180 protein-coding genes, 7 tRNA genes and 2 pseudogenes (1 of these 189 only partly in view) are annotated in these 200,190 nt (G+C 65.3%); 87 read left to right on the top strand and 102 right to left on the bottom strand.

Annotated elements, in window-relative coordinates:
* Positions 1–510: 510 nt before the first annotated feature.
* From O6Y00_RS09015 to O6Y00_RS09000, 4 genes are all read right to left on the bottom strand, one after another.
* Positions 511–900 (bottom strand): ribonuclease HI family protein, encoded by a 390-nt coding sequence (locus O6Y00_RS09015; RefSeq protein WP_353442240.1) that lies wholly within the window; start codon positions 898–900, stop codon positions 511–513.
* Positions 897–2,117 carry a YihY/virulence factor BrkB family protein gene (locus O6Y00_RS09010; protein ID WP_353442239.1) on the bottom strand — a complete coding sequence of 407 codons (1,221 nt, stop codon included), beginning with the start codon at positions 2,115–2,117 and terminating at the stop codon, positions 897–899. Before O6Y00_RS09010 ends, O6Y00_RS09015 begins: the two co-directional genes overlap by 4 nt.
* 63 nt (positions 2,118–2,180) lie before the next feature.
* Positions 2,181–4,679 carry an ABC transporter permease gene (locus O6Y00_RS09005; protein ID WP_353442238.1) on the bottom strand — a complete coding sequence of 833 codons (2,499 nt, stop codon included), beginning with the start codon at positions 4,677–4,679 and terminating at the stop codon, positions 2,181–2,183.
* Positions 4,676–5,395: an ABC transporter ATP-binding protein gene (locus O6Y00_RS09000; RefSeq protein WP_353442237.1), complete on the bottom strand. Its 720-nt coding sequence runs from the start codon at positions 5,393–5,395 to the stop codon at positions 4,676–4,678. The genes O6Y00_RS09005 and O6Y00_RS09000 overlap by 4 nt, the downstream gene beginning before the upstream one ends.
* A gap of 21 nt (positions 5,396–5,416) precedes the next feature.
* Here O6Y00_RS09000 and O6Y00_RS08995 point away from each other — a divergent pair, with 21 nt between their 5' ends.
* Both O6Y00_RS08995 and O6Y00_RS08990 read left to right on the top strand, forming a co-directional pair.
* The gene (locus O6Y00_RS08995; RefSeq protein ID WP_353442236.1) at positions 5,417–6,148 is read left to right on the top strand and encodes an arylesterase; all 732 of its coding nucleotides are present in this window, start codon (positions 5,417–5,419) and stop codon (positions 6,146–6,148) included.
* Between the two features lie 147 nt (positions 6,149–6,295).
* A complete protein-coding gene (locus O6Y00_RS08990; protein ID WP_353442235.1) occupies positions 6,296–7,024 on the top strand; it encodes a Crp/Fnr family transcriptional regulator in 729 nt (242 codons plus the stop codon).
* A gap of 131 nt (positions 7,025–7,155) precedes the next feature.
* On the opposite strand, the gene O6Y00_RS08985 is transcribed toward O6Y00_RS08990, so the two are convergent.
* From O6Y00_RS08985 to O6Y00_RS08975, 3 genes are all read right to left on the bottom strand, one after another.
* The gene (locus O6Y00_RS08985) at positions 7,156–7,491 is read right to left on the bottom strand and encodes a hypothetical protein (RefSeq protein WP_353442234.1); all 336 of its coding nucleotides are present in this window, start codon (positions 7,489–7,491) and stop codon (positions 7,156–7,158) included.
* A gap of 89 nt (positions 7,492–7,580) precedes the next feature.
* Positions 7,581–8,396, bottom strand: coding sequence for a transglutaminase-like domain-containing protein (locus O6Y00_RS08980; RefSeq protein ID WP_353442233.1), 816 nt, complete (start codon positions 8,394–8,396; stop codon positions 7,581–7,583).
* 25 nt (positions 8,397–8,421) lie between these two features.
* On the bottom strand, positions 8,422–9,339 hold the full coding sequence (locus tag O6Y00_RS08975) for a transglutaminase family protein (RefSeq protein ID WP_353442232.1): 918 nt from the start codon (positions 9,337–9,339) through the stop codon (positions 8,422–8,424).
* Between the two features lie 16 nt (positions 9,340–9,355).
* Between O6Y00_RS08975 and O6Y00_RS08970 the strand changes: the two genes are divergently transcribed.
* The 3 genes from O6Y00_RS08970 (at position 9,356) to acs (ending at position 14,774) form a co-directional block, all read left to right on the top strand.
* Positions 9,356–10,174: an N-formylglutamate amidohydrolase gene (locus O6Y00_RS08970; RefSeq protein ID WP_353442231.1), complete on the top strand. Its 819-nt coding sequence runs from the start codon at positions 9,356–9,358 to the stop codon at positions 10,172–10,174.
* Positions 10,175–10,485: 311 nt separating this feature from the next.
* On the top strand, positions 10,486–12,648 hold the full coding sequence (locus tag O6Y00_RS08965) for a TonB-dependent receptor (protein WP_353442229.1): 2,163 nt from the start codon (positions 10,486–10,488) through the stop codon (positions 12,646–12,648).
* 188 nt (positions 12,649–12,836) lie between these two features.
* Positions 12,837–14,774: an acetate--CoA ligase gene (gene acs / locus O6Y00_RS08960; protein ID WP_353442228.1), complete on the top strand. Its 1,938-nt coding sequence runs from the start codon at positions 12,837–12,839 to the stop codon at positions 14,772–14,774.
* Positions 14,775–14,924: 150 nt separating this feature from the next.
* On the opposite strand, the gene treY is transcribed toward acs, so the two are convergent.
* Genes treY through glgX form a run of 4 tightly spaced genes read right to left on the bottom strand, consistent with a single transcriptional unit; the run spans position 14,925 to position 23,138 of the window.
* The gene (gene treY / locus O6Y00_RS08955; protein ID WP_353442227.1) at positions 14,925–17,363 is read right to left on the bottom strand and encodes a malto-oligosyltrehalose synthase; all 2,439 of its coding nucleotides are present in this window, start codon (positions 17,361–17,363) and stop codon (positions 14,925–14,927) included.
* Positions 17,360–19,336 carry a 4-alpha-glucanotransferase gene (malQ, locus tag O6Y00_RS08950; protein ID WP_353442226.1) on the bottom strand — a complete coding sequence of 659 codons (1,977 nt, stop codon included), beginning with the start codon at positions 19,334–19,336 and terminating at the stop codon, positions 17,360–17,362. Before malQ ends, treY begins: the two co-directional genes overlap by 4 nt.
* Complete coding sequence (gene treZ / locus O6Y00_RS08945) at positions 19,333–21,039, bottom strand: malto-oligosyltrehalose trehalohydrolase (protein WP_353442225.1); 1,707 nt, start codon at positions 21,037–21,039, stop codon at positions 19,333–19,335. The genes malQ and treZ overlap by 4 nt, the downstream gene beginning before the upstream one ends.
* Positions 21,036–23,138 carry a glycogen debranching protein GlgX gene (gene glgX, locus O6Y00_RS08940; protein ID WP_353442224.1) on the bottom strand — a complete coding sequence of 701 codons (2,103 nt, stop codon included), beginning with the start codon at positions 23,136–23,138 and terminating at the stop codon, positions 21,036–21,038. The genes treZ and glgX overlap by 4 nt, the downstream gene beginning before the upstream one ends.
* A gap of 170 nt (positions 23,139–23,308) precedes the next feature.
* On the opposite strand from glgX, the gene O6Y00_RS08935 reads away from it, so the two are divergent.
* Positions 23,309–24,412 (top strand): NADH:flavin oxidoreductase/NADH oxidase, encoded by a 1,104-nt coding sequence (locus tag O6Y00_RS08935; protein ID WP_353442223.1) that lies wholly within the window; start codon positions 23,309–23,311, stop codon positions 24,410–24,412.
* Between the two features lie 169 nt (positions 24,413–24,581).
* Here the strand turns inward: O6Y00_RS08935 and O6Y00_RS08930 are convergent, their stop codons facing one another.
* The 3 genes from O6Y00_RS08930 to O6Y00_RS08920 are packed head-to-tail and all read right to left on the bottom strand — an operon-like array spanning position 24,582 to position 28,021.
* Positions 24,582–25,385, bottom strand: a complete 804-nt coding sequence (locus O6Y00_RS08930; protein ID WP_353442222.1) for an SDR family NAD(P)-dependent oxidoreductase — start codon at positions 25,383–25,385, stop codon at positions 24,582–24,584.
* Between the two features lie 28 nt (positions 25,386–25,413).
* On the bottom strand, positions 25,414–27,237 hold the full coding sequence (locus O6Y00_RS08925) for a glycoside hydrolase family 15 protein (RefSeq protein WP_353442221.1): 1,824 nt from the start codon (positions 27,235–27,237) through the stop codon (positions 25,414–25,416).
* Positions 27,230–28,021: a glucose 1-dehydrogenase gene (locus O6Y00_RS08920; RefSeq protein WP_353442219.1), complete on the bottom strand. Its 792-nt coding sequence runs from the start codon at positions 28,019–28,021 to the stop codon at positions 27,230–27,232. Before O6Y00_RS08920 ends, O6Y00_RS08925 begins: the two co-directional genes overlap by 8 nt.
* 167 nt (positions 28,022–28,188) lie before the next feature.
* Here O6Y00_RS08920 and O6Y00_RS08915 point away from each other — a divergent pair, with 167 nt between their 5' ends.
* Positions 28,189–30,336: a catalase gene (locus O6Y00_RS08915; protein ID WP_353442217.1), complete on the top strand. Its 2,148-nt coding sequence runs from the start codon at positions 28,189–28,191 to the stop codon at positions 30,334–30,336.
* Positions 30,337–30,353: 17 nt separating this feature from the next.
* A pseudogene (locus O6Y00_RS08910) lies at positions 30,354–31,106 on the top strand (glycosyltransferase); the annotation flags it as partial.
* 153 nt (positions 31,107–31,259) lie between these two features.
* On the opposite strand, the gene O6Y00_RS08905 reads toward O6Y00_RS08910, so the two are convergent.
* Genes O6Y00_RS08905 through O6Y00_RS08895 form a run of 3 tightly spaced genes read right to left on the bottom strand, consistent with a single transcriptional unit; the run spans position 31,260 to position 33,743 of the window.
* Positions 31,260–31,850 (bottom strand): class I SAM-dependent DNA methyltransferase, encoded by a 591-nt coding sequence (locus O6Y00_RS08905; RefSeq protein WP_353442216.1) that lies wholly within the window; start codon positions 31,848–31,850, stop codon positions 31,260–31,262.
* Positions 31,840–32,607 carry a PIG-L deacetylase family protein gene (locus O6Y00_RS08900; protein WP_353442215.1) on the bottom strand — a complete coding sequence of 256 codons (768 nt, stop codon included), beginning with the start codon at positions 32,605–32,607 and terminating at the stop codon, positions 31,840–31,842. Before O6Y00_RS08900 ends, O6Y00_RS08905 begins: the two co-directional genes overlap by 11 nt.
* Positions 32,598–33,743, bottom strand: a complete 1,146-nt coding sequence (locus tag O6Y00_RS08895) for an acyl-CoA dehydrogenase family protein (RefSeq protein ID WP_353442214.1) — start codon at positions 33,741–33,743, stop codon at positions 32,598–32,600. Before O6Y00_RS08895 ends, O6Y00_RS08900 begins: the two co-directional genes overlap by 10 nt.
* 155 nt (positions 33,744–33,898) lie before the next feature.
* Here O6Y00_RS08895 and O6Y00_RS08890 point away from each other — a divergent pair, with 155 nt between their 5' ends.
* The gene (locus tag O6Y00_RS08890; protein ID WP_353442213.1) at positions 33,899–34,051 is read left to right on the top strand and encodes a hypothetical protein; all 153 of its coding nucleotides are present in this window, start codon (positions 33,899–33,901) and stop codon (positions 34,049–34,051) included.
* A gap of 8 nt (positions 34,052–34,059) precedes the next feature.
* On the opposite strand, the gene O6Y00_RS08885 is transcribed toward O6Y00_RS08890, so the two are convergent.
* A complete protein-coding gene (locus O6Y00_RS08885; protein ID WP_353442212.1) occupies positions 34,060–34,326 on the bottom strand; it encodes a hypothetical protein in 267 nt (88 codons plus the stop codon).
* Positions 34,327–34,456: 130 nt separating this feature from the next.
* Between O6Y00_RS08885 and O6Y00_RS08880 the strand changes: the two genes are divergently transcribed.
* From O6Y00_RS08880 to O6Y00_RS08855, 6 genes are all read left to right on the top strand, one after another.
* Positions 34,457–34,546: transfer RNA gene (locus O6Y00_RS08880), tRNA-Ser, on the top strand.
* A 571-nt stretch (positions 34,547–35,117) separates the two neighbouring features.
* Positions 35,118–35,288 carry a hypothetical protein gene (locus O6Y00_RS08875; protein WP_353442211.1) on the top strand — a complete coding sequence of 57 codons (171 nt, stop codon included), beginning with the start codon at positions 35,118–35,120 and terminating at the stop codon, positions 35,286–35,288.
* An 872-nt stretch (positions 35,289–36,160) separates the two neighbouring features.
* Positions 36,161–36,418, top strand: coding sequence for a hypothetical protein (locus O6Y00_RS08870; RefSeq protein ID WP_353442210.1), 258 nt, complete (start codon positions 36,161–36,163; stop codon positions 36,416–36,418).
* Positions 36,419–36,496: 78 nt separating this feature from the next.
* Complete coding sequence (locus O6Y00_RS08865; protein WP_353442209.1) at positions 36,497–37,144, top strand: acyltransferase; 648 nt, start codon at positions 36,497–36,499, stop codon at positions 37,142–37,144.
* 758 nt (positions 37,145–37,902) lie between these two features.
* Positions 37,903–39,459, top strand: coding sequence for a hypothetical protein (locus tag O6Y00_RS08860; RefSeq protein ID WP_353442208.1), 1,557 nt, complete (start codon positions 37,903–37,905; stop codon positions 39,457–39,459).
* Positions 39,460–39,856: 397 nt separating this feature from the next.
* A complete protein-coding gene (locus tag O6Y00_RS08855; protein ID WP_353442207.1) occupies positions 39,857–40,399 on the top strand; it encodes a hypothetical protein in 543 nt (180 codons plus the stop codon).
* 1,358 nt (positions 40,400–41,757) lie between these two features.
* On the opposite strand, the gene O6Y00_RS08850 is transcribed toward O6Y00_RS08855, so the two are convergent.
* The 12 genes and pseudogenes from O6Y00_RS08850 to araD1 all read right to left on the bottom strand — a co-directional run bounded on the left by O6Y00_RS08850 (position 41,758) and on the right by araD1 (position 56,748).
* Positions 41,758–42,471 carry a gluconate 2-dehydrogenase subunit 3 family protein gene (locus O6Y00_RS08850; RefSeq protein ID WP_353442206.1) on the bottom strand — a complete coding sequence of 238 codons (714 nt, stop codon included), beginning with the start codon at positions 42,469–42,471 and terminating at the stop codon, positions 41,758–41,760.
* Positions 42,468–44,174 (bottom strand): GMC family oxidoreductase, encoded by a 1,707-nt coding sequence (locus tag O6Y00_RS08845; protein ID WP_353442205.1) that lies wholly within the window; start codon positions 44,172–44,174, stop codon positions 42,468–42,470. The genes O6Y00_RS08850 and O6Y00_RS08845 overlap by 4 nt, the downstream gene beginning before the upstream one ends.
* Positions 44,171–44,884, bottom strand: a complete 714-nt coding sequence (locus O6Y00_RS08840; protein WP_353442204.1) for a 3-keto-disaccharide hydrolase — start codon at positions 44,882–44,884, stop codon at positions 44,171–44,173. The genes O6Y00_RS08845 and O6Y00_RS08840 overlap by 4 nt, the downstream gene beginning before the upstream one ends.
* A 533-nt stretch (positions 44,885–45,417) precedes the next feature.
* Positions 45,418–45,702, bottom strand: coding sequence for a CsbD family protein (locus O6Y00_RS08835; RefSeq protein WP_353442203.1), 285 nt, complete (start codon positions 45,700–45,702; stop codon positions 45,418–45,420).
* Between the two features lie 99 nt (positions 45,703–45,801).
* A complete protein-coding gene (locus O6Y00_RS08830; RefSeq protein WP_353442202.1) occupies positions 45,802–47,613 on the bottom strand; it encodes a DUF885 domain-containing protein in 1,812 nt (603 codons plus the stop codon).
* Positions 47,614–47,733: 120 nt separating this feature from the next.
* Positions 47,734–49,773 carry a discoidin domain-containing protein gene (locus O6Y00_RS08825; protein ID WP_353442201.1) on the bottom strand — a complete coding sequence of 680 codons (2,040 nt, stop codon included), beginning with the start codon at positions 49,771–49,773 and terminating at the stop codon, positions 47,734–47,736.
* Complete coding sequence (locus tag O6Y00_RS08820) at positions 49,770–51,005, bottom strand: glycoside hydrolase family 27 protein (RefSeq protein ID WP_435368605.1); 1,236 nt, start codon at positions 51,003–51,005, stop codon at positions 49,770–49,772. The genes O6Y00_RS08825 and O6Y00_RS08820 overlap by 4 nt, the downstream gene beginning before the upstream one ends.
* A gap of 116 nt (positions 51,006–51,121) precedes the next feature.
* Positions 51,122–52,162, bottom strand: a pseudogene (locus O6Y00_RS08815) (glycoside hydrolase family 43 protein); the annotation flags it as partial.
* A complete protein-coding gene (locus O6Y00_RS08810; RefSeq protein ID WP_353442199.1) occupies positions 52,159–53,193 on the bottom strand; it encodes an arabinan endo-1,5-alpha-L-arabinosidase in 1,035 nt (344 codons plus the stop codon). The gene O6Y00_RS08810 and the pseudogene O6Y00_RS08815, both read right to left, overlap by 4 nt.
* Positions 53,194–53,244: 51 nt before the next feature.
* Complete coding sequence (locus tag O6Y00_RS08805; protein WP_353442260.1) at positions 53,245–54,819, bottom strand: alpha-N-arabinofuranosidase; 1,575 nt, start codon at positions 54,817–54,819, stop codon at positions 53,245–53,247.
* A gap of 7 nt (positions 54,820–54,826) precedes the next feature.
* Positions 54,827–55,753 (bottom strand): Gfo/Idh/MocA family protein, encoded by a 927-nt coding sequence (locus O6Y00_RS08800; RefSeq protein ID WP_353442198.1) that lies wholly within the window; start codon positions 55,751–55,753, stop codon positions 54,827–54,829.
* 2 nt (positions 55,754–55,755) lie between these two features.
* Positions 55,756–56,748, bottom strand: a complete 993-nt coding sequence (gene araD1 / locus O6Y00_RS08795) for an AraD1 family protein (protein ID WP_353442197.1) — start codon at positions 56,746–56,748, stop codon at positions 55,756–55,758.
* A gap of 285 nt (positions 56,749–57,033) precedes the next feature.
* Here araD1 and O6Y00_RS08790 point away from each other — a divergent pair, with 285 nt between their 5' ends.
* The gene (locus O6Y00_RS08790; protein WP_353442196.1) at positions 57,034–57,789 is read left to right on the top strand and encodes a FadR/GntR family transcriptional regulator; all 756 of its coding nucleotides are present in this window, start codon (positions 57,034–57,036) and stop codon (positions 57,787–57,789) included.
* Between the two features lie 60 nt (positions 57,790–57,849).
* On the opposite strand, the gene O6Y00_RS08785 is transcribed toward O6Y00_RS08790, so the two are convergent.
* Entirely contained in the window at positions 57,850–58,995 is a 1,146-nt protein-coding gene (locus O6Y00_RS08785) for a cellulase family glycosylhydrolase (protein ID WP_353442195.1), read from the bottom strand.
* Between the two features lie 354 nt (positions 58,996–59,349).
* Here O6Y00_RS08785 and O6Y00_RS08780 point away from each other — a divergent pair, with 354 nt between their 5' ends.
* The 3 genes from O6Y00_RS08780 to O6Y00_RS08770 are packed head-to-tail and all read left to right on the top strand — an operon-like array spanning position 59,350 to position 63,758.
* Positions 59,350–62,181 (top strand): TonB-dependent receptor, encoded by a 2,832-nt coding sequence (locus tag O6Y00_RS08780; RefSeq protein ID WP_353442194.1) that lies wholly within the window; start codon positions 59,350–59,352, stop codon positions 62,179–62,181.
* A 30-nt stretch (positions 62,182–62,211) separates the two neighbouring features.
* Entirely contained in the window at positions 62,212–62,757 is a 546-nt protein-coding gene (locus tag O6Y00_RS08775; RefSeq protein ID WP_353442193.1) for a hypothetical protein, read from the top strand.
* Positions 62,754–63,758, top strand: a complete 1,005-nt coding sequence (locus O6Y00_RS08770) for a family 43 glycosylhydrolase (protein WP_353442192.1) — start codon at positions 62,754–62,756, stop codon at positions 63,756–63,758. Before O6Y00_RS08775 ends, O6Y00_RS08770 begins: the two co-directional genes overlap by 4 nt.
* Positions 63,759–63,804: 46 nt before the next feature.
* Here the strand turns inward: O6Y00_RS08770 and O6Y00_RS08765 are convergent, their stop codons facing one another.
* Genes O6Y00_RS08765 through O6Y00_RS08740 form a run of 6 tightly spaced genes read right to left on the bottom strand, consistent with a single transcriptional unit; the run spans position 63,805 to position 69,750 of the window.
* Positions 63,805–64,674: an RDD family protein gene (locus tag O6Y00_RS08765; RefSeq protein WP_353442191.1), complete on the bottom strand. Its 870-nt coding sequence runs from the start codon at positions 64,672–64,674 to the stop codon at positions 63,805–63,807.
* Positions 64,652–65,674 (bottom strand): stage II sporulation protein M, encoded by a 1,023-nt coding sequence (locus tag O6Y00_RS08760; RefSeq protein WP_353442189.1) that lies wholly within the window; start codon positions 65,672–65,674, stop codon positions 64,652–64,654. Before O6Y00_RS08760 ends, O6Y00_RS08765 begins: the two co-directional genes overlap by 23 nt.
* A complete protein-coding gene (locus O6Y00_RS08755) occupies positions 65,671–66,981 on the bottom strand; it encodes a DUF58 domain-containing protein (RefSeq protein ID WP_353442188.1) in 1,311 nt (436 codons plus the stop codon). Before O6Y00_RS08755 ends, O6Y00_RS08760 begins: the two co-directional genes overlap by 4 nt.
* Positions 66,978–67,934, bottom strand: coding sequence for an AAA family ATPase (locus O6Y00_RS08750; protein WP_353442187.1), 957 nt, complete (start codon positions 67,932–67,934; stop codon positions 66,978–66,980). Before O6Y00_RS08750 ends, O6Y00_RS08755 begins: the two co-directional genes overlap by 4 nt.
* The gene (locus O6Y00_RS08745; RefSeq protein WP_353442186.1) at positions 67,931–69,154 is read right to left on the bottom strand and encodes a hypothetical protein; all 1,224 of its coding nucleotides are present in this window, start codon (positions 69,152–69,154) and stop codon (positions 67,931–67,933) included. The genes O6Y00_RS08750 and O6Y00_RS08745 overlap by 4 nt, the downstream gene beginning before the upstream one ends.
* Positions 69,142–69,750: a DUF4129 domain-containing protein gene (locus O6Y00_RS08740; protein ID WP_353442185.1), complete on the bottom strand. Its 609-nt coding sequence runs from the start codon at positions 69,748–69,750 to the stop codon at positions 69,142–69,144. Before O6Y00_RS08740 ends, O6Y00_RS08745 begins: the two co-directional genes overlap by 13 nt.
* Before the next feature lie 257 nt (positions 69,751–70,007).
* On the opposite strand from O6Y00_RS08740, the gene O6Y00_RS08735 reads away from it, so the two are divergent.
* Positions 70,008–70,832 (top strand): hypothetical protein, encoded by an 825-nt coding sequence (locus O6Y00_RS08735; RefSeq protein ID WP_353442184.1) that lies wholly within the window; start codon positions 70,008–70,010, stop codon positions 70,830–70,832.
* A 189-nt stretch (positions 70,833–71,021) separates the two neighbouring features.
* Here the strand turns inward: O6Y00_RS08735 and O6Y00_RS08730 are convergent.
* Together O6Y00_RS08730 and O6Y00_RS08725 are read right to left on the bottom strand one after the other, a co-directional pair.
* Positions 71,022–71,096, bottom strand: a tRNA-Gln gene (locus tag O6Y00_RS08730).
* A 52-nt stretch (positions 71,097–71,148) separates the two neighbouring features.
* Positions 71,149–72,258 (bottom strand): branched-chain amino acid aminotransferase, encoded by a 1,110-nt coding sequence (locus tag O6Y00_RS08725; protein WP_353442183.1) that lies wholly within the window; start codon positions 72,256–72,258, stop codon positions 71,149–71,151.
* A 59-nt stretch (positions 72,259–72,317) separates the two neighbouring features.
* On the opposite strand from O6Y00_RS08725, the gene O6Y00_RS08720 reads away from it, so the two are divergent.
* Positions 72,318–72,806 carry a MarR family winged helix-turn-helix transcriptional regulator gene (locus tag O6Y00_RS08720; RefSeq protein ID WP_353442182.1) on the top strand — a complete coding sequence of 163 codons (489 nt, stop codon included), beginning with the start codon at positions 72,318–72,320 and terminating at the stop codon, positions 72,804–72,806.
* 104 nt (positions 72,807–72,910) lie between these two features.
* Here the strand turns inward: O6Y00_RS08720 and O6Y00_RS08715 are convergent, their stop codons facing one another.
* From O6Y00_RS08715 to O6Y00_RS08695, 5 genes are all read right to left on the bottom strand, one after another.
* On the bottom strand, positions 72,911–73,717 hold the full coding sequence (locus O6Y00_RS08715; protein WP_353442181.1) for a pyrroline-5-carboxylate reductase family protein: 807 nt from the start codon (positions 73,715–73,717) through the stop codon (positions 72,911–72,913).
* Positions 73,717–74,223 (bottom strand): YbjN domain-containing protein, encoded by a 507-nt coding sequence (locus tag O6Y00_RS08710; RefSeq protein ID WP_435368602.1) that lies wholly within the window; start codon positions 74,221–74,223, stop codon positions 73,717–73,719. The genes O6Y00_RS08715 and O6Y00_RS08710 overlap by 1 nt, the downstream gene beginning before the upstream one ends.
* Before the next feature lie 97 nt (positions 74,224–74,320).
* Positions 74,321–74,608, bottom strand: coding sequence for an accessory factor UbiK family protein (locus O6Y00_RS08705; protein WP_353442179.1), 288 nt, complete (start codon positions 74,606–74,608; stop codon positions 74,321–74,323).
* A gap of 27 nt (positions 74,609–74,635) precedes the next feature.
* Positions 74,636–75,193, bottom strand: coding sequence for a TspO/MBR family protein (locus O6Y00_RS08700; protein WP_353442178.1), 558 nt, complete (start codon positions 75,191–75,193; stop codon positions 74,636–74,638).
* A gap of 195 nt (positions 75,194–75,388) precedes the next feature.
* A complete protein-coding gene (locus O6Y00_RS08695; protein WP_353442176.1) occupies positions 75,389–76,186 on the bottom strand; it encodes a TlyA family RNA methyltransferase in 798 nt (265 codons plus the stop codon).
* Between the two features lie 185 nt (positions 76,187–76,371).
* Between O6Y00_RS08695 and O6Y00_RS08690 the strand changes: the two genes are divergently transcribed.
* Entirely contained in the window at positions 76,372–77,034 is a 663-nt protein-coding gene (locus O6Y00_RS08690; protein WP_353442175.1) for an RBBP9/YdeN family alpha/beta hydrolase, read from the top strand.
* A 154-nt stretch (positions 77,035–77,188) separates the two neighbouring features.
* On the opposite strand, the gene O6Y00_RS08685 is transcribed toward O6Y00_RS08690, so the two are convergent.
* Together O6Y00_RS08685 and dxs are read right to left on the bottom strand one after the other, a co-directional pair.
* Entirely contained in the window at positions 77,189–77,356 is a 168-nt protein-coding gene (locus O6Y00_RS08685; protein ID WP_353442174.1) for a hypothetical protein, read from the bottom strand.
* Positions 77,353–79,275 carry a 1-deoxy-D-xylulose-5-phosphate synthase gene (gene dxs, locus O6Y00_RS08680; RefSeq protein ID WP_353442173.1) on the bottom strand — a complete coding sequence of 641 codons (1,923 nt, stop codon included), beginning with the start codon at positions 79,273–79,275 and terminating at the stop codon, positions 77,353–77,355. Before dxs ends, O6Y00_RS08685 begins: the two co-directional genes overlap by 4 nt.
* 92 nt (positions 79,276–79,367) lie before the next feature.
* Between dxs and O6Y00_RS08675 the strand changes: the two genes are divergently transcribed.
* A complete protein-coding gene (locus tag O6Y00_RS08675; RefSeq protein WP_353442172.1) occupies positions 79,368–79,898 on the top strand; it encodes a GNAT family N-acetyltransferase in 531 nt (176 codons plus the stop codon).
* Between the two features lie 145 nt (positions 79,899–80,043).
* Here the strand turns inward: O6Y00_RS08675 and O6Y00_RS08670 are convergent, their stop codons facing one another.
* A complete protein-coding gene (locus O6Y00_RS08670) occupies positions 80,044–80,511 on the bottom strand; it encodes a Fur family transcriptional regulator (RefSeq protein ID WP_353442171.1) in 468 nt (155 codons plus the stop codon).
* A gap of 41 nt (positions 80,512–80,552) precedes the next feature.
* Positions 80,553–80,936: a MerC domain-containing protein gene (locus O6Y00_RS08665; protein ID WP_056047781.1), complete on the bottom strand. Its 384-nt coding sequence runs from the start codon at positions 80,934–80,936 to the stop codon at positions 80,553–80,555.
* Between the two features lie 274 nt (positions 80,937–81,210).
* Between O6Y00_RS08665 and O6Y00_RS08660 the strand changes: the two genes are divergently transcribed.
* The 3 genes from O6Y00_RS08660 (at position 81,211) to rpsI (ending at position 83,439) form a co-directional block, all read left to right on the top strand.
* Entirely contained in the window at positions 81,211–82,278 is a 1,068-nt protein-coding gene (locus O6Y00_RS08660) for a COX15/CtaA family protein (RefSeq protein ID WP_353442170.1), read from the top strand.
* 124 nt (positions 82,279–82,402) lie between these two features.
* Entirely contained in the window at positions 82,403–82,882 is a 480-nt protein-coding gene (gene rplM, locus O6Y00_RS08655) for a 50S ribosomal protein L13 (RefSeq protein WP_082441436.1), read from the top strand.
* Entirely contained in the window at positions 82,882–83,439 is a 558-nt protein-coding gene (gene rpsI / locus O6Y00_RS08650; protein ID WP_082441435.1) for a 30S ribosomal protein S9, read from the top strand. The genes rplM and rpsI overlap by 1 nt, the downstream gene beginning before the upstream one ends.
* A gap of 274 nt (positions 83,440–83,713) precedes the next feature.
* On the opposite strand, the gene O6Y00_RS08645 is transcribed toward rpsI, so the two are convergent.
* Positions 83,714–84,709, bottom strand: coding sequence for a WalW protein (locus O6Y00_RS08645; protein WP_353442169.1), 996 nt, complete (start codon positions 84,707–84,709; stop codon positions 83,714–83,716).
* Positions 84,706–86,616, bottom strand: coding sequence for a sensor histidine kinase (locus O6Y00_RS08640; protein WP_353442168.1), 1,911 nt, complete (start codon positions 86,614–86,616; stop codon positions 84,706–84,708). Before O6Y00_RS08640 ends, O6Y00_RS08645 begins: the two co-directional genes overlap by 4 nt.
* 174 nt (positions 86,617–86,790) lie before the next feature.
* On the opposite strand from O6Y00_RS08640, the gene O6Y00_RS08635 reads away from it, so the two are divergent.
* Positions 86,791–87,258 (top strand): Lrp/AsnC family transcriptional regulator, encoded by a 468-nt coding sequence (locus O6Y00_RS08635; RefSeq protein ID WP_353442167.1) that lies wholly within the window; start codon positions 86,791–86,793, stop codon positions 87,256–87,258.
* 206 nt (positions 87,259–87,464) lie between these two features.
* On the opposite strand, the gene O6Y00_RS08630 is transcribed toward O6Y00_RS08635, so the two are convergent.
* Positions 87,465–88,757 (bottom strand): hypothetical protein, encoded by a 1,293-nt coding sequence (locus O6Y00_RS08630; RefSeq protein WP_353442166.1) that lies wholly within the window; start codon positions 88,755–88,757, stop codon positions 87,465–87,467.
* A 162-nt stretch (positions 88,758–88,919) separates the two neighbouring features.
* On the opposite strand from O6Y00_RS08630, the gene yaaA reads away from it, so the two are divergent.
* The 5 genes from yaaA (at position 88,920) to O6Y00_RS08605 (ending at position 94,121) form a co-directional block, all read left to right on the top strand.
* Positions 88,920–89,669 (top strand): peroxide stress protein YaaA, encoded by a 750-nt coding sequence (yaaA, locus tag O6Y00_RS08625; protein ID WP_353442165.1) that lies wholly within the window; start codon positions 88,920–88,922, stop codon positions 89,667–89,669.
* Positions 89,666–90,352 carry an SDR family NAD(P)-dependent oxidoreductase gene (locus O6Y00_RS08620; RefSeq protein WP_353442164.1) on the top strand — a complete coding sequence of 229 codons (687 nt, stop codon included), beginning with the start codon at positions 89,666–89,668 and terminating at the stop codon, positions 90,350–90,352. The genes yaaA and O6Y00_RS08620 overlap by 4 nt, the downstream gene beginning before the upstream one ends.
* A gap of 253 nt (positions 90,353–90,605) precedes the next feature.
* Positions 90,606–90,887, top strand: coding sequence for a hypothetical protein (locus O6Y00_RS08615; RefSeq protein WP_353442163.1), 282 nt, complete (start codon positions 90,606–90,608; stop codon positions 90,885–90,887).
* A gap of 121 nt (positions 90,888–91,008) precedes the next feature.
* On the top strand, positions 91,009–93,774 hold the full coding sequence (gene gyrA / locus O6Y00_RS08610) for a DNA gyrase subunit A (RefSeq protein WP_056062720.1): 2,766 nt from the start codon (positions 91,009–91,011) through the stop codon (positions 93,772–93,774).
* A complete protein-coding gene (locus O6Y00_RS08605) occupies positions 93,771–94,121 on the top strand; it encodes a DUF952 domain-containing protein (protein ID WP_353442162.1) in 351 nt (116 codons plus the stop codon). The genes gyrA and O6Y00_RS08605 overlap by 4 nt, the downstream gene beginning before the upstream one ends.
* Positions 94,122–94,444: 323 nt before the next feature.
* On the opposite strand, the gene O6Y00_RS08600 is transcribed toward O6Y00_RS08605, so the two are convergent.
* From O6Y00_RS08600 to O6Y00_RS08590, 3 genes are all read right to left on the bottom strand, one after another.
* Entirely contained in the window at positions 94,445–95,395 is a 951-nt protein-coding gene (locus O6Y00_RS08600; RefSeq protein WP_353442161.1) for an alpha/beta fold hydrolase, read from the bottom strand.
* Positions 95,396–95,648: 253 nt separating this feature from the next.
* Positions 95,649–95,725: transfer RNA gene (locus O6Y00_RS08595), tRNA-Arg, on the bottom strand.
* Positions 95,726–95,775: 50 nt separating this feature from the next.
* Positions 95,776–95,852, bottom strand: a tRNA-Arg gene (locus O6Y00_RS08590).
* A 94-nt stretch (positions 95,853–95,946) separates the two neighbouring features.
* Here O6Y00_RS08590 and O6Y00_RS08585 point away from each other — a divergent pair.
* On the top strand, positions 95,947–96,456 hold the full coding sequence (locus O6Y00_RS08585) for a hypothetical protein (RefSeq protein ID WP_353442160.1): 510 nt from the start codon (positions 95,947–95,949) through the stop codon (positions 96,454–96,456).
* 6 nt (positions 96,457–96,462) lie between these two features.
* On the opposite strand, the gene O6Y00_RS08580 is transcribed toward O6Y00_RS08585, so the two are convergent.
* The 3 genes from O6Y00_RS08580 to hemB are packed head-to-tail and all read right to left on the bottom strand — an operon-like array spanning position 96,463 to position 100,224.
* Positions 96,463–98,703, bottom strand: coding sequence for a fused MFS/spermidine synthase (locus O6Y00_RS08580; RefSeq protein WP_353442159.1), 2,241 nt, complete (start codon positions 98,701–98,703; stop codon positions 96,463–96,465).
* Positions 98,696–99,235, bottom strand: coding sequence for a GNAT family N-acetyltransferase (locus tag O6Y00_RS08575; RefSeq protein WP_353442158.1), 540 nt, complete (start codon positions 99,233–99,235; stop codon positions 98,696–98,698). The genes O6Y00_RS08580 and O6Y00_RS08575 overlap by 8 nt, the downstream gene beginning before the upstream one ends.
* Complete coding sequence (gene hemB / locus O6Y00_RS08570) at positions 99,232–100,224, bottom strand: porphobilinogen synthase (protein WP_353442157.1); 993 nt, start codon at positions 100,222–100,224, stop codon at positions 99,232–99,234. Before hemB ends, O6Y00_RS08575 begins: the two co-directional genes overlap by 4 nt.
* 92 nt (positions 100,225–100,316) lie before the next feature.
* On the opposite strand from hemB, the gene O6Y00_RS08565 reads away from it, so the two are divergent.
* Complete coding sequence (locus tag O6Y00_RS08565) at positions 100,317–101,201, top strand: diacylglycerol/lipid kinase family protein (protein ID WP_107955329.1); 885 nt, start codon at positions 100,317–100,319, stop codon at positions 101,199–101,201.
* 231 nt (positions 101,202–101,432) lie between these two features.
* On the opposite strand, the gene O6Y00_RS08560 is transcribed toward O6Y00_RS08565, so the two are convergent.
* Positions 101,433–102,053: a peptidylprolyl isomerase gene (locus tag O6Y00_RS08560; protein WP_353442155.1), complete on the bottom strand. Its 621-nt coding sequence runs from the start codon at positions 102,051–102,053 to the stop codon at positions 101,433–101,435.
* A 114-nt stretch (positions 102,054–102,167) separates the two neighbouring features.
* Between O6Y00_RS08560 and O6Y00_RS08555 the strand changes: the two genes are divergently transcribed.
* The 6 genes from O6Y00_RS08555 to O6Y00_RS08530 are packed head-to-tail and all read left to right on the top strand — an operon-like array spanning position 102,168 to position 107,290.
* Positions 102,168–103,073 (top strand): ATP-grasp domain-containing protein, encoded by a 906-nt coding sequence (locus O6Y00_RS08555; RefSeq protein WP_353442154.1) that lies wholly within the window; start codon positions 102,168–102,170, stop codon positions 103,071–103,073.
* Positions 103,073–104,089, top strand: coding sequence for an LLM class flavin-dependent oxidoreductase (locus tag O6Y00_RS08550; RefSeq protein ID WP_353442153.1), 1,017 nt, complete (start codon positions 103,073–103,075; stop codon positions 104,087–104,089). The genes O6Y00_RS08555 and O6Y00_RS08550 overlap by 1 nt, the downstream gene beginning before the upstream one ends.
* Positions 104,086–104,820 (top strand): methionine ABC transporter ATP-binding protein, encoded by a 735-nt coding sequence (locus tag O6Y00_RS08545; protein WP_353442152.1) that lies wholly within the window; start codon positions 104,086–104,088, stop codon positions 104,818–104,820. Before O6Y00_RS08550 ends, O6Y00_RS08545 begins: the two co-directional genes overlap by 4 nt.
* Positions 104,817–105,479: a methionine ABC transporter permease gene (locus O6Y00_RS08540; RefSeq protein ID WP_333928460.1), complete on the top strand. Its 663-nt coding sequence runs from the start codon at positions 104,817–104,819 to the stop codon at positions 105,477–105,479. Before O6Y00_RS08545 ends, O6Y00_RS08540 begins: the two co-directional genes overlap by 4 nt.
* A gap of 8 nt (positions 105,480–105,487) precedes the next feature.
* Positions 105,488–106,282, top strand: coding sequence for a MetQ/NlpA family ABC transporter substrate-binding protein (locus O6Y00_RS08535; protein WP_353442151.1), 795 nt, complete (start codon positions 105,488–105,490; stop codon positions 106,280–106,282).
* Between the two features lie 39 nt (positions 106,283–106,321).
* Positions 106,322–107,290: a magnesium and cobalt transport protein CorA gene (locus tag O6Y00_RS08530; RefSeq protein ID WP_353442150.1), complete on the top strand. Its 969-nt coding sequence runs from the start codon at positions 106,322–106,324 to the stop codon at positions 107,288–107,290.
* 275 nt (positions 107,291–107,565) lie between these two features.
* On the opposite strand, the gene O6Y00_RS08525 is transcribed toward O6Y00_RS08530, so the two are convergent.
* Both O6Y00_RS08525 and O6Y00_RS08520 read right to left on the bottom strand, forming a co-directional pair.
* On the bottom strand, positions 107,566–108,555 hold the full coding sequence (locus tag O6Y00_RS08525) for an NADP-dependent oxidoreductase (RefSeq protein ID WP_353442149.1): 990 nt from the start codon (positions 108,553–108,555) through the stop codon (positions 107,566–107,568).
* Positions 108,556–108,696: 141 nt separating this feature from the next.
* Positions 108,697–109,977 carry a DUF2171 domain-containing protein gene (locus O6Y00_RS08520; protein ID WP_353442148.1) on the bottom strand — a complete coding sequence of 427 codons (1,281 nt, stop codon included), beginning with the start codon at positions 109,975–109,977 and terminating at the stop codon, positions 108,697–108,699.
* Positions 109,978–110,227: 250 nt separating this feature from the next.
* On the opposite strand from O6Y00_RS08520, the gene O6Y00_RS08515 reads away from it, so the two are divergent.
* Positions 110,228–110,303: transfer RNA gene (locus tag O6Y00_RS08515), tRNA-Ala, on the top strand.
* Between the two features lie 63 nt (positions 110,304–110,366).
* Here O6Y00_RS08515 and O6Y00_RS08510 read toward each other — a convergent pair.
* The 4 genes from O6Y00_RS08510 to O6Y00_RS08495 form a co-directional block, all read right to left on the bottom strand.
* Positions 110,367–112,145 (bottom strand): DUF885 domain-containing protein, encoded by a 1,779-nt coding sequence (locus O6Y00_RS08510; RefSeq protein ID WP_353442146.1) that lies wholly within the window; start codon positions 112,143–112,145, stop codon positions 110,367–110,369.
* Positions 112,146–112,161: 16 nt separating this feature from the next.
* Positions 112,162–114,261, bottom strand: coding sequence for a prolyl oligopeptidase family serine peptidase (locus tag O6Y00_RS08505; RefSeq protein WP_353442145.1), 2,100 nt, complete (start codon positions 114,259–114,261; stop codon positions 112,162–112,164).
* Between the two features lie 114 nt (positions 114,262–114,375).
* Entirely contained in the window at positions 114,376–114,822 is a 447-nt protein-coding gene (locus tag O6Y00_RS08500) for a YybH family protein (RefSeq protein WP_353442144.1), read from the bottom strand.
* Between the two features lie 25 nt (positions 114,823–114,847).
* Positions 114,848–116,533: a bifunctional diguanylate cyclase/phosphodiesterase gene (locus O6Y00_RS08495; protein ID WP_353442143.1), complete on the bottom strand. Its 1,686-nt coding sequence runs from the start codon at positions 116,531–116,533 to the stop codon at positions 114,848–114,850.
* 106 nt (positions 116,534–116,639) lie between these two features.
* Between O6Y00_RS08495 and moaA the strand changes: the two genes are divergently transcribed.
* From moaA to O6Y00_RS08480, 3 genes are all read left to right on the top strand, one after another.
* On the top strand, positions 116,640–117,668 hold the full coding sequence (moaA, locus tag O6Y00_RS08490; protein ID WP_353442142.1) for a GTP 3',8-cyclase MoaA: 1,029 nt from the start codon (positions 116,640–116,642) through the stop codon (positions 117,666–117,668).
* A complete protein-coding gene (locus tag O6Y00_RS08485) occupies positions 117,665–118,444 on the top strand; it encodes an NAD kinase (RefSeq protein ID WP_353442141.1) in 780 nt (259 codons plus the stop codon). The genes moaA and O6Y00_RS08485 overlap by 4 nt, the downstream gene beginning before the upstream one ends.
* A gap of 88 nt (positions 118,445–118,532) precedes the next feature.
* Positions 118,533–118,607, top strand: a tRNA-Asn gene (locus O6Y00_RS08480).
* Positions 118,608–118,720: 113 nt separating this feature from the next.
* Here the strand turns inward: O6Y00_RS08480 and O6Y00_RS08475 are convergent.
* The 3 genes from O6Y00_RS08475 to O6Y00_RS08465 form a co-directional block, all read right to left on the bottom strand.
* The gene (locus tag O6Y00_RS08475) at positions 118,721–119,191 is read right to left on the bottom strand and encodes a VOC family protein (protein ID WP_353442140.1); all 471 of its coding nucleotides are present in this window, start codon (positions 119,189–119,191) and stop codon (positions 118,721–118,723) included.
* Between the two features lie 101 nt (positions 119,192–119,292).
* Complete coding sequence (locus O6Y00_RS08470) at positions 119,293–120,579, bottom strand: glycoside hydrolase family 130 protein (RefSeq protein ID WP_353442139.1); 1,287 nt, start codon at positions 120,577–120,579, stop codon at positions 119,293–119,295.
* Positions 120,580–120,718: 139 nt separating this feature from the next.
* Entirely contained in the window at positions 120,719–121,465 is a 747-nt protein-coding gene (locus O6Y00_RS08465; protein ID WP_353442138.1) for a class I SAM-dependent methyltransferase, read from the bottom strand.
* 184 nt (positions 121,466–121,649) lie between these two features.
* Here O6Y00_RS08465 and O6Y00_RS08460 point away from each other — a divergent pair, with 184 nt between their 5' ends.
* Both O6Y00_RS08460 and O6Y00_RS08455 read left to right on the top strand, forming a co-directional pair.
* Positions 121,650–121,949 carry a hypothetical protein gene (locus O6Y00_RS08460; RefSeq protein ID WP_353442137.1) on the top strand — a complete coding sequence of 100 codons (300 nt, stop codon included), beginning with the start codon at positions 121,650–121,652 and terminating at the stop codon, positions 121,947–121,949.
* A 77-nt stretch (positions 121,950–122,026) separates the two neighbouring features.
* Positions 122,027–122,575, top strand: a complete 549-nt coding sequence (locus O6Y00_RS08455) for a glycine zipper 2TM domain-containing protein (RefSeq protein WP_353442136.1) — start codon at positions 122,027–122,029, stop codon at positions 122,573–122,575.
* Positions 122,576–122,716: 141 nt separating this feature from the next.
* Here the strand turns inward: O6Y00_RS08455 and O6Y00_RS08450 are convergent, their stop codons facing one another.
* Positions 122,717–124,846: a prolyl oligopeptidase family serine peptidase gene (locus tag O6Y00_RS08450; protein WP_353442134.1), complete on the bottom strand. Its 2,130-nt coding sequence runs from the start codon at positions 124,844–124,846 to the stop codon at positions 122,717–122,719.
* A 58-nt stretch (positions 124,847–124,904) separates the two neighbouring features.
* Between O6Y00_RS08450 and O6Y00_RS08445 the strand changes: the two genes are divergently transcribed.
* Entirely contained in the window at positions 124,905–126,320 is a 1,416-nt protein-coding gene (locus O6Y00_RS08445; protein ID WP_353442132.1) for an MFS transporter, read from the top strand.
* A gap of 341 nt (positions 126,321–126,661) precedes the next feature.
* Here O6Y00_RS08445 and O6Y00_RS08440 read toward each other — a convergent pair whose 3' ends face one another.
* Complete coding sequence (locus tag O6Y00_RS08440; protein WP_353442131.1) at positions 126,662–128,401, bottom strand: DUF885 domain-containing protein; 1,740 nt, start codon at positions 128,399–128,401, stop codon at positions 126,662–126,664.
* Between the two features lie 125 nt (positions 128,402–128,526).
* Between O6Y00_RS08440 and O6Y00_RS08435 the strand changes: the two genes are divergently transcribed.
* Entirely contained in the window at positions 128,527–129,351 is an 825-nt protein-coding gene (locus O6Y00_RS08435) for an alpha/beta fold hydrolase (RefSeq protein ID WP_353442130.1), read from the top strand.
* A gap of 139 nt (positions 129,352–129,490) precedes the next feature.
* Here the strand turns inward: O6Y00_RS08435 and O6Y00_RS08430 are convergent, their stop codons facing one another.
* Both O6Y00_RS08430 and eno read right to left on the bottom strand, forming a co-directional pair.
* Positions 129,491–129,817, bottom strand: a complete 327-nt coding sequence (locus O6Y00_RS08430; protein ID WP_055878455.1) for an FtsB family cell division protein — start codon at positions 129,815–129,817, stop codon at positions 129,491–129,493.
* A gap of 202 nt (positions 129,818–130,019) precedes the next feature.
* Positions 130,020–131,300 carry a phosphopyruvate hydratase gene (gene eno, locus O6Y00_RS08425; RefSeq protein ID WP_121884554.1) on the bottom strand — a complete coding sequence of 427 codons (1,281 nt, stop codon included), beginning with the start codon at positions 131,298–131,300 and terminating at the stop codon, positions 130,020–130,022.
* A 142-nt stretch (positions 131,301–131,442) separates the two neighbouring features.
* On the opposite strand from eno, the gene O6Y00_RS08420 reads away from it, so the two are divergent.
* From O6Y00_RS08420 to O6Y00_RS08400, 5 genes are all read left to right on the top strand, one after another.
* Complete coding sequence (locus tag O6Y00_RS08420; protein WP_121904094.1) at positions 131,443–131,931, top strand: hypothetical protein; 489 nt, start codon at positions 131,443–131,445, stop codon at positions 131,929–131,931.
* 4 nt (positions 131,932–131,935) lie between these two features.
* Complete coding sequence (locus O6Y00_RS08415; protein ID WP_353442129.1) at positions 131,936–132,289, top strand: phage holin family protein; 354 nt, start codon at positions 131,936–131,938, stop codon at positions 132,287–132,289.
* A complete protein-coding gene (locus O6Y00_RS08410) occupies positions 132,286–132,558 on the top strand; it encodes a hypothetical protein (protein WP_056062302.1) in 273 nt (90 codons plus the stop codon). The genes O6Y00_RS08415 and O6Y00_RS08410 overlap by 4 nt, the downstream gene beginning before the upstream one ends.
* A gap of 104 nt (positions 132,559–132,662) precedes the next feature.
* Positions 132,663–133,142: a hypothetical protein gene (locus O6Y00_RS08405; RefSeq protein ID WP_353442128.1), complete on the top strand. Its 480-nt coding sequence runs from the start codon at positions 132,663–132,665 to the stop codon at positions 133,140–133,142.
* 64 nt (positions 133,143–133,206) lie between these two features.
* On the top strand, positions 133,207–133,434 hold the full coding sequence (locus O6Y00_RS08400; RefSeq protein WP_056051043.1) for a DUF4170 domain-containing protein: 228 nt from the start codon (positions 133,207–133,209) through the stop codon (positions 133,432–133,434).
* A gap of 399 nt (positions 133,435–133,833) precedes the next feature.
* Here O6Y00_RS08400 and O6Y00_RS08395 read toward each other — a convergent pair whose 3' ends face one another.
* The 5 genes from O6Y00_RS08395 to carA form a co-directional block, all read right to left on the bottom strand.
* Complete coding sequence (locus O6Y00_RS08395; protein ID WP_353442127.1) at positions 133,834–134,484, bottom strand: rhomboid family intramembrane serine protease; 651 nt, start codon at positions 134,482–134,484, stop codon at positions 133,834–133,836.
* 5 nt (positions 134,485–134,489) lie between these two features.
* The gene (greA, locus tag O6Y00_RS08390; protein WP_056052861.1) at positions 134,490–134,966 is read right to left on the bottom strand and encodes a transcription elongation factor GreA; all 477 of its coding nucleotides are present in this window, start codon (positions 134,964–134,966) and stop codon (positions 134,490–134,492) included.
* 75 nt (positions 134,967–135,041) lie between these two features.
* Positions 135,042–138,374 carry a carbamoyl-phosphate synthase large subunit gene (gene carB, locus O6Y00_RS08385; RefSeq protein WP_192145124.1) on the bottom strand — a complete coding sequence of 1,111 codons (3,333 nt, stop codon included), beginning with the start codon at positions 138,372–138,374 and terminating at the stop codon, positions 135,042–135,044.
* A complete protein-coding gene (locus tag O6Y00_RS08380; RefSeq protein WP_353442126.1) occupies positions 138,374–138,964 on the bottom strand; it encodes a hypothetical protein in 591 nt (196 codons plus the stop codon). Before O6Y00_RS08380 ends, carB begins: the two co-directional genes overlap by 1 nt.
* Complete coding sequence (gene carA, locus O6Y00_RS08375) at positions 138,961–140,262, bottom strand: glutamine-hydrolyzing carbamoyl-phosphate synthase small subunit (protein ID WP_353442125.1); 1,302 nt, start codon at positions 140,260–140,262, stop codon at positions 138,961–138,963. The genes O6Y00_RS08380 and carA overlap by 4 nt, the downstream gene beginning before the upstream one ends.
* Positions 140,263–140,402: 140 nt before the next feature.
* Between carA and O6Y00_RS08370 the strand changes: the two genes are divergently transcribed.
* The 8 genes from O6Y00_RS08370 to O6Y00_RS08335 all read left to right on the top strand — a co-directional run bounded on the left by O6Y00_RS08370 (position 140,403) and on the right by O6Y00_RS08335 (position 147,898).
* Positions 140,403–140,855: a GatB/YqeY domain-containing protein gene (locus tag O6Y00_RS08370; RefSeq protein ID WP_353442124.1), complete on the top strand. Its 453-nt coding sequence runs from the start codon at positions 140,403–140,405 to the stop codon at positions 140,853–140,855.
* Positions 140,856–140,911: 56 nt separating this feature from the next.
* Positions 140,912–141,397, top strand: coding sequence for an endonuclease domain-containing protein (locus O6Y00_RS08365; protein ID WP_353442123.1), 486 nt, complete (start codon positions 140,912–140,914; stop codon positions 141,395–141,397).
* A complete protein-coding gene (dnaG, locus tag O6Y00_RS08360; protein ID WP_353442122.1) occupies positions 141,388–143,250 on the top strand; it encodes a DNA primase in 1,863 nt (620 codons plus the stop codon). The genes O6Y00_RS08365 and dnaG overlap by 10 nt, the downstream gene beginning before the upstream one ends.
* The gene (gene rpoD / locus O6Y00_RS08355) at positions 143,250–145,277 is read left to right on the top strand and encodes an RNA polymerase sigma factor RpoD (RefSeq protein WP_056062280.1); all 2,028 of its coding nucleotides are present in this window, start codon (positions 143,250–143,252) and stop codon (positions 145,275–145,277) included. The genes dnaG and rpoD overlap by 1 nt, the downstream gene beginning before the upstream one ends.
* Before the next feature lie 145 nt (positions 145,278–145,422).
* Entirely contained in the window at positions 145,423–146,244 is an 822-nt protein-coding gene (locus tag O6Y00_RS08350; protein WP_353442120.1) for a ParA family protein, read from the top strand.
* Positions 146,245–146,283: 39 nt separating this feature from the next.
* On the top strand, positions 146,284–146,526 hold the full coding sequence (locus O6Y00_RS08345; RefSeq protein WP_353442118.1) for a hypothetical protein: 243 nt from the start codon (positions 146,284–146,286) through the stop codon (positions 146,524–146,526).
* Positions 146,527–146,534: 8 nt separating this feature from the next.
* Positions 146,535–147,233, top strand: a complete 699-nt coding sequence (locus O6Y00_RS08340; protein WP_353442116.1) for a RelA/SpoT domain-containing protein — start codon at positions 146,535–146,537, stop codon at positions 147,231–147,233.
* A 125-nt stretch (positions 147,234–147,358) separates the two neighbouring features.
* Positions 147,359–147,898, top strand: a complete 540-nt coding sequence (locus O6Y00_RS08335; RefSeq protein WP_353442115.1) for a pseudouridine synthase — start codon at positions 147,359–147,361, stop codon at positions 147,896–147,898.
* Between the two features lie 1,009 nt (positions 147,899–148,907).
* Here the strand turns inward: O6Y00_RS08335 and rplS are convergent.
* Genes rplS through O6Y00_RS08315 form a run of 4 tightly spaced genes read right to left on the bottom strand, consistent with a single transcriptional unit; the run spans position 148,908 to position 150,673 of the window.
* Positions 148,908–149,300, bottom strand: a complete 393-nt coding sequence (gene rplS / locus O6Y00_RS08330; protein ID WP_031395442.1) for a 50S ribosomal protein L19 — start codon at positions 149,298–149,300, stop codon at positions 148,908–148,910.
* Complete coding sequence (gene trmD / locus O6Y00_RS08325) at positions 149,297–150,028, bottom strand: tRNA (guanosine(37)-N1)-methyltransferase TrmD (RefSeq protein ID WP_353442114.1); 732 nt, start codon at positions 150,026–150,028, stop codon at positions 149,297–149,299. Before trmD ends, rplS begins: the two co-directional genes overlap by 4 nt.
* On the bottom strand, positions 150,025–150,441 hold the full coding sequence (locus tag O6Y00_RS08320) for a type II toxin-antitoxin system VapC family toxin (protein ID WP_353442113.1): 417 nt from the start codon (positions 150,439–150,441) through the stop codon (positions 150,025–150,027). The genes trmD and O6Y00_RS08320 overlap by 4 nt, the downstream gene beginning before the upstream one ends.
* Positions 150,401–150,673, bottom strand: coding sequence for an AbrB/MazE/SpoVT family DNA-binding domain-containing protein (locus O6Y00_RS08315; protein WP_353442112.1), 273 nt, complete (start codon positions 150,671–150,673; stop codon positions 150,401–150,403). The genes O6Y00_RS08320 and O6Y00_RS08315 overlap by 41 nt, the downstream gene beginning before the upstream one ends.
* A gap of 81 nt (positions 150,674–150,754) precedes the next feature.
* Between O6Y00_RS08315 and O6Y00_RS08310 the strand changes: the two genes are divergently transcribed.
* The gene (locus tag O6Y00_RS08310) at positions 150,755–151,660 is read left to right on the top strand and encodes an NAD(P)/FAD-dependent oxidoreductase (protein ID WP_353442111.1); all 906 of its coding nucleotides are present in this window, start codon (positions 150,755–150,757) and stop codon (positions 151,658–151,660) included.
* Between the two features lie 78 nt (positions 151,661–151,738).
* Here O6Y00_RS08310 and rimM read toward each other — a convergent pair whose 3' ends face one another.
* From rimM to ffh, 4 genes are all read right to left on the bottom strand, one after another.
* On the bottom strand, positions 151,739–152,215 hold the full coding sequence (rimM, locus tag O6Y00_RS08305; protein ID WP_353442110.1) for a ribosome maturation factor RimM: 477 nt from the start codon (positions 152,213–152,215) through the stop codon (positions 151,739–151,741).
* A 1-nt stretch (position 152,216) separates the two neighbouring features.
* Positions 152,217–152,444: a hypothetical protein gene (locus tag O6Y00_RS08300; RefSeq protein ID WP_353442109.1), complete on the bottom strand. Its 228-nt coding sequence runs from the start codon at positions 152,442–152,444 to the stop codon at positions 152,217–152,219.
* Positions 152,445–152,584: 140 nt separating this feature from the next.
* Positions 152,585–153,031: a 30S ribosomal protein S16 gene (rpsP, locus tag O6Y00_RS08295; protein WP_187504196.1), complete on the bottom strand. Its 447-nt coding sequence runs from the start codon at positions 153,029–153,031 to the stop codon at positions 152,585–152,587.
* 67 nt (positions 153,032–153,098) lie between these two features.
* The gene (gene ffh, locus O6Y00_RS08290) at positions 153,099–154,655 is read right to left on the bottom strand and encodes a signal recognition particle protein (protein WP_353442107.1); all 1,557 of its coding nucleotides are present in this window, start codon (positions 154,653–154,655) and stop codon (positions 153,099–153,101) included.
* 382 nt (positions 154,656–155,037) lie between these two features.
* On the opposite strand from ffh, the gene O6Y00_RS08285 reads away from it, so the two are divergent.
* From O6Y00_RS08285 to O6Y00_RS08270, 4 genes are all read left to right on the top strand, one after another.
* On the top strand, positions 155,038–156,663 hold the full coding sequence (locus O6Y00_RS08285; RefSeq protein WP_353442106.1) for a putative bifunctional diguanylate cyclase/phosphodiesterase: 1,626 nt from the start codon (positions 155,038–155,040) through the stop codon (positions 156,661–156,663).
* A gap of 327 nt (positions 156,664–156,990) precedes the next feature.
* A complete protein-coding gene (mtaB, locus tag O6Y00_RS08280; RefSeq protein ID WP_353442105.1) occupies positions 156,991–158,238 on the top strand; it encodes a tRNA (N(6)-L-threonylcarbamoyladenosine(37)-C(2))-methylthiotransferase MtaB in 1,248 nt (415 codons plus the stop codon).
* The gene (gene ftsY, locus O6Y00_RS08275; RefSeq protein ID WP_353442104.1) at positions 158,235–159,170 is read left to right on the top strand and encodes a signal recognition particle-docking protein FtsY; all 936 of its coding nucleotides are present in this window, start codon (positions 158,235–158,237) and stop codon (positions 159,168–159,170) included. Before mtaB ends, ftsY begins: the two co-directional genes overlap by 4 nt.
* 124 nt (positions 159,171–159,294) lie before the next feature.
* Positions 159,295–159,906 (top strand): septation protein A, encoded by a 612-nt coding sequence (locus O6Y00_RS08270; protein WP_259466773.1) that lies wholly within the window; start codon positions 159,295–159,297, stop codon positions 159,904–159,906.
* Between the two features lie 74 nt (positions 159,907–159,980).
* Here the strand turns inward: O6Y00_RS08270 and O6Y00_RS08265 are convergent, their stop codons facing one another.
* The 7 genes from O6Y00_RS08265 to O6Y00_RS08235 form a co-directional block, all read right to left on the bottom strand.
* On the bottom strand, positions 159,981–160,595 hold the full coding sequence (locus tag O6Y00_RS08265) for a superoxide dismutase (RefSeq protein WP_353442103.1): 615 nt from the start codon (positions 160,593–160,595) through the stop codon (positions 159,981–159,983).
* 108 nt (positions 160,596–160,703) lie between these two features.
* Positions 160,704–161,879, bottom strand: a complete 1,176-nt coding sequence (locus O6Y00_RS08260; RefSeq protein WP_353442102.1) for an energy transducer TonB — start codon at positions 161,877–161,879, stop codon at positions 160,704–160,706.
* 64 nt (positions 161,880–161,943) lie between these two features.
* A complete protein-coding gene (locus tag O6Y00_RS08255) occupies positions 161,944–162,741 on the bottom strand; it encodes an SDR family NAD(P)-dependent oxidoreductase (RefSeq protein WP_353442101.1) in 798 nt (265 codons plus the stop codon).
* A gap of 15 nt (positions 162,742–162,756) precedes the next feature.
* Positions 162,757–163,521, bottom strand: coding sequence for an SDR family oxidoreductase (locus tag O6Y00_RS08250; RefSeq protein ID WP_353442100.1), 765 nt, complete (start codon positions 163,519–163,521; stop codon positions 162,757–162,759).
* 124 nt (positions 163,522–163,645) lie between these two features.
* Positions 163,646–164,689, bottom strand: a complete 1,044-nt coding sequence (locus tag O6Y00_RS08245) for a phosphotransferase family protein (RefSeq protein ID WP_353442259.1) — start codon at positions 164,687–164,689, stop codon at positions 163,646–163,648.
* A gap of 17 nt (positions 164,690–164,706) precedes the next feature.
* Entirely contained in the window at positions 164,707–165,789 is a 1,083-nt protein-coding gene (locus tag O6Y00_RS08240) for a Zn-dependent alcohol dehydrogenase (protein WP_353442099.1), read from the bottom strand.
* A gap of 133 nt (positions 165,790–165,922) precedes the next feature.
* Positions 165,923–167,206: an acyl-CoA dehydrogenase family protein gene (locus O6Y00_RS08235; protein ID WP_353442098.1), complete on the bottom strand. Its 1,284-nt coding sequence runs from the start codon at positions 167,204–167,206 to the stop codon at positions 165,923–165,925.
* Positions 167,207–167,362: 156 nt separating this feature from the next.
* Here O6Y00_RS08235 and O6Y00_RS08230 point away from each other — a divergent pair, with 156 nt between their 5' ends.
* Together O6Y00_RS08230 and O6Y00_RS08225 are read left to right on the top strand one after the other, a co-directional pair.
* Positions 167,363–168,607 (top strand): TetR/AcrR family transcriptional regulator, encoded by a 1,245-nt coding sequence (locus tag O6Y00_RS08230; protein WP_353442096.1) that lies wholly within the window; start codon positions 167,363–167,365, stop codon positions 168,605–168,607.
* 88 nt (positions 168,608–168,695) lie between these two features.
* Positions 168,696–169,070, top strand: a complete 375-nt coding sequence (locus O6Y00_RS08225) for a hypothetical protein (RefSeq protein WP_353442095.1) — start codon at positions 168,696–168,698, stop codon at positions 169,068–169,070.
* 162 nt (positions 169,071–169,232) lie between these two features.
* On the opposite strand, the gene O6Y00_RS08220 is transcribed toward O6Y00_RS08225, so the two are convergent.
* From O6Y00_RS08220 to O6Y00_RS08210, 3 genes are all read right to left on the bottom strand, one after another.
* Positions 169,233–170,537, bottom strand: coding sequence for a spinster family MFS transporter (locus O6Y00_RS08220; RefSeq protein ID WP_353442094.1), 1,305 nt, complete (start codon positions 170,535–170,537; stop codon positions 169,233–169,235).
* 524 nt (positions 170,538–171,061) lie between these two features.
* Positions 171,062–171,859 carry an SDR family NAD(P)-dependent oxidoreductase gene (locus O6Y00_RS08215; RefSeq protein WP_353442093.1) on the bottom strand — a complete coding sequence of 266 codons (798 nt, stop codon included), beginning with the start codon at positions 171,857–171,859 and terminating at the stop codon, positions 171,062–171,064.
* Complete coding sequence (locus tag O6Y00_RS08210) at positions 171,856–172,572, bottom strand: glutathione S-transferase family protein (protein WP_353442092.1); 717 nt, start codon at positions 172,570–172,572, stop codon at positions 171,856–171,858. Before O6Y00_RS08210 ends, O6Y00_RS08215 begins: the two co-directional genes overlap by 4 nt.
* Here O6Y00_RS08210 and O6Y00_RS08205 point away from each other — a divergent pair.
* From O6Y00_RS08205 to O6Y00_RS08185, 5 genes are all read left to right on the top strand, one after another.
* Complete coding sequence (locus O6Y00_RS08205) at positions 172,544–174,136, top strand: class I adenylate-forming enzyme family protein (protein ID WP_353442091.1); 1,593 nt, start codon at positions 172,544–172,546, stop codon at positions 174,134–174,136. The genes O6Y00_RS08210 and O6Y00_RS08205 overlap by 29 nt on opposite strands.
* Before the next feature lie 76 nt (positions 174,137–174,212).
* Positions 174,213–174,989 carry a thioesterase family protein gene (locus O6Y00_RS08200; RefSeq protein ID WP_353442090.1) on the top strand — a complete coding sequence of 259 codons (777 nt, stop codon included), beginning with the start codon at positions 174,213–174,215 and terminating at the stop codon, positions 174,987–174,989.
* 133 nt (positions 174,990–175,122) lie between these two features.
* The gene (locus tag O6Y00_RS08195) at positions 175,123–175,614 is read left to right on the top strand and encodes a hypothetical protein (protein ID WP_353442089.1); all 492 of its coding nucleotides are present in this window, start codon (positions 175,123–175,125) and stop codon (positions 175,612–175,614) included.
* 75 nt (positions 175,615–175,689) lie between these two features.
* Positions 175,690–176,409: a response regulator gene (locus O6Y00_RS08190; protein WP_353442258.1), complete on the top strand. Its 720-nt coding sequence runs from the start codon at positions 175,690–175,692 to the stop codon at positions 176,407–176,409.
* A gap of 66 nt (positions 176,410–176,475) precedes the next feature.
* On the top strand, positions 176,476–177,810 hold the full coding sequence (locus O6Y00_RS08185; RefSeq protein ID WP_353442257.1) for a sensor histidine kinase: 1,335 nt from the start codon (positions 176,476–176,478) through the stop codon (positions 177,808–177,810).
* A gap of 130 nt (positions 177,811–177,940) precedes the next feature.
* On the opposite strand, the gene O6Y00_RS08180 is transcribed toward O6Y00_RS08185, so the two are convergent.
* The 4 genes from O6Y00_RS08180 to O6Y00_RS08165 form a co-directional block, all read right to left on the bottom strand.
* Positions 177,941–179,221 carry an MFS transporter gene (locus O6Y00_RS08180; RefSeq protein ID WP_353442088.1) on the bottom strand — a complete coding sequence of 427 codons (1,281 nt, stop codon included), beginning with the start codon at positions 179,219–179,221 and terminating at the stop codon, positions 177,941–177,943.
* Positions 179,221–181,353: a M3 family metallopeptidase gene (locus tag O6Y00_RS08175; protein WP_353442087.1), complete on the bottom strand. Its 2,133-nt coding sequence runs from the start codon at positions 181,351–181,353 to the stop codon at positions 179,221–179,223. Before O6Y00_RS08175 ends, O6Y00_RS08180 begins: the two co-directional genes overlap by 1 nt.
* A gap of 87 nt (positions 181,354–181,440) precedes the next feature.
* Positions 181,441–181,623 (bottom strand): hypothetical protein, encoded by a 183-nt coding sequence (locus tag O6Y00_RS08170; RefSeq protein WP_353442086.1) that lies wholly within the window; start codon positions 181,621–181,623, stop codon positions 181,441–181,443.
* 34 nt (positions 181,624–181,657) lie between these two features.
* Entirely contained in the window at positions 181,658–182,374 is a 717-nt protein-coding gene (locus O6Y00_RS08165) for a Crp/Fnr family transcriptional regulator (RefSeq protein WP_353442085.1), read from the bottom strand.
* A gap of 132 nt (positions 182,375–182,506) precedes the next feature.
* Here O6Y00_RS08165 and gntA point away from each other — a divergent pair, with 132 nt between their 5' ends.
* The 3 genes from gntA (at position 182,507) to O6Y00_RS08150 (ending at position 184,204) form a co-directional block, all read left to right on the top strand.
* Entirely contained in the window at positions 182,507–183,193 is a 687-nt protein-coding gene (gene gntA, locus O6Y00_RS08160; protein ID WP_353442084.1) for a guanitoxin biosynthesis heme-dependent pre-guanitoxin N-hydroxylase GntA, read from the top strand.
* The gene (locus tag O6Y00_RS08155) at positions 183,186–183,773 is read left to right on the top strand and encodes an urea carboxylase-associated family protein (protein ID WP_353442083.1); all 588 of its coding nucleotides are present in this window, start codon (positions 183,186–183,188) and stop codon (positions 183,771–183,773) included. The genes gntA and O6Y00_RS08155 overlap by 8 nt, the downstream gene beginning before the upstream one ends.
* Positions 183,774–183,892: 119 nt before the next feature.
* Positions 183,893–184,204 (top strand): hypothetical protein, encoded by a 312-nt coding sequence (locus O6Y00_RS08150; protein WP_353442082.1) that lies wholly within the window; start codon positions 183,893–183,895, stop codon positions 184,202–184,204.
* Between the two features lie 159 nt (positions 184,205–184,363).
* Here O6Y00_RS08150 and O6Y00_RS08145 read toward each other — a convergent pair.
* Positions 184,364–184,448: transfer RNA gene (locus tag O6Y00_RS08145), tRNA-Leu, on the bottom strand.
* Positions 184,449–184,514: 66 nt separating this feature from the next.
* Positions 184,515–186,023, bottom strand: coding sequence for a YifB family Mg chelatase-like AAA ATPase (locus tag O6Y00_RS08140; RefSeq protein ID WP_353442081.1), 1,509 nt, complete (start codon positions 186,021–186,023; stop codon positions 184,515–184,517).
* A gap of 130 nt (positions 186,024–186,153) precedes the next feature.
* Between O6Y00_RS08140 and O6Y00_RS08135 the strand changes: the two genes are divergently transcribed.
* The 9 genes from O6Y00_RS08135 (at position 186,154) to dapE (ending at position 193,362) form a co-directional block, all read left to right on the top strand.
* Positions 186,154–186,456 (top strand): hypothetical protein, encoded by a 303-nt coding sequence (locus tag O6Y00_RS08135; RefSeq protein ID WP_353442080.1) that lies wholly within the window; start codon positions 186,154–186,156, stop codon positions 186,454–186,456.
* Positions 186,457–186,543: 87 nt separating this feature from the next.
* On the top strand, positions 186,544–186,678 hold the full coding sequence (gene rpmH / locus O6Y00_RS08130; protein ID WP_031393806.1) for a 50S ribosomal protein L34: 135 nt from the start codon (positions 186,544–186,546) through the stop codon (positions 186,676–186,678).
* Between the two features lie 56 nt (positions 186,679–186,734).
* Entirely contained in the window at positions 186,735–187,091 is a 357-nt protein-coding gene (rnpA, locus tag O6Y00_RS08125) for a ribonuclease P protein component (RefSeq protein WP_435368601.1), read from the top strand.
* 202 nt (positions 187,092–187,293) lie between these two features.
* Positions 187,294–187,551 (top strand): membrane protein insertion efficiency factor YidD, encoded by a 258-nt coding sequence (gene yidD, locus O6Y00_RS08120; protein ID WP_353442079.1) that lies wholly within the window; start codon positions 187,294–187,296, stop codon positions 187,549–187,551.
* Positions 187,548–189,257, top strand: coding sequence for a membrane protein insertase YidC (gene yidC, locus O6Y00_RS08115; RefSeq protein WP_353442078.1), 1,710 nt, complete (start codon positions 187,548–187,550; stop codon positions 189,255–189,257). Before yidD ends, yidC begins: the two co-directional genes overlap by 4 nt.
* A 59-nt stretch (positions 189,258–189,316) precedes the next feature.
* A complete protein-coding gene (gene yihA / locus O6Y00_RS08110; RefSeq protein WP_056052878.1) occupies positions 189,317–189,934 on the top strand; it encodes a ribosome biogenesis GTP-binding protein YihA/YsxC in 618 nt (205 codons plus the stop codon).
* 85 nt (positions 189,935–190,019) lie between these two features.
* The gene (locus tag O6Y00_RS08105) at positions 190,020–191,495 is read left to right on the top strand and encodes a S41 family peptidase (protein ID WP_435368600.1); all 1,476 of its coding nucleotides are present in this window, start codon (positions 190,020–190,022) and stop codon (positions 191,493–191,495) included.
* A gap of 74 nt (positions 191,496–191,569) precedes the next feature.
* On the top strand, positions 191,570–192,241 hold the full coding sequence (locus O6Y00_RS08100) for a glutathione S-transferase (protein ID WP_353442077.1): 672 nt from the start codon (positions 191,570–191,572) through the stop codon (positions 192,239–192,241).
* Positions 192,238–193,362 carry a succinyl-diaminopimelate desuccinylase gene (gene dapE / locus O6Y00_RS08095; protein ID WP_353442076.1) on the top strand — a complete coding sequence of 375 codons (1,125 nt, stop codon included), beginning with the start codon at positions 192,238–192,240 and terminating at the stop codon, positions 193,360–193,362. The genes O6Y00_RS08100 and dapE overlap by 4 nt, the downstream gene beginning before the upstream one ends.
* Before the next feature lie 18 nt (positions 193,363–193,380).
* On the opposite strand, the gene O6Y00_RS08090 is transcribed toward dapE, so the two are convergent.
* Both O6Y00_RS08090 and O6Y00_RS08085 read right to left on the bottom strand, forming a co-directional pair.
* Positions 193,381–195,159, bottom strand: coding sequence for an IlvD/Edd family dehydratase (locus O6Y00_RS08090; protein WP_353442075.1), 1,779 nt, complete (start codon positions 195,157–195,159; stop codon positions 193,381–193,383).
* A gap of 64 nt (positions 195,160–195,223) precedes the next feature.
* Positions 195,224–196,315, bottom strand: coding sequence for a LacI family DNA-binding transcriptional regulator (locus tag O6Y00_RS08085; protein WP_353442074.1), 1,092 nt, complete (start codon positions 196,313–196,315; stop codon positions 195,224–195,226).
* Positions 196,316–196,483: 168 nt separating this feature from the next.
* On the opposite strand from O6Y00_RS08085, the gene O6Y00_RS08080 reads away from it, so the two are divergent.
* Together O6Y00_RS08080 and O6Y00_RS08075 are read left to right on the top strand one after the other, a co-directional pair.
* Positions 196,484–198,970, top strand: coding sequence for a glycoside hydrolase family 3 protein (locus O6Y00_RS08080; protein WP_353442073.1), 2,487 nt, complete (start codon positions 196,484–196,486; stop codon positions 198,968–198,970).
* Positions 198,971–198,987: 17 nt separating this feature from the next.
* A protein-coding gene (locus tag O6Y00_RS08075; RefSeq protein WP_353442071.1) for an aldehyde dehydrogenase (NADP(+)) crosses the window boundary here: on the top strand, positions 198,988–200,190 show its 5' portion. 351 nt of this gene lie beyond the right edge of the window; the window shows 1,203 of its 1,554 coding nt (coding positions 1–1,203); it begins with the start codon at positions 198,988–198,990; its stop codon lies off the right edge, out of view.

Genomic DNA, 200,190 nt, shown 5'->3' with positions numbered 1-200,190 from the left:
GCATGCCGCCAGCGTTCATTCTGAGCCATGATCAAACTCTCAAGTTTATGTCACCAGCCAATCGCAGTGGAATTCCACGATCAACCAGCTCATCTCAAGGAGCCGCTCTGCACAATATCATTCAGACACCCCATCCAGCCGAAGCCGATTGGAGTGTCCATTACATATGGAATATGTGAAGGACATATGAGAACGACTTAGCTTTAAACGATACCCCGAACCCTTGAGGAGCCCGGAAACCGCAAGCCGCCGCCCACATGTCCCTTCATCTTAACCTACAATGTCAAAGAGCCGACAAAAATACCGACACTCGCATAACCTCCCTTTCGAGAAGCTTGGAGCATCTGGTTTTTTGCGACCGCAGCAACCAGACCGTGTGGCCGTTCGCTGCGGTGACACCCCTCTAGGGCCGCCTCGCAGAACCGTCAAACACTATTTTACAGTTCGATGGCACTTTTTGCGAAATCGGTCTTGGGATGCCCAGTGGCGCCGAACGGGGCCTTGTCGGCCTTAACGCGGATGCAGCCTGGCTAGCGCTATGCCCGCAAGGTTCTGTGCTCGACCGATATGCCGGATCCGAACGCGATCGAAACCTGCGGCCAGATCCGTAAAGCGGGTTCGGTGTGTCTCAAGCTCCGGTGATCGACATCGCGCCGTTCCGTTGGCTTGCGTGACGACGAGCGTGGAATCCCCCAGGAGCATGATGTCGCGGTCGCCGTTCTGGGCCGCCACCTCCAACGCAAGGATCGCCGCCAACCATTCGGCGTCGCTGTTGCTGCCCTCGCCAAAGTCGTGGCGGTAATGGGAAACGCCCTTGCGAACGACGGCGCATTCGATCGGCCCCGGATTCGGCCGACATCCACCGTCGAAGAACAGCTTGATCGACCGCCCGTATGTCATGAGGCCTTTGCTCGTGCATCAGACGTCCCTTGGCCGGATGCGATACGCTTCCTGTGCGCAAGGGCTGCGCCGATGGCGAGCATCCCGAGCCCCGCGACAGGCGAACCACGACGGATCGACCGAAGGCCGCCCAACGCAAGGATCGATGCGGGCAAGCCTCCATGCACGCCAGTCATATGAGCGACCACCAGGCCCCCTGCCCCGCTCGCCTCCACGGATCGAGCAGCAGGCAGAGCCTCGACGTCTATCGCAACGGTATCGGCAACAGTCGCGCCTCGCGTCCCGATTGGCGTAGCGACACCGGTGGTTGTATCACTGGTCGTCTGGTGTTCCAGCTCGGAATTGAGCTCTGCGCCGAGCAGGAAGACGTAGGCGGAAAGCCACAGCCACGTCAGCAGCACGATGACCGCGCTTAGCGAACCATAGGTCGCACCGTAATTGCCGAAGCGTGACACATAGATGCCGAATCCGATCGTCGCGCCGAGCCAGACCAAGGTGGCGGCCAGCGAGCCCGGTGTCAGCCATGCCCATCTCGCCTTGTGACGGTTGGGGCCGAACCGATACAAGCATGCCGCCGCGGTGACGCCCAGCGACGCGAGCACACCGTAACTGACGAGGCGGATCGCCAGCAGCAGGATTTCCGGCGCGCCGGGTATCAGGCTGTCGAGCAGCGCGAACGCCGCGGTCGAAAGTGCAGCGACCAAGGCCAGCATCACCGCGCCACCGGTGATCGCGAAGGCGAGCAGGTTCAGGGCGATGAAGCCCCGCGTTTCCTTCTCCTCATACGCGATGTTGAGCGCGGTCACGATCGACGACGCGCCCTTGGTGCCGCCGTACAAGGCGATGCCCAGCGCGATGACGAGACCGAAACCCTTCTTGCCTTCCGACGTGCCGACGACAGTGGCAAGTTGGTCGCCAATCACGCGGGCCGCGTCCTCAGGCAAGACGTTGAACAGCGCGCGGATATTCGCGACGACCGTCGCGGTATCGGCGACGAGGCCGTAGATCAGCACGACCGACGCCAGCAGAGGGACGATTGCGGCAAATCCGTAAAAGGCGGTCCCCGCCGCGATCAGCCCGACATTGTCGTTGCCCGCCTCGGCCCAGGTCCGCTTCAGGACTTTCCACCAGTCGCGCGCCGACATCGACCAGGGGCTGGTGGCGGTGTTCGGCACAGAGTTCGTATCGGCCAGCGTCTGGGTCCTCGGAAACGGCACGCGAGGATGGTCCCGCGTCAGCCTAACGCGGCATGACGCGAAACGTGCCGGATGTTCGACGCGTCAGAGTTGCCGCAAGGCCTGTGCCGGACGCGCGCCGAGGATCGGCCATGCCCCGATCAGCCCGATCGCCATCGTCAGCCCCGCACCCCCGACCAACGTACTAAACACGGTCGCGTAATCGGGCAGCCATTCGAACGTGAACAGCTGCGTCACGACATACCACGCACCGCCAAGCCCGAGCAGCAGGGCGAGCACCGACAGGATCACGCTGAGAAACGCATACTCCAGCGCCTGGACCGCCAGCACCTGGCGGCGTGTCGCGCCCAGGGTCCGGAGGATCACCCCGTCATACGTCCGGGCCTCGCGCGCAGCGGCGATCGCGCCGATCAGCACGGCGATCCCGGCGAGGATCGCGACCGACGCCGCAGCGGTGATCGCGGCTGCCATCTGCGACACGATCGCGCGGACCTGCCCGAGCACGCCGCGCACTTCGATCACCGACACCGACGGGAACCGCGGCAACAGCGCACGCGTCACCATCGCCTCCTGCCCCGGCGCCAAATCGATCGTCGCGGCGAGGTTATGCGGCGCGTCCTGGATCGCGTTGGGGGAGAAGACCAACACGAAATTGAAGCCGAGCGTATCCCAGCTGATCCGACGGAACGACGCGATCGTCGCGGTACGCTCTACTCCGAGCAGCGTGTAGCTGAGCGGATCGCCGATCCTCAGGTCGAGCACCTTGGCCAGTCGCTCGTCGACCGAGACGAGGGGCCCCCCCTTGTAATGACGCGGCCACCAGCGGCCGGCGGTCAGCGCGCTCCCCTCAGGCAGCGTCTCGGAAAAGGTCAGGCCACGTTCGCCGCGTAGGGCCCAGGCGCCTTCGGGCAGCGTCTTCAGGTCGGCGACGCGAACCGTGCCATAGCCGGTGATCGTGCCGCGCATCGCCGGCACCATTCGGATCACCGGATGGATGGCGACGGCCGCGACGACCCGGCGAAACTCGGCTTCGCGATCGGGGGGCACGTCGAGCGCAAACAACGCGGGTGCGCGTTGCGGCACGGTCCGCGCGATGTTGGCGTCGATGCTGGTGCGGATCCCGGCCAGCAGGACGAACAGCGTCAGGCCGAGGCCGAGCGCGACGACCAAGGTCCCGGTGCGTGCACCCGGCCGATGCAGACCCGCAACCGCCAGCCGAAGCAGCGGGCTTCGCGGCCTCGGCAGCATGGCGGCGCCGCGGCGGACGCACCAGCCGAACAGCGCGAGGATCGCAAGAACGCACGCCACCGCCGCGAGAAAGCCCGCGCTCAGGCCGGGTTGTTCCGCGGTCAGCAGCGCGAGCGCTACGATCGCCGCCCCCGCGCCGAGTACCCAGGGCAGCGTCCGCCGCAGCGGCACGCGACGCTCGCCCGGCAATCCGCGCAGCAGGCCGGCGGCGGGGATTCGCCCTGCTTCGATCAGCGGCGGCGCGGTGAAGGCGAGCGCGATCAGCATGCCGTACGCAGCAGCGAGCGCGAGCGGTGCGACCTGGACGGTGAAGCGTGGCGCGACCGGCAGCACGTCGCCCGCGAGCCACACGATCAGCGGCACCGTCACGACGCCGGCGATCAATCCGGCTACGATCCCCATCGCCGCGACCACCGCGACCTGCATGATGTAGATTCGCGCGATGATACCCGAGGTCGCGCCGAGCACCTTCAACGCGGCGATGCTGCCACGGCGCGCGGTGAGGTAGGACGACACGCCGTTGCCGACACCGATCCCGGCAATGACCAGCGCGGAGAGCCCGACGAGCAGGAGGAACTGGCCCATCCGGTCGACGAAGTGCTCGGCACCGGGCGCGGCACGATCGCGCGTCTTGGTTTCCCAGCCACCGGCTGCGAACGCCGCCTTGAAGCGATCGGTGGCGGTGGTCGGCGAGGCACCGTTGACCAAGCGGACCCGATATTTGCTTTCGTACAGGCTGCCGGGCTGGACGAGCCCGGTTCGCGCGATCCCCGCGAGCGAAACAATCGCGACCGGGCCGAGCGTGAACCCCTCCCCCAACCGGTCCGGCTCGCTCGTGACGATCCCGCCGACGGTGAACGCCGCGGTGCCGAGCTTGAGCTGCGCGCCGGTCTCGATCCCAAGGCGCTCGGCCAGCGCGGGCACGATCAGCACGGTGTTCGCGTCGAGCGGCTTCGCCCAACGCCCGCCGCGCAATTCCAGCGTCCCGTAGAGTGGATAGGCGGCATCGACGCCCTTGAGTTCGATCGGCACGCTGTTGGTGCCGCGCACCGCCATCGCCTGCATCCGCACCGTCTCGGACACCGTGCCGAGCCGCGCCATCGCCGCGCGTTCGTCGGGTGTCGCAGCACGTTGCGACGCGGCGAATTCGACGTCGCCGCCGAGGATCGCACTACCGCGGGAGGCGAGCTCGGTATCGATCGCCTGCGTCAGGCTGCCGATCGCGGCGAGCGCGCCGACGCCGAGGAACAGGCACGCGAGCAACAGCCGCAGCCCGCGAAACCGCAGGTCGAGTTCGCGCCGCGCAAGCCGCCACGCCAGCCGCCAGTCGTTCACCGCGAGCGATCCGCGACGATACGGCCGTCGCCCAGCTCGACGATCCGGTCGCAGCGTGCCGCCAGCGCAGGATCGTGCGTGATGACGATCAGCGTCGCGCCGGTCGCGGCACGGCGATCAAACAACAGGTCCATGATCGACGCCCCGGTCGCGGTGTCGAGATTGCCGGTCGGTTCGTCGGCGAACACGATATCGGGCCTGGGCCCCAGCGCCCGGGCGATCGCGACACGCTGTTGCTCGCCGCCCGACAATTGGGTCGGGTAATGGCCGATCCGGTGCGACAGGCCGACCGCCGCCAGTTCGGTCTCGGCACGCGCGAACGCGTCGGGCATCCCGGCCAATTCCATCGGCACCGCGACGTTCTCCAGCGCGGTCATCGTCGGCAGCAGGTGGAAGGCCTGGAGGACGATGCCGATCCGCCCGCGCCTTGCCCGTGACAACGCATCCTCGTCGAGCGCGCCGAAATCGAGCCCGGCCACGCGCACGCTGCCGCCGCTCGCCTGTTCGAGTCCCGACAGGATCGCCATCAGCGACGACTTGCCCGACCCGGATGGCCCGAGCAACGCGATGCTGGTGCCGCGCGCGATCTCGAGGTCGATGCCCTTCAGGATCGTCGTCGCCGCGATCGCCGCGCCTAGCGTCAGGGTGACATCGCGGATTGTGATCACCATGTCGTCAGCATGGTCGGGCACCGTGTCGTGCGCACTATCGGTCATGGGCGGTTGGAGATCTTTACGTTGGAGCGAAATCGAAACAGCAGGCGCTGGACACTCTATGGGGTCGGCATCGTCCTTCTCCAAGCCGGCTTGCTCGCAGGCTGTGATCGCAGCGCCGAGGCCCCTACCCCCGCGCCTACGGCAAACGCCGTTGCGTCGGTCGCCGCGACGCCGGCACCAAAAGGCCCGCCCAAGCTGATCCTCGCATTCGGTGACAGCCTCTATGCGGGCTATGGGCTCGATCGGGGCCGGAGCCTGCCCGATGCAGTGCAGGCGCGGCTGCGACGCGACGGGATCAATGCGACGATCGTCAATGCAGGCGTCTCGGGCGATACCAGCGCGGCGGGGCGCCAGCGGTTCGCGTTCGCGCTCGACAACATGGCGCGCAAGCCGGATCTCGTGCTGATCGGTCTCGGCGGCAACGACGTCCTGCGACAGATTTCACCGGCGGAAACCCGCGCCAACATGACCGCGATGATGGACGAGGCGAAGCGCCGCGGAGTTCCGGTCATGCTCACGGGCATGATGGCACCGCCCAATCTCGGCCCGGACTATACCAGCCAGTTCAACGGCATATGGCCCGACCTGGCCAAACGGTATCACGCGGCGATCTATCCCTTCATCCTCGATGGCGTGATCGGCAATCAGCGGCTGATGCAGGCGGACCGGGTGCATCCCAACCCGACGGGCGTGGCGCGGATTGCAGCCCGCGTTGCGCCCGTCGTCGAAACGGCGTTAGGAAAGGTACGCTGATCGTAGCGTGGAGCCCGAACCGGCCCCATGTAGCGGGCGGCAAGGCCGAAAATCGGGTCGCAGTCGACGACCATTCGGTGAAGCAGGGCGCGACGCGTCACCGTGCATGCGCGCGGCAGGACGCAGGATAAAGGGACTCGAATGCAATTGAGCGGATTGATCGCACGACTCGGTCGACATCTCGATCTGACGGATGCGGAACGGGAAGCGATCCTGCAGGCCGAAAAGGGCGAACGTCGTCTGAAGGCCGGCGACGTGCTGATGGCGGAGGGCGGCGAGAGTCATGCGCTGTATGTCGTGCGCCAGGGCTGGCTGCATTCGTCGACCAAGCTGATCACCGGCGGCCGGCAGATCCTGCGGTTTCACTATGCGGGCGACTTGATCGGGACGTCGAGCATGGCGTGGTCGCAGGCGGCGGCGACGCTGACCGCGATCTCCGACTGCATCGTCATCGAGATGCCGAAGACTTCACTGGGCCTGCTGTTTCGCGCGCAACCGCGGATCGCCGGACTGCTCTATGCGATCGCCGCGGCGGAGAACGTCGCGATGAGCGACCGGCTGACGACGATCGGCCGGATGGGCGCTAGCGAGCGGTTGTCGACGCTGTTGCTCGATATCATGGCGCGACTGCGGGTGACCGCCGGCGGGATCGTCGACTCGTTCGACCTGCCGCTGACGCAGACCGATATCGGCGATGCGCTCGGCCTGACCAAGGTCCACGTCAACCGGACGATCCGCGCGCTGGAGAAGAGCGGCGTTATCGAGCGGACTGGTCGCCGGGTGAAGATCGTCGACGAGGCGTCGCTCGTAGCGTCGACCGGGTTCGTCGATCGCTACGGCGAGATCGAGACGGCGTGGCTGCCCGCCGCGGCGTGAGGGGTTGCCGATCCTCCCCGCCTGGGGAAGTGTCGCCGAAGGTGACGGAGGGGGAGGATACCGATCCCCTGCCCTCCGCCCCCCTCCGTCGGGTTGACTTCTGCCCCCCCTGGCGGGCAGCGTCTTCGAGGTCAGGTGCGGTCGACCACGAACAGCGTAACGCGGTCGTACTTGATGTCTAGCGGGTTGAAGATCGTCTCGGGGACGAACGATCGATCGGTGACCGCGATATCCTTCAGTCCGGCCAGCTTGAACGTGCCGAGCTTGATCTCCTTGGGCGGCTGGCCGTCCCGCTCCAGCGTCACCGCATCGACGAACACGTCGTCATGCTTGGTGAACAGGATGTGCGGCGCCAGCGTGCAGACCATCCGGTTATAGGTCGCCGTGATGCATTTACGCAGCGCGATCGCCTGCAATAGCAGCGCGTTGGCGTTAGAGGGCGAGGACTGGTCTGGGGTCGAGGTCATGTTGTGCATCGCAGCATAAGTTAAGGGATCGGTGCCGTTAGGCCGAACGCGGCGGGCGCGACAAGGACTAACTTGACGCCATAGCCGCTTTATACCGGGTTTTCGACCTCGTCGGTATGGACGTCGAAACCGACCAGCCGCGCCGGGCCGAAGCTGGTGGTGAGTGCGGTATCGGTGGCGTCGCGTCCCCGTGCCATCAGGATCCGGCCGATCCGCGGACGGTTGTGGCGCGCGTCGAGCGTATGCCATGTACCGCTCAGATAGACGTCGAACCATGCCGAGAAATCCATCGGCGCGTCGACCGGCGGGATGCCGATGTCGCCGAGATATCCGGTACAATAGCGTGCGGGAATGTTCATGCAGCGGCATAGCGTGATGGCGAGATGCGCGAAGTCGCGGCACACGCCCTGGCGTTCCTGATAGACGTCCCACGCGGTCTTGGTCGAGCGCGCGAAATGATAGCCGAACTCGACATGGTCGTGGGCGAAATCGACGATCGCCTGGACGCGCTGCCAGCCCGCGGGAACGTGTCCGAACAGCGACCATGCCGTCTCGGAAAGCCGGTCGGTCTCGCAGTAGCGGCTGCCGAGCAGGTAGATCAGGATATCGTCGGGCAGGTCCTCGACCGCATGCTGGACCGCGTCGGGGGAGACGGGGTCGGGCAGGCCGCTGTCCTCGATCGTGAAGTCGCACGACAGCGTCAGGCCGCCCTTGGGCACGGTGAACCGCGAGCAGACATTGCCGAACGCGTCGAGATAATCATAGGTCGGCACGTCGGGATCGGCGGCGAGCCGGTGAGGCGTCACCAGATCCTTGTTGCGCGACGGATGCAGGCTCAGCATCGCCATCATCGGCGTTGCGACGTCGGTTTCGAAACGAATGTCGTAGCCGGCTCGGATCAGCATCGATGTTCCCCCTTGATGCCTGGTGTCACGCGGTTTGCGATGATGGATGGTGCTGGATAGCCGTCTCGGAATCCTCGTCGACGGTGATGTCGACCGACACGCTCATGTCGAGAAAACTGCCGGGAAAGCCGCTCCAGGTGCCCGAGACCGGGACCGCCTGGTAGATATCACGTGCGACGGCGACGCGGACGAGCCCGCGATTGCCGACGATGCCGTTGGTAGGATCGAACTCGACCCAGCCCGAGCCCGGCAAATACACGCGCACCCACGCGTGCGTGTTGCCGCCACCGGTACGATGCTCGCGCCGTGTCGGATTGTAGACATAGCCCGAGACGAACCGCGCCGCGAAGCCTAGCGCGCGGACCGCCTCGATCATGAGCATCGCGTAATCGCGACAGGTCCCCTTGCGCTTGGCGAGCGTCTCGATCGGCGTCTGCGTGCCCTTCTCGGGACGCTGGACATAGGTAAACTCACGTTTGATCGCGGCGGTCATCTCCGACAGCAACGCCAGCGTATCCGTCTTCCCGCCAACACCGACGAAGCGCCGCGCCCAGCTGTCGATCTCACGCTGCGGATCATGATGCTGGCGTTCGATCGAGCGCAGCAGATCGGGCATCTCTTCCGACGAATAAGTGAAAGGATACTGCCGCGCATAGCGCTCGATATCAACGCGCTGCAGTTCCCCTGGCGTGTGATCGAGGCGGACCGTGCTGTCGATCACGAGGTCCTTCGCGCGCTTGGCGAAGGTGGCGATCGCGACCGCGTTGCCGAACACGTCGTGCAGCCAGCGGATGTCGGAGGGCTCAGGGCTGATCGTCAGCGTCGCGTCGATCAGGCGCTGGTCGTAGCTTTCGCGCGGCCGGACCATGATCCGGTGCTCGCCGAACGCAACCGGTTGGCGATACGAGTATTTGGTTACATGAGAGAGCGTTAGAGATGGCATCGAGGATCCACGTCGCATGAACAGCACTGCCAGCCAAACGCTGCTTGGGACCGAAGATGCCGCACCGGTCATGGTGGTCAACCCCAAAGGTGCGTCATCGTTCCTGCTGATCGGCGATCATGCCGGAAATGCCGTCCCGACGCGGTTGAACGCGCTTGGCCTTAGCGACGCCGACCTGTCGCGCCACATCGGCTGGGACATCGGCATCGGCGAGCTGGGCGCGATGCTGGCGGCGCGGCTCGACGCGGTGTTCGTCCGGCAGACCTATTCACGGCTGGTGATCGACTGCAATCGCAACGAAACCCAGCCGGATCTTATCGCCGAGGTCAGCGACGCGACGATCATACCAGGCAATGCTGGCCTCGCAGAAGCGGACCGAGCGGCGCGCCTGGCGGAGATTCACGCACCGTATCAGGCCGCCATCGCAACCGAGCTCGCGCGGCGCGACGCAGCGGGCATGGCGACGGTGCTCGTCGCGTTGCACAGCTTCACGCCGGCGATGCGCGGGCCTTTGCGCGATCGGCAACGTCCCTGGCATATCGGCATCCTGCACGACGGCGGCGATACCGCCTTCGCGCACGCGCTGCTCGCGGTGCTGCGTGACGAGCCCGACCTCGTCGTCGGCGACAACGAGCCGTATCGGATGGACCTGATCGACTACACCATTCCCCGCCACGCCTATCCGGCCCGCCGGCCCTATGCGGAAATCGAGATCCGGCAGGACCTGCTCGGTGACAGCGCTTGCCGCGAAGCCTGGGCGGACCGCCTCGCGCGGCTGTTGCCGGCCGCGGCAGATGCGAGCGCTCTGCACCAAGGAGCGCAACCGCGAGACTAGCGCCTTCGCCGAACGAACCCTGACGAGTTGATGGTGGACCGCTTCCGCCTCGCCACCGATGACACTCGACGAGCGCCGCAGCTCGTCATCCTGACGAAAGTCAGGACCCAGATCACAAGTGTTGCGCTGTCCAACTCTGGGCCCTGACGAACGTCAGGATGACGTCGTGTCGCATACCTCTCGAACTCGGTCGTGTTGCAATGCGGCAACAGCCCGACGACGATCCAACTCTGCAAACCGTTTCCGGCTTGATATGATGTATCATAAAGCTTTAACCGCCTCGTCATTCAGGGACGACACAGGGAAATTCGATGAAGACGATGCTATTCGGCGCCACTGCCCTGGCCGCCCTCCTGACGCCACGGGCGCACGCGCAAACTATCACCGCAAGTTCCGCCACGCCCCCTGCCGCCCCGGTCAACGCCCCCCCGGTGAACCAGCGCGACATCATCGTCACCGCACCGCTCCAGACGAGCGAGCGCGACGTGTTGCAAGGCACCACCGTCCTCACCGGGCAGGAGCTCACCCGCCAACTGCGCCCGACGATCGGCGAGACGCTCGCGCGCCAGCCCGGCGTGTCCGCCACCTCGTTCGGCCCCAGCGCGTCGCGGCCGATCCTGCGCGGGTTCCAGGGCGACCGCGTCCGCGTCCTGACCGACGGGATCGGCTCGATCGACGTGTCGAATACCTCGGTCGATCACGCGGTCATCATCGACCCGTTGCTCGCCGAACGGATCGAGGTGCTGCGCGGGCCGACTGCGCTGCTGTACGGCTCGTCGGCGGTCGGCGGCGTCGTCAACGTGATCGACACGCGGATCCCGCGCACCGTGCCCGAGAACGGCTACCGCGTGAACGGGATCGGCACCTACGGTTCGGCTGCGAACGAGCGTTCGGGCGGGATGGCCGGCGACGTCGCGGTCGGCGATCATCTCGTGCTGCATGCCGACGGCTCCTATCTGAAATCGGGCGACCTGCGCACCGGCGGCTACATCCTGTCGCGCGACGCTCGCGCCCAAGCGCTGGCGACCGCCGCCCTGCCCGTCGACGCCAACGAAGCCGACCCCATCGATTATGCCGCCTCGGCACGGTTGAAGGGCAAGTTGCCCAACACGCAGTCGGAAACCTGGACTGCGGGCGCGGGCGCGTCGATCATCACCGACACCGGCAGCCTCGGCATCTCGTACAGTCACTATGACAGCCTGTACGGCGTGCCGGTCCGCTACGCGACGCTGCCTGGCCAAGAGCAGGAGGCCCCTCGCCTCGACATCGTCCAGAACCGCGTCGACCTGCGCGGCGAGATCGATACCGGCGGCGACGTCCTCAGCAAGATCCGCGTCCGCATCGGCCAGGCAAGCTATCGCCATTTCGAGCTGGAAGAAGACAATTCGGTCGGCACCGCCTTCTACAACAAGGGCCTCGAAGGGCGCCTCGAAGTCGTCCAGGCGAACCGCGGCGGCTGGCAGGGGGCGTCGGGCGTGCAGTTCTACAACCGAATCTTCGACGTGGTCGGTGACGAGGCCTTCCTGCCGAAGAACGAGACCAACCAGACCGGCCTCTTCACGCTCCAGCAATATGAGTCGGGCAGGTTCCGCGCCGAGGGCGGTCTGCGCTACGAGATCACCGATCTGGCCGCGCGTACGCCAGCGGACGATCTCCGGTTCTTCCGCGGGAGCCAGAGTTATCACGCGGTGTCGGGCTCGCTGGGCACGTCCTACGGCCTGACGGACGGCGTCCGGATCGGCCTCAACGCGTCGCGTACGGAGCGCGCGCCGTCCGCCGAGGAGCTGTTCGCCAACGGCGCACATGCCGGAACGCAGGCGTATGAACTGGGCAGCGCCGACTTCAGGCTGGAGAAGTCGTGGGGGCTAGAAGGGACGCTGCATGCGCATGGCGACGGCTTCAGCTTCGACGCGTCGGCCTATTACAACTGGTTCTCCAACTATATCTCGGAAAATCGCGTCGATCCGTCGGTATGCCAGACCGCCGCGACCCCGTCGGGCCGGATCGTCGACCTGCCCTGCTTCCAGTATCAGCAGGCCGATGCGCGCTATTACGGGGTCGAGGCCAACGCCTCGGTGCGGCTGGCCCGGATCGGCGGCTATGTGATCAACGCCGATGCGCTCGGCGATTACGTTCATGCCAACATCGTCGACGACGGTCCCGTGCCGCGCATTCCGCCGATGCGCGTGCTCGGCGGGCTGGAGGCGCAGGGCGACCGGGTGAACGGCCGCATCGAGGTCGAGCACGTGTTCGACCAGAATCGCATCGCGGCGTTCGAGACGCCGACCAGCGACTATACGATGGTCAACGCTTCGATCGGACTCAGCCCGTTCGGCAAGGACGGCAAGACGAGTTTGCTGCTGAGCGCCAACAATCTGTTCGACGTCAATGCCCGGCGCCACGCCAGCTTCCTCAAGGACTTCGCACCGCTCGCCGGCCGCGATTTCCGCGCAACGCTGCGCTTCGGGCTGTGACTTGACCGTGCGGGTCCCGTCCGCCGGTGCGGTCGGGACCCATGCAATACCGGGATCGACCGTGCGGGGCTCGATCCTCCCACGCCGACGAACCGAAATCACTACCTGCCAGGCTGGCGTCACCGCCCCGTTCTGATACCTTTGCGGCCTTGGGGCGTTATCACCCCGACGCAAATTCTGGGATCAGCATGACCGAACAGACCATCTTCCCCGTGACCAACGCCTGGGCCAAGCAGGCTCGTATCGACAGGGCCGGCTACGACGCGATGTACGAGGCTGCGACGACCAATCCGGGCAGCTTCTGGCTCGATCAGGCGCAGCGTCTGACATGGACGAAGATGCCGACGATCGCGGGTGACTGGTCGTTCGGGAAGAAGGATTTCCATATCAAATGGTTCGAGGACGGCGAGCTGAACGTCGCCGCGAACTGCCTCGACCGTCATCTGGACTCGCGCGGCGATCAGATCGCGATCATCTGGGAGCCGGACAGCCCCGACGCCGAGCCGCGCCGTTTCACCTACCGCGAACTCCATGCCGAGGTCTGTCGCTTCGCCAACGTGCTGACTGCACAGGGCGTCGTGAAAGGTGATCGCGTGACGATCTACCTGCCGATGATCCCGGAGGCGGCGTTCGCGGTGCTCGCCTGCGCACGACTCGGCGCAGTGCATTCGGTCGTGTTCGGCGGCTTCTCGCCCGAGGCGATCGCCGGCCGGATCGAGGATTGCGGGTCGAAGATCGTCATCACCGCGGACGAGGGTCGCCGCGGCGGCAAGACGATCCCGCTCAAGGCCAATGTCGATGCCGCCGCAGCCCGCGCGCCGGGCCTCGAACGCGTCGTCGTCGTGCAGTCGACCGGCGGCGACGTGACGATGCATCCGCGCGACGTCTGGTATCACGAGATCGCCGGGGGCGTCTCGGTCGACTGCCCCGCCGTTTCCGTGAACGCGGAAGACCCGTTGTTCGTGCTGTACACGAGCGGGTCGACCGGCAAGCCCAAGGGCGTGCTCCACACCAGCGGCGGCTATCTCCTCTGGGCAGCCTATACGCACGAGATGGCGTTCGATTACCGCGCCGGTGACGTCTTCTGGTGCGCCGCCGATATCGGCTGGGTCACCGGACATACCTATATCCTCTACGGTCCGCTCGCGAACGGCGCGACGACGGTGATGTACGAGGGGTTGCCCAACTGGCCCGACGCGAGCCGCATCTGGCAGATCGTCGATCACCACCAGGTCCATACGCTGTTCACGGCGCCGACCGTGCTGCGCGCGTTGATGAAGGAAGGCGACGACTATGTTACCCGCACCGATCGGTCGTCGCTGAAGCTGCTCGGCAGCGTCGGCGAGCCGATCAACCCCGAAGCCTGGCGCTGGTACCACGACGTCGCCGGCGGCGGACGCGCGCCGATCATCGACGCCTGGTGGCAGACCGAGACCGGCGGGATCATGATCTGCCCTTTGCCTGGCGCGACCGCATTGAAGCCTGGTTCGGCGACCAAGCCTCTGCCGGGCGTCACGCTGCAACTCGTCGACGAGAAGGGCGGCGTGCTGACCGGACCAGCGGAAGGCAACCTTGTCGTCACGCACAGCTGGCCCGGCCAGATGCGGACCGTGTGGGGCGATCACGAGCGCTTCTTCCAGACCTATTTCTCGACCTACGAAGGCAAATACTTCACCGGTGACGGATGCCGCTGCGACGGCGATGGCTATTACTGGATCACCGGGCGCGTCGACGACGTCATCAACGTGAGCGGCCACCGCATGGGCACCGCCGAGGTCGAGAGCGCGCTGGTCCTGCACAAGCACGTCGCCGAGGCCGCCGTCGTCGGTATGCCGCACGACGTGAAGGGCCAGGGCATCTACGCCTATGTGACGCTCAACGATGGTGTCGAGGGCGGCTCCGACCTGCACGACGAACTGCGTGCCTGGGTCCGCAACGAGATCGGACCGATCGCGACACCCGACAAGCTGCAATTCGCGCCCGCTTTGCCCAAGACCCGCTCTGGCAAGATCATGCGCCGCATCCTGCGCAAGATCGCCGAAGGCGACACGTCGAGCCTCGGCGACACCTCGACCCTGGCCGACCCCGGCGTGGTCGACGAACTGGTCGCGGGCCGGATCGCATGAGGAGCACACGCCCCGGGAATATCCCGGGGCGTGTCCTCCAGCATTAAAAGACGACGGTCGTGCAACGGGTCTTGGGAACGAGCCTGCGATTGGCCGGGTAACCTAGCACTCGGCATCCAGCCCGCTCGACCACACCGCGATCAGCCGGTTTTACGCGTGCGCAATCAGTTCGATCGACACCGGGCGCTCGGCCAGAAGGTCGGCGATACGCTCGCCGGATTCGAGCGCGGTGTCTCCCCACCAAGTCGCCATGTCGGATCGCTCAATGCGCGGCTGGGCGGTCCTCAGCGCAACGACGCAGCGCAATGTTGCGCTCGATCCCTTCCGCCGGAACGCGAGCACATGCGCCGCTCGCTCGCCTATGAGCGCGAGGGGCTCGTAAGGCGCGGTCGCAAACACTGCCGGACGCTCGCGCCGAAGCGCCAGCGCATCCATGATCGTCCGCATTTTCGGCGCGAGCGATTCGCCCTGTAAGGCATCCTGCAGCATCGGATAGTCGACAGGCCGGCGGTTGTCCGGATCGACCAGGCTTAGATCGCTGGATTCCGTCCCCTGATACACGTCGGGAACCCCCGGCACGGTGTAGCGCAACGCCGCCTGCACGAGCGTGTTGGTCTCCGCCGCAGGTCGTACCTCGGCAACGAACGCGACGATCGCCTCGAGGAACGACCGCGAGCGAGCCGGATCGAGCAATGCCCGCGCGAGGTCCTGACAGCGCTTCTCATACGCCTCATCCGGCGCTTCCCATGACGAGCGAAGCTTCGCCTCGCGCAGTGCCTTTTCCTGCCACGCGACAACACGGTCGGCATATGCCCCTAGGCCAGCGACGTCGGCTGCCGTCAGCGCATCGGGCCACGCGCCGAACAGCGTCTGCAGCAGCATATACGCGTCGCCCGGATCGACGCCGTCCGCGAACGGCGCCGCCAGGTCGCGCCAGAGCATGACCTGCGCGCGCCACGCCGCCGGGATCTCGCTCAGCACCGCGAGGCGCGCCCGGCTGTCCTCGCCACGCTTGTGATCGTGCGTCGCCGTCGCCAGCATCGCCGATTTCCAGTCGCGACCGCGCGCGATCATGTGCCGGTGGAAGTCGGCCACCGAGAGCGACAGGCGTGCGGCATCGAAACCGACATCGTTGCGCGAGAGCAGGCGACCGTAGCGGTAGAACGCCGTGTCCTCGACCGCCTTGGCCGCAATCGGCGCGGAGAGCTGCTGGAACTTTCGCACGGCCTCGGCAGCAAGTCCGGAGTCGCCCGGCCCCTCCCCCGCCAGCCACGCGAGCACCGCATCCATGACAAACTCCTCACCCGGCGGCACGAACTGCTCGACACGCTGCCGGACTGTGTCGCGGATCGCGGCGTCCGCGGTGGGTGCGGCGTCCCCCGTTCCGTAGGTTCGATAGACCGGGAACACCCACAGCAGGCGCTCGATCGCGCGGTGGAGCATGCCCTTCGTCATGCCGTCGCACTCGGCCGTGGACCGCGCGAGCGTCGCGAATGCCTCGACGCAGCGGCGATGCTGGCCATCGAACTGCCACGCGAGCAGTTCCTGGCGCGCGCGCAGTTCCTCGGGGGCGAAGTCGGCTGAGCGTCCGCTTAGGTCAGCCCAGAGCTTGGCGAGCGGTTCTGCCCCGGCAGGGTCGTGGAGCAAGGTGGTGACCTGCTCCATGAAATCGTACCCGCTGGTGCCGTCGACGCCCCAGTCGGTGCTGAGCGGTTCGCCGTCGGCCAGGATCTTCTCGATGACGATGTAGGCAGGCCCAGCCGGCGCATCGGCGGGACGTTCGATCGCGTCAAAGCGCGCCCGGAGTTGCTGGCAATAGCCGGCCGGGTCGGTCAGGCCGTCGACGTGGTCGACGCGGACGCCGTCGATCAGGCCCTCGGCGTAGAGGCGGAAATACAGCGCGTGCGTGGCGTCGAACACGATGGGGTCTTCGGCGCGGAGGCCGGCGAGGTCGTTGATCGTGAAGAACCGCCGCCAGTTGAGTTCGTCGTTCGCGACGCGCCACGACGCCAGACGGTAGTGCTGGCGGTCGATCAGCGCGGCGATGTCGGCGGTTGCCGCGGTTGCTTGGTCCTCGTCGCGGAGGGGCAAGCGGTGTTCGCCGTATGCTTCGAGGACGTAGCGGCCGTCGACCTGCTCGACCTTCAGCGCGCCGCTCGCGAGCGTTTCGGCGAGCGGATCGCCGAGGATCGGGAGGACGAGCTTCTCGTGCCAGTCGATGTCGAAGTAGCGCGCAAATTCGCTGCCTTCACCGTGTTTTAGGACGTCATTCCACCATGCGTTCTCACCGCCGGCAACGCCCATGTGGTTCGGAACGATGTCGATGATGACGCCCATTTCTCGCGCGCGCAGAGCGGCGACAAGGCTTCGAAAGGCGTCCTCGCCACCGAGTTCGGGGTTGATCCGGGTCGGATCGACCACGTCGTAGCCGTGCGTGGACCCGCTACGCGCGGTGGTGATCGGCGAGGCGTAGAGGTGGCTGATCCCGAGCTCGTCGAGATACGGCACCAGCGCTTCGGCATCGGCGAAGGTGAAGTCCTTGTGGAACTGGAAGCGATAGGTTGCGCGCGGCGTTGTAGGCGGGATCATGCGGGTCTCGTGGCGTTGAGCGTGTCGATACGGGCGACAACTCCGGGGCGTTGCAGGAGCGCTTCAGTCGTGTCGGGCATGCGGCGGCGCCAGTTGGGGTGTTCGTCGATCGTGCCGGGGAGGTTGGGTTGCTCGACTAGTCCGGCGAGATCCTCGATCGGGATGATGGCGAGCGCGCAGGGCGTCCTGGCGACATGGGCAACGGCGGCGTCGACGACCGGATCGGTGTCTTCGGGGATTGGCTGTTCAGTGCCGGTGTCGAATGCAGACCAGAGCGCGACGCGGTCTTCGGCGCGAGCGGCAAGGTCCGTGGGTTTGTCGGCAGCGTCGGATTTGCGTCCGAGGTCCCATGTCCAGTCGATATCACGGCCGCTCCACCAGCCTGCGACGGTGGCAAGGTCGTGCGTACCGGTCATCGCCACCGCGTCGCGCGACCATTTGGCGGGCGGCACGAAGCCGTCCGCGTCGCGTTCGAACCACAACACCCGCATCCCGAGCATAGCGCGACTATCCATCGCCTCGCGGAAGCCGTCGGGGACAGTGCCGAGGTCTTCGCCGATGACGATTGCCTTGGCACGCTGCGATTCCATCGCGACGATCCGCATCAGGTCTTCGAACGGCATGTCGAGATACGCGCCCTCAGCGGCAGACGCGCCTTCGGGCACGACCCAAAGGCGGCGGAGGCCGAACGCGTGGTCGATGCGGATGCCACCGGCATGCGCGAGCGCTGCGCGGATGGTTGCGATGAAGGGAGCGAGGCCAGTATCGCGTAGGGCTTGTGGGTCGAACCCGGTGATGCCCCAGCTTTGCCCGTCTGGCCCGAGCGGATCGGGCGGTGCGCCGATCGAGAGGCCGGTGAGCAAGTCGCTATGCCGGCTCCAGCCGTGGCTGCCGCCGGGGTCCATGCCGACGGCGAGATCGGCGATGAGGCCGATCGCCATGCCAGCGTTCTTGGCGGCCGTCTGCGCGGCATTGAGGTCGCGGCGCGCCAGCCATTGGAGGAAGATGTAGAACTTGACGTCGTCCACATGCTCCGCGACGAAGCGGCGGACGGCGAGACTAGCGGGATCGTGATACTCAGCGGGCCATTGCTGCCAGCCGCGTGCACCCGTGATCGCGAAGAAGTGCGCGTGGAGGGCGTCGAACTCGGCATGGCGTTCGAGGTCGTTGCCGCCTTGCCCCCTGAACGCTGTCAGCGTTTCCTCAATCTGTGGAAGCACTTGATCGAAGCTCTTGCGTTGTTGCGCGAGCTTTTCGGGGATCGCGGCGTGCCAGTCGATCAGTTCGGGAAAGTCGCGGCCGTCGGACAGTGCCCCAAATGCGGCCGGGTCACCGTACAGGCCATTGAGGAATTGCCGGCTCGAGGGTGCGTAGGGGCTGTACCGGCTGGCGTCGGCAGGGAACAGCGCGTGGGTGGGGCTGATCGCGAGGGCATCGGCGCCGCGTTGGCCGAAGGCTCGGGCGGCGTCGGCTAGCGAAACGAAGTCGCCGAACGCCTTCGGCACGTCGGTGCGGAGGCTCGGGATCTGGACGGCGGGCGCCCAGATTTTGCAGCCCGGTAGCGCGTCGGCGATCGTATAGCAGCGGCGTGGCGCTACGAGAATGTCAATGACTTCGCCATTGATTTCAAGCTTGTGGTAGCCGCTCTTGCTTATCGGACTCAACTCGCCGTTATCGACTGTGACGGAGCGCGTCGTACCGTCTTCGAACGTAAGTTCGGCGCTGCCTGATACCTTCGATGTCAGCCGGATCGGGTCTCCCACATCGACCGACAAGAAGCGGACGCCCTGCGCGTCTCGCGCATTGATCGCGGCGAGGCTTTCGGTGATCTGCTTTTCGCTTCCGGACGGATGGCCGAGACGATCCAGGATCGCCTGTAACGCGCGGTCGGCGACGGTCTGGCGACGACCCGCTGCGTCCTGCCATTCGGGTTGCAGGCCGGCCGCGACAGCGAGTGTTCGGAGGCTGCTCATCGATCCAGCCAGACTGCCACGCTGGCAGCCTCACCGGGTTCGCCATCGGCGAAGATGGGCGAAGTCTCTTGTGCAGGAAAATCAACGACTTCATCGCCGAGGTTGAGCGCAATCATGAGGATTGCGCCGTCACCCATTTTCCAGCGCGCAACGACCGCCCCCTGGCCGATCGCTTCGGCACCGATCGCTGTCGTTCCCAGCAGGCGGGGGACGACCTGCTCGTGGCGGATCTTGAGCAGGGTGCGGTACAGGTCCTGCCACTCGGCCGCATCGGCGCCGGGATGCGCGCGCGAGCGGAGGAAGGTTTCATGCGCGTTCGGGTCGGGGATTGCCTTACGTGCTTCGGGGTCGGCGAAGGCGGCGAACTTGGCGAATTCCTTGCGCCGGCCTTCGCGCACCGCGTCGGCCAGTTCGTCGTGGAAGTCGGTGAAGAACAGGAACGGGCTTTCACTGCCGTGCTCGTCGCCGATGAAGAGCAGCGGGATCTGCGGGCCGAGCAGGAGCAACGCGGTGGCGGCGCGGAGCTTCTGGCGGTCGGCGAGCAGCGTCAGGCGTTCGCCCATCGCGCGGTTGCCGATCTGGTCGTGGTTCTGGAGGAACGCAACGAACGCGGTCGGCGAGAGGTGCGCGCTAGGCTTGCCGCGCGGCTTGCCGTCGTGGTTGGGCGAGCCTTCGCCCTGGTAGATGAAGCCTTCGCCCAAGCAGCGCGCAAGGCGTTCGGCGGGGCGGTCGGCGAAGTCGGCATAATAGGCGCTGGTCTCGCCGGTGAGCAGGACGTGGAGGACGTTGTGGAAGTCGTCGTTCCACTGCGCATCGAACGCGGCGGGGTGGAGCCGGTCGGCATCGTTGCCCTCGTTCTCGAGGACGAGGTGGACGTGGCGGCCGGCGGTCTTCTCGCGCAGTTCGGCGGCCATCGCGTCGAGGAAGGCGTCGTTCTCGATCGCGTGGACTGCGTCGAAGCGGAGGCCGTCGAACTTGTACTCGTTTAGCCACATCAGCGCGTTGTCGACGAAATAGCGGTGGACCGGCGCTTGGTCGACCGCGACCGCGCCTCCCCAGGGAGTGTCGACTTCGGGGTGGAAGAAGCCCTTCGCATAGGCGCCGAGGTAGTTTCCGTCGGGGCCGAAGTGATTGTAGACCACGTCGAGGAACACGGCGAGACCGAGTTCGTGGGCGCGGTCGACCAGTGCCTTCAACTCGTCGGGGGTGCCGTAGCTTTCGGCGGGGGCGTAGGGCAGCACGCCGTCATAGCCCCAGTTGCGGGTGCCGCCGAACGCGTTGACGGGCATGAGCTCAATCGCGGTGATGCCGAGTTCGGCGATCGCCGGAAGGTGGCCCGCGACGCCTGCGAAGCCGCCGAGCGTGCCGACATGGACCTCCTGGATGACCATCTCTTCCCACGGTCGGCCGCGCCAATCCGGGGTGCGCCATTGGTAGACTTCGGGATCGACGACCACGCTCCAGCCGTGGACGCCGCCGTCTTGTGCCCGTGCAGCGGGGTCTGGGACGGTCAGGTCGTCCGCGAGCCGGAACCGATACCGAGCACCGGCGCCGACCGGTGCCGTCGCGCTGAACCAGCCCTCCGGTTCGGGGGTCATCTGAACTGCGTCGCCATCGGCGATTTCGAGTGTCACCACATCGCGGTCAGGTGCCCAGAGACGGAAGACCGTCCCGTCGTCGGCGAGCGTCGGTCCCCAGGTCATGCCGCTGCGATCGTCCAAGAGAGTAATGCCGCGCCCTGTTGTGGCAGTTCGTAGCTGTCCTTGATCAGGGTCGCGCCCTGCTCCGGCTTGCTGCTGTCGATCAGCACGGTACGCTCGACCTCTGCCGGCGGTGGCATGTGGAAGGTCAGCGGACCTTCCGAGGCGTTGAGCAGCAACGAGATGACCTGCACCTCACCCGACTCCTGCTCGCACGCGCGGCGCATCACCAGCGCGCGGCCATTGGTGTTGTCCCAGTCCTCCGGCGTCAGTTGCAGGCCGCGCTCGTCCCACCATTCGATGTCCTTGAGGCCTTCCGCGGGCGTGTCCTCGCCGTAGAGGAAGTTGCCGGCGCGGAGCATCGGGTAGTCGCGGCGGAGCGCGATCAGGTGCGCGGTGAAGTCGATCAGCGCGTCGCCTTCGGGCGACTTCGCCTTGTTCCAGTCGAGCCAGCTGATCTCGTTGTCCTGGCAATACGCGTTGTTGTTGCCGTTCTGCGTGCGGCCGAACTCGTCGCCCGCGACCAGCATCGGCGTGCCGAGCGAGGCGAACAGCGTGGTCAGCATCGAGCGCATCACGCGCGACCGGGTCTCCAGGATCGCGGGATCTTCGGCCGGGCCTTCGACACCCCAGTTGCGCGAGCAGTTGTTCGAGTGGCCGTCGTTATTGTCCTCGCCGTTCGCCTCGTTGTGGCGCTCCTCGTAGGCGACGGTGTCGGCGAGCGTGTAGCCGTCATGCGCGCCGAGCAGGTTGACGCTTGCCCACGGACGGCGTGCGCGGCGGTCGAACAGGTCGGCGGACCCGGTGAGGCGGGCGGCGAGATCGGCCCGCTGCGCGTGGTCGCCACGCCAGAATTTCCGCACGGTGTCGCGGTACTTGTCGTTCCACTCGGCGAAACCGGGGGGGAAGTTGCCGAGCTGATAGCCGCCGGGACCGATGTCCCAGGGCTCGGTGATCAGCTTCAGCTTGCCGAGCACGGGGTCCTGGCGGAGCACGTCGAAAAACCCTGCGCCGGGATCGAAGCCGGTATCCGTCCGGCCCAGCGTCAGGCCGAGATCGAAGCGGAAGCCGTCGATGCCGAAGCTGGTCGCCCAGTAACGCAGCGAGTCCGCGACCATCTGGATTACGCGGGCCTTGGTGAGGTTCAGCGTGTTGCCGGTGCCGGTGTCGTTGATCGAGTAGCGCGGGTCGTCCTTGACGAGGCGATAGTAGCTGGCGTTGTCGAGGCCGCGCCACGAGAGCGTCGGGCCTTGCTCCGAGCCTTCGCAGGTGTGGTTGTAGACGACGTCGAGGATCACCTCGATCCCGGCGGCGTGGAGGCGGCGGATCGAACGGCGGAGTTCGTCGTGGCTGTCGGTGGCGAAGAACGAGCGCTCGGGCGTGAAGAAACTGAGGGTGTTGTAGCCCCAGTAATTGCGCAGGCCCTTTTCCTGGAGGAAGCGGTCCTGAATGTAGGTGTGGATCGGCAGCAGCTCGATCGCGGTGACGCCGAGGCGCTTGAGGTGATCGATGACCTTGGGGTTGCCCAGCGCCGCGAAGGTGCCGCGCTCGGACGGCTGGACCTCCTCGAACAGCTTCGTCAGGCCCTTGGTATGCGCCTCGTAGATCACCGTCTCGGACCACGGCGTGTTCGGGCGCACGTCGCGCGACCAGTCGAAATGGCTGTCGGTCACGACGCCCTTGGGCATCGTCAGCGCGCTGTCGCGGCGATCGAAGCTCAGGTCCGCGCGCGGCGACTTGACCTGATAGCCGTACATCGCGTCAGTCCAGCGGAGTTCGCCGATCATTTGCTTGGCGTACGGGTCGAGCAGCAGCTTGTTCGGGTTGAAGCGGTGGCCTTCCTCAGGGGCGTACCGGCCGTGCGCACGGTAGCCGTAGACGAGGCCGGGCTGTGCGTCGGGGAGGTAGCCGTGCCAGACTTCGTCGGTCCATTCGGGCAGCGGATACCGCTTCAGCTCGCGGCGGCCGGTCTCGTCATAGACGCAAAGTTCGATCTTCTCGGCATTGGCGGAATAGACCGCGAAGTTGACGCCGAGCCCGTCGAAGGTCGCGCCGAGGGGATAGGCCGAGCCGGCGTCGAGCGTGTCGGGCAGTAGATGCAATGCTTGGACCCTTTTCGTGTCGCCGACCGAACTTTATCGCGGTGCAGCATTCCTTGCCGTGAAACCCGCCCGCCCGTTCCTATGTTCCGCCAGCAGCGGCGAGTTTTCGCCGCACCATCTCACCGATCAAGGGACTTGCGCATGCCTTCCACCATCCGATCGATCGCCGCATGAGCGGGCCGAAACTGTTCGAGCCGCTTCAGGTCGGCAACCTCACGCTCGCCAACCGGATCGTGATCGCGCCGATGTGCCAGTATTCGGCGACCAACGGCTGCATGAACGACTGGCACCAGATTCACCTGGGGCAGCTCGCGCTGTCGGGCGCGGCGCTGCTGACGATCGAGGCGAGCGCGGTGCTGCCCGATGGCCGGATCACGTATGGCGACGTCGGGCTGTACGACGATGCGACCGAGGCGGCGATGGCGGGTGTGATCGAAAGCGTGCGGCGCTGGTCGGACATGCCGATCGCAATCCAGTTGTCGCACGCCGGGCGGAAAGCGTCGTGCGAGGTACCTTGGAAGGGCGGACTCCAGATCGCACCGGGCGAGCCGAACGGGTGGCAGACCGAGGGGCCTTCGACGGTGCCGTTCCTGCCCGAGGAGAACGCGCCGGTCGCGCTCGACGCCGAGGGTTTGGCGCGGGTGCGCGATGCGTTCGTGGCGGCGACGGTACGCGCGGCGCGGCTCGGGATCGACGCGGTGCAGTTGCATGCGGCGCATGGGTATCTGCTGCACGAGTTCCTGTCGCCGCTGTCGAACCGGCGTGAGGACGAGTATGGCGGCAGTCTCGAGAACCGGATGCGGTTCCCGCTCGAGGTGTATGACGCGGTTCGCGCTGCATTCCCGGCCGAGCGTGCGGTGACGATGCGCGTGTCGGGGACCGACTGGGCCGAGGGCGGCTGGGATTCGGAACAGACGGTGGCGTTTGCGAAGGCGCTGGAGGCGCGCGGTTGCAGTGCGATCCATGTGTCGAGTGGCGGCATCACGCCCGCGCAGCAGATCCCGGTCGGGCCAAGCTATCAGGTGCCGCTCGCGCGGGCGGTGAAGCAGGCGGTGTCGATCCCGGTCGTTGCGGTCGGGCTGATCACTGATTTCGAGCAGGCCGAGGCGATCGTCGGGACGGGCGATGCAGACATGATCGCGCTGGCTCGGACGATTTTGTACGATCCGCGCTGGCCCTGGCATGCGGCGGCGCATCTTGGGGGTAAGGTCAAGGCGCCGAAGCAGTATCTGCGGTCGCAGCCGCGGCAGTTTAAGGACTTGTTCGAGGGGTAACCCGCCGCCCCTGCAATCCTCCCCCGCCAGGGGGAGGTGGCGCGGAGCGACGGAGGGGGAGGAACACGCAACATCTGTTGCACCTGCCTCCCCCTCCGTCAGGCTGCGCCTGCCACCTCCCCCTCGCGGGGAAGGATTTCTTAGTTACGCACTGGCGATGCCTGAGCGTTCACCCCGCGACGGTCATCACCGAACCCGAGTCTACCCGGATATCCGCGCCATTGATGAAGCTCGCCCGCTCCGAGCACAGGAACACGATCGCCGACGCGACCTCTTCCGCCGTCCCGCGACGCTTCAAGGTCATCCCCGGCCGCTCTTCCTCGAGAAACGTCTCGATCGCCTCGTCGAAGCTCATGCCCTTCTCGTCGGCACGCTTCTGCATCATCTTGTCGGTCATCGGCGTCGCGATGAACGCGGGCGACACCGTGTTCACCAGCACGTTGTGGCAGCCGTAAGCCTTCGACAGCCCCTTCGACAGGCTGGAGATGCCCGCCTTCGACGCGCAATAGGCGAGCTCGTCGACATAGGGCTGCGCCGCGTCCTCGGAGCTCATCAGGACGATGCGGCCCCATTTGGCGGCGCGCATCGCCGGGATCGCCTCGCGGCAGACGCGGACTGCGCCCATCAGGTTGATGTCGAGCGTCGACTGCCAGCCGGCATCGTCGACATCGAGGAAGTCGCCGGTCGCACCGGTCACGCCTGCGCAATTGACCAGGATGTCGGGTTCGCCGAGCTGTTCGCGGACCTTGGCGAACAGCGCCTTCACGTCGTCGAGCTTTGTCAGGTCCGCCTCGACCGCGATCACTTCACCGTGCGCCTTCAGGTCTTCGACACTGGCGTCGAGGTCGCCGCCGGGTTGATCGGTGATCGCGACGCGGACGCCTTCCTGGAGCAGCATCCGGGCGGTTTCCTTGCCCATGCCACTGTCCGCGCCGGTGATGAGCGCGATCTTGCCCGTGATATCTAGGTTCATGCTGTCGTCCTTACGTCAGTGAAAAAGGTCATGCCCATTCCCGCGGCCCATCGCTGTCGAGCGAGCGGTCGAGGTAGAATGCCGCGCTGATCAGTGCCAAGTGGCTGAAGCCTTGCGGGAAATTGCCGAGGAAGCTGCCGTCCTGCGCGATCTCCTCGGCGAACAGGTGGAGATGGTTGCCGTGCGCGAGGAGCTTCTCGAAGTTCAGCCTCGCCTCGTCGAGCCGCCCTGCCCGCGCGAGGCATTCGACGTACCAGAACGAGCAGGCGACAAACGTCCCCTCCTGCCCCGGCAGGCCGTCGTCGATCCGGTAGCGATAGACCTGCCCGTCGTCGGACAGATCCTCGCCGATCGCTTCCAGCGTCGCGAGCCATTTGGGATCCGTCGCGCCGACGAAGCGGACCAGCGGCATCATCAGCAACGCGCCGTCGACCGCCAGATCCTCGGGCGCATCGCCGATCGCGCGGACGAAGCGGCCGAGATCGTCGTTCCAGAAATTCGCCCAGATATCGTCGTGGATCGCCGTCCGCGTCTCGGACCAGCGGACCAGCGGCGCGGGGAGCGAGCGCTTCTGCGCCAGCCGCACTGCGCGATCGACCGCGACCCAGCTCATCAGGCGCGAATGAAGATAATGCTTGTTCGGTCCGCGGACCTCCCAGATCCCTGAGTCCGGCGTGTCCCACGTCTCGCAGACCTGATCGACGATCCGCCCGATCGCCACCCAGGAATCATGCGCGATCGGCTCGCCGTATTTGCTGCCGAGATAGGTCGCGTCGAGCAGCGCGCCGTAGATGTCGTGCTGCGTCTGGTCCTTCGCCTCGTTGCCGACGACGATCGGCGTCGCGCCCTCGAACCCGGCAAGGTCCAGTTTGCGTTCGTCGGCGATCTCGCCGCCGTCGAGCGCGTACATGACGCCAAGATGGCCCTTCGAACACGCCTGCGCGCGGTCCATCGCCCAGTGGAGGAAGCCGACTGCCTCGCCCTGATAGCCCAGCCGCAGCAAGGCGTAGACGGTGAACGAGGAGTCGCGGATCCATGTCGCGCGGTAATCCCAGTTGCGGACGCCGCCATGTGCTTCGGGCAGGCCGAAGGTCGCGGCGGCGGCGATCGAGCCGTGCTTGCGCGAGGTGAGCAGCTTCAGAGCCATTGCCGAGCGGTCAACGGTCTCGCGCCACCGGCCGCGGTAGCGCGACTTGCGGCTCCATGCGCGCCAATAGGCGATGTCCCTCTCGACGATCGCATCGAGCGTCTCGGTATCGAGCGAAACGTCGTCCGGGTTGCTGAGGATCAGCGAGACGGTGTCGCCTTCGTTCAAGAGAATCTCGACGGTCAGGTCGCAGCCATCCGCGATCAGCGTCGCCGCGCCGTGAACCGCCAGCGCGAGCCCACTTTCGTGATCGAACCGGCCGCGCGACACGTCCGCCTCCGCCGTCGTGACGGAAGCCGTGCGTCCCATCACGCCATAGTCGAACCGCGGGGCGCACCGGACGCGGACCGTCGCAGATCCGCGCGTGCAGGTCAGCCGCCTAACCAGTCGCGACGGCGCGTCGTCCTTGTCGTTGCCGACCGGCATGAGGTCGACCAGATCGACGCTCGCCGCGTTCGCCATCCAGCGGGTCAGCAGGATGTTGGTCTCGGGCAGGTACATCTGGACGATGTTCGCATCGGGAAGATCAAGCTCGACCGAGAAATGCCCGCCCTTGTCTCTGTCGAGCAGCCTCGCGAAAACCGACGCGCTGTCGAGGCACGGCCAGCAGAGATAGTCGATCGTGCCGGCCGTATCGACCAGCGCGATCGTCTCCAGATTACCGATCGCGCCGTGGTCCGCGATCGATATGCCAGGCTTATCCATTATCGCGGAAGCCGGGATACAGGCTCATGCCGCCATCGATCGTCAGCGTCGATCCGACGATATAGTCCGCCGCGTCCGACACCAGGAACAAGGCCGCACGTGCCACGTCTTCCGGGTCGCCGATGCGGCCGTAGGGGATCAGTTCGAGCAGCTTGTCTTGGTCGGCGGTCGCATTTTCGTTGATCTCGGTCGCGATCGCGCCGGGGGCGATGCCGTTCACGCGGATGCGGTCGCCGGCGATCTCCTGCGCGAGCGTCCGCATCAGCATCCCGCTGCCGCCCTTCGACGCGGCGTAGTTGGCGTGGCCCGCCCAGGGGATGACCTCGTGCACCGAACTCATAAACAGGATTTTCCCGATCGACCGGCTGACGCCGCGGTCTCCCTGCTTGCGGAACCGGCGGACGGCCTCGCGCGAGACGAGGAACTGACCGGTCAGGTTGACGTCGATGATGCGCTTCCAGTCCTCCAGCGTCAGGTCGGCATAGGCCGCATCCTTCTGCATGCCGGCGTTGGCGAAGACGATGTCGACGCCGCCGAAGCGCTCGACCGTCTCGTCGAACAGTTTCAGCACCGCCGCTTCGTCCGACGTATCCGCTTCGCACGCAAATGCCTCGCCGCCTGCCTGCTCGATCGCCTCGACCACTTCGCGCGCCTTGTCCGCGCTGCTGTTGTAGTTGACCGCGACCTTCGCGCCGGCCTTGGCAAAGGCGATGGCGGAGGCGCGGCCGAGCCCGGAGCTCGCGCCGGTAACGATCGCGGCCTGGCCTGTCAGGTCGATGTGCATGGCTGGTCTTTCGCTGGGGATTGTCGCGGCTCAACGCGCGCCCTCCGGCATTTCTCCCTGCTTACGCCCTCCCCCAATCTTGCTGATCTGCATTAAGTCGCCGTTTCCGGTGCAACTCCTAGCCCGCCCCGCGCGCTGTGGGTCCTGAGAAGTTACGAGGACGGCACATGACCAAGACCATCGCCAAGGATACCGGCACGCCACCGCAGGGCGCTAAATTCGAAACGCAGATCGGCGAAGGTGGGGAGCTCCACCAGATCACCAGCGGCGACAGCGACGTGCTGACGACGCAGCAGGGCATCCCGGTATTCGACGACCAGAATTCGCTGAAGGTCGGCGATCGAGGGCCGACTCTGCTCGAGGATTTCCACTTCCGCGAGAAGATTTTCCACTTCGATCACGAGCGTATCCCCGAGCGCGTCGTCCACGCGCGCGGCTATGGCGCGCACGGCACGTTTACGCTGACCGAGAGCCTGGAAGAGTTCACCAGCGCGGGCATCCTGACGGAAGTCGGCGAACAGACTCCGATGTTCCTTCGCTTCTCGACGGTCGCGGGCAACAAGGGCTCGGCTGATCTCGCGCGCGACGTGCGCGGCTTCGCGGTGAAATTCTACACCAAGGAGGGTAACTGGGACGTCGTCGGGAACAACATCCCGGTATTCTTCATCCAGGACGCGATCAAGTTCCCCGACCTGATCCATGCCGCCAAGCAGGAGCCCGACCGCGGCTTCCCGCAGGCGCAGACCGCGCATGACAATTTCTGGGACTTCATCAGCCTGACCCCGGAATCGATGCACATGGTCATGTGGATCATGTCCGACCGCACCATCCCGCGCGGCTTCCGCTTCGTCGAGGGCTTCGGCGTGCACACGTTCCGGCTGGTCAACGCCGAGGGCAAGGGCACCTACGTCAAGTTCCACTTCAAGCCGAAGCTGGGCCTGCAGTCAGTCGCGTGGAACGAGGCGGTCAAGATCAACGGTGCCGATCCCGACTTCCATCGTCGTGACCTGTGGGACTCGATCGACCAGGGTAATTTCCCCGAGTGGGACATGGGCGTGCAGCTGTTCGACGACGAGTTCGCCGACAATTTCGAATTCGACGTGCTCGATGCGACCAAGGTCATTCCCGAGGAGCAGATCCCGGTCCGCATCATCGGCAGCTTCAAGCTCGATCGTCTGGTCGACAATTTCTTTGCCGAGACCGAGCAGGTCGCGTTCTGCACGCAGAACATCGTGCCGGGGATCGGCTTCACCAACGATCCACTGCTGCAGGGGCGCAACTTCTCGTATCTCGATACGCAGTTGAAGCGCCTCGGCAGCCCGAACTTCACGCACATCCCCATAAATGCGCCGAATATCCCGGTGAACAATTACCAGCAGGACGGCCACATGGAGATGCATGCCCGCAAGGGCCGTGCGAACTATGAGCCGAACAGCTGGGCCGGCACGCCGCGCGAGAGCCCATCCAAGGGGTACAAGCACTTCCCGTCGCAGGAGACGGGACGCAAGGCGCAGGTGCGGTCTGCAACGTTCGCCGATCACTACAGCCAGGCTCGGCAGTTCTTCATTAGCCAGACCGCAATCGAGCAGAAGCATATCGGCGATGCGCTGACGTTCGAGTTGTCTAAGGTCGAGCGAGTCGACATCCGGGAACTGATGGTCGGGCATCTGCTCAACATCGACGAGACGCTGGCGAAGACGGTTGCAACCGGTCTCGGGCTCAAGTCGATGCCGCCGAAGGTGAAAGCGGCGGTCGAGACGCGCACCGACCTGCCGGCGTCGGACGCGCTCAGCATCCTGAAGAACACGAGCGGTAGCTTCGAGGGTCGCAAGCTGGGCATCCTTGTCACGGATGGCGCTCCGGCGGCGATCGTGCAGGCTCTGGTCGACGGGATCGTCGCGGCGAAGGCCACGTACGAGATCATCGCACCGAAGGTTGCCGGCGCGACGCTCGACGACGGGACGCTCGCGGAGGGCAAGCAGAAGATCGATGGTGCGCCTTCGGTTCTCTACGATGCTGTCGCGATCGTCGTCTCGGCGGACGGCGCGAAGAAGCTGGGCAAGGACAAGACCGCCAAGGACTTCGTCAGCGACGCGTTCGGGCATGCCAAGTTCATCGGCTTCAACGCCGACGCGAAGCCGTTCCTCGAAAAGGCCGGCATAGAGGACGAGGACATGGACGACGGCGTGATTGCACTGGGCGGCAAGGGTGACGTCGACGCGTTCCTCAAGACGCTCGGCAAGCTCCGCATCTGGGAGCGCGAACTGAACGTCGACCTCGACGCGCCAGCGTTCGAAAACCCCGAGGCGGCTTGATCGCCCCAGCCCTGCCGATGACACTGCCACCGTACGTCAAGCGTGCGGTGGCAGTTGCCATTCCGGTCAAAAATGAAGACGCATACCTGCCCGCTTGCCTCGACGCGCTCGATCTTGCCGCGGCGCGGTTCGGTGGCGACGTCTCGATCGTCGCGCTGGCCAACGACTGTACCGACAAGACCGTCGAGATACTACGATCATGGCGTCCACGCCATGCTACGCTTCGGTGGTCTGCCGTGTCGCTCCTCCCTGGAGCGCAGCATGCCGGATGGGCGCGCCGCCTAGCACTCGATGCGGCGGCCGACCTTCTTTCCAGCGACGGCGACCTGATCCTGTCGACGGATGCCGATACCAATGTGTCTGCCAAGTGGATCGAACGGATCGTCGCTCATATCGACGCCGGGAACGATGCCGTTGCGGGGCGCGCGCTGACGCTTCGCAGCGACAGAGACGCCCTCGGCAACGTCGCTCGGCACCGTCTCGATCAGCTCGGTCGCTATTATACAGCACTCGATTATCTGCGCGCATGTGGCGAATCTGCATCCCATGACCCGTGGCCGCGGCATTTCTACGAAGGCGGCGCTAGTATCGCCGTGACCCGCGCGCTGTATCGCCGGATCGGTGGTGCACCGACACCACCCGTAGCGGAGGATCGCGCGCTGTTCGACATGATCCGCGCGCATGGCGGCCGAGTGCGTCATCCGCTCGACGTGCGCGTCTTCACCTCCTGCCGGATCGCCGGACGAGCACCGGGGGGGATGGCCGATGCGGTGGCGCGGTGGATCGATCAGCCGCTCGATGCGCCGCTGCACGAGACTTATGGTGTTGCCGCCGCGCTCGATCCGGCTGCCGCCGTGGCCAGCGACCAGATGACCTTTGCGATGCTGCCCGCCGCGATCGCGGAGGCGCAAGCGCTGATCCGGTTATCCCGCCTCCCCCAACCGCCACAGATCCAGCCGATAGGGTTCATGGCGATCGCTGCGAACGACGCTGGTTGGTTCACCCAGCGCAGCGCGAAGTTCGGCGACTGCGTCGTCTCCGCTCTTGGGATAGTCGGTCTCACCGATCCAGTGGACGAGCAGCACATGCCCGCCTGACGGCACGGCTTTCCGCAGATAGGCAGCGAGCGCGACGATATCCGCGCTGTCCCAATAGTATACGACTTCAGACAACAGCACGAGATCGAACCGACCCTCCGGTGCCTCGGCGGGCAAACGACGCTGCGCGATCGTGATGTTGCGCTGATCGCTGCAGCGCGCACGTGCCGACGCCAGCGCGGTTTGCGATACGTCGACCGCCAGCAGCGCGTCGCAGCGCGGCCCCAGACGCGCCGTCAGAACACCGTTCGCGCAACCGACCTCCAACGCGCTGGCGAACCGTGCTGCGGGCAACGCCGCCAGCGTCTCGGCGTATTTGGCCGCCTCGTACGCGCTGGTCTCGAAGAACCAGGGATCCCCCTTGTCCTTGTAAAGTGCCTCGAAATACGCCGGCTCGATCGAATGTTCACGCCGCACGAGGCATCTCCAGTAAAAGGGTCGTCGGTCGATCGAGCAGCCGAAGCATGGCGCTGGGCAATCGGAAATTTTCGACCGCGCCGAAAATCCGGCCGCCGCGCTGACTGCGGTGGCATGCCATGGCGCGGCGTTGGCGCGGTTGTCCGGCAGCCGTTTGGATCGAGACGACACGCATGTTGCGGACGCGTTCCGCCATATCCGCGACGGTCCAGCCCCATACGACATATTGATAGAGTGGGATCGCGATCCGGCGCCTGACCGCGTCGGCCAGCGCGGCTGCTGCCGCATGGTCGCAATGCGGTTCTCCGCCCCATGTCACCGCGATGCTGCGAATACGGTGCGCCCGACACCACGCCGTCAGGCGGTCCGCAGTACGTTCGAATGCAGGACTTCCCGGCGCCGGCGGATCGGCGTCCGGCCAGTCGAGGTGCAGCGCCTGTGCTCCCTTGAGTTGGATCAGCGCGGTAGCCGCCTCGGTACGGCGCAACCCCGCGATACGCTTGCGGCTCCACCCGGGCGCTTCGGGGTGCGAACCCGCGCCATCGGTCAAGAATACGGTATGGACGCGCGCGCCGCTGGCCGAGAGCGCGGCGATCAGCGCGCCGCATCCAAGCGTCTCGTCGTCGGGATGCGGGGCCAGGATCAGCCACGGCCCCCGCGTGGCGGCCAGCGTCGCCGACACCCGTTGCGCGCGGCGAAACAATGAACTCCAGGCACGATGACCCGGCGGCGCCGCTGCGACCGATGTTACCACCATCGATCGTCGCCCCAGCAATCATCGTCGAGCCACGCCGCGGACGCTCGGTCGCGCGCCTGATCAGGTACCGGCTGGCGAAGATACAGGCTCAGGTCCCGCGTGATCCGGTCGATTCGACTGCCCGCGAAGAACGACGCGGTGCCGACCGACCGCGCGGCGGCTTCCATCGTCTTCAACCCCGCCTCCTCGACGATGCCCCGGGTCATCAAGACAAACGGGATCGCCTCCAGCGCCTGCGTTTCGGCCAGATGTGCGGCCCGGCGGACCCATACCCCGGCGCTTCGCGTCTCCGTCAGACAGGTCGCGAAGCGCGCGCGCTGGATCGGATCGTCGCGCTTGCCGGTCTGGACGAGGTGATCGCGCAGATGCCGGACCAGCGCCTCGATCGCACCGAGCTGGACGGCGGTGAACCGCCACGCGCCCGCGCTGAACCGTGGCTCGATTTCATAGACGTCCGGCGCGCCGATGATGCCCTCCGGCCCCACCGACAGGTCCGAGAAGTCGAACAGCCCGCTGCACGTGCCGCGCATCCCACGCACCTGCCACACGCTCAAGTCGGCCCGGGAGGCTTCGTCGGCGATCGGAACGAGCACCAGTTGCTTGCCTCCCGCCGGATCGCGTGCGGTCACGAGGATGCCGTCGAGATGCCCCGCCCCCGTGGCGAAGCTCTTGCTGCCGTCGAGCGTCCAGCGGCCGGTTGCATTTGGCTGGATCGCCAGCCCTGGCGTCGGCTCCGTGTTCCAAACTCCCAAAACGTGGCCGGCCTCGAGATTGCGGGCAAGAGCCCGACGCTGTGTATCGTCGCCATAGGCCGAGATCAGCTGTGTCGCGTTCACGTGCCCCTCGAACACGCGACCGAGACTGAGATCCGCCCCACCGATAGCACGCAGCACATCGACCAGCGCATCGGTACGCTCCGGTGAAGCAACATCGACGAAGCCCGCCAGTGCGCCGGCGTCGTGCAGCGCGGCGACGCGATCGGCTGGAAACGTCTCGTCGCTGTTGCAGCGATCCCAGTCTGCAGCCAGCGCACGTACTGTCTCCAGGGTCGTCCAACCCTTTGGGTTAACCGGCGATGGCGCCGACGGTAATCTGGTCAGTGGATCAATCCCCAAGCGCTGCAGACCGTTCGACACGACCGCTATCCTGCTAGAACGCCGGACTGGCGGGAGCGTTGCGTGCGTCGCGGCCGACTTCGGTTAACCAGATCCGAATCCGTCTCGAACATCTGGTTAACGACTGGCCGTTATGGTTGCCCTATCGAGTGACGCAACGGAAGGGGACACGAGCAATGGCACAAACGCAGGACATCTTTGCGCTGGTCGGCAAGCGCATGCGCGCGGCACCACGCCCCCGCGATCCGGTCGCGACCTATGACCAGCCAAGGATTGCCAACCTCATTCGCCGCATCGATCGCGCATTGTTGGAACGCCGCGCACCTTGACGCCTACGCTAAGTCTCGGTGTGAGGCGAGAGACCGATTGCGGCGGCATACGCTTCGCCCGCACGGATCTCGCGCGCATCCTTGAAGGCGACACGAGGCTCCGGAGCAACGCCGGTGGCACGAAGCACGGCCCACAGCGCGAACCGTCGCCCGGGCTCCCGTTCCGTGCCGAATGCGATCGAAACTCGCTCGCGCCCAGCGTCCAACGCGTCTGGATCAAGCGCGTCGATATCGGTCGTGCCGAAAAAATGCTGCGAAATTGCGTCGAGATCCATGCCGTCGATCTAACCGACGGTCGGCCCCCAACGCAATCACTGCCCACGGATCATGAGCCTGTCGCAACGGTTGCGATCCTGGCGCGCTCCGCCTAGACGCCATCGTCCGGTCTCGCCCGACAGCGGGTACGGAAGAGTGTCCGAGTGGTTTAAGGAACCGGTCTTGAAAACCGGCGAGGGTGCAAGTCCTCCGTGGGTTCGAATCCCACCTCTTCCGCCAAATCCTATCTTTAGGCTAACTCAAGCCCCCGCCCCCGGATTTCCGACGATCGTGGGTTACCGTTTGTCTCACACGGCATCATCAACATCAATGCCGCCCAACCGTTCACGACACACTTTCGGGGCACCGGTACGGACAGATGGGCACGAGATGCTTATCGATCGCGCGTGTCGGCGCGCGAAGCCTGCGGAAACTCAGGGCGTTTCGTTGAAATTTTACAATCACCTTCGTGGCTTGGTACAAGCTTCGCGAGGTAAGGTATGGCTGAAGTCGTCGATCGTCTACTGAAATATCTCTCTGATTTTTCTCCGATGCCAATGATTAACATGCTACGAGAACTCGTCGCCTCGACGCTGAACGCTGCATTGCACACGAGATCGATTATCTGGTAAGTCTTTAGTAAGCGAGATTACCCTTGTCGCCAATGACCGCTAGCGGGAGGGTTGCACGCCTCCCAATTTCCCGCCCGCACGCGTTAGCAACCATCCGGCGCGATCAGAATCGAGCGTTCGTTTAATCGCTTGTTTTCGGCGCCAGATACCCGTCATGATGCTTTGCATAAGGACCGTATATGTCATTGATCAATCTTGATTGGGGAAACCCAGAAACAATCGCGATGATCGCGTTCTTTTTACTTATACTCGCGCTCATAATCAGCCTGGAATTGGTCTCCCCCAAAAAAAAGAAAAATCGCAAATCAACCCGAAACGTCTCAGAACGCGAAGGTGCGATCATTGATTAGCCTAGCCTTCAGGGTGGTCCGGCCGATCGTCGCGACCGAGTGCGAAGCCTGATTGCGTTTGTCGCTAATATATTCTGTCGGCTGTGCGCCCGTTAGAATGCCACTTGAGGTGGTGCCGTTACCGTATCGCGTCATACTTTAGCGAATCGCGGGATGCGGGACAGTCGGTGGCCGGCGGTCGTGGCGAGATCGATCCTCGTCGGCTTGCCGCGCTCCACCCCGACATCCCCCGCCCGGCCGAAGCGGATGTGAAAATCCAGCTGGCTGGTGCCGGTTCCTTACCGCAACGCGAACGCGACCGCTTCAACGCGCGCCGCGTCGTTAATCCAACAGTCGGACCCGAACCGGTTCGACCTCCAACTTGAAAAACATGTAGGCCCCCTCGCGGGGCTTGCCGAACGTCGAACTCCATTCTCGTTAGCGGAGAGTCTCACCTTTGGCCGAACGGGACGACAGTCTCGATCCGCTCGGCCGCGACCTTCGAGCCGAGCGACTGGAGCGCCGCGCGCGCCAGTGATCCATGTTTTGAGCAACCATCGGGTTCTTCTGACGATAACGCCGGGTGCGGCAGGTGGCGTCGCGACCGCCGGCGGCATGCCGTCCGCCCATCCTGTCCAAGTGGCGTACCTCGCCTTGGCGACGCTGGCGACCGGAGGTCGCGACGGGAGCGGCGTCCGGGGGTGAAATGCCGCATGGCGAACTAGACGCACGAGGATGCGACCGGCGCCCCCTGCGCCACCGATATCGACTGCGCAACGATCGGTGAACAGGCGCGGACGATTCCTAGCTACCCGCCGACTGGCGCATGGTTCTTAATCCTGATCCAGACGCACACGGCCATCACGTTCCGGACGAGCGACAGGGGCTTGCCGGTGCTGGGTACCGCCGCGCTCGCCTCGTTCATCAAGGGTCGTAGCGAGGCGACGATGGCATACGGTTCCGCTGCCGCGAACGATAGCAGTTTAGCGGCAGTCGTATTTGCGGCGATGGCGCAGGTCGACCTCGACACGGTCACGCCGATCGTCATCGATGTCGGCATCAAAGCGTATAGCGACGATCATCGGCCCGATATCTCGCCCCGGCTCGTTATCGCGATTTACAACGCAACGCCCGACCGTTCCGGGGCATGACGTAAGCCTGAAATGGATTTCGTGACTTGAGAAACGACGGCATTGCGTTGCGGAAGCACTTCCAGCATTGCTGGAACGATGAACGATATCTCAGCTCGGTTAGACTTGGTCGGCATAACATGGGATCCGGCCGAGTATGTCATCCATACCTTTGGCGGTTTAGCGGTATACGCCCGCCCAGGCGTCCCATTGCCCGAAAAACATGCTTTGCAGTGCAAAGGGACGGGAGTGATCGTCTTCGCCGGTGCAATCGTCCCGCCAGGGAAAATAAGCCTGAACGGCCAGAGTAATCTCGTCTATATTGGTGAGCATTGCAAATTAAAGGCGAGTGTGATAAACATAACCGCTGACAACGGCTTGGTCAAGGTTGGCGCCAGAACAAAAGCTACCAATGCGTCCAACATAAAACTCGCGAACTCCGGCACGATTACCGTTGGTGAAGATTGTTATCTTGCGCGACATGCAATTATTTCGAACTCCGACGGACACGCGATCTACAAAAGATCGACTGGCGATCGGCGTAACCCTGACCGCGATGTGAGCATCGGAAATCATGTGATGATCCAAGAAAACGCGCGAATTGGAAAAGGCGCGGTCATTGGGGATGGTGCGTTGATAGGCGAACTTTCCGTCGTTAGCGGGGTTGTTCCGGCTCATTGTTATTATGCGGGCGTACCTGCGCGTCTGGTTGAGGACGACATCGCTTGGGAGGCTCTTCTTGATTGACGCCATGCAGTTTGCTCGCATCAAACGCGCGAGTGAGTCGTTGGATTATCTAGAACCTCAGAGTGCGTATCGCTCAGTTCGCGAGGAAACGCGTTGGGTGTCGTGCGATGACATCGACGCGCTAGAGAGCAACGCCGACGCTCTAATCACAGGGAATCGAAATGCCCTAGTCGAAGGCTATCAATCCAAACTTGGCCCAATCGACCGCGTCGAGATAACTGGCGATGATAACATCATTTTTTTTGGACCATACTCGAATATCAACAAAGCCGACATTATCATCAACGGAAGCAATTGCCTGCTATACGTTGGAGCCTTTACATCGGCTGGTGGGTTCACAATCCGGATGATTGGTGACAACCTACGCTACATCATCGGTGATCACTGCATGCTAGCTGGGCGGGTAACGATTGGTGGCCCCACTGCGAGATTGAGATCTAGATCTACCGGGCTCCCAAAAGTCTCCGGAGACGTCCTTGTTGGGTCGCATTGTTGGCTCGCTCGGGAGGTCATGATCCTTCCCGAGACAGAAATCGCACACGATACAATCGTTGGACAGCAGGCTATAGTCCGAGGCAAATTCCCTGCTCATGTCGTTCTGGGAGGGCAGCCCGCACGGGTGCTCACGGAAGACGTGACATGGGGTAGGAGAATGGACGAAACTCTGGATGCGATGCGGCTATCGCGGCATTACAAGCTGACGCTGACCGAGCCGCTTGCCGCCCTCAAAGCAAGGATTGCCGCGATGGAGGCGGGACATGTTTAGCCGGCGTGAAGCACTCGCTGCTGCGGGCGTCGTGGCGGGCGCAACGGCGCTCCCAGGTTCCGTGCAGTATACCGCCTCGATGCTGAAAGATGGCGACGGAAAGCCGATTCCGGTAAGGTCGAATGATAACGCCGGCGCGCGACACTTCAACGCGTTCAACGAACCAGATACGTGGTACGTATTTGGCTGGGGTGGGCAGTCCCTCAACGGGGGTCAAGCAAGCTTGCTTCATCTCCCCAAAAGTCTGAGCGCGACCGAACGCGAAGCCATAACTGCCCGAACCTATCGGCCAGTTACGTTAACATCGGAAAATCCAGATCCGGACCGCGTCCTCATGCCCGACTGTGGCTCAGTCATACTGGGGAAGAATGTAACCGGATTTCGACCGTTGGGCGAATACAGAAAGATCCCAGATTATTCGCAAACACCAAGCGGCGAGACCCCGGTAAGCCAAGCGTTGTTCACTTTCTTCAGGCAATTGCGAGTCGATTTCCCTCAAGATCCTGCACCGACATTGATAGGTTTGAACTACGCGGTCGGCAGTTCCTCGATCGTCAACGTGGGTCCAGGACGCCCCGCTTGGAACGATTTGCAGCGCGCGATGAGCGCGATCACGCGTCTCGCAAAAAACGCTGGGAAACGAGTTCAGTTCGTGACCGAGATTTATCGCGGCTTCGAAGCCGACTGGGACATTGCACTGCACGCCGATGCAACGAACCGCGATCCTCACGACCCGTCCATCATACGAGGCCGTGAGCGTGATGCGCTGATGCGAATGATGGCAGATCGGCGGGTTCGGCTTGAGGAGGCACTGCTACCTCTAACCGGGCAGAAGCAGCGTATCAGGCTCCTGTTCGACCAACTTCAGCACGGCGCGTCCTCTTATAAAGACGCAACTCATGAACCGCGCGCGACCGCCGCCCAGTTAGACATTCACACGTTTGATCCACTGTGCTGTGCGATGGGTAGCAAATCGGGCATACCCGAAAACATCTTGGATTTCATTCATCCGAGCCCTCATGGATATGCTTGGCTCGGTCAGTTTGACGGCAATATCCTGTACCGCCACCTAAGCACGGTAGAAGGTCATCAACCGTTGAAGGTCGCACGCTTTTGGCAAATTGAAGCCCGAGTCTTCGGCGTGCGATTCAACCGCCACATAGAGTTGCTGACAGATGACTCGGTCATCACCGTCAGCACATTGGGTCCTGGAAAAGGTTTGATGATCGTCGATGGCGAGGGAGAATCGGTTCCCATATCAAATATCGAGCGGAGCGATCCCGACAGTTTAAGGTTGGAAACATCGGCCGATCCTCGCGGCTTCGCACCATTAAAACTCAACGTGGCGCTTAATTCCAACCGCAATCATCGAGGGAACAGGAACGGTGCACGCTCGGCTGTTGTCGCGGAACGGCCGCTCTCGCACGTGACGCATCAACCACCCGTGTTCTCGGGAGAGTTGAACGATGAGGGTGCGGCTTGGCCTTCGTATCCCCCCCTGATGCCGATCTACGAAACTGCAGCGCATCAGCAAGTGGTAATCAGTTAGCGTTTGCCGCTCATCCGCGGTCCCAAACTGCCAAGGCCGCGGCCAGTATCACGCCTCCGATTGCCGCTAGCGCTGCCGGCAGCACGCGCCGCATATTCTGTCGGGCTTCATCCTCTGGTGGAATATCGCTTGGAGGGGGCGCGCTGCTCATGTCTCGAGTATTAGTCGGAAGCGCGCACCATCTGCAAGGCGGCTCGTCGTTCGACACGGAGCACCTTGCTGGAGAACCTGCCTCATACACATTGCGAGACAGGTCGCCTCGGGTCTGCACGACCTGTCATACCCGTGTCATTATGGTGTCATGAGCCGATGCCTACCGGGCTTTGATGCGGCTCGTCAGGCACCATCGCGATGATTGCAAGATCGAACCGGCCTTTCTGAGCCGACGCAGCTACTTATGACCGATATTGACCTGGGCAGATTGCTGCTGCTCGAAGACCGCGACAACGAGACCGGATCGCAGTCCCGAGTACTTCGCGCGATCCGGCCTTTTGAAATTTATGACCAGCAGCGCGCGTTTTTCTACAGCGCTAGCGATTTCGAATCTGTTTTGCCCTCGATCACCGATTTTGAGGAATGGCTGCTCAAAAGGCGTTTCGTCGAATCCGTTGCATCGGAGTATTATTCGCTCGGTCGCGCGGATCTCATAGATGATGTGCGCCCGGAAGGTGAACGGCACGATATTCCGCCCGGTAGTCTCGTAACTTTTCACTATGATGCATACGGCTTCCAAGCAATAGCACCGCTCGTCATAACTGCGCACGCGGTAGATTTAAGCGGCAAAGTCCGAGAATTCTTCAGTAGCCTAGATCTCGAACATCGCATCGGGGCAAGTCCTTCCGAATTCGTCACATGGCTCGTTGAGAACGGTGTCGTGACGATGGCGGGAGAAATCCGCTGCATCGTAGGAAACCGTGGGCTGATAGAACTCACGGATTAAATTCACGAATAGGTCTTTTGCGTTCTCCTGCTGTGCGAAACCGAGTCGACGTGCAGTTCGGCGAGGCAAGATTCTCCAAAAGACATGACCGACATTACGGCCGCGACATTCGCCACCGTTTGGTCATGCATTTGTAGAAACACATTCTACAAGACCTCGCCCTCGCCTTGGGCCCTGACCCGCGCATAGTCTTTGCCGTGGCAAACCATGTCGACATGCAGAGCCTTGCCAGCGTCTCGCCAGCGCCCTCGCGAGTGGGGACGCTGTCGTGTCCATCGACACCGACGCTGGCAGCGCCCGCGTGCGACGTAGCCGCCTCTTCCGCCAAGCTATGATCATGGTTCATCCGGACCTGGGATGCGCAGACGCCGCCCCCGTCCAGAGGTGCAAGCGTATCACGCAGCGTTTTGGGGATCGAAGGCGCGTTGCCAGTTTTGAATACCGGTGTTCGCCACACTACGAGCGTATCGCCGACACGACGGCCAACAGCCAGCCTATCCTGAAAACATGCTGTGAAAACCGGATAGACTGGCCGCCTCGGCGGCTCGCGGGGCGAGCCTCGCAACGGATCAGCGTGGGAGCGAAACCGCGTCGCGAATTGTCAGATACGGCGCCCTGAACCATTTGGATGCAGGATCAGCAATATCATCCCGACAACGGCGACGATGCGACGAGATCACATCGACGCCACGGTAAAGTCGTCCACCACGACCAGCTCGCCGTCGAGCAAAGGAATATCGGACGCTTTTCAAAGCATTCGGTCGGGCGATAGAGGTTTCCCCTTGCCGCCCGTCAGAAAACGGTAATATTGCAACTTCGCGACCGGCAAAGCTCGGCGTGTGGGAGGATGTTCGAGTGGCGACAATTTTCATGCTGTGGTTTGCACTCTCCGCCATAGGAGCAGGCGGGATCGGTCTCATCGCCCATCGGGTGAAACGACTTACATATCGGTAATGTGGTATGTCGCCGTCGCGGCGGGATGTATCTGGGGTTTTTCGCTCTTCCTGGCCGCGACGTCGTGGATTGGATATCTGTGCAGCGTCCGCGTTCGTCGTTTCTTCGATGGCGAGGAATGAATCAAGACTGGCCCGAGGCCATGCTTGATTTCGCTCAAGATCGAGCATCTTACTTGGAGCCGCGAAACGGGTCGCGGGATCGCGGTTCTGCGAAAGCTTCCATCGCCTAGCTTCACGGATTCGCCTGCGCGTTTCGTTGATGGTTCGGCTACGATCACCGTATCCGATCTGCTCTGCTCTGCTCTGCTCTGCTCTGCCCTGCCCCGCCAGGATTACGATTGCGGATCACGATTTACCGGAACAGCGCGACGTTGGGCTCGCTAGTGCGTTCGCTCCTGTCCTTCAGGCCGGAATATCCTTCAGCCCCATCGTCTGCAACGCTTGGGCGAGATGTGCCAAAGCCGCCCGCGACGGCCCCGGATACGCGCCAGCAACGGGCTGATCGCCGATAAAGCCCATATCCGTCTTCCCCTCTGGCAAGCTGTAGAAACCCAGCACGAACAGTTTCCGCAGCGTGTCCATGAACGCGACCGGGGCCGCCATCCTGGCGATCGGCAACGGCACGCTGAGCGCATCGAGCAGTGCGTCATGCTCGCGCGGCACGAGCGCCTGGAACGCCCTGCCATGCAGAGCCAGGCTCTGCGCATCGAGCCAAATCAGGCCGCCAACCACCCTCCCCCGGTCCGCTCGCTGCACCGGATAGGGGGCGCTTATCCACTCGTCGATAAACGCCCCGACGCCGAGCGCACCCGCCCCCGGTGATACTGTATCCTCGGGCAGGATCAGATCGCCCAGGAGATCGACCGTCCGACGCTGCGCAACGGTAAGCGTCAGCGACCACGGAACCTTGGGGTTCATCAGATCCGGATCACGACCATATCGAGTTGACGGCGCGAGCGGCGGCGCGACCGGCCAATCGACGATAACATCGAACGGTGGTCCGACGTCGGCGCCGGGTTCGATCGCCGAGGCCATCGCAGGGGGCGACCAGCGGGCGAGCGGCAACAGCGCCGCGGTCATCATCCACTGCATCGTCGTACGGCGCGACGGCGTCATGCGAAGGCTCCCGATTTCAAACGGTGCGCCAGTCGTTCGGATGCGCGAAGCGCCAGCGCGAGGATGGTGAGCGTCGGGTTCTTGTGCGCACCCGACGCGAAGATCGCACCGTCCATGAGGACCAGATTGTCCACATCCCAGGTCTGGCCGTAGCTGTCGACCACCGACGACCGCCTGTCGGCACCCATCCGCGCGGTGCCCAGTTCGTGGATGATCTCGCCCCCCACCGCCATGATCTTTTCGGGTGGCAGGTCAGGATCGAGGATCGTTCCGCCCATCCTTCTGAACACGGCGTGCGCGGTGCGACGGCCATGGGCGACCTGGTTCACCTCGTGTTGCGACCAGCGGAAAGCGAACCGCAGCACCGGTATGCCGAACCGGTCCTTCACGACTGGATCGGCTTCGCAGAAACTGTCCTTGTTGGGGATCATCTCGCCGCGCAGCGTCAACTGGATGGTCGCGCCCGAGGCGCGTCGCACCGCTTTCTTCAACGCCGATCCCCAGACGCGGGGCACCGCCTCCGCAGGGGGTATCCCGAACCGGCCGCCAACCTCGAAATGATAGCCCCGCGCAAAGTCTAGTTCGCCGCGCTTCTGCTGCTGATACAGCCAGAAGGGAATGTAGATGTGCTGCCCGCCGATGCCGTCCTCGTTGTAGCGCGGGCGGTTGGCGAGAGCTGGAATATAGGCGCGGAAGGACGCGCCGGTGGAATCGGTGAGATTGCGCCCCAACTCGCCCGACGAATTGGCCAGCCAGCGTCCCGCTTCGCCCGAATTGAGCAGCAGCCGCGTCGTCTCGCCCGTCCCGGCCGCCAGCACGACCGCCTGCGCCTTCACCTGATGCCTCAAACCGGTCTTGCGGTCGACATATTCGACCCCTGCCGCGCGGCCGGCGCGGGCCATCGTCACGCGCGATACCATCGCGTCCGTCACGATCGTCAGCAATCCGGTCGCCTTCGCCATCGGCAGCACCGAGGTGGTGGTCTGGAACATCGCGCCGATCGTGCAGCCGCGCGTGCACGGCGTCGCGTTGAAACAGGCGCTGCGCGGCGCGACTTTGTCGGGCATGTCGCGCGTGAGAACGGCGGTATGCGCGGCCCGCACCGGTATCCCCAGATCCTCGGCGGCGGCCTTGATAAGCATTTCCGGGATGCGCGGACGAGGAGGCGGCATCAGGCAATCCGCCGGTGAGTCGGGATGATTTTCCAGACCGATCGGACCGCCGTTCACGCCGATCATGCGCTCTACCCGATCGTAGAACGGCGCGACGTCGTCATAGTCGATCGGCCAGTCCACCCCGAGCCCGTCGCGCGAGAAAGGCTTGAAGTCGTAGGGCCCCAGTCGCGGCACGTGTCGGCCCCAGTGATTGGTCCGCCCTCCCAGCATCCGCGCCCGGTACCAGCGGAAATCGGACCCCTCGCGCATCGTGTACGGCTCGCCGTCGATCTGCCAGCCGCCGCCGACCGTCGCATCGAAATACCCGAACGGCTTGTCGGGCGTCGCGGCGCCGCGCAACGGTGCGTCACTCTCGGGCGCGTACATGTTGACCTCGGCCTGCGGGTCATAGTCGCGACCAGCCTCGAGCAGGATGCAGCGCAGCCCCGCCTTGGTCAGACTGAACGCGGCCATCCCGCCCGCCGCGCCCGAGCCGACGATGATCACGTCCGCCGGCGCGTCCGCTGCGGGTTTCGCGCCCGCCGTCACTTGGCGCCACCCAGCGCGCTCGCACCGATCGCGCGGAGCTTGACGTTGCGGAACGCCACCGGTTCGCCATGATCCTGCAGCGCGATGACACCGTTGGAAAACGTACCGAAGAACGGCATGGCAGCGAATTTCGACCCGGCGACCCGCTTGCGCCACGCCGCATCGCCGTAGGACACGTCCGCGGTCGGCGTGCCGTTCAGCCATTGTCGGATACGCCCTCGCTCGACGAGCAGGCGCGCATGGTTCCAGCTGCCGGCGGGCCGCGACACTCGCGGCGGCGGCACCGTCAGATCGTAAAGCGACCCGGCGTGGTGCGAGGGAATCTTGCCGTCGGGATGCCCCACATCGTCGAGGATCTGCATCTCCAGTCCGGTTTCATAGACTTGCTTGGTCTGCGGCAGGTTGCGCGCGAGATACAGAACGCCGCTGTTGCCGCCGGGTGCGACTTTCCAGTCGAGGGTCAGTTCGAACGCGCCATAGCTTCCGGCGGTCACCAGGTCCGCGCCGCTCATCCGCCCGCTCGTCGCGGTGAGTTCCAGCGTGCCGTCGTGCACCGTCCATGACGGCGACGGCGCCCTGCCATCGAACGATCGCCAGCCCTCGAGATCGCGACCGTTGAACAGCAACTGCCACCCCTCGGCGCGTTCCCGCGTGGACAGTGCGTTCGGCGGATTACCCTGCGCCACGGCGACCACGGGAGTCAGTGCCAATGCCGTCAAGCAAAAGGCCGTGCTCGGCAATCCACGCATCACGTCTCTCCCAGCGGCGCCCCAATTGGAAAGGGCAATCTCGTTTCAGTGCGACTGGAGACCATGATCCGATAGAAATGGGCATTCGTGAAGCGAAATAGCGCGCACCATTCCCTAGCTACGCGGGCGACAACAGGGCCGGCGTATCATCGTGGAGGCTTCGCTGTCGGAGAGTATGCGTTGGCTGATTCCAGGCCAAGCTCTTCTGTTTGAACCGGTTGCTTGTCGCACGCGTGGAGCGGATGCGAAGACCAGCGGGCGCGACCGCTGCTTACTGGGAAACGTCCGACGTCTCAAAGACCGGGACGCGTCGCGGGGCCGCACAGGCTCGCGGCTCTATCGATCGCGAACAAAACTGATCCCAGTTCGTCAGGTCTCGCACAGACCTGGAAGCGGCAACGCAACACAGTACTTACAAAAATTGCCTAGGAATCGCTTTTGGCAAAACCTCTCGGGGCAGCGGCGGGGAGGCTCCCCGCCGCTGGGAACCAAGATTACTTGCCGCGAAGCGTGTTGATCACCGCAATGCCGAGGACGCCGGCGACCGCTGCTGCGGCGAACGGACGCTCCTTCGAGAACTGACGCACATAGTCGATCAACGGACGGATGTTCTCCTGTGCGACGTCCTTCACCTGACCGACCGTCTTTTGGACAGTACCGCTCAACTGATCCGCAACGCCTTCGCTCTGCAACGACTTGTCGCCGACCGCGCCGCCCAGGGTTTCCTTTGCCTTGCCGGTGAAATCGGTTGCGGCGCCAGCGAAGGTATCGGTGTTCATGTCGGTTTCCTGATTGTTACGGATGAGAGGTGGTTCAAACGATGCAACCGCCCGGAATATCCACACTCCTGGGGACGCACGCTGAAAATTCTGCCGTAACTATTTGCGCCGAGCCGCAATGTACCGCGTCACCTGTTCATCAAGGACGTCGAGGGGGAGCGCACCCTGGCTCAGGATCGCTTCATGGAAGTCGCGGATATCGAAGCGTGGGCCCAGTTCGCGCTGGGCACGGGCGCGCAGTTCGGTGATCTTCAACTGTCCCACCATGTAGCTGGTCGCCTGGCCGGGCCAGTTGAAATAGCGATCGACCTCGCGCGCGATATCCTTGTCCGATACCGAGCTGTTCGCCTTGAAATAGGCGATCGCCTGCTCGCGCGTCCATCGCTTCGAATGGATGCCGGTATCCAGGACGAGGCGAATGGCGCGCCATACCTGCAGCGACAACATGCCGAACCGGTCATACGGAGTCTTGTACACGCCCATCTCGCTCGCCAGTCGCTCCGAATACAGGCCCCATCCCTCGACATAGGCGCCGTACCCGCCGAACTTGCGGAACTTCGGGATGTTCGTCAGCTCCTGCTGACGGGCGATCTGGAAATGATGGCCCGGCGCGCCCTCGTGCGCGGCGATGCCGGCGACCTGGACCTTCTGCGTCTGGTTCATGTCGACCAGATTGACATAATAGATGCCGGGCCGCGATCCGTCGGCGGACGGCGGATTGTAGAAGGCGGTGGAAGCCGTGCCCTCCCGCCATTTCTCGACCGCGCGCACCTCCAGCGGCGCCTTGGGCAGCGTCCGGAAATAGCGAGGTGCCGCCGTCATGACCGAAGCGATCACGGCGCGGGCATCACCCAGATAGTGTTCGCGACCTTCCGCCGTGTTGGGATATTTGAACTGCGGATCGGTGCGGATCTTGGCGAAGAATTCCTCGAGCGTGCCGGTAAAGCCCACCTCGCGCTTGATCGCCTCCATCTCCTGCCGGATCGCGGCGACCTGTTTCAGGCCAAGTGCGTGGATCTGGTCTGCGGTGAGGTCGGTGGTGGTCGAATTCTTCAGCCGGTCGGCATAATACGCCGCTCCGTTCGGCAGGCTCCAGGCGCCGAAATTGCCCTTCGACTTGGGCTCGATCTCATCCAGCGCCGCGAACAGAACGTCATACCCACGACGAAACGGTCCGGTCAGCGCCGCGCTGCCATCCGCCAGCAGCTTCGCCTTGACCGTCGCCGGCGCATCCAGCGCGCCGACCTTCTTGCGGAAATCCGCCCAGACGCTGGAATCCGGCCCCTGGTCGAACGGCGCGCCAGTGAGCACCGCCTTTGCGTCGGCACGCGCGGGGGCGAAGTTCACCTTGTTGGGGATGATGCCGGCCGCCGCCTGATCGCGCATGGTCGCTGCAACCTCGCGCATGACGCGCTCGGTATCGCGCAGCCGCGACACATACGCCTGCGCATCCGCGACCGTATCGACCTTGTGGTTGTTGATAAGCAGCACGGGAATCTCGCCCGCGGGGCTGCCGTTGGTCGACACCGGAAACCGCAGCTTGCGGAATTGCAACGACTGGCGGCCGCGCTCGACCTCATATTCGAACAGGCGGTAGCTGACGCGCGCGCTCTCCCCCAATTGCGCCGGCTGGAACTGCGCATGCATTGCGGCCAATTGCCGCTCGGCAAGCGCCTCCGCGCGCAGCGCCGCCGCGTCGGTGTAATCGTCCAGGCGATCGTTGTTCGTCTTGAGACCGAGTTGCGTCTGCCCTTCGGGGCTGAGGCTGAGCTGTTCGTCATAGGCGTGATCGAGGAACTGGAGCAGCGCCGCGTCCTTGACCGCAACCCCCGAGACGGGTTCCGGCGCCGGCATACTCGCCTGAACCAGCGGGACGGCGGACACCAACAAAAGGGCAAGACTTAAACGCATGAGATCTCCTGACGACACGCTTGTCGCGCGCGGCCCGGCGCAACGCAATCCCAATGATCGCTGCAGGATTTGCCCAGAGTTTTCGTGCCATGGATCCCGCGCTGGCTAAGGCTCGCGCGGCTAGAACGTCTTCACTTCAACGAGCCGGGTACGTTTCGCGGCGGGCTGCGTAAATTCCACCCGGAGCTTCCGGACGGAGACAGGCGTCCAGCGCGCACGCGTGATACCGTTCGCGATCGGCGCAACGCCGCTGCTGCCGATCCTGCTCCACCGCCTGCCGTCCCAGCCCTGAAACCGGAGACCGGTCGGCGCGGCGAAATCCTTGCCGTCGGCAAAGAAGGCCAGTTCGGATCGCGACAGCGTGACCGACTTGCCGAAATCGATCTCGTACCACTGCGCGGCGGGCGATCGGGCGGACGACCATCCGTTCGGCAATTCCGGGAAGAACCAGATGCGGCCATCGATCGCGTCGTGCACGGATTCGGCGTCGGTGTTGCTGGACGCGCTGCCCTTGGGGAATTGGCCGCGGACGAGTTGCACGGCGCGGTCGATCGGCCGGGCGATCGGCGGCACGGCCGCGCGGGCCAAGGGGACGACGACACGCTCCAGCCCGGGGCGGTGCGCGACACGCCGGCCATCCACCTCGACGGTCAGTCCCGCCGCGCCGCGAAAATGCCGGCCGTCCACGTCCCAGGTCACCGCCACGCTGCGGCCGTGATACGGCACGTCCTGCATTCGAAACCAGCCTAGCGCCTGCGGATCGGACGCGGCGGGCAGCAGCGGATTCACCTCCAGCACATCGTCGGCACGTGGGCGGATCCCGACCAGTCCGGTCAGGATCAGATCGGCGAACCCCGAATGGAAATAATGGTGGCTGCGCGCCAGTCCGACGATCGGTCGCCCAGTATCGGGGTGGTAATCCTCCTCGATATCGAGCCGATCGCCCTGATAATGCAGCGACGCATATTGCCGGAGCAACCGCATGTAATCGGCCCGCGTCACGGACGCCTGCCGGTAGTGATCGAGCAGGTTTGCCAGGCCGGTCAGCACCTGCGTGGTCTGGAACGGCCAGATCGGCCCGTTCCATTGGCATTCGGGCCGAGCGCCCTCGTACCGGTATTGCCGCATGTAATGCTCGTAGCTCGGCTCGACCGTCCGGAAGCCGGCTGGACCGCCCAGGCCATCCTTGTCGAGGAGATGAGCCCATGCGCTCGCAAACCGCGCATCGTCGTCCACCATGTCGAACGTCCAGGGCAGATAGCCGACGAGTTCACGCCCGCGGATCGGCTGCCAGTATTTCACGACCGCGTTGTCGACCTTGTAGCGATCGATGAAATGGCCGAGCGGCTCGCTCCACAAGCTGTCCTGGACGCGGCGCTTGAGCGCCGCCGCGCGCGCGTCGAACGCAGCGGTACCTGCGACGTCGCCGCTCAACGCGGAGAGGCGGGCGATCGCGCGGGCGTTGGCGAACATGTACGCGTTGATCGACGGACGGAACGCGTCGCCGCCGCGGAACCCGTCCTTACCGCCCGACGCGTCGATCGAGGAGATCGTGTATTCGGTCGCGTCGAGCAGCGGTTCGATCCAGTACAGCCCCTTGCTGGCGTCGAACCGATCGTCCCACGCCGCATAGAGCCGTCGCATCGCCGCGAGATGCCGCGTCGCCGCTGCGCGATCGCCATCGACGAGAAACCGGCCATAAACCGAGTCCGCGATGTAATCGGTGAAATGGCGATCGTTGCCACGCCGGTACATGAAATCGATATAATCGTCGGCGTAGCGCCGGTCGCGCAGCCAGCGGCCCTCGCCCAGATGGAATCCGGTCGCGTCGTTCAGGCTGGCATAGGGTTCGAGCTGCCATCCCACGTCATCGAGAAACTCGGTCGAGATATACCCGTCGGCACCGAGATCGCGCTGGTGGGCGCGGTACAGCGACCAGCGGTAGTAATAGACCGCATCGAGCCGCGGGTCGGCGGAGTCGAAGAACGGGATGCGGTTCTCGTACCAGGCGGCATCGTTCCCGAACCTGTCGCGCGCGATACGTTGCGTATCCAGCCGCGGTGGGCCGATCGCCGGATGCGGCGCGGCCGTCACGGGCATGATCGCCGCCAGCAGCATGCCAAGGCGGAGAACCGGCTTGACGACACTGCGCCGGATCAAGACCGGTCGACCGCGAGCCGGTACAGACCTGCGCCGTGCGATGCCACCGACTGCGTCAACTCGGCCGATACGGGAGCGAGATCGGTCCTCGCCCATAGATCGCGGACGCCGACGCGGCCTTGGAGCCCCAGCATCGCGAGACTGATCCGTATCGGCTGCGCGGACTTGCCCGTATTGAACAGAGCGAGGTAGCGATCTCTCGAACCCGGCACGCGCGCCGACCAGACGCGTACGTCATCGGCGACGAAATGCGGCTGGTTGTCGTAGCTCGCCTGGTTGACCGCGATGACTTCGGGATTGGTGAGCAGGTCGAGCGTCGGGCGGTCGAGATGGCGGAGGTCGCCGCCCATGATCAGCGGCGATCGCGCGATCGACCACAGGGTCATCAGCGTGCGCTGTTCGTCGGGCGTGAACTTGGTGTCGCGCGCGCCCAGCGCGAGACGCCCGAGCGGGAGCATGTCGGCGTCGGGCCAGCCGCCGGGCATGCGGTGCGCGTTCCAGTTCTCCAGCCGGGTGAACTGCGCCTCGAGCAGCGGCCATTCGTCCCAGAAATCGTCGCTGATCCGCCACATCTGCGCAAAGCGGCGGACGTGGTCGGCACGGGATACCGGCGTTTCGCCGGGCGACAGGCTGAGGATGATCGGCCGGCCGGTCGCGACGATCGCGGCGTGCGCGGCCTCGATCTCCGGGGCATGCGCGTCGTAGGGACGGCTCATATCGTCCATCTTCACCAGGTCGACACCCCAAGACGCGTAGAGTGCGAAGACGCTGTCGTAATAAGCCTGCGCGCCGGGCTTGCGCATGTCGACGCCGTACATGTCCGGGTTCCACGGGCAGATGCTGGTCGTATCGGCGATGTCGCGCGCGCGGTATCTGGTGCCGAACACCGGCAGGTTGCGCTCCACCGCGAGCCGCGGAATACCGCGCATCAGGTGGATGCCGAACCGCAGGCCGAGCGCGTGGACGCGGTCGGCGAGCGGGCGGAAACCCTTGCCGCGGGCGCTCGACGGGAACCGGTTCGGCGCGGGCAGCAACCGGCCGTAATCGTCCATCACCGGCTTGGGCTTGGTCGCGTAGGTGTAGCTGCTTGCCCCCGGCTCGTACCACTGGATATCGACGGTGAAGATATCATAGCCCGACGGCAGCAGCTTCTCCGCCATGATCGTCGCGGTCTCGATCGCCTGCGCCTCGGTGATCGTCGTCGCGAAACTGTTCCAGCTGTTCCACCCCATCGGCGGCGTCGGCGCCAAGAGCTTCGAGCCAGCACTCGCGCGAGCGCCTATCGCGGCTGCGGGTACCGCTGCGGCTCCCGCGGCGAGGAACGTCCGGCGATCGAGGCCGCTCACCGCAACGGGCCGTTGGCAACCGGTTCGCCGAAATTGGGGGCGCCGTCGGGCTTGTACGTGAAATGCTGGACGCGCGTGTGGCGATTGGGATCGAACAGGGGATCGCCCTTGATCGCCTCATAGTCGCGCGCGTGATAGACCAGGATGTCGCGGCCGCGCTCGTCGACGGTGAAGCTGTTGTGGCCCGGCCCGAAGACCTTGTGCGCGGGCGACGACTTGAACACCGGCTGCGGCGATTTCGTCCAGGTTGCCGGATCCATGATGTCGGCATCGTCGCGCGCGGTCAGCATGCCCATGCAGTATCGCGCGTCGGTCGCGCTCGCCGAATAGGTCATGAACAGCTTGCCGTTGCGCGCCAGCAGCGCGGGCGCCTCGGCGACCTTGAACCCGCGGATCTCCCAATCGAGCGTCGGTATCGTGAGCCGCGCGGGCTTCGCCGCCAGCGTCAGAGGGGTCGCGAGCGGTGCGAGATAGAGGTTGCTGTTGGTCTCGATCCCCGGCTCGCGCTGTGCCCAGGCAAGATAGCGCGTGCCGCGGTGGACGAAGCTCGTGGAGTCGAGCGTGAAGCTGTCCCACGGCGTCGTCAATTGCCCCAGCACGGTCCAGGTGCCGGTCATCGCGTCGGGCCCGTCGCAGACCACCGCGAAGGTGCGGATACGGAACACGTCCTCGCCGCCGCCGCTCGGGCCCGCCGCGAAATACATGATCCAGCGGCCATCGATCAGGTGCAGTTCGGGTGCCCAGAGGAAGCCGGACATCGGCCCGGTCTTCTCGTGCCGCCACAATACGCGCTCGTTGGCGGTCGACAGCCCTGCCAGCGTGCGCGAGCGGCGCAGCACGAGCCGGTCGTATTCGGGCACCGAGCCGGTCATGTAATAATAGCCGTCGGTGTGCAGGAAGACCTGCGCATCGGCGCGCTGGCGGACCAATGGGTTGACCGGCACCGGCACCGGCGCCTTCGCCGCGACCCGTGCAAGCGCACCGCTAGCGGTCGCAGCACCAGCACCGGCCAGGAACAGCCTTCGTGTGAAATCCATCGTCATGGTCGATTCTCCGCAACTGGCCAGCCATCCGCACCCCAGGCGATCGGTGCGATGCGCAACGTCGGGGTGCCTTTGGTCTGGGAATCATAGGCGTGGTAGACGACGTAATCCTTGCCGTCGGTGTCGTGCATCACGCCGGGGTGGCCGGGGCCGCGATAGCGCTGCTTTTCCTGAAGGTCGGCGCGCAGGAAGATCGTTCCCCCGCCCTGCATCATCGCGCTGCCGTCCTTGCCGAGATACGGCCCGGTGATCGCCTTCGATCGGCCGACGACGGTGTAATAGGTGCTGTTCACGCCCTTGCAGCAATAGTCGTAGCTCGCGAGCAGCCAGTAATAGCCGCCATGGCCGATGATGAACGGCGCCTCGACCGGGGCCGGGCCGCCGGCGGGTGCGGGACGGCGCGCGATCGCGTTGGGCTTCGCCGCAGGGTCGAGCAGCTTGCCGGTCTTTGGGTTCAGCGCGAACAGCTTGATGCCCGTCCAGAAGCTGCCGAGCGACAGCCACTCGCGGCCCTGCGCATCGACGACATGGTTGGGATCGATCGCGTTGAAATCGTCCTTGGGCGTCGACATCACCACCAGCCCCTCGTCGCGCCAGCCATAGCCGGGCGCCTTGGGGTCGAGGGTCGGGCTCGTCGCGAGCCCGATCGCCGAGCGGTTCGAGCCGAAGGTGGAGACCGAATAATAGAGCCGGTACCGCCCGTCTGCGCTGCGCGAAATGTCGGGTGCCCACATGCCCTTGGTGCCCGGCACCGCCTCGGTCGCCCAGTCGGGCAGGCGCGACAGCGGCGGCGTGCCCGCGGTCCAGTGGATCAGATCGGGCGAGGTGCGCGCGCTCAGCATCTGGCCGTCGAGCCCGGTGCCGTAGACGTAATAGGTGTCGCCCGCGCGGATCATCACCGGGTCGTGGACCGGCGCGATGTCGCCGGTCAGGCGGGCGTTTAATGCAGGCGGTGCAGCGGCGGTTTGCGCCAGCACACTACTCGCGAGCGTCAGCGCGATCAGTCCGGTCGCCCATTTCGGTGCGGCCATCGTCTCTCTCCCGGCAGGTGCGCCCGCCGGTTGCTCCGGCGGGCGTCACGATCACTTCAGTTCGAGCATCACGACTGACATCGGCGGCAACGTCACCGACAAGGTGCCGCCGCTCAGGTTAGCGCCATTGAATGCCTTCGGTGCGACCGCGTTGGGCGCTTCGAAGGTGTTGAGCGCAGTCATCGTCGGCGCGGTGAGCACCTGCCCGGTGACGGTCTGCGCCGTCACGCCCGGCAACGCGGCCGAGACGCTGGTCGGCTTGTTCGGATCGAGGTTCGACAGCGCGATCCGCACCACGCCGTCCTTGCCGCGCACCGCCGACGCGCTGACCGACGGCATCGTCCACTGGTCCTTGTTGTACCAGGGCGACTTGATGTCGATCGGCAGGACGGTGCCGTCCATGTACGGCTTGTACATCGCGAACACGTGATAGGTCGGCGTCAGCACCATCTTGCTGCCGTCGGTCAGGATCATCGCCTGCAGCACGTTCACCATCTGCGCGATCGCGGTCATTTTCACGCGGTCGGCGTGCTTCGCGAAGATGTTGAGGTTGATCGCGGTGACCAGCGCATCACGCAGCGTGTTCTGCTGGCGCAGGAAACCGGGGTTGGTGCCCGGATCACCGGCATACCATGTGCCCCACTCGTCGACCGCGAGCCACATCGTCTTCTTCGGATCGACCTTGTCCATGATCGCCGAATGCTTGGTGATCAGCTCGTCCATCTTGAGCGTCTCGGACAGCGTCTCGGCCCAGCCGCGCTCGTCGAACACGGTCGCGGACGCACGCGGCGGCCAGCCACCGGGGACGGTGTAGTAATGCAGCGACAGCGCATCGACCTTGCCGACCAGCTCGCGCGCCATCGTCTCGGTCCAGTTATAATCGTCGTTGTTCGCGCCGCTTGCGATCTTCATCACGCGCGTATCCTTGGGCGCCTTGATGAAGGTGGCGTAGCGCCGCGTGACGTCGGCGGCATATTCCGCACGCATGTTGCCGCCACAGCCCCACAGCTCGTTGCCGACGCCGAAATACGGGACGGCCCACGGTGCCTTGTGGCCGTTCTTGGCGCGTTCGTCGGCGAGCGTACCGGCTGGCGAGGTCATGTATTCGACCCACTCCGCCATTTCCTGCGGCGTACCGTTGCCGACGTTGCCGGCGATATACGGTTCGGCGCCGATCTGTCCGACGAGGTCCATGAACTCGTGCGTGCCGACCGTGTTGGGCTCGGTCACACCGCCCCAATGCGTGTTGATCTTGACCGGACGCTTGGTCTTGGGACCGATCCCCTCGCGCCAGTGATATTCGTCGGCGAAGCAGCCGCCGGGCCAGCGCACGACCGGCACGCCGATCCCGCGCAATGCGGTGACGACATCGGTGCGGAAGCCGCGGACGTTGGGGATCTTCGATTTTTCGCCGACCCAGAGCCCGCCGTAAATGCCGTTGCCGAGATGCTCCGCGAACTGCGTGAAGATGCGGCGATCATAGGTCGGGCCAGGCGTGTCGGCGTGGACCGTAACGGTTGCCCCGGTCGAACTGGGCGCGTTGGCGGGTGCGTCGGTCTGCGCGGTGCCGATGCCGGCGGTCGACAGCAGAAGCGCGGCGGCGAGACCCTTCAGCGTGCGGGTCATTTTTGCCTCAATCATCGAAAGCCTCCACGGAATTGCGGGTGCCGCGCAGGAACGCGTCGGCGACGAGGGTGAACGGGGTCGTGTCGACTTCGCTGCGGCCACCGCGGATCAGCGACGCAAAGCGTGTGTAGAGGCCGGGATATTCCTCGTCGTCGTTATGCACGGTGCCGTTCGGCAAGGTGAGCACCGCGCCGCCCTTGGCGAGGCTGAGCGTGCCGGCGTCGGTTTCGACGGTGATATCCCAGCTCTGCGGGCCGGTCTGGCGCCAGTCGAGATCCATGCTGATCGGCGTACCCGAGGCGCTGCGGAAGGTCAGGTCGGCGGCGATCGGCGCGGCGCGATTGGCGGGCGTCGACAGCGTCGCGGCGGTCAGGAAGAACGGCTGCGGCAGGATCTCGGTGGCGATCGACAGCGCGTTGATGCCGGGATCGAACACGCCGAGCCCACCCGGCTCCCAGATCCACGCCTGCCCCGGATGCCAGACGCGAACGTCCTCGCGCCAGACGATCGACACGCGCTCGATCTTACGCTCGGCGAGCCACGCCTTGGCCGGCGCAACACCTGCCGCGAACCGCGAATGCCAGCCGGCAAACAGCGTCGTTCCCGTCTCGGCAGCCTGCGTTTCGAGCGCATCGACCTCGGCCAGCGTCGCGCCGGGTGGCTTTTCGAGGAAAACGTGCACCTGCTTGGCGAGCGCCATCGAGGCTAGCTCGTAGCGCACCTGTGGCGGCGTGCAGAGCGCGATTGCATCGATCGCCGGACCGTCGGCGAGCAGCGACTCCAGCGACTTGAAGTTGGCGACACCCTCGACCCCCGGATCGCGCGGACTGACGCTGGCGACGAACTCGAAGTCGGCGTTGCCCGCGATCGAGGGCAGATGCTGGTCGCGGGCGATCTTGCCCATGCCGACGACGGCGATGCGGATTGCGGCCATGTTCAGAGCGCCTTCACGACGACGGGCTGCGGTGCGGCCTTGGTCAGCGTGTTGCGCAAGGGCAGCGTGAACGGTGCGGCCTCGATCTCGAACACGTCGCCTTCGCGCGTGGTCACGCCGTCGGCGAACGACAGCGTCGCGGTGCCGAAGAAATGGACGTGCACGTCGCCCGGACGGCGGAACAGGTCGTATTTGAAATGATGCGCCTCGAGGTTGGCGATGCTGTGCGACATGTTCGCCTCGCCCGACAGGAACGGCTTTTCCCACAGCAGCGCGCCGTCGCGGTGAATGCGGCTCGCACCCTCGATATGCTGAGGCGGCGTACCGACCAGCAATTCGGGGCCGAGCGACGCCTGGCGCAGCTTCGAATGCGCGAGCCACAAATAATTGTGGCGCTCGGTGACGTGATCGCTGAATTCGTTGGCGAGGCACAGGCCGAGGCGAAACGGCGTGCCGTCCGGACCGATCAGGTAGATCCCGGCAAGCTCGGGCTCCTCGCCGCCATCCTCGGCGAAGTCTGGCATGGTGAGCGCCGCGCCGGGCGCGACGAGTCCCGAGCCATCGCCCTTGTAGAACCATTCGGGCTGCTGGCCGCGCGTCCCCGCTGCCGGCTTGCCGCCCTCGACGCCTTCGAGGAACATCCGCATCGAATCGGTCTGCTTCTCGGCGTCCGCGGCGGCGCGGTGCATCTTGTCGCGGCCCTCGGCCGAACCGAGATGCGTCAGGCCGGTACCGGTCATGATCAAATGGGCCGGATCGACATGATCGATCGGCGAGGTAAGGCGACCGGCGGCCAGCACGGCGGCGAGGTCGACGTTCGCGCCCGTTCCACAGGCAGCGACCGCCGCGGCAAGATCGCTGCCGTCGGCAATTGCACGCTCGGCCAGCGCGCGGACACTATCGACGCCAGCGACGAACGCCGCACCATCATCGGTAGCGGCGATCACCGATCGCGTGCCGTCGACGCCAACATGCTGCAACAGGCGCAAAGTCATATCTCTCTCCCAAATGAGGCGCCGCCCTGACGGTTCGTCCCCGGATTACTTGATCAGTTGGCGGGGCCGTCGTCGATCCACGGCAGCGCGCCGCTGTCATCGCGATCGCGCCAGCCGCGAAGACAGCCGCAAAATCTCCCCGGCCGCCGGCGCGCGCTATTGATATCAGACATCGACAGCCCCTTCTTATACTCGGACATATAAGCGGCGTTCGGATTTGGCAATCTTTGTCGTTCCTTGATCGAACACGGGCTGTTACGCCCTCCTGGAGGAGCACGTATGACGATGACAGATCGGATTGAGCAGAGCGATCCAGACGACGTCGCGGTACGCCGCGCGCCGCGCGGAACCGGGCGGCGGCTGCACGGCGCGGTCGCGCACAAACTCGGCACCGCGATCTTGTCCGGGGAATATGCGCCGGGCGACACGCTGTCGGGCGAGGTCGCCTTCTCCGAAGCGCTCGACGTATCGCGCAGCGCGTACCGCGAGGCGGTGCAGGTCCTCACTGCCAAGGGGTTGGTCGAAAGCCGTCCCAAGATCGGGACGCGCGTCCTGCCGCGCAGCCGGTGGAATTTGCTCGATCCCGACGTGCTCGCCTGGGCCTTTGCGGGCGAGCCGGACATCGCGTTCGTCCGTGGCCTGTTCGAGTTGCGGGGAATCGTCGAGCCGGCCGCCGCCGCGCTTGCCGCCGAGCGCCGCGAGCGATCCGACCTGAAGATCATGAAAGACACGCTGGCGGCGATGCGACGCCATACGCTGGCGACCGAGGCCGGCCGCGCGGCGGACCGCGAGTTTCACGATGCGGTGCTGACCGCAACCCGCAACGACGCGCTGATCGTGCTGAGCGCAAGCATCGGTGCCGCAGTCAGCTGGACGACGCAGTTCAAGCAGCGCGCGCTCGCACTGCCGCGCAATCCGATCCCCGATCATGTCCGGGTCTATGAGGCGATCGCGGCGGGCGATGCGGCCGGCGCCAGCGCGGCGATGCGCGCGCTGGTCGATCTCGCGCTCGAGGATACGAAACTCGCGATGGCGCGCTGACGGGACCAACGCCAATCGGCGCCCGACCATTGTCAGGCGCCGCCAGCTACCGCGCGACGTCTATCGTGACCGACGTGAAATCGGGGCGCCCGATGGAACCGTCGGCACGATGCCCTTCGGCGCCGCGCTCAGTCGCCGGATCAGATCGGTTTCCGCCGGACGATACGGCGTACCGTCGTTCCGGAACACCTCGTGGAACCAGATCGTCGGCTCGGCGAGCACATAGGGTCTCTGCCAGCTGTCCCAGGGCAGCCGGGTCTGCGTCTTGCCGTCGACGAACCCCCAGTTGATCATGCCGACATTGTAGCGCTTGCCGATCGGCAGGGATCCGTCGAACGTCGATCCGTTGCCGCGTGCCATGTATTCGGTGCAGATGACCGGCCGTTTATAGGCCTGCAACTGCTTGATCCGCCGTTCGAACGTCTCGGGCCAGCTATAGTCGTGGAACGTCACTACGTCCGACTGCGCGAGCTGGAGCTTTTCCATCGGCGACGTCTTGCCGCCCGGCGTCCAATCGTCGCCGATCCAGACGCCCGATGTCAGCGGCTGCGACGGATCGGCATCGCGCGCCCACTCGAACACCTGCGCCAGCAGCGCGCGGACCAGCGGTTCCTTGCCCTCCTGCCCCTTATACTGGTCGGCACCGTTGTCCGGCTCGTTCCACACGTCCCAGCCGAGTATCCGGTCGTCTTTCGCAAACGCGCCGATCACGCCCTGTACATAGGCCTTGTAACCGGGATAGCGCGCGCGATCGCGCAGGCCCGGCATGCCCGGCCCCTGCACCCAGCCCGAATTATGCACGCCGGGGATCGGCGGATGCTGTGGCCCGAGCTTCGGATCGGGATCCCAGCAACTGTCGAACAACACGAACAGCGGCTTGATCCCGTGCGCCTTGGCCATTGTCAGGAACGTATCGATCCGCTGCTTGAAACCCTCTGGATCCTGCTGCCAGAGCTGATCGTGGAGGAACACGCGCATCGTGTTCATGCCGATGCCCTGCGCCAGTCCAAGCTCGTAATCGATCCGCTTGGGATCCCAGGTCGCCGCCTGCCACATTTCGAGCTGGTTGATCGCGGTGGCGGGCGCGTAGTTCGATCCGACCAGCCAAGGCTGTGCCGCATACCAGCCATTGGCCTGCGCTTCGGTCCATCGACCCCGTGCTTCCGCAGGGCTTGCGACGAAAGCTGCCGCCGCAAGCATCGCCATATGCCGCGGCCTAAGCTGCCGGGTGATCCCATCGACGCGGGCCTGGGCGGATTGCTTGCATGCGTAAATCCGACGTCCCGAGTCGGTGGGCGCCTGCGCCAAAATGCCGTTGCTCACTGGCTTCCTCTCCTGTTCGGCGGCGCTGCGTTCGCCGATCGACGACTGGACAACGTGCGCGCGCGAGATGCTGTTTCCGCATCGTTCGCAACCCTAGCGGGCCCGATCTCGATTGATCAAGGCCGGTCGGCAATTTGTAGTCTTGTCCTACAAACAGATTGCCAGCTATCGGCGATCCGCTTAGCGTGAAACCAAGTCGCATGGAACACCATCGACACCTAAAGGGGAGAGAACGACATGAAAACGAGGGCACTTCTGAGCGCATCCGTAGCCGCCATGGCGCTGGTCGCCGTGACGCCGGCATCGGCGCAGACCTCCGACAAATCGATGGCGAACGGCAGGACCGGCGCCGGTCAGGGCCAAGACCTTCCCAAGCCGACCACAGCGTCCGATCAGAACGCGAACCCCGCCGCGCCGCAGCCGTCGCTGCAGGAAAGCCCCACGGAAGACAGCGGCGATATCGTCGTCACCGGGCTTCGCCGCAGCCTCCAGTCGGCGCAGGCGATCAAGCGCAACTCGGACGGCATCGTCGATGCGATCGTCGCCGAGGATATCGGCAAGCTGCCCGATACGTTCGCCTCGTCGGCGCTCGCGCGCGTCTCGGGCGTGCAAGTAACGCGTGGCGGCGGCGAGTCGGCGGGCGTCACCGTCCGCGGGCTGCCCGACCTCAGCACCACCTATAACGGTCGCGAAATCTTCACCGCCGAAGGTCGGTTCGTCCAGATCCAGGACTTTCCCGCCGGCACGGTCGCGGCGCTGGAGGTCTATAAATCGGGCACCGCGAATTTGATCGAGGGCGGCATCGGCGGGCAGGTCAACGTGCGCGGCCGCCGGCCGTTCGATTTCAACGGGTTCGAACTGTCGGGATCCGCAAACGGCGTGGTCTGGGATCAATCGGACAAGACGTCGTGGAACGGCAACCTGCTGATCAGCGACCGCTGGGATACCGGCATCGGCGAGATGGGCCTGTTGTTGAACGGCTCGTTCGTCGGCATCGATTTCCTCGACTCGACGCGGGAACAGTCGCTTGTCATCGGTACGACCAGCGCGGCGCAAGGGACGACCGCAGGTATCCGCTACCCCGATGCGCAGGGCCTGTTCTATGGCGGCGGGCATCGCTGGCGGCCATCGGCCAACGCCGCATTCCAGTGGAAGCCGACGCCCGAACTGGAAATCTATGCCGATGGCCTCTTCCAGGGGTTTCGCAGCGAAGACACCAATCGCTACATGTTCGTGCCGATATTCGGCGACATCCGCCTGAGCAATCTCGTCACCGACGGCGCCAATCCTGCCCAGGCACAGAGCTTTACCGTCAGCAACGCGGTTGCGCCCGACGGCTATTCGGGCTCGTTCCACGGCAAGACCGACACCTATCAGGCCGGCGGCGGCGCAATCTGGAAGCACGACAAGCTGCAGATTTCGGCGGACATTGCCTACACCGACAGCACGTACACCGCCGACCTCGTCAACATCGACAACACGTTCGCCAGTTCGCCGGTGCGCAACGTGAGCTTCGACGCTGGCAAGGACGGTGGCCCAAGCTTCAACTTTGTCAATTTCGACGTCACCGACCCAGCCAACTTCCTCAGCCGCGGCTTCTATCAGGAGCATCTCGTGGTCAGCGGCAAGGACGTGCAGACGCGCGCCGACCTGCAGTATGACGTTGGTGAAGGCCTGTTGCGGCGTATCCAGTTCGGCGTCCGTTACAATGATCGCGATGCAACGCGCGATCGCGGGACCGACTATCGCTTCAATCTTCCCGCCGGTATCCCACTGGCGAACCTGCCCGTCGGGTTGGAACGGACCAATCCGGGGTTCGACTACAACAGCATCTTCCCGGTGCGGACGTTCGTCGCCGTCTCGTCCGACAGCATCAGGCAGAACCTGCCGGCGTTGCGGACCTTCTACGGCGCGCCCGCAGGAATCCCGGCCTTCAACCCGACCGAGAATTTCGTCGCAAATGAAAAGGCCTATGCCGCGTACGGCCAAGTCAAATACGGCTTCGACCTGGGCAAGATCACGGTCGACGGGCTGGTTGGTCTGCGTGCGATCAAGACCAAGACGAGAATTGCCGGCTTCGACCGGGTGCTGACCGCCAGCACCGAAACGTTCGTACCGACGACGCAGTCAAAGGATTATACCGACTATCTGCCCAACGTCAGCGCACGCGTCGGACTGAGCGACCAGCTTCAGTTGCGTCTCGCCTATACGCAGACGCGGACACGACCAAATTTCCTCTCGCTAAACCCCACGCTGACGGTCGATCCGTTGCGGAGCGACAATACGCCGATCGTCAACAACAATGGCACGATCACCCAGACCTACCGAACGGCCACCGGGGGCAATCCGAGTCTCGTGCCGCTGACGTCGAACAACTACGACGCAAGCCTCGAATACTACTTTTCCCGCAGCGGATCGCTGACCGGTGCGATCTTCCAACGGGATGCCCGTGGGTTCATCTTCAACAGCCTGACGTTGGTAGAAGACCCGGTTTACGGCCTGTTGCAGATCAACCAGCCGGTGAACTCCGGCAAGACGCGTTTCCAGGGCGCGGAGGTATCGTTCTCCAGCTTCCTCGATATCGACGGCCTGCCGGACTGGGCGAAGGGTTTTGGCCTCCAAGCCAACGGCACCTATGTCGATTCCAAGGGCGATCTCTCGCCGGACTTCAACCGCCTGCTCGGCAATCGGCGCGTGCCGTTCAACGGCGTGTCGAAATGGACGTACAACGTGGTCGCGCTGTACGAGCGGCCGTTCTTCTCGGCCCGCCTTGCCTATAATTACCGTTCGCGGTTCGTCAGCTTCTACAGCCAGGAGAACCTCGACGTCGATCCGGCCAACACCGCCGACCGCCGTGTCCGAGGGACGTATGAAAAAGGGCGTGGGCAGCTCGATTTCTCCACCACCGTCACCCCGATTCCAAGCGTCACACTGGCGTTCGACATCGTCAACCTGCTGGGCAACCCACTGCAACGCGAACGCCAGTATAATGATGCGGGCGACACCTTCGCACGGCAGATCATCTATCTCGAGCGCACCTATTCGCTCGGCGTACGGTTTCGGTTCTGACCTGACATAGCGACGATGGGACACAGCATCATGCGAATTGCCTTCCTTGCCGCGCTCGGCCTGAGCGTGGCTCTTGCCGGCCCGGCAGCGGCGGATGCGCCCAGCATGGCGGATCGGCTCGTCAACGACCCCCGGGTGGAGTCACTCAACCCGTACGGCCTGCGCCTGCCGCCGACGATCCGCGCGGACAAGAGCGTCCAGTTCGGCAAGGCGTTGCGCGTCCCGCTCAAAGGACACGCGGACTTCTGGCGGGTCGGCATCACCACACCCGTGCTAAAACCGGTCAGGAAAGGCGACCAGATCGTCATCGCCTTCTGGGCGCGCGCGGAGGAAACGGAGGCCGGCGCGCCCGGCAAGATCGGTCGCGTACAGCTCGAGGCGACGCCGGTCGTCCGTGCGGTGTTCGAGCAGCCGTTCGAGGTCGGGCCGGACTGGAAGATGTACCAGCTGAAGGGCACCGCCGACCAGGATTACGCGCCACGCCAGTTGAACGCCGCGCTCCAACTGGACGCCGCCAAACAGGTGCTCGATATCGGGCCTGTTTTCGTGCTCGATTATGGGCAGCCGGCGACGTGACGCGGCGTAGCGCAAAGCGCTGGATCAAGGGCGCAATGAGTGTTGCCCTCGCCGTCGCGACGTCCGCGATCGCGCGCAACCCCGAATTCCAGGGGGCCGATCCGCATGCAATGATGATCGACGGCGAGCTCTGGGTGTTTCCGACCGGGGGGCCCGGCGGAAGCTGGGCCGCGGACCGGTTCGGTGCCTTCTCGTCGCGCGACCTGAAGACCTGGACCAGCCGCGGCGAAATCCTGCGCCGCGATCAGATCCGCTGGATCGGCGACGACGGCGCGAAGGACCATTTTCTCTGGGCGCCCGGCGTCGCGACGCGCAACGGCAAATGGTATCTCTATTACTCGGTCGGGCCGCAAAACCCGACACCCAGCCGGATCGGCGTGGCGGTCGCCGACACCCCGCAAGGCCCCTATCGCGACAGCGGACGTCCGCTCGTCACCGGGGGCTGGCGCGCGGGCAGCCAGTTCGAGGCCATCGATCCAATGGTGTTCGTCGATCCGCGCTCGGCCAAGGCGTATCTCTATGCCGGGGGCAGTGCAGGCGCCAAACTGCGGGTATGGGAACTCGGACCCGACATGATCAGCGTTGCGCGGGAGGTAAAGATCGACCAGCCGCCGCAATTTACCGAGGGCGCTTTTCTCCACGAACGCGACGGCACCTATTATCTATCGTACAGTCATGGCCATTGGAACGGCCCCGATTACTCGGTCCATTATGCGACGGCCCCCTCCCCGGTTGGTCCGTGGCGCTACCGGGGCGCGATCCTGACCAGCGACGCGCGGCATCAGGGACCGGGACACCACAGCTTCGTAAAGACGCCAACGGGCGAATGGTTGATCGTGTACCATCGATGGGAGCAGCGCTCCGCTCCCGCGCCGTTCAAGGGCGAACGCCAGATCGCGATCGACCGCGTCCACTATGCCGCCGACGGCACGATCCGGCCGATCGTGATGACCGACGGCGATGCGGCGCCAACCCTGCGCAAAGCTCCATCAAGGCGATGACCGCAGCCCCGCGCTTCTGACATATCCCGCAGTCTACAGCGCTGCGTCAATCGCGCAGGCCGCCGTCGGCGCGCTTGTCGAGCCGACGGTGGCCTACCAGCAGTCCGCTCTCCAACCTAGCGCAGAGCGCGGCATAATAGTCGGCGAGGAAGCCGTCATCGTCGCCGTCGTCGGCGAGGCCCGCCTTGCGCCGGATCGCCGCCGCGACGGTAATCCGGGCGAGGTCGTCACCGCCGCGGATCACATCTTCCAGAGCCTGCAATTCGTAGATCCCGTACAGTGCAAGCGCCGTTTCCGAGAAGACGTGTCGCGGCCGATCGTTGGTCGGCGCGAGATCGGCGGCAAGCCTTCGGACCGCGGTCTGCACGACCCAGGTCCCGGCGACCAGATCGCCGATGCGCAACCGGTCGCGGTTGAACAGCGGGAAGAACAGGAAGATACCGGTCCACAGCAACGCGAAGATGGTCAGGAACGCATCCGCGGTTCCCGCCGCCGCCTGCGCACCCAGGAACGAAAGCGGCAGAAACACCTCGATCTCACGCATCGCGTTGCGCGCCAGCACCGCCCCCGCGGTCAACCGCGCGCCATCGCGCGCGACCACGCGCAATCGCATCAGCCGCTTGCCCGGCGTCGCGCCGCGCCCGCCCATCTCGAACAGCACGAACCAGCCGTTCCGCAACACGAAGGCGCCGATCAACCACAGTATCTTGGCGATGTCCGCACGGGTGGCCTGATCCAGCGCGAACAATGCGGCCGTCACCGCGACCATCACAACCAGCATAAGCGTGACATCGATCAGGAACGCCGCAGCACGCGTTCCCGCTCCGCCCAGTTCGAGCTGAAGGTCGACCCCCTCGGGCGTGACGAAGCTGCGACGTCCCGCGACGGGCGCCTTAGTCCGGCGAGCGGTTCGCATGACGCCTCCCGATGCCATAATAATAGACCAGCCATGCGGCGAGCATCGCCGCACCGATCGCCATGCGCGTCAGGTCGCCGGTCACCACTTGCCGACCGACGCCCTCCAGGATCGCCGCGACCGCCAGCATCAGCACCACGCCCGCCGTGGCGACCGCGGCAGTGCGGCCGGCGGCAACCACTGCCTCCATCCGTTCCAGCCTTCCGGGAAAGGCGATGGCGGTGCCGATCCGCATCCCGGCCGCACCGGCGATCATGACCGCGAACAGTTCGGTCGTCCCGTGGATCGCCAGCCAGGCAAGGAAGTTCGGCCCCAGCCCCTTGCTGGCGAACACCGCGATCATCGCGCCGAGCATCAGCCCGTTGTAGAAGATCAGCAACGCCGTCGGCACGACGAACGCGAAACCTAGCGCGAAGGCGAAGATAGCGATCTGTGCGTTGTGGCCGAACAGGAAGCTCGCGAACACGCCCAGCCCGTCTTCGTTGCTATGGTACAGCGTTACCCGCAGCGACTCCGCCGACGCACCGGGATCGCGCCCGCCCGCCATGCCCGGAGGGACGATCCCGGCATACCAGGACGGATCGGCCCGAACGAGCATATAGGCCGCGATCGCACCCGCGACCGTCAGGAACGCCATGACCAGCGTCTCGCGCCACAGCGAAGCGACCGCGCCCGGCCATCCCCTGGTGAAGAACCGTCCCAGATCCCGCCACGCGGAGTCCGAAACACCATAGAGCTGGAAATACGCACGCGTGCACAATTGCTCGAGATATGCCACCAGCGCGCGGTCGAGCGATGTCTCGCGCGCCACCGACAACGACGACAGCGTGGAACGGTACAGCAGCGGCAACGCCAGCAGATCGTCGTCGGACAGCACGCGAACCGAGCGCTTCTCGATCCGCGCGAGCAGACCTTCCAGCCGCGTCCAGTCCACCTCATGCACGGCGCGGAAGCGGCTGGCGTTGAGCAACGGCGGTGCGATATCGACGAACGCGCTCACAACAGGCTCCTCCGCTTCAGGTCGACATAGCCTTCGACCAGCCGCTCGGCGACCTGATCGTACGGGCTCTCGATGACATGGACGCCCAGATGGCGCAGGCGCAGCAGCACCAGCCGGCGATCGCGCAACAAGGCCGCTGCCGTCACCGCGCGGGTCACGTCGGCGGCGCGTTCAGGCGCGCGATCGACGATCGTCTCCAACTCGTCGTCGCGCAGGACGACGATCAGCACGAGATGGGTCTTGAGCAATCGCGCGACCGCCTTGACCATGAAGTCGGCGGAGATGGGATCGGTGAATTCGGTGAACAGCACGATCATCGACCGGCGCTTCAGCCGTGCCGCCAAGGTGGTCAGAGCGAAGGTGTAGTTGGTCTCGTCACCGCTATAGTCGATCCCGGCGGCGAGGTGCTGAAGTTCGGTGAACGCCCCCGATCCGCCGATGAAACCGCTGGCCAACCGCGGTCGTGAATCGAACGCATGGAGCGCCACGCGGTCGCCGAGCTTCAGGGCGAGCCACCCGGCCAGCAGCGCCGCCGATACTGCCCGATCGACGCGCGGGATGCCGTCGACCGGTTCCGACATCTGCCGCCCGGAATCGATCGCGAACACGATCTGGCTGTTGCGCTCGGTGCGATACTCCTTGGCGTACAGCTTCCTGTGTCGCGCGGATTGTTTCCAATCGATCGCACGCCGGTCCACGCCAGACCGGAACTCGACCAGCGCGTCGAAGTCGGTACCGTCGCCGCGATCGCTTTGCGCCAGCAGGCCTTGCACCGCATGGCGCTGAAACACCTGCGCGCCATGCCGACGCACCGGCTCGATATCGGGCAGGATCGGTAATGTCCGGTCCTCGTCGATCCGCGCCTGACGCCACGCAAGACCCAGTGGCCCCGCCCAGCGCACCCAGAACCTGCCGAGCCGCGCCGTTCCGCGCCGCTGCGGGGTCAGCGCGATCGTCCCAGATCCCCGGCCCGCAACCAGCGCGACGTCCAATGGCGCGGCGTCGGCAAACGCCAGCAATGGATCGGGCGCCAGCGCAACCTGTACCGCGCTGACCGACCGTCGCGCCTCGATCTCGACCGTGATCGGCACCGTAAGGGGGATACCGACCGCAGCCGACCGCGGCAGCGCCAGCACAACTTGCGCCCGCGCACGGCCGAGCACGGCGTCGACGACCACGAGCGCCAACACAGCCAGCGGCCAGCCGAGCCCCGCATACCAGGTCGCCGGAAACAGCATCGCGACCAGCAGCGTGACCGGTATTCCGATCGCCGCCGCCAGCACCGCCATGCGAGTCGGATAGATCAACGCGGCGCCTCGATCGTCTCGATGATCTGCGCGACGACGTCCTCGATCGCCCGCCCGCCGATTTCCGCCGCGGGCGACAGGATCAACCGGTGGCGCAGCAACGCGGGCGCCAGTGTCTTCACGTCGTCCGGGATGACGAAGTCGCGGCCGTCCAACGCCGCCCGTGCCCGCGCGGCCCCGGCCAGCATCGCACCCGCGCGCGGCGAGGCGCCGCTTTCCAGATCGGCCACGTCGCGCGTGCCGCGGACCAGTGCGACGATATAGTCGATGACCTCGTCCACCAGCCGCACGTTTGCGACAGTCGCGACCGCCGCATCGATCGTCGCCGCGTCGGCGCGCGCTTCGACACCCCAGTTTGCGGGCGACATCGCGGTCGATCGCGCGCCGTGATCCGCGACGATCCGCCGCTCCTCCTCCGCAGTCGGATAGGACACCGTCTGCTTGAACAGGAACCGGTCGAGCTGCGCCTCGGGCAGCGGATAGACGCCCTGCTGCTCGATCGGGTTCTGCGTCGCGACGACGGTGAAGCGATTGCTCAGTGCCAGGCTCTCGCCATCGATCGTGACGGTGCGCTCCTGCATCGCTTCGAGCAGCGCCGCCTGCGTCTTGGGCGAGGTACGGTTGATCTCGTCCGCCAGCAGCAATTCGGTGAAGATCGGGCCTCGCGTGAGCGTGAAGGTCGATGTCTGGAAGTTGAACAGATTTGCGCCGATGATATCGCCCGGCATCAGGTCCGGGGTGAACTGGATACGACCGAACTCGAGCCCGACGGTCCTGGCGAACGCGTGGGCGAGCAACGTCTTGGCCGTACCCGGCGGCCCTTCCAGCAGGATATGCCCCCCGGCGAACAGCGCGACCAGCAGCAGGTCGACGGTGTCGTCGTGCCCGATCACGGCCTTGCCGATCTCGGCACGGATCGCCTGCCCGAGTGCCTGAACCTCTTCTACCGTCACTGTGTCTTCTCCTGTTGCCATCGGTACAGCGCCTGCGCCGCTGCGAGCATGTCGGTGCGATGTTCGGCGCGCCCCGCGTCTGCAACCAGCGCGCTGAACTGCGTCGTGCCCCCAAGCTTGTCGAGGTAGCGATCGGCTTCGTCGTCGGTCAGTTTCGCGGGAACGCCGAAGATCGTCCGCGCCCGCTCACGGATCAGCACGGCATAGCGTTCGCCCAGCATTCCTTCGCGCCCCGCCTTGCGGACGATCATCGCGCTGTTGTCGATCAGTGCGGTCTTGCCGAACGCGATCGCGCGCGTTCGCGGTTGCGCCGTGCCGAAGCGGACCAGCGCCTGCCACGCGACCAACGCCAACGCGGCAACGATCGCCAGCGTCATCGCGAGGAACGGGGGTTCGAAGGCGAGCTTCAACGGGCTGCGTCCAACGCCCAGGCCATTCAGCGACACGTCGAACGCGATGCCATGTGCGCCGGTGGCATTGACGAAATCGAGCAGGTCGAGCGCGGCTCGGGCATGGTCCAGGCGACGAATGCCGTGATTGTCGAGGAGATCTGGGTCGGCGAGGATGTACGTGTTGGTGCGACGGAACTGTCCGAGCACGATCCGCCCCGCATCGTCGGTGATCAAGGGGATCAGCGTTGCCGAGGCCACCGTCTGCAACGGCCGCGGCGCGGACACCGCGAGCGACGACGGCGCCCAGCGGACCGCGTGCAGCGCGCGCGCTCCGCTCGGCCGACGGGTAACGGTCATCACCGTGGCAGGTGCGAAAATGCTGGCGGGGTCGAACGCCGGCAACAGCCCGCCAACGTCCACCCAGCCGCTCGTCTCGTCGTCCGCGATCGTCGCCCATTTCGGCAGCACGATCAGCGTCGCCCGATTGCGCCGCGCCGCCATGAACTTGGTCATGTCGATCGCGCCGTGCTCGGGCGTGGCGACGACCAGATCCTCGGTATTCCACGCCTCCTCGGCCCGCAGCACGCGCGGATGGCGTCCGGTCGCGCGTGCCAGCTCGACGATCCCGGCATATCCGGTCGCAGCGTTGGACAAAGCATGCGATCCGGCATTCCGTCCCGAGTTCAGATCGGGCGCATACGCCCCCAACAGCAGCGATCCCGCGAACCCGATCAAGCCGACGATCAGCAACAACGCCACCGTCAGCGGCGAGAATACCCGGTCCGCGCCGCCCGCGCGGCTGATCGCCACCTCGCTCACGCGGCCCACCGTCCCGGCAATGCAAGGTCGGCATAGGCCGTGCGAGCGGTCTGCCAATCCGCGTCCGTGACCAGGCGCCCGCCGAACAGGCTCCGCTCGACCAGCCCGGCGATGCTCGCGAACAGCGGCCGGACCGACGCCGGCAACAGCGGCGCCGACGCGAGTTCGCGGCTGGTCAACGACGGGCGCCGCAGCGCCGGGCGCCGCCGGGCGATGTCGTCGATCGAATGGAACAGCAGATAGTGGATCGCCTCGGCATGGCGGCCCTCGGCGGCGAGCCGGTCCGCCTCGCGCAGCCATGCCCGCGCCGGGGCCGCGTCTGGCACCCACTCGTCCTCATTCGCGTCGGGCGTCGGACCGGCGCGTCGCCGTCGCGCAGGAAGCCGCCATTCGCCCGACCGGATGCGCTCGACGACCATCAAGACCACCGCCGCCGCGACTCCCGCCAGCAGGGTCCACAAGAGGATGCGGGCATAGGGTGCATCGGGCATGAGGCTCGAAATCCAGCGCAAAAGCCGCCCGATCGGCCTGAAAAGGTCGGCAAGCCAACGTCCCAGCGTTTTAAGCCATGCCGGTGGCTCGGGCGGCACCGGCGGACGCGTCAAAGTGAACTGGATAGACGGATCGGCCCGGAGCGCGGCATGGGCCGCAGCCAGTCGATCGGCCCCCGCCGCCGGATCGTGTCCTGAAGCCCCGATGATACCCTCCCAGCGGTCCGCGACGCTGTCCCCGTCCCTGACTTAGCCGGATCGGCCACCCGTGCAATCCACCATTCGCCGTTCTCACCTGGGGCGACATCATCGAACTGGACAGCGGCAAGTTCGCTTGCCACCATCGTGAGCAGGGACTTGGGGGAAAAACAATGGCCAGCCGTACTACCGTCGATCCGGGCATTGGAGGAAGCCGCGGAATTTCCGTGGGCAATGTGTTCGGGCGAAGCGCGAACGTCATCAAGGACAATCCGCTGGCAACGCTCGGCACCAGTTTTGCCTTGATCGCGCTGCCGCAGCTGCTGCTGGGACAGATCGGCCTGAGCGCCGCGGTGTTCGATAACATTCGCGCGGGGTCATATGCGCTGGCTGGACTCTATGGGATCGTCGTCGGCTTGCTGTGGCTGATCGCCAGCGGCGCGCTGGTCCAGGCGACGGTCGCGCACGACGAGGGCCGACCGGCGAACCCGCGCGAAATGCTGCGGGTCGGTGTATCGCGGTGCCTGCCGCTCTTCGCGGTCTACATGCTGTTCACGCTCGGCATATCGGCAGGCATGATGTTCCTGGTGGTGCCGGGGATCATGCTCGCAGTGATGTGGTCGGTATCGCTGCCCGCGATCGTCGCGGAGCGTCCGGGTGTGTTCGGTGCCTTCGGCCGCAGCCGTGCTCTGACCAAAGGGGCGCGGTGGCATGTGTTCGGCATCCTGCTGCTGGCGTTCGTCATCTACCTGCTCGTCTCGATGGCAGTCGGGGTCGCGAGCGTCGCCGGCTACGGCTCGCTAGGCGCACTTACCGGCGGTGGCCAGGTCCGGATGCCGATCCCGACGCAGCCATCGTTGGTCTTCCAGCTGCTGCAGTCGATCGTATCGACGGTCGTGCTGACCTGGTTCACGACGGTCGGCGCATCGCTCTTCATCGAATTGCGCGACTGGAAGGAAGGCCCCGACGCCGACCGGCTCGCCGACATCTTCGCCTGATAGCGAGCATGGCGCGGCGCGCGTTGCCGAACGAGGGTAAGTGTACGACACGCGCGCACCGCTTTTACGACGATAGCCCATGCCAGTCGCGAAGATCGCGATCCGTTGAGCCCGTCGGCCTGGTCGAGGCCGGACGCTGCGGCCGACGGACCGGGGTTCGCCCGTTCGATCGATCACGAAGCTGAGACCTGGCTGGGGCGGCAGGGTTCGAACCTGCGCATGGCGGCATCAAAAGCCGCTGCCTTACCACTTGGCGACGCCCCAACAGAGGCGGCCTTATAGCGGGGCGGCGGCGTCTGAAAAGCCCTTCCGCGCGTCAATCGGCGAGATGATGCAGCCAGTTGTTGTCGTCCGGCGCCGTCCCGCGCTGGATCGACACGAGCGCGTCGCGCATCCGCATGGTCAGGGCTCCTGGCGCGCCGCTGCCGATCGTGAAGCGACCCTCCGGACTTGCCACCGTGCCGATCGGCGTCACCACCGCCGCAGTGCCGCACGCGAACGCCTCGACAAGGCGACCACTCGCGGCGTCGGCACGCCACTGGTCGATCGTATACCCTTCCTCGCGCACCTCGATGCCCTGCGCCCGCGCGAGCGTGCTGATCGAATCGCGCGTGATGCCGGGCAGGATCGTGCCGGTCAGCGCGGGGGTCGCCATGCTGCCGTCGTCGAACACGAAGAAGATGTTCATCCCGCCGAGTTCCTCGACCCAGCGACGCTCGGCCGCGTCGAGGAAGACGACCTGGTCGCAGCCGTTGCGGATCGCCTCGGACTGCGCGAGCAGGCTGGCCGCGTAATTGCCGCCGCACTTGGCCGCGCCGGTGCCGCCCTGCGCGGCGCGCGTGTATTGCTGGCTCACCCAGATCGACACGGTCGGCGCCCCGCCCTTGAAATACGCGCCGACCGACGAGGCGAGTACCATGTAGAGATATTCCGCCGACGGCTTCACGCCGAGGAACACTTCGGACGCGAACATGAACGGGCGGAGATACAACGCGCCGCCGTCGCTTTCCGGAATCCAGTTGGCATCGGTCTTGACCAGCCGCTCGACCGATTCGAGGAACAGGTCTTCGGGCAGTTCGGGCATCGCCAGACGCCGCGCCGAATCCTGGAATCGACGCGCATTCGCCTCGGGACGGAACAGCGCGGTCCCGCCATCGGCGAGACGGTACGCCTTCATCCCCTCGAAGATCTCCTGCGCATAATGCAGCACCGACGACGCCGGGTCGATCGACAGCGGCGCGCGCGCGGTGATCCGCGCGTCATGCCAGCCCTCGGCCTCGCTGTAGCGGATCATCGCCATGTGATCGGTGAAGACGCGCCCGAAGCCAGGATCGATCAGCCGCTTCGCGCGCTCGTTCGCCTCGACCGGCGTGGCGTTCGGTTCGTGCCGGAAGGCGGAGGGCGACGTAATTGCTGGAGCGGACATCGAAAATCTCTCTCGTGGCGGGTTGCCGACGACTACGGGCGATGTCTAAACCGGTCAACATGCCTGCCACAGCGTCTCCCGCTTCGCCCCTGTTCCTTCGCGAACCCGAACTCCGCCGTGGCATGGAGCTGCTGTACTTCGGCTATAGCCACCTGACGCGGTCGATCGACCAGGGCCTGGCCGAGCAGGGACTCGGCCGCGCGCATCACCGCGCGTTGTATTTCATTGCGCGCAAACCCGATCTGACGGTCAGCGAATTGCTGTCGCTGCTCGCGATCACCAAGCAATCGCTTGGCCGGGTGTTGAACGAACTGGCCGAACGCAAGCTGGTCGAGACGCGCCCCGGCGAGCGTGATCGTCGCCAGCGACTGTTGAAGCTCACCGCGGAAGGTTCGGCGATGGAGCGCGAATTGTTCGAGGCCGCGCGCGTCCAGATGGCCGCCGCCTATGCCAGCGCCGGCCAGAGCGCGGTTTCCGGCTTCTGGGCGGTTCTCGAAGGCTTGGTGCCCGAAAGCGATCGTTCGCAGGTGTTCGGCCTGCGCGGGTAGTCGCTAGGCCAATCGCGCGCGGCGGTGGTCCCATGCCTGTCCGACCCGCCCCGTGATCCTGGCGAGGCCGCATGACGGGATCACGGTAACGGTTACGTCCCGCTTCAACGCGCGGCCGCGGCCATTTCGCGGTTGCGGCGCTCAGACGCTGCCAGCGTCTCGGTGAGCAGCGTTATCAGCGCATCGTGGCGGTCGAGGACGTTCAGGCCTTCGCGAGTCGAACCACCAGGACTTGCAACGCGGTCCGCCAGAACAGCCGGCGATACGTCCGAGTCGGCCGCCATGATCGCCGCCCCCTCCAGCGTCGCAATCGCGAGCCGCGCCGCCTGATCCGCCGGTAACCCGAGCGCGGCACCGGCCTTGGCCAGCGCGTCGGCAAAGCGGAATACGAAGCCCGGCCCGCATCCCGCAAGCGCCGTCACCGCGTCGAAATGCGCTTCGTCCGCGATCCACTCGTGATGCCCCAGCGCCCTTGCAAAGGCTTCCGCCGCCGCAATGGCGTCTTCGGGGGCTTCAACTGCGTACAGTGACGTTACGCCCTTGCCGATCGCGACCGGCAGATTGGGCATCGCGCGGACGATCGTCTCCGCCGAGAACCTCTGAGCGAGTGCCGCGTGGTCGACGCCGGCAAGAATCGAGAGCAACAGCGTTGGCGCGCCTCGCATCGGCGAGAGCAGCGCCTGGGCCGCGTCGATCTGCTGCGGCTTCAACGCCAGCATCAGGGTCGCGGGCGCATCTTCGTCGGGTAACGCGGTCAGCGAGCGGACGCCGGCTGGCGCCCCCTTCCCGCTCCGCGTGATCACCGTCACGGTCGCCGGGTTCAGCCCGGTGGCAATCCACCGCCACAGCATCGCCCCGCCCATGTTGCCGCAACCGATGAGCCACAGCGGACCGGCAGGAAAGCCCGTCATCAAGCCTCGCCGTGGGTTTCGATCAGCGCTGCGGCGATCGCATCCTTGGGACTCTTGCCGCCCCACAGCACGAACTGGAACACCGGATAAAAGCGCTCGCACTCTTCGATCGCCGATTCGACCAGCAGTTCGGCCGCGTCGAGCGACATCGTGCCGTCGTCGCCGCCATCGACCATCGCGGCGTGCCGGAACAACAGGATGCCGCTCGTCGACCAAAGCTCGAAATGGCCGATCCAGAGCTGTTCGTTGACCAGCCCGATCGTCTCGTACACCGCAAGGCGTCGCTCGTCGGGGACCTTGATGTCGGGAAAGGCGAGGAACTGCAGGACGCTGTCGTCCTCGCGCCACAGCGCGCGCAACTCATAGGTCGCCCAGCTTCCCTTGACGGTCGCGACGATTTCGTCGTCGTGACGCTCGTGCTCCCAGCCATGCGCGGCATAGTAGCTTTCGAGCATGTCGATCGGGGCGGCGTCTTCGTGGTCGTGGTCTACTTGGTCGAGCATCATAGGGTCCTGGCGGTCCTTATCGCACGACAAAGGGTGCCGAGGCAAAAACGCCACGGCAACCCCATCGAACCCGTTTCTATGGAAAACTGTGGAAAAGTCAGTCGACCGACGCCTCGAACGGCGCATGGACTTCCGTCTGCGCCTTGCTTTTCGCCTCGAGCGCGTCGAGCCGCGCCTTCAACACGTCGTTCTCGTCGCGCGCCGCGGCAGCCATCGCCTTGACCGCGTCGAACTCTTCGCGGCTGACGAAATCGAGCCCGCCCAGCCACTCGCGCGCGCGTTCACGTGCCCCCGAGCCGGCTTCGCGACCGACGCCCGCGAGCGTACCGGCCGCACCGTTCAGAACCTTGACGATATCGTCGAATACGCGGTTTTCGGACTGCATGGCTTCAATTCCCGGAAGACTATTTCGTCACAGCATTTGGGACGTATGGCTGACGGGCGCAAGAGTGTCGGCGTTGGGGTTCAACTGCCCGATGCTGAACGCGAGCACGCCGGCAAAGCTGATCCACACCATGTACGGCACCATCAGCCACGCCGCGGCGGGGCGGATGCGCGCGAATACGAAGGTCGCGGCGATCGACAGCGCGAGCATTGCGACGATAACCAGTACCGACAGCCCGATCCTGTGCGCGCCGAAGAACATCGGCGTCCAGGCGAGGTTGAGCAGGAACTGGCCGACGAACAGCGCTACGGCGAGCCCACGCAACCGCGCGCCGCGGGCGTTGAGGATCATCGCGAGCGCGAGCCCGATCAGGATGTAGAGCGTGGTCCAGACGACCGGGAATACCCAGCCCGGCGGGTTCAGCGCAGGCTTGGCGAGCGCCATGTACCAGGCATTGTCGCTGCCGACGCTGACCGACCGGCCGGAGACGAAACCGAGCAGCAGGATCAGGGGCACGGTCACGACCGCCCAGCGGAGGAACGACATCCTCAACTGGCCCTTCGAAGCGATACCGCCCACACACATCCTTCCGTCTCTACGCGGCCTCGTCCTGGCGCGCATTTTGCGATCGGTAAACCGAGTTTGGTGGAGAATCGTTCCGCTAGTGGTTCATTCCGGCACGGAGGGCTGCCGTCGACCGCTGTTTATCCCGTCATCCTGATGAAATCCAGGACCCAGGGTACCGAGCGCGCCCTTTGTGGCTCTGGGTCCTGACTTTCGTCAGGATGACGGGGGTGATCGGGTCTCGCGTGGAACGTCCGATAGCCGTTGTTCAGAAGCCGGCTTCCCATGCAAAGCCGCAATCAGGAACTCCACATTGCCCTCTGGCCCCGTGATCGGGCTCTCGACCACGCCGACCACGCTCCACCCTTGCCCCGTCAACCACGCCGCGACCTCTTCGCAGACGCGCTGGTGGATCGCGGTATCGCGAACGACCCCGCCCTTCCCCACTTCGCCGCGCCCCGCCTCGAACTGCGGTTTGACTAGCGCCATCAGCCTCGCATCGGGCTTGGCGAACGACATCGGCCGCTCGAGCACCTTGGCCAAGCCGATGAAGCTCGCATCGCAGACGATCAGGTCGATCGGCTCCGGGATATGCGCAGGCGTGAGGATCCGCGCACTCGTCTGCTCGTGGACGATGACGCGGTCATCCTGCCGGAGCGACCAGGCAAGCTGGTTGGTCCCGCTGTCGACCGCGTAGACCTTCGCGGCACCGTTCTTCAGCATGACGTCGGTGAAGCCGCCGGTCGACGAACCGACGTCGATCGCGACCGCGCCGGTTACGTCCCAGCCGAAATGCGCAAGGCCGTGCGCCAGCTTGATCCCACCACGCGAAACCCAGGGATGATCGCGGCCACGTACGTCGAGTTGCACGTCGTCCGCGAGCGTCTGCCCCGGCTTGTCGACCTTCTTCGTCCCCGCGAACACGAGGCCCGCCATGATCAGCGCCTGCGCGCGCGTCCGCGACTCGACCAGCCCCCTGTCGACCAGCATTTGGTCTGCACGTACCTTCACCATCCGCCCGCTATCGCCGCCCGATCCGATTGCCGCAAGCTGCCTTCCTTTCGCCGCAATGCCATTGCCTACCGGACGGGTAGGATTATCTTGAGCGCATGGGATCGTGACCGGATGGCGTGCCCTAGAGCGCCCTTCGGCCACGCTCCCGACCTCGAAGAACGAGGTTTCGGAGAAGGAGAAGCGCTGTGGGTAGTTTCGCACCGTATGATTCCGTCCAGCCGACCATCCTGACCGTGCCCGGCCTTGGTGGATCGGGCCCCTCGCATTGGCAGACTTTGTGGGAGGACGCGCGGCCGGACACCGTGCGCGTCGAACTCGGCATGTGGAACACGCCGCACCGCAACGCCTGGGTGACGCGTCTCGACGAGGCGATCCGGCAGGCACAGGCGCCGGTGATCCTCGCCGCACACAGCCTCGGCTGCCTCGCGGTGGCGTGGTGGGCCGAACTCAGCCCGCAGCCTTATGGCTGGCCGGTAGCGGGCGCGTTGCTGGTGGCGCCGGCGGACGTCGATCGTGGCGGCGCGCAGGCCGAACTGAAGGGCTTCTCGCCCACGCCGCGCACGCCGCTGCCATTCCCATCGATCGTGGTGGCGAGCAGCGACGACCCCTGGGTCACGCCCGAGCGCGCGCATAGCATGGCCGCGGACTGGGGCAGCCACTTCGTCGATGCCGGGCCGCAAGGGCATCTGAATGCCGCGAGCGGGATCGGCTGGTGGCGTGAAGGGCAGGACTTGCTGGAGCGCGTCATCGCGGCGAGTGGCGATGGCAGGGGGCAGGCTTTGCCGCCAAGCAAGGCGCGGTCGATCCTTGCGGTCAGCGCAACGGATGCCGCGCAAACGCACTACTAGGGCGGCTGACCGTACGCACCCGACAATACACCACCCCGGCGAAGGCCGGGGCCCAGTTGGGGGACGTCGCTAACGGAGCGCGGTACTTCGTTACTGTGACCTCACCAATTGGGCCCCGGCCTTCGCCGGGGTGGTGGCTGCTACCAAAGGCCGCTCAAGAAATCCGCGTACCATCCTCATCGAACAGTTCCGGATGAGCCGCCTGCTCAGCCTTCGCCACCGCCAAGCCACCCCGCATCCGCCGCCACATCGCAATATTCAACGACACCATCACGACCACCGCCAGCGCAATGATCACAAGACCCTTGATCGGCCCGGTCATGCGCGCGCTTCGGCAACCCCGCCCGAATTGTGGCGAAGCGCCTTGAGCACGGTATCCACCAGCGCCGTCGCGTCGAGCCCGGCCTCGGCGTACTGGATCTCGGGCTTGTCCTGATCCTGATACACGTCGGGCAAACGCAGCGTGCGCAGCTTCAGACCGCCGTCGATCAACCCCTCGTCAGACGCCATCGTCAGCACGTGCGCGCCGAACCCGCCGACCGAATTTTCCTCGATCGTCACCGCGACTTCGTGCGTCGTCAGCAGCTTGCGGATCAGGTCGTTGTCGAGCGGCTTGGCGAAGCGGAGATCGGCGACCGTCGTGCTCAGCCCCTTGGCTTCGAGAACCTCGGCAGCCTTGAGCGCCTCCTCGAGACGCGTGCCAAGCGACAAAATCGCGATCTTCTTGCCCTCGCGCACGACACGACCCTTGCCGATCTCCAGCAGCTCGGGGGTCTCCGGCAGCGCAACGCCGGTGCCGTTGCCGCGCGGATAGCGGACCGCGATCGGGCCGGTGTCGTACTGGGCCGCGGTATGAGTCATGTGGACCAGCTCGGCCTCGTCCGCCGCCGCCATCACGACGAAGTTCGGCAGCGTCGCCAGATACGTAACGTCGAACGACCCGGCATGCGTCGCGCCATCCGCACCGACGAGTCCCGCGCGGTCGATCGCGAACCGGACCGGCAGGTTCTGGATCGCGACGTCATGCACGACCTGATCGTACGCGCGTTGGAGGAACGTCGAGTAGATCGCGCAGAACGGGCGCATCCCCTGCGCGGCGAGCCCGGCGGCGAAGGTGACGCCGTGCTGCTCGGCGATGCCTACGTCGAAGAACCGGTCGGGATACGCCTTGGCGAACGCGTCGAGCCCGGTGCCCGATGGCATCGCCGCGGTGATCGCGCAGATCCGCGGATCCTTGGCGGCCTCGGCGACGAGCTGCGCGCCGAACACGTTCTGGTATTGCGGCGGGCCTGGGGGCGCCTTGGTCTGCACGCCGGAGATCACGTCGAACTTCTGGACGCCGTGATACTTGTCCGCAGCGGCCTCGGCGGGGCCGTAGCCCTTGCCCTTCTTGGTGACGACGTGGACGAGGATCGGGCCCTCCTCCGCATCGCGGACATTCTCGAGCACTGGGATCAGGTGTTCGAGGTTGTGGCCGTCGATCGGGCCGACATAATAGAAGCCGAGTTCCTCGAACAACGTGCCGCCCATCGTCATGCCGCGCGCGAACTCGTCGGTCTTGCGCATCCCGCTGGCGATCGGCCGTGGCAGCCGCTTGGCGAGTTTGCGCGCGAGGTCGCGGAAGCCGAGGAATTCGCGACTCGATACGATCCGGCTCAGATACGCCGACAATCCACCGACCGGCGGCGCGATCGACATGTCGTTGTCGTTGAGGATCACGATCAGGCGGTTGCCAGCCTGTGCAGCGTTGTTCATCGCCTCGTACGCCATGCCCGCCGACATCGCGCCGTCGCCGATCACCGCGATGCCCTTGCCGGGCGTCCCCGCGATCTTGTTGGCGATCGCAAAGCCGAGCGCGGCCGAGATCGAGGTCGACGAATGCGCCGCGCCGAACGGATCGTATTCGCTCTCGCTACGCTTGGTGAAACCGCTGAGGCCGCCGCCCTGGCGGAGCGTGCGGATGCGATCGCGGCGTCCGGTGAGGATCTTGTGCGGATAGCATTGGTGGCCGACATCCCACACAAGCCGGTCGCGCGGGGTATCGAAGACATAGTGGATCGCGGTGGTCAGCTCGACCACGCCGAGCCCCGAGCCGAGATGCCCGCCGGTAGTGCCGACCGCGGAAATCGTCTCGGTACGCAGTTCGTCGGCGAGTTGGCGGAGCTGGTCCGGGCGCAACTTGCGGAGGTCGTCGGGCGTCGAAACGGTGTCGAGCAGCGGTGTCGAGGGAAGGTCGGCCATCATGCCGGCTTAATGCAGCGCGGGTATCGTGTCGATTGTTACCGTGTCCTGCGCTAGCATTCGCGCTGAAATCGCTCGGAAAGTGCACAATTATGAACTTTACGCACCGTGTTGCCGTCGCCGCGGATATTCCGGCGATCTCGGCGCTGATGGCTCGTTCGATCGGCGCGTTGCAGGGGGATTTCCTCACGCCGGCACAGGTCGAGGCAAGCCGCGCGGTGATGGGGCTCGATACGCAGCTGATCGCGGACGGGACGTATCTGCTGGTCGAGGCGGACGGTCGGCTGGCCGGATGTGGCGGATGGAGTCGGCGGGCGACGCTCTATGGGGGCGATCATAGTACGGCGTTGCGGGATGCGGCGCTGCTCGATCCGGTGCGCGACGCGGCACGGATTCGCGCGATGTATACCGATCCGGATTTTACGCGGCGGGGTGTCGGGCGGCTAGTGTTGTCGGTTTACGAGGCCGCAGCGCGAGAGGCCGGGTTTGCGCGCGCGGAAATGATGGCGACGCTTGCCGGAGAGCCGCTGTACCGGGCCTGCGGGTATCTGCCGATCGAGCGGATCGAGACGCCGGGCGAGGTCCCAGTGCCGATGATCCGGATGGGGAAGGATCTAGTGTAGAACTTGATCCTCCCCCGCCAGGGGGAGGTGGCACCGAAGGTGACGGAGGGGGAGGACACGGAGCAGAGGTTGCCCTTTCCTCCCCCTCCGTCTGGCAAGCGCCAGCCACCTCCCCCTGGCGGGGGAGGATTGAACGGTGGCGAGGCTACTTCGCCTCGCAGTCCGCACAGCGCCCGCGGACTTCGATCACCGGGCGAACCGGGGAGAAGCCTGCAGCCTCCGCCGCGTTTCGCACACCCTTCGTAATCGTGTCGTTGTCGAGATGCGTGGTCTGGCCGCACGAGTCGCAGACCAGGAATATGCAGTCGTGCAGGCAATCGGGATGCGCATTGGCGACATAGGCGTTCGCGCTCTCGACTCGCCGCGCTAGGTTCGCGCCGACGAACAGGTCGAGGATGCGGTACACGCTGTTCGCGGCGACGCGGCGGCCTTCGGACTTCGAGACCGCCTCGGCGATGTCGTAGGCCGATGCCGGCTTCTCGAAGCTGGCGAGCGCGGCGAACACGCTGGCGCGCATCGTCGTCCATTGCTCGCCAGCCTTTTCGAGCGTCGTCTGTGCTGCGACGGTGAGATCGGCGCCCTGCGGTTCGGTGTGGTTGTGAGCGTGCGCCATGCTGGGTGAAGTAGGATGCCGGAAGAGTTCCAGCAACCCGTTCAGCTTTCCGCGCGGCGGTTGAGATCGTGGCCGAATGCAAGCAGGCCGACGCCGACGATCGTCCACAACGTCTCGCCGCCGCCGCTGTCGTGCGGAAGCGTCATCGCGCCCGCCATGATGCCGAGTCCGAGCGCGCCCATCGCGGCAGGCATCATATAGCCGTGGTTGAGCACACCGCGGCCGAGCGCGAGCGCGCCGAGACCGATCGCGATCGTCAGGCCGACTTCGTGGAAGATCGGGTCGAGCAGGAAGCCGCCAGCCGTCGACATCAGCGCGACCAGCACGGAGGTCGCCAAGCAATGCACCATGCACAGGCCCGACAGGCCGATCGCGTAACGATCGAGACCGGCGAAGCGGTGGGTATGCGTGGCCGAGGGCGTCATCGTTCGTCGGATATAGACGCCTCGTTGACAGGATACAACATTACATTGCTAATTTTGGCGACAAGCTAGGCCAGATTTTGAAGGGTTCACTCCCTCCTCCTTGTTCTCCCGCGAAGGCGGGAGCCCAGTCTGGGCTCCCGCCTTCGCGGGAGAACAAGGAGTTAGCGTGCTGCGGTCGCCAGTCCGGCTTCTACCGAACCACCCCCAGCAACATGAAGCAACGGCGCACCACGAACCGATGGCGCCCCGCCGCGCAAACCACTATCTCCTTACCATGCTTCAACCCAGCGCCGCCTTCCTCAGCAAAGCCCGTCCTCGTTCCGTCGCCCTGTGGCTGTTCACGGTCGCCGGCTTGATCGTCGCGATGGTCGTCATCGGCGGGATCACCCGGCTGACCGAGTCGGGGCTGTCGATCACGCAATGGAAGCCGATCAGCGGGATCATCCCGCCGCTCAACGACGCGCAATGGCAGGCCGAGTTCGACGCCTACAAGCGCATCCCCGAATACGCCGCGTTCAACGCCGACATGACGGTCGGCGGGTTCAAGGCGATCTTCTTCTGGGAATATCTGCATCGGCTGTGGGGCCGCGTGATCGGTCTCGTTTTCGCGGTGCCGCTGATCTGGTTCGCGGTGCGCAAGCGTATCCCGGTCGGCTACGGCCGGCGGCTGTCGGCGCTGCTCGCGCTCGGCGCGTTCCAGGGCGCGATCGGCTGGTGGATGGTTGCCTCGGGCTTGTCGGTGCGAACCGACGTCAGCCACATCCGACTCGCCGTCCACCTGTTGACCGCGCTGACGATCCTCGCCGGGATCGTGTGGACCGCACTTGACCTGATGGCGCTGCACCGCAATCCGCTCGCCGCCCCTGCCCGCCTCGCACCTGTAGCGATCCTCGCACTGGCGCTTCTGTTCGTGCAATTGGTCTATGGCGCGTTCACCGCCGGGCTCGACGCAGGCTATGCCTTTGCAAGCTGGCCACTGATGGGTGACGGGCTGTTCCCCGCGGACGTACCGATGGTCAATCCCGCCTGGAGCAACGCGGTCGACAACCCGATCGTCGTGCAGTTCATCCACCGCTGGTTCGCGTTCGCCGCCGCCGCCGGGCTGATCTGGCTTGCGGTCAAGGCGACCAAGACCGGCAGCAGCGCGGGGTTCTTCGTCGTCGGCCTCGTCACGCTCCAGATCATGCTCGGCATCGCGACGCTGATGACCGGCGTGCAGATCGATGTCGCGGTCGCGCACCAAGGCAACGCCGCGCTGCTCCTGATCGCCGCGATGTTTGCCGCGCATGCCGTCGGCAGCGCACCCCGCCTGAATCAACGGGGCCTGAAGCAGCGGGTATAATAATACCCGTCAGGAAACCGGCGGAAAGCTTGACTTGAAGCCCCCCTTTCAGCATTAGGCCGGCATTCGCGCTGCGGGGCCTCCCCTTGGTGCGCTTGCATTCAATCTGGAAGGTCTAACGCCCATGAAGGCGCTCATGAAGACCACCAAGTCGGCAAAGCCGGCAGAGGTGGACAAGCAGTGGCATATCGTCGACGCGGAAGGTCTCGTCGTCGGCCGTGCCGCATCGATCATCGCCAACGTCCTGCGCGGCAAGCATAAGGTGTCGTTCACCCCGCATGTCGATTGCGGTGACAACGTCGTCGTGATCAACGCCGACAAGATCCGCTTTACCGGCAACAAGGCCGCGAAGAAGATCTATTACAAGCACACCGGTTACGCCGGCGGCATCAAGGGCATCACTGCCGCCAAGGTCCTCGACGGCCGCTTCCCGGAGCGCGTTCTCGAAAAGGCTGTCGAGCGCATGATCCCGCGCGGCCCGCTGGGTCGTGAGCAGATGCGCAACCTGCGTATCTTCAAGGGCACCGAGCATCCGCACGAGGCACAGAACCCTGCCGTGCTCGACATCGGCAGCATGAACCGCAAGAACAAGGTGGGCGCATAATGTCCGACAACCGCCAGTCGCTCGCCGATCTCGCGAGCCTGACCAACCAGCCCGCGCCGGCTGCCCCCGCCGAGCAGGCCCTGCCGACCAGCGAAGGCGATATCGCAGCGCCGGTCTCGAACGAGCCCGTCCGCGAGCCGATGCCGCTGCGCGAGCAGATCCTCGACAAGCAGGGCCGCGCCTATGCGACCGGCCGTCGCAAGGACGCCGTCGCGCGCGTCTGGGTCAAGCCCGGCACCGGCAAGATCACGATCAACGGTCGTGACCAGGAAGTGTATTTCGCACGTCCGACGTTGCGTCTCGTCATCAACCAGGTGTTCGGCATCACCGAGCGCGAAGGTCAGTACGACGTCGTCTGCACCGTCAAGGGCGGTGGTCTTTCGGGCCAGGCCGGCGCGGTTAAGCATGGCATCAGCCAGGCGCTGACCCGCTTCGAGCCGGTGCTGCGCGCATCGGTGAAGGCAGCAGGCTTCCTGACCCGCGACAGCCGCGTCGTCGAGCGCAAGAAGTACGGCAAGGCGAAGGCCCGTCGTAGCTTCCAGTTCTCGAAGCGCTAATCTCGCTTTCAGTATCTGCGTATCAGAAGGGCGGTCCGGCAACGGGCCGCCCTTTCTGGTTTTGGGTTGGCGAACGACACTATCGCCCTCGGGTGCGTGCAGGCGTGCAGCGCCGCGATTGACGCACTCTGCGATCCTCCCCCGCCAGGGGGAGGTGGCTGGCCCTCGCCAGACGGAGGGGGAGGTAGGGAAAACGGCTGCTCCGTGCCCTCCCCCTCCGTCACCTTCGGCGCCACCTCCCCCTTGCGGGGGAGGATCGTTCGGACGCGACGGCCTAGCCTAGCGCGGCAATAATCTCGTTCAGCGAGGCGTTGCGGATGCCGCGACGGTCGAATTCGTCGAGTATCGTCGTCCACCACGTGTGGAAACGTTTAAGGTCAGCGGCGTCGCGCACGTACGGCGTATGCCCCGGCACCAGCGACGGCGAGTGGAACGACAGGTTGAGCAGCCGCAGGCCTTCGCCCGCCGCCACCGCGACCGCTTCGAGCGCGGCGTCGATCGGCATATCCTCCGGCGTGAGCGCGATCCGGGATAGAAGGCCTGCGCGTGCGAACGCCCCCCTGCCCTTCGGCACGTAGCTCAGCGCGCGATAGAGCAAAGCTCCACCACGACGCGCCCGTCCCGTGAACACCGTGGTCAAGGGCAATTCGACGACGTCTCCGACGCGGTAGGCCTGAGCATCCGCCGTCGCAAAATCGGGACCGCTGTCGGCGCTGTAATCGTAGCCGGGACGCACCGAACTATCGATCCGGTAACCAAGCCTGGCGAGCAGGTCGAAGCTGCGCGGCCCGATCCCGTAACGGCCCGCCCGATACGCGCGCGGTGCCGAGCCGAACGCGGTCGTGATCGCCGTCGTCAGCGTCGCAAGTTTCGCGGCTTCCAGCGCCGCTGGCAAATTGCCGGCATAGCTGTCGCCGGGAGTCGTCGCCGTGGCGAACGGTGGGCTGACCCAAGGATGAAGCTGCGTGCCGATCTCGGATCGTCCATCCTCCACGACCCGCGACAAGATCGCGACCGACGCCGGATCTGTCGCGATCGGGTGGTCGACCATGCAGGTCAGGCCGACCCCGCGCTCGGCGAAGCGGCGATGCGCGTCGGGAAACGCCGCCATCGCGGTCGTCGCGCGGTTGCGGGTGTCGAGCGGCGCATGCCAGTCGAACTCCTCCTCGACGTCGACGAACACCGTGAAACGCGTGCCGAAATCGTCCGGCCAGGCGATGCGTTGCGCCGCGGTCGGCGGTGGTGGACGATACGCGCGGCCTGCGATCACCGCTGGTCTTCGACGATCCGCCCCTCCGTCGACGACTGCGCCGCTACCGCCTGCATCGCCTTCGCCTGCATTGCAAATGCCTGCGCCGCGGGAAGCTGGAGGGTCAGCCGATCTGTTCCTATCGTCAGCACCCCACCAAGTTCGACGGCCAGATTCTGTGCCAGACGGAGCGCGAACCCCGTGCCGAGCAACGGCGCACCGTCGCCATCCTGGTCCTGCTCGGCATCGATGCTCAGCAGGATGTCGGCGGTGCGCGCAGCCAGGGCTGCCGGCCGATCGAACTCGATGCTCACGGTATCGGCCAGCGGCCGCACCACGATCCCGATCCGTTCGCCGGTCCGACACGCCGAGACCAGCGCCGCGAGCAATCGACCGATCAGTCGCTCGACCGCGCGGTCGTCGCCCAGAATGTCGCAGTCGCCTGCCGGAGCGCTCACCGCCAGGCGTGCGCCGCGCAATCCGGCGAGCGGCGCCAGATCCTGCATGACTCGGTCGAGCAGCGGCAGGACAGGCACCGTCGTCGTGCGCAGATCGAGCGCATGCCCCTCGATCCGCGCGGCGGTGTCGAGGTCGTCGATCGCCGCGAGCAGATCGGACGCCTGCGTCCGGATCGTCGTCGCACGGTCGCGGTAGGTTGGCGATACGGGCCCGAGCAGTTGCGTCTCGATCAGCTCGGCGAACCCGGCGATCGCGTTGGTCGGCGTCCGTAACTCATGCACCAGCTGGCGGAGCGAATCCGACACGGTCGAGGATGGCGCGTGCTCGGCGCCGCGCGGCGGTTCGGCGGTTTCGTCGCGGCGCGGGCGGCGTGCGGTCCCGCGAAAACCGGTGAAGCGGCCGCTGTCATGGTCGAACGCGGGCACGCCGGACAGCCGCCACGATCCGAACGCATCGGACAGCCCGCCGACCTCAAGCCGGGCGTCGCTGAACCGCGAGCGGCGGCGGAACGCGCCGGCGGCGACCCCGTCGAGATGCGCCTCGCCCTGCTGCGCCGCATAACCGAGCGATACGCCGATCAACGCGGATCGCGCGACGCCCTCGACCATGCGGATGATCCCCCTCGCGTCGGTTTCGTAGCGAAACGTCTCGGCCTCTGCCGCAACCGGTGCGGACGATGCCTCGTCGAGCGTGCGATCGCGGTTGAAGGCCTCGATCCGCGCCACGAGGTCGGAGATCTCGAACCGTCCGCCCGCCTGCGCGCTCGATTCGGGTCCCACGACTATGGGTGGCGCGACCTCGGCGTGTTGGGCGTGACGCAGGGCTTCGGCAACCAGCGGCAGGCCGCGGGCGACATCGCCGAGCGCCATGAACGACGTCTCGCCAAGCGGCGCACGCGGCGTTTCGATCGTGGCAGGCTCCGCTGCCGGAAGCGGTTGTGCGGTTTCGGCGGCGGGTTCCGGCGGTGGCTCGGCGATCGCCGGACTTGGATCCGGCGCGGCGTCGGCTTGGCCGGCGGGTTGCGGCAGGACGAAGTCCGTCGCGCCGAAGCTTTGCAGGCCGCGCTGCACTGCCATCGGCAGGTCGCGACGATGACGCAGCACCGACCGTGTCGCCGGCATCAACCGCGGCAGGATCGCCAGCCAGTCGTCGGCTGCCAAGCTCGCCGTGCGCAGCACCGGCGCGGCGATCGCCAGTTCGTCCTCGGCGAAGAATCCCACAAGCCGAGCGTCGGGCCTGGCGAACGCGAGCGCACGCGCACTGGCCGCGCGTACGTTAGCCGGGACCGCTTGCCGGAGCAGCCGCAGCCGCGCGATCGCCGGTTCGTCGACCGCCACCTTGCCGCGCCCCATCAGATCGACCAGCTGTCGCCACGCGGACTGTGCGCCGAAACCGGTGGCCATGTCGGCGGAGAGGATCGTCTTCAGGCTGTCGTCGAACCGCACATCGTCCCCCGGCTGGAGCTGCACCTAGCATGCCCCCCGTACCGATTCCTTAACGCGGCCATCGACGCGACGAAACCACGCATTTTCGTATGCGCAGGTGTTCGTCGCAATGTGGGACAATTGCGTTTCGCCGCAACAATCTTATCGCTATGGGAAAGGAACCGCTTGGTTTGCGAAGTTTATCGGGAGTTGCGAGACATGAGTTTTGACCGGATCGATCGGCAGATCCTGTCGTTGCTGCAGGCCGACGGTCGGATGACCAACGTCGACCTGGCAGATCAGGTTGGGCTGACCGCGCCGCCGTGCCTGCGTCGCGTCCGCGCGCTGGAGGAGGCAGGTGCGATCCGTGGCTATCATGCCGATCTGGACGCCAGCCAGTTGGGCTTTCCGATCACGGTGTTCGCGATGGTCAGCCTGCGCAGTCAGGCAGAGCATGATCTCGCGGCATTCGAGGCCCATATCGCGGATATTCCCGAGGTCCGCGAATGTCACATGCTCAACGGCGAGATCGACTTCATTCTCAAGATCGTCGCCCCCGACCTCAGGAGCTTTCAGGAGATCCTGACCACCCACCTCACCCCCGCCCCGAATGTCGCGAGCGTGAAGACGTCCTTGACGATCCGCACCGCGAAGGCCTTGTCGGGAATCCCAGTTGTGGTGGAATAACGGACCTCTGATCTTGGGATCCTCCTCCGCAAGGGAAGGTGGGTGGCGCTAGCGGGACGGAGGGGGCGGTAAGGTAAACCTCTGCTCCGTGCCTTCCCCCTCCGTCGCCTTCGGCGCCCCCGCCGGCCGGGGGGGGATCAACGGCCCCTCAAACGAAAACGGGGCGGCATCGCTGCCGCCCCGCTCTTCAGCCAGAGACCAGTCGCTTACGCGGCCGGTGCGCCGAGCCACGTCGTCCACAGGCCTGCGACGTCCGCCTTGGGCGACGCCTTCACCGCCGAGAACGCGCTTGCGGCCCCGGCCTTGTCACCCGAACGCGCGAGCGCGATGCCCATGTGCAGGTTCACGTCGTCGGCATCGACGCCCCCCTTCTGCAGGGCGACGCGGTACAGTTCGACCGCCTTGGCGTAGTTGTTCTGGCCGAGATAGGCATCCGCCGTACCCGCGGCGAGCTTGCCGTTGGGGGCGGCCCCAGCGCGCTTTTCGAGGCCCAACAGCGGGCCATCGGCGGCGACGTTCTTGGTTGCGTCCGCCAGCAGGCCCTTCGCCATGGTGTTGCTGGCCGGGATCTTGCCCTGCGCCATGCCTTCCTTGATCACCGCCTGCGCCTCGCTCGGCAGGCCGCGACGGTTGACGCTGTCGGCATATTGCAGATAGTCGGTCTGATCGGCGAGCGAATTGGTCGCCCGCATCAGGCGGAAGATGTCGACCTTCTGCGCTTCGTCGAGCGGGATCAGTGCGTTCGCCTGGATCCCCGACAGGATCAGCACGTCACGCCAGTTCTTGGCGGACGGGTATGCCGTGATCCACTTCTTCAGCCACGCCATCGTGTCGGCGTTGCGCTTGGCCGCATACGACTTCGCGATCGCGTAGCGGTAATATTCCTCGGGTGCCTTCTGGCCCGATGCGGTCATCTGCGCGATGCTTGCATCGAGATCGGCGGTGGCACCGGCAACGTCGCCGCTATCCATCTTCGCCTTGATGATCTGCAGCGGCAGGTTCGGATCGTTGTAGCCGAGTTCCTTGGCCTTGGCAAAATACTGGAGCGCGATCGGGTACTGCTTGCCGTTGAACGCCAGCGCACCGCGGCGATACGCATAGCGGCCACGATCGGCAGCCGGCGTCGCGGGGTTGGCGATCAGCATGTCGAGCGGCTTGGCGAGCGTCGTCTCGTTGATCGGTGCATTCGGGTTGGCAGCCTGTCCGGCGGCCAGCTTTTCGGATTCGAGCTGATAGCGCAGCGCTGCCCCGATATACTTCTCGTAATCGCTCTTGGCGGCCGCATCGACCTGATCGATCGCGACCTGAGCGCCGGCGTAATCCTTGGCTGCGAGCGCGGTCTGCGCAGCGATGCCCGGCTTCTGAACCTCGGGGCTCAGCTTCTCGGTCGCGGGCGCGTCGGCCTTCTTGTCCTTGGCGAAGGCGGGCGCAGTGAGCGCCATGCTGCTGGCGCCGGTGGCAAATGCAGCAACCAGTGCAAGCTTGGAAATGGTCTTCATCCGGAAACTCTCCCTTTGCGTCGGTCCCGTCCGTAAGCGGCGCGCCGCGACGCTATATGGTCCGCCATGCATACGTTCAAGCAAGCGGTCAGGATCCCCCGGATGGAAAATACCGCGTGAACGTCGATTGAACGCGTTGGCCGGCATGGCTAGATCGCGCGCATGATCGCAGTCCTCTCGCCCGCCAAGACGCTCGACTATGACAGCGCGTTGCCCAATCTAGACCCCACCGTTCCGCGGTTTGCGGCCGAAGCGACGACGCTCGCGCATGCCGCCGCGCATCTGACGCAGAAGAAGCTGTCGGCACTGATGCACATCTCGCCCGCGCTGGCGAAGCTGAACGCGGACCGGTATCGCGATTTCGACACGCTGCCCGAGCGGCCGGCGATGTTCGCGTTTGCCGGCGACGTCTATACCGGGCTGGAAGCAAAGACGCTCGACGAGGCAGCGGTGGATTACGCTCAGGATCATGTGCGGATGCTGTCTGGGCTGTACGGCCTGTTGCGGCCGCTCGACCTGATGCGGCCCTACCGGCTGGAAATGGGCACGCGTTGGGCGCCGCGGAAAACCAAGCTGACCGACTGGTGGGGCGATCGGATCGCCAAGCTGCTCGCGGACGACGTCGAGGCGGAGGGGTCGGGGACGATCCTGAATCTTGCCAGCCAGGAATATTGGGCGGCGGCGGATGGCAAGCTGCCTAAGTCGATCCGCGTCGTCGCGATCGATTTCCGCGAGGGCGAGGCGCAGAAGTTCGTCAGCTTCCACGCGAAGAAGGCCCGCGGGATGGTCGCGCGGTGGCTGGTCGAGCACCGTGTCGACGACATCGATGGGATCAAGGGGTTCGACAGCGACGGCTATGCCTATGACGCGGCGGGCAGCAGCGACGCGCAGTTCCGGTTCGTCCGCAAGTGAGCAGCGCGGTCGTCATCGGCGTCTCGGGCGGCATCGGCGAGGCGCTGGAGGAGGCGCTGATCGAGGAAGGGGCTTTCGACAAGGTCTACGGGTTCGCGCGGTCGGAGAGTGGTGATCGGCATCTCGACCTGGAGGACGAGGCGAGCATTGCGGCGGCCGCTTTGCGGGTAGGCTCGCCGACACTGGTGATCGTCGCGACGGGCTTGCTGCACGACGGCGACAAGGGGCCGGAGAAGGCGATGCGCGAGCTCGATCCGGTGTGGATGGCGCGCAACTTCGCGATCAACGCGATTGGGCCGGCGCTGGCGGCGAAGCACTTTTTGCCGACGATGCCGAAGGCGGGGCGGATCGTGTTCGCGGTGCTGTCTGCTCGTGTCGGCAGCATCGGCGATAACAAGCTGGGCGGCTGGTATGGGTACCGTGCGTCGAAGGCGGCGTTGAACCAGTTGGTGAAGACGATCTCGATCGAGGACAAGCGCCGCAATTCGAGCGGGATCGTCGTCGGCCTGCATCCCGGCACAGTCGACACCGGCCTGTCGAAGCCGTTCCAGGGCAACGTGACGCCCGGCAACCTGTTCAAGGCGGACCGCGCGGCGGTGCAGTTACTCGACGTCATCGACGGCCTGCGCGCGCCGGACAGCGGCAAACTGTTCGCCTGGGATGGGGTAGAGGTCACGCCTTAGTAACCCGCAATCCTCCCCCGCAAGGGGGAGGTGGCTGGCTCTTGCCAGACGGTGGGGGAGGCAAGCGCAACCTCTGTTCCGTGTCCTCCCCCTCCGTCGCCTTCGGCGCCACCTCCCCCTGGCGGGGGAGGATCGCCGACCTCCGCCGCCCAATCCATGACGCGGATTTCACCTGCCTGCCACACTCCGTTCAGGTCCCCCGGCGCAGTCTCCTCCGCATCGTCCACCAAGGCCGAAACGAGAGGATACCCGCATGATCAAGTCCCTCCCCCTCGCGATCCTCGCCGCCGCTACGCTGCTGTCCGGCACCGCAGCAGTCGCCGCGACCCAGGCGCAAACGACCGTCAAGCCGAAGACCGTCGCGACGCACACGACCACGACCAAGACGACCACGCCGATGGGCAACACCAAGGTCGCCAAGCGCACCACGACCGTCGCCAAGGGCCGCATGGTCACCACCAAGCTCGCGAACGGCAAGTCCGTCACCTACAATTGCTCGCTCGCCGGCAACAAGACCAAGACGGCTTGCAAATAAGCCTCGAATTAACGATGAAACCTTGCTCCCTCGCGTGCGTACGCGTGCGCGGGGGTAGTAAGGTGCCCCCCCCTCGGCTAAGGTATGTCATCATACCGCAACAAGCCGAAAGCGTTCAGATTTGACCGACGAGACTATACTCGCCGAACCCCAGGGCGGCGAGCCCGCCGGCATCGCCACGATCTCGATCGTCGACGAGATGAAGTCGAGCTATCTCGATTACGCGATGAGCGTCATCGTCGCGCGCGCGCTGCCCGACGTCCGCGACGGCCTCAAGCCCGTCCACCGCCGCATCCTGTACGGCGCACACGAAAGCGGCTTCGTCGCCGGCAAGCCATACCGCAAGTCCGCGCGCATCGTCGGTGACGTGATGGGTAAATACCATCCGCACGGCGACAGCTCGATCTACGACGCACTGGCCCGCATGACGCAGGACTGGTCGATGCGCGTGCCGCTGATCGACGGCCAGGGTAACTTCGGCTCGATGGATCCCGATCCACCCGCGGCAATGCGCTACACCGAGGCTCGTCTCGGCAAGGTGGCGAACGCGCTGCTCGGCGATCTCGACAAGGACACGGTCGACTTCACGCCCAACTATGACGGCTCGGAGCGCGAGCCTTCGGTGTTGCCGGCGCGCTTCCCGAACCTGCTGGTCAACGGCGCGGGCGGCATCGCGGTCGGCATGGCGACCAACATTCCGCCGCACAATCTGGGCGAAGTCATCGCCGCGTGCCTCGCCTACATGGACAATGGCGCGATCACGACCGAGGAACTGTTCGAGATCGTCCCCGGTCCCGACTTCCCGACCGGCGCGATCATCCTCGGCCGTGCAGGCGCCAAGTCTGCTTACGAGACCGGCCGCGGTTCGATTATCGTCCGCTCGCGCCACATCGTCGAGGAGGGCAAGGGCGACCGTCGCTCGATCGTCCTCACCGAGATCCCGTTCCAGACCGGCAAGAACGGCCTGGTCGAGAAGATCGCCGAAGCCGCCAAGGACAAGCGGATCGAAGGCGTCAGCGACATCCGCGACGAATCGAGCCGGATGGGCGTCCGCATCGTCATCGACCTGAAGCGCGACGCGACCGTCGACGTGGTGCTCAACCAGCTCTGGCGGCACACGCCCGCGCAGTCGAGCTTCCCCGCCAACATGCTGGCGATCCGCGGCGGCCGTCCCGAGCTGCTCAACCTGCGCGACATCATCGGCGCGTTCATCACCTTCCGCGAGCAGGTCATCACCCGCCGCTCGAAGTTCGAGCTCGCCAAGGCACGCGAGCGCGCGCATCTGTTGCTCGGTCTCGTCATCGCGGTCACCAACCTCGACGAAGTCGTCAAGATCATCCGCGGATCGTCCAGCCCCGCCGAAGCACGCGGCAAGCTGCTCGCCCGCGAATGGCCGGTCGAGGAGATCGCGCCGTACATCGCACTGGTCGAGGCGGTCGAGGACAAGCAGGCCGACGGCATCTACAAGCTGTCCGAGCCGCAGGTCCGCGCGATCCTCGATCTCCGCCTGCACCGCCTGACATTGCTCGGCCGCGACGAGATCGGCGACGAGCTGAAGGCGCTGGCCGCGACGATCGGCGAGCTGCTCCACATCCTCGGCGATCGTGCGAAGCTGTACGAAGTGATGCGCGGCGAGCTGATCGCGATCCGCGACGAATTCGCCACGCCGCGCCGTTCCGAGATCGCCGCCGCCGCCAACGGCATCGACGACGAGGACCTGATCGAGCGCGAGGACATGGTCGTCACCGTGACCATGCAGGGCTATATCAAGCGCACCAGCCTCGACACGTTCCGCGCGCAGGCGCGTGGCGGCAAGGGTCGCGCGGGCATGTCGACGAAGGACGAGGACGTCGTCACCGAGCTGTTCGTCACCTCGACGCACACCCCGGTGCTGTTCTTCTCGAACCTCGGCAAGGTCTATCGCTACAAGGTCTGGCGCCTGCCCGAGGGTGGCCCCGCCACGCGTGGTCGGCCAATGATCAACCTGCTGCCGCTGGCACCGGGCGAGACGATCTCGACCGTGCTTCCGCTGCCGGAGGATCTGAGCGAGTGGAGCCGCCTGCACGTGATGTTCGCGACGCAGCGCGGCCTCGTGCGCCGCAACGCGATGGACGCGTTCACCAACGTGCCGTCGAACGGCAAGATCGCGATGCGCTTCGAGGAAGGGTCTGAGGACAAGCTGATCGGCGTCGCGCTGCTCAGCGAGCATGACGACGTGCTGCTTGCGACCAAGCTCGGCAAGGCGATCCGCTTTGCCGGCGACGACGTCCGCGAGTTCCAGAGCCGGACGTCGACCGGCGTGCGCGGCGTCACGCTCAAGGGCGACGACGAGGTCATCTCGCTGTCGGTCCTGCACCGCGTCGGCGCGACGCCCGAGGAGCGCGAGACCTACCTCAAGTTCGCACCGTGGAAGGGCGAGCGCGAGGGCGATCACGGCATGGGCGCCGACCGCTACAACGATCTCAAGGACCGCGAGCAGTTCATCCTGACAGTCTGCGAGAACGGCTATGGCAAGCTGTCGAGCGCCTACGACTACCGCCGCACCGGTCGCGGTGGCCAGGGCATCACCAACATCGACAACATCGCGCGCAACGGCCCGGTCGTGGCGAGCTTCGCGGCGGCGAAGGGCCATCAGCTGATGCTGGTGACCAACCAGGCAAAACTGATCCGCACGACGCTCGCGTCGCTCCGCGTCATCAGCCGCAATTCGGCCGGCGTGAAGCTGTTCGACGTGGCGAAGGGCGAGCATGTCGTCTCGGCCGCACGGATCGAGGAAACCGAGGAAGACGCCGAGATCAACCTGGCGGACGCCGTGCCCGAGGTCGCTCCGGATACCGGCGCGACGATCGGCGAGGACGACGCAGCAGGCCCGGAGGACGGCGAATGAGCCGCGATCCGATCGCCTATAAGGTGCTGACGGGGGAGCAATTGGCGACCCTGGAAAGCGGAAGCTTTGCAGGCGCGCCGGTGGATGTCGCCGATGGCTATATCCACCTGTCGACGGCGGAGCAGCTGACGGAGACGGTCGACAAGCACTTTGCCGATCAGTCGGACCTGTATGTGGCCGCGATCGATCTCGAAGCGCTCGGCGACGATGTGAAGTGGGAAGAGTCGCGGGGGGGACAGCTGTTCCCGCACATCTATGGCGGGCCGATGCTACTGGAAGTGGTGCTGTCCTACGGCGCTCTGGAACGCGACGAAGCCGGCAAGGTGAAGCTCCCCGTCGCGGGCTGACCGGTACTCAAACTCAAGCATATTCTCCCGCGAAGGCGGGAGCCCAGTCTGGACTCCCGCCTTCGCGCGAGAACAAGGAGCGGGAGATGGCGTTCGATTGTGGCAGATCGGCGCGAGTTACCGGTGCCGTTTCGGATGGGCGGTAGTACCTCGCTCCACCGCCGACCCCCAGTTGCGCGCGCCGTCCTCCACAAAGCTCCACCCCGGCGAAGGCCGGGGCCCAATTGGGGAAGGTAGCTAACGGACCGCAACCCTAAGTTGCATCAACCTTTCCAATTGGGCCCCGGCCTTCGCCGGGGTGGACAAACTACTGGGGTGAACCCTCACCCCGCCGCAAACGCAGCCCGCACGAACCGCGCGCATGCCTCCGGCGCCGTCACCGGGATCATGTGGCCGCCTTCGATCGTGTCGATCTTCGCGCCCGGGATCGCTGCAGCCGTCCGGTGGCCGTTATACGCCGGATCGAGGATCGCATCCTGGCGACCGAAAAGGATCCGCGTCGGCACGCCGATCTCGCCGTATCGCTCGACCATAGGCACCAGATCGTCGTTCACACCGCCCAGATCCGCCGCCGCCGCCGCGATCGCGATCGGCCGTTGCGACAGTGCGCCACCACCGCGGATCGCGAAATCCGCCGGCACCGCTTCGGGCTCGAAAATGCCCTCGAGCGTCTTTGCCGAGGTCAGCCGGCTCAGCGGCGTGCCGATGATCTGCGCAAACCCGCGACGCGCCCCGGCCGGCACCCGTGCGAGGCCACGGAAACTCTCCGGCACCTCTTCCTGCGGCCGGGTCAGCGGCGCGATCAGCGCCAGCGCGCGGACCAGATGTGGATGATCGAGCCCGACCGCCAGCCCGATCGCACCGCCAAGCGAATGACCGACGAATAACGGCCGGTCGAGCCCGAGCTTCTGGATGAAGTCGGCGATGATCGCGCCCTGCGCGACGATCCCCGGCGTCGTGTTGCCGATCGCGGTCGAATAGCCCGAGCCCGGCCGGTCGACGACGATCACGCGGAAGTCGTCCTTCAACAGGTCGACCAGCGCATAGCTGAAATTACGCAGCTGCCCGCCAAGGCCGTGGACCATGACGATCGCCGGCCCGCTGCCGACGTCGATATAATGCAGCCGTGCGCCCGGCACGTCGAGAAAGCGACCCTCGGCCGGAACCATCTCCTCCGCCCGCCGTGCGATCCGGCTCGAATAGAGCGACAGCGCGATCCCCGACACCGCCGCGAACACCGCGCCACCGATCAATCCCTTGCCCGTCCGCCTCATGACACTCTCCTTCGCAATCCCTTGTGACCCGAACGCGCGGCAGTGTCCAAAGTCGCAGCACCCATCGCGGAACCGTCGCCCGCATCGAACGCCGGACCCGCGAAGGAGATGCGCCGGTAGATAGACGAGCCGGCACGATACGAGACCTGATTGCCGAGCAAAGCCCGCGTCGCGTTCGATCGATGGTGCAGGCGCGCCACGACGCGACGGCACGATCGTATCGCGATATCGCCGAAGACCCGATGATGGAGAATGGTGCACCCAGAGCGATTCGAACGCCCGACCCTCAGATTCGTAGTCTGATGCTCTATCCAGCTGAGCTATGGGTGCATCGCCGTCCCGTGACCGGTTCGACAAGCCCGCTATGAAGCGGAAAATCCTGGTGCACCCAGAGCGATTCGAACGCCCGACCCTCAGATTCGTAGTCTGATGCTCTATCCAGCTGAGCTATGGGTGCACTGGAGGGGCGCTGATAGCAGGCATTTTCGGCGGTGCAAGGGCGTAGCGAGATAAAGTTGTGTCGCGAGACGCGGCGGCATAGAGCGACGGGCATGAAACACGCCGCTTCGCTCCGCTTCGCACCGCTGGTCCTGATCGTCGCCGTGGGCGCGTGCAGTCAGGACAAGGTCAGCTATCCGTCGCTTGGCGTCCGCCCGATCGAGAAGCTCGGGTTTGCCGAGCCCGAGGTGAAGACCGCGGTCGCGGCGCCCGATCCGGCGCTCGATGCCGAGATCGTGACGATCTCCGGCAAGCTGGATGCGATTGCCAAAGGGTTCGCGCGGGACGCGGCCAAGGCGGAGGCCGCGGCGCGGGTCGGCCGCGGCGCGGCGGTGGGTAGCGAGGGCTGGATCGCCGCGCAGTCTGCACTGGCTGCGCTCGACGACTGGCGGGCGCAGAGTTCGTCGCTGGTCACCGACATCGAATCGCGCGCGACCGACCGTGCCGCCAAGCTGCAGCCCGATTACCCCGCGCTGGCCGCCATCCGCGAGAAGGCGCAGGCAGAGACCGACCGCGAAGGCGCGACGATCGCACGCATCCAGGCCGGCCTGCCCGCTGCCTGAGCGCGCCTAAAACCCTTTCAGGAGCGGCAGGATCGTCGAATAGTCGTCGGTCCACCCCGTGAAGCCCGCGCGCGGCGTCAGCGCGACCCAGCCTGGATCGTCGGCGCGGATCGCGGCGATCGCGCGGGGATCGCGCGACAAGGCCACCCAGTCCGACGGCGAAGCGCGGTCGACCAGCAGGCTGGACGGTCGGTACCGCAGGATGACCGCGGTCCAGCCACCTTCGCGCGCCGCCGCCGCCACCACCGGTTCGAGATCGATGAAGCGGTTCGAGACGTGCACCAGCAACAGGCCGTCGTGCGCGAGTACGCGCCCATAGGTCGCGAACGCCTCGCGCGTCATCAGGTGCATCGGCACGGAATCCGCCGAGAACGCATCGAGGGCGAGCAGGTCCAGCGTGTTCGACGCATCGTGCGTCAACGCGATCCGCGCATCGCCCATCCGGATCTCCGGGTTCGGCAGGCATTTTGACAGATAGGTGAACTGGCCGGTGTCGCGCGCGATCGCGACGACCGCCGGGTCGATCTCGTAGAACCGCCAGCGCTGGCCGGGTTTTGCGTAACACGCCAGCGTCCCGGTCCCGAGCCCGACCACGCCGATCCGCGCGTTTGGACCATAGAGCGCTGGGGCGGCGAGCATCGCCTGCCCGACGCCCGAGCCCTGTGCGTAATAGGTGGTCGGCGTGCGCTCGCGGACTGGCGATCCGCGCAGCTGGATGCCGTGGACGGTCGTGCCGTGATCGAGTTCGCGCGTGCCGCCATTGGGCCCCGGCTCGTCACGCACGGTGTAGACGCCGAAGTAGCTGCGGACGCGAGCACCGGACTCGATCGACAGTTCGAGCGACCGATAGCCGCCGAACAGAACGAGCGCGCCCGCCAGCACGACCATGTACGGAAAGCGCGCGCCGATCGCGATAAAACCGAGCGTCGCGATGACGAGGAAGTCTGGGCCCTGGCGGCTTTCGCCGAATATTCCGTCCGGATGCGTGATCCGCAGGCCGGCGACGACCAGCAGCACCAGCATGATCGCGGCGAGCGCCAGCCATCGCGTCCGACCCCTCGCGGTCCACAAGGCGCGGAATTGCGCGAGCAGATAGAGTTGCGGCACGAGCGCGCCCGCCGCCAGGATCAGCAGCGGATACTCATACGTCCAGTCGAACACCACCGGCGCCACCAGCGCAGCGAACACGCCGCCGAGCGCGCCACCCGCCGACATCGCAAGATAGAAGCCGGTCAGTCGATCCGGCGCCGGCCGCTTGCGGTACAGCGTGGTGTGTAGCGCGACCGAGATCATGAACAACAGCACCAGCGCGATCCCCGCGCTGAAGAACGGCCGCTCGTTGACCCCGCCCATGATGATCCCGCCGAACAGCAAAATCGTGATCGGCGCGATCCGCGTGAGCAGGTCGGCAAGCCAGCGATCGTTCGCGAACGCCACGCTGAAGCTCAGCAGGTACAGCCCGAGCGGGATCACCCACAGCAGCGGCATCGCGACGATATCGGTAGTGATATAGGTCGACGTCGCCAGCATCATCCCCGACGGCACGAGCGCCAGCGCGATCCAATGCGCGATCCGCCGCGCGCCCGGAGGCGCGCTGGTTGCGGCGACATGATCGACCGCCGCGGTCTTGGGCAAGCGCGTGGCGCAGGCGAGCACCAGCACGATCAGCAGCAGATACCCGCCGCTCCACAACAGACTCTGCCCGTGCACCGCCATCAGCGGCTCGACCAGCAACGGGTACGCGATCAGCCCCGCGAAACTGCCGAGATTGGACGCGGCATACAGCGCATACGGATCGCCGCCCCCGCTCGCCGCACTGAACCAGCGCTGGATCAGCGGCGCCTGCGCGGATACCGCAAAGAACAACGGTCCGATCGACAGCCCGAGCAGCCACGGCACCCACAAGGCCGGCAACGCGTCCGCCGGCAGGTCCATCGCGATCAACCCTATGGGCAACCAAAGTGCCGCAACGATCAGCACGCCAAGGTGGATCGCCGCCTGCGCCCGCGGCCGCACCCGGCCAAGCCAATGCGCATACGCATAGCCCGCGAGCAACAACGCCTGGTACACCAGCATCGCCGAGTTCCACACCGCCGGCGCGCCACCCAGTCGCGGCAACGCCATCCGCGCCACCATCGGCTGGACGAGGAACAACAGGAACGATCCCGTCAGGATCGTCGCGACGAACATCGTCCGGCACCAGCGCGCCATCAGGGGCCGCACTTCCATCGCATCGCTGTCAGACATGGGCGGGACGGTCGATCCGGTAGAGAAGATGGCGACGAAGCGGGTCGTCTTCGGCGAGCTTCGGGTGATCGAAATCGCCATCGACCACGCGGGTCATCCCGAGCCGCTCCATGAGCGCACGGCTGGCCGTGTTTGCAGGGACGGTGATCGCCCAGACCGTCGGCAAGCCCATCTCGCGCCAACCCCAGGCGAAGGAAGCGTCCGCTGCCTCTCGTGCATAGCCCTGCCCCCATTCGCTTTGGACGAGGCTCCAGCCGATCTCGGGTTTCCGGTCGATCGGCGTACCGACCGGGCCCGGCTTGATCCCGCACCAGCCGATAAACGCGCCGGTATCCCGTCGTTCGAGCGCCCAGAAGCACGCACCATAGTCGGCCAACATCGCCTTCTGGCGTGCCACCACCGCGGCGGAGTCGGCCGGCGTCGGCGCCGGCCCGAGATACGCCATCACCGCCGGATCGGCGCACATCGCATGATGCAAGGCGGCATCGTCATCACGCCAGCCACGCAAGATCAGCCGTTCGGTCTGGATCATCCGCCGAGCAATTTCGCCGCATGCGCCGCGTGGTAGGTCAGCACGCCCGAGCAGCCGGCGCGCTTGAACGACATCAGCGTCTCCAGCACCATCACGTCGCGCTCGGCAGCGCCCGCCGCGACCGCGTGCTCGACCATCGCGTATTCGCCCGACACCTGGTACGCGAACACCGGCACCTCGAATGCCTGTCGCACGCGGACGATGATGTCGAGATACGGCAGGCCGGGCTTGACCATCACCGTGTCGGCGCCCTCCGCCAGGTCCATCGCGACCTCGCGAATGGCTTCCTCGGCGTTGGCGTTGTCCATCTGGTACGTCTTCTTGTCGCCCTTGAGCAGTCCGCGCGAACCGACCGCATCGCGGAACGGCCCGTAGAACGCGCTAGCGTACTTGGCGGCGTAGGACATGATCTGGACGTTGTGGTGAGAGTCCGCCTCGAGCGCGCTGCGGATCATGCCGATCCGGCCGTCCATCATGTCCGACGGCGCGATGATGTCCGCACCCGCGTTGGCCTGGTTGAGCGCCTGCGCGACGAGCATCTCGGCAGTGGTGTCGTTGACGACATAGCCGGCCGCGTCGACCAGACCGTCATGGCCGTGGCTAGTGTACGGATCGAGTGCGACGTCGGTCAGCACGCCGACCTCGGGCACCGCATCCTTCAGCGCACGGATCGCCTGGCACATGAGGTTGTCGGGGTTGAGCGCCTCGCGACCATCCTCGGTCCGGCGCTCGACCTGCGTGTACGGGAACAGCGCGATGCACGGGATGCCGAGGTCACGAGCCTCGCGGCCCCGCGCGACGATCCCGTCGACCGACCAGCGCGACACGCCCGGCAGGCTGGCGATCGGTTGCTCGACGCCGGCTCCCTCGGTGACGAACAACGGCCAGATCAGGTCGGCGGGCGTCAGCACGGTCTCGGCATGGAGGCGGCGACTCCAGGCGGAGGCGCGGGTGCGACGGAGGCGAAGCGCGGGATAGCTTGCGGTCATGCGGCGGGCTTTGCGGGATGCGCGGCGACGGATCAAGTTTTACGGGTAAAGCGTTACGGGTGCGAAACCGCATGCCGTGCGTTGGGGGCCTTATGTCGAACGATACGATCACGTCCGCGGCGCTCGTCGTCAACGCCAAGTCGCGCAAGGGCCAGAAGCTGTTCAAGCGCGCGTGTGCGGCGATGTCGGGGCTGCCTTATGAGGTCGACGCGCATGCGGTCGAGGATCCGAAGGATCTGGAGGCGACGGTGCTGCGGGCGCTGGCGAAGAAGCCGGACCTACTGATCCTGGGCGGCGGCGACGGTACGGTCAGCGGACTGGTCGACCTTATGGTCGGCCACGACGTGATCCTCGGCGTGCTCCCGCTCGGCACCGCCAACAGCTTCGCACGCACGCTCGGTATTCCGTTGAATATCGAAGGCGCGGTCGAAGTGATCCGTACCGGCAAGCCCCGCCGGATCGATCTCGGCATGATCGACGGCGATTATTTCGCGAACTGCGCGGCGATGGGCATCAGCCCGAAGATCGCCGAGACGGTCCCGCATGCCTTGAAGAAGATCTTCGGCAAGGTCGGCTATCTGGCCTGGGCGACGTATCAATACATGCGCTTCCGCCCGTTCACGCTGATCGTTGGCGAGGGCCCGACCGCGGTGAAGATCCGCGTGGTCGAGGTGCGCATCTCAAACGGGCCGTATCATGGCGGCACCGAACTGGTGGATGCGGCGGCAGTCGATTCGGGCGAGATCGTGGTGCAGGCGGTGATGGGGCATGTTAAGCGGCGGCTGGTACAGAACTGGTATGCCAGCGTGTTCCGGCTCGAGTCACGCCACGAAAAGGTGCGCGATTTTCGGGGAAAGAGCCTGAAGATCAACACCATCCCGCCATTGCCGATTTCGATCGATGGCGAAGTGCTGGCGAAGACCCCGGTAACGGCAAAGGTCGCGGCAGGGATCATCCGGGTTATGGCGCCGGCCTGAGGGCGAAGGCCAGCCCCGCGCCCTTGTTCTCCCGCGAAGGCGGGAGGCCAGACTGGGTCCCCGCCTTCGCGGGGAAAAAACATTGGGTCACGATAGCCTGCCTCACGAGCCACCACCCCGGCGAAGGCCGGGGCCCAATTGGAAAGGCCGGAGTAACTGATCGCAGTCCTACGTTAGCAACGTTCCCCAATTGGGCCCCGGCCTCCGCCGGGGTGGAATTGAAGGGCGGCGTTACTTGACCCGCCGCACCGTCAAAATCTTAACCGGCGCAGCGATCATCTGCCCCTTCATCACCCCAACCCCGGCAGTCGGCGAAGTCGGCGCAGCAAGAATCCGCTTCACCACATCCATCCCCTCGACAACATGCCCGAACGCCGCAAACCCAGCCGTATCCCCACTCCCCGCCGGACTAGCATCGAGCGACAACACCGGCCCGACGGTAATGAAGAAGTCCGCCGTCGCGCTCCCCGGCGCAAACCGCGCCATCGAGATCGTAGCGTCGACATGCGACAACCCGGTCTGGCTAGTCGGCTCATGCTTCACCGGCGGCAACAGACGCTTCACCTCGCCCTGCGGCCCGCCCTGGATCAACCCAGAGTCCACCCCGAGCTTCATCGCGCGGTAGAACGTCACCCCATCAAGCCGCTTCTGGTCGACATAGCGAAGAAAGTTCGCGGTCGTCAGCGGCGCGCGCTCCTTCTCCAGCGCCAGCGTGATCGGCCCCTCGCTCGTCGTCATCACGATCGAAACCGTCGCCGGGACGACAGGCGAAGGCGCAGGCGGAGCCCCCTGCGCCGAGACGGAAACGGCGCCGAGAACGGCAAGAGCGAGCGTGACGAATCTGGAGATCATCCGCCACGCTACCGCGTTGCCCCGCTCCTGTCAGCGGCCCCGCGACACGATATTGCGCGCGGCAAAGTTTTGCTTGGGTTTGCACGTCCGCACGCAATGCGTATCCGGGTCGCGATGACCGATCTCGCCATTCTCTACGAGCACCCGCTCTGGTTCGAACCGCTGTTCGCCGCCCTAGACCGCCGCGGCGTCGCGTTCACCCGCGCCACGCCAGATGGCTTCTGGAACCCCGCCGACCAGAGCGCCCCCGCCCCCGTCGTCTTCAACCGCATCGCGATGTCGAGCTTCCTGCGCGACGACGAGCATCCGATCTTCGACACGATGGCGATGCTCGATCACTGGCGCCGCACTGGTGCGCGCGTGGTAAACGGCACAGAAGTCCTCGCGATCGACGCCTCCAAGGCACGACAGTTATCGCTGATCGCCTCGCTCGGCCTCGCAATCCCCGAGACCCGCGTCGTCCACCGCGCCGCCGACGTCGTCCCCGCCGCACAGACGCTCCGCTTCCCGCTGGTCGTGAAGGCGAACATCGGCGGATCGGGCGCTGGCATCATCCGCTTCGACAGCCTCGACGAACTGCGCACCGCCGTCGCCGACGCAGGCCTGCCGAGCAGCGTCGACGGCGTCCTGCTGGTCCAGGAATACGTCCCCGTCCGCGACGGCGCGATCACCCGGATCGAGACGCTCGACCGCAAATTCCTCTACGCGATCGAGGTCGCAGGCGGCGGCGCATTCGATCTCTGCCCCGCAGACGCGTGCGTCGTCCCCGGCTCGGGCATCAAGATGGCCGCGGTCGATCCCTCGCAGACCTTGAAGGACGCCGCCGAAGCGATCGCCCGCGCGGTCGATCTCGACGTCGGCGGCGTCGAGGTGATGATCGACGACCGCGACGGCGTCGCGCGCTTCTACGACATCAACGCGCTGTCGAACTTCGTCGCCAAGCCATTGGATGTGCTCGGCTGGGATCCGCACGACCGCCTCGTCGATTACCTCGTCGAACAGATCGAGAAGGCCCGCTGATGCGCTATGGTTTCTGGACTCCCGTCTTCGGCGGCTGGCTCCGCAACGTCCCCGACGAGGGCATGGAGGCGAGTTGGGCGTACACCAAGGCGCTGACTCAGAATGCCGAGCGCTGGGGTTACGACCTGACGCTGATCGCCGAGTTGAACCTCAACGATATCAAGGGCATCGAACAGCCCGCGCTTGACGCATGGTCGACTGCGGCGGCGCTCGCGGCGGTGACCGACAGCATCGAGCTGATGGTCGCGGTCCGCCCGAACTTCCACCACCCCGCGCTGTTTGCGAAAGCAGCGGCGAACATCGACCGGATCTCGGGCGGGCGGCTCGCGCTCAACGTCGTGTCGTCCTGGTGGGCGGACGAAGCCAAGCAATACGGCCTCCAGTTCGACCAGCACGACGATCGCTACGCGCGCACCGCCGAATGGTTGACCGTCGTCGATGGGCTTTGGACGCAGGAGCGCTTCGACTTCGCGGGCCAGTTCTACACCACCGAGCAGGCGATCTGCTCCCCCAAGCCCGCCAAGCGCCCGACCGTCTATGCCGGCGGCGAGAGCGAGAAGGCCAAGGCGATGATCGCCGCGCAGTGCGACGCGTACGTCATGCACGGCGACCCCGCCGACGCGATCGCCCCCAAGATCGCCGACATGGCGGCCCGACGCGAAGCAGCTGGCGGCGCACCGATGCAATACGGCATGGCCGCCTACGCGATCGTCCGCGACAGCGAGGCGGAGGCGAAGCGCGAGCTGGAGCGCATCACCAGCGTCACCGAACTCCCCGCGGGCTATGCGAATTTCGACCAGTGGCTGTCGGGCACGCAGCTTGAACGCGAGTTGAAGATCCAGGAATACTCCGTCTCCAACCGCGGCCTGCGCCCCAATCTGGTCGGTACACCCGAGCAGTTGAAGGAGCGCGTCGCTGAGTATGAGGCGGCCGGTCTCGACCTGCTGCTGCTCCAGATGAGCCCGCAGGCCGAGGAAATGGAGCGGTTCGCGGTGCAGGTCATGGGCTCCGCATGATCCGCCTCACTGACGTCGTTAAGACCTACCCGGCCAGCGAAGCAGCGGCCCTCGACGGGGTCTCGCTGGAGATTCCGGCGCGCAGCGTGTTCGGGGTTATCGGCCAGTCCGGCGCGGGCAAGTCGACGCTGATCCGCCTGATCAACGCGCTCGAACGCCCGACTTCGGGCCGGGTAGAGGTCGATGGCGTCGACGTGGCGGCTTTGTCAGCTTCGGACCTGCGCGCGCTACGACGCCGCATCGGCATGATCTTCCAGAATTTCGGATTGCTCACGTCGCGCACGGTCGCGGCGAACGTCGCGTTCCCGCTGGTGCTCGCGGGCGTATCCAAGGCCGAGCGCGAAACCAAGGTCGTCGCACTGCTCGACCGCGTAGGCCTCGCCGATCACGCCGCCAAATACCCCGCCCAACTCTCAGGCGGCCAGAAACAGCGCGTCGGCATAGCCCGCGCGCTCGCCACCGACCCCGACATCCTGCTCTGCGACGAAGCCACCAGCGCGCTGGATCCAGAGACCACCCGCTCGGTCCTGACCCTCCTCCGAGAGCTCAACCGAGACCTCGGCCTCACGATCGTCCTGATCACCCACGAAATGGATGTCGTCCGCTACGTCTGCGACCGCGTCGCCGTCCTCGAACGCGGCCGCATCGTCGAGACCGGCGACGTCACCGACATCTTCGCCAACGCCGCGCACCCGGCAACGCAGCGCATGCTGGCGGCGCTGGCGGCATGAGCTTCTTCGCCAACATCGACTGGTCGGACATCGGCCAGGCCTGCCTCGACACGCTGATCATGCTCGGCGGATCGCTGATCCTGACGATCGCGTTCGGCCTGCCGCTCGGCGTCCTGCTCTACCTCACCGGCCAGGGCCGCCTGTCGCAGAACCGCGTCGCCAACGTCGTGCTCGGCGTCATCGTCAACATCCTGCGCTCTGTCCCGTTCATCATCCTGCTGATCGTGATGATCCCGCTCACCGTGATGCTCGTCGGCACCTCGCTCGGCGTCGCCGGCGCGATCCCGCCGCTCGTCGTCGGCGCCGCGCCGTTCTACGCGCGCCTGGTCGAGGGATCGCTCAAGGAAGTCGACCGCACCACGATCGAGGCGGTGCAGGCGATGGGCGCCACCACGCGCCAGATCGTCACCGGCGCGCTGATCCCCGAAGCCCTCCCCGGCTTGATCGCCGGCGCCACCGTCACCGCGGTCGCGCTCGTATCGTTCACCGCGATGGCGGGCGTGGTCGGCGCGGGTGGGCTCGGCGATCTCGCGATCCGGTTCGGCTATCAGCGTTTCCAGACCGACGTCATGGTCGTCACCGTCGTGCTGCTGGTCGTGCTCGTCCAGATCATCCAATATGCCGGCGACGCGCTCGCCCGCCACTTCACCCGCCGCTAGGAACTGCCATGAACCGCCGCACGCTGCTCGCTACCTTGTCACTGCTCGCGCTCGCCGCCTGTGGGGGGACCAAGACCAACGACGGCAAGACGCTGACCGTCGCCGCGACCGCAGTGCCGCACGCCGAGATTCTTGAGTCGATCAAGCCAACGCTCGCCAAGGAAGGCGTCGACCTCCAGATCCGCGTCTTCAACGACTACGTCCAGCCCAACCTGCAGGTCGAGCAGAAGCAGATCGACGTCAGCTATTTCGAGACCAAGCCGTATCTCGACGAATTCAATGCCTCGCGCGGCACGCATCTCGTGACCTATGCTGGCGTCCACGTCGAACCACTCGGCGCCTATTCGCGTAAGTGGAAGTCGATCGCGCAGATCCCCAACGGCGCGACCGTCGCGATCCCGAACGAGCCGAGCAACGGCGGCCGCGCGCTGCTGCTGCTCCAGAAGGCCGGGCTGATCACGCTCAAGAACCCGACCAACCCGCTGTCGAGCCTCAACGACATCGCCACCAACCCGAAGAACCTGCAATTCAAGGAACTAGAGGGTGCCACCCTGCCGCGCACGCTCGGCGAGGTCGATCTCGCGCTGATCAACACCAACTACGCGCTCGACGCGAAGCTCAACCCGGTCCGCGACGCGCTCGCGATCGAGGACAAGAACAGCCCCTACGTCAATTTCGTCGTCGGCCTGCCCAGCGGCGAGAAGGATCCGCGCGTCGTGAAGCTGATCGCCGCGTTGCGCAGCCCGGCCACCAAGACCTTCATCGAGCAGCATTATCGGGGTGCGGTCCTCCCGGCGTTCTGATACCGGCGCGACCCCAGTCCGCGTAATCCTCGAGGCTCCATGACGGTCGTCGCCGCGTATCTCTATCGCCATGGCAAGCGCGTCCGCGCGGTCTCGATCGACGAAAAGGTCGATTGCCCTGCGGATCGTTCCGAGTTCGTCTGGATCGGCATCTGCGACCCGACCGACGCCGAGATGCGGACGCTCAAGCACCAGTACAACCTCCACCCGCTGGCGGTGGAGGACGCGATCAAGGCCGACCAACTGCCCAAGGTCGACGTCTATGGCGACCAGCTGTTCGTCGTAGCCCGTACCGCGCAGCTCGAGGACGACAAGATCGCATACGGCGAAACCGCGATCTTCGTCGGCCACAGCCACATCATCAGCGTCCGCCACGGCTCGGCGCGCTCGCACAAGGCACTCCGCGAACAACTCGAAGCCGCACCGACGCTGCTGATAAACGGCGTCGACTACGTCCTCCACGCAATTCTGGATTACGTCGTCGACGGCTATCTCCCGATCGTCGAGAGCATCGAGGACGAGGTGCTGGCGATGGAGCAACGCACGATCGACGCCTTCCTAGGCCGCGACGAGATCGTCCGCATCTTTGGGTTGAGGCGCGAGATGATCCGCTTCCAGCGTATCCTCGGACCGATGGGCGAGGTCGCGAGCAAGATCGTCCGCCTCGACCTGCCGTGCATCGACACCGAGGCAAAACCGTATTTCAGCGACGTGCTCGACCACGTCCGCCGCGTGCAGACGATGGTCGAGGGCCTGCGCGAAGTGCTGACCTCGGTGTTCGAATTCAGCAATCTGCTCGAACAACAACGCACCGGCGCCATCACCCGCCAGCTCGCCGCCTGGGCCGCGATCCTCGCCGTCCCCACCGCGATCGCCGGGATCTACGGCATGAACTTCGAGAACATGCCCGAGCTGAAGACGGAATACGGGTATTTCGTCGTGCTGGCGGTGATCGGTGTCGTCTGCGCCGCGCTGTACGTGAAGTTCAAACAGGCGAAGTGGCTGTAGCGGAACCGATCACCCACTCCGTCATGCCGGGCTCGTTCCGGCATCCACCGATCCGCATACTCGCCGACCGTCGATACGCGGCACGGTAGACCCCGGAACTAGTCCGGGGTGACGCGGGGATGCAGCCGTCCTCTACTGCATCCTCCCCCGCCAGGGGGAGGTGGCTGGCCCTTGCCAGACGGAGGGGGAGGTAAGGGATAACTGTGTTGCGCGTTCCTCCCCCTCCGTCACCTTCGGTGCCACCTCCCCCTGGCGGGGGAGGATCGAAGAGCAGCTCAAACCTTGACGAGCATCTTCCCCATATTCCCACCCGAGAACAGCCCAAGAAACGCATCCGGCATCGTCTCGAGCCCCTCGTGCACCGTTTCCTGCCGCTTCAGCGTCCCCGCCGCCAGCATGCCGCCCATGTCCTTGTAGAACTCCTCGGCGCGATTCATGTAATCGCTGACGATAAACCCGCGGATCTGCACGCGGTTACCGATCAGCCGCGCGAGGTACTTCAGCTGCGTCGCCGCGCCGCTGTTATACACGTCGATCATCCCGCATACCGCGAACCGCGCGTGCATATTCGCATGTGCCAGCGCCGCGTCGAGATGCTCGCCGCCGACGTTATCGAAATACACGTCGATACCTTTCGGAGCAGCCTCGCCAAGCGCCTTCACCACCGGCACATCGCTCTTATAGTCGATCACCGCATCCGCACCGAGCGACTTCACCCACGCGCACTTTTCCGCGCCGCCGGCCGAGCCGATCACCGTCATGCCCTTGGCCTTGGCGACCTGCACGACCGTCGATCCGACCGCACCCGCCGCCGCCGACACGAACACCGTATCTCCAGCCTTCGCCTCGGCAACCTGGAGCAGGCCGAAATACCCGGTCATCCCCGGCATGCCGAGCTGACCCAGGAACGCCTGCGGAGGCACATCGAGCGCGGGCAGCTTCTGCACCTGCGCGGCCGGCACCACCGCCTCGTCGCGCCAGCCCGCCATGTGCAGCACCATGTCGCCGACCTTGATGCCGTCGTCATTGCTCTCGACCACTTCGCCGACCGCGCCGCCCTGCATCGCCTCGCCCAGCGCGAACGGCGGGACATAGCTCTTCACGTCGTTCATCCGCCCGCGCATGTACGGGTCGACCGACAGCCAGCGATTAGCGATCCGCACCTCGCCGGCGCCGAGCGCGGCCGTGTCGAGATCGATCATGGCGAAGTCGGTATGCTTCGGCATGCCTTGCGGACGTGCCTTCAGGCTCCATGCACGGGCCATAAACTTGCTCCTGTCTTGATTATTCGTGTTGCGGGTATGGCGAAACGCACACTCAACGCAACCTGCAAAAAGGCCCGGACGTTTCCGCCCGAGCCCCTGTTCGGCTGACATCATGCGACGCCAGCCAACGCTTTCAACCAGTTAGTACGTGGTCGAACCCGACTTGCCGAGCGTGTCCGACGTCGTGCCAGTGGTCGTACCGCCGGTCGTCGTGCTGCCGGTGGTCGTGCCGGTGCCCGATGCCGTGCCGGTCGCCGTGCTGCCAGTCTGCGAACTCGAAGCATAACCGCTAGTGCCGGCATCCTTCTTGTCGCCGCCGGTGCGATCACCGTACTCGAACATCGCCGAGTTGCGCTCTTCTTCCTTCCACGCCGCCTTAGCCTCATCGGCCGACTTCGACAGCGTCACCTTGCCGTCAACGGTCTTGATCCAGCGCGACGGGATCGAGTGATGCACGCCGCCCGCATCGCGGTCGTTCTTGGTCAGCAGGATCCGGTCGCCCTTCACCTTGTCGACTGTGCCGACATGGCTGCCGTCAGACCCAACGACTTCCATATGCTCGGTAACCTGCGACAGCGAGTTACGCTGGCCCTGGCGCTCGGTACGCCATGACGAGAACTCGTTCTCGAACTTCGAGCGGTTCTCGTTGCGATACTCGTCATAGTCGCGGTCGAGCGCCGCGATCTGCGTGCTCCGCCAGCCATGATAATGATCGTCATGGGGATGCGAGGAACGGCTGCCCTGCTGCCGGTCGTAGCGCTCGTCATACCGTGCATCCGCCTCGCGACGGCGCTCCGCCTCGTCGTCACCGAACCACGATCGCACTTCGTCACCGGCGCGGGCAATGAAACCGCGATCGTCATAGTCATAGCCCTGCGGCTGGCGACCATAGCCACCCTGCGGCCCACCACGGTCCTGACCACCACGGTCGGGAGCACGTCCGCCGCGATTGAAGTCCTGACCGCGTTCCTGATAGTCTCGATTACGCCCCTGATTGCGATAGTCGTCATCGGCGTGGCGATTGGGGCCTACGTCCGCGAAACGGCGGCCGTCCGAGGCATAGCTGCCATGATACTCGCTGCTGCTGCCATAGGGCTGCTGCGAGCCGCCGCGATCGTTCGGCTGATAGTTTCCGTACGAACCACGGCCGCCACGGTCCTGCGACGCGTAGTCCCGGCCGTAAGTGTCGCTGCGTCCGTAATTGTCGCCGCGGCCGTAATTGCCGCTGCGGGGGCGGCTGTCGCCTGCGGAGCGATCGGTGCGGTCGTCGCGGTCATATTCGCCGGCGGCTTCATATTCGCGTGCGCCGGAGCGGCCATAGCCGCCGCCATCGGTACGGAAATCGCGCCCATAATCCTGCGAGTTGGGGCGACCGTAATAATCGCTGGAATTGGGGTCGCGGGTATACCGTTCGTAAGCCATAGGAAACTCCTATTGTAACGTCCTGCGGTTGCCGGCGTCGTCGATTGCGACGTCGTACAGTCCGAGCGATACAAGCGTCGAAAACCGCTTATGTTCCTGTGGTTACGCGCGTGTAACGTCGATACGCCCCGCCACCGCGACGACCCGCGCGCGCACGTTCTAGGCGCAAGGTCGGGCGGGGCGAGCGGACCGGTTGCATCGCCGAAAACGACGGGCTAATGGCTCGATCATGGCCAATGGCCAACCGCGCGGGGCCGTAGCTCAGATGGGAGAGCGCTGCAATCGCACTGCAGAGGTCAAGGGTTCGATTCCCTTCGGCTCCACCAGCGCGCGTTGCCGATGGTTTATGCCGCCACGCCCTGCCCTCAGACCGCAAAGGGTGCGTGCGATCAGCCGATCGGCAGGTTGAACAGCAGTTCACGGACATAGCGCACCGGGGGCGAACCGTGGTTCAGCAGTTCGTCGTTGTACCGCTTCAGGTCGAACGCCGCACCCTGGCGCTTCTTCGCCTCGTCGCGCAACGCCATATGCTCGGAATAGCCGGTGAAGTAGCTCAGCAACTGAGTGGAGCCGAGCGACGCGCGAACCCATTTGCCCGCCGCTTCGCGCTCCTGCTGAAACGCGGTGTGCGTCATGAGTTGCATCGCCTGCTCGCGCGTCATGCCTTCGGTGTGGATGCCGATGTCGAGCAGCGAGTTCGAGATCGAGCGCAGCCGCATCTTCAGCACGGTCAGCTTGAAGAGCGGATCGCCGTTCATGAAACCCTCGTCCGCCATCATGCCCTCGGCATAAACCGCCCAGCCCTCGATGAACGGCCCCGAACCGAGCACCGCGCGCAGCGTCGACTGCGTGGCGTTGGCGTGCGCGAGCTGGAGGAAATGGCCCGGCATCGCCTCATGCACCGCCAGGTCGTGGATCATATAATCGTTATATTCGCTGAGGAACGACGTCGCCTGCGTCTGGGTCCAGTCGTCCGGCACCGGCGACACCGCGAAGAACGTCCCTAGCCCCTTCTCCAATGGCCCCGGCGAGTCGCAATAGGCGACCGCGACACCCTGCTGGAACTTGGGCATCGTGATGATCTTGACCGGACCGTCGGGCATTCCGACCAGTCCCTTGTCGCGAACGAACGCAGTCGCCTGCGCCAGGGCCTTGGTCGACGCGTCGATCATGCCGTCACGCGCCGGGCGCTTGGCATAGGTGAGCGCCAGCGCGGCCTGGATCCCGGCCTGCTGCTGCGCGTCGGTCGGGCGCTCGGGGAGCAGCACCGCGCCGGGCTTGGCGCCGAGCACCTGACGCGCGATCGCATACATCTGCGCGCGCGTATCGACGATCGCAGCCTGTGCGCGTTGCTTGATCTCGGCGCGCGTCAGGTCCGACTGGAGCGCAAAGGCGAGCTTCCTGTCGTACAGTGCCGCGCCCAGACGGAAGTCGCCCCGAGCGCCGGGTACGAGCGTCTTGTCGAGCCACACCTGATGCTCGGCGACCGCGGTCTTGAGCTTGGCGAGCGCCGCGTCGAACCGCTTGGCGTCCGCCGCCGACAGCTCCCCGCGATGCGGCGCGAGCATGCTCTCGGCGATATCGACGATGCCGCTGTTCTGCTTGGCGACCGTCGTGGCGTAGATCGACGGCACGCGCGCGACCACGATGTTCGCGCGCGCCTGCGCCAGCAGCGCCGGCAACGCCTCCATCCGCGCGGTCGCCGCGTTCAGGCGCTGCGGCCACGGCGCGAAATCGCGCGCGGCGAGCGAATAGAGCGAGCTGCCGGCGATGTCGTTATAGACCTGCGGGTCCCACGCCCACCCGCCGAGCGTCTCGGTATCCCAGATGTCGTAGCGCAGCGCGTTGTCGAGCAGCGCCGCATCGACCTGTTCCTCGCGCGACAGGGTCTTGCGGTCGATGCGCTGGAGATCGCCGAGCATCGCTTTCGAGAAGGCCTCGCGCCTGGCACGTCCAGCCGGCGACATATCGGTGACCTGCGTGTCGTACCGGTGATCGCCAAGCCCGGTCGCCGACGACGGATTGAGCCGGGCGAGGCCGTCGACATAGCGCTTCGACAGCGACGCGAATGCGCTCGTCTGAGCCTGCGCGGGGGACGCCGACGCCGGAATCGACGACACGGGCAGCGCCAGGATCGCGGCGCCGAGCAGAAGACGGAAATTGCGCATCATGAATTCCTGACGATCAGCGTTGTGGCGCGAGTTGCGCGTTCAGATAGACGGTGACGAGCGCAGCACGCTTGGCGTCCTCGATCTTGTCGGCACCGGCGGCATGACCACCCTCCGGGTTCTCGTAATAGAAGAACGGATCGCCGTACGCCTCCAGTCGCGCCGCGAATTTGCGCGCGTGGCCGGGGTGGACGCGGTCGTCCTCGGTCGAGGTGTAGATGAACGGTGTCGGATATTTCACGCCGCGCCTTAGGTTCTGGTACGGCGAATATCGCGAGATGAACGCCCAGTCGGCGGGCTTGTCCGGGTCGCCATATTCACCCATCCACGATGCGCCAGCCGACAAATGCGAATAGTTTCGCATGTCGAGCAACGGCGATCCCATCACGATCGCGCCGTAGAGATCGGGGCGCTGCTCCATCGCGACGCCGACCAACAGACCGCCGTTCGATCGGCCCGATACCGCTATCCTCCGCTTGGCGCTAACCCCGGTCCGCACCAGATCGTCGCCCACCGCATGGAGATCGTCATACGCTTTTTGCCGGTTCTCGCGCAGCGTCGCCTGATGCCAGCGCGGGCCATATTCGCCGCCGCCACGGATGTTGGCGAGCACGAAGGCGTTGCCCTCCTCGACCCAGAACAACCCGGCGGGGCCCGAGCGATAGGGCTGGTCGACCAGATAGGTCGGCGTCTGCGCGTTGCGGAAACCGCCATACGCATGGACCAAAGCGGGCACCGGACCGGTCGAACCCTTTTTGCGCACCAGGAAATAGGGGATCTTCGTGCCATCCTTCGAGGTCGCGAACCGCTGCTCGACCTGCATCGTCGACGCGTCGAACCGTGCCGGCAACGTATCGACGGCGACTGGCTTCGCGTTCGGACGAACCGCGTAGAGCGCCGGTGGGCTCAGAAACCCCTCGACCATCGCGAACGCCAGGTCGTCCTTGCCTGCGGTCGCCTCCAAGTGGATCGTCGACGCGGTCGGCAACACCGAAACCGATTGCGTCCAGAACCCGTCCGCACCGCGCGTTAAAGACACCAGTCGCCCCGACACGTCGTCGAGCATCTTCACCCACAGCACCGACTTGCTCGAATCGACCTGCTCGACCGCCTGGGTCGAGGTCGGGACCAGCACGCGCTCGATGGCCGGCGACCGACCCGCCAGCAGGTCGGCGATCGAATAGGCCACCACCGCTCCCGCCGGAATACCGCGCCAGTCGGACGACAGCGTTGCGATCAGCCGGCCGTCGAGCACGGTGTCGATCACCGCATCGTCGGGCAATGGCGTCGCCACGAGCCGCCCGTCAGTGGCGATATGACTGCGCTTCGAATGGAAGAAGTCCGTATCGCGCGCCACCAATGCGTAACGCCGCTCGCCCTCGGTGAAGACGGTCGTATCGATCCCCACGTCGGTTCGCGCCGCGCTCGCGATCTCGGTCGCGGCGGTCAGCGGCGTGCCACGCCGCCACAGCTTGGCGGTCCGCGGCAGGCCCGACGTTGTCAGGCTGTCCGGTCCGAAATCGGTCGCAACGTACAGCGCGTCCGGTCCCGCCCAGTTCACCCCGGTCTTGAACATCGGCACGACGAAGCCGTCGGTCACGAACTTGCCCGATGGAATGTCGAACTCGCGCTCGACCACCGCATCGCCGCCGCCGTTCGACAGTGCGACCATGCAGCGATCATATGACGGCGCACGACAGGTCGCACCCTTCCACACCCAGCTCTTGCCTTCGGCCTTGCCCAGCGCGTCGACGTCGACCAGCGTCCGCCACACCGGCTTGCCGCTGGTAAACGACGCGAGCGAAGCGACCCGCCACAGCCCTCGCGGGTTGGCCTTGTCCTGCCACAGGTTCACGACCTGATCGCCGAGCACCTGGTCCGGCGTCGCGATCTGCCGCGCATCCTGCAACAGATCGAGCGCCCGCTGCCGATAGCGCGCATAGTCCGGCTTCGCCTCCAGCGCCGCCAGCGACCGCGTGTTCCACCGCTTGACGGTTTCCAGCGCACGCGCGCCGTGAATGTCCTCGAGATAGGCGTTCGGATCGATCGCGGCGGTCTGGGCGATCGCGGTGGTGGAAAGGGCCAGGGCGGCAATTAGCGGCAGGCGGAAGGGCATCGTCACTCTTTCTCGGTTCGTCCAGCCGACCTTACGCCCCGCGGGTGCACTCCGGTAAGCCAGTCGACGAAAAAATGTCAGCGCGCCTTCCGTACCCTCGGCATCCTGCCTGCGTCAGCTACTGTGGTCCGCGATGATCTTCCATGCACCGCCGCGCCGCTCGAAGACGAGACTGGTCATGCCGGTTTCGACCGTCGAAGACCCGGTCAGCGTCCAGCGCGCGATCAGCATGGCGTGCGCCGGATCGATCCCGCGCATCTCGAGGAATGCGAACGACAGCGTGCCTCGGCTATTGCCGGCGCCCATCGTCCCCGGCCGGAAGCTCGGCCGATACTTGTCGGCGATCGCACTCTTGCCGCGCAACAGGCCCTTGGGCGTCACGAACACCGCGTCATCGGCATACACCGCCATGAACCGGGCAAGATCGCCGGCATTCCAGCCCGCCGCGCTCGCTGCCATCGTCTGGCGGATCGCGGTCTCCAACGGAATCGCCACGGGCGTGGCGGCGGTCGTCACGACCGCGATCGGCGCCATCATCGCTACCAGGAACAGAGTGTGCATCGTCATTCCCCGATTGTTGAACCGCTCACTCGCGCGCCATCAGTTCGAGTAGCGCCGCCTCGCCGACCGGCTCGGACAGCAGAAACCCCTGGTACAGGCTGCACCCGCCCGCCGCGAGCAGTTCGAGTTGCGCCGGCGTCTCGACGCCTTCGGCGATCACCGCAAGCCCCAGCGAGCGCGCCATCGTGATCGCCCCCGCGACCACGACCCGGTCGCGCGCGCTGCCCGTGATGTCGCGGACCAGCGACTTGTCGATCTTCACATAGTCCATCGGCAACGATTTCAGATAGGCGAGGCTCGAATAGCCGGTTCCGAAATCGTCGATCGCCACGCGGCACCCCGCCCCGCGCAGTTCCGCCAGCAACGTGGACGCCACCGACAGGTCCTCGATCAGCCCCGTCTCGGTAATCTCCACGGTCAGCCGGCCGCGCGGAAAACCGCTCTCGTCGATCCGGGCGAGGAACAACGCGGCAAAGCCCGGCCGGGCGATGTCGGCGGCGGTCAGGTTGAGTGAGACCCGGAGCGTGCCGAGCGCCGCCGGCCATGCCACCGCGCGCGTCAGCACCAGACGCTGGATGTGATCCGACAGGGCGATGCCGAGATCGGCACGGTCGGCGGCGGCGAACAGCGTATCCGCACCGAGCGGCCCGAGCTTGCGGTGATCCCAGCGCGCCAGTGCCTCGACCCCGGTGATTTTGCCGCTCGCGATCTCGACCTGCGGCTGCCAGCGTATGTCGATCTCGTCGAGCTCGATCGCGTGGTGCAGATCGATCGCGAGCGCGTCGACCGGCGCGACGCCGTCCGGCAGCGCGACGTGCAGCACCGCGCCATCGCTCGCCTTCGCATCGGCCAGCGCACCGCTGGCGCGTCGCAGTAGTGCCGATGCGTCGTCGCCGGGCTGGCGTTGCGCCACGCCGAACCGGCAGCCCAGCACGGCGAACGCGTCGGCGACCGGGAACGGGCGGGCCAGCGCCGCGTCGAGCGCGGTGATCGCCGCGGTAACTGCGGGGCCCGATGCCTCGACGATCAACGCGAACTCCGCGCCGCCCAGCCACGCGACGATCGCGTCCACGCCGACCGCCTCCAGCGCAACCGTCTGCGCACGGCGCACCGCGGTCTCGATCAGCGCGTCGACCGCGGGACGGCCATGCGCTGCGTTGACGATATCCAGTCGCGACAGCGACGCCAGCACCACCGCCACCGGCCGGTCCGCGGCGATCCGGTCGGCGATCCAGCGCCGCGCATCCCCTGCTTCGCGATCGAACCCGGAAACGCCGGGTACGCCGCGTCGCTCGACCGCGCCGGTCGTCGCTACGCAGCCCGACGCACGTGCGGCATGGCGTCCGGCGAATCGCAGCGCCTGCACCAGTTCACCCGCTCCTGCCGGGCTGGCAAGAAACTGCGTCGCGCCGCCGTCGTAGAACTCGCCGATAGCCTCGACGTCACCGCGCGACACCAGCACCAGCAGCGCGCCACCGTTGGTCGCGACCAGCGAGCCGAGCGTTCGCGTCGCCTCCAGCGCGGCATCGAGCGCACCCCGCGCGTCGATCAGCGCGACCGCCGCACCGCTTGCGAGATACCGGCTTTCGATCGCGTCCGCATCGCCGACCACCACCCCGTGCCAGCCGGCCCCAGCCAAGGTCTGTGCGATATCGTCGCGGTGACGGAACGATACCGCGAACAGCGTCGTTGCCGTCTGTATGTCTTCCATTTCTATCGCACCCCGCCCCATCGGTGCGAACCTAGCCGCCGAGCCGGCCGCCGCCAATCCACGAACAGTCTTGTTACGGGACGAAGCAGAGCCTAGCTCCGATACCATGAACCATGCCCTGCCCCTGCGCGAGCCTGTCCTGCCGGCCAAGCCTTTGCAGGACACGCATGGCCGGACGATTAAGTATCTGCGGATATCGGTCACCGACCGCTGCGATCTGCGTTGCCGCTATTGCATGGCGGAGCAGATGACCTTCCTCCCACGCTCCAAGCTGCTGAGCCTCGAGGAGATCGCGATCATCGCCGAGCGCTTCATCGCGCGCGGGGTGACCAAGATCCGGTTGTCCGGCGGCGAACCGCTCGTGCGTCGCGATGTCGCGGAGCTGGTCCGGCGCCTCGGTCACAATATCGGCTCCGGGCTGGAAGAGCTGACGATGACCACCAACGGCACGCGCCTCGCGCAGCATGCGGAGGCGATGGTCGATGCGGGTATCCGCCGGGTCAACGTCAGCATGGACAGCCGGGACCCCGCGCGGTTCCGCTACATCACGCGGCATGGCGATGTCGATCAGGTGATCGGTGGCATTTACGCCGCACGCGACGCCGGGCTGGCGATCAAGATCAACATGGTCGCGCTGAAGGGCTTCAACGAGGACGAGATCGCGCCGATGCTGGGGTGGTGCCGCGACGAGGGCTTCGACCTGTCGCTGATCGAGACCATGCCGCTCGGCGCGATCGACGAGGACCGTACCGATCGTTTCCTGCCGCTCACCAAGGTGTTCGACGAGCTTGGCCAGCAGTTCACGCTCGTGCGTGACGCCCACAAGACCGGTGGCCCGGCGCGCTACTGGAATGTCGACGGCACGCGCACCAGGCTCGGAGTGATCTCGCCGCTGACCGCCAATTTCTGCGACGGCTGCAACCGCGTCCGGCTGACCACCGAGGGCAAGCTCTACATGTGCCTCGGCCATGACGATCAGGTCGACCTGAAGGCGGCATTGCGCGATGGCGGCGTCGCAGGTCTGGATGTGGCAATCGACGCCGGGCTGTACGCCAAGCCGAAGGCGCATGACTTCCGGATCGGCATCGGCGAAGGCCCCGCCGTCGCGCGTCACATGAGCGTTACCGGCGGATGAGCCGGTACGAGCGGCGGGCGCTGGTCGCGTCCACCACCCCGGCCGCGCGCACCGCGGAGGCCGAACTTCTGGACATGGCCGACTGGGTGCCGGTAGAGGATGCCGACGTCGTCATCGCACTCGGCGGCGATGGCTTCATGCTCCAGACGCTTCACACCATGCTGGAGCGCCGCAAGCCGCCCGTGCCGGTGTTCGGGATGAATCTTGGCACCGTCGGCTTCCTGATGAACGAATGGCGTCACCACGGCCTCACCGACCGGCTGGACCGCGCCAAGCCGTTCAAGGTCGTGCCGCTGAGCATGACCGCGACCGGCGTCGATGGCCGCACCCACACGCTGCCCGCAATCAACGAGGTGTCGTTCCTGCGCGAGACCCGCCAGACCGCGAACCTCGAGGTCACGGTCAACGATCGCATCGTCCTGCCCGAGCTTGCCTGTGACGGCATCCTGGTCGCCACCCCGGCCGGATCGACCGCGTACAACCTGTCCGCGCAGGGCCCGATCCTGCCGCTCGGCTCGGGCATGATCGCGCTCACCCCGATCAGCCCGTTCCGACCGCGCCGCTGGCGTGGCGCGATCCTGCCCGACAAGGCGCGGATCGGCGTGCGCGTGCTCGACGCCGGCAAGCGCCCGGTATCCGCAGTCGCCGACCAGCGCGAGATCCGCGACGTTGCGCAGGTCGACATCTGCATGGACCGCGCGCGCGAACTCACGCTGCTGTTCGATCCCGAGCATGCGCTCGACGACCGGATCACGATGGAACAGTTCATCGCCTGACCGCGGTTTATCGCGGACTTTACATTTTTGCGGCGAAACCCGCTTGCATCGTCCGACCGGCCGTTTATAGAGCCGCCTCCGGCAACGTTCCCTGATAGCTCAGCGGTAGAGCTCTCGACTGTTAATCGAGTGGCCGTAGGTTCGAATCCTACTCAGGGAGCCATTTTCCAGCCGGTTTGGTTCGCGCAATATGTCGCGAAATCCGAGCGCCCCGGGCTTCATAATTAGACTGCAGATACGGTCGCAAACGTCGCCGCCGCATGGCGTGGCGTTACGTCACTGCGACGGAACGCCGCGCGAGTCTCCAACTTCCAGCCAATAGCCGTCGGGATCCTGCACGTAGATCTGGCGGACGCCGTCGAACCGGAGTTGCATCGTCCGTGGTTTGCCTGCGAGATCGGTCCACACCAGTCCGTGCCGGTCGAGCCACGCGGTCACGCTAGCAAGATCGTCGACGTGCAGCGCCAGATGCTCGTTGCGGTTCGACGGCTTGGGCGCGGTTCGTCCGTCGAGGATGTGCAGCGCCAGTCCGTGACCCAGGTCCAGCCAGCGACGGTTCTTGAGCGGAGTCGGGATCAACCGCAGCCCGAACGCCTCGTGGTAGAAGGCCGCGCTGCGATCGATGTCCGCGGCCTGGATCGCGACATGCTCGGCCTGTGCCGGGGCTTCGACGGCGGGCGGTGCGGCCGGCTTGACTGCCGCCTGGGTGGCGGCGGCAAGGACGAACAGGACGGGATACGCGATCATCGGCGGGTTCTTCCTGAAGCTATCGAGCCCAGCTTAGCCGGTTGCGGCCCGATCGCCAGTCCCACGATCACCGATCGGACCGCCCGCGAGGATCGGCGCGCTCAGGCGGGAACCATCACCGACAGCAGGTCGTCGACATCCCCGACCGCGAAAGCGGAATATTCGTCGCCGATCGCATATGGCAACAGGATGCGGCGATCCCGGATCAATGCACCGCAGCTGTAGGTGACGTTCGGCACATAGCCGCCGCGCTGCTCGGCGCTGGGAAACAGCAGCGGCGACGCGGTGCGGGCAAGCACCTTCGACGGATCGTCCTTGTCGAGCAGGCAGGCACCGATGCAATAGCCGCGCACCATGCCGACGCCGTGCGTGAAGACCAGCCATCCCTCGTCGATCTCGATCGGCGAGCCGCAATTGCCGAGCTGGACGAACTCCCACGGATATTTCGGGGCCATGATCGGAGTCCCGGTCTCCCAGGTGTAGAGGTCGTCGGACCGCAGCAGCCAGATGTTCTCGCTGTCCTGTCGCCCCAGCATCACGAACTGGTTGCCGATCCGCCGCGGGAACAGCGCCATGCCCTTATACCCGGTCATGGCGCCTGCGAGCGGTCGCATCTCGACCCGGCGCAGGTCGACGCCACGCAGCATTTCCTGCCGCGCATCCTTGCCGTCGAACGCAGTGTACGTGCCGATGATGCTGCGGACGCCGTCGTGATCGGTGAAGTTGACGAGGCGCAGATCCTCGACGCCCTGCCGCTGGCTCGGCAGCACCGGGAAGATCACCGTTTCCGACGCGTCCTGGCTGTCGTCGCACACCAGCCGGACCCACTCGTCATCCTGACGCTCGATCCGGGGCGGCACGCCGTGGGCGCTGGGCGGATCGAGCTGCAGCCGATCCCCTGGCCCCCACTCGCCGGTGCGAAACGTGATCGACGAGATGTGCCCCTCGCCGATCCCCCGCAGCGACATGACGAAACGGACCGCGCCCGGCGTCGACGGCGCCTCGTCCTCCAGCAAAACAATGCTCGGGTTGAACAGCGCCGCGGACTCGAACGCGTACTCCTGGCTGAAATAGGCGCCGATCAGGAGCCGCTCGTCCTCGCAGAATTCACCCTCGCCGATGACGTCGCGCATCTCCTCGAAGCGGCGGAACAGGACTTGCTCGACGTTGCGGTGGCGCTCCCGCATCGGCGTCAGCAACAGGTCCCGCATTCGTTTCCGCATGGCGTCGTCCAGCGCGCGTACGCGGTCGACCACGACCTTGCTGCGGGCCGGACGATCGGCCTTGAACGCCTCGGGATAGCTGAAGCTGAAGGGGCGTACCACCGTACGCGACGGATCTGGTTTCAGCTCGACATCGAGCGTGGTGAAGACATCGGCAGCGTTCATCGGCATGTGCCTCATGGAAGGGATCGCGAAAGATGGAACGCGATGCACTGGGTAACGATGCCGGGCGGATCGCGATCCCGAGCCGTCGTCGCGCGAGGACCATTTCACGCGTCGAGCATCCCCCCGCCACGGATCTGCGCTATTTTCGCACGAGTTTCGAGTAGGGCGCCTGATACTCGCCGATCAGCTTCGCCTCGATGAAGAATTCGCGATTGACCACCGGATGCGCGACACGGTCATCATAATCCCCGCGCTTCGCGAACATCGTCAGGCAATCGATCGGGCCTGCCCCCTGCCAGTCGATCACCTCCTGCATGACGATGACGCCGCCGTGATCGCGCACGAGTCTGCGGATAATCGACGCCGACATCGATGTCGCACGACTATGGCCGTGTTCGCCTTCGTCGTGATCGGCATCGGCGCGGTTCGAATGATGGATGAACGCCACGCCGCTAGGCGCCAGCTTCGCCAAGATCTGAGACACATAGCGTTCGAAAACCTCGATCTCGGCATGCACGAGCGAGTCGAACGAGAACACCATGTCGTAGCTGCCGTCGGCGGCTGCACTCAGATCCTGCCCGTCGTTGCTTGCAAATCGGGCGTACGCGACATCCGCGAAGCGTCGTTCGCAGATATCGACGCACGACGCGCTCAGGTCGATCGCGAGGAAGTCATCACAATTGGCGATGAGGAACTGCGACCAGCGGCCGTGACCGGGCGCGATCTCCAGAATGCGTCTGGCCGGCAAGAACCGGTGCAGACGCGGATACAGGCTGCCGAACCACTGCGCCTCGCTGCCGCCCCATTGCCGGCTCCACTCCTCGCCGGCCTCCTCCCAGACGTAGTTCTTGTCCCACATCGATGCGTTCCACATCAAATCCGGCATGATTTCGCCCCTCCAGCGTGCCGCGGCCTAGCTGGCGCAGCGCATCGGCGACATCTTTCCAGCCCTGCCAGAGAGAAGCAACCCGCAGAACCTGTACGCCAGCCAACAACCCCGTTCAGGAACGATGTCTCTTGATAGCCGTATCAACGGCGCATCCCGATTGTCGGGTTCGAGAGGACATCTCATGAAGTTTAAGCATCTCATCGCTGCCGGGTTGGCCTTCGCGACACTCGGCCTCGGCGCCGCCGCTCCCGCAGAAGCACAGCGCGGGTACAGCCAGCAGTATCGCGACAACGATCATCGCGGCGACCACCGTGGCGACCATCGGGACGACCGCCGCGACTATCGCCACAACGACCACCGCGGCGATCGTCATGACGACCGTCGCTGGCGTGGTCGCGATCATGATCGTCGCAACTGGAACAACAACCGCCGCTGCCGCACCGAATGGCGCCACAACCGCCGCGTGCAGATCTGCCGCTGAAAACTCTTGAAATCGAGTGGGCGGTGGCGCGATGCTGCCGCCCACTCTCGTTGTGACCTTTTAGAAGGATCCGGATCATGAAGCGTTTTCTCGGTACGGCTGCACTGATCGCCGCTACCTGCCTCTCCGCCGCCACCCCCGCACTCGCGCAGTCGCAGGCCGACGACGCGCGCTTCGCCGCCGCCCAATCGCGCCTCGACAGCGAATTGCAGATCTTCCGCCAGGAATTCGATCGCTACCAGTCGGTTCGCAATCGCGGCGGGTATGTGCCGCAGGGCGGCTATCGCACCGCGCCAGATCGCAGCGGCGGCTATCAGGAAGCGTATCCAGACGAGCGCGACGAGGGTAATTACGACCCCTCGCGCTACTATCGCGCCGGCCCGAACTACCAGGAGCGCACGCTGTCGACCAACGACCGCGTCTATGCCGGCCAGGACGGCAAATACTATTGCAAGCGCAACGACGGCACGACCGGGCTGATCATCGGCGCAGCCGGCGGCGGCATCCTCGGCAACGTCATCGACGGCGGCCGTTCGCGGATCGTCGGCTCGCTGCTGGGTGCGGCGGCAGGTGGCCTCGCCGGACGTGCCGTCGAGCAGAGCAACAACCAGGTCCGCTGCCGCTGATCGACGGTCGATCCTCCCCCGCCAGGGGGAGGTGGCAGGCATCGCCTGACGGAGGGGGAGGAAGGGGAAACCTCGGTTCCGTGTCCTCCCCCTCCTTCACCTTTGGCGCCACCTCCCCCTGGCGGGGGAGGATCACAGGTTCTACTTCGCCACCCCGACCAGCTTCTGCGTGAAGTACGTCATCTGCAAAGCCTGCAACCGAGCCCCCTGCTCGATATCGGCATCGCCCGAATGACCGCCCGCCGTGTCCTCATAATACAGATACGGCAGCCCATATTCCTTCAACCGCGCCGCGAACTTCCGCGCATGCTGCGGCCCGACGCGGTCGTCCTTGGTCGTCGTCCAGATATACGGCTCCGGATAAGCGACGCCCTTCTTGATGTTCTGATACGGCGAGATCTTTTCGAGGAACGCCTTCTCCGCAGGCACCGTCACCGATCCATATTCGTCGACCCAAGACGCCCCAGCCGCGATCCCCTCATACCGAATCATGTCGAGCAGCGGCACCTGGATCGTCACAGCCTTCCACAAATCCGGATGCTGGTTGAACTCGACCCCCATCAGCAACCCGCCATTCGAGCCACCATAGATACCCAGCTTGGCCGGACTCGTCAGCTTCCGCGCAAACAGGTCCTTCGCCACTGCGGCAAAGTCGTCATAGATTACCTGCCGCTTCGTCTTCCGGCCAGCGTCATGCCACTTAGGCCCGAACTCGCCGCCCCCGCGGATGTTCGCCAACACATACGAGCCGCCGCGCTCCAGCCACAGCTTGCCGGTGCTCCCCGAATAGCTCGGCGTCATCGACACCTGGAAACCACCATACGCCGTCATGATCGTCGGCGTGGTCCCGTCGAGCGCAATGCCCTTCTTGTGCACCACGAAATACGGCACCTTCGTCCCGTCCGTGGACGTCGCCTCGAACTGCTCGACGACATCGTTCGACGCGTCGAACTTCGCCGGCAGCGTCTTGATCGGTTTCGGCGCTGCCCCCGTCGCCGCATCCAGCGAACAGAGCGACGTCGGTGTCAGGAACCCCGTCACCGTCAGATACGCATCGTCACTACGATCGGTCGTGCTCGCCACATCGATCGAGGCGTTGTCGGGCAGCGCGATCGGCTTGGCGGTCCAGCCCCCCGCCCCATGCGTATAGACCGACGCACGACCACGGACATTGTCCGACACCACCAGCAACAGCTTCGACTTGGTGAGCGCCATCCCATCGACCGACTGGCGCGGCCCCGGTGCGAACACGATCGTCGGATTGATCGGCCCCTTCTCGACCTCGGCAAGCGGCGCCGAAGCAACCGCCCCCTCGGGGATCTCGCCCCAAGGGTCACTGGTCGAGAAGATCACTTGTCCGTCGATCATCCCCGCCGGAAACGTCCGGTCGGGCAGCGCGAGCGGCCGCGTCCCCGCCGGCGTCCACACCAGCTTGTCCGCGCCGAAGAACGTCTTCCGTCGCTGGATCACGACCAGCCGGTTGCCCTTCTCGTCGGTCAGCACGTCCGCGCCGGTCGGCCCCTGGTCGGTCGCCGCACCGCGATATACCTCTGTCGCCGCCGTCAGCGGCTGGCCGCGTTTCACCTGTTTCAACACGAACGCATAGCCCGACTGCGTCGTCGTCCCCGCCCCCCAGTCACGCGCGACCAGCAGCGTATCCTTGTCGACCCAGCTCGCATCCTGCTTCGACTTCGGCAGCGTGAAGCCGCCCTTGACGAACGCACCGGTCGACAAATCGAACTCGCGGTAGGTCACCGCATCCTCGCCGCCCTCCGACAGCGCAACAAGACACAGGCGCTCCTCGGGCTGGAGACACGTCGAACCTTTCCAGACCCACTGCTTGCCCTCGGCCTTGCCCAGCGCATCGAGGTCGAGCGCGGTCGTCCATTTCGGCGTCGCGCTCGCGTAATCGGCAGCACTCGTCCAGCGCCACAGCCCATGCGGATGCTCGGCATCGCGCCAGAAATTATAGACGCGCCCGAACATCTGGTTCGGCATCGGAATACGATCCTTCGCCGACGCGATCGCCAGCGCCTCGGCATAGAAGGTCTTGTAGCGCGGATCGTTCTGCAGCCGCGGCAACGTCTTCGCGTTCTCCGCCTCGACCCAAGCCAGCGGCTTCGCGCCATCCTTGTCCTCGAGCCAGATATACGGGTCGGCGGCGGTGTTCGGTTTGGTCATCGGTGCGACTTGGGCAAGCGCGGCACCGCCCGCAAGGCCGGCGCCACCGCTCAATATCGTCGCCGCAAGCATCGAAGCCAGAACCCGCATCGTCGTATCTCCCTGATTTGCTTGGCGGGATACATGACGAGGTCTATCGCGGTCCGCAATGCAACCGGACCAGATATCGGCGGCCGACGGCCTGCCAAAACCCCGCCGCTTCGTCGCGATCGCCGCAATCTCGGCAGGCACCGCGCTGACGATCATCGACGGCGGCATCGCCACCGTCGCGCTGCCGACGATTGCCCGCGACCTGAACGTCGGCAGCAGCGCGGTGGTGACCGTGGTCACGGTGTACCAGCTGATCCTGGCGATGGCGCTGCTCCCGTTCTCCGGGCTCGGCGACCGCATCGGCCTGAAGCGCATGTACCAATACGGCCAGCTGCTCTTCACCGTCGCGACGTTGCTCTGCTTCTTCGCAAAGAGCCTGCCCTTCCTGCTCGTCGTCCGCGCGGCACAAGCCCTGGGTGCCGCAGCCGCGCTAAGCGTCTCCTCAGCGCTGATCCGCTCGATCTATCCCACCAAACAGCTTGGTCGCGGGCTCGGCATCAACTCGGTCGTCGTCTCCAGTTCGGCGGCACTCGCCCCGACGATCGGCGGTCTAGTCCTCGCCATCGCCCCCTGGCCCTGGGTGTTCGCCAGCGCCGTACCGTTCGCGATCGCGTCGCTCCTGCTCGGCCGCGCGCTACCCGAACCACGCAAACACGACGAACCCTTCGACGTGCTCGGCGCGGTGATGTGCGCGGCGATGATCGGCCTCGTCATCGGCGGCGCCGAGAGCGCGGTCCACGGCGACAGCCCGATCGTCTCCGCCGCGATCGTCCTGACCGGCGTCGTGATCGGCTGGTTCTTCGTGAAACGCGAACAAGGCGAGACCAAGCCGATCCTGCCGATCGACCTGCTCGCGCGGCCCGTCCTCGCGCTGTCGGCGATCGGTGCCTACACCGCGTTCATCGCGCAGATGACGCTGCTGCTCTCGACCCCGTTCCGCCTGACGCATGCGTACGGGTTCAGCGCGGCGGAGGTCGGCGCCGCGATCGCGCCATGGCCGCTCGCCAACATGTTCGTCGCGCCGCTCTCCGGCTGGTTGTCGGATCGCTACCCAGCGGGATTGCTCGGCGGGATCGGCATGGGCGTCTCGATCTGCGCGCTGCTGCTGATCGCGTACATGCCCGCAGACCCCGGCTATTTCGACATCGCGTGGCGGATGGCGCTGTGCGGATCGGGCTTCGGCATGTTCATGGCCCCGAATGCGCGCCTCATCATCGGCAGCGCCCCCCGCGAACGCGCCGCGGCGGCTGGCGGCTTGGTCTCGACAGTGCGTTTAGTAGGCCAGACCACCGGCGCCACCCTGGTCGCCGCGTTGTTGGCGATGGGCGTAGGCGCGGGCATGACCCCGCCGCTCGTAGCTGCCGGTCTAGCGCTAGTGGCAGGCCTATGCAGCCTAAGCCGCCTCCGCCCCTCGATCCGCAACCCGCCGACCGAAGAAACCCAGGACGTGCAACCCGCGCAACAAACGCGGTGACCCGACCCCCTCTCCTCCGGGGAGAGGGTCGGGGCGAGGGGCAGCCAAGCAATGCTCCGCCCGGAACAGCCCCTCACCCCAGCCCTCTCCCCGGAAGGGGGAGAGGGAGCAGAAGAAGAATGTTCACCCTGCTATTCCTCCCCGGCACGGGGAGGGGGACCGCCGCTCGCAGAGCGGGGGAGGAGGGGGATCACCCGGAGCGTACCGCCTCGACAAACGAACACTCCGGTAGCCGCTGACGGCGAGAGGTTGGAACCCGAGTATCCACGACCGTAATTCCCGGGTGAGCCCCCTCCACCAGCTTCGCTGGTCCCCCTCCCCGTTCCGGGGAGGATACCCCATTAAAACGCCGCGCTCGCCTTAGCCTCCCCCATCATAGCCTTCCGCACCAAAGGAATCGGCGGCCCCCCAAAACTCAAGAACTGGTCATGGAACGCCTTCCACGCCTTCCGCCCACCCCGTGTCGCGGTCCAGTCCGCCCTCAGTTTCCGGATCATCAGCTTGCCCATCGTATAATTCAGATACGCCGGATCATACGTCCCCCGCGCCGCCTGCTGCTTCGCGTTCCCCTCGTCCTGGTAACACTCGTCGACGAACATCCGGAACGACTGCTCCTGCGTCATCCCCTTCGCATGCATGCGGATCGCCGAAAGATACCGGCAATCCCGCAGCAGCGCGTTAGAGATCTGCCCGACATGCGTCTCGGGATCGCCATTGTTGAGCCCCGCCTCCCACATCATCTCTTCGGCATAATGCGCCCACCCCTCGGCAAACGCATATCCCACGAACAACCGCCCGAAGAGCGAAGGCGAGCGGTTCGCATGCAGGAACTGGACGAAATGCCCCGGCATCACCTCATGCACCGAGGTGAACAACAGATCGTTCTTGCCCGGCACAAATGCGTCCTGCACCGCCTTGGTCCAGCTCGGGTCGGGCGGCGAGATATAGTAGATCGACGGCACGCCCTTATCGAACGGCCCCGGCGGATCGATATACGCCGAGTTCTGCCGGTTATACGGAGGCGACTCCTCGACCAGCGCCTGCTCCGTCCCCGGGATCGTCACCAGGTCGTGGTCCACGACGAACTTCCGCAAGGTCGGGATCTGCCGCCGAGCCTCGGCGACCGGGCCACCCACCGGCTTGTTCGCATTCATCTTGTCCATGCACGCGAGGATCGTCTGCCCCTTGGCGAACACCCCGCACGCCTGCGCCAGCGCCGCCTGGTTGCGCTTGAGATCGGCGACACCCGCCGCCTCGAGCTGGTCGAGCGGCGTATCGACGCCCTCGGTCATCGCCACCATCCGCGAGAACCTGTCCGCCCCAAGCGCAAAATCCTGCGTCGCGGTCGCGCGCTGGCCCTCGGTCCACGCCCCCAGGTCGCGCATCGTCTTCGACGCCGCCTGCGCCGCATCGGTCAGTTGCTTCTGCGCCGCCGCATCCTTCACGCCCGCAAACGCCTTCACCGCGTCGCCCGCATAATAGTCCGCAAACCCGTTAAACGCCGCCGTCCCGTAATTGACGTAGCTCAGCGGCATTGGCGTCTTGAGGTTCGCCTTGATGTTCCCCGCTGCCGCCGGGATCTTCTGCAGGAACGCGGTCAGCGCCTTCATCCGGGTCGGCGCATCGGCATAGTTGCGCGCGATATACGTGTTCGGATCGAGCCCCGCGCTCACATACCAGGCCGGATTATGGTGCGGCTGGTCGGCATCCTCGAGCCAGAACAGCTTCCCCTTGGCGACCTGCACCAGATAGTCGCGCTCGAACGCCTCGTCGGGTTTCAGATCCTTGAACGCCCCCGCCTTGTCGATCGCGCCATGCAGGAAGTCCGCCTGCCGCTTCAGCCCCGCCGCGCTCCAGTCGCCCAAGCCGCCGTCATATTCGTGCTTGCCCTGATAGACCGCGTTGGCCGGATCGATCTTGAACCAGCCGTCGATGAAGCCATCGCGGAACCCCGCCCAGTCGCCCTTCGCAGCGGTCGTCGGCGCGGCAGGAGCCTGCGTATTCGCGGTCGTCTGGGCAGGGCCACACGCGCTCAAGGCGAGGACTGCGCCAAGCGCCGTCGTCAAAAGTCCGATCCGCATCCTGTCTCCAATTCCGATTCGTCTCGGACCATGCTGCCAGTCGAAGTCTTGGTACGCCAGTGTGCGGAACGGCGCGCACGATGAGCCGTTGAACGTGCACCTGCCAAGACAGACCGGAGACTTGCATGCCCTACGTAAAAACCCGCGACGGTACAGACATTTACGTCAAGGACTGGGGCACGGGTCGCCCGGTGATCCTGACGCATGGCTGGCCACTCAACGCCGACAGCTGGGACGCGCAGGCGATGGCGCTCGCGCACGCCGGCTTCCGCGCGATCGCGTATGACCGCCGCGGGTTCGGCCGCTCGGGTCAGCCCTGGACCGGCTACAACTACGACACGCTGACCGACGATCTGGCCGACGTAATGGAAGCCACCGGCGCGAACACCGACGCGACGATCGTCGGCTTCTCGATGGGCGGTGGCGAGATCGCGCGCTACATGAGCCGCTATGAGGGCAAGGGCGTGGTCGCCGCCGGGCTGATCTCTTCGGTCGTGCCGTACATGCTCAAGACCGACGACAACCCCGACGGCGTCGACGAGGAAACGCTGGCCAGCATCGGCGCGAACATCGAGGATGATCGCCCGGCGTTCTTTAAGACGTTCCTCCAGCAATTCCTCGGCGTCGGGTTCATCACCTCGCCGGTCAGCGACGAAATCGTCGACTGGGCCTGGAGCCTTGCGATGCAGGCGGGCCTGCATCCCACGCTGGAGTGCGCCAAGGCGTTCGGCCACACCGACTTCCGTCAGGATCTGGCCGCCTTCCGCGTACCGACGCTGGTCGTCCACGGGACCAGCGACAAGACCGTGCCGATCGACGCCACCGGCCGCGCCGCTGCCAAGGGCATCGCGGACTCGCAGTTGGTCGAATATGACGGCGCCCCGCACGGCCTGACGATTACCGAAAGCGATCGCTTCACCAACGACCTGCTGACGTTCCTGGGACGATAATTTTTCTAAATCCTCCCCCGCAAGGGGGAGGTGTCGCCGAAGGTGACGGAGGGGGAGGACGGCGAAACAGAGGTTTCCCGTTCCTCCCCCTCCGTCAGGCAAGCCTGCCACCTCCCCCTGGCGGGGGAGGATCAAGCGTTCAGTTCCCCAACGGGACGATAACCTCGTCCGGATGCGCGACGTTCAGTTCCTTGCGGACCATCTCGTCGACCATATCCGGGTTCGCATGATCCGGGTTCAGTAGCGCCACCCGGTTTTTCAGCACCTCGCGCTTGCGATCGAGCGCGGCATAGTCCTGCTCGCGCTTCGCAAGCTGGCGCTTGTAATCGCCATACGCGAACATCCCGTTCGGCCCGAGCACGGCATACGCGCCGAAGAACGCCATCAGCGTCAGCCCCAGCGCCGGCCACGCGGCCTTGCGCATCGTCTTCCGCAACTTGCTGGTCTTCGTCGTCACGCGTGCCATGTCGTCCTCCGGTACTCGCGTCCTGATTGGTCGATCATCCCGGACCGATCAGATACTTATACCCCTCATACACCCAACCGTCATTCCCGCGAAGGCGGGAACCCATAGTGGCAGGCCGAGCAATAGAAACGCGACCGTGCGAGATTATGGGTCCCCGCCTCCGCGGGGATGACAAGAGTTGGATTTCTAAGGGACTATACCGTCACCCCCCGATCAGGATGTCGCGCCCAGCATAACGCGCCGCATCACCCAGCTCTTCCTCGATCCGGATCAGCTGGTTGTACTTCGCCAACCGGTCCGACCGCGCAAGGCTGCCCGTCTTGATCTGACCGCAGTTGGTCGCGACCGCCAGATCGGCGATCGTCGAATCCTCGGTCTCGCCCGACCGGTGCGACATCACCGCGGTATACTTCGCCCGCTGCGCCATAGACACAGCCTCCAGCGTCTCGGTCAGCGTGCCGATCTGGTTGACCTTCACCAGCAGCGAGTTCGCGATGCCCTGGTCGATGCCGCGCTTCAGACGCTTCGGGTTGGTCACGAACAGATCGTCGCCGACCAGCTGGACCTTGTCGCCGATCAGGTCGGTGAGCGTCTTCCAGCCCTCCCAATCGTCCTCGCCCATGCCGTCCTCGATCGAGAAGATCGGATAGCGACGCGTCAGGTCCGCGAGATACTCCGCCATCTCGGCGCTTTCGAGGATCCGGCCCTCGCCCGAGATGTCGTACTTGCCGTTCTTGTAGAACTCGGTTGCCGCGCAATCGAGCGCGAGCATCACGTCCTCGCCCGGCTTGTACCCCGCCTTCTCGATGCTCGACATGATGAAGTCCAAAGCCTCGGTGGTGCTGCCGATGTTCGGTGCGAAGCCACCCTCGTCGCCGACGCTGGTCGACAGGCCCTTCTCGCTCAGGCCCTTCTTCAGCGTGTGGAAGATCTCCGAGCCGCAACGGACCGCCTCGAGGATGTTCGACGCGCCGACCGGCACGACCATGAATTCCTGGAAATCGATCGGGTTGTCGGCATGCTCGCCGCCGTTGATGATGTTCATCATCGGCACCGGCAGCAGGTGCGCCTGCACGCCGCCGACATAGCGGTACAGCGGCAGGCCACGCGCTTCGGCTGCGGCCTTGGCGACGGCGAGGCTGACGCCGAGGATCGCGTTCGCGCCCAGCCGGCCCTTGTTCTCGGTGCCGTCGAGCTCGATCATCGCGCGATCGAGGTCCGACTGGTCCTCCGCGTCCATGCCGAGCACGGTATCGGTGATCTCGTCGTTGACCGCGTCGACCGCGCCATCGACGCCCTTGCCGCCCCAACGGGTCTTGTCGCCGTCACGACGCTCGACCGCCTCGTGTGCGCCGGTCGACGCGCCCGACGGTACGGCGGCACGGCCGAAGCTGCCGTCTTCGAGCAGCACGTCGACCTCGACGGTCGGATTGCCGCGGCTGTCGAGGATCTGGCGTGCATGAAGGTCGATGATTGCGGTCACGTAACGATGCTCCTACAAATCCCGGTGCCGGGTCGTTCGCGCCGCCTCTACCGTCTCACGCCATATCGGGCAATCGCGCGCGCTTCGGGAACCGCGCTCCAACGACGGTGTTGAGGGCGTAACAATTCTGAAAGGGACCGTCATGGCCGACACCAGCGTAAACGACACCGTCAACGACCTGAAAACGACCGCGAACGAGGTCGGGACCGAGCTCAGCAAGACGATCGATAACGGCGATGTCTCGGCCAAGGCCGGCGACGCCAAGCAGGCGATCAAGGACGGTGCGAACAAGTACACCGCGCAGGCGACCGACAAGGTCCGCACCTTCGCCGAAGACGGCAAGGCACGTGCAAGTGGTGCTCTGGAGCAGGTTGCACAGTTGCTGACCGACGCCGCCGGCCAGGTCGATGAGAAGCTCGGTTCGCAGTACGGCGGCTATGCCCGCAGCGCCGCCGATAGCGTCTCGGGCTTCGCCGACCAGGTGAAGGCGAAGGACATCGACGAGCTGTTCGACGACGCGCGCGAACTCGTGCGGAAGTCGCCAGCCATCGCGGTGGGTGCAGCAGCCGCCATCGGCTTTGTCGTCGCGCGACTGGTGCAGTCGGGCGTCGATGCCAACTCGAAGGTCTGACGTCTTGTCCGACCCACTGACGTTCGCGACCGGCGAGGACGAGAGCCTCGTGTCGATCGTCGGTCGCCTGGCGACCGAGACGAAGAGCCTCGCGACCGCGGAAGTCGCTGTCTACAAGGCCAAGTTCGGCGAGACGGCGAGCGCGTACAAGTCGGCTGCGATGTTCTTCGCGGTCGCCGGCGTGCTGGCTTTGGCCGCGCTGATCGCACTGCTGGTCGGTGCGATCTTGACGGTGGCGACGCTGGTGGGGCCAGGATGGGCGACCGCCATCGTCGTGGTGGCCGTCCTCGCATTGGCGGCGATCCTGGCGATGATCGGCAAGTCGAAGCTTCAGACGAAGAGCGAGCCCATATCATGACATCCGCCAAAGTCGCCGCCGCAGAGATCGAATCGGCCCTCGCCCGCCAGCGCGTCATGATGACGATCGGGCAGTTGCAGGACCGGCTCAATCCGCGGAAGCTCGCGCTGAACGCCAGCCGCGACGTCGCCGATGCCGGCACCGCCGCGCTCAGCGCCAGCGTCGAGACCGTGAAGCGCAATCCGGGGCCGACCGCGGGGTTTGCCGCGGTCGCCGGGCTGTTCCTCGCGCGCCACCGAATCGTCGGACTCTTCCGCCGCGGGCGGTGACCGCTCTGACCACGGTCACCGTATTGAAACCTAGAAGTCCCGGCTCGCGTTGAACCCTCATTGCATTGAACGGCGAGCAGCTTGCCACCAGAAGGACATTTTCCATGACCGACGCAAAGACCACCGCAAACGAAGCCGCCCACGAGACCGAGAGCCGTCTGCGAGAAGGGCTCGATACCGTCCGCGAGACCGCATCGAAGGTCTATCACGACGCCGGCGACAAGGCCTCCGAGGTTCTCGAAGTCTCGCGCGAGAAGACCAAGCGCGTCGTCAACAATCTCGAATCCAACCCGCTCGGCATCCTCGTCGGCGGTCTGGCCGTCGGCGCGCTCGCCGGCGCACTGCTCCCGCGTTCCGCCCGCGAGAAGGAACTGCTCGCCCCCGTCGGCAAGCGCCTCAGCGAGACGCTCGTCGCGGCAACTGCAGCCGCGAAGGATGCAGGCCGCTCGGAACTCGGCGAACTCGGCCTGACCAAGGACAATGCACGCGATCAGGCGAAGGGCTTGCTCGAGGGTATCGTCAAAGCGGTTACGACGGCCGGTACCGCAGGTGCGAAGGCGGTTTCGCAAAAGCCTGCCGTCTGAGGGTTCAAACCGCGGGTCGAACACGCTAGGGAGGCGGCAACCCCCTCCCTAGGAAAGCAAGCGCATGAGCAAGCTCCACCTCGTATTCGGCGGCCGCGTCAGCGACCCGCGCACCCTGGATTTCAACGATCTGAGCAAGATCGAATTCGTCGGCGTATTCCCCGACTATGCCAGCGCTGAGAAGGCCTGGCGTGCTGCTGCGCAGCGTACCGTCGACGATGCCGAGATGAAGTTCGTGGTGGTGCACCTCCACCGCATGCTCGAGCCGAACCTGGGCGCGACTGTAGCTTAAAGGCTTCCCTTTGGTCATTACCGCGAAGGCGGGAACCCATACCGGCTAACGTAGCGATCTTATCACGACATAGGCTATGGGTCCCCGCCTCCGCTGGGATGACGGTTTGGCTATACTTAGCCGACAATCAGTTTCTAGTAAGGCCACTGGCTCCGTCGCTCTCCCGTCCGGGAGAAGAAAAGACGCCAAAGGCGGCGCACCCCTTTCCGTTCGTGCTGAGTAGAGACCGAGTAGGCTCGCAGAGCCGTATCGAGGACTCGTATCGAAGCATAGGTTCCGCCCACTAACCTGTCCTTCGATACGCCGCTTCGACAAGCTCAGCAGCTACTCGGGACGAACGGTGTGGGCGTGGGTGTGGATCGGCGCGGCGCGGAGTGAACGTCTGTGAGGAACAGCCCCTCAAGCAGCCCGATAATGCCAAAGCAACAGCGGCCGAGCCAGCACCAGCCCCGCCAAGAACCCACCGATGTGCGCGCCAATGGCAATAGGCCCGCTGGCCCCAACCGAAGCCCCAAACCCGGCCAGCCCCATCAACAACTGGATCCCGATCCAAGCCGCGGCAAGCCAAACGACATGCACGACCCCAGCCGGCACCGGCCCGATCGCCTGCGCACGCCGCTCGCCATACAAAAGCGCATAAGCCCCAACGACCGCCGAAATCGCGCCCGAAGCGCCAATCATCGGCGCGGTAGACTCAGGCCCGAACGCCCAATGCCCCGCCGCCGCCGCATACGCGCCGAGCACATACAGAACGACCAAACCGACCGTCCCCAGCGCCTTCTCGACGAACTGCCCGCAATACACCAGCATCACGAGGTTCAGCGCGATATGCGCCCACCCGCCATGGATCAACGTAGCGGTCAGCGGCGTCGCCCAGCCTGGCACGACGAACATATGCTCGCTAGGAATACCGAGATCGGTCATCCGCAACGGAATGAACCCGGCGTTCACCGCCCAGTAGCCAAGCGATCCGCTCAGCACCAGAAATCCCGAGACGATGACCGTCACGATCGTGATGATCGCCGTCGCCCGCGTCTCGAAGAATTGCATAAGGCTCAGATGAACTCGATCTTGGAGACGACGTAATAGCGCTCGCCAGCCGGTACCGTGACCTCGACCTCTTCGTCGAGCTTGCGCCCGATCAGCCCGCGCCCCAACGGCGAGTTGTACGAGATCCGCCCGGTCTTCGCGTTAGCCTCGGTCTGGCCGACGATCTGATACTTCACCGGCTTGTCGTTCTCGTCGAGCAACGTCACCGTCGCGCCAAACACGACCTTGTCGCCCGAAAGGTCCTTCGGATCAATGATCTGCGCGCGGCTCAGCTTGTCCTCGATGTCGGAGATCGATGCCTCGACCTGGCCCTGACGCTCCTTCGCGGCATGATATTCCGCGTTCTCGCTCAGGTCGCCGTGCGCGCGCGCTTCTTCGATCGCGTCGACGATCGTCGGACGTTCGGCTTTCAGGCGCTTCAGATCCGCGCTCAGCGTCTCATAGCCTTCCTGCAGCATCGGCATCTTTTCGACGGTCGCCATCATCTCGTCCCCAAATCCATTTCCCCGCGCGAGGCCCTGTACCAGCCCCGCCCACACATCATTCTCATGTCGGGATCAGTCGTGCGACTGCGAATAATAGGATTGCAGCGGCCGTACTTCAAGGCTGTGCGTCGAAAGCTTGGCGATCGCCTTCGCCGCCTCGAGCGAAGCGGGCGCGGTCGTGAAATACGGAATACGCTGGCCGAGCGCGGAAGCACGGATCGGCTGCGAGTCCTTCAGGCTCTGCCACCCCTCGGTGGTGTTGAAGATCAGCGCGATGTCGCCGTCCTTGATCCGGTCGACGATATGCGGCCGCCCCTGCGCCACCTTGTTGACCTTCTCGACCGGCAAGCCGGCAAGCGCGAGATGATCCGCGGTCCCTCCGGTCGCGACGATCGAGAAGCCGGTGTCGACCAGCGCCTTCACCGCCTCGACGATCATCGCCTTGTCGCCGTCCTTCACGCTGACGAAGACATTGCCCTTGGTCGGCAGGATCGTCCCCGCGCCAAGCTGAGCCTTCGCAAACGCGATCGTGAAATCGGGATCGATTCCCATGACTTCGCCGGTCGACTTCATTTCCGGTGACAGCACCGGATCGACGCCGGGGAACTTGTTGAAGGGGAACACCGCCTCCTTCACCGCATAATAGTCGATATGCCGGTCGATCTTCGGCAGATTGACCAGCTTCTCGCCTGCCATCACCCGCGCGGCGATCTTGGCGATCGGCGCGCCGATCGCCTTGGCGACGAACGGCACGGTGCGCGACGCGCGCGGGTTCACCTCGATAAGGTAGACCAGCCCGTCCTTCACCGCGAACTGGATGTTCATCAGCCCGACCACCGACAAGGCATGCGCGAGCGCCACCGTCTGCCGCTCGATCTCAGCGATGATCTCCGCCGACAGCGAATATGGCGGGATCGAGCACGCCGAGTCGCCCGAATGGACGCCCGCTTCCTCGATATGCTGCAACACGCCCGCGACCACCACATCGGTGCCGTCGCAGATCGCATCGACATCCACCTCGATCGCATCGCGCAGATACTGGTCGATCAGCACCGGCGAGTCGCCCGACACCTGCACCGCGGTCGCGATGTAATGCTCGAGCTGCCCGATCGTATCGACGATCTCCATCGCCCGGCCGCCGAGCACATAGGAAGGCCGCATCAGCACCGGATAGCCGATCCGCTCGGCCGCCGCGACCGCCTCGTCCCGGCTCCGCGCCAAGCCATTCGCCGGCTGCAACAGCCCGAGCTTGGTGATCAGCGCCGCGAACCGCTCACGGTCCTCCGCCAGATCGATCGCGTCCGGCGTCGTCCCCAGGATCGGAATGCCCGCCGCTTCAAGTGCCCGCGCAAGGTTCAGCGGCGTCTGCCCGCCGAACTGCACGATCACGCCCACCAAAGTGCCGTTCTGCTGCTCGACATGCAGGATCTCCAGCACGTCCTCCGCGGTCAGCGGCTCGAAATACAGCCGGTCGCTAGTGTCGTAATCGGTCGACACGGTCTCCGGGTTGCAGTTAACCATGATCGTCTCATAGCCCGCATCCGCCAGCGCAAAGCACGCATGGCAGCAGCAATAATCGAACTCGATCCCCTGCCCGATCCGGTTCGGCCCGCCGCCGAGAATGACGATCTTCTTGCGATCGGTAGGCTCGGACTCGTTCTCGGGCTCGCCGAAGCTCGGCGCCTCGTAGGTCGAATACATATACGGCGTCTTGGCATCGAATTCGGCCGCGCACGTATCGATCCGCTTGAACACCGGCCGCACGCCGAGCTTCAGGCGATGCTGGCGCACCTCCTCCTCGGTCACGCCGCCAGTCATCGCCTTGACGACCTCGTGGATCAGCCCCGAGCCGCGCGCGATCCCGCGGTTCATGCCGCGCAGATTGGCGGATTGCAGTGCCAGCCACGCGAGCCGCTTGTCGCTGAACCCCATGCTCTTCAGGCGGCGCATACCGGCTGCGTCGATCGGCAGGCCGTCCTTCATCACCTCGGCCTCGGCCGCGATGATCTCGGCGATCCGCTCCAGGAACCACGGATCGTACTTGGCGATCGCATGCACCTCGGCGACCGTGAAGCCCTCGCGCAACGCCTGCGCCGCGACCAGCAACCGGTCCGGCGTCGCGACGGCCAGCGCCGCCTCGATTTCCGCGCGCGGCGCTCCGACCAGATGATCGACCTGGTTGAACCCCGACAACCCCGTCTCGAGCCCGCGCAACGCCTTCTGCATCGATTCGTGGATGTTGCGACCGATCGCCATCACCTCGCCGACCGACTTCATCGCGGTGCCGAGCGTGTTCGACGCGCCCTTGAACTTCTCGAATGCGAACCGCGGGATCTTGGTGACGACGTAATCGATCGTCGGCTCGAACGCGGCGGGCGTGGCGCCGGTAATGTCGTTCTCGATCTCGTCGAGCGTATAGCCGACCGCCAGCTTCGCCGCGACCTTCGCGATCGGGAAGCCGGTCGCCTTCGACGCCAGCGCCGACGAGCGCGAAACACGCGGGTTCATCTCGATGACGACCAGCCGGCCGTCCTTCGGATTCACCGCGAACTGGACGTTCGAACCGCCTGTCTCGACACCGATTTCACGCAACACCGCGATCGATGCGTTGCGCATGATCTGGTATTCCTTGTCGGTCAGCGTCAGCGCCGGCGCGACCGTGATCGAGTCGCCGGTGTGGACGCCCATCGGATCGACATTCTCGATCGAGCAGATGATGATCGCGTTGTCGTTGCGATCGCGCACCACCTCCATCTCGTATTCTTTCCAGCCGAGCAGCGATTCCTCGATCAGCACCTCGGTGGTCGGCGACAGATCGAGCCCGTTGCGGACGATCGCGATGAATTCCTCGCGGTTATACGCGATCCCGCCGCCCGAGCCGCCCATCGTGAAGCTCGGCCGGATGATCGACGGAAGCCCCGTCTTCTCAAGGCCTTCGAGCGCTTCCTCGACAGTATGGGCGATCGCCGAGCGCGCGCTTTCCAGCCCGATCCGGTCCATCGCGTCGCGAAACTTCAGACGGTCCTCCGCCATGTCGATCGCATCGGCATCCGCCCCGATCATCGTCACGCCGAACTTCTCCAGCGTACCGTCATGGAACAGCGCGAGCGCGGTATTCAGCGCGGTCTGCCCGCCCATCGTCGGCAGGATCGCGTCCGGGCGCTCCTTCTCGATGATCTTGGCGACGATCGCCGGCGTGATCGGCTCGACATAGGTCGCGTCGGCCAGCTCGGGATCGGTCATGATCGTGGCGGGGTTCGAATTGACGAGGACGATACGATAGCCCTCCTCCTTCAACGCCTTGATCGCCTGCGTGCCCGAATAATCGAACTCGCACGCCTGGCCGATGACGATGGGTCCTGCGCCGATGACGAGGATCGAGGAGATGTCGGTGCGTTTTGGCATTATTCTTCTTTCGCCGAGTAGCGCGTGCAAAGCGGCCGCTGAAATTTTTTGGAGAATTTGTAGTTCAGACAACGGCGACCCCAACCACCGAACTGCTCCTTCGCTGACGCTTTCATCACCTCTAGCGCTGGCGCAAAGTCGGATCTCGCGATCGCGAACTCACTGACGTAGGATTCTAGTTGCGAGGTATTTAACGAACCTCGGCAGATCTCGATAAGGTCGGCGTGGAGCCCTGTGCCGAACTGCATCCATCGCTCGGTTGATGCTGCATTCGACTGATAGGTAAGCAGCGTGCCACCGGTCAGTCTCCCACAGACCGTGTCGCTAAGGTCCGGCTTGGACAAATCGAAGGTTGTAAAAAGATCTTGGCCGTCATCGTTCAGAAAAAACCGGACGCGACGATCTGCTGATCGCCATTCGAGCCGTATTTTCTTCGTGACGAGTGGGGCATGCATAATCGGCGTATCGCTAATATCGTCGACTTCAGTGACGACGGCCAGTTTTCCAACCGGGACCGTCGTTACCGTCAGCTTTGCACTGGCCGGCCCTGCACATAACAGAAGGCCTATGAACGCCAGTGGTAGTTTCACCGCAGCGATCCGACGAACCGCTCGAAGAGGTACAGGCTATCCTGCGGCCCTGGGCTAGCCTCAGGGTGATACTGAACCGAGAACGCCGGCTTGTCGGTAAGTTCTAGCCCAGCGTTCGACCCATCGAACAGCGACACATGCGTCTCGCGGACGTTCGCTGGCAGGCTGTCGCGCTCAACTGCGAAGCCGTGGTTCATGCTGGTGATCTCGACCGCGCCGTCGGACAGGCGCTTGACCGGGTGGTTGGCGCCGCGGTGGCCCTGGAACATCTTGGTCGTGGTCGCGCCGACCGCGAGGCCGAGCAGCTGGTGGCCGAGGCAGATGCCGAACAGCGGCTTGCCCGTCTCCAGCAGCTGGCGGATCACCGGCACCGCGTATTCGGCGGTCGCGGCGGGATCGCCGGGGCCGTTAGACAGGAAGATGCCATCGGGGGCGAGCGCCATCACGTCGTCGAAGCTGGCGGTGGCGGAGACGACGGAAACCTTGGCGCCGGCCTCGACGAGGTTGCGGAAGATGTTGCGCTTGCTGCCATAATCGATCGCGACGACGTGGGGGCGCGTCTTCTGCTCCCCTTCCGCGGAGCGGGAGGGGTTGGGGGAGGGCATGGCCTCAGGCGGGGTCGGCGCTGGTTGGCCAGCCCCTCCCCCGCCCCCTCCCGCAAGCGGGAGGGGAGCAGAAGCACCCTCTCCTGCTTGCGAGCTGTCCCCATAGCCGAAGCCCAGCTTCCAGACACCGCCGGGGGCATCTTCACCCCAGCCATAATGCATGCTCGTGGACACGTCCTTGGCGAGGTCCATGCCCTCCAGCCCCGGCCACGCGCGTGCCATCGCCAGCAACGCCGCCACGTCGAACTCGCCGGTCGCCGAATGCGCGATCACCCCATTAGGCGCGCCCGCCACCCGGATCCGCCGCGTCAGCGCACGCGTGTCGACCCCCGACAGGCCAATCCGCGCATGCCGCTTCATCCAGCCATCGAGCCCCTCGACTGCACGAAAGCTCGAAGGCTGCGTCACGTCCTCGCGGACGATGATGCCGAGCGCGTGCGGATCGTCCGCCTCGACGTCGTCGGGGTTCGCGCCGACGTTGCCGATGTGCGGGAAGGTGAAGCAGATCATCTGCCCGGCGAAGGACGGGTCGGTCAGCACCTCCTGATAGCCGGTCATCGCGGTGTGGAAGCACACTTCGCCGACCGCACTGCCCTCTGCGCCGAACCCGCGACCCCAGATCACGTCGCCATTGGCGAGGACGAGGACGCCTGTTGCACCGGCAGGCATGGCTATAGGCTGGGCGTCGGCCATCAGGCTGGGCACTCTCTTTACGTTGACGATGTCGCTAAGTGGTGTCCGCTAAGGCCGGCGTGCCGCAGCGTCAATCTGTTAAACGGGCGGCGGACGCGCTATCCCGTCGGGCTATCCCGAACCGCCTGAAAGACCAGTACATGATTCGCGACGACATCAAGGCTGCGCAGCTGACCGCCATGAAGGCCGGCGACAAGCAGAGCCGCAACGCTATCTCGTTGATCCAGGCCGCGATCAAGAACCGCGACATCGAGGCGCGGACCGGGAAAGCCCCCGAGAGCGACGACGCGCTGGTGGTCGAGGTGCTCCAGAAGATGGTGAAGCAGCGCCGCGAGTCGATCGAGATGTTTGCGAAGGGCGGCCGTCAGGAGCTCGCCGATGCGGAGACCGCCGAGGTCGCGGTGATCGAACGCTTCCTGCCCGCGCAGATGAGCGAGGCGGAAACGTCGGCGGCGATCGAGGCGATCAAGGCGGAACTCGGCGCGACCGGCATGAAGGACATGGGCCGCGTGATGGCCGAACTGAAGGCGCGCCACGCCAGCGAGCTGGACATGAGCAAGGCGAGCGGCCTGGTAAAGGCGGCGCTGAGCTAACTGCTCCGCTCGCGGGAGGGGTCGGGGGAGGGCAGCGCCACAAAGGAGACGGAGCATTGGAACAACGCACCCGCATCCGAGTCCTCCGCGCCAACCCCACGCGGGCCGAAAGCGCGCTATGGCAACACCTCGCCGCGCGACGGACCTCGGGCGCAAGGTTCAACCGCCAAGTCCCGATCGGCCCGTTCATCTGCGACTTCGTTTCCCGCGGGGCCAAGCTCGTGGTCGAGGTCGACGGCGGGCAGCACGACTGGCACTCCGACGACGACGCGCGGCGAACGCGCTTTATCGAACAGCAAGGCTTCCGTGTGATCCGGTTCTGGAACAACGACGTGCTGGAGCGGATGGAGGGCGTCGTGGCCGAGATCGGGCGTGTGCTCGCGGAACGCCCCTCCCCTAACCCCTCCCGCAAGCGGAAGGGGGACTCTGTTGCCCTCACGGCGAACGCAGCACCCCTTCTGCTCCCCTCCCGCCTGCGGGAGGGGTCGGGGGAGGGCTTAGCCGCACAAACCACCCCCACCAAAGTCACCCCATGGCGCTAACCCCACAATTCCTCGACGAACTCCGCGGCCGCACCTCGCTCAGTGCCCTCGTCGGCAAGACCACCAAGCTCACCAAGGCCGGCCGCGAGCACAAGGGCTGCTGCCCGTTCCACAACGAGAAGACGCCGTCGTTCTACGTCAACGACGACAAGGGCTTCTACCACTGCTTCGGCTGCTCGGCGCACGGCGACGCGATCAAGTGGATGACCGACCAGCGCGGCCTCCCCTTCATGGACGCGGTGAAGGAGCTCGCGCAGGCCGCCGGGATGGACATGCCCGCGATGGACCGCCAGTCCGCCGCCAAGGCCGAGCGCGCCAAGGGCCTGCACGAGGTCATGTCGGATGCCGCCGACTGGTTCATCGAGCAACTCAACGGCCTCCCCGGCACCGAAGCGCGCGCGCTCCTCGACCGCCGCGGGATCAAGCCCGAGACGGCGCGCGCGTTCGGCATGGGGTTCGCCCCCGACAGCCGCGGCAAGCTCAAGACCGCGCTTAAGGACTACGGCGACCCGATGCTGGTCGAGTCCGGCATGCTCATCAATGTCGAGGGCAAGGACCCGTACGACCGGTTCCGCGGCCGCCTGATGATCCCGATCCGCGACCCGCGCGGTCGGACGATCGCGTTCGGCGGGCGCGTGCTCGATGGCGGCGAGCCCAAATACCTCAACTCGCCCGACACGCCGCTCTTCGACAAGGGCCGCACGCTCTATAACCTCGACAAGGCCGCCCCCGCCTCGCGCAAGTCCGGCCGCGTGCTGGTGGTCGAGGGCTATATGGACGTCATCGCGCTCGCCCAGGCCGGCTTCGGCGAAGCGGTCGCCCCGCTCGGCACGGCCCTGACCGAAGCGCAGCTCGAACGGCTGTGGCGGATGGTCGACGTGCCCCTGCTCTGCTTCGACGGCGACGGTGCCGGCCAGAAGGCGTCGCTCCGCGCCGCCCACCGCGCGCTCCCGCTACTGGCGCCGGGCCGCAGCCTCGCCTTCGTCACGCTCCCGCAAGGCCAGGACCCCGACGATCTCGTCCGCGCCGGCGGCCCCGGTGCGTTCGAGGCGTTGCTCAAGACCCCCGAACAGCTCGTCGACCGGCTCTGGGCGTCCGAAGTCGCCGCCGAGGCGCTCGACACCCCCGAACAGCGCGCCGGCCTCAAGCGCCGCCTCCACGAACTCGCGGAAGGCATCGCCGACCCGTCGGTGAAGCAGCAATACCATTCCGAGTTCAAGAACCGCTTCTACGAGCATTTCAAACCGGTGCGCGCGCCCTTCGTGCCCAGAGGCGAACGCCCCAAGGGCGGCTGGAAGCCCCCCGCCGCGCCCGTCACCGAAGACGCGAAGGCCTTCCTCGCCACCGGCATCGACCGGGTATTGGCCAAGGCGGTGCTCGCCGGCCTGATCCGCCACCCGGTCGAGATCGCGCGCCACATGGAGGTGCTCGGCTCGCTCCAAATGATCGACGGCGCGCTCGGGCGATTGTTCGAAGCGGTCGTAGATGTTGCACTTGAGGACCAGAAGCTTGATAGCGGGCGCTTGCTCACCATATTAGCGAGGTCCGGTTTCAATTCAGTCGCGAGTGACCTGTTGAGAGCCGATACGATGCCCTATTCGTTCACGCAGACCACGGCCGATCCAGCCCGCGTCCGTGCCGACCTCGACGAGGCGATCGCGATCATGGTCGCCCGCCCTGAGGTAGACGCGGCACTCAAGCAGGCGACCGCGGCGATGCAGACGCACTTCACCGAAGATGCGTTCGAACGACAAGTGGCTATGGTAAGAGAGAAACAGGCGTTGGAAGTCCGACTTGCAAATCTTGTACAGTCGAACGAAGACGCCCGAGCGTTGGGTACCGAGGGCGATTGATGGCTAAGGCGAACATGGCGGAACCCGCCGAGACGAACGAAACCGGCGATGCGCCGCTGATCGACATGAACGATGCGTCGATCAAGAAGGTCATCGCGCGCGCCAAGAAGCGCGGCTACATCACCTATGAGCAGCTCAACGAAGCGCTGCCGCAGGGCGAGATGTCGTCCGACCAGATCGAGGACATCAGCGCCGCGCTGAGCGAGATGGGCATCAACATCGTCGAGAACGACGAAGCCGGCGAGGACGGCGAGACCGAGCCCGCCAAGGACGACGAGGACGAGCCGGAGGCCGCCGACGCGGATGCCGACACAGGCCCCGCGATCGAGAAGAAGAAAGAGACCATCGATCGCACCGACGATCCGGTCCGCATGTACCTGCGCGAGATGGGCGCGGTCGAGCTGCTCAGCCGCGAGGGCGAGATCGCGATCGCCAAGCGCATCGAGGCGGGTCGCGACACGATGATCCTCGGCCTGTGCGAATCGCCGATCACCTTCAACGCGATCATCGACTGGTCGACCGCGCTGAACGAGGGCACGATGCAGCTGCGCGAGATCATGGATCTTGACGCGATGCTGTCGAAGGACCCTGCGCCGGAAGCGATGGCCGAGGACGGCGAAGCCGACGACGGCGAGATCAGCGAGAAGAACGCCGGCCCCTCGTTCAAGGAAGAGGCAGAGCCCGAAGAGCCGTCCGCCGACGAGGACGAGGACGGCGAGCGCCGTGCCCCGCGCGCATCGGACGACGAGGAGGAGGACAACACCCTCAGCCTCGCGCAGATGGAAGAACAGCTCAAGCCGATCGCGCTCGAGCGGTTCGCCAGCATCACCGCGCTCTACAAGAAGTTCAGCAAGATCCAGCAGTCGCGCGTCGACGCGATGGGCATCGGCGGCGACTTCTCCGCGGCCGACGAGCGCAAGTACCAGAAGCTGCGCGAGGAACTCACGGCGGAAGTCGAGAGCGTCCAGTTCCACAACGCCAAGATCGAATATCTGGTCGATCAGCTCTATGCCTATAACCGTCGCCTGACCGCGCTGGGCGGTCAGATGCTGCGCCTCGCCGAGCGCCACAAGGTGCCGCGCAAGGACTTCCTCGATCGTTATATCGGTCACGAGATCGACGAGAACTGGCTGGCGACGGTCAACAAGGTCGACAAGAAGTGGACCGCGTTCGTCGCCAACGAGGGCGAGGCTGTCGAGCGCATCCGCGCCGAGATCGCCGACATCACGCAGCAGACCGGCATGGCGCTCACCGAGTTCCGCCGGATCGTCAACATGGTCCAGAAGGGCGAGCGCGAGGCGCGCATCGCCAAGAAGGAGATGGTCGAGGCGAACCTGCGGCTGGTGATCTCGATCGCCAAGAAATACACGAACCGCGGCCTGCAGTTCCTGGATCTCATCCAGGAGGGCAATATCGGCCTGATGAAGGCGGTCGACAAGTTCGAGTATCGCCGCGGCTACAAGTTCAGCACCTACGCGACGTGGTGGATCCGCCAGGCGATCACCCGCTCGATCGCGGACCAGGCGCGGACCATCCGTATCCCGGTCCACATGATCGAGACGATCAACAAGCTGGTCCGCACCAGCCGCCAGTTCCTCCACGAGCAGGGCCGCGAGCCGACTCCGGAGGAGATGGCCGAGCGCCTCTCCATGCCGCTGGAGAAGGTGCGCAAGGTGATGAAGATCGCCAAGGAGCCGATCAGCCTCGAAACGCCGATCGGCGACGAGGAGGATTCGCATCTCGGCGACTTCATCGAGGACAAGAACGCGATCATCCCGGTGGACGCCGCGATCCAGGCGAACTTGAAGGAGACGGTGACGCGCGTGCTGGCGTCGCTGACCCCGCGCGAAGAGCGCGTGCTGCGCATGCGCTTCGGCATCGGCATGAACACCGATCACACGCTCGAGGAAGTCGGCCAGCAGTTCTCGGTTACCCGCGAGCGCATCCGCCAGATCGAGGCGAAGGCGCTGCGGAAGCTGAAGCATCCGTCGCGTAGCCGGAAGATGCGGAGCTTCCTCGACCAGTAAGCCATTGAGTTATCGACAATATAAGAAAGGTTGCAGCGGAAACGCTGTGACCTTTTTTTTATGCTCATCAGCAGAAAGATAACCCGCCTACGATACTTGCATTCACCCACATGCTCTCTAGACGTGAAGTAACGAGGGGATGCAAATGACGCCGAGTATCGTGACGATTTTTAACAACAAGGGTGGCGTAGGAAAAACTACGCTGACATATCATTTAGCTCACGCACTTGGCGAGATGGGTCGCAAGGTTTTGCTGGTTGACTTAGACCCCCAGTGCAATCTGACGATTATCTCAATGGAAATGGAGAAGATTCACGAGATATGGGCCTCCGAAGATGCGTATATCGAGGACTTTGCCGCCGCTCGGGCAACTATCGGTGAGGTTGCGTTTGCTGGCCTAACCGCAACTCCTAGGTCGATCCATTTTCTTCTCAAGCCTACAGAGGATGGTACGGCAGAGCTCGACCGGCTGCCTCCCGCAGTCTCGTTGGCCCCCAACGTCGACTTGATACCTGGACGCCTAACTTTGCATCTTTTCGAAGCAAAGATCGGTGAGCGCTGGAGTGGTATCTACCAAGGCGACCCACTCGCTATTCGAACAGCTACTCGCGTTCGTAGCATGGCATATGACTACGCAGCACGAAACGGTTATGAGATTGTTATTTTTGATACTTCACCAAGCCTCGGTGCGCTTAACCGGCATTTGCTGTCGCTTGCTGATGGCTTCCTAATACCCTGTTCGCCCGACTTATTTTCCGTTTATGGCATTCGCAACATTGGCGATGCTATGCGGACTTGGCGTAAGCAATTTGAAAGCATCTTCCACTTTATATCCGACCAGAAACGTTCAAACTTTCCAAAATCGTTCGTCAAGTTTATGGGCTACACGCTCTATAATGCCAAAAGGTACAGTAAATACGAGAACGATCTGAACTTGGCAAAGGCTCACCAAAACTACGCTATTTAAATTCCGGATACAATTAATAGATCAATTGATCGAGCGAACATGATAGCATTGCCTGCTGTTGCCGACAAATCAATCGGTGACAACGCTATTATTCACAGCCATAATACATTTCCTAGCATGTCTCAGAAGTACCATATGCCTATGTGGCGCTTGCCTGACAGTGGCATCCTTGACCCTGAAGATCGAAGCACCATTGGTGGCAATCAACATGCGTTTCGCGCAACCAAGCAAGCGTATCACGCTTTTGCTTCGGACTTTCTGCATCGGGTGTCACTTCTGTGACTCAGGGCGTGGAAAATCTTATCCCCACCCCGCAGAACGACGACGACGCCATTCTCGCCCTTTTGGACAATATGAAACACGAACTTGGGATTTTTATGGATGGCGTTCTGCGCTACCTTGGAGATCACCCTGATTTACGCGTTGGCGGAAAGCAGATTGTTCATTCCTACAAGAGTCGCCTGAAAGATCGGGAGCACCTTCGTACAAAACTCGCACGAAAGAGAAGCCAGGGGAACCCGGTCTTACCGGAGGACTTATTTCGTCGGGTAACAGACCTTGCCGGCGTTCGTATTATACATCTTTTCCAAGAACATTTTTCTCAAATAGACCGACTTATTCGGCGAAAGGTTGATGCGGGGGACTGGGTTCTTGGTGAGCGCGCAAAAGCTTACACTTGGGATCCAGAGACGGCCGAGTATTTTCGCGGCTTTGATTTGGACGTGATGCAAAAGCCGACATCATACACAAGTGTGCATTACCTCATTCGCCCACGAGAAGACTCGCCGATATGTTGCGAGGTTCAGGTCCGTACCTTATTCGAAGAGATATGGGGTGAGGTTGACCACCAGATCAATTACCCAGTTCCGACCAAGAATCTCGCTTGTGGAGAGCAGATCAAGGTTTTGTCCAAACTGGTTGGTGCAGGAAGTCGACTGCTGGACTCTCTTCATCGTGTCCATCAATCTGACCGCGAGCCGGGCGCCTGATACGCTGTCCGGATTTACTGGAGAGGAACGGTTCAACGTAAACTGAGGCGTTCTCAGACAGCCATTTGATGCTGTAGATAACCGTAGCTACTCGACCCAATCTTCATGATCGCGATAAAGGCGCCATGCCCCGCCAAATCCTGTTCAACAAACCGTACGACGTGCTCAGCCAGTTTACCGACGTGAACAGTCCGACCCCGCGCGCGACGCTGTCACAGTTCGTCGATGTGCCGGGCGTCTATCCGGCGGGGCGGCTCGACCGCGATAGCGAAGGGCTGTTGCTGCTGACCGACGACGGTCGCCTCCAGGCACGGATCGCGGACCCGCGGTTCAAGCTGGCCAAGACCTATCTCGTGCAGGTCGAGGGCGATGCCGGCGAGGACGCGCTCGATCGGTTGCGGGGCGGCGTCCTGCTGAAGGACGGCCCTGCCCGCGCCGACGTCGAGCGGATCGCCGCGCCCGACCTCTGGCCGCGCGTGCCGCCGATCCGGGTCCGCGCGAGCATCCCCGATTGCTGGCTGAAGATAACGATCCGCGAAGGCCGCAACCGGCAAGTCCGCCGCATGACCGCCGCGATCGACCACCCGACGCTGCGGCTGGTCCGGTGGAGCATCGGCGACTGGACCGTGGCGGATCTGGAGCCCGGCACGTGGCGCGACGCCTGAGGCCCGACGCCTAACGGGTGGTCGAGGAGGGCTGGCGGCGGTCTGCGGGCCCTGAGGCTCGCACGCCCCATAACTACGCCCTCCAGACGGCAGCGTTGGCGATTGCAAGCGGAACGCCTCCCCACCCACGCCGTCATCCTGACGAAAGTCAGGACCCAGAGCCAAGCAGCGCGGCGTTCGTGATCCTGGGTCCTGACTTTCGTCAGGATGACGGAGAAGGGCATGTTCACGCGAAGGCGCTAAGGCGCGAAGAGAAGCAGCTTATCGAGCACACTTACCCGGTCTTCTCTTCGCGCCTTAGCGCCTTCGCGTGAATCCAGTCCTTGAGCTGCGCTCCGTGGCGCAATGTGATCGTAAGTCCCGAGGATAGAGTTCCCCGCCCGCGCGGGGAGTGCGTTGCGTGACGCGCCGAAATTGCATGGTGGCACGACGAAAACTCCCTCCCCTTCAGGGGAGGGTCGGGGTGGGGCATGTCCACGCGAGCGTGCTCAGCGTGGCAAAGCCCCTCACGCCTCAAACGAGCAGCCATCCCAATCCGCCAACAAGTCGTGTTTCCCCGCGAAGGCGGAGACCCAGACTGGGCTCCCGCCTTCGCGGGAGAACAAGGAAGCGCAAGTCGGCCTGCGAAGAACCGCGCGTCCCTGTCCGACCGGATAACCGCCTCCCACGCCCCGATGGACAGACGAAGCGTGCAGCCACCACCGCCACCGCTGACCGGCAAACTAATCAACTGTCCTACACGCCCGGAGAAGCGCACCATCACCAGATGCGCGCGCCCACCCCCTTAACCGCGACACCGCTCCCACACCCCGACGCCACCCCCACGTCAAGAAAGCTTCCCAGCGTCTACACTTCCTATACTTCCGCACCGCAGCATAAACGCGAAACACCAACAAACGACAACACTTCCAACACCTTGCCCCCCCAACCAGCCCCCGCCCCGCGCACAACGAAAAAGGGCGCGGGGACCATCGCCCCCGCGCCCTTCTTCAACTCTGGCAGGCTCCGATTACTCGGCGGCTGCGGTGCCCTTGGCAGGGCGCATGTCGCGACGCTCGGCGATACGCGCTGCCTTGCCGGTGCGGCCACGCAGGTAATACAGCTTGGCGCGACGCACGGCGCCCTTGCGGACGACTTCGATCGAATCGACGTTTGGCGAGTAGAGCGGGAAGACGCGCTCGACGCCCTCGCCGAAGCTCATCTTACGCACGGTGAAGTTCGAGCCCATGCCCTTGTTCGAGCGCGCGATGCACACGCCCTCGTAGTTCTGAATACGCGTGCGCTCGCCTTCGACGACCTTCACGCCGACCTTCAGCGTGTCGCCGGGGCGGAAATCGGGGATCGTCTTGTTGGCCAGGAACTTCGCGATGTTCTCGGCTTCGATCGTCTGCAACAGGTTCATGTCTCGTCCTCGTGTCGCTGCGCGCCAGAGGGCGACTGGACCCGAACGCCCTCATGGCGCTCCCAAAGGTCCGGTCGCCGTGACCGTGTATCGATCTCCGCGCGGCGTTTGCGCCATGCAGCGATCTTCGCATGATCCCCCGATCGCAGCACCTGCGGGATCGTGCGCCCTTCCCATATCTGAGGTCGGGTATAGTGCGGATATTCGAGCAGCCCCGTTTCGAAGCTCTCGTCATCCCCACTAGAAGCCGCGCCCATTACGCCGGGCAGCAGCCGAATGCAAGCATCGAGCAGCACCAGCGCGCCCATCTCGCCCCCCGACAGGATGTAGTCGCCGATCGAGACCTCCTCGATCTCCCGCGCCTCGAACAGGCGTTCGTCGAACCCCTCGAACCGGCCACAGAGAATGGTGACGCCGGGGCCCTGCGCGAGCTCCCGCACCCGCTCCTGCGTGAGAGGCTTCCCCCGAGGAGTCATGGCCAGCACCGGCCGCCCATCCGCAACGCTGTCGATCGCCGAGGCCACGACGTCGGCCCGCAGCACCATCCCGGCCCCGCCCCCCGCCGGCGTATCGTCCACCGACTTGTGCTTGTCCGTCGCAAAGTCCCGGATCTGCACCGGCGAGCAGGACCACCGTCCCTCCCCTAGCGCCCGCCCCGCGAGCGACGTCCCCAGCGGCCCGGGAAACATCTCCGGATACAGCGTCAATATCGTGGCAGCGAAAGTCACAGCGTCCAATTCTCTATGCGAAGGCCGGGCACATCGGCGAAATCTTCGGTGTTGTTCGTAACAAGGGTCAACCCGAGCGCAAGCGCATGTCCCGCGATCAGCCGGTCGAACTTGCCGCGTTTGAACGGCACCCGCCGATACGCGCTTGCGGCGTCAATATCGAACGGCAGCACCGCAACCAGACCGAATAACCGGCGCGCGCCTTCGATCTGCACGCGATCTTCAGGTTCGATGCCGCGCATGACCTCGGCAAAGGCAATCGCGGACGTAACCAGTTCACCCGGATCGCAGGTTTCGACGTGCTCTCGTGCACGCTTCGAAACGCCCTTCAGCAGATATATCAGAATGTTCGAGTCGAGCAGGAAGCGTGGCTCACTCATGCTTGAGCAACGCTCCGGTCCAGTCGAGATCACGCGGCTCCATAATCCGATCCTCGTCCGTCAGCAACTTTAGTCCGGGAATCGAACCGTAGATGCCAGTCAGGTCGATCTTCTTGCGCTCCGTCACGATCGGCTCGACTACGAACCGACCATGTTCCTTACGGACCATCATCTCACGGCCCTCCTCAATGCCCAATCCCTTCGGCAGCCGCAACGCAACCGAATTACCCGACTTGAACGTCTTGGCACGATATTCCTTGGTCATGACAGCCTCCGTGTATACGTTACGTATATACATCACTGCAGATCTCAAGGAACAATTACGCCTGCGAAACGCTCGCGGGACATGGACGATTGCATCATCATCGGCGCTGGCCCGGCAGGGCTGACCGCAGCCATCTATCTAGCGCGATTCCACCTCTCGATCCGCTTGTTCGATTGCGGCAGCAGCCGCGCCGCGCTGATCCCGTGCACGCACAATCACGCCGGCTATCCAGACGGCATCCGAGGCACCGACCTGCTCGCGCGGATGCTGGCGCAGGCGGAGAATTACGGTGCGGTGCGTGAGGGCGTGCGGGTAGATGCGATCGAAGTCGACGACGACAGCTTCACCGTTCGGCTGGGTGATCGCCGCGCGCGAGCCCGGAGCGTACTGCTCGCCACCGGGGTCGTGAACAACCGTCCAAACATGCCCGACGCGATCCACGACGAAGCGCTGGAGGCCGGGTTGCTCCGCTACTGCCCGATCTGCGACGGCTACGAAGTCACCGACAAACGCGTCGGCATCATCGGCACCGGCGACCACGGCATGCGCGAGGCGCTGTTCCTGCGCGGCTACACAAAGGACGTGACGCTGATCGCGCCCGAGGGAAGCCACGATCTCGATCCCGCATGCGAGGCGGCGCTCGACGATGCCGGGATTGTCCGCGTCGGTGGGCCTTGTGGGGACTACGCGATCGAGGGTGACAAGCTCGCATTCGACACGGTCGAGGGGCGGTTGTCGTTCGACAGCATCTATCCGGCGCTCGGATCCGTCATCCGTTCGGAATTGGCCGTCGCGGCAGGCGCGCGCGCGTCGGAGGATGGGTGCCTGGAGGTCGACTCGCACCAACGCACGTCGATTGCCGGCCTGTTCGCGGCGGGCGACGTGGTGAAGGGGCTCGACCAGATCAGCCACGCAATGGGCGAAGCGGGCGTTGCCGCCACGACGATCCGCAACATGCTCGCCGAGCAGCGACCACTTCGGCGGTAATCGCACGCTCGAAAGAGATTGTTTCCCCGCGAAGGCGGGGACCCAGACTGGACTCCCGCCTTCACGGGAGAACAAGGCTTACTCAGCGGCGAACGAGGCCTCGACGATAAGCCGATCAGCATTCCATTCGGGTACGGCTTCAGGGCGCATCGGAATCATGAACCGCTTGCCGGGCTTGTCGTCCACGGACGGCCGCTCGATCTCGATCACGTCACCCGCACCGAAATTATCGATTGCCACAACGCGTCCGATCGCCTCGCCATCGGTCGAGACGACATCGAGCCCGATCACATCCGTATGATAATATTCACCGTCTTCCAACGGCGGCAGCGACGACCGCGGCACCGTCAGTTCGGTTCCGCGCATCGCCTCGGCAGCGTTGCGATCGGCGACCTCGGCGAAGCGCGCGATCATGCCGTTGTTGCCGCTGCGGGCGGACTTCAGCGACAGCGCGCCGTTGTTGAAGCTCTTATAGCTCCCGAAATTCTCGGCGAAGACCTTCAGCCGCACTTCGCCACCGATGCCGTGCGCACCGATTACGACGGCGAGCGTCACGTCAGCCTTGCGCGGAGCCTTCGTCGCGGCCGGGAGTGTCGTCGGAGCCTTCGGCGGGGTCGTCGGCGGAGACGCCTTGGTTGGTGGCATCTTCGATGTCCTCGGGTGCGGGGGCTGTGCGGGAGTCGGTTTCGGGGGCCATAATGCGCTCCTGTTCGGGGTTACCGATCGAGAGAACGCACGAATGGCCGATCGGGTGCGGTTGCGCATCCGTAGGGGGAGCGGACATGCGGGGCCCCTCCCTCGCCGTCATCCTGGGCTCGACCCAGGACCCAGGGTCACGAACGTTGCCGTCCCCGGCACTGGATCCCAGCGTTCGCTGGGATGACGGAACAAGGGCGGCCGGGACGTCCCGACCGCCTCCGGATCTTACGAAGCGCTCGTTGCGTCTTCGATTTCGGCAGCGGCGACCTGCTCGGTCTCTTCGTTGCTGCCGGTCGCAGGTGCGGCCTTTGCAGCAGCCTCGGCCTCGGCAGCTTCAGCCGCCTTGGTCGCACGCTCTTCGGCGCGCTCGGTGGCCTTCTCGCCGGGCTTGCCCTTGTTCGGGTTGTTGCGCGCCGAACGCTCGAGCACGCCAGCCTGGTCGAGGAAGCGCGCGACGCGGTCGGTCGGCTGCGCGCCGACGCTCAGCCAATGCTTCGCGCGGTCGGCGTCGAGCTGCACGCGCTGCTCGTTGTCCTTGGCGAGGAGCGGGTTGTAGTTGCCGATCTTCTCGATGAAGCGGCCGTCACGCGGCGAACGCGCATCGGCAACGACGATCTTGTAGTAAGGACGCTTCTTGGAGCCACCGCGCGCGAGGCGAATGTTGATTGCCATGATATTTTCCTTCGTTTTCTAGATAGATCCCCGAGCGAAAGCCGAGGTGTCGTGGTTGGATAAGGGGTTATTTCTTCTTCAGAAAATCGTCGAAACCGGCCGGCATCTGCGGCATCTTGGGGCCACCAAGCCCCGGCAGACCGCCGCCGCCCATACCGCCGCCACCGCCGGGCAGGCCACCCGCGCCAGCCTTGTTGAGCATGTCGCCCATCTGCGGCCCGCCGATCGCATTGCCGATACCGCCAAGACCGCCGCCAAGGCCACCCTTGCCGAGCATCGCCATCATGCCCTTCATGCCGCCCATCTTCTTGATCTTCTTCATGGCGGTCGACATTTCGAGGTGCATCTTGAGCAGCTTGTTGACCTCCTGAACGGTCGTCCCGGAGCCCTTGGCGATGCGGATCTTGCGCTTGGCGTTGATCAGTTCGGGCTTGTTGCGCTCCTTGATCGTCATCGAACCGATCATCGCGTCCATGTGCACCAGCACCTTTTCACCACCGACCGACGCGACCGCGCCCTGCGCCTTCTTCATGCCGGGGATCATCCCCGCCAGCGCGCCGAGCCCGCCCATCCGCTGCATCTGCGCCAGCTGGGCGCGCAGGTCGTTCATGTCGAACTGACCCTTGGCCATCTTGGCGGCCATGCGCTCGGCGTCTTCCTGCTGGATAGACTCCGCAGCGCGCTCGACCAGACTGACGACGTCGCCCATGCCGAGGATACGGCCAGCGACGCGCTCGGGATGGAACGCCTCGAGCGCATCGAGCTTCTCGCCGGTGCCGGCGAACTTGATCGGCTTGCCGGTGACCGCGCGCATCGACAGCGCCGCGCCGCCGCGGGCATCGCCGTCCATCCGGGTCAGCACGATACCCGTCAGCGGCACCTGATCGCTGAAGTTCTGCGCGACGTTGACCGCGTCCTGGCCGGTCAGCGAGTCGACGACCAGCAGGATCTCGGCCGGGTTCGCGACGTCGGCGACCGCCTTCATTTCGTCCATCAACGCCTGATCGACATGGAGTCGACCCGCGGTGTCGAGCATCAGGACGTCATAGCCCTGGAGCTTGGCCGCTTGCATCGCGCGGCGGGCGATATCGACCGGCTGCTGGCCCTGCACGATCGGCAGAGTCGCGACGTCGATCTGCGTGCCGAGCGTCGCGAGCTGCTCCTGCGCGTTCGGGCGATTGACGTCGAGCGACGCCATCAGCACCTTCTTGCGCTCGCGACCGGCCTGGCCGAAATTGGCCTGCCCCGCCGCCAGCCGCTTGGCGATCTTGGCGGTCGTGGTCGTCTTGCCCGAGCCCTGGAGGCCGACCATCATGATGACGGCCGGCGGCGTGACGCCCAGCTCCAGCTCGACGGCATCCGAGCCGAGCATCTCGACCAGCGCATCGCTGACGATCTTGACGACCTGCTGCCCCGGCGTGACCGAGCGCAGGACGTTCTGGCCGATCGCCTTCTCGGTCGCCTTCTCGACGAACTCGCGCGCGACGGGCAGCGCGACGTCGGCTTCGAGCAGCGCGACGCGCACCTCGCGCATCGCCGCGCGCACGTCCGCTTCGGTCAGCGCACCCCGGCCGCGAAGGCGGTCGAAGACGCCGCCAAGTCGATCGCTCAGGCTTTCGAACATCGAAATACTCCCTACTACCGCTACCAAACGCAAAAGCGCCGGCGGGCGAAACCTCGCCGGCCAGCGTGCATCCTTGGATGCTCGTCATATGCGCCCCGTAACGGAACGTGGGCACCCACCTACTGGAAGGCCGGCGGAGATGCAAGATGCGTCGCGGGCCGGGCTGCGAAGCACCCGCATCGCCACTTTCGGCAGAGGCGGAAGATAGGGCTGGCCCCACCCTCGCGAGGAAACCCGCTAGCGCCGGCGCAACGTGGGAGTAATGCAGATCAACCAATCGCGTCCACGCCACGCCCCGTCCCGCGCCGGCTTCCCCTTAACACCTCCTACACCTCTCCCGTGCGACACCATGAACCAATCGAAGACCAGACAGGCCACCTCCATGACCGTAAAGTCGGCGGCGACGCATGCGCCCCGCAACATCAGTCGGGAATTCATGACCGGCGCCGTCACGGGCGCCGCGATCTTGCTGCTCGTCGGCACGGGTGGCACCGTGGTCGTCAAGGCGCTCGCGCATCTGCACGGCAGCAACGCGGTGATCGACCGTACGCTGATCGCTGCGATGCTGCTCAACATCGCATTGATCCTGTTCGGCTGGTTCCGCTACCGCGCGCTCGCCGTCGAACTCAGCGACCTGACCGAAGCCGGTCGCCGCGCGCAGGCGCTCTCGCAGCGCGATCCGCTGACCGGTTTCCTCAATCGCCGCAGCCTGTCCGAGGACGGCGCAACGCTGTTCGCCAGCGCCCGTCGCCGCGGCAAGGCGATGGCCACGCTGACGATCGACATCGATCACTTCAAGAGCGTCAACGACCTGCACGGCTATGCGGTTGGCGACCTGCTGCTCGCCCACGTCGCCGAGACGATCGCGGCGATCGCGCCCAGCACCAGTCTGCTCGCGCGTCTCGGTGCGGACGAGTTCGCCTGCGCGTTCGTGTTCGATTCCGCCCACAAGAACGTCGCCGACCGGATCGCCGAACGGATGGTCGCCGGTCTGGGCCTGCCGTTCCGCACCGACGGCGTCGATATCCATACCAGTGTGTCGATCGGCATCGCTCGTTCCGACGTCGATTGCGTTTCGGTCGACACGCTGTTGCGCAACGCCGACATCGCGCTTCATGCAGCCAAGACCGCCGGGCGCGGTCGCCATGCTTGGTTCGATCGATCGATGGAACGCTCGCTGCAACTGCGCGGTGAACTCGAAGCGGGACTGCGCAACGCGATTCCCGCGCAGGAGGTCGTTCCCTATTTCGAGCAGCAGGTAGATCTGACCACCGGCCGCATCACCGGCTTCGAGGTTCTCGCTCGCTGGGAACACCCGACCAAGGGCATTATCGCACCCGACGTCTTCATCCCGATCGCCGAAGACATCGGGTTGATCGGCGAGCTCTCGCTGTCGATCATGCGCCAGGCGTTCGCTGCGGCCCGCGACTGGGACGCCGGACTGACGCTGTCGGTCAACGTCTCGCCGGTACAGCTACGCGATGCCTGGCTCGCGCAGAAGATCATCAAGACGCTGGTCGAGACCGGCTTTCCCGCCAGCCGGCTCGAGATCGAGATCACCGAAAGCGCGCTGTTCGACAACCTCCCGCTCGCGCAGTCGATCGTCGGAAGCCTCAAGAACCAGGGCATCCGGATCGCGCTCGACGATTTCGGCACCGGCTATTCGAGCCTTGCGCATCTGCGGGCGCTGCCGTTCGACCGGATCAAGATCGACAAGAGCTTCGTCGGATCGATCCTCGACAACCCCGAGAGCATGGCGATCGTCAACACGATCGTGCGGCTGGGCGACAGCCTGAACCTGCCGACGACCGCGGAAGGAATCGAGGACGCAGCGATCGAGGAACGCCTGCGGGCGATGGGATGTGCGAAGGGCCAGGGCTATCTGTACGGGCGCCCGCTGGGTGCGGCGCAAGTCCGGCGCTTGCTGGCGGAGAAGCGGTTGCTGGCCCAGCGGCCGGACCGGGACGCGCCGCCGCCGCGGGGGATCGCACCTCGGTTGGCGGGGTGATTGCAATACACGCTTATTCTTGTGTGGCCTAACCCAACTTACGACCACCCCGGCGAAGGCCGGGGCCCAATTGGGAAGGTCCCAGTAACCGCGGGTAGTCCGTAGTTAGCAGCGTTCCCCAATTGGGCCCCGGCCTTCGCCGGGGTGGTGACTGATGGATGAGGAGCACCTCCATTACGCTAGTTCTCCCGCAAAAGGCGGAGCCCAGAACCAAGCAGTGCTGCGATTGGTAACTTAGGCCCGGCGTTCGCAGGAGAATGCAGGCGGACGCTATCCCTGAAACACCAACCGTGGACTTCCCCCCCCGCCCCTCCTAAATCGCGCACCATGCCATCTGCCCCGCAGCCAGAGGTCATCAGCCTCGGCTGCCGCCTCAACATCGCCGAAAGCGAGACCATCCGCGCACTCGTTGCCGGGCGGGACATGGTCGTGGTCAACAGTTGCGCGGTCACCAACGCCGCGGTGAAGGCGACGCGCGTCGCCATCCGCCGCGCCAAGCGCGATCGACCGGACGCCCAGATCGTCGTCACCGGATGCGCCGCGCAGATCGACCCGGCGAGCTTTGCGGCTATGTCCGAAGTCGACCGCGTCGTCGGCAATGCGGACAAGCTGACGTCGCAAGCCTGGCAGACTGACGCTCCGGTCGTCGTCTCCAACATTATGCAGGTCCGCGAGACCGCGCCCCACCTCGCCGCGAGCTTCTCCGCCCACGCTAGAGCGTTCGTCGAGGTCCAGAACGGCTGTGATCACCGCTGCACCTTCTGCGCGATCCCATTCGGTCGCGGCCCGAGCCGCTCGGTCCCCGCGGGCGCGGTTGTCGACCGGATTGCCGGCCTCGTCGACGCCGGCCACCGCGAGATCGTCCTCACCGGCGTCGACCTGACCAGCTACGGCCCCGACCTCCCCGGCGCGCCGACGCTCGGCCATCTCGTCGAGCGCATCCTGCACCACGTGCCGAAGCTCGAACGCCTGCGCCTGTCTTCGCTGGACGGCATCGAGATCGACGACCGCCTCTTCGCGCTGCTGACCGACCAAGCGCGGATCATGCCGCACGTCCACCTGTCGTTGCAGGCCGGCGACGACATGATCCTCAAGCGCATGAAGCGCCGCCATTCGCGCGCCGAAAGCGTTGCCCTCGTCGAGCGCCTCAAGGCAACGCGCCCCGACATCGCGATCGGCGCGGACCTGATCGCCGGTTTCCCGACCGAGGACGCGGCGATGTTCGCCAACACGCGCGCGCTGATCGACGATTGCCACATCGTCCACCCGCACATCTTCCCCTACTCGCCCCGCGCCGGCACCCCCGCCGCGCGAATGCCGCAGGTCGAGCCCGAAGTCCGCCGCCAGCGCGCCGCACTGCTTCGCGAGGCCGGCGAGACAGCGCGAGCGAACTGGCTGCAAACGCTGGTCGGCACGTCGCAGCATCTGCTAGTCGAACGCCCCGGCGACCGCGGGCATATCGGCAATTTTGCCGAAGTCTCACTGGACGAACACGCCATACCCGGCGACATCGTCCGCATCAGAATCACCGGCGCCACGTCCGACCGCCTCAGCGCAACACGAGAACCATCATGAGCACCACCCCCACTTGGCACGACAAGCTGATCGGCGGCTTCAAGCGCACCTCCGACCGGCTCGTCGGCAACCTCGCAGGGCTCGGCGGCGCGCGGTTGGATAATGCGACGCTCGACGATATCGAGGAAGCGCTGATCGCCTCCGATCTCGGCCCCGAGACCGCCGGCCGCATCCGCCACCGCCTCGCCGAAGGCAGCTTCGAACGCAACATGGAGGAACTCGGCATCCGCGTGATCGTGGCGGAGGAGGTCGAGAAAGTGCTCGCCACGGTCGCCAAGCCGATCGAGATCGACGCCTTCCCGCGCCCGCAGGTGATCCTCGTCATCGGCGTCAACGGCTCGGGCAAGACCACCACGATCGCCAAGCTCGCGCACCTGCTGATGGAGCAGGATTACGGCGTGATGCTGGCGGCCGGCGACACCTTCCGCGCCGCCGCGATCGGTCAGCTCCGCACCTGGGCCGAGCGCGTCGGCGTACCGATCGTGACCGGCCCCGAGGGCGGCGACGCGGCAGGCGTGGTGTGGGACGCAGTCAAGAAGGCGACCGAGACAGGCATCGACGTGCTGATCGTCGACACCGCCGGCCGCCTCCAGAACAAGCGCGAGCTGATGGACGAACTGGCCAAGATCCGGCGTGTGCTGGGTCGCATCAACCCCGAGAGCCCGCACGACATCGTCCTCGTGCTCGACGCGACGACCGGCCAGAACGCGCTCCAGCAGATCGAGGTCTTCAAGGAGGTCGCGGGCGTCACCGGCCTCGTGATGACCAAGCTCGACGGCACCGCACGCGGCGGCGTGCTGGTCGCGGCGGCGGAAAAATACGGCCTGCCGATCCACGCGATCGGGATCGGCGAGGGCATGACGGATCTTCGCCCGTTCGATGCGAACGAGGTGAGTCGGATCATCGCCGGCGTGGAGAGCATCCGGAAGTAACGCTTGCCCTGCCGCCCTTCCCCCGTTCGTCCTGAGCGAAGTCGAAGGACTGGTCAGCTTGTGGCAATGTCCTTCGACTACGCTCAGGACAAACGGCATCTTACCGTATTTCGTGGATAACCCAGTGACCAAGCCCCCCCTATCCCCCGGCCTCCGCATGGCGGTCGACTATGGCCCGCTCGCGGTCTTCTTCGCGGTGAACTTCCTCACCCCCGGCCTGCCGATAGTCCGCGTCGTCGCCGCCACCACCGCGTTCATTATCGCTACGATCGCCGCGATGATCGTGTCGAAGGTCAAGGCGGGGCATATCTCGCCGATGCTGTGGCTGTCGGGCGCGCTGATCGTCGTATTCGGCGGGCTGACGATCTATTTCCACGACCAGCGCTTCATCCAGATGAAGCCGACCATCATCTACGCGATGTTCGCGGCGATCCTGACGTTCGGGCTCGTCACCGGACGCCCGCTGCTCCAGTCGCTGCTCGCCACCGCTTACCCCGGTCTGTCCGCCGACGGCTGGCGCAAGCTCACGCGCAACTGGGCGGTATTCTTCGTGTTCATGGCAGTGCTGAACGAGGCGGTGTGGCGCAATACGACCTGGGATTTCTGGGTCGGCTTCAAGCTCTGGGGCGCCATCCCGCTGACGCTGCTCTTCGCGTTCGCCAACATTCCGATGCTGCTGAAGCACGGATTGCAAACGGGCGACAAAGCCGTCACCGACCTGCCGCCCGAAGGGTAACTTTCTTGTTCTCCCGCGAAGGTGGGAGTCCAGACTGTGCCCCCGCCTTCGCGGGGGAACAATCTTAGCTCGGCTTAGCCCGCGACCTTCGCGTAGCGCTCGCCGACGACGTCCCAGTTCACGATGTCCCACCAGGCCTTAAGATAGCCCGGGCGATCGTTCTTGTACGTCAGGTAATAGGCGTGCTCCCAGACGTCGTTACCGAGCAACGGCGTGCCGGGCTCCTTGGCGTCGTCCATCAGCGGGTTGTCCTGGTTCGGCGTGCTCGTCACCTTCAGCTTGCCGCTGTCGTCGGCGATCAGCCATGCCCAGCCCGAGCCGAACTGCCCCGCACCCTTGGTGTTGAACTCTTCCTTCAGCTTGTCGAGGCTGCCGAAATCACGATCGATCGCCTCGGCGAGCTTGCCCGACGGCGCCTGGCCGCTCTTGGCCGCCATCGTCTTCCAGAAGAAGTCGTGGTTCCAGAAACCGCCGCCATTGTTGCGGACCAGCGGCGGCTGCGACGAGATCATGCCGAGGATGTCCTCGATCGACTTGCCTGCCAGCGCGGAGTCCTTCTCGACGCCTTCGTTCAGCTTCGCGGTATACGCCGCGTGATGCTTGTCGTGATGAAACTTCATCGTCTCCTGGTCGATCACCGGCTCGAGCGCGTCATAGGCGTACGGCAGCGGTGGGAGTTCGAAAGCCATGGGGGTTCTCCTTTATGGGGTCGGACGCTCAACGCCCGCGTGCTGCAAATGGTCCCGCAAAAGTCGTTGCGCAAGCGTACCTTCGATTGGATCGACGGGCCGTACAGGTCAGAAGGGCAGCGGGACGTTCTCGGCTGCATCGGGCGTATTCGGCTTTGCGCCCGGACGCGGCATTCGGAATGCCACCCGATCGACGCAGCCGACATAGCCCGTCGCCGACGCGGCCCACTTGGCGCTGCTCAGCATCTGCAATGCCTGTTCGCCGAACTCCGCCGACGGTTGCGACGCCAGCACACGCACATTGCCGGTCTCACCCCAGGATGCGACGTCGTAGCCTATGATCGCCCAGCCCTCGATCCAGCGCCGCCCGAAGTTCCGCGGATAGTTCAGCGGCGGCTTGGTCGCCCAGTCGGCTTTCAGCGGGCACGTGGCGTTGGCGGGCCTGAACGGCGCCTCTTCGGGTATCGGCGGCGGTGGTAGTGTCGCTGCGGCGATCCAATACGGATATTGGCAGCCCGTCCGCGCGCCAGGCGCAAATTTCGAGTCGGCGACCGCAGCGAGCGATGCCTTATCCAGCACCGCGTTGCCGTTGCCGGCCTCGTGCTTCAGATGGACCGGCTTGCCGCGCGCGTCGATATCGAACCCGATCATGCTCCAGCCAGCTTGACCCGGCTGCTTCGGGATCGAATCAAACGCCGGGAATGCCCGATTGCGGATTTCCGGCGGCGGATCGAAACAGGTCGAGCCGACGGGCCTGATCTGCGCGAACATCGCCGGCGTCGGCCGTTGTTCGGGAAACATGATATACGTCATCAGTGCCGTGACAGATGCCTCCAACACTGCGCTCGCAGCAGGAACGAACGTCAGGGAACAGCCCTGCCGCGGATTGCCTGGGGCGAACTTTGCCGCAACCAGAGCCGGCGCAAGATCGGTGCCCGCAGGGAGATATTCCTTCGAACCCCGGCCTACGTCGAGTGGCCGACCGGCGGCGTCGACCGTGAAGCTATAGTCGACGGATTTCAGGATGTTCGCCGCGCCGGACCAGCTGAGCGCGGGCATCGGCGCCGGCGCTTGTGAAAAGGCAATGGGCACGCCGCCGCAACGAACATTTTGCGGGGTCCAGGTCACCAACACCTGCCCGGCAGCGAGATTTGCGAATGGCATTGTCCGGGCGTGCGGAATGACCTCATGCGATGTGCCGACGATCGGCGGCGGCGGGACTTGCCCGTCGACGGCGACGCTCGATAGCGCGACCGTCAGCATCAACGCGGGTAATCTCGTCATGCCCATGCCCACTCCCCTGTCGAATGTCGCATCGTGCCGCGCAAATGCTACGCCCGCAAGTCGGTCAGGCAGCAGTCTTGCCGTATTCCTGTCGTGTCACCGGATGGCTCGACGACAGGCCGCCATCGACTGCGATGGCTTGGCCGTTGACATAGCTGGCGTCGTCGGAGGCGAGGAACAGCGCGACCTTGGCGAGCTCCTCGGGCTGCGCGCCGCGGTGGAGCGGGTTGAGGCGGCCGACGCGGTCCATCTTGTTCGCCTCGCGTGCGTAATCGAACACGGGCTTGGTCATGCCGGTCTCGGTCAGGCCGGGGCAGATCGCGTTGACGCGGACGTTCGAGCCGGTGAGTTGCTGGGCCGAGACGGCGGCGAGGTTGATGACGCCGGCTTTCGACGCGGAATAGGCGGGCGAGCCCGCGCCGGAGCGGATGCCGGCGACGCTGGCGGTGAGGACGATCGCGCCCTTTCCGCGCTCGGCGATGCGCGGCGCGGCGTGCTTGATCGCGAGGAACGGGCCGATCAGGTTGACGCGCAGCACTTCGGTGATGAGCGCGACGTCGGTGTCGAACAGGTTCGCCATGCCGCCCGAAATACCCGCATTGGCGAACATCACGTCGAGCCCGCCGAAGCTGTCGCAGGCGAGCGCGATCGTGCGGATCACGTCGTCTTCGAGGCCGGCATCGATGCGGATCGCCTTCGCCGTGCCGCCGGCCTGCGTGATCAGGTGCGCGGTTTCGTCCGCGCCCTCGGTCTTGTCGGCGACGACGACCTTGCCCCCTTCGCTCGCGAACAGGAGCGCGGCGGCACGGCCGATGCCGGAGCCTGCGCCGGTGACGATGATCGATTTGTCGGTAAAGCGCATCGCATGGTCCTTCGGTTAGATCGTGACGCCGCCGTCGATGACCATCGTCTGGCCGGTCATGAAATTGCTTGCCGACGACGCCAGGAAGACGACTGCCCCGGCGATCTCCTCGGGCTCGCCAATCCGGCGGAGCGGCACGCTGGTGTTCGCCGCCTCGATCCGCTGCGGGTCTTCCCACAGGGCGCGCGCGAAGTCGGTCTTGATCAGGCCAGGCGCGATGCAGTTCACGCGGACGTTCGACGGGCCGAACTCGACCGCGAGGTTGCGCGCGAGCTGCATGTCGGCGGCCTTGCTGATGCAATAGGCGCCGATCACCGGTGAACCGCGCAGCCCGCCGATCGACGAGATGATGATTATGCTGCCGTTGCGCCGCTCCAGCATCTCGGGCGCGACCATCTGGATCAGCCAGTGGTTCGAGACGATGTTGTTGTCGAGGATCTTGCGGAACTGGTCATCGGCGATGCCGGCCTGGGGCCCGTAATAGGGGTTCGAGGCGGCGTTGCAGACGAGGATGTCGATGCGGCCGAGCTGGGCGCGGGTCTGGTCGACGAGGTGCTGTAGGCCAGCCTTGTCGGAGATGTTGGCGGCGATGGCGATCGCGGTGCCGTCGCCGTGTCTGGCGTTAAGTTCGGCCGCGACGGCGTCGCAGGCGTCCTGCTTGCGGCTGGAGATCACGACTTTCGCGCCGTGCTCGGCGAGTTCGCGCGCGGAGGCCAAGCCGATCCCGCGCGAAGAGCCGGTTACGATGGCGACCATCCCGGTTAGGTCGAACTGCGACATTCTTGCTTCTCCCCTCCCGCATGCGGGAGGGGTCGGGGGTGGGCGCCCGGCCTCCGCAAACGGTATCGGTTATGGTGAGCGCGAGCCCACTCCTAGCCCCTCCCGCATGCGGGAGGGGGATGAATTACGCCCCCGCCTTCACCGCGAAGCCCCAGGCAGCGTCCGCCAGACCGTGGATCTTCGCGACCGTCTTCTCCGCCTGAGCGCTAGAAGCAGTGCCGTCGATGATGCGCTTCTTGATGCCCTGGACGATGCCGGTCAGGCGGAAGAGGTTATAGGCGAAATACCAGTTGAGATCGGGGACGCCATCGCGACCGGTGGCAGCACAATAGCGCGCGACGACCTGTTCGATCGTCGGGATGCCCGTCTCCGGGCCGGTCATGCCGAGCACCCCCGAGCGCCCCTCGGGTTCGGTCACCCAGCTCATCAGCAGATACGAGAAGTCCGCCAGCGGATCGCCCAGCGTCGACAACTCCCAGTCGAGCACCGCGATGACCTTGGGCTCGGACGGCGCGAAGATCATGTTGTCGATGCGGTAGTCGCCGTGGACGATCGAGGTCCGCGTCTGTTCGGGCAGCGTACGCGGCAGCCACTCGATCAGGCGTTCGACCGACTCCATATGCTCGGTCTCGGCGGCACGATATTGCTTGGTCCAGCGGCCGACCTGGCGCTCGAAATAATTGCCGGGCTTGCCGTACTCGCCGAGCCCCGCCGCCGCGTAATCGGTGTTGTGAAGCGCCGCGAGCGTGTCGACCATAGCCTCGTAATGCGCGGTGCGCTCGGACGGAGTCGCGCCGGGCATCGCGCCGTCCCAGATCGTCCGCCCTTCGACCATCTCCATAACGTAGAAGGCCGAACCGATGACCGCCGCGTCCTCGCAAAGACCATAGGGCCGAGGCACCGGGAAGCCGGTCGGATGGAGGCCCGCAATCACGCGGTATTCGCGGTCGACGGCGTGTGCGCTCGGCAGGATCGGCCCGAACGGTTTCCGGCGCAGCACATAGGCGCGATCCGGTGTATCGAGGCGGTAGGTCGGGTTCGACTGGCCGCCAGCGAACTTCGCGTAGGTCAGCGGGCCGGCATAGCCGGGCACGTTGGCCGTCATCCATGCGCCAAGCGTATCGAGGTCGAGACGGTCCTTGTCGCCAACTTCGATCGTGCCGACCATGCTGGTCGATGCGTCGCTCACGAGAAGGTGATCACGCTACGGGTCGTGTCACCGCGACGAAGCTCGTCGAACGCGTCGTTGATCCGCTCCAGCGGCATCCGGTCGGCGATGATCGTGTCGAGATCAAGCAACCCGCGCATGTAGAAATCGACCAGCCGCGGGATGTCGACCGGGAAGCGGTTCGAGCCCATGAAGCCGCCCTGCAAGCGCTTGCCCGACAGCAGGTCCATCGCCGACAGCCCGACCTTCTCGCCGAGCGGCATCATGCCGAGGATCGTAGCAGTGCCGCCGCGCCGCAGCACCTTTACAGCGGTTGCCGCCGATTGCGCACGCCCGACAGCCTCGATCGCGTGATGCACGCCGCCCTTGGTGATCGCGACGACCTCGTCCGCGGCGGTGTCGGAGAGCGCATCGATGCTGTGCGTAGCGCCGAGCTTCTCCGCCATCGCACGCTTCTCGGGTACCGGATCGAGCGCGATGATCTTCCCAGCGCCGGCGATCTTCGCCGCGTTGACGGCAGCGAGCCCGATCCCGCCGCAACCGACCACGCATACCGTCTCGCCCGGCGTCACATCCGTAGTGTTGAACACCGCCCCTGCCCCGGTGGTAATCGCGCAGCCGAGCAGCGCCGCGCGGTCCATTGGCATGTCGCGGTCGATCGCGACGCACGCGTGTTCGTGGACCAGCATCATTTCCGCGTAGGCGCTGAGGTTGAGCATCTGCGCGATCGGCCGATCGCCGAGCATGAGGCGCGGTGCGGCGCCCTTGGGACGGCGCACGCTGGCGTCGATGCACAGCGACATCCGGCCGGTGACGCAGAACTCGCACTGACCGCAAAACGCCGAGAGGCAGGTCACGACATGGTCGCCGACCTTCACGCCGCGCACTTCGTCGCCGACTGCCTCGACGACGCCGCAAGCCTCATGCCCGGGAATGGTCGGCATCACGTGCGGATAGGCGCCGTCGACGAAATGCAGGTCGGACCGGCACACGCCGACTGCCACGGTGCGGATCAGTACTTCGTGCGCCGTCGGCTTCGAGATGGTGACATCCTCGATACTGAGCGGGGTATTGGCTTCGAAAAGGACTGCGGCTTTCATGGGTAGGTGCGCTCCGAAACGAGACCGTCATCCTGACGAAAGTCCGGACCCAGAGCCAAGATCGTCGCGCTTGTGGCTCTGGGTCCTGGGTCGAGCCCAGGATGACGAAGAAGAAAAACGGACGGGGTTGGGTTTACCGGCTCACCCCGACATCCCCGCTGGACACCCCGCCCTTGCGGAAGTCGCCGTATTTCCCGAACTCATTGCGTGCGATCGAGCGGTTGTGGACCTCGTCCGGGCCATCCGCGAACCGCAGGGTGCGCATCGCCGCCCAGTCGTGCGCCAATCGGAAATCGCCTGACACCCCGCCGCCGCCATGCGCCTGGATCGCATCGTCCAGGATCCGCAACGCCATGTTCGGCGCGGCGACCTTGATCATCGAGATCTCGATCTGCGCGGACTTGTTGCCCGCCTTATCCATCATGTCCGCCGCCTTGAGGCAGAGCAGACGAGTCATCTCGATATCGATCCGCGCGGTGGCGATGCGCTCCTCCCAAACCGAGAAGTCGGCGATCCGCTTGCCGAACGCGACGCGGTCGAGCAGGCGTCGCGCCATCGCCTCGATCGCGGTCTCCGCCACGCCGATCGTCCGCATGCAGTGATGAATACGGCCCGGCCCAAGCCGCCCCTGCGCGATCTCGAACCCGCGCCCTTCGCCGAGCAGCACGTTCTCGACCGGCACGCGGACATTCTCCAGCACGACTTCGCCATGCCCATGCGGCGCGTGGTCATAGCCATAGACCGAGAGCATCCGCTTGATGGTCACGCCGGGCGTATCCATCGGCACGAGAATCTGGCTCTGCTGCTGGTGCCGCGATCCCTCGAAGCTCGTCTTGCCCATCACGATCGCGATCTTGCAGCGCGGATCGCCGACGCCGCTCGACCACCATTTGGTGCCGTTGATCACGTAGTGATCGCCGTCACGCACCATCGACGTCTCGATGTTGGTCGCATCCGACGACGCCACCGCAGGCTCGGTCATCAGGAACGCCGAGCGGATTTCGCCGCGCATCAGCGGCCCGAGCCACCGGTCCTTCTGCTCGCGCGTGCCGTAGCGGTGAAACACCTCCATGTTGCCGGTATCGGGCGCCGAACAGTTGAAGCACTCGCTCGCCCAGCCGACCTTGCCCATCTCCTCCGCGCATAACGCATATTCGAGATTGGTGAGCTGCGTGCCCTCGAACTCGAACGAATCGTCGACATGCGTCTGGCCCGAATGCGGCGGCATGAAGAAATTCCAGAGCCCGGCGGCCTTCGCCTTCTCCTTCATCTCCTCGATCACCGGAATCACCTTCCAGCGCTCGCCTTCATGCGCCTGCTGGTCGTAATCGGCCTGCCGGGGGCGGATATTGTGGTCGATGAAATCGCGGACCCGGTCCCGGAAATACGTCTCTCGTTCGCTCAGCGTGAAATCCATCGGGGCTCTCCGTTCATCGTCGCTTTTATGGCGGGTTAGACCATACCGCACATTCGGTAAAGCGTGCGGAGGCCCCCCGAAAGCATGTTTTCAAGTCCGCCCCGAAAGCGCCTAAAAAGCACTGTATCTTCAAATCGAAGCTGGTAGGGTGTTTCGATGAAGGTTCCGACAGAGGCCAGCGACGAGAGCGAACAGGGCACCAAGCGCTTCCGCGCGAAGCGTGACGCGATCCTCGCCGCGGCAGCAGAAGCGATCAACGAACAGAGTGCCAAGGGCATGACGTTCGCGGACGTGGCGCGCCGCGTCGGGCTCAACACGACGAGCGTTACCTATTATTTCAAGCGCAAGGAAGACCTTGCCGCCGCCGCGTTCGAGAACACGCTCGAATCGTTGATCGCGATGCTCGACGTCGCGATGGAAGAGGCGACGCCCGAGGATCGCGTACGGCGCTACCTCGCGCTTAACATGGATCGGCTCGCCCGCATCCAGCGTGGCGAGGAAAAGGCGTTCGCGGTCCTGTCCGATCTTCGTGCAACCGAGGAACCGATGCGCAGCCGGCTGATGGGCGGCTGGCGGGAGGTGTTCCGCCGCACGCGCCTGTTGTGGGGCCCGACCAGCTCGCGTGCGCAGACCGACCTCAACGGCGCCCGCGCGCACGTGGTGCTCGAGAATACGTTCTGGCTGCCGGCCTGGCTGAACCGCTACGAACCCGATCAATATGGCCGTGTCGAGGAGCGCCTGATGGACGTGTTCGCGCACGGCATCGCCGGCGAGGGCGCGACTTGGTCCCCCACCGTGCTTGACCTGAGCCACGACGAGGCGGAGCCCGGCCGCGAGGCTTTCCTGCTCGCAGCGACGCGCCTGATCAACGAGCTCGGCTATCGCGGCGCGTCGGTACAGAAGATCGCGTCCGAACTGAACGTGACCAAGGGCAGCTTCTACCACCATCTCGACGCCAAGGACGATCTCGTCATCGCGTGTTACCGCCGGAGCTTCGACACGATCGCCGATGCGCAGAGCCGCGGCGAGGCCGAAGGCGGGACTTATTGGCACAAGTTGTCCAGCACCGTCGCGACGTTGCTCGACGTGCAGTTCGCCGAGCGCGGGCCGCTGCTTCGCACGACTGCGTTGAGCGGTCTGCCGGTCGGCGTGCGCAACGCGATGGTCGACCGGTCGAACGGCATCGCGCGACGCTATGCGGGCATGATGATGGACGGCATCGGTGAAGGCTCGATCCGCGCGGTCGATGCGCTGATCGCCGCACAAGCGCTGATGGCGGTGCAGAACGCCGCTTTCGACATGCGCAAATGGGCGTCGACCATGCCGCGCGAGCGTGCCGTCGCGATGTACGCGTCGACGCTGATGTACGGCCTGTTCGACGACCGGATGGCCAAGGCCTGACCGCAGATCGGGTGCGATTGCATCCGTTACGGGTTGCTTACCATTCGTTAAACCGCGTGGCGTGATTCAGCCCCTCTCTGGAGGGTTTATGCATACGATCACCACCGATCTCGCATCCGGCATCATCGAGGTCGACGCGTCGGGGTTCTGGACGATCGAGCATGTCGAGGGCTTCCTCATCGACCTGGAGCGCGAGGCGCGCCGCGTACTCGCGACTGGCAAACGCCACATGCTGCTGTGCAATTTCTCCAAGTCCGCGATCCAGCCGCAGGAGGTGATCGCGATGCTGCAAAACACGGCGCGAACGCTGCCGCTCAAGTCGCGAAAGGTTGCGCTGTACACGAACGGCAAGCTTGCGCGGTTGCAGGTCAAACGGATCGCCGCGGTGCGCGACGACATGGCGGTGTTCGACGACCGCGAGACCGCGATGGCTTGGATGCTGGAGGATGGGCCCAAAGGATAGCTCGGCTGAGCAGTATTCCGACAATCATCCTGCGACCGTCTGGAGATCGCCAACGCGCCCCCACCTCGTCATCCTGACGAAAGTCAGGACCCAGGATTGCGAGGGACGGCGTTGGTAACTCTGCGTCCTGACTTTCGTCAGGATGACGGACGATGGCGCGTGTTACCTGGCCAACTCTTCGTCCCGCTTCAGCAGAACCCCGGCGCGCCAGTAATGGAACAGCGCCCACGGCGTCATCAGCACGATGATCACGAGTGCATAGCGCAGTGAATCTTCGCCGAATCCGGGTTTGAGCAAGTCGCTCAGCCAGCCGACGAGCGTCGGTCCGAGGCCGAGCCCGACGAGGTTGATCACCAGCAACGTGATCGCCGCCCACATCGCGCGGATCTGCAATGGCGCGAGATGCTGGATCAGCGCGAAGCTCGGCCCGAGATAGGAATTGGCGAACAACAGATAGACGAAATACCCACCGATCGCGACGAACGGCACGTCGATCAGGTAGAAGGCCAGCGCGAACGGGAGCGACAGGCCTTTCATCACCAGCACGACCCAGCTCTGGACATGCAGACCGTGTCGCTTCGCCATCACGTCGGCGATCTTGCCGCCCGCAAGCGCCGAGATCGCCCCGAAGAACGCACCAGGCAACGCGATATAGCGCGAGACGTCGAGCATCGACACACCGAGCGAGCGCTGCATATAGCTTGGCCCCCAGCCGGTCAGCGCATAGCCGATCATCGACATCAGCGTGACGCCGATCACCAGGTGTCGCGCCGGTGCACTCGCCCACATCGACGCGAACCCTTGTGCGACGCTCGGCATCGGCGTGACCGCGGTCGCACGCGCCGCGTCCGACAGTCCGCGACGCGGCTCGACCATGAACAGCCGGACCAGGATCGCAAGCGCGACGCCCGGCAGGCCGACGGTCATCATCGCGATCCGCCAGCCGTACGAGTGCGCGACGACGCCGCCGATCAGCGTGCCGAACCCCGAACCGAGGACCACGCCGAGTGAGTACACCGCCATCGCGCTCGCACGCTTCTCGGGCGGATAGAGATCGGCGATGATCGAATGGCTGGGCGGGCTCGACCCCGCCTCGCCGATCCCGACGCCGATCCGGAACAACATCAGCTGGGTAAAATTCTGCGCGAGCCCGCACAGCGCGGTCATCGCACTCCAGATCGTCAGGCTCGCGGCGATGATGTTGCGCCGGCTGGTCCGATCCGCGAGTCGCGCGACGGGAATGCCGAGCGTCGCGTAGAAGATCGCGAAGACGAGCCCCGACAGCAACCCAAGTTGCGTGTCGGTCAGCACGAGGTCCGCCTTGATCCGTTCGAGCAGGATCGCGAGGATCTGGCGGTCCATGTAGCTGAAGAAATATGTGAAGGTGAGCAGCGCGAGCGTCAGGCCCCGTCGCTTCATCGCCAGCGCATCGGCGATCTCGGGATGGGACTGATACGCTACGGCCATTGCGATACCTCGACGTCGAATAGCGGCAAAGGCTAGGGTATCCGCGCCGTACCAGACAAGCGAAACCTTTGCAGCGATCGGCCGCGGGACACCTCATACGGGCTGAAACGAGCTGCAAACCGGCGGCGCGGACGACGCCGAGAGACTTTCCTGCCACTATCTCGGGTCAAGTCGGGAATGGCGAAGAAGGACGGCGGAAGATGCGACCTCCGTGGGTCGCTCTTCCGCCTTATCCCCTCTCCAACCTCGTGGCCGGGCTCATCGATCCATCGGCGATGGAGCGGAGCGTCCGGGCAATCTGAATACCGGGTATGCGGCTCCCTCGCACACAAAACCGGCGTTGCAAAGGTTCTTTTCGTACAGGCGCCATTGCTGTCGAACCACTTCGCCCGCCTTGGTCGGGATGCAATCGATTGAACGCGGTGAAGAGCTTGATTGTGAAGTTCACCTACTGTGCGCCGGCCCTCGCCGCGGCAGTGAGTCTTGCGTAGCGAGTGCCCCTAATGTTGCGTCATTCCGGGCCCTCACCCTTCGCGACCGGGGCGTCGCGAAAGGGCGACGTCGAGATGCCCGCCGCCATCGAGCAGCAACACCTCGCCCGTCATCACGCGGCTCATCGGATCGAGCAGCATCTCGATCGGGCCCGCTATATCCTCGGGAGAGGTCGCCAAGCCCATCGGCACGGACGCGGCGACCTTGGCGTTCAGCGTGGCAAATCCTTCGGCACCCAGCCGGTTCTCGTACCAGCCGGACGCGACATAGCCGGGCGCGACCGCGTTGACGCGGATTTCCGGCGCCAGGACTCGCGCCAGACTTTTGGTCATCGTCACCAGCGCGCTTTTCGAGGCGGCATAGGCGACCGACGATCCCATCCCGAACACCCCTGCCACGCTCGCCACGTTGACGACCGCGCCCATCGGGCTTGCGCGCAACGCCGGAGCGCAGGCGCGAACCATCTGGAAGGGTGCAATCGCGTTCAGCCGGTAGATGTCGATGAAATCCTCCGCGTTGAGCGCGTCGAGATCCTCGTGTGCGGCGAACTTCGTCTTGCCGGCATTGTTAACGAGGAAATCGATCCGCCCGAACGCGTCGGTGGCCGCCAGCGCCAGCGCGCGACAGGCGTCGTCGCCGACAATGTCCGCCTGCACCGCAATCGCGCCCTGCCCCACCTCCGCGGCGAGCGCCTCGGCCTCGGCGCGGCTGGTCGCGTAGTTGATCACGCACGACACCCCGCGTGCCGCCAGTCGCCGGACGACCGCAGCGCCGATGCCCGTGCCGCCACCCGTGACGATCGCGACCGCGCCTTGCAGGACGTCGCTCACGCCTGCGCACTCGGACGAGCGGACGCGCGGAGGTGCCAATCCTTCAGATGTGTCAGTTCGCCTGGCATCGTCACGCCGACGAACGTCGCGAAGTCGATCGTCGTCAGCAGGACGATGTCGGCGATCGTATAGCGCTCGCCGTCGAGCCAGTCGCGCCCGTCGAGCGCGTGGTCGAATTCCGCCATCGCGGCCAGCACGCGCGGGCGCTGGCTCTCGCCGAACTCGGTATATTGCGGCTTCACGATGCGGGCGGTCCAGGGGTGCGTGTGCAGCCAGACCATCGACAGCGGCGTCATCAGGCGGAGTTCGATACGCCTGGTCCACATGTCGATCTCGGCGATGTTGTGCGCGCCGTGGCCGAACATCGGCGGATCGGGATGCAGCACTTCGAAATAGCGGCAGATCGCAACGCTCTCGGTCAGCACGCGCCCGTCGTCGAACGCGAGCGCGGGCGTCTGGCCGAGTGCGTTGACCGACAGGAACGCCTCGGCCTTGTGCTCGGCCTTCGGGATCGAGATCTGCGCCATCGGCACGCGGAGATGCTTCTCGGCGAGGAAGATGCGGACGCGGCGCGGGTTTGGCGCGGGCAGCGCACTATCGTAGAACAGCATCGGCGTCTCCTCGATATCGGTTTTCGAATATACCGTATGGCATTGCCAGGCGCGTTCGCCTAGCGATGCGCGGATGACGACTGCCGCAGAGATGCTCGCCAAGGGCTTCGCCACCCTGCCCGATTTGATCCGCGCGCATGCGCTCGAACGCGGCGATCGTACCGCCGTGGCCGACGCGCAGGACAGTATCGACTACCGGACGCTCGATGCTGTGATGGACCGGGTCGCTGCGGCGTTGCAGCGAGACGGGGTCGCGCCGGGAACCGCGGTGGCGATCGTCGCGGCGCCGACGACCTATTACGCCGCGGCATTCCTTGGTGCGGTACGCGCAGGCTGCGTCGCGACGCCGATCGCGCCGTCCGCCACGCCGGCGGCGATCGGGGCGATGATTGCGGACAGCGGCGCGCCGATCGTGTTCCTCGATGCGGAGAATGCTCGGGCGTTGGAGGGGCAATCTTTGTCGACGCGCGTGGTCGTGTTCCCCCGCGAAGGCGGCGGCCCAGACTGGGCCCCCGCCTTCGCGGGGGAACACGCTTTCTACCATTTTGTAGACTGGCTCGCTCTCGATGGCGCCAAGCCAATCCCTGTCGCGATCGCACCCGAAGACCCGTTCAACATCATCTATTCCTCTGGCACCACCGGCACGCCGAAAGGCATCGTCCAGAGCCATGCAATGCGCTGGGCGCATATCGCGCGGAACACCGCCGCCGGGTTCGATACCGCGGTGACGATGATCGCCACGCCGCTCTATTCGAACACCACGCTGGTCAGCTTCCTGCCGACGCTCGGCTGGGGCGGAACGGTGGTGCTGATGAAGAAGTTCGACGCACGCGCCTATCTCGAACTCGCCGAACGCCATCGCGCCACGCACACCATGCTCGTTCCGGTCCAGTATCAGCGGATCATGGCGTTGCCCGATTTCGACGCCTTCGACCTGTCCACCTTCCGCTTCAAGACCAGCACCAGCGCGCCGTTCTCCGCCGCGCTGAAAGCCGACGTGGTCGCGCGCTGGCCGGGCGTGTTAGTCGAATTCTACGGCATGACCGAGGGCGGCGCGAGTTGCGCGTTGAACGCGACCGCCAACCCGACCAAGCTGCACACCGTCGGCCAGCCGATGCCGGGCCACGAGATCCGCCTGATCGACGACGACGGCAACGAGGTCGCGCCCGGCGAGATGGGCGAGGTCGTCGGCCGCAGCCCTGCGATGATGAACGGCTATCACGGACGCGCCGAGGCGACCCGCGACGCCGAATGGCGTGATGCGGACGGCAACCGCTACATCCGCCACGGCGATGTCGGGCGGTTCGACGAGGACGGTTTCCTCACGCTGATGGACCGGAAGAAGGACCTGATCATCTCGGGCGGGTTCAACATCTACCCATCGGACCTGGAGGCCGTCTTGGCCCGGCACCCGGCGGTGGCGGACTGCGCGGTGATCGGCGTTCCGTCCGAAGCCTGGGGCGAAACGCCGGTTGGCTTCTACGTACCGCACGCTCACACGACGGAAGATACGCCCACGATCCTGGCGTGGGCGAACGCGCAGCTCGGCAAGACGCAGCGGCTGTCCGCGCTGCACGTCGCGGACGAACTCCCCCGCAGCGCGATCGGCAAAGTGCTCAAGCGCGAACTGCGCGATCGGCTCGCATCTACGGCCCCGTCATCCTGAGGAAAGTCAGGATGACGACGGAGGCAAGCTCGGGGCTCGCCGCGCACAATCACATGCAGACGAGAAAGATACGCTCATGACAACCCTCAAACAGGCGATCGACGCGCTCAAGCCGATCGAGGGCGGCTGGCGCGGCACCGTGCCCGAGAACTGGACGCAGGGGCGCACGGCGTATGGCGGTTTCTCCGCGGCGTTGGCGCTGCATGTCGCGCAGCAGTCCGATATCGACCTGCCGCCGCTGCGGTCCGCGCAGGTGTCGTTCATCGGGCCATTGTCGGGTGATATCACGATCCGCGCGAGCCGGTTGCGGCGCGGACGCAACGCGGCCTTCGTCCAGGCCGACGTCGAGAGCGCGGCCGGGCTCGGGTTGCGCGCGACGTTCGTGTTCATGGCGGCGGTCGAATCGCGCGTCGATCACCAGACCGGCAGTGCGCCCGACTTCCCGGTGCCGGGGCCGGACACGCAGACGTTCCGCGGCCACAGCGCGGTCGCCTTCTCGCGGAACTTCGACCTGCTCGATCGCCGCGACGACAGCGTCGGGCCTGCCGAATGGCTGCGCTGGGCGCGGCTGGTCGAACGCGAGGGCCTCGATCCGATGGTCGAGCTGATCGCGATCGCCGATTGCCTGCCGCCCGCCGCGCTGAAGCTGCTGGGCGGCCCCGCCCCGCTCAGTTCGATGACGTGGCTGCTCAACATCCTCGGGCCGCAGCCAGTGACGCAGGACGGCTGGTGGCTGCTCCGCGCGACCACCGACTACACAAAGGACGGCAGTTCGAGCCAGCAGATGGCAATCTGGAACGCCGACGGCACGCCGGTCGCCGAACAGATGCAGAGCGTCGCGATCTTCGCCTGATCCTGGCCGACCACGACACATATCCCGACACATCTTGCGACAGTTTGGCGCGCGCCCGACAAACCCGTGGCACAGGTCGGGTCGATAAGAGCGACTATCGGTGCGGATCGTCCTCGCCGAGCGGAGACTTCCGATGCGCAAGACCCTCTTCAGCCTGGTAGTCGCGGCAAGCGCGCTAACTGCCGCCACTGCGAATGCCCAGGGGGCGCCCGCCCCCGCCCCAGGCCGTGCCGCGCTCACGCGCGCCGACGCGATCGCGCAGGCCACCGCCCGGTTCGTGCAGATGGACGCCAATCATGACGGCCTCGTCAGCGCGACCGAGATGCAGGACTATCGCACCGCAATGCACGACCGCAGGATCGCGCGCGGCGGCGGCGATCGTGACCGCGAAGCCGGCGGGATGGGCCGTGGCGGTATGGGCGGCGGCAAAGACGGCGGCATGGCGCGCCCCAGCATCACCCAGGCGACGTTCGAGGCGCGCGCCGCCGAGCGGTTCGACCGGACCGACACGAATCACGATGGCGTGATCGACGCCACCGAACGCGCCAACCGCGCCGAGATGCGGCATCTCGATCGCCAGGATCGCCGCGAGGGCAAGTCTTCTGCGCCCGCTCCCGGCCAGTAATCACCGGCGTCGGGCTGGCGGGCGCCGCCGGACCGGTTCTTCCCCTGGACAGGCAACATGCTAGACACCCCTCCCATGGGAGATACGCCGCATCTGCTGCTCGTCGACGACGAGCGCTCGATCCGTGAACCGCTGGCGGTCTACCTGACGAAGCAGGGTTTCCGCGTAACCCAGGCGGGCGACGCGGAGAGCGCGCGGACGCGGCTGGCCGCCTATGCGATCGATCTCGTCATCCTCGACATCATGATGCCGGGTGAGGACGGGCTGTCCCTGTGTCGCCACATCGCGGCGACCAGCGACGTGCCCGTGATCCTGCTGACCGCGCGCGCGGAAGAGACCGATCGGATCGTCGGGCTCGAAATGGGCGCCGACGACTATGTCGTGAAGCCGTTTTCGCCGAGAGAACTCGCGACCCGTGTTAAGGTGGTGCTGCGACGCGCCACCGCAGGCGGGTCGCGTCAGCATGCGCCTGAGAGCAGCTCCTACGGGTTTGCGGGCTGGGTCCTGAAATCGGGCGAGCGCGCCTTGGTCGACCGCGAAGGTGTGTCGGTGCCGCTGTCGACCGGCGAGTACAACCTCCTGCTCGCGCTCGTCACACGCCCGCGCCAGGTGCTCACGCGCGATCAGTTGCTCGATCTGACCCAGGGCCGTGAGGCCGGCGCGTTCGATCGCGCGATCGACAACCAGATCAGCCGGTTGCGGCGCAAGATCGAGGCCGACGCGAAGGCGCCCGAGCTGATCAAGACGGTCTGGGGGGGCGGCTACACGCTCGCCGCCGAAGTGACGCGCCTGTGATTGCACGCCTGTGACTCCTCGCGCGTGACGCGATTCCGGCCCTGGCCGCGCAGCCTCGCCGGGCAGATGGCGCTGCTGATCGCGCTTGCGTTGTTCGTGGCGCAGGCGATCAACTTCGGCCTCATCCTGCGCGATCGGATCGAGTTTCGCCTGGCGCAGGCGACGCGACCGGTCGCCTCCCGGATCGCCGACGCGCTCGACCGCGAGGCGCATGGCGGTCGGCCGCTTACCGCGGATCGCGGCCGGGTCCGCCGCCTGACAGCCGATCCGATCCCTCCAACCGGATACGAACGGCATCCCGAAGTCGCCGCCGAACTGCGCCGCCAACTCGCCGAACAGGGCGTCACGGTCGGACGGATCGACACCGGTCTTCGCCCGTCTCCCGACGATGACGACGGCTGGGCGAGCAACGACCGGAGCCGCGCGATGGACCACGCGATGAACCGACGCGGCGATCGCGACGGCGCCGCGCTTTCGATCGCGGTGGAGCAGCCCGGTCGCGGCTGGCTGACGATCACCGCGCCCTGGCCTCAGCCGGGCCCCCGCCTGCTGATCGCCTTGCTCAGCCAGACCGCGATCCTGTATATCATCGTGCTGCTGCCCGTCCTGTGGATCCTCCGTCGCCTGTCGCGCCCGCTGCGCGATTTGCGGACCGCAGCCGAGCGGTTTCGCCCGGGAGAGCCCGGCACGCCGATGCCCGCCGAAGGGCCGGACGACGTCGCCGCGCTCATTGCCGCGTTCAATGCGCTCCGGTTGCGGGTAACCGCGATGCTCGACGAGAAGGATCGGATGCTGGGCGCGATCGGGCACGATCTGCGCACCCCGCTGGCGGCGCTGCGCGTGCGGATCGAGTCGGTCGAGGACGACACCGATCGCGCGAAGATGATCGATACCGTGGCGGAGATGAACCGCACGCTCGACGACATCCTGTCGCTGGCGCGGCTTGGGCGCCCAAGCGAACCACCGACCGATGTCGACCTGGCGGCACTGGTCGACGCGGTGGTCGAGGACTTCCGCGATCTTGGCTGCGAGGTGAGCTTCGTCGAGGCGGACCGGTTGCGGATGCGGTTGCGGCCATCACTGATGCGCCGCGCGGTGCGCAACCTGATCGAGAACGCGGTGAAGTACGGCGTCTCGGCGGAAGTGCGGGTCGAGGTGGGCGCAAGCACGGTGGCGATCGTCGTAGCCGATCACGGCCCGGGCATTCCCGAGGACCGGATGGGCGACGTGTTCGACGCCTTCACCCGGCTGGAAAACTCGCGCAACCGGGAGACGGGGGGGATCGGGCTGGGGCTATCGCTTGCCCGCGCCATCGTTCGTGAGGCCGGCGGCGAGATTCGTTTGGTGAACCGGGTGGACGGCGGCCTCGACGCGATCATCGAACTGCCGCGTTCGACCTGACGCTCCGTCACCCTGACGAAAGTCAGGGCCCAGAATTACGGACGATGCCGCTCGTGGCTCTGGGTCCTGACTTTCGTCAGGATGACGGAGTGTTCTCGAAGACCGCCACACTCCGCCACCCCGCCACGTCTCAGTCCTCCATGATCCGGCTATGCTGCCGCGTATCGCGCATGCGCAGGTACACGATCAGCGACACGCCGATCATCGCGGTGACATACCAGTAGAAGCCGCGCTCCATGCCCTCGTTCTTGAGCCACAGCGCGACATATTCCGCCGTGCCGCCGAACATCGTATTCGCCAGCGCGTACGGCAAAGCCACCCCCAGCGCGCGGATATGCGCCGGGAACAGCTCGGCCTTCACGACCGCGTTGATCGCCGTGTAGCCGGTCACGATGAACAGCGCCGCGACGACCAGCGCGAAGGCAAGATACGGGTTCGTGGCGGTTTCCAGCACGGTGAAGATCGGCACCGTGAACAACAGCCCGGCGATCCCGAACCCCACCATCAGCGGCTTGCGCCCGACGCGGTCCGACAACGCCCCGGCGACGGGCTGGAACGCCGCATACAGCGCCAGCGCCGCGGTCATGATCAGCGTCGCGGATTCGCGGCTGAAGCCACTCGTGTTGACCAGGAACTTCTGCATGTACGTGGTGTACGCATAGAAGGCGAGCGTACCGCCCGCGGTCAGCAGCATCACCGTGAACGCCTCGCGCGGGTATTTGCTGAACAACTGCCAGCCGCTCGACTTTTCCGCACCGTCGGTCTTGGCCTTCTGGTAGCTCTCGGTCTCGAGCAGCCCACGACGGATACGGAACACGACGATCGCAAGCACGCCGCCGATCGCGAACGGAATGCGCCAGCCCCACGCATCGAGCTGGCCGGTATCGAGCGTCGCCTGCAGCAGCAGCAACACGCCGAGCGCGAGCAACTGTCCGGCGATCAGCGTGACATACTGGAAGCTGGAAAAGAAACCGCGTCGCGACTTCCCCGCCATTTCGGAGAGATACACCGCGCTCGCGCCATATTCGCCGCCGACGCTGAGGCCTTGCATCAGCCTTGCGAGGATCAACAGTGCAGGCGCGACCCAGCCGATCGTCGCGAAGCCCGGCGTGATCGCGATCAGGAACGAGCCCGCGCACATCAGCGTCACCGACAATGTCAGCCCCGCCTTGCGCCCGCGCCGATCGGCGTAGATGCCCATCACCCACGCGCCGATCGGCCGCATCAGGAAGCCGACCGCGAACACCGCAGCGACGCTCATCAACTGCGCGGTCGGATTGCCCTTGGGAAAGAACACCGGCGCGAAATACAGCCCGAATGCCGAATAGACGTACCAGTCGAACCACTCGACGAGATTGCCCGCCGACCCGCCAAGGATGGACTTCAGGCGGGTCTTCTGGTCGTGCTCCATCACTTTACCTCCTGCGTCGGGAAACCGCGCTTCTTCAACAATGCGTTCACGTCGGGATCACGCCCGCGGAACGCGCGGTACGCCTCGGCGCGATCGGTCTCGTTACCCGTCGACAACAGGATCTTCGCGAACCTGTCCGCCGTCGGCTTGTCCCACGGACTGCCCGCCTCCTCGAATGCCGCGAAGGTGTCGGCGTCCATCGTCTCGGACCAGAGGTAGCTGTAATAGCCCGCCGAATAGCTGTCCGACGCGAACAGATGCTGGAACTGCGGCACGCGGTGGCGCATCACCAGCTGCTTCGGCATGCCGATTTCGGCGAGCGTCGCGGCCTCGAACGTGTCGGGATCGATCACGCCGTCGGGCACGGTGTGGATCTTCATGTCGACGATCGCCGACGAAAGATATTCCGCGGTCTTGAAGCCTTCGTTGAACTTGCTCGACTGCTCGATCTTGTCGAGCAACGCCTGCGGCATCGCTGCCTTGGTCTGGTAATGCCGCGCATATTTGTCGAGCACGTCGCGGGTCAGCAGCCAATGCTCGTTCACCTGGCTCGGATACTCCACGAAGTCGCGCGGCGTGCCGGCGAGCCCCGGATAATAGACGTTCTGGAGCATCGCGTGGATCGCGTGGCCGAACTCGTGGAACAGCGTCTGCGCATCGTCGAGGCTGATCAGGATCGGCTCGCCAGGCGCACCCTTGGCGAAATTGTTGTTGTTCGACGACAGCACGAGCTGCGCCGGCGCGAGCCCCCGCTGCCCGCGATACGTGTTCGCCCACGCGCCAGATCGCTTGCCCGTCCGCGCGAAATCGTCGCGGTAGAACAGCCCGACGTCCTTGCCGTTCTTGTCGGTCACGCTCCACACGCGCATGTTCGGCTCGAACACGGGAACGGTGCCGGTGATCTCCTTGAAGTTCAGCCCGTACAGACGGTTGGCGGCGTACAGCGAACCCTGGATGATGTTGCCGAGCTCGAAATACGGCTTCAGCTGCGCCTGATCGAGGTCGTACCGGGCCTTGCGCACCTTCTCCTGGTAGAAGCGGTAATCCCACGGCTCGATCGTCAGCGAGGTGCCGGCGACCTTCTGCATGTCCGCGACTTCCTCGCCGACGCGTGCCTTGGCGGCGGGCCAGACGCGCATCATCAGGTCCATCGCCGCGGCGGGGGTCTTCGCCATCGTGTCCTGCATCCGCCAGTCGGCATGCGTCTTGAACCCGAGCAGGTGCGCGCGATCGGCCCGCAGCTTGACGATCTGCGCGATCGTCGCATTCGTGTCATTCGCGTCGCCATTGTCGCCACGGTTCACGAACGCGCGCCACACCTTCTCTCGCAGCGCACGGTCCGTCGCATAGGTTAGCACGGGATCCACCGCCGAGCGCGTGTTGACGATCGCGAAGCCCGGCAGCTTCCGCTCGATCGCAGCGGCCTTGGCCACCGCCTTCACGCTATCGGGGAGCCCGGCGAGTTGCGCCTCGTCGGTAACCGAGATCGCCTTGCTCTCGTCGGCAAGCAGCTTCTCGCCGAACGTCGAGAACATCGTCGCAAGCTGCTGGTTATACTGGGAAAGCTGAGCCTTCTGCGCGTTGGTAAGCTTGGCGCCCTGGCGTACGGAACTGTCATACATCCGCGTCACGAGCCGCTGTTGCTGGGCATTCAAACCGCTCGTGGTGCGCGCAGCATAGATCGCCGAAATGCGCGCGAACAATGCCGGATCGAACGTGATCGCATCCGCCGCAGCCGAGAATTTCGGCGACCATTCGCGGTCGAGCTTCTGGTACGCGGGGGTGTTCATGTTGCCGGTCATCACGCCGAACAGCGTCATCACCTGCCCGTAGCGTCTCCCCGCCACTTGCATCGGCGCGATCGTATTGGCGAAATCGGGCTTGGCAGGATTATCGGCGATCTTGCGATACTCCGCAGCGCGTTCGGCAAGGGCCGTTTCGAACGCCTGCGGAAACAGCTTGGGACGAACCTTGTCCCAGGGGGGTACGCCACCAGCGGGCCCCGTCCAGTCGGCGAGCAGGGGATTGGCGGCGGGTGTCGTGGCCGGCCCGTTCGGCGATCCCGCCTGGCCCGAGGCGGACTGAGACGCCATCAGTGCGGCTGCGCTGACGGCGAGGTATAGAAACTGCACATGGATCTCCCGGTCGATGTCCCGGGTAGCATAGACATAAAGTTACGTGGCGGAACCCTGCCCTGCCCCGGTCCTCAGCCTTGGTCCTCAGTTTTGATCGTTAGCCGACTGGGTAGCGGCGATCCGCGCCGCCTCGATCAGCCGCCGCCCCGTTTCAGCGGCAGCATCGGGCGTCATCGCCACCGCGACGCCGTCCGGCCCGTCGAGCGTAACCTGTCCCTGTTCCGCGGTCGCGATGCCCGGCCGGGTTTCGGGCGTCAGCATTCCCATGATCACTCTCTCCCAAAGCCGTCGAAACGTCCGATCAGCCGTCTCGGGTTCCGTACAGATATTGCGGTTCGAACTCGGCGATCGCAGCCAGCCCCTTCAGATCGGCAATATGCGCCTCGCCGCCTTTGTAGGTCAGCAGGCCGCGCTCGCGCAGGACGCGCAGCACACGATTGACGTGAACCCCCGTGATACCGCACGCCTCCGCCAGATCGGGCTGCGTCATCGCCATGGTGAAGCGACCATCCTGTGCTAAACCGACCATCTCGAGCCGCGTATAGAGTTCGCAGAAGAGGTGCGCGATGCGCCCCTCCGCCCCCAATCGACCGAGCCGGAAAATCCACTCGCGGTGCATCGCGGCGTCCAGCAGCGTGCTGAACCACAACATCCGGGTCAGGTGCGGAAAGCGCTCGGTGATCGACTGCAGTGTCCGATGCTCGATAGTTGCGATCTTCGCAGGGCCGATCGTCGCCACGTCGTGATCCAGTCGCTTCATCGGAAACCCGTGCAGGTCGACGAAATCGCCCGGCACATGCACCGCGACCAACTGCCGCTGGCCTTGGCGATCGTCCATGTAGCGGCAGATAAATCCTTCGAGCAGCAAGGTGCTCACCTCAACCCGCTCGCCGGCGCGGACCATCAGATTGCGCCCCGGCAGGGATCGCACTCCTGCGATGCTGTCCTCCAGAACCTGCTTTTCTTCGTCGGTCAGTTCGCTGCGACCGCGACCCATCAGAAACTTGCTCGAGATCATAGGCCCCCCTCCGGCGACGGCCCCGGTGCGTCAACACGACCGTAGGAGACCAGCACGGGATTCATACTGATCCATATCAAAAGTCGTCGCGCAAGCGCAACAATGCCGCTCGTTGTCGGTTCCTCGGCGATCATGTATCCACCAATATTTCAGAACGATCATCCTCTCGCCCGCACTTTCATCGCCGGCGTTCAGGATCCGCAATTCCCCTGCGTCGGCGCAAAATCCGCGCTCGCCAAGGGCCAGATGGACATTCTCGTCGCGCGCGATTTGCGCTCCGCTTGGGATGACATGAGAATTTCTCCGGCGCTCGGCGAGACCGTCCGCAAATACCGCGAGGATCGTGCGATCTTCCGCACGTTGATCATACTGTTCGAAGCGCCTGCTTTGCTGTCGGAAGAGGAGTTCGAGGCACATCTTTGGGAGCGTGCTCAATCACTTAGCGATAAGGACGAGTGGCTTGGCTATCGTCCCGACCCGTCGGTGAGCAGCGATCCGGACGATCCGCATTTTTCGCTGAGCTTCGCGGGCGAGGCCTTCTTCGTCGTTGGCCTCCACCCGAATGCGAGCCGGCCGGCGAGACGGTTCGAGACACCGGCAATGGTGTTCAACCTGCACGATCAGTTCGAGGTGCTCCGCGAACAGCAGCGCTACGACAAGCTGCGCAGTTCGATCCTCGCCCGCGACCTGCAGCTTGCCGGGTCTATGAACCCGATGCTGGCTCGGCACGGCGAAAGCAGCGAAGCACGCCAATATAGCGGTCGCGTCGTCGACGATTCCTGGAAATGTCCGTTCAAGCGAGGCGCCGCACATGGCTGATATTCAGACGATTCCGCCTCGTTCCGGCGCCGGCTTCACGCTCGATCGCGGCCAAACTTTGACCGTGATAGATCCGCAGGGCCGGCAGGTATCGGACCTGCTGGCGTTTAATCGCAGCGACATGCGCGAGGCGATCTCGTCGGGACGCACGCTCGACTACGCGAACCGGCTGTATCTGACGACGGGCGACATGCTGTATTCGAACCGCAGCAACGTGATGCTTGCGATCATCGCGGACGATGTCGGCCGGCATGATTTCCTGCTGACGCCGTGCTCGAAGGAAACCTTCGCGATCATCTACGGCGATACCGATCCCCATCGCGGCTGTTTCGGCAATCTGGTCGAGGCGCTGGCGCCTTGGGGGATCGAACCGGACCAGATACCGGTCGCCTTCAACTGCTTCATGAACGTGCCGATCGACGGGGCGACGGGGGCTTTCACTGTCGAACCGCCGTTGAGCAAGCTGGGCGATTCGATCGTCTTCCGGGCCGAAATGGACTTGGTGATCGGCCTGACCGCCTGCTCGGCGCTGCAATCCAACGGTGGCAGCTTCAAGCCGATCCAGTATCGCATCGACTGACCGCAATCGTCACACGTGGTGGCGTTCCTTACAATTTATGTCATGTTTGTCACCTTGGGGTCATCGTTCCGCAAGCCGTAAAGGACGAAAGCGCGGCGATCGACGATAAGGCTATTCTGATGAGCGGCTTGACGTATCTATACCGAACCTGTGTGCTGGTTTTTAAAATGCCCGCCGCGTTGAGGGCGATGGAACAGGACGCGCAGCCGCCGGCAAGACGCGCCAGACCCTATCCGGCTCAACAGACCCATGTCGGCGTCGAACACGGCGTGGCGATCGCCTGCATCGCACTGGCGATCGTGGTCGCCGGCGCTTTCCGCATGGGAATCATCGTCCCGGGCCCGGGCTTCGAAGCAACGGCGAAACGCGAACTGGCGTTACTGCATCATCTCCAGCGAAGCCCGAGAGACACGGTGACCACCGGGGGCTGACCGGCTGCCGTAACGTCGCGTCGTAGCACGATGCAGACCGCGGCCAGCAATACCAGGTCACCGACCAACGGCGATTTCGAATTTCATGCGCGATGTTGGCGCACGACACCGGCCGCGGGCCATTCGCGCACAGGCTCATCGTCATGAACGATTAGTGGTTGGTGCCCCTGGCCGGAATCGAACCAGCATGCCTTGCGGCAACCGATTTTGAGTCGGTCGCGTCTACCAATTTCGCCACAGGGGCAGCGGCGGGTTGGCTAGACGAAGCTTTCGTCCGCCGCAAGCTGTCTTGATGGGAAAACGCATCCGTTCAGTTTCTCGGTGGTTGGCGACGATAGCTTAGCGCTTCGGCGATGTGGATGCGGCCTACGGTCTCGCTACCGGCGAGATCGGCGATCGTGCGGCCGACGCGAAGGATGCGCGTGTAGCCGCGCGCGGTCAGGCGCATTGCTTCGGCGGCTTGGGCGAGCAGTTTGCGGCCAGCTTCGTCGGGTGTGGCGACGGTATCGAGCAACGCGCCATCCGCCTCGGCATTGGTGCGGACCTGTTGGTCGCGGTAGCGCTCGGACTGGATCGCGCGCGCTGTCGCAACGCGAGCGGCAACTTCCGCCGAGCCTTCGGTTGGCGGCGGCAGGATCAGGTCGGCGGCGCTGACGGCCTGGACATCGATATGCAGGTCGATTCGATCGAGTAGCGGACCGGAGACTTTCGCTTGGTAATCTGCGGCGCACTTCGGCGCTCTCGCGCAGGCCAGGCTCGCATCGCCGAGATGACCGCACCGACATGGGTTCATCGCTGCGATCAATTGCACGCGAGCAGGGAACGTTACGTGCGCGTTGGCGCGCGCGACGCTGACCGTGCCGGTCTCCAAGGGTTGGCGAAGCGAATCGAGCACGGCGCGCTGGAACTCGGGGAGTTCGTCGAGGAAGAGCACGCCGAGATGCGCAAGACTGACCTCGCCCGGTTTTACCTTGAGGCCACCGCCGGTGAGGGCTGCCATCGATGCGGAATGATGCGGAGCACGGAACGGGCGGGTGCGAGTCAGGCGGCCGCCCGTCAGCGTGCCGGCCACCGATTGCACCATCGACACTTCGAGCGCTTCGGCAGGGTCGAGCGGCGGCAAAATACCGGGAAGGCAGGCGGCCATCAGCGACTTTCCCGAGCCAGGCGGCCCTACCATCAGTAGATTATGCGACCCTGCCGCGGCGATCTCCAGCGCGCGCTTGGCGGTTTCCTGCCCCTTCACCTGCCGCAGGTCCGGACCGTGGTCGGCGTGCTCGGCGATTCCCGGCTTGGGGGGACTGAGCAGGCCGTGGCCCTTGAAGTGATTGAGTAACGAAAGCAGGTCGGGCGCGGCGATGACCTCGATCTCCCCCGCCCAGGCCGCTTCCGAACCTTGCGCGGCGGGGCAGACGAGCCCCTTCCCCACCTCCGACGCGTGCAATGCCGCCAGCAATACGCCGGGCGATGCGGTGATGCGGGCATCGAGCCCGAGTTCGCCGACGATGACATAGTCCGCCAGCGCCTCGGCATCGACCACGCCCATCGCCGCCAGCAATGCGAGCGCGATGGGAAGATCGAAATGCGATCCTTCTTTCGGCAGATCAGCGGGCGACAGGTTCACCGCGATGCGCTTCGGCGGCAGCGACAGGCCCATCCCGGCGATCGCGCCCCGCACGCGTTCGCGACTTTCGCCGACCGCCTTGTCGGCCAAGCCCACGACGTTGAACGCAGGAAGTCCTGGAATCAGTTGGACTTGCACCTCGACCGCGCGTGCCTCCAGCCCGAGATACGCCACCGTCGCTACGATCGCCGCCATGCCCGCTCCCCCGCGACACGACGTCACGCCTTATTCATACCCGATTTGCCATGTCTGCAAGGACGGGCGGCTCAGAACTCTCCGATCATGCCGTCTTGTGAACCTAATACACCGGACCTACATGCCTTCCGTGAAAGCAGCCCGCTCCCCCGTTCTTCGCCTCGGCCAGTTGGCGCTCGGGGTGGTGCTGATCCTGAGCGCGCCGCTGCTTGCGCCGCTGCCGGGACCGGCGGGGATTTTCCTGTTCGCCGGCGGAATGGTGCTGGTGTTGCGCAATTCGCGCTGGGCGCGGCTCAAATGGGCGCGGCTGAAGCGGCGTTGGCCACGGACCGGGCATTTCGTCGATCGGATGATGCGGCGGCAGAGCGCGATGCGGCGGCACGAGCGGGCCAAGGTTGCTAAAAACGCAAGCGTGGCGACGGGTGCGAATTGACTTACCGCCGCCCTTTCCGTAAGCGCCCAGCCATCAAGGCCGTCCCCGTGGCGGCCGTTTTCTATTTGATGACCTAGGGAATGACCAATGAAGCGGACCTTTCAGCCGAGCAACCTGGTACGCGCACGCCGTCACGGCTTCCGCGCACGGATGGCGACGGTCGGCGGCCGGGCAGTGATCCACGCACGCCGCGCCCGCGGTCGCAAGAAGCTGTCGGCCTAACCATTCTAGACAAACGCCGCGATTTTCTCGCGGCGAATGCGGGGAAGCGCGCACCGATGCCGGGATTCGTCCTGCTCATGCGCCCCCGCGACGACGGTGATGCGACGATGCGAATCGGCTTCACCGTCACCAAGAAGATCGGCAACGCTGTCGTCCGAAACCGCATGAAACGGCGGTTGCGGGCGTTGGCGCGCGAGCTGTTGCCGGAGAGTGGCGTTGCTGGGGCCGATCATGTGCTGATCGGACGCAACGGCGGGGTCGAGCGGGACTACGCTTTGTTGCGGACTGAGCTGGGTAAAGCTTTTCGCAAGGTCACGCCGCAAGCTGCCGACACGCCAGAAGGTAAGGTTGCCACTCCCGCGAACACCACCACCCCGGCGAAGGCCGGGGCCCAGGTGGGAAAGCGACCGTGATGCAGCACTGCCATTCGTTAGCTACGTTCCCCAACTGGGCCCCGGCCTCCGCCGGGGTGGTAGCCGGCGTGGGACAGCGCGGTTGCGAGTTCCAACTTCCCGTCACCCCCGCTTCCTTGTTCTCCCGCGAAGGCGGGAGCCCAGACTGGGTCCCCGCCTTCGCGGGGAAACACTCTAAGGGTTTCCGAGGCTCGGCCGCATCATGCTAGCCCGCCTCCTCATCCTCATCGCCCGCGGCTGGCAACTCGGCCCCTCGCTCGTCCTGCCGTCGAGCTGTCGCTACGATCCTTCGTGTTCCGCCTATGCAATCGAGGCCGTTGGGCGCTATGGCGCGCTCAAGGGGGGCTGGTTGGCGGCGAAACGTATCGCGCGTTGCCATCCGTGGGGCGGGTACGGACCTGACCCGGTCCCTGACCCAGTCGCCGATAACGACAAGAAACTGAAAGACGCCGCCCTGTGAAAGACGACAAGCAGAATTTCGTGCTGTTCGCGGTGATCGCGGCGCTGATCCTGTTCGGATGGCCGCTGATCCAGGGCAAGTTCTTCCCGACCGCGAATCCGCCGGTCACGCGGATCGAGGGCGGCAAGACCAAGGCCGTCGCGAACCCCGCTGCCGATCCTGCCGCGGACGGTGCCGCCGCGATCGGCGATCGCAACGCAGTGATCGCTAGCACCCCGCGCATCCGCATCGAGACCCCCCGCGTTTCCGGTTCGATCAACCTGAAGGGCGCGCGGATCGACGATCTCGTGCTCAAGGGCTATGACGAGACGGTCGCGAAGAACTCGCCGCCGATCCGCCTGCTCTCGCCCGCCGGCGCACCCGACGCGTATTTCGCAAGCTTCGGCTGGCGCGCGCAAGGACTGACCCCGCCCGCCGCCGATGCCGTCTGGACGCCCTCGGGCGCAACGACGCTGACGCCGACCACGCCGGTCACGCTCGACGCGACCAACGCCACCGGCCAGCGCTTCCGCATCCAGATCGCGGTCGACCAGGATTACATGTTCACGGTCCGCCAGACCGTCCTCAACGCCGACACCGCGCCCGTCCCCGTCGCCCCCTACGGCCTCGTCAACCGCGTCGGTATCTCGAAGGATCCGTCGTCGATGACGATCCATGTCGGGCCGATGTCGGTCGACAATGGCGGCGCGCACTACCGCCCGAACTACAAGGACATCGACACCGCCGCGCAGAAGTTCACGACCACCGGCGGCTGGCTCGGCTTCACAGACAAATACTGGCTGACCGCGATCATCCCCGACCAGGGTCAGTCGTTCGACGGCCAGTTCCGCGCCGGCGCCAACAAGGCGTACCAGGCCGACTACGCGCTCCAGCCGAAGCAGCTCGCACCGGGCCAGGCGATCACGCAGACCTCGCGCTTCTTCGCCGGTGCCAAGGAAGTCCGCCTGCTCGATCGCTACTCGGATCAGGCCGGCGGCGTCGCCAAGCTCGACTATGCGATCGACTGGGGCTGGTTCCGGATCGTCGAGAAGCCGATCTTCTATTATCTCGACTGGCTGTTCCGCGTGATCGGCAACTTCGGCGTCGCGATCATCCTGCTCACGGTAACGATCCGCGGCTTGCTGTTCCCGATCGCGCAGCGTCAGTTCAAGTCGATGGCGGCAATGCGTGCCGTCCAGCCCAAGGCCAAAGCGCTTCAGGAAAAGCACAAGGACGACAAGGTCCGCCTGCAGCAGGAAACGATGGCGCTGTACAAGGCCGAGGGCGTCAATCCGCTCGCGGGCTGTGCACCGACGCTGCTCCAGATCCCGATCATGTACGCGCTCTACAAGGTGCTGATGCTGACGATCGAGATGCGCCACCAGCCGTTCGTCGCGTGGATCAAGGATCTGTCTGCCCCCGATCCGCTGACCCCGCTCAACCTGTTCGGCCTGCTCGCCTTCACGCCGCCGCACATGATCGCGATCGGCGTGGTGCCGATCATCCTCGGCATCAGCATGTACTTCCAGTTCAAGCTGAACCCGACGCCGATGGACGACACGCAGAAGCAGGTCTTCGCGCTGCTGCCATGGGTGCTGATGTTCGTGATGGCGCCGTTCGCGGTCGGTCTCCAGGTGTACTGGATCACGTCGAACTGCCTGACGATCATTCAGCAGAAGCTGCTCTACGCCCGCCATCCGGGCCTGAAAGTGCCGGTGACCAAGTGAACGAGCCATCCAACCTCGGCCCTGACCTTGAGCAGACCGACGCCCCGTTCACGCCAGAGATGCTGGAGCATGCGCGCAAATTGTTCGCCGGGCATGTCGGCTTCCTGAAGTCGGCGCCGACGCTCGAGTTCCTGCCCGATGCGTCGGTGCCGGAAGTCGCGTTCGCCGGTCGCTCGAACGTCGGCAAGTCGTCGCTGCTGAACGCGCTCACCGGGCGCAACTCGATGGCGCGCACGTCGAACACGCCGGGCCGCACGCAGGAACTGAACTTCTTCGATGTCGGTGCACCGCTCGCATTCCGGCTGGTCGACATGCCCGGCTACGGGTTTGCCAAAGCCCCCAAGGACGTCGTCAAGAAATGGCGTTTCCTGATCAACGACTTCCTGCGCGGCCGTGACGTTCTCAAGCGCGCGCTCGTGCTGATCGACTCCCGCCACGGCATCAAGGACGTCGACCGCGAAATCCTCGAGATGCTCGACAAGGCCGCGGTCAGCTACCGCATGGTCCTGACCAAGGCGGACAAGATCAAGGCCTCGGAACTGGTCGAGGTCACCGAGCGCACGGCGATCGAGGCGCGCAAGCGTCCGGCCGCGCATCCCGACATCCTCGTCACGTCGAGCGAATACGGCATGGGCATCCCCGAACTCCGCGCGGCGGTGGTCGAAGCCGTCAGCTGATCGGACGGCGCCGGAGCGAACCATCGTTTCCCACTGACATCAGGCGTAAAATTCCGTAGCATCCCGCCAAAAGGGAGAGCGGGCGATGCGTATGCGGTTCGGGGCGATGCTTGCGATGGCGGCGATGCTGTCCGGCTGCGGGGGCAGCGACAGCGGGTCGGTTTCGCCCGCAGGTGGCCCGTCGTCTTCGCCAACGCCGACCGCCACGGCGGGATGCTCGCTGCGCGAACGCCAGGATTGGGCCGCGGCACAGCTTCGCGAATGGTATCTCTTCCCCGACACGCTGCCGTCGAGCCTCGACCCGACGCCCTACCCTACGGTCGACGCCTATATCGACGCGCTGACCGCGACCGCACGGGCGCAGCGCAAGGATCGGTTCTTCACCTATCTGACGTCGATCAAGGAAGAGGACGCTTATTACGGTTCGGGCGCCAGCGCTGGCTTCGGCTTCCGGCTGGGCGTGGATGAAACCGGGCAGCGGCTGTTCGCCGCGGAATCGTTCGAGAATACGCCGGCGCTCGCTGCGGGAATCGATCGCGGCACGGAAATCGTCGCGATCGGCACGACTGCGGCAACCCTGCGGACCGTGTCGGCGATCATCGCGGCGGAGGGTACCGCCGGGTTGAATACCGCGCTGGGCCCCAACACCGCAGGCCTCTCGCGCGTCCTGCGCATTGCCAACGCCGCCGGCACCCGCGATGTGACCGTCACCAAGACGGACTTCACCCTTCTTCCCCTATCGTCGCGCTACGGTGCCAAGATCATCAGCGATGGCGGGCGGCAGGTCGGGTATCTCAACCTGCGCACCTTCATCACCACCGCCGAGCCCGCGCTGAAAGCCGCGTTCGCCGATTTCCGTGCGAAGGGCATCACCAACGTCATCGTCGACCTGCGCTACAATGGCGGCGGCTTGATCAGCACGGCCGAGTATCTCGGCGACCTGCTCGGCGGCGGCCGATCGACCTCGGAAGTGTTCGATTACGTCACCTTCCGGACGGAAAAGGCATCGAACAACACGACCCGCCTGTTCGCCCCTAAGGCGGAATCGATCGCGCCCATGAAGATCGCGTTCATCGGCACCGGCGGCACCGCGTCCGCAAGCGAGATCGTGATCAACGCGTTCACGCCGTACCTGCACACGAATGCCGCGCTGATCGGCACAAATACCTACGGCAAACCGGTCGGCCAGATCCCGCTCGACAAACCCGCTTGCGACGATCGGCTTCGGGTAATCGCGCTGGCAACGCAGAACGCCGCGCGCAACGGCAATTACTATGACGGACTCGCGACGACCGTCGAGGCGAGCTGCCGGGCATCGGACGACATCGCCTACCAGCTTGGTGACCCCGCCGAAGCCTCGACCCGCCAGGCGCTGGACTTTCTTGCCGGACGCAGTTGCACGCCGATCACCGCAAGTGCGAGTGCGAGTGCGGGTGCGAATACCGGCGCAAGCACGCAGGCACGGGTTCGGGCCGCGGTCGAAGCGCCGCAGACGGGCCACGCCCTGTTGAGCCCCGATCACCCCGATACGCCCCAGCGCGAGGTGCCGGGGTTGTTCTGACCGGGTTCGCCCAGCGATCGGAACAGCACGGCGGGCGATTGCCTCTTGGCGTCCCCTCGCCTAGCACCGCGCGCATGAAACTGATCATCGGCAACAAGGCCTATTCGTCCTGGTCGCTTCGCGGCTGGCTCGCCTGCAAACAGTCCGGGCTGCCATTCGAGGAGGTGGTCGTGCCGCTGTACGACGCCGACTGGGACAAACGCCGTGCCGGCGACGAGTTCGCACCGTCATCGGGCAAGGTGCCGATCCTGTGGGACGGCGAGGCGGTCGTGTGGGACAGCCTGGCGATCGTCGACTATCTCGCCGACAAGGTCGGTCGCGAGCGATTCTGGCCGGTCGACGATGCCCCGCGTGCGATGGCGCGGTCGATGGCTGCCGAGATGCATTCGAGCTTCCAGGCGCTGCGCCGCAAGCACAGCATGAACATACGCCAGGTCTTTCCAGCGCAGAAGCCCGACGACGATGTGCTGATCGAGTTGCGGCGAATCATGGAGCTGTGGGCGCAGGCGCGCGCTCGCTTCGGCGGTGGCGGTGACTTCCTGTTCGGCCAATTCGGGGCGGCGGATATCATGTTCGCACCGGTCGTCACGCGGATCGTCACCTACCAGCTGCCGATCGCGCGGTTTGCCACCGGGTATATGCAGGCGATGTTCGAGCATCCGTTCATGCAGGACTGGATCGCGGCGGCGCAGGAAGAGGAATGGGTGCTCGAGCAATATGAGCAGCCGGTGCCGACGCCTGCATGACCGGTGTGATCGATCCTGTCGTCCTGGCTCAGGCGCTGATCGCCGCCGATAGCGTCACGCCTGCCAGCGGCGTCGTGTTCGATGTCCTCGAAGCCGCGCTGATCGAGAGCGGTTTTGCCGTCGATCGCTTCACGGTCGGCGAAGCGCCCGACGGCCCGGTCGAGAACCTGCTGGCGACGCGCGGCGACGAGCCGCGCCATCTTGCCTTTGCCGGGCATGTCGACGTCGTGCCGCCCGGCGAAGGCTGGACCGCGTCGCCCTGGTCCGCCGAGGTGCGCGACGGGCTGCTCTATGGACGCGGGGCGGTCGACATGAAGGGCGCGGTCGCGGCCTTCGTCGCCGCCGCGAGCCGGAGCGATGCCGGCACGTTGTCGCTGATCGTCACCGGCGACGAGGAAGGCCCCGCCACCTACGGCACGGTCGCGCTGATGGAACGCATGGCCGCGCGTGGCATCGTGCCCGACCTGTGCCTGGTCGGCGAGCCGACATCCACGACGCAGCTCGGCGACATGGTGAAGATCGGCCGACGCGGCTCGGTCAACATCTGGATCGACGTGCCCGGTCGGCAGGGCCACGTCGCCTACCCGCACCTCGCCGACAACCCGATCCCCAGACTGGTCGCGATCCTCGCCGAGATCGAGCGTGTCGTCCTCGACGAGGGTACGGACTGGTTCCAGCCGTCGAACATCGAAGTGACCGACATCGCGGTCGGCAATCCGGCGCACAACGTCATCCCGGCCAAGGCCTCCGCGCGGCTCAGCATCCGGTTCAACGACCGCCACCGCGGCGCCGACCTGATCGACCGCATTCGCGTCATCGCGCAGGCGCATGCGCCCGCCGCAGTCGTGACCGGCCGCGTGTCGGGCGAGGCGTTCCTGACCGAGCCGGGGGCGTTCTCCACGCTGTTGTCGGAGTCGATCCACGGCGCCACCGGTCTGCGCCCCGAATTGTCGACCACCGGCGGCACGTCCGATGCCCGGTTCCTGTCGAAGCTGTGCCCGGTCGTCGAGTTCGGGTTGATCAACGCGACCATGCACAAGGTCGACGAGGCGGTAGCGGTCGACGACGTGCGACGGCTGACGGATATCTACGCGGACGTGATCGCGCGCGCACTGCGATGATATCCGCCGCTGGACCGCTCAGTGATTGTGCCGCGGCGTCTTCGCAGAGATCCCGCGATACTTGACCGCGAAGTCCAGCACGCCGCCCTCCGCCAACTGCCCGGTCTTCTCGCGGTACAGTTCCTCCCAAGGCGTATGGCTCTCCGGAACAGGCGGCAGCCCTTCCCCCCTGCGCCGCGCGATCTCGTCGGCCCCGACCAGCGCGTCGCAGGTACCCGCGACCAGATCGATGCGGACGATGTCGCCCGTCCGGATCCACGACAGCCCGCCGCCGACCGCACTTTCCGGCGAAACGTTGAGGATCGACGGGCTGTCCGACGTCCCCGACTGCCGCCCGTCGCCGAGCGTCGGCAGCGCCAGCACGCCGCGCTGGATCAGCGCGTCGGGTGGCTGCATGTTGACGACTTCCGCCGAGCCCGGCCAGCCGATTGGTCCCGCGCCGCGAATGACCAGGATACAGCCCTCGTCGATGTCCAGCGCGGGATCGTTGATCCGGTGGTGATAATCGTCCGAGCCCTCGAACACGATCGCCCGCGCCTCGAACCGATCCTCGGCGCCCGGCGTCGAGAGATACCGCTCGCGGAACGCCGGCGAGATCACCGACGTCTTCATGATCCCGAAATCGAACAGATTGCCCTTGAGCACCAGGAAGCCGGCGCGCTCCATCATCGGTGCGTCGAACGGCTTGATCATCTCGCGATCGCGCGTCTCGCGCCCCGCGATGTTCTCGCCGATCGACCGCCCGGTGACCGTCAGGCACGACGTATCGAGCTTTCCGCCGGCGATAAGCTCGTGCAACACCGCCGGAACGCCGCCCGCCCGGTGGAAGCGCTCGCCGAGATACTTGCCCGCCGGCTGCATGTTGACCAGCAACGGCAGGTCGTAGCCGTGATCCGACCAGTCCTCCGGGTACAGCGTGACGCCGGCATGCTGCGCCATCGCCATGATGTGCGGCTGCGCGTTGCTCGACCCGCCGATCGCGCTGACCACGCGGATCGCGTTGAGGAAGCTGTCGCGCGTGAGGATTTTCGAGGGGCGCAGGTCTTCATACGCCATCTCGACGATCCGCCGCCCGGTCTCGTACGCCATCTGTCCGCGCTCGCGGTACGGCGCCGGGATCGCCGCGCAACCCGTCAGCGACAGACCCAGGGCCTCGGCGACCGCGTTCATCGTCGACGCCGTGCCCATCGTGTTGCAATGCCCGGCCGACGGCGCGCTGTCGGTGGCGCGGTTGAGGAACTCCTCCTCGTCGATCTCGCCCGCCGCCAGCTTGCGCCGACTCCGCCAGATCACCGTCCCCGACCCGACCAGTTCGCCGTCGTGCCAGCCATCGAGCATCGGTCCGCCCGACAGCACGATCGCCGGAATATCGACGGTCGACGCCGCCATGATCCCCGACGGCGTGGTCTTGTCGCACCCGGTGGTCAGCACGACCGCATCGATCGGATAGCCGTACAGCGTCTCGACCAGCCCCAGGTACGCCAGGTTGCGATCGAGCGCCGCGGTCGGCCGCCGGCAATTCTCGAAGATCGGATGGACCGGAAACTCCATCGCGATCCCGCCCGCGTCGCGGATGCCGTCACGCGTTCGCTTGGCCAGTTCCAGATGGATGCGGTTGCAAGGGGAGAGGTCGCTGCCCGATTGCGCGATGCCGATGATCGGCCGCCCCGAGCGCAGTTCCGCAGGGGTCAGCCCGTAGTTCATGAAGCGTTCGAGATAGAGCGCGGTCATGTCCGAGCGGGCGGGATCGGCGAACCAGTCGCGCGATCGGAACGGCTTCACCGGTACACGGTCCACTGCAAACTCTCCTGAACGCACCTGATTATCTCATGGGAGCGCTACCGCGAGGGCTGCCTCGCGGTCAAGCGTGGACCCGTGCCGGCGGGCGCCGTCGCGGCGCCGCATCCGATTGTCGGCGCACCAGCGTATAGTCGAGTACGACATGCCGGTTCGCGATCTCGCCGCCGCCACGCCGGTGGACGATTGCCGCCACCAGCAGGTCGACCGCTGCGCGCGACATGTCCGCGATCGGCTGATGGATCGTCGTCAGCTCGGGCCAGATCGTCGTCGCGAGCGCACTGTCGTCGAACCCGCACACGGTCAGGTCGCCTGGCACGTCGAGCCCGCGGCGGTGCGCCACCGCGACGCTCGCCGCCGCCATGTCGTCGTTGCTGGCGAAAATCGCGGTCGGCGGGTCCTTCGCGTCGAGCAACTGCTCGGCGGCATCCAGCCCCGATCGATAGGTGAACAACCCTTCGACGATCAGCGCGGGATCCTCGCCCAGCCCCGCGTCGGCGATCGCCGCCAGATAGCCTTCATGGCGCTGCCGGCTCGCGGTCTGGTTCGGATTGCCGATGATGAAACCGACGCGCGCATGACCCAGCCCGATCAGATGGCGGGTCATCGCGCGCGCCGCCTCGAAATCGTCGATCGTGACGGCGGCGGAATCGGCCGGCGGCGATCCGGTCGCCACGACCACCGCAGGCACGCCGGCCGCGGTCAACACGTCGAGCACGCCGCGCGAGTCGCACAAGGGCGGTGGCAGGATCACGCCGTCGACGCCGCTGCGGATCATGTGCTGGGCGACTTCGATCTCGTGATCGCCGATGTCGCATTTCTCGACCACGAGCTGCACGTCGCTGCGACTCGCCTGTTCAAGGCTGCCGACCAGGAATTCGCTCAGATAAGCCGAACTCGGGTTGCTGTAGAGCAGGCCGATACGGATCTGTCCGCCACCCGCGAGGCTGCGCGCCGCACGATTGGGCGCATAATGCAACGTCGCGATCGCGGCATTGACCGCGTCGCGCGTGAGCGCACGCACCTTGGACTCGCCGTTGATGACGCGCGACACGGTCATCGGCGATACGCCAGCGAGCGTGGCGACGTCGGAAATGGTCGGCGCACCACTTCGGCGTCCGGTTGCGTTGCGCGGTTTTAGCGTATCACGCTCCATATACAGTGCCTTATCAGTCCGCGCGTCATACGCAGCCTGCAATCGATCGCCAATAGCCGAACGCAAGCCATGCTTGCGTGTTATCGCTCCCATCATTACGCGGATACCCTAGCCCGCCGGGCCGATGGCGTTGCGGTGACAGGTAGGGCATCTGGGGAGGACGAGTGCATGACGGTTAATTTGGTACGCGGACTGCTGCTTGCGAGCGTCGCAACGGCAACTCCTGCCATTGCAGCACCAATCGCGGCAGGACCGGTTCAGGCGACGACGCGGACCGCGTCGGCGGCGCCGCGCGGCGTGGCGCATCCGGCGCTCTGGCCCAGCGCGAAGAGCCCCGGCCTGATCGACCCGCGAGCAGAAAGGCGCATCTCCGACATCATGGCCAGGATGACGGTGCGCGAGAAGATCGGGCAGATGATCCAGGGCGATATCGGCTCGATCAAGCCCGAGGACCTGCGCGCCTATCCACTCGGCAGCATCCTGGCGGGCGGCAGCTCCGCGCCGATCGGCGCGAAGGACCGTTCACCCGCGGCAGACTGGATCGCAACCTCGCGCGCCTTCAACGCCGTCGCGATGACCGCGCGGCCGGACCATGTCACCATTCCGCTGATGTTCGGCGTCGACGCCGTACACGGCAACAACAACGTCGTCGGCGCGACGATCTTCCCGCACAACAGCGCGCTGGGGGCCGCGCACGATCCCGCCCTCATCCGCCGGATCGGCACCGCCACCGCCGAGGAAACCGCCGCAGCCGGGATCGACTGGGCATTCGGTCCGACGCTGGCCGTGCCGCAGGACGATCGCTGGGGCCGCACGTACGAGGGCTATTCCGAGGATCCTGCAGTCGTTCGCAGCTATGCGGGCGCGATGATCGAAGGCCTGCAGGGCAAGCCCGGCACCGGTACGATCCAGAACGGCCACGTTGCGGCCAGCGCCAAGCATTTCCTCGGCGACGGCGGCACGATCGGCGGGCTCGACCAGGGCGATGCGGACGTACCCGAAAAGACGCTGATCGACATCCATTCGGCCGGGTACCCACCCGCGATCGATGCCGGCGCGCTGACCATCATGGCGTCGTTCAGCAGCTGGCAGGGCCAGAAGATGCACGGCAACAAGAGTCTGCTGACCGACGTTCTGAAGAGCCGGATGGGGTTCGACGGCTTCATCGTCGGCGACTGGAACGGCCATGGCCAGATTCCGGGCTGCACCAACGACGATTGCCCCGCCACGTTCAACGCCGGGCTCGACATGGCGATGGCGCCCGACAGCTGGAAGGGCCTGTTCGACACCACGCTCGCCGCCGCGCAGAACGGCAAGATCGCGATGGCGCGGATTGACGACGCGGTCCGTCGCATCCTGCGCGTCAAGCTCAGGATGGGGCTGTTCGACGCGGCGCGGCCGTATGAAAGCAAGACCGGCGCGATCGGTTCGCCGGATCATCGTGCGCTGGCCCGGGAAGCGGTCGCGGAAACGCTGGTGCTGCTCAAGAACCAGGGCGTGCTGCCGATCAAGGCGAGCGCGAACATTCTCGTCGCCGGCGATGCGGCGGACGATATCGGCCGCCAGGCGGGCGGCTGGACGCTCAGCTGGCAGGGCGACGGCAACACCAATGCCGATTTCCCGAATGCGCAGTCGATCTATGCCGGCATCGCCGCGACGATGAAGGCCGGCGGCGGCACTGCGACGCTCAGCGCGGACGGCAGCTTCACCAAGAAGCCCGATGCGGCGATCGTCGTGTTCGGCGAACAGCCCTATGCCGAGATGCGCGGCGACCTCCGCACGCTCGAATTCCAGCCCGGCGACAAGCAGGCGCTCGCGCTGCTCAAGAAACTCAAGGCGGCGGGTATCCCGGTCGTCTCGGTCTTCCTGTCCGGTCGCCCGCTGTGGGTGAACCCGGAGCTGAACGCCTCGGACGCGTTCGTCGGCGCGTGGTTCCCCGGCACCGAGGGCGGCGGCATCGCGGATGTGCTGATCGGCACGCCGGACGGCAAACCGCGCAAGGATTTCACGGGCCGCCTGTCGTACAGCTGGCCCAAGACTGCCGGCCAGTTCGTCCTGAACCAAGGGCAGCCGAACTACGACCCGCTGTTCGCGCTGGGCTATGGCCTCAGCTACGCGAAGGGCGGCAGCGTCCCCAAGCTTGGCGAAGTGTCCGGCGTCGATTCGAGCCTCGCCAATACGAGCCTGTTCTACAGCCGCGGCAAGGTGCCGCCGCCGTTCGCGCTCACCGCGGATCCCGGTATCGCGCAGGCCGCGGTGGATGGTCCGCAGACGCAGGAAGGTGCGTTATCGCTGAGCTGGCCAAAGGCGCGCGCGGGTACGGTGAAGATCGCGGGGCCGACGCTCGACCTCTCGCGCGAGACGAATGCCGATCTGCTGCTGCAAGTCACCTACCGCGTGACGCAGCCCGCAACCGCCCCGGTCACGCTTGCGCTGGGCACCGGCGGCCGCGGGGTCGATGTCACATCTCTGTTCAAAACAGCGGGTACGGACTGGAAGACGGTCCGCATCACGCTTAAATGCTTTCGCAGCCACGGCGCCGACATGACCAAGGTCGCCGCGCCCTTTGCGATGACCACCACCGGGCCGCTGGGCATTGCGCTCGCCGACTTGAGAATTGCAACCGACCCTGCGGGTTCGGTCTGCCCCGATTGATGATTTGGAGACTAGATATGGACGGCACCTTCCCGATCGGCGCGCGCGCCGTGAGCAGCGACGTCACCTTCCTGGCGATCGACCCGTCGACCGACACCAGGATCGAGCCCGCCTTCGCTGTATCGAGCGAGGCTGACGTCGGCGAAGCCTGCAAGCTCGCCGACGCTGCGTTCGACCTTTTCCGCGAGACCGATCCGGAGGTCCGGGCGGTCTTCCTCGAGACGATCGCCGACGAGATCGAGGCGATCCACGAGCCGCTCGTCGCGCGTGCGATCCAGGAAAGCGGCCTGCCCCGCCCGCGCCTCGAAGGCGAGCGCGGTCGCACCACCGGCCAGCTCCGCCTGTTCGCGAAGCATCTCCGCGCCGGTACCTGGGCGTCGGTCGTCATCGACGAAGCCCAGCCCGATCGCAAGCCGATGCCGCGCTCCGACCTGCGCCAGCGCCGCATCGCGGTCGGCCCGGTCGCCGTGTTCGGCGCGTCGAACTTCCCGCTCGCCTTCTCGGTCGCGGGCGGCGACACCGCCTCCGCGCTAGCCGCCGGTTGCCCGGTCGTGGTCAAGGGCCACCCTGCGCATCCCGGCACGTCGGTGATGGTCGGCAAGGCGATCCAGGCTGCGGTCGCCAAGTGTGGCCTGCCCGAGGGCGTGTTCTCGCTGGTTCAGGGTCCGGCGAACGAACTCGGCGCGGCGCTCGTCAAGGACGCGCGGATCAAGGCGGTCGGCTTCACCGGTTCGCGCGGCGGTGGCCTCGCACTGGTCGCGCTCGCCGCAGCGCGTCCCGAGCCGATCCCGGTCTATGCCGAGATGAGCAGCATCAACCCGGTGATCCTGTTCCCGGCGGCGCTCGCGGCGCGCGGCGAAGCGCTCGGCAAGGCCTATGTCGGCTCGCTGACGATGGGCTCGGGCCAGTTCTGCACCAACCCCGGCATCGTCGTTGCGGTCGATGGTCCTGACCTCGACACCTTCGTCGACGCCGCCGCTGGCGCGCTCGGTGAAGCCGCACCGCAGGTCATGCTGACCCCCGGCATCCACGCGAGCTACGACAAGGGCGTCGCCGCGCTCGCTGGCCACGACGCGGTCCAGACGCTTGCCCGCGGCACCGAGGCCGAAGGTGCCAACCGCGGTCGTGCGGCGCTGTTCTCGACCACCGGCAAGGCGTTCGTCGCCGACCCCGCGCTGTCGCACGAAGTGTTCGGCGCGGCCTCGATCATCGTCCGCTGC

Origin of the sequence: Sphingomonas faeni, from assembly GCF_040407565.1 — a bacterium.
In the GTDB taxonomy this organism is placed as follows: Bacteria; Pseudomonadota; Alphaproteobacteria; order Sphingomonadales; family Sphingomonadaceae; genus Sphingomonas; species Sphingomonas faeni_F.
Note: the sequence above shows the minus strand (reverse complement) of the source record. Positions and strands in the feature narration are given on the sequence as shown.

Bases quoted from the DNA above. Each gene is read 5' to 3' on its own strand.
- O6Y00_RS09015 (WP_353442240.1), bottom strand. From the start codon at position 900: ATGACATACGGGCGGTCGATCAAGCTGTTCTTCGACGGTGGATGTCGG.
- O6Y00_RS09000 (WP_353442237.1), bottom strand. From the start codon at position 5,395: ATGACCGATAGTGCGCACGACACGGTGCCCGACCATGCTGACGACATG.
- O6Y00_RS08985 (WP_353442234.1), bottom strand. From the start codon at position 7,491: ATGACCTCGACCCCAGACCAGTCCTCGCCCTCTAACGCCAACGCGCTG.
- O6Y00_RS08980 (WP_353442233.1), bottom strand. From the start codon at position 8,396: ATGCTGATCCGAGCCGGCTACGACATTCGTTTCGAAACCGACGTCGCA.
- O6Y00_RS08975 (WP_353442232.1), bottom strand. From the start codon at position 9,339: ATGCCATCTCTAACGCTCTCTCATGTAACCAAATACTCGTATCGCCAA.
- O6Y00_RS08970 (WP_353442231.1), top strand. From the start codon at position 9,356: ATGAACAGCACTGCCAGCCAAACGCTGCTTGGGACCGAAGATGCCGCA.
- O6Y00_RS08965 (WP_353442229.1), top strand. From the start codon at position 10,486: ATGAAGACGATGCTATTCGGCGCCACTGCCCTGGCCGCCCTCCTGACG.
- acs (WP_353442228.1), top strand. From the start codon at position 12,837: ATGACCGAACAGACCATCTTCCCCGTGACCAACGCCTGGGCCAAGCAG.
- treY (WP_353442227.1), bottom strand. From the start codon at position 17,363: ATGATCCCGCCTACAACGCCGCGCGCAACCTATCGCTTCCAGTTCCAC.
- malQ (WP_353442226.1), bottom strand. From the start codon at position 19,336: ATGAGCAGCCTCCGAACACTCGCTGTCGCGGCCGGCCTGCAACCCGAA.
- treZ (WP_353442225.1), bottom strand. From the start codon at position 21,039: ATGACCTGGGGACCGACGCTCGCCGACGACGGGACGGTCTTCCGTCTC.
- O6Y00_RS08935 (WP_353442223.1), top strand. From the start codon at position 23,309: ATGAGCGGGCCGAAACTGTTCGAGCCGCTTCAGGTCGGCAACCTCACG.
- O6Y00_RS08930 (WP_353442222.1), bottom strand. From the start codon at position 25,385: ATGAACCTAGATATCACGGGCAAGATCGCGCTCATCACCGGCGCGGAC.
- O6Y00_RS08925 (WP_353442221.1), bottom strand. From the start codon at position 27,237: ATGGATAAGCCTGGCATATCGATCGCGGACCACGGCGCGATCGGTAAT.
- O6Y00_RS08920 (WP_353442219.1), bottom strand. From the start codon at position 28,021: ATGCACATCGACCTGACAGGCCAGGCCGCGATCGTTACCGGCGCGAGC.
- O6Y00_RS08915 (WP_353442217.1), top strand. From the start codon at position 28,189: ATGACCAAGACCATCGCCAAGGATACCGGCACGCCACCGCAGGGCGCT.
- O6Y00_RS08900 (WP_353442215.1), bottom strand. From the start codon at position 32,607: ATGGTGGTAACATCGGTCGCAGCGGCGCCGCCGGGTCATCGTGCCTGG.
- O6Y00_RS08890 (WP_353442213.1), top strand. From the start codon at position 33,899: ATGGCACAAACGCAGGACATCTTTGCGCTGGTCGGCAAGCGCATGCGC.
- O6Y00_RS08885 (WP_353442212.1), bottom strand. From the start codon at position 34,326: ATGGATCTCGACGCAATTTCGCAGCATTTTTTCGGCACGACCGATATC.
- O6Y00_RS08875 (WP_353442211.1), top strand. From the start codon at position 35,118: ATGTCATTGATCAATCTTGATTGGGGAAACCCAGAAACAATCGCGATG.
- O6Y00_RS08865 (WP_353442209.1), top strand. From the start codon at position 36,497: ATGAACGATATCTCAGCTCGGTTAGACTTGGTCGGCATAACATGGGAT.
- O6Y00_RS08860 (WP_353442208.1), top strand. From the start codon at position 37,903: ATGTTTAGCCGGCGTGAAGCACTCGCTGCTGCGGGCGTCGTGGCGGGC.
- O6Y00_RS08855 (WP_353442207.1), top strand. From the start codon at position 39,857: ATGACCGATATTGACCTGGGCAGATTGCTGCTGCTCGAAGACCGCGAC.
- O6Y00_RS08850 (WP_353442206.1), bottom strand. From the start codon at position 42,471: ATGACGCCGTCGCGCCGTACGACGATGCAGTGGATGATGACCGCGGCG.
- O6Y00_RS08835 (WP_353442203.1), bottom strand. From the start codon at position 45,702: ATGAACACCGATACCTTCGCTGGCGCCGCAACCGATTTCACCGGCAAG.
- O6Y00_RS08830 (WP_353442202.1), bottom strand. From the start codon at position 47,613: ATGCGTTTAAGTCTTGCCCTTTTGTTGGTGTCCGCCGTCCCGCTGGTT.
- O6Y00_RS08820 (WP_435368605.1), bottom strand. From the start codon at position 51,005: ATGGGGTGGAACAGCTGGAACAGTTTCGCGACGACGATCACCGAGGCG.
- O6Y00_RS08810 (WP_353442199.1), bottom strand. From the start codon at position 53,193: ATGGCCGCACCGAAATGGGCGACCGGACTGATCGCGCTGACGCTCGCG.
- O6Y00_RS08805 (WP_353442260.1), bottom strand. From the start codon at position 54,819: ATGACCCGCACGCTGAAGGGTCTCGCCGCCGCGCTTCTGCTGTCGACC.
- O6Y00_RS08800 (WP_353442198.1), bottom strand. From the start codon at position 55,753: ATGGCCGCAATCCGCATCGCCGTCGTCGGCATGGGCAAGATCGCCCGC.
- araD1 (WP_353442197.1), bottom strand. From the start codon at position 56,748: ATGACTTTGCGCCTGTTGCAGCATGTTGGCGTCGACGGCACGCGATCG.
- O6Y00_RS08790 (WP_353442196.1), top strand. From the start codon at position 57,034: ATGACAGATCGGATTGAGCAGAGCGATCCAGACGACGTCGCGGTACGC.
- O6Y00_RS08785 (WP_353442195.1), bottom strand. From the start codon at position 58,995: ATGGCGATGCTTGCGGCGGCAGCTTTCGTCGCAAGCCCTGCGGAAGCA.
- O6Y00_RS08780 (WP_353442194.1), top strand. From the start codon at position 59,350: ATGAAAACGAGGGCACTTCTGAGCGCATCCGTAGCCGCCATGGCGCTG.
- O6Y00_RS08775 (WP_353442193.1), top strand. From the start codon at position 62,212: ATGCGAATTGCCTTCCTTGCCGCGCTCGGCCTGAGCGTGGCTCTTGCC.
- O6Y00_RS08765 (WP_353442191.1), bottom strand. From the start codon at position 64,674: ATGCGAACCGCTCGCCGGACTAAGGCGCCCGTCGCGGGACGTCGCAGC.
- O6Y00_RS08735 (WP_353442184.1), top strand. From the start codon at position 70,008: ATGGCCAGCCGTACTACCGTCGATCCGGGCATTGGAGGAAGCCGCGGA.
- O6Y00_RS08725 (WP_353442183.1), bottom strand. From the start codon at position 72,258: ATGTCCGCTCCAGCAATTACGTCGCCCTCCGCCTTCCGGCACGAACCG.
- O6Y00_RS08720 (WP_353442182.1), top strand. From the start codon at position 72,318: ATGCCTGCCACAGCGTCTCCCGCTTCGCCCCTGTTCCTTCGCGAACCC.
- O6Y00_RS08715 (WP_353442181.1), bottom strand. From the start codon at position 73,717: ATGACGGGCTTTCCTGCCGGTCCGCTGTGGCTCATCGGTTGCGGCAAC.
- O6Y00_RS08710 (WP_435368602.1), bottom strand. From the start codon at position 74,223: ATGATGCTCGACCAAGTAGACCACGACCACGAAGACGCCGCCCCGATC.
- O6Y00_RS08705 (WP_353442179.1), bottom strand. From the start codon at position 74,608: ATGCAGTCCGAAAACCGCGTATTCGACGATATCGTCAAGGTTCTGAAC.
- O6Y00_RS08700 (WP_353442178.1), bottom strand. From the start codon at position 75,193: ATGTGTGTGGGCGGTATCGCTTCGAAGGGCCAGTTGAGGATGTCGTTC.
- O6Y00_RS08695 (WP_353442176.1), bottom strand. From the start codon at position 76,186: ATGGTGAAGGTACGTGCAGACCAAATGCTGGTCGACAGGGGGCTGGTC.
- O6Y00_RS08685 (WP_353442174.1), bottom strand. From the start codon at position 77,356: ATGACCGGGCCGATCAAGGGTCTTGTGATCATTGCGCTGGCGGTGGTC.
- dxs (WP_353442173.1), bottom strand. From the start codon at position 79,275: ATGGCCGACCTTCCCTCGACACCGCTGCTCGACACCGTTTCGACGCCC.
- O6Y00_RS08675 (WP_353442172.1), top strand. From the start codon at position 79,368: ATGAACTTTACGCACCGTGTTGCCGTCGCCGCGGATATTCCGGCGATC.
- O6Y00_RS08670 (WP_353442171.1), bottom strand. From the start codon at position 80,511: ATGGCGCACGCTCACAACCACACCGAACCGCAGGGCGCCGATCTCACC.
- O6Y00_RS08665 (WP_056047781.1), bottom strand. From the start codon at position 80,936: ATGACGCCCTCGGCCACGCATACCCACCGCTTCGCCGGTCTCGATCGT.
- O6Y00_RS08660 (WP_353442170.1), top strand. From the start codon at position 81,211: ATGCTTCAACCCAGCGCCGCCTTCCTCAGCAAAGCCCGTCCTCGTTCC.
- rplM (WP_082441436.1), top strand. From the start codon at position 82,403: ATGAAGGCGCTCATGAAGACCACCAAGTCGGCAAAGCCGGCAGAGGTG.
- rpsI (WP_082441435.1), top strand. From the start codon at position 82,882: ATGTCCGACAACCGCCAGTCGCTCGCCGATCTCGCGAGCCTGACCAAC.
- O6Y00_RS08635 (WP_353442167.1), top strand. From the start codon at position 86,791: ATGAGTTTTGACCGGATCGATCGGCAGATCCTGTCGTTGCTGCAGGCC.
- O6Y00_RS08630 (WP_353442166.1), bottom strand. From the start codon at position 88,757: ATGAAGACCATTTCCAAGCTTGCACTGGTTGCTGCATTTGCCACCGGC.
- yaaA (WP_353442165.1), top strand. From the start codon at position 88,920: ATGATCGCAGTCCTCTCGCCCGCCAAGACGCTCGACTATGACAGCGCG.
- O6Y00_RS08615 (WP_353442163.1), top strand. From the start codon at position 90,606: ATGATCAAGTCCCTCCCCCTCGCGATCCTCGCCGCCGCTACGCTGCTG.
- O6Y00_RS08605 (WP_353442162.1), top strand. From the start codon at position 93,771: ATGAGCCGCGATCCGATCGCCTATAAGGTGCTGACGGGGGAGCAATTG.
- O6Y00_RS08600 (WP_353442161.1), bottom strand. From the start codon at position 95,395: ATGAGGCGGACGGGCAAGGGATTGATCGGTGGCGCGGTGTTCGCGGCG.
- O6Y00_RS08585 (WP_353442160.1), top strand. From the start codon at position 95,947: ATGAAACACGCCGCTTCGCTCCGCTTCGCACCGCTGGTCCTGATCGTC.
- O6Y00_RS08580 (WP_353442159.1), bottom strand. From the start codon at position 98,703: ATGTCTGACAGCGATGCGATGGAAGTGCGGCCCCTGATGGCGCGCTGG.
- O6Y00_RS08575 (WP_353442158.1), bottom strand. From the start codon at position 99,235: ATGATCCAGACCGAACGGCTGATCTTGCGTGGCTGGCGTGATGACGAT.
- hemB (WP_353442157.1), bottom strand. From the start codon at position 100,224: ATGACCGCAAGCTATCCCGCGCTTCGCCTCCGTCGCACCCGCGCCTCC.
- O6Y00_RS08565 (WP_107955329.1), top strand. From the start codon at position 100,317: ATGTCGAACGATACGATCACGTCCGCGGCGCTCGTCGTCAACGCCAAG.
- O6Y00_RS08560 (WP_353442155.1), bottom strand. From the start codon at position 102,053: ATGATCTCCAGATTCGTCACGCTCGCTCTTGCCGTTCTCGGCGCCGTT.
- O6Y00_RS08555 (WP_353442154.1), top strand. From the start codon at position 102,168: ATGACCGATCTCGCCATTCTCTACGAGCACCCGCTCTGGTTCGAACCG.
- O6Y00_RS08550 (WP_353442153.1), top strand. From the start codon at position 103,073: ATGCGCTATGGTTTCTGGACTCCCGTCTTCGGCGGCTGGCTCCGCAAC.
- O6Y00_RS08545 (WP_353442152.1), top strand. From the start codon at position 104,086: ATGATCCGCCTCACTGACGTCGTTAAGACCTACCCGGCCAGCGAAGCA.
- O6Y00_RS08540 (WP_333928460.1), top strand. From the start codon at position 104,817: ATGAGCTTCTTCGCCAACATCGACTGGTCGGACATCGGCCAGGCCTGC.
- O6Y00_RS08535 (WP_353442151.1), top strand. From the start codon at position 105,488: ATGAACCGCCGCACGCTGCTCGCTACCTTGTCACTGCTCGCGCTCGCC.
- O6Y00_RS08530 (WP_353442150.1), top strand. From the start codon at position 106,322: ATGACGGTCGTCGCCGCGTATCTCTATCGCCATGGCAAGCGCGTCCGC.
- O6Y00_RS08525 (WP_353442149.1), bottom strand. From the start codon at position 108,555: ATGGCCCGTGCATGGAGCCTGAAGGCACGTCCGCAAGGCATGCCGAAG.
- O6Y00_RS08520 (WP_353442148.1), bottom strand. From the start codon at position 109,977: ATGGCTTACGAACGGTATACCCGCGACCCCAATTCCAGCGATTATTAC.
- O6Y00_RS08510 (WP_353442146.1), bottom strand. From the start codon at position 112,145: ATGCGCAATTTCCGTCTTCTGCTCGGCGCCGCGATCCTGGCGCTGCCC.
- O6Y00_RS08505 (WP_353442145.1), bottom strand. From the start codon at position 114,261: ATGCCCTTCCGCCTGCCGCTAATTGCCGCCCTGGCCCTTTCCACCACC.
- O6Y00_RS08500 (WP_353442144.1), bottom strand. From the start codon at position 114,822: ATGCACACTCTGTTCCTGGTAGCGATGATGGCGCCGATCGCGGTCGTG.
- O6Y00_RS08495 (WP_353442143.1), bottom strand. From the start codon at position 116,533: ATGGAAGACATACAGACGGCAACGACGCTGTTCGCGGTATCGTTCCGT.
- moaA (WP_353442142.1), top strand. From the start codon at position 116,640: ATGAACCATGCCCTGCCCCTGCGCGAGCCTGTCCTGCCGGCCAAGCCT.
- O6Y00_RS08485 (WP_353442141.1), top strand. From the start codon at position 117,665: ATGAGCCGGTACGAGCGGCGGGCGCTGGTCGCGTCCACCACCCCGGCC.
- O6Y00_RS08475 (WP_353442140.1), bottom strand. From the start codon at position 119,191: ATGATCGCGTATCCCGTCCTGTTCGTCCTTGCCGCCGCCACCCAGGCG.
- O6Y00_RS08470 (WP_353442139.1), bottom strand. From the start codon at position 120,579: ATGAACGCTGCCGATGTCTTCACCACGCTCGATGTCGAGCTGAAACCA.
- O6Y00_RS08465 (WP_353442138.1), bottom strand. From the start codon at position 121,465: ATGCCGGATTTGATGTGGAACGCATCGATGTGGGACAAGAACTACGTC.
- O6Y00_RS08460 (WP_353442137.1), top strand. From the start codon at position 121,650: ATGAAGTTTAAGCATCTCATCGCTGCCGGGTTGGCCTTCGCGACACTC.
- O6Y00_RS08455 (WP_353442136.1), top strand. From the start codon at position 122,027: ATGAAGCGTTTTCTCGGTACGGCTGCACTGATCGCCGCTACCTGCCTC.
- O6Y00_RS08450 (WP_353442134.1), bottom strand. From the start codon at position 124,846: ATGCGGGTTCTGGCTTCGATGCTTGCGGCGACGATATTGAGCGGTGGC.
- O6Y00_RS08445 (WP_353442132.1), top strand. From the start codon at position 124,905: ATGCAACCGGACCAGATATCGGCGGCCGACGGCCTGCCAAAACCCCGC.
- O6Y00_RS08440 (WP_353442131.1), bottom strand. From the start codon at position 128,401: ATGCGGATCGGACTTTTGACGACGGCGCTTGGCGCAGTCCTCGCCTTG.
- O6Y00_RS08435 (WP_353442130.1), top strand. From the start codon at position 128,527: ATGCCCTACGTAAAAACCCGCGACGGTACAGACATTTACGTCAAGGAC.
- O6Y00_RS08430 (WP_055878455.1), bottom strand. From the start codon at position 129,817: ATGGCACGCGTGACGACGAAGACCAGCAAGTTGCGGAAGACGATGCGC.
- O6Y00_RS08420 (WP_121904094.1), top strand. From the start codon at position 131,443: ATGGCCGACACCAGCGTAAACGACACCGTCAACGACCTGAAAACGACC.
- O6Y00_RS08410 (WP_056062302.1), top strand. From the start codon at position 132,286: ATGACATCCGCCAAAGTCGCCGCCGCAGAGATCGAATCGGCCCTCGCC.
- O6Y00_RS08405 (WP_353442128.1), top strand. From the start codon at position 132,663: ATGACCGACGCAAAGACCACCGCAAACGAAGCCGCCCACGAGACCGAG.
- O6Y00_RS08400 (WP_056051043.1), top strand. From the start codon at position 133,207: ATGAGCAAGCTCCACCTCGTATTCGGCGGCCGCGTCAGCGACCCGCGC.
- O6Y00_RS08395 (WP_353442127.1), bottom strand. From the start codon at position 134,484: ATGCAATTCTTCGAGACGCGGGCGACGGCGATCATCACGATCGTGACG.
- greA (WP_056052861.1), bottom strand. From the start codon at position 134,966: ATGGCGACCGTCGAAAAGATGCCGATGCTGCAGGAAGGCTATGAGACG.
- carB (WP_192145124.1), bottom strand. From the start codon at position 138,374: ATGCCAAAACGCACCGACATCTCCTCGATCCTCGTCATCGGCGCAGGA.
- carA (WP_353442125.1), bottom strand. From the start codon at position 140,262: ATGGCCGACGCCCAGCCTATAGCCATGCCTGCCGGTGCAACAGGCGTC.
- O6Y00_RS08370 (WP_353442124.1), top strand. From the start codon at position 140,403: ATGATTCGCGACGACATCAAGGCTGCGCAGCTGACCGCCATGAAGGCC.
- dnaG (WP_353442122.1), top strand. From the start codon at position 141,388: ATGGCGCTAACCCCACAATTCCTCGACGAACTCCGCGGCCGCACCTCG.
- rpoD (WP_056062280.1), top strand. From the start codon at position 143,250: ATGGCTAAGGCGAACATGGCGGAACCCGCCGAGACGAACGAAACCGGC.
- O6Y00_RS08350 (WP_353442120.1), top strand. From the start codon at position 145,423: ATGACGCCGAGTATCGTGACGATTTTTAACAACAAGGGTGGCGTAGGA.
- O6Y00_RS08345 (WP_353442118.1), top strand. From the start codon at position 146,284: ATGATAGCATTGCCTGCTGTTGCCGACAAATCAATCGGTGACAACGCT.
- O6Y00_RS08335 (WP_353442115.1), top strand. From the start codon at position 147,359: ATGCCCCGCCAAATCCTGTTCAACAAACCGTACGACGTGCTCAGCCAG.
- rplS (WP_031395442.1), bottom strand. From the start codon at position 149,300: ATGAACCTGTTGCAGACGATCGAAGCCGAGAACATCGCGAAGTTCCTG.
- O6Y00_RS08315 (WP_353442112.1), bottom strand. From the start codon at position 150,673: ATGACCAAGGAATATCGTGCCAAGACGTTCAAGTCGGGTAATTCGGTT.
- O6Y00_RS08310 (WP_353442111.1), top strand. From the start codon at position 150,755: ATGGACGATTGCATCATCATCGGCGCTGGCCCGGCAGGGCTGACCGCA.
- O6Y00_RS08300 (WP_353442109.1), bottom strand. From the start codon at position 152,444: ATGTCCGCTCCCCCTACGGATGCGCAACCGCACCCGATCGGCCATTCG.
- rpsP (WP_187504196.1), bottom strand. From the start codon at position 153,031: ATGGCAATCAACATTCGCCTCGCGCGCGGTGGCTCCAAGAAGCGTCCT.
- ffh (WP_353442107.1), bottom strand. From the start codon at position 154,655: ATGTTCGAAAGCCTGAGCGATCGACTTGGCGGCGTCTTCGACCGCCTT.
- O6Y00_RS08285 (WP_353442106.1), top strand. From the start codon at position 155,038: ATGACCGTAAAGTCGGCGGCGACGCATGCGCCCCGCAACATCAGTCGG.
- mtaB (WP_353442105.1), top strand. From the start codon at position 156,991: ATGCCATCTGCCCCGCAGCCAGAGGTCATCAGCCTCGGCTGCCGCCTC.
- ftsY (WP_353442104.1), top strand. From the start codon at position 158,235: ATGAGCACCACCCCCACTTGGCACGACAAGCTGATCGGCGGCTTCAAG.
- O6Y00_RS08265 (WP_353442103.1), bottom strand. From the start codon at position 160,595: ATGGCTTTCGAACTCCCACCGCTGCCGTACGCCTATGACGCGCTCGAG.
- O6Y00_RS08260 (WP_353442102.1), bottom strand. From the start codon at position 161,879: ATGACGAGATTACCCGCGTTGATGCTGACGGTCGCGCTATCGAGCGTC.
- O6Y00_RS08255 (WP_353442101.1), bottom strand. From the start codon at position 162,741: ATGCGCTTTACCGACAAATCGATCATCGTCACCGGCGCAGGCTCCGGC.
- O6Y00_RS08250 (WP_353442100.1), bottom strand. From the start codon at position 163,521: ATGTCGCAGTTCGACCTAACCGGGATGGTCGCCATCGTAACCGGCTCT.
- O6Y00_RS08245 (WP_353442259.1), bottom strand. From the start codon at position 164,689: ATGGTCGGCACGATCGAAGTTGGCGACAAGGACCGTCTCGACCTCGAT.
- O6Y00_RS08240 (WP_353442099.1), bottom strand. From the start codon at position 165,789: ATGAAAGCCGCAGTCCTTTTCGAAGCCAATACCCCGCTCAGTATCGAG.
- O6Y00_RS08235 (WP_353442098.1), bottom strand. From the start codon at position 167,206: ATGGATTTCACGCTGAGCGAACGAGAGACGTATTTCCGGGACCGGGTC.
- O6Y00_RS08230 (WP_353442096.1), top strand. From the start codon at position 167,363: ATGAAGGTTCCGACAGAGGCCAGCGACGAGAGCGAACAGGGCACCAAG.
- O6Y00_RS08225 (WP_353442095.1), top strand. From the start codon at position 168,696: ATGCATACGATCACCACCGATCTCGCATCCGGCATCATCGAGGTCGAC.
- O6Y00_RS08220 (WP_353442094.1), bottom strand. From the start codon at position 170,537: ATGGCCGTAGCGTATCAGTCCCATCCCGAGATCGCCGATGCGCTGGCG.
- O6Y00_RS08205 (WP_353442091.1), top strand. From the start codon at position 172,544: ATGACGACTGCCGCAGAGATGCTCGCCAAGGGCTTCGCCACCCTGCCC.
- O6Y00_RS08200 (WP_353442090.1), top strand. From the start codon at position 174,213: ATGACAACCCTCAAACAGGCGATCGACGCGCTCAAGCCGATCGAGGGC.
- O6Y00_RS08195 (WP_353442089.1), top strand. From the start codon at position 175,123: ATGCGCAAGACCCTCTTCAGCCTGGTAGTCGCGGCAAGCGCGCTAACT.
- O6Y00_RS08190 (WP_353442258.1), top strand. From the start codon at position 175,690: ATGGGAGATACGCCGCATCTGCTGCTCGTCGACGACGAGCGCTCGATC.
- O6Y00_RS08185 (WP_353442257.1), top strand. From the start codon at position 176,476: ATGGCGCTGCTGATCGCGCTTGCGTTGTTCGTGGCGCAGGCGATCAAC.
- O6Y00_RS08180 (WP_353442088.1), bottom strand. From the start codon at position 179,221: ATGGAGCACGACCAGAAGACCCGCCTGAAGTCCATCCTTGGCGGGTCG.
- O6Y00_RS08170 (WP_353442086.1), bottom strand. From the start codon at position 181,623: ATGGGAATGCTGACGCCCGAAACCCGGCCGGGCATCGCGACCGCGGAA.
- O6Y00_RS08165 (WP_353442085.1), bottom strand. From the start codon at position 182,374: ATGATCTCGAGCAAGTTTCTGATGGGTCGCGGTCGCAGCGAACTGACC.
- gntA (WP_353442084.1), top strand. From the start codon at position 182,507: ATGTATCCACCAATATTTCAGAACGATCATCCTCTCGCCCGCACTTTC.
- O6Y00_RS08155 (WP_353442083.1), top strand. From the start codon at position 183,186: ATGGCTGATATTCAGACGATTCCGCCTCGTTCCGGCGCCGGCTTCACG.
- O6Y00_RS08150 (WP_353442082.1), top strand. From the start codon at position 183,893: ATGAGCGGCTTGACGTATCTATACCGAACCTGTGTGCTGGTTTTTAAA.
- O6Y00_RS08140 (WP_353442081.1), bottom strand. From the start codon at position 186,023: ATGGCGGCGATCGTAGCGACGGTGGCGTATCTCGGGCTGGAGGCACGC.
- rpmH (WP_031393806.1), top strand. From the start codon at position 186,544: ATGAAGCGGACCTTTCAGCCGAGCAACCTGGTACGCGCACGCCGTCAC.
- rnpA (WP_435368601.1), top strand. From the start codon at position 186,735: ATGCCGGGATTCGTCCTGCTCATGCGCCCCCGCGACGACGGTGATGCG.
- yidD (WP_353442079.1), top strand. From the start codon at position 187,294: ATGCTAGCCCGCCTCCTCATCCTCATCGCCCGCGGCTGGCAACTCGGC.
- yihA (WP_056052878.1), top strand. From the start codon at position 189,317: ATGCTGGAGCATGCGCGCAAATTGTTCGCCGGGCATGTCGGCTTCCTG.
- O6Y00_RS08105 (WP_435368600.1), top strand. From the start codon at position 190,020: ATGCGTATGCGGTTCGGGGCGATGCTTGCGATGGCGGCGATGCTGTCC.
- O6Y00_RS08100 (WP_353442077.1), top strand. From the start codon at position 191,570: ATGAAACTGATCATCGGCAACAAGGCCTATTCGTCCTGGTCGCTTCGC.
- dapE (WP_353442076.1), top strand. From the start codon at position 192,238: ATGACCGGTGTGATCGATCCTGTCGTCCTGGCTCAGGCGCTGATCGCC.
- O6Y00_RS08085 (WP_353442074.1), bottom strand. From the start codon at position 196,315: ATGGAGCGTGATACGCTAAAACCGCGCAACGCAACCGGACGCCGAAGT.
- O6Y00_RS08080 (WP_353442073.1), top strand. From the start codon at position 196,484: ATGACGGTTAATTTGGTACGCGGACTGCTGCTTGCGAGCGTCGCAACG.